The following is a 226,695-nucleotide window of genomic DNA, read 5'->3' as shown; positions in this document are numbered from 1 at the left end:
ACCCCTTAAGGTTCCCCTTGGAGCCCATTGAGCATGCTCGCTAGAAACAGCCTCTTCTCGCTTGCAGGAAGCATTATTCCTGTTGTGATTACAGTCGTTACGCTGCCATTTCTGCTGCAGTTCATAGGGGCAGAGCGTTATGGGGCTTTGGCGTTATGCTGGTTGATCCTGATATACGCTGCTCAAACACTGGGCGGGGTGGGCACGGCCATCACGCACGCAGTGGCGCGTTTCGGCGATGATGTTGCAGCAGCACGCGAGACCATGGTCAGCGGACTGATGACTACTTTGGTCCTGAGCGTATTTGCCTCAGGCCTTGCCTACGCTGTTTCGTGGGTCTTTTTCGCCGACTATTTTCAAGTCAGCGATACCGTCCAGCAAGAGCTGATGGACTCGGTTTGGCTCATCGCTGCCAGCACCTTTGTCAGTGGAGTTTCGCGCTCCTGCCATGGCGCACTGTATGGCAAAGGGCGCATTCCCAGTGCTTCGCTAGCCATCATGGTAGGCAACGGTGGCTTGCCGATCTTCGCGCTGTGTGCGGCCTATTGGATAAGCCCGGGCATGGTGGCGCTCTTGTGGGCTTCGTTGCTGGCTCGCTGTTTGGCTTTTGTCCTGATGCTGGCCGATCTGTGGCATTCGCAACTGCGCGGGCATCACCTGCAATATAGCTGGGCCAGCTCAAAAGAGCTGTTGCGTTTTGGCGTTTGGATAATGGTCACAATGTTCGTTGCTCCGGTGCTTGTGACAATGGACCGCATGGTTATAGGCGCGCAATTGGGCGCAATTGCTGTGGCTGCGTACACCATTCCTTTCCAGATCATCAGCCGGCTTCAACTTGTTCCCCAGTCTCTGATCAACGTACTTTTCCCAAGGCTCTCTGTCTCCGTAGGCGAAAAGGCCCGGCAGATGGCTCTGAACTATTCCGTCTTGATGACCGCATTCTTCGCGCCTGTAATTGTTGGGTTGATCATCCTTATAAAGCCACTGCTCGAATTCTGGCTGGGCTCTGAACTCGACCCGAGATCAGCCTCGGTAGGAACATGGCTATTGTGCGCCTTTTTGCTCAACGCGATTGTCAGCACGATGGTAATGTATCTGCAATCCCAGGAGCGCGGTGCGTTCGTCGCAAAATTTCAGATAGCTGAAACTTTGCCATATTTCGGTTTGCTGTTTTACTGCGCCACCACCTTTGGATTAGAAGGCGTTGTAGCAGCCTTCTTTGTGCGAAGAGCATTCGAAGCGATCATCTTCGTATGGCAATCGCGCCTAGGTAATTCAGGTTTTTGGATCACCCAGGTGCCAGCCATATTCGGTGTTGCTCTTGCTCTTCTTTTGGCTGACACGGTCGATCAATTCCTTTGGAAGCTTCTTCTAGCGATCGTGATAGCCTGTATGACCTTCACCGCTTCGGTCTGGTTCTTTCCGAAAGAACTGAAAACCATGGCCGGCGAGCAAGTTCGCAAACGACTGCCTGCTTTTGGCCATGGTTCCCAAAACTAGAAAGCGGCAATCTACTGCGCAGGGGCCGGTGCAAAAAGCAAAAGAGCGCTGAGACTTCGGCCGCTCACAGAATTGGAAACGGTGAAAGTTTCATTGTTCTGCTTGATCCAACCAAGTTGAAGTCCATCACCATAATTCAGACTTTCGATCTGCATCGCACCTGTCATCTCAGCTGCGCTGGATCCTGTGGAGGAGCCGAGGCCTGCGAAAACGAAGGTGTCATTTTGCGCTGGGGTTGAGGTTACGATGGTGGATCGTTCTGAAACGATCACAGGCGCAATCGGAGCGTTCTTGATCGATCCAGCAGCAATACCGACTTTGTCAGGTGTGTTCGTGCCTGTTGCTGTTGCATTGAGATCATAGGGACCGTCTCCGGGCAGGTTTGCCTCGTCGATCACAAATCCAGCAAATGCCTCAAGCGCGTTAGCAGGTGATTCTGAATTTGTGCCGCGGAAGAACACCCTGCTCATAGGTACCGTTCCGGCGGTTCCCGTAATCGAACAGGAGATGTCGGTGACCGCGTCGCTTGTGCCTGCACCAACCATCGCAAAGACGTATCGATCGCTTCCTGTGGCCGATAGGCCGCTTGCGCTAACAGAGCCGGCGGATCCGCCCGCGCTGATGCTGTCGACCAGAACGGGGCCGTTAACTGGCGGGGCTGATGCAGGTGCGACCGGGCCAACATCGGGGCTAATCGCAAAATTGAAGCCTCCCGGGCCAGATGCCTCGACCGCATAGGCTACAATCGTACCCTCATCAGCTGGCACCAATGTGTAAGTCGGATTGATCGCGCCAGCGATAGCACGCCCTTCGCGTAGCCATTGCCGATCATTCACAGTGCCGTTGGCAATGACGCCATCATCGCCAGTGAGCTCTTGCCCAACTTCAGCGATCCCGGTGACAGTCGGATCGACATCCCATGAGGGCGGTGAAACGCCTGTTCCAGGAGTGGCCGTTGCTGCAATCGCGCCCTTGGCAGCGGTCTGCGGGAAATCGGCGGCCGATACATCCTGCGAAACAACGGGAGCAGCGCCATTTGAAAGCAGTGAGCCAGCCGGATCAAAGTTTCCGTTAACAGCATCCACAAACAGGGTATCTGCATTGCCGCCGATTGATGTGCCAACCGTTCCGTCGGGCAGTCCAGTTTGCTCCTGAACATGATTGTTATCAACGGCTACCGCGCTTGCCAGCGGGTCGTCGTTACGCACGGAAAAGCGGCGTGCTACGTTGTTTGCAATAAGGGTATAGGCATCACCGGCCTGACCCTCAGCAGGGAGCAGAATTCGTTGGGTTGCGAGCGTATTATGAGCAAAAATGCAATGGCTGAACATCCCGCCAAGACCTGTAATCAAGCCTTCATCAAGAGTGCCCAGATTGTTGTAGAAGGCGTTGCCGATAAACACGCTATCATTCAGCCCAGGCGCCAATTGAATGAAAATGTTCTGCGCATCAATGCGCGTAAAACTGTTGAACGAGAACACGACGTTCTCGCGAAAGTCCTGCAAAATCGGCAGCTGATATATGTCTGAGTGGATATCGAAGTGGGTCGGCAGAGTGACAGGCACCGCAATATCTTCGGCCGGGTTACCATTGGTCGTACCGGGAGGGGAGAGAGCAGAGCCTTTGCGCGTGTTGTCGATCAATGTCGCAGACCAATCGGTTTGTGAATTGACCCAATCAACGGCACTTGAGATCCGGTAATTGGAATTGGCCTGGAAACCCTGTTCGCTCGGATCAAACTCAAAGCTCGCGCTGTCGGTGCCATCGACCCGCAAGACCAAGGTGCGCGGTGAATTGCGGATCGAGACAGTCGGTGTTCCAGTCCCTGAATAGGCGATGCTCATCGCATCGATGTTGGTGTAGTACGGGGCGCTCGAGTGATCATCGATCTCATTGCCGATAAAGCAAAGAACATCTTGTGCCAGATCAGCCCATGTGTGTGACGTGCGACACCCACGCACCAGAATTGCCTTGTCAAACGCATCGTTTACATCACTGACTTGGCAGTCTGTGAACCAGGCGCCGTTGCGGAAAAGACTTGGCACGAGATTGCGCGGTCCCAAACGCCACAAGTCTTCTCGGCCGCGGCTTTGGACGATATTCACCCCATCCAACCAGTGCTGGCCATCTTCCTGTTCGGTATAAAATTCCAACGTCTCGACGAAATCGATTGTGATTTGCGAACCCTTGAAATGAAGCCGGTCCATTCCAGGTCGCATGCGAGTGAAATCACCCTCCAGGGCAGGGGGCAATTGGCGCAGTGTGACCGGCGCGAGAGCTTCCACCCGGCACCAACCCGCTGGCGTATGGCCGCCACCGCTGCCCAATTCATATTCGCCCGCCTCCACTATCCGAATGCGTGGATGCTGAGCGTCTTGAATCCGCAAATGGGTCAAAGCGGCCTCTATCGTGACGAAGTCCGCCCCGCCACTGGACGCAACCGAGACGTCATAATCGAAGTCGTTCCTTGCCATCACGTAGCTGTATGGGCCTACGATACGTGATTGCATCGTGCTGTCGTTTGGAACCGCCTCCACATAGACTTCGGCAATTCCTTCTTTGGCCGACGGCCGGGACAAAGTGACCCACCAACCAAGGATCTGGTAGCTTGATCCATCTGGTCGCTCGAAGGTTCTGAAAGTCGGGCTGTCAACGCGAATCGTGTTGCCTTCACAATGAAATTTGACGTGCGACAGCCCAAGGTTTTCGACAAGCGATCCGTCGTTGTTCGCCGCAGCAAACACGCCAATTACGTTGGCAATTCGAACGGTTTCGCGCGGCGGCGTTAACAGACGGCACGCTGGCTTCGCCGTTGTTCTAGTTGGATCAGCGGGTATGCTGGCAAAGCCGCTGGAGGGCACGCCGCTCCAGTTGTTACCGGGCCTCAGGCTCTGATTGACCGGTTGGCCCGATGCAAACAGCGCGTAGCGCGAAAACTCATTGCCAAAGCCGCTTCCAAAGCCGAAGCCCACCATTAGATAAGCCCCACGAGATCTGTTGCTGTTGTGCCTGTTTGGCGAACCGCCGCAGGGCGAATATCGAGGATCGCACCGCTAGGGATGTTCCGGAACGTCACTTCTGTGTTGGTGCGAGCACTGGAAACGACAAGGTCGCCACCGGTACCGACATAGATCGCTTTTGGAACGAAGCCGAGGTCCGCGCTATCACTCGGTGCGATATCGAACCAGTCGCGTGACGGCGAAGTTACACTGTCAATGGTCGAAAAATGGTCTTGTGGCATTGGTGTTCTCCTTAGATTCGCAAGGAACATAAGAAGAACATAAGATGTAGGAAAGTGTTTCGTGTCAGAGGTAGTAGTGGAGCCACGTATTTCATTAAATCAATGAATTAGGTCGCCATAAAAGCCGACAGTTAGGCGGTTTCAACACAGTCACGTGTTTGGCTTTTGGGGGCTACAGACGGAACAGGTCTTGGCAGGGGGTTGTGGATACGCAGGGAACCAAGGGCCGACCCAACTGCTGTCCAAACTGATCTCGGGATCTCAAGTTTGTTGCGTCTGAGGCCATGTCACTTTATCAACCTGCCCTGTGTGAGGGACCCACGACCTGAAGATAGGTCGAGGCGCACAATCCTTGGCGCTTAGCTAACTATGGAACGCGAGTATGCCCCTCAATCAGCCGACATATGGAGCACAGATCTCCCTGGTTGCTTTTTTCCGGCAGTTTTTGGACATCCTGAAGCCCGAGGCTGATTTTTACTGGCTGGCGATAATCTACGGGATCGGCATCAGCCTGCTGTCTCTGGCGACACCGATTTCGGTGCAGATGCTCGTCAACACTGTCGCGAACACCGCGCTAACTGCTCCGCTTGTGATGCTGTCGCTTAGCCTGTTCGGCCTGCTGGTCCTGTTCGGGTTGCTTTACGCTTTGCGCATCCACTTGATGGAGATTTTTGCGAGACGGTTTTACGCGCGGATGGTGGCCGAGATTTCGCTCATTTCGGTCTATGCACAAGACCCCTTTTTCGCAGATCGTAAATCCTCGGCACTCTTCAACCGCTATTTCGATGTGGTCAACGTTCAAAAGGCGCTGCCTGTGCTCTTTGTCGGCGGATTCAGCGTAGTTCTGCAGGTTGCGGTCGGTTTCGTGCTTGTGTCGCTCTACCACCCGCTCTTTCTGGTTTTCACCCTGGTCATGTCTGCTCTGATTTGGGTGATCTGGCTGGTCTGGGGGGCAAGTGCGATCCGGACGGGGATTGATCTAAGCCATGCAAAGCACAACACAGCCAATTGGCTTGAGACCGTGGGTGGCTCCAACGGCTTCTTCAAATCCCAGCGCCGGATTGATTATGCGATCAAGCGCACAGATGACATGACGCATGAATATCTGACACAGCGCAAACGCCACTTCAGAAGGCACTTTTCACAAACCATCGCGTTTCTTTTGCTCTACGCGCTTGCAAGCGCTGCGCTCCTTGGCCTTGGAGGATGGCTGGTGATACAGGGGCAACTGACGCTTGGTCAGCTGGTCGCCGCCGAGCTCGTTTTGTCAGTCGCCTTTTTCGGGGTGGCTCAGCTTGGTACCTATCTCACCTACTTCTACGACCTTTGCGCAGCGGTCGAGGAAATCTCCCTGTTTCATCAGGTCGAGCAGGAAACAAGCGCCACTGGTGCGAAACTGGAAGGCCCAGATCACACTATTGTTTTTCAAGGTGTTGAAGGTCAGGCGCGACATGAGAAAGCTTGCTTCGAATTAACAATCCCGACCGGTGCGATAATGATGGCGCAGGCCAGTCACCACGGTGTGCAGCGCCTTTTTACAGACCTTCTTAAAATGCACGAACGACCCAAGGCGGGCATTTTGACCATGGGAGGCGCGGATTTCCAGGACATCGAGGCTTATAACCTTCGCAAAGATGTCCACGTCCTCGCAAGGCCGACTTTCGTTGGCATGACCATTCGCGAATATCTGACCCTGTCGTGCCCCAATACTGCCAGCAACCGCATGGTCAAAGCGCTTGAAACAGTGGGTTTGGGGCGCACCATCGCCAGCTTCGAAAAGGGCCTCGACACGCAGATCGCTTATACAGGTTGGCCGTTGTCGGCTGTCGAGTTGCAGCAACTCAAACTCGCCAACGCGCTTCTCGAGGAGCCGCGCGTTCTGGTCCTGAGTGCGCTGTTCGACCTCATCGACGAAGATCATCTCATGCGCGCAATCGCCGAACTGCGCGAGCAAGCGTACACAACAGTTATTTATTTTTCTTCCCGCAGAAACGATTTGGGCTTCAACAGCTTCCTTTTCCTCGAAGCCGACCGTCAAACGGTCTTCTCCGACTTCGCCAGCTTCCAACGCGCAACTCTGTCCAACGGGACACCGACACCATCTTTGCCTCCACAAGACGGGGAGGCGGGCTGATGCAAAAAAGCCCAACCAAGATCAAGGAGTTCACCGCTCTGCACGGGGTCAGTACACCGCGTGTATTCCGTGCTGTGACGGTGGTTGTCCTTGTAGCGATCCTGATTGCAATCGCGTTCCTCACATTTGTGCCCTGGGTGCAGACGACTGGCGGGCGAGGGGTGGTAACTACCATCAATCCAAACGAGCGCCAGCAGGAGATAAACGCCCTTGTCTCTGGCAGAATTGAGCAGTGGTATGTGGGTGACGGCAGCAAGGTCGAACAGGGCGATCCGATTGCCCGCATCGTCGACCTGGATCCCATGCTGATCAGCAGGCTCGAGGCTGAACGTGTGCAGATTGGTATCCAGCTGAATGCTGCGCAAAACGCACTCGCTACCGCAAGGCTCGACCTCGACCGGACGCGCGAGTTGTTTGAAGCAGGCTTGGCTGCGCGCCGCGACTATGAACAGGCGCAAATCAGAATTGAGCAATTGCGCGGTGATGTGGCCGGGGCACAGGCCAATCTCACGCAGGCTCAAACCCGGATCGCCCGGCAGTCCGAACAGGTCGTAAGAGCGCCGCGCGATGGTTTCATCCAATCGATTAATGCAGGCGATGCAGCCACGCTGGTCAGCGCCGGCCAGGTTCTCGCAACGTTCGTGCCTGAGCGACAAGAGCGTGTCATCGAAGTCTTCGTATCCGGGCGCGATGTGGCGCTGGTGCAGCCAGGTGCCAAGGCGCGGATCGAGTTCGAGGGCTGGCCTGCGGTACAGTTCAGCGGCTGGCCATCGGTGGCAGTGGGCACCTTTGCAGGAGAGGTAACAACAGTGGATCAGGTCGCGCAGCCCGATGGGCGTTCCCGCGTTCTCATCAAGGAAGACACCACCCAGGACACGCCTTGGCCAGGGGAGCGCTTCGCTCGGTTTGGGACCAATGTGCGCGCGTGGATATTGCTCGAGACAGTGCCTGTCGGTTACGAAATATGGCGACAATTGAACACTTTCCCGCCCGAGCTGCCGCAGCAAACTTCGGGCTCTGGTCAGGGGCAATAGATGAGGGCGCAGGCGTACTTGGCTCTTTGTGCGGCCAGCCTTGGGGCAGCGGCTCCTCTTGCCGCGCAAGACGTTGAGCCTGTTGTCCCACCCATTGAGCAGGCATTGGCAGAAGGGGCACTTTTGCCTGATGCTCTTTTGCGGTCCTCGGCGCGCACCTTCCCGTCGATACTCGCAGCGTTCGAAAAAGAAGCGGCCGCGCGCTCGGATCAATTGGCAGCGGAAGGCGCATTCGATTTGATGCTCGACGCGAAAGCCTATTCCAGGGTTACCGGCTTTTATTCAACGATTTACGTCGACACGAAAGCAACCCAGCCTTTGGAGCAGATGGGCGCCGAAGTTTTCGCATCCTATCGCCTGTCGAATGGCAGCTTTCCGATTTACGAGAACTACTTCAACACCAACGAATTTGGCGAGATCAAGATCGGCGGCGTTCTGCCCTTGCTTCGAAATTCGACCGTGGACAGCCGCCGTTTTGCACGGCGCGATGCACGGCTTGCCGCCTCGCAGGCCCAGCTTGATGTGCTTCTGGTCAAACTCAAGGTTCAAGCCGAAGCGCTCGGCGCATACTGGCGCTGGGTAGCGGCAGGGCGCGAGGTGGGCGTTTATGAGGAGCTTCTCGAAATTGCCCAAGCGCGCGCAGTCGGGCTGAACCGGGAGTTTCAAGAAGGCGCGGCCCCGCGCATCGCCGTGGTCGAGAATGAGCAGAACGTTTTGCGGCGAAAGACGCTTCTTGCAGAAGCTAAGAGGAAATTTGCAACCGCTTCAAATTCTCTCGGCTTTTACCTGCGCGGGAACGGCGGCCAAATGATCTTCCCTGATCGCCGGCATATACCGGGCACAGAGGATCTCGAGAGGCTGCCGCCGGTTGAGCGGCTGGTTGACACTCAACTTTCTCAAGCTGTTGCAAACCGCCCGGAGCTGGCGGATTTGGCACTGTCGATCGAACGCGCGCAAGCGAAGATTGGGCTGCGCCAAAACGATCTTCGACCAAGACTTGATGCAAGAGCAGAAATTAGCCGTGATTTCGGGCCGATTGGTGCGGGCGGTGCATCATTTGATGCAACCGATACGGTGGTGGGGGTGACGTTTTCTGTCCCTTTGCAGCGGCGAAGCGCGCAAGGTCGGCTGGACCGGGCTGAAGCGGAGCTGCGCGCGCTTGAACTTGATCGGCAGCGTGTCAGCGATGAACTCACGGTCGAGCTTGAGAATATCGTGACAAACCTCGAAGCGGCTATGGAGCTTTCAAGCCTTGCAGAAGCCGAGCTTGCGCAGGCGCGCCAGATGGTGACGGCAGAGCGTCGCCGCTTATCACTGGGCGCCGGTGATTTCTTTCTCGTCAATGTCCGCGAAGAAACCGCGGCATCGGCGCAAATCAGTCAGATCAGGGCGGAGCTCAACGGGCGCCTATCGGCAGCAAATTATGATACGGCTGTGATGAATCTGGACGCTTTAGGGCTCGAATAGAGGCCGCCATCACGGGCTCACGATTGGCGTGACCTGAATACGCGTGCGCAAAGTGGGGAGCTGCACGTGTTTTCTCGTGACTGCACGGCCCACAATGCGTAGATCGCGCAAGCACTTCCATCTCTTCCATAGCCTTCAGGTCCCCTCGCGAAACCATGCTTGCACCTCCCGAAACTGCCGAAGTTACGGTTATCATCGTCAGCTGGAACACGCGTGAATTGACGCTCAAGGCGATTGAGACTCTGCTTCAAAATGCAGGCGATGTCGCGATGCACGTTGTGGTGTGGGACAATGCGTCTGCGGACGGATCAGCGCAGGCGATTGCAGAGGCGTTTCCCGAAGTTGAACTGATAGCGCATGATGACAACATCGGGTTTGCCGAGGCCAATAATCGTGTCGCAGCCCGCGCCAAAACCGAGTGGCTGTTGCTGCTCAATCCGGACACTGAAACGCACCACAAAGCGGTTGAGAACCTACTGAGTTTCGCAAAGGCAAACCCAAAAGCCGGTATTGTCGGGGGACGTACGGTCTTCCCCGATGGGTCGTTGAACCCGGCGTCTTGTTGGAAGAAGTCTTCGCCATGGAGCCTGTTCTGCAGTGCGTTTGGCCTCAGCCGTGCCTTTCCTAATTCGCCATTCCTGAACCCTGAGGCGATGGGCGGTTGGAATCGGGACAGCGTGCGCGAGGTCGATATCGTGGTGGGCTGCTTCTTCCTCTTGAAGCGCGAGTTGTGGAATGAGCTTGGCGGCTTTGATTCCAAATATTTCATGTATGGCGAAGAGGCCGACATGTGCCTTCGTGCTGCCCAGCTTGGATATTCACCGATGGTGACCCCAGACGCGCAGATCATGCACCTCGTTGGCGCATCGACAAAGCTTCGCAGCGAGAAACAGATCAAGCTGATGCGAGCCAAGACCAGTCTGATCGAGGATCACTGGCCAGCGAGCCTCGTGCCCCTTGGCCGCTTCCTCATGTGGTGCTGGATCGCCAACCGTAAGCTCGCCTCCTCGCTCAAGGCGATGATCTTTGGCAAAACGCAGGCAGCCGAAGAATGGAACAAGATATGGAAGGCGCGGACCGACTGGCTCAAGGGCTATTGAGGCGGTTTAACCTGGCACGGCAGCACTAAGCGCGGCAGAATAGTTTTGCGCGATAGCGCGGCGTGTAAACTGTTCAAGAGCACCTGACTTCTGCCAGTCGTGAAGCGCGCGCTTCATGCTTTCTTCTTCATCCACCGCGCGCTGCATCGCTTCAGCAATGGCTTCAGGAGAACCGGCGTCCACGCCTTGTGCAAACGGCAGCGCGTCGAAGTAGCCATCGATTGCGGTGCCCTTGGGATAGATGATCGGCAAACCTGCAAAAAGTGCTTCGACAAATACGAGGCCAAAGGACTCTGCACGAGACGGTACAACGAGGGCGCAGGCGCCGTTCATTCGTTTCTGCATCGCATCGCGATCGACAGGCCCATCAAAACGGATCTGCGAGGCATCAGCGGCAATTGTCTTGCATTTTGCGAGTTCTGCCTCGCTCCCGCCGCCAAGAATGGCAATCGAACGCTTGCCTGCATCGCGAGCGAGCAATCGCGCAGCGCTTGCAAGACCATCGAGATTTTTGACCTTGTGGTTCTTGAGGTGGAACACCGAGATAATGTCTCCACCCGTTATGTGTGGTTCGATTATTTGATCGAGCTCGGTGGGACAGGGGATCAGGTGGATCCCATCTTTGCGCTTACCCAACATGGCTTCGATCGCGCCGCGAGCAATGGGCGTGAAAGTGCAGACCATTTGCGCATTTTGATAGATCGTGCGGAAATTTTTGCCAAGGTCAGGCCGGGCTTTCAATATCCGTCTGTCGGTGTTTCCCTGGATGGTCAGGGCGTAGGGGATGCCGGTGAGCGCGCTCGCCTTCGCAACGGCGATGCCTTCAATCGTTAGCTTGTGACCGACCAAAAGATGCGGTGGTTCGCTCTGTGATCGGATCAACTCTGCCAGATATTCGCCCAAACGCTCCAGCATTGTGCGGTGAAAGATGCCGCTTGGTGGAGCGAGGTATTCAAGTGCGACACCTCTCTCAAACGTCTGCACGCGGTGCACCGGTCCCTTGCGGTCTGATCTTGGCGCAAACCCTTCGAAGAGTGCACTGGGCGATGGTGTTCTGCGATTGATTGAGACGACACGGTGGTCAAAATCATCCTCGGTAAGGTCGAGGAAGCTTTTGATCACCGGTGTTTTGAACGGCTCGATGGGATCGGGATAATCCCCGGAGATATGGAGTATGCGGCTGGTCATATCCCGCTCTGCTGCCGTTAACGCTGGAACAAGTCGTCAGCAAAACTGACGATTTGCGAATGTCACACCGCCGCCTGTAGCGGGGCGCAGCTACTCTTTGTTGTCGCCGTATTGGTAGTAGCTGTATTGATAGCTGTAGTCCTGGCCCGCTTCGAGTGCACGGTATTTGGTAAGGATCACACCTAGCATCTTCGCACCGCTGGCTTGCAGACGCCGCTTGGCTGCCTTCGCCTTGCCGAATTGAATACGGTTCGCTTCCATCACGAAAATCGTGCCGTCAACGACGCGCGAAAGCATTGGTGCATCGGCAAGGCCCATGACCGGGCTCGAATCGAAAATGATCAGCGAATAATCATTGCGGTACTTGGCAATCATTTCGCCAAGATAGCTTTCAGACAAAAGCTCGGTCGGGCTGGCTGGAATTTCGGCAATCGCGAGGATGTCGAGATTCTCATGCACGCCTTTGATGACCGCATTTTCAAGCTCGGTGTGGCCAAGAAGGACCTCGACCAAGCCCACCTTCGGTTTCTCGATATCGAGAAGCTTCGCAATCGTCGGGCGACGAAGGTCGGCGTCGATCAGCAGCGTCTTGCGTCCCATACGAGCGAAAAGCTCTGCCAGAATCACGGCAGTCGTGGACTTACCCTCGGACGCCTCGGTGCTGGTGAATTGCAGCACGTTACGGTCGCGCGAGAGCGAGAAGTCGATGCTCGAGCGGATCGAGGCGTAGGATTCCATCAGCGTGCTGAAATCATTGCCGAATACTTCGATGTCGCGCTCATCGACATAAGGCGTCTGACCAAACAGTGGCAGGCCAAGCTTGTCCTCGACCTCTTCGAGCGAACGAATGCGATCGTCGAAGGTTTCACGCAGGAGCGCAAGGCCGCCTGCCAGAGCGATACCGGCGACAAGCGCCATGGTGAGGTTGACCGAAAGACTTGGGGCATAAGGCGTCGAAGGCACGACTGCGCTATCAAGCTTGTTAAAGGCACCTGTGTCGACATTCGCAGCCGAACTCACCTGGTTGTAACGGGTCAGCAGCGATTCAAGCTGGCCGCGCAGCGCCTCGGCCTCGCGTTCCAGCACGCTCAACTGCACCTGATCGTCCTGCTCGCTCAGCGTCTCGCCAGTCAGGCTGTTAAGCTCTGCTTGCAATGCCTGTTCCTGGTTGCGTGCAACGATGTAGTCGTTGCGGATCGAAGCCTTGATTGAATTGCCGCGCTCTTCAATCTGCCGGTCAAGAATTGCGATCTGCTGCAGCAGGTTCTGGATCTGAGGAAATTCGTCGTTGTAACGCTGACGCAGTTCGACAAGATCGTTTTCCTTGGAAATCTTGTCAGACACCAGGTTTTGAAGGACCGAATTGGTTTGCACCGCTGGAAGCTGATCGGCTGGCGCATTTTGAATAGCGCGCCATTTCTGCTCGGCTGCGATGCGTTCAGCGCGCGCTTGCGAGAAACGGGCGTTCGCGCTGGCAAGGTTAGTGCTGGTGAGGGTGGTCGGACCTGCGCCCCCCTCTTCGCCGGGCTGGACAATGATCTGGGCGCTTCGGGCGTAGTTGTTCGTTGCTTCCTCAGCCTCTTCGAGGCGTCCACGAACCAATGTAATCTGATCGAGCAGATACTCCTGAGCATATTCATTAGTCTCAAGCGAGTTGGCCGTGTCAGATACCGCGAAAGCATCAGCATATCCGTTGGCAAGTTCAGCTGCCAAAGCAGGATCAGACGAACGATAGCCGATGGAAATGATCCAATTGTCGTCGGGGATGGCGGCGGTCACTGACGATTGAAGCCGCCCGGCTGCGGCCTCTTTTCTTGTCTTGGCCCATTGCTCATCGCTCATGTTCGGCGGACGACTTTCGTCGAAATCGGCGCCCAAAATCGCATCGCGCTCACCCAGGTTCAGGTTTTCGACCACGGTCGTTGCAAGGTTGCGCGACTGGATGACTGCAATTTGGGTCTGAAGGAAATCGAAAACCTGGTTGCTGGCAATCCCGCCTTCGATGTCCTGCCCTTCGACGATGTATTGACCGTAAGGTTCGACCTTAACCGTTGCCCGCGCTTCGTACATCGGTGTTGCCAACAAGGTGACGATGAGGCCAACGATGAGCGATGCGACAATCACGCCCGCGAGCAGCCAACGCTGACGATAGAGCATGCCGCGAATTACGGAGAGGTCGAGAAGTGGGCGTGGCGCCTCAAAATGGCCGACGGGCTGGCCGTCGGGCATATAGGCATCAACCCACCCTTGACGCGGGTCCTGGCCTGGCGCCTGCATAAGCGAACGGTCGTTCATGGTGTCTTAGTTGCCGCTTTGGATCGCGACTGTGGCGAATACGCCAAGCGCCGGGAGTGTTTTCAAAACGTCTTGGTAGAAAACGGAAAGACCATCGGTGCCGATGACAACGCGATCGCCCGGTGCAAGCACGGGGTCAAGCATCGTGCCTTGACGCATCTGGCCGTAGTCGAAAAGCGCGATCATCACGCCGTCGGGACTTTCACGGAAAACTGCGACTTGCTGTGTATTGGCGGTACGGGTTGGTCCGCCGCCCATGGCAATCGCTGAAGACAGGCGTGAGCCCGGCTGGAAAGTGTAGACGCCCGGGTCCTCAACGGAACCCTCGACGGTGACGAGGTGCGAGGCGTAATTGGCAATGTTTACACTGACCATCGGGCTGCGAAGGCCGGCTGCGAGCAAACGCTGCGCTATGTCTTGCTCAAGCTCGCGGGTCGTGAGACCGGCGGCCGGGATTGTGCCAAGCAGCGGCATCGAGACAGAGCCGTCCACGCCGAGCATCACTTCTGTAAGAGAAAGGTCGGGCTCGCGGAAAACATTGATCGAAATTTGGTCCGACGCGCGCAAAGTGTAAGTTGACGGACGGGCTTGTGAGTAAAGGCCTTGGCCAAGATCAGTACGCGGCTGCGATACCGCAGCGCCGATGACCGGTGCTGGTGTAGAAGCACATCCAGTTACGCCGAAAGCAGCCACGAGAGCTGCTGCACCGAATTGTTTTGTGATACTCATACGTTCCCTTTTCACCCCATTTTGGACCTTCTCTTAGAGAGGCTATGTGCGCAGCGCAACATGTTTGCGGGGGGCACAAATGGCTTCGTCACGGGCGGTCCATTTCGGGACGCACCATAAGGTGAGCGCAAAATTGCAGCTCAATGTTGCACCGCAGCGCGCACTGACGCTATTGCGCTGCCTTGCAATCAATCGTGAGGGTATCGCCGGTGCAAGCCGAATTTTCATTGCTTAGCCTTATTGCCTGCGGAATCTACGCAATGGTTGCTTTTGCATGCGTGAAGGCGGCTGGCGAAGCGCGCGCCAAACGTCAGCAGGGTTGGCATGCGAAGACCTGGACTTCTATCGCGATATTCTTTGCCATCCTCATCATCACACGGCTTGTTGGGCTCGAGGACCTCCTTCGTGAGGGACTTCGTGAATGGCTCCAGGCTGAGGGCCTTCGCGATCGCAGGCGTGCTATTCAAGGGCCCGCTATCGCTGTTGCCATCGCGCTTTTTGCAGCTGCCGGCATGCTCGCGGTTTACTGGGTGGCTCAGCGTATTTCGGGGCGGCGCAATATCGCCGTTGCCGCGGCTTTGGGAGCATGTGGAGCGATGGTTGGCGTCATTGCCTTGCGTATCATCTCGTTTCACGCACTTGATCGCTTTTTGAACGGTCCTCTCAAGCTCAACTGGGTAGGGGATATGGGGGCAAGCTTTGCGGTTCTGGCCTTTGCAATTTATTACATCGGGATCGTGACAGGCCGGATCGCGCGCAAACGCTAAAGTTTGCCGGTTTCGATAAAGCTGCCAATCGCTTGGCGAAGCTGGGCTGCCGTGGCGGAGATGGGCGCATCGCCGGCATTTGTTGATAGCCCTTCATCAATCCGCGCTGGAAGTTCGGTTTCATCCATCGCGATCAGCACGCCGGGGCGACCGTCGAGATGGCGCGCAGTGGCGACCTGGTGGTCGTTGCGGTGCTCGCCGTGGTCAAAGCGCCTCGGGAAGAGGACTATTGGCTTGCCAAAGCGTTGCGCCGTCAGAACCGTGCCGATCCCGGCATGGGCGACTATCAATTGGCAGCGCCCGATCAGTTGTTCAAACTCGGCGGGCGCAATGCTGATGCGTGCCTCCATATTCCGGGGCGTATATTCGCCCCTTCCAACTTGCGCGATAACCTCCATCCCAAGGCTCGGGGCGAGCTGGTCCATCGTCTCGATCAGTCGGTCAAAGCCGAGCTGCATGCCGACAGTCACAAGGATCATAGCACCGCGCCCTTATATTTGACCGCCGAGCCGTCAGCCAGATGCTCCCATTGGGTGAGGCAGGCATGAGCGGTTTTCTTGGAAAGCTTGCCGCACATTGAAAGCTCTTCTCCATTGGCAACGCTGTCGATCCAGAGCGTTTTTGCGCCTACGAGCCTCCCTGCCAGAAGGCAGAAATATCCCGGAGCTGCGCCTGTCGAGAGCACAATGTGAGGACGATGCTTGAGAATGATTTTGGCAGCAACCACCGCGCACAAGAAAGCCTTTAGGGGAGTGTTCTGATTGCAGTCCGGCAAAATGTCTGCGTCAGCAAGGCCGCGCTGCGCCGCGATCTTGGCGTCGGTCGTGGCAAATGCGACATCATAGGCCTCGAGCGTCTCTCTCAGAAGCATCAACTGCTCCCAATGCCCCCCACCAGAGGCAACGGCGAGCACCTTGCGACGCGCCCCAATGGCAGTTTTTGCCTGCTCTTGTCCCATGACTGTGCTTATCGTTCCCAACCTGTGTTCGGCCCTGCCATAAAGTGCTCACCCGTGCCCGGCAATGTGGAAAGCTTGCTCTTGCCCCCGCTTATCGGCACACAGGCCTGCAAATAATTCAAGAGAGGATGAGATCGAATTATGACCAGCGCGAAAGGGCCGCTTACCGGCCTGAAAGTCATGGAATTTGCAGGGATTGGTCCGGGTCCGCACGTCGGGATGCTGCTCGCTGACCTTGGCGCAGAAGTTGTGCGTATTGACCGCCCGGGCGGGGCGACCATGAACCCCGTGGTTGAGCGCGCGCGTCACCGGGTCATGGTGGACCTCAAAAGCGAAGAAGGGCTCAAGTTTTGTCGCGATGCCGCGAGCAAGGCCGATGTGCTGATCGAAGGGCTTCGTCCCGGTGTGATGGAGCGTTTAGGCCTTGGTCCTGATGAGTTGCTCGAAGCAAACCCGCGCCTTGTCTATGCGCGCATGACCGGCTGGGGGCAGGACGGCCCGCTTGCCAAGGCCGCCGGACACGACATCAATTACATCGCGATCACTGGCGCGTTGGACGCGGTCGGCAAGAAAGGCGAAGTACCGATCCCGCCGCAAAACCTGATCGGTGATTTCGGCGGCGGTTCCATGTATTGCGCCTTTGGCATAATGGCCGCGCTTTACGAGCGCGCGCAGTCTGGCAAGGGTCAGGTTGTCGATGCGGCGATTGTCGACGGCGTGACCAGCCTGATGAGCTTCTTCTTCGGCCAGCAGCACGGCATGATACGCACCAATGAGCGCGGCACTGGAATGCTCGGCGGGGGCGCACACTTCTATCAGTGTTATGAATGCGCAGACGGCAAGGAAATCTCACTGGGTTCCATTGAGCCGCAATTCTACGCCGAACTGGTTGCACGCATTGGTGCGCCAGAGCTCGCCGATGGGCAGATGAACCCTGCAAACTGGGTGGACTATGCGGAGAAGCTGACCGCGCTTTTCAAAACCAGGACGCAAGGAGAGTGGAACGAGATCCTCGAAGGGACCGACGTTTGCTACGGACCGGTCGTCGGCCTCGATGATGCGCCCAATCACCCGCACATGAAAGAGCGCGGTGTCTATATCGAGCACGAAGGAGAGACGCACCCGGCACCCGCGCCCCGTTTCAGCCGCACGCCCGGCAAAGTGCGTTCAAGCGACGACAATGGCGATGCGGTCGTCAAGAGCTGGCTCGCGGAAGGGTAGGGCATGGCAGGCAAATTCTTTGACGAATGGCAAGTGGGTGAGCGCCTTCAACACGACATCCGCCGCACGGTGACCGAAACGGACAACCTGTTGTTCTCAACCATGACCCACAATCCGCAGCCGCTTCACCTTGATGTTGAGGCGGCAAAGGAAAGCGGCTTTGGGCAGATCCTGGTGAATTCGACCTTCACCTTTTCGTTGCTCGTGGGGTTGTCGGTGGGTGACACAACGCTCGGTACGCTGGTGGCCAACCTCGGCTTTGACAAGGTGGTCACACCAAAGCCGGTATTCATCGGCGATACCTTGCGTGCCGAAAGCGAGATCAAGGAACTGAGGGCCAGCAAATCGCGTCCCGAAGCAGGGGTCGTGACGTTCATTCACGAGTTGATCAATCAGCGCGATGAAGTGGTGTGCCGGTGTGAGCGTTCGGCGCTGCTCAAGCGAAAAGGTGCCTAGGCGGCATTGTCCGCCAGTTCAGACGCATCGCCGCCAAGCGCTTGCCACAAGATGATCCGCGCCCTTTGTGCAGCAGCCAGAGCAGCCGCTGCGCGCTCGCCGCTGCTGTCGGCGGCACGGCGCGCTTCGAGCACTTCGAGAAAGCTGGCAAGCCCGGCGCGGTAACGATCATCGGCAAGGCTTGCCGCGCGCTCCAACTCGTCGCGTTCCTGCGCGGCGAGGGCGGCTTGCTCATCGGCGGCGGCGACGAGGCCATAGGCCGCCTCTGCGTCGCCTAACGCCTGAAACACCGCGCCGCGATAGGCCTGAAACGCAACTTTCTTGCCAGCCGCCGCGCCGTCGATTTCGGCCTCGATGCGGCCAAAGTCGAGCAGGGGCGCTGCAACACCCGCGGTGAGTGTTCGTACGAGCGAGTCTTCGTCGAAAAAATTGCTGGGGCTGAACGAGAGAAGCCCGAGCACGCCAGAAAGCGTGAGGCGCGGAAAGCGCGAGCGGGCGGTGGCGGCAAGTTCGGCATCGCTCGCGGCAAGTTGCGCAGCGGCGGCAAGCACGTCAGGACGGTTGGCAAGAAGTTCTGAGGGCAGACTTGCCGGCGCTGCGCCCGGCGCAGATGCCTTTGTTGGGAGGGCCAAAGCGGCGGCGACCTCGTTTCCGTCAAGGCTGGTGAGCGTGACCAAACGGCCCAGAAGGCGCGCGCGCTCGCTTTCGAGAGCGGCAAGGCGCGACCGCGAGGCGCTGGCCTGCGCTTCGGCACGCACGCGGTCAAAACCCGGCGCAATCCCTGCATCCTCGCGCGTCTTGGCAAGCGCGGCGAGGCGCATGGCGGCGGCAACGTCGCTTTCAATCGCGGAGGTGCGCGCATCAAGCGCGCGCCAATCGACAACGCTCGCCGCGATTTCGGAAAGAAGCGCCAGGCGCACTGCCGATGCAGAAGCGGTCGCTGCGTCGATCCGGGCGATGGCGGCACGTTCCTGAGCCTTCAATTGCCCGAAAAGATCTGCGTCCCAGCGCGCGGTTATGTTCGCTCCGTAAGAGACCTGCGTCGTGTCAATCGCCTGCGCAATCGGGTTATTCGATCCGAATTGGTTGGGGTTGATGCGGTTTTCGGTGACACTGGCGTCGACCCCGAAATTGGGAAGGCGTTCTGCCCCCGCACGGCGGGCCCCGGCGCGCGCCGCTTCGACGCGGGCCATGGCTTCCAGCAGCGTCGGCGACTTATCGAGAGCGGCGGTGGAAAGGGCCACAAACCCCGCATCTTCGCTCGGCAATAAAGCATCCAGCGAGGCGGCGTCCTGCGCATTGGCGGCGAAGGTATAGGTTGCGGGCAGTTCCGGTACGGGCGTCGCGACCTCGGGCGGCGGGGCAGCGACGCAGGCGGTGAGCGAGGCTGCAAGGCCAATCGCTGCAAGGCGGGCGTAGAGCGTGGTCATCGGCTTACTCCCCACCCTCCTCAGAAGCACCGGCATCAGTTGCGCTAGCATCAGAGGCGCTGGCGGCCGGGATAAAGGCGTCGATCTGTTGTCCGACGCGGAAGACATCACCGCCTTTATCCTGTGGCAGAGCATAAATCACCTGAAGCACGCGCACATCGACGCGCTCGGCTGCGCTGTTGGTGAGCGAGCGTTTGGGAACCACTTGCGGCTCGACCCGAACGAAGGATGCCTCGACGCGAATATCCGCTGCACCGCGCGGCGAGACAATGGCGGGCGCTCCAAGTTTCAGGCGTGCTGCTTCGTTTTCGTCGATATCAACGCGAATGTGTAGCGGGTTCGTCTCTCCCATCTGGATAAAGGGTTCCGTGCCCCCCGCTCCTTGTGTCGCGACAAATTCGCCGGGGCGCACGTTAACCGCGAGGATTTCGCCCGTGATCGGTGCGCGAACCGTGAGGCGTTCGATTTCGGTGCGCACGCTGCTGGCGCGGGCTTGCGCTGAGTTGAGCCTTGCGCGGGCAAGCGCAAGGCGGCTCTTGGCGGCATCGGCCTCGCCTTCGACACGGATGATCTCCGACCGGCTGACCGCTGCGGGGTCCGAAAGACTGTAGTAAAGGGCGAGCTGCTGGGCAGCGGTTTGCTGGGCGGTCCGCGCCTCGGCGATTGCCGCGCGCGCTTCCTGAATGGCGGCATTGGCCTCCGACAACTGCGCGCGGGCAGAACGGGCATCGACGAGGAAAAGCGGCTGACCCTTCGCCACACGATCCCCCGGAGCAACGCGTACATCCGTGACGAGGCCCGACAAGGCCGAACCGATATTGATCACCTCGCTTGCCGGTTCGACAATACCAGCGCCCGCCACACGCGCGCTGTTTGCCAGCTCACCGGTGGCTTTGGGCGGTTCGTTCGCGGGCTCCGCAATCGAGCGATCGGGCAGGCCGAACGCGATATAAAGCGCCGCGCCGATAATGCCGATCAAAGCGAGAACCGGCAGGACTTGCCTTGAGAAACTGACGTTGGAGGGAAGGAGGGCCATGGTGTTCTCTTGGATTGAGTGGGCGTTGAACAGGTACGGTTTAGTGACCGTCGGGCATTTCGGTTCCGTCGTGGGTGACGACGCCGTCTTCCAGGACGAGAATGCGGTCAGCGAGGTCGAATATGCGGTTGTCATGGGTGACGATGATGCAGGCGCGGTCTTTGGCGACGGCGACTTCGCGCAGCAGATCCATCACCCGCCGGCCAGAGCTCGCATCAAGCGCAGCGGTAGGCTCATCGCACACCACAAGGCGCGGTTCGTGCACCAATGCGCGGGCAATCGCGACGCGCTGTTGCTGACCGCCGGAAAGCTGGTTGGGGAGCTTTTCCGCCTGATCACCAATGTTGAGTTTGTCGAGCAGCTTCTTGGCTTTCTCGCGCGCTTCCTCGATGGCCATTCCCTTCGCGATCAAGGGCACGGCTGCGTTGGCGGCTGCGTCGATCGAGGGGATGAGATTGTATTGCTGGAAAATGAAACCGATGTTCTCGAGGCGGAAGTTCACAAGTTCGGTATCCGACAGCTTGTAGATGTCGGTGCCGAATACCTTCACCTCGCCCTCGGTCGGCCAAAGAATGCCGCACATGATGGAGATAAGCGTGGTCTTGCCCGAACCGCTTTCGCCAACCACGAATGTCATCTCGCCCGACCGGATATCGGTGTCGATACCGTGGAGGACGCGGATCGTGGATTGGCCGGCCTGAAAGTCGCGCACGATACCGCGAGCGCAGATTGCGGTTTCGGCGCTGGTTTCGGCGCTGGTTTTAGCGGTGGTTTCGGTTGGGGCAGGGGATGCGGGGGCGGTCATCTAAACACCGATGCGGGTTCTGTGGATAGGACGCTGCGCAGCGCGAGCCAGCCTGTAATCGCAAGGATCAGGATCACTGCTCCCATACTGATCAACGGGATTTGCCATGGAATATAAAAGCCTTTGAAAAACGGATTGCCGCTGAAGCTCCACAGGAAGATCGCCGTGCTCATGACGCCAAGCGCATAGCCAATCGCGCCGACCATTCCCGCTTGCACGGCGACCATCCGGACGATTTTCATATTGGTGAGGCCAATCGCTTTGAGCGCGCCGAACTGGCGGATATTGTCGCGGATGAAGAGGCTGAAGGTGAGACCCACGATTGCTACGCCGACGACAAAGCCGAGAATGACGGTGATCCCGAAATTGGTCGGGATGCCGGTGTTCTCGATGATGAAATCGACACCTGCCTCGGCAAATTCATCGCGCGTCTGCGCCTTGAGGCCGGTCTGTTCCTCGATCCGGGCCGCAACTTCACCCGCGCTAAGCCCGTCGCTGACGCCCACCAGTACGAAACTCAGGCGGTTGCGGGTGCCGGGCACGAAGTTGAGGGCGCGCGAATACTTGGTGTAGAGGACGGCGGTGCTGGTGAAGGCAGGGATCGAATCGGCAACGCCGCGAATAACGGCCCGCTGGTCATTGAGTTCGAGCCGCTCACCCATCACATCGGCGCCAGGCCCGAACATATTGAACAGGCCGCCATCGTCGATGATCACCGTGTCGGGCTGCTGGAGAGCCTGCTTTGATCCCTCCACCAGGTTTTGCGGGAGGCCTATCAGGGTTGCATCATCAACTCCGATAATCGCCACCTGCTCCAGATCACCCTCTTTCGTGCGCACCGATGCGGCAGAGCGCAAATGCGGCACCGCCCATTCAACACCGGGAACAGAGCGCACTTCGTCAAGAGCGGTCGAAGGCATGGCATAACTTACATCGGTGGTGCGGCTGACCGGGTCCATTACCCAGATTTCCGCCTCTGGCGCATTGTAAACACCGCTTGCGCCGCGTTCGATCAGGTTGACGAAAATGGTGAGCTGCTGCGTGATCAGCAGGGTCGAAAAGGCGATGCCGAACAAAAGCCCGTAGAACTTTTGCGCATCCCCCGTGAGCATCCGGATCGCAATCCACAGCATCGTCGAACCACCACCTTGTTCAGTAAACCCATCCCTGGAGGAGGGCTTGCGCAAACCAACAGGATCGCTATTAATGAACGGCCCCGTTTACTTAAGGGGTTAAATGAACGGGGGCGTTCATTTTGTCAACTCAACAATTCCCGGCGGGTTCCAGTAAACTTGAAAATTCCGATCTCATCGAACCCGAACCCTTCTGCTGAAAAGCGCAAGGCCGGGCGTCCGCTGGACGAAGCCAAGCGGCAGGCAATCATCGCGGCAGCTTCCGATCGGTTCATGCAAGACGGCTTTGCGGCCACGTCAATCGAGCAGGTCGCTGCCGATGCCGGCGTCTCCAAGGTCACGATCTATAACCAGTTCAGCGACAAGCGCGGGCTGTTCGCCGCCTCGATCGAGAGTGAGTGCGAAAAAATGCGCGGCTATTTCACTCTTGATGAAGTGCCCAGCGGCACCATCGAAGAACGCCTCACCACCATTGCCGAGGTGATTCTCGCCTTCCTTTCGCGCCCGGAAATGATCCAGTTCGAACGCCGTATCGCTGCTGAAACAGAGCATGACGCCGCCGTGGGGCAAGCTTTCCTCGAAGCGGGCCCCTGGCGCATGAAAGCCGCGTTCAGCGCATGGCTTGCCCATGCCAGCGAAAGGGGCGAGCTTGCGATCGATGATCCCGATATTGCTGCCGAACAGTTCGTTTCCATGGCAAAAGGCATGGGCGATCTGGAACGGCGTTTTGGCGGGACGCCTTGTGATGAGGGTAATAAAGCGCGCATTCACGGCGCTGTTTCGGTGTTCCTTGCAGCCTACCGCGCCGACTGATCGTATTTTCAGGCATCAGTGAGCGAAATTTGTGCCTTTGACCCGGATGCGCATTATCTTGCGATTCATGGGACCTGTCCTACATTGAAGGCTCATACAAGGAATCGAAGCGAATGAACGACCAGAACGATCCAAACGAGCAGCCACCCGAGGGCCAGAATCCATGGGTGCGGCAGCTGATGATCTGGGGCGGCATTTTCATGGCGCTCCTGCTCGTTGTCTCGATGTTCAGTGGCGGCGGACAGCCCGCTGGCAGTGCGATCCCCTATTCCGAATTCCGCAATCAGGTTGCGGCTGGCGAAGTGAAGGATGTGCAGATCGGCGATGATGTCATTACCGGCACTCTCAAAAGCGGCGAAGCTTTCAGCACCGTTCCGGTGACAAGCGACACACGCATCACCGCGCTGCTTGAAGAAAACGACGTTCAGTTCACCGGCACCGCGCGCGAGCAGCAAAGCCTGCTTCTGCTGATTCTGGTGCAAGCTTTGCCCTTTATCCTGATCCTCGGCATCGCCTTCTTCGCCCTTCGCCAAATGCAAAAGGGCGGCAATGGCGGCGCGATGGGCTTTGGCAAGTCCAAGGCCAAGATGCTGACCGAACGATCGGGCAAAGTCACTTTTGACGATGTTGCCGGTATCGACGAGGCGCGCGAAGAATTGGAAGAAGTGGTCGAGTTTCTGAAAGATCCGACACGCTTTTCCAAGCTGGGCGGCCAGATTCCGAAAGGCGCGCTGCTGGTGGGTTCGCCGGGCACCGGTAAAACGCTTCTTGCCCGCGCGATTGCGGGTGAGGCGGGCGTGCCGTTCTTCACCATTTCGGGCTCCGACTTTGTCGAGATGTTCGTGGGCGTGGGCGCAAGCCGTGTGCGCGACATGTTTGAACAGGCCAAGAAAAGCGCGCCGTGCATCGTCTTCATCGACGAGATCGACGCTGTGGGCCGCTCGCGTGGTCACGGTCTTGGCAACTCCAATGACGAGCGCGAGCAAACGCTGAACCAGCTGCTCGTCGAGATGGACGGTTTCGAGGCCAACGAAGGCATCATCATCGTTGCGGCGACCAACCGCCCCGACGTGCTCGACCCGGCGCTGCTGCGTCCGGGCCGGTTTGACCGTCAGGTTGTCGTGCCGATCCCCGACATCGACGGCCGCGAGAAAATCCTTGGCGTTCACATGAAGAAGGTGCCTCTTGCACCCGATGTGAACCCGCGCACGATTGCGCGCGGCACGCCCGGTTTCTCGGGCGCGGACCTTGCAAACCTCGTGAACGAGGCGGCTCTTCTGGCCGCGCGCCGCAACAAGCGTTTGGTTGCGATGCAGGAGTTTGAAGACGCCAAGGACAAGGTCATGATGGGCGCAGAACGCCGCTCCATGGTCATGACCGAGGATGAGAAGAAAATGACTGCCTATCACGAGGCAGGCCACGCGCTCGTCTCGCTGAACGAGCCGGCATCAGACCCGATCCACAAGGCGACGATCATTCCGCGCGGGCGTGCTTTGGGCATGGTCATGCGTCTGCCGGAGCGCGATAGCTACTCCTACCACCGCGACAAAATGCACGCGAACCTCGCGGTTGCGATGGGTGGACGGGTCGCTGAAGACATCATCTTTGGCCACGACAAGGTGTCCTCCGGTGCCTCTGGCGATATCCAGTATGCAACCGATCTTGCGCGCAACATGGTCACCAAATGGGGCATGAGCGAGAAGCTTGGCCCGCTGCAGTACGAGCAAAGCCAGGAAGGCTATCTTGGCATGGGTCAAACCGCGCGCACCATGGGCGGGGCAGAAACCAACAAGCTTATTGATGCCGAGATCAAGTCATTGGTTGAAGGCGGGCTCAAGCGCGCTGAGGAGATCCTGAAGTCTCAGGAAGACAAGCTTCACACGCTCGCTCAGGCGCTGCTCGAATATGAGACGCTGACCGGTGAAGAGATCAACCAGCTTATGAAGGATGGCAAGATCGACCGCCCGGATGAACCAAAGGGGCCAAACATTGTGAAGCCCGTTGCAGGTTCAACGGTTCCCAAGGCGGGCAAACGCTTTGGCGGATCGGGCGATGAGGCACCGCAAGGCGCTTAAAAGTTTCGCGACAAGACAAACAAAAAGGGCGTTTCGACATGGTCGAAAGCGCCCTTTTTATCAGAACGCCCCCAGGACAAGCAGCGCCTGAAGGAACAGGACCGCGATGATCCAGATAAATACGCTCAGCACCATCAATCGCCAGAAAGCTGCAAAGCGCGAAAGATCATAGGCGCCGCGAAGCTGTTTGTAGATGTGGATCGGGGGGATGATAAACAGTGCCATAACGACGAACCCTGCGCCAATGCCCAGCGTTCCGATCACCGATAGGGCGATAAACAAAAGCGACATGAACGACAGCGAATAGGTCACGAATATCGCGTGATCATAGGCTTTGAACCGCCGCTTCCATGCAAAGATCATCCACACGAACGGCAGCGAAATCGGGATCAGGAGCCAGCTGAACTTGTAGCCGTTCGCCTGCAATTTGTAGAGCATGAGACCCGGATTTTCGCGCCACTTTTTCAAAAGCCCCTTGTCGATCGTCTCAACCCCGGTGAGGCTCACATCGACATTGGCGTTTTCCTTGAACAATGCCTCGTTCACATTATCGAGCAGGTCTGCGGATACTTGGGAGCCATCTTGTGCGGCTTCTGCCTGTATGTCCTGAACGATGTCCTGCGTGGTCAATTCGCCCGCCGCCTCCCTTTCGAGATAGCCTTCGATTGTCGTCAGCTCTTCGGTGAGCCTGTCTCTCTCCTGGCTGTTTTCGGGAAGCGCCGCGATTTCATCGCGGAGGCGCTGTGCCTCAGCCTCGCCCTGATCGCGCACGATTTGTGCAGGGTCCGGCACGTTGACATCGGTCGGCGTAGTGAGCCCGACCATCTGGAATACGGCGAACATGGCAAAGGTGCTGAACAGGAACATCGCCATGGGACTGACGAATTTCGCGCGTTCGCCCTCGATATAACGGCGGGTGAGTTTGCCCGGCTTGAAGGCGAGCAGCGGAAGAGTGCGCCAAAGCTTGCCGTCGAGGTGCAAAACGCCGTGCATCAGATCATGACCAATCGCGGCAAGCGAGCGGTGAACCGCGGTTTTCTGCCCGCAATTGGTGCAGAATTTGCCCGGAGCATTCGCGCCGCAGTTAAGACAGCTATCGGGGCCAAGCGGTTTACCCGCGCCATCGCCGCTGCGCGTCGGTTCTACCGCGCGGCCGACGATGCCGCCTTCGACCACTGTGCCAATTCCTTCGGCGATGTCACTCATGTGAAGCTGCCCCCGCTCGTGTTGCGCCGCACTATAGCCCTTGCGCGCCGATTGCCAAACGCCGCTTGAAGGCACAAAAAAGGCCGCGAGGAAGCGCGGCCTTTCAGGTTCGGTTTGGTATAGCCCGGCTTACCCGTCGTAATCGGCCCCGATAGAGGTCGAGCGGGTTGGCGCCGACGCCGTGATGCGAAGCGCTTCTGCCGACTGGCTGAGCGAACCGATTTCGTCGGCATCGTCCTCGTCGTCGGGAAGGATCTTCTGAAGGCTGGTGACGAGAGCTTCGTTAAGCTCCTTGGGCTTGACCGTCTGCTCGGCGATTTCGCGAAGAGCCACAACCGGGTTCTTGTCGCGGTCGCGATCAAGCGTCAGCTCGCTACCGCCTGAAATTTCGCGAGCGCGCTGCGCTGCAAGCAGGACGAGGTCGAAGCGGTTTGGAACCTTGTCGACGCAATCTTCAACGGTAACACGTGCCATTAAACGGGCCTCTTGGAATCTGGATTCTTTGGAAAAGAGGCTCGCAGCTAGGGTTTCGGGCGCAAAGAGTCAAGAAATTCCGCCTTTGTCACCGCCTGTGCAAGGCCGGTTCTAGCCGTCCACTCCCCAGCTCGAATAGTCGCGCGTCACAGGCGAGGTAAACTTGGTGATTTCGCTCTGGAAGTGGAGTTGCACATCGCCGGTCGAACCGTGACGCTGCTTGGCGACGATCAGGCGCGCCTTGTTCTTGATTTCGAGATATTCCGCCTCCCACTGGGCGTATTTCTCCTGCACTTCCATGCTGCTCGACCCGTCAGGGTTGGGCATTTCGGGGCGCTCTGCCTCTTTGTAATAGTCGCCGCGATAGATGAACCAGACCATGTCGGCGTCCTGCTCGATCGAACCGGATTCGCGAAGGTCGGAAAGCATCGGCTTTTTATCCTCGCGCTGCTCCACCGCACGGCTCAGCTGGGAAAGCGCGATCACAGGAACGCTGAGTTCCTTTGCCAGCGTCTTCAGGCCCCGGCTGATCTCCGAGATTTCGTTGACGCGATTGTCATTGGCTCTGCCCGACCCCTGCAACAGTTGCAGATAGTCGATGATGATGAGGCCGATATCGTGCCGCCGCTTCATCCGCCGCGCCCGCGTGCGCAGAGCGCCAATGGTCAGGCCGGGCGTGTCGTCGATATACAGCGGCAATTCCGCCAGACGCTGGCTGGCAAAACTCAACCGCTGGAAATCATCGCGGGTCAGCGTACCGGAACGAAGCGCCTCGGATGACACTTCCGATTGCTCGGCCAGGATCCGCGTCGCAAGCTGGTCTGCGCTCATCTCCAGGCTGAAAAAGGCAGTCGGCGCGCCATAGCAATGTTCGCCCCCGTCGCTTTGCCATTTGAGGTATTCCTCAGCGCAATTGAACGCGATGTTGGTCGCAAGCGAGGTTTTGCCCATGCCCGGGCGGCCAGCCAGAATGATAAGGTCGGAATTGTGCAGGCCCGAAGTTTTCTGGTCGAGCGTTGCCAGCCCCGACGTCTTGCCCGACAAACCGCCGCCCGAATTCATCGCGGCTTCGACCATCTTGATCGCTTCCAGCGCCGCCTCGCGGAAACTTGACGCTTCCTTGCCGGTCGCAGCGCCTTCCGCAACGCGGTAAAGGTCCGCCTCGGCCTGCGCGATGCGGTCGACCGGGCTTGTTTCTTCCGATGTGTCGAGCGCGTCTTCGACCAATCCCCTGCCAACGCTCACCAGTTCGCGCAAAAGCGCCAGATCATAAATCTGCTGCGCCAGTTCGCGCGGCGCCAGAAGCCCCGCGCCATTCGCGGTCAGCTGTGCCAGATATTTCGGCCCGCCAAGCTCTTTTAGCGCTTCATCAGCCTCGAAATGCGGACGCAAAGTGACCGGCGATGCGGTCGCATTGCGTTCGATCAGCGCCAAAACCCGCCCGTAAATCCGCTCGTGCAGCGGCTCGAAAAAGTGTTCGGGCCGGATCGGGGTCTGCAATTCCTCGATCACGCGGTTGTCGATCAGAACCGCACCCAGAAACGCGGCCTCCGCTTCCAGGTTGGAGGGGAGTTTGCGCCCGCCTTCTGCGGTGTTTTCGACAAGGGAGATTGGGGTGGGTTCGGCCATCGGCATCTCAATGGTCGTTGACCGGGGTGGAGGCAAGCGCAAGGTGCGACAAATTTGTTTCCCTTGGCTGTGGATAGCGGGGATTGGGTACAGTTGTGCTTGAATTTCCCCCTTCGCATCTGCGAAAGCTGCGCGCAGCATGTCCGAAGACACACCCGATTCAGCGAGCAGCCCGAGCGGCACGCATCGCATTGCCCACATCGCTCTTGATGAAGAGACGATCCTGTGGCGCAACGCCGATGTCGAACAGGAACGCCGCGTTGCGATCTATGACCTGATCGAGGAAAACACCTTCAAACCCGTGCGCAGTGCGGCACGCGGCGCGAAAGGCCCCTACCGTCTGAAACTGGCGGTTCAGGACGGGCGGCTGGCGATGGAAATCGCCGACAAGGACGAAAACATACTCGAAACGCTGCTCATCGGGCTTGCGCGGTTCCGCCGTCCGATCCGCGAATATTTCGCGATCTGTGACAGCTATTACCAGGCGATCCGCAAGGCGACCCCGGCCGAGATCGAGACAATCGACATGGCGCGGCGCGGTATTCATAATGGCGCCGCTGAACTTCTGGTCGAGCGGCTCGAAGGCAAAGTTGAAACCGATTTTGCCACCGCGCGGCGGCTCTTCACCCTTATCTGCGTCCTTCATATCAAGGGCTGAGGCGAGACGGCGTGGCGCGCAAAAGCAGCAATAGACGTAGCAGCAACAGGCGTGGCCGCAAGAAAGGCGGGCTGGGCATCTGGGTCTTTCGGGGCGCGGCATTATTGGTGCTTGTGGCTATCAGTTTTGCGGCGTGGTTCTGGTGGGATATGCGGGTCTGGCGGCCCGATACTTCGCTTTATCCTGAACAAGGCGCGGTCGTGGCAAGCGGGGCTTCGGGCACGAAATTCGATACTCTTGCCGCAATCGGCGCAGAATTTGTCTATCTCGAACTCGGCGGTGCGGGCATCGCGCCCGACCCGGGCTTTGCCGCGCGGTTGGGCGATGCGCGCTCGTCAAAGCTTAAAACGGGCATCTCCATGCCGTTTGACCCCTGCCTTAAAGCCGATGAGCAATCCTCGCGCTTTACCCGGATGGTGCCACGCGATTCGGAACTTTTGTCGCCCGCGCTCACTTTGCGCCAGCTGGGTTCGGGCTGCGTGCCTGCGGTCAGTGATGCGGCGGTGGAGGCAGAGCTGATGACGCTTATCAACCAGATAGAGATGCATTCGGGCAAGCCCGTTATCCTGCGTCTGGCGCGCGATTTTGAACTTCGCCACGACATCGCCCGCATGATCGAGCGCGATTTGTGGCTTGAACGCGACCGCGCAAGGCCCGACTACGCCGGACGCCCGTGGCTTTTGTGGAGCGCCAACGGGCAATATGTTTCCGAGGCGTCCGAGACGCCAATCGAGTGGGTGGTGGTCCAAAGGTGATGAGCAAGCGATGAGCAAAAACAAGGATCAGCTGATTGCAGCGGCGAGGGAAGCGGCGACCAAGGCTTACGCGCCCTATTCCGACTATCAGGTCGGAGCGGCGCTTTTGTTCGATGACGGCGCGATCATCACCGGCACCAATGTCGAGAACGCAAGCTACGGGCTGACCGTTTGCGCTGAAAATGTCGCGGTGGCCCGTGCCTTTGGCGAAGGGCGACGCGGCGGATTGACGGCGGTCGCGGTGGTCGGGCCGCTGGACAAGGGCGATGGTTCACCGATTACGCCATGCGGCCGCTGTCGCCAGGTGTTGAATGAAATCGCTGGGCTGGGCGGGACCGACCCGGTGATTTATTGCGTTGGCCGCGACGAGGTTCGCGAGGTGACGCTTGCTCAGCTTTTGCCGCACGCTTTTGGGCCTTCGCACCTCGATTGAGTTTTTTGGCACGTTCGCGCCTTTCGTGTGTTGGTTAGTTGCAACCGACGAAAGGTCCTTATGTTTTTTGATAACTCTATCGCTGATGCTGTCGCACGCGGAATAATCATCGCTGTCATTGCGCTTGGCTGGATGAATTTGCTCATCCGCCTGAACGGGCTTCGCTCGCTGTCCAAGATGACCAATTTCGACTTTGTTACCACCGTTGCTTTCGGCTCGCTTCTCGCAGGTGCTGCGCAGGTGAACGAATGGACCGCGGCCCTGCAATCCTTCGCAGCGATGCTGGGCCTTGTTCTTGCGCAGGCGGCGACCTCGTTTCTCCGCCAACGCTCGGATGCGGTCGCCGGGGCAGTCGGCAATGAGCCATGCCTGATCATGCGCAATGGCGAATTCGACGAGGACGCTCTCAAAGCGACCAACGTGCGCCGCGAAGACATGATTGCGAAATTGCGGGAGGCCAATGTCCTGCAGATGTCACAGGTGCGCGCCGTAATCCTCGAGACGACCGGCGATGTGTCTGTTCTTCACGGAAGCGAAGAGATCGACGAGATCATCCTTACCGACGTGCGCGGCGCTTCCTAACTTCCCAGGATGCCGCTCAGCGGGTTCTTGCGGAAGGCACGCTCTTCGGCGCCGATATAAGAGAAGATGCCATTGAGCCCCTGATCGGTGACCGAGCGGTTGATCTTTTCGCGGTTGAGACCGGCGCGCCCGATAAAGGAATGCTGCTGCGCCAGACCATCGAAGGTCTTGTAAATCCCGGCGCGCTCAAGAGCACTGTCGACAAGCGGATTGAGGCGCGAATGCAGGCGGTCATTGGCCGACGCGCGCAGATATTGCGTGCCACCATCGCTTTCGCGGATGATGCCGGGGGCATCGGAGAAGGACAGCTCGTCAATCGCATCGCGGAAGATGGGCTTGGCTTCGCCTGCGGCAACGCCCGCGGCATCGTTGATTTCGCGCGTGATCCCATCGAGCACGCCCAGATCGCTCGCCCCGCCAAGGATACCGCCAAGAACGCCGCCCGCGCCCCCAAGAACATCGTTGCCAAGAATATCGGTCCCCAGATCGCCCACAATCGGCAGGCCGATGCGCACATCCTCATCGCCGTAAAACGCGCCGGGCACGGCCAGCTTGTCGAGCGCGCTATCGGTTGCCTTGCCAAGGATCGAGGACAGGCCCAGCCCGCCGCGACCACCCAACAGCCCGCCGAGCCCTTGCGCATGGACGCTTGCCGGCATCACCCCTGTTCCAAAGAGCATGGTGGCACCTGCGATAAAACGGCGGCGATCGGGTGATACAGTCATGAGCTTGCCTTCCAACTTTCGTGGGTCTGATTGCTCTGTATCACGATTTCGCCCTGAACCGTGGGTGTCGGGCTTGTAAACTTATGTCAGCTTTGATCGAGCCATTCGAGGAGCGCTGCGAGACAGTCGCGGGCGAGCATCTTGCACCGTTCCGGCGACCAGCCCTGTTCGGGCTCGGGAAAAGCGGCGAGGTCCTTGTAAGGCATCTCCAGCGTCATTGCGCACGCGCCGAAACGCTCGGCCACCTGATTGGTCGAAATCGCCAGGTTCGCGCGGCCAGCCGGTGTCTTGGGATAGCCAAGCTCGGTCTGGAAATCGGGGGTGCGCCGGTCAAGGATGCGCTCGTAGCGGTAGAATTCGTCGCCAAGCGCGTCGGTCCACGAAGGGATGCCTTCAAACCCTGCAAGGAAGACCGCCGGGATCGCTTCATCGCCGTGCACGTCCATCGCAAAGTGGACGCCGGTTTCGTCCATTGTGTTGCGGATCGCGAGCACTTCGGGAGAGGCCTCGGCTGATGGCTCGGCCCATTCGCGGTTGAGGTTGGTTCCCGCAGCATTGGTCCGCAAATGCCCGCGGCGTGAGCCATCGGGATTGCAATTGGGCACGATGTGGAAACGGCACTTGGCCAAAAGCGAGCGCGCGACCGGATCGGCGGGGTCGGTGAGGCATTCAAGCGCCCCTTCCATCCACCATTCGGCCTGCGTTTCGCCCGGATGCTGGCGCGCGTAGAGCCACACCTGTTTGTCGCCCTCACCCGTTTGCAGCATGTCGAGCGGCTGCCCGTCGAGCGTCTCGCCAATGCGGGTCAGTTCGACGCCTTCGCACGCGGCGGCTTCAGCGACGAGATCGTGGTGCCGCTCCATCGTATAGGGCGCAAAATAGGCGAAATAGGCGATGTTTGATGCGGGCGTGTAATGGATCGTGAGCGTCCCGCCCTCTTCGTCCTTGTCGAAGGAAGAGGCAGCGCGCGCCCAATATTCGCGGTCTTCGGAAACACACGCATCATATCCGGGCCACCCGCCGGGATAGGCGCTGTCGTTCAACCCGGTGATCTTGAGCGTGACTTCCTCGCCCGCCTTTCCCGCGACGCGGAAATGGAACCACTGCTTGAACTCGGAATTGTGATCCTTGGGGATGGCAAGGCGCGCCGATGCGCCGTCGATCGAAAGCACTTCGATATTGCCGCTGTCAAAGGCGGCATCAATCGCGATTTGGGTCATTCTATTGTTGTTCCTGAAGGTCATTGGGGCTGATCGAAATGGTCTCGCCATTGCCGCCCGGGAAGTCTTTGAAAAGCGCTTTTGCCAGGGCAGCGGCGCTCGCCTCGATTTCTGCGTAGGGGGAGTTGATCGAAACCGCCTGCTGGGCGCGGCCCTCCCATAGCGAATTGCCCCTCGCATCGGAAATGCGAACCGACAATTTGGTCAGTGCATTGGGTTTTGCGGTGTTGCCGCCAAGGTTGATGCCTACGCCAAGGCCAAGCCCGCTGCCATAGCTGCCGGTCGAGCCGCCCACGCCGACATTCACCGGCCCGCGCGAAGAAGCGGGGGCAAGTTCATCGCGGCTGGTTTCAACGCGGGCGGTCTGCACGCCCATCTGGTCCTGCGCGATCACGGTGTATCCCAGCGCGACAAGTTCGGCAGCCACGGCATTGTAGAATGCGGTGCGGGCACGCTCGTTTTTCATTTCGCGCGGGAAAGTGATCGCAATCTCGCCCTCTCCGATAGACGCGCCTGCCTCGCTCAGATCACTGACAAAGCGGGTGACCTCGACCGGGCCCGAATAGGCAGTGCCTGTGCACGCGCTTATCGACAGGCCCAAAAGGACTGCGGGGAACGCTTTGACCAAGCGCGAAGTTGTGGCGACCATCGTTTTATCCTTCACAAATTGATTCACGACTTTGCAGGGGCTTGGTGCTAGCCAGCGCGTCATGACATCAGTAGCGCATACCACCTTAACGAAACCCGCCGCGAATAAACAGGCCGTGCTCGTCACCGGCGGTGCGGGCTATATCGGCAGCCACGGCGTTCTCGCTCTGCTGGACGCAGGGTGGCCGGTGGTGGTGATCGACAATCTTACCACGGGATTTCGCTGGGCGGTGCCCGATGGCGTGCCTTTTTACGAGGGCGATATCGAGGATACACAGCTTCTGGCGCGTATCTTTGCCGAGGAGAATGTCGGCGCGATCCTGCATTTTGCAGGCTCGATCGTCGTGCCCGAAAGCGTCGAGAACCCGCTGAAATACTACCATAACAACACCGCGAAAAGCCGGGTCCTGATCGAAACGGCGGTGAAGGCAGGCGTTGGACACTTCATCTTCTCCTCGACCGCCGCGACGTATGGCGTGCCCGATGTGGAGGCGGTGAGCGAGGACACGCCCCAGCGACCGATCAACCCTTATGGCTGGTCAAAACTGATGACCGAACAAATGCTGGGCGATGTTGCGGCTGCGCATCCGATAAACTTTTGTGCGCTGCGTTATTTCAACGTCGCAGGAGCAGACCCGCAGGCGCGCACCGGACAATCCACCGCTGGCGCGACGCACTTGATCAAGGTTGCGCTTGAGGCGGCCCTTGGCAAGCGCGAGTTTGTCGGCGTGTTCGGCACCGATTTCGATACGCCCGACGGGACCGGAGTGCGCGATTACATCCACGTCAGCGACCTGGCTTGCGCCCATGTCCACGCGCTCGACGCCCTGATCGCTCGGCCGGAACGCTCGCTCACCATGAATTGCGGATATGGCCGGGGCTTTAGCGTGCTTGAGGTGCTGGACGCGGTCGACCGGGTGACGAACACCCCGATCAAGCGCCGCCTCGAAGATCGCCGCGCTGGTGATCCGGCATCTCTGATCTCCGACCCGTCGCTAATCCGGCAAACCTTGCCGTGGGAGCCGCAATACGCAGATCTTGATACGATCATCACCCATGCGCTCGCGTGGGAGCGCAAACTGACGGACCTGCGCGGATAATCAAAGCCTCTTGCGGGCAAGGAATCGGTTGACGAATCTGCACAGGCTTCATATGTGCGCACCCAGAATTTCGGCGCGCCGGACCTTCCCGGGCGCGCTTTTTATTTGAAAGCTTGAACAATGAAGATCCGCAACAGCCTCAAGTCGCTGAAAAACCGTCACCGCGATTGCCGCGTTATCCGCCGCCGCGGTCGCACCTATGTGATCAACAAGACCAACCGTCGCTTCAAGGCGCGCCAAGGTTAATTGGCGACCCTTGCGCCGGAGAGCCGGCGTGAGTGCGATTGGTATGTGTGATCGGCCCGCCTCCTCCCATAGGAGCGCGGGCCGCTTCTGTTTGAGGGTCAGGTGCAAGTGAACAAAGCCGTTGTCTTCGATGTGGGCCGGGTGCTGTTCGGTTGGCAGCTTCGCGCTCTGTTTGAAAAGATCATTGCCGACAAACGCGAGCTTGAATGGTTTGTCGATACCGTGGTCACCGAAGAGTGGCACTTCCAGCATGATCGCGGCCGCGCGCTTGATGACATGGTGGCGGAGCGCATCGCGCAATTTCCCGCCTATGCAAACCACATCAAAGCCTATCGGGAACGGTTCAACGAAACGATCACAGGGCCGATTGCGGGCGTGCATCCGATCGTTCACGAATTGAATGGCGCGGGCGTTCCGCTTTATTGCCTGACCAATTTCGGGCACGAATTGTGGCACGGGTTTCGCCCGAGCCAGCCGATCTTCGACGTGTTCGAGGATATTGTCGTCTCGGGCACCGAACAAATCGCCAAGCCGCAAGCCGGCATCTATGAAATCGTCGAGGAGCGCAGTGGCCGCGAAGGCGCGGATCTGTTCTTCACAGATGACAATGCGGATAACATCGCGGCCGCCAAACAGCGCGGTTGGGACGCGCATCTGTTTACCGATGCCCCGACCCTTCGCGCGCAGTTGGAAGCGTCAGGCTTCCTTTAGAAACACGCATCCGCGCAAGCCCCCAAAAAAATCCCCGACAAGCCGCCATTGGGGCTTGCCGGGGTTTTGCAGTCTTGCCCGCTTGGACTGGCGGGCTGGGGAAGCGCGGGCTGCGTCATGTGGTTGGGGGAACAGGCGCAGCCCGCGTATGGAGAGGGTTAAAAAAGGTGCCGAGCGCCCAGATCAGTTGCCGTTGCAGCGTGCAAGCTTGTCTTCGGCGAGCGCTTCGCCATTTGCGACAAAGCCCGTGATTTCACCGACATCGCGGGCAAGGCCGCGACAGATGCGCGATGCGCGCGACGAACCCTTGTTGGCGACACAGGTCGTGCCTTTGCATGCCCATGCAACGCCGCCAGCAACAAGGCGGTCATCTTCAGCAGGCTGCGCCAGTTGCGCGGTGTAATAAGGACCGTTATCGGCCATCGCCGGAGCGGCGCCGAAGCTGAGAGTGGTGTAGGCAATCGCCGATGCAAGGACGGCGATACGTTCGGCGCGGGGGAGAGAGAGGGTCATCTTGTATTCCTTAATTATGGTGCCCATCTGGCATCATGCTGCATTGCACCGTTTCTAATTGAAACTGATTGCGAATCACCCTCTAAGTGATTAGGTTGCAGCTTGCAACTAGCATTTGTGATTTTTCCCGCGCACTGCTTACGATCCCAGTCCAGCGGCGATTTTCGTATCCAGCAGCGATTTTGCGATTTTTGCAAAACCGGTTAGAAAGGTTGCAGCAGGAGGACTGAACATGGGTGAAATGAGAGAACCGCTACGCGAGTTGATCGAATGTGGCCTCCCGCAAGCGCTTGAAGTGATGGGCGAACGTTGGTCGTTCATGATCCTGCGCGCGAGCTTCAACGGCTTGCACCATTTCGAGGAATTTCTGACCGAGCTGGGCATTGCCCGCAATATCCTGTCAAATCGCCTCGCAAAGCTGGTCGAGCATGGCATCTTGAAACGTGAGCCTTGCGCTGATGACCGCCGCAAGGTCGAATATCGCCTTACGGAAAAGGGTCTCGACCTGCTTCCGGCGATGATTGCGCTGCGCCAATGGGGCCAGAAATACAGCGTTGAGCCCGTGCTCGAAGACCCGGTTCTGGTCGATGAATTCGACCGTTTGCCAATTGGTCCTGTGTCGATTGTCAGCCACGATGGCCGCGTGCTTGACCGCACCGAGCTGAACATGGTGGCGCGTGCCGATGTCGGCAAACGCACCGATGGCACAGTTGCAGTGCCAGGCGCGATTGACGGCGTGGTTGACCTGAAGGCTGCCCAGAAGGCGACCGCTGGCTGAAGACGCTTCCCCACGGCGCACCCCCGACGGCCGCTATATAATCGTGCGCGGGAGGCTTTGGCGCAGTTCAAATCCCGCCCTTTCGGAAGAAGAGCGCGAGACTTTCGTGCACCAGCTGATGGATGCCCGCCGTGCAGTAGGCGTGGCAAAGCGCGCCGATGACGGTCAAGCAGAACGCGTCGCACGCGCCCGCGTTCAGGCGGCAAAAGTCGCGCTCGGCGAGCGCGGGCCGGTCTGGTGGAGCGATGGCGCGCCGGATCAAAATCGAAAAATGGTCTGGAATTCGTCCTATGCCGACTGGTGGATGGCGAGCGGGCAGGGTAGCGAGGCCTGAGCGCCCGTTCTCCCTCGCCTGAAGATTGCCAGACCTGCTGTGAAACTCCCCTCCGACACTGAAACCACGCCCGGGGCGATGGGCGCATTGCCGGGCGAGGTCTATGAAACCTTGCGCCGCACCTTTGGCTTTGCCGGCTTTCGCGGCATGCAGGAGGCGGTGATCGGGCGGGTCCTTGCAGGTGAGAACACGCTCGCTTTGATGCCGACGGGGGCTGGCAAATCGCTCTGCTACCAGATCCCGGCGTTGACGCGGCCGGGCACCGCGATCGTGATTTCGCCGCTCATCGCTCTGATGCACGACCAGATCAGGGCCGCGCGCTCTGTCGGAATAAAAGCGGCCTCCATGACCTCGGTGGATGATGGCAATGCCGAAACCGCAGCAGCCTTGCGCGCGGGCGATCTCGACCTGCTCTACGTCGCGCCGGAACGTGCCAACACCGGCGGGTTTCAGTCGCTCCTTTCGAATACCGACATCTCGCTTTTCGCGATTGATGAGGCGCATTGTGTGTCGGAATGGGGGCACGACTTCCGGCCTGACTACCGGGCGCTTCGCCAGATGCTCGAGCGTTTTCCCGATGTGCCGCGCCTCGCTCTCACAGCGACAGCGGATGAGGTCACGCGTGAGGATATCCTCAAGCAGCTCGGCATTGCGCCCGGCGGGCTGGTCAAGGCAGGCTTCGACCGTCCCAATATCCGCTGCCTCATCCGCCCGCGTGCCAATGTCGCCAAGCAGATCAGCGAAGTTATCGCCAAAACGCCCGGTGCCGGCATCGTTTACACCACCAGCCGCAAAGGGGCAGAGGATCTGGCGGTCAGGCTCGCCTCGACCACGGGCCGCAATGTCGCCGCCTATCACGCAGGGCTTGCGCCAGAAGTGCGCGCACGCACGCAGGCCGAGTTCGTGGCTTCAGAAGACATGGTGATGGTCGCGACCATCGCTTTTGGCATGGGGATCGACAAACCCGATGTGCGCTTCGTCGTCCATGCCGGCCTCCCGAAGTCGATCGAGGCCTATTATCAGGAAACGGGGCGCGCAGGGCGCGATGGCGATCCGGCCGAGGCGCATCTGTTCTGGGCCGCGAGCGATTTTGCCAAAGCACGCCAATGGCTTGGCGATGTAAGCGAAGAGCGTCTTCCGGCTGAACGTGCACGTTTGAATGCGCTCGCGAACCTTGTCGAAACCGCGCAGTGCCGCCGAAAGCTTTTGCTCGCCCACTTTGGTGATGAGCTTGCCGGGCCTTGCGGCAATTGCGACCGCTGTCTTGAGCCGCCGCAGGTGCTCGATGTGACGGAAACGGCGCAAAAGCTGCTCTCGGCAGTGTATCGCACAGGGCAAAGCTTTGGCATGGGCCATGTCGAGCGCGTGCTTTTGGGCCGGGGGGATGACCGGGTTATCAGTCGCGGGCACGACAAACTTTCGGTTTTTGGCATTGTGGGCGGGAGCGAGGCGGCGCTTCTCAAGCCAGTGATGCGGTTCTGCACCGCGCATGAAATGCTGGTGACGACAGAGCATGGCGGGCTTGCCCTTGGCCCGGAGGCGCGCGGCGTCCTCAAAGGCGAGCGCGCGGTTGCAATCGCAGAGCCACCCAAGGCAAAGCGCCGCCGCTCTGGTGGTGGTTCAGGTGGCGCGATCCCCAATCCGGTGGGCGATCCGCTGTTCGATGCGCTGCGGGCCAGACGCGCCGAGCTTGCGAGGGAACACGGCATTCCCGCCTACATCATCTTTCACGACAGCGTGCTGCGCGCCATGGCCGCGTTCCAGCCCCAGACCTTGCGTGAAATCGGCGAGTTACAGGGCGTGGGCGAGACAAAGCTCGACACCTGGGGCCCGCAATTCCTCGAGGTCTTGCGCGAACATTCAGGCGTGAATTGACCGCCACGATCCGGGCGAAACCGGAACCATTGTCCTGTCTTGGCAGTTGAACAGGCATGACCAGGCTGGCTCATCCCAGCCCACCTCTGCCCAACACAGTGATGCCAAGATAAAGGAAGTTCCCATCGCACACACTCTCACCCTTCAGGCCATCCGACCCGTTACCCATGACACGCAGGAATTGACCTTCGAGCGGCCCGATGGGTTCGAGTTCAGGCCCGGCCAAGCGACCGATTTTGCTTTGGACAAGGATGAGTGGCGCGATGAGAAACGGCCCTTCACCATGGCCTCACTGCCCGATGCGGACAAACTCCAGTTCGTCATCAAATCCTATCCCGACCACGATGGCGTCACCGAACAGATCGGTCAGATGCAGCCCGGTGCGAAAGTCATCATCGAAGAGCCTTGGGGCGCAATCGAAGACCGTGGACCGGGCACCATCCTTGCAGCAGGCGCCGGCATCACCCCTTTCATCGCGATCCTGCGCGCGCGTCTGGCGGACAAGGGCACGCTCGATGGCTATCGCCTTATCTTCTCCAATTCATGCGAGAAGGACATCATCCTGCGCGATGAACTGACTGCGATGGACGGGCTCGAAACACGCTTTGTGCTTTCTGATGAAGAGGTCGAGGGCCTTCATCACGGCAAGATCAATGGCGATCTGCTCGATCAATTGGGTATTGATGCGGAGAGCACCTTTTACCTGTGCGGCCCGCCCGAATTTGAAGATGATGTTGCGTCTGCATTGAAGGAACGCGGGGTGGATGAAGACAATATCGTGCGCGAAGAAGACTGAACTCCAGCGCGGCGCTTCTCAGCTCTGCGCTTCTTCCAAAAGCTCGATGCTTCGCGGCGTTGCAGGCAGCGCATCGTCGGGGCGATAACTGCCGCCTAGCTTCTTGGCGAGGTCGCGGGTCAAAAGCGCGTTGATCGCATTGCCAAGGTTTTCGCGCTTGCGCCCGAGCTTGCGCAAGGCCTCTGCATCCCATTCGACGTAACGAACGCCCTTGGGCGCGACCGTGGTGGCGGTTGTCTTGCGGTTCAGCACGAACGCCACTTCGCCCACGAAATTGCCCTCGGGCAAGCGGAACGGGCGGCCTCGCTTTTCAACCGAGATCACCCCTTCGAACACGTAGAAGAGGGCATCGGAAGGCTCATCCTCGCGGGTAAGAACGGTCCCGTCGGGGTCTTGAGCAATGCGCCAGTGTGCAAGCTTCAGAACGCGGCGGAACTGACCCGGGGTAAGTGTTTCAAACGCGTCGAAAAGCTGTTTTTCGTCCTCGGAAAGGCGCAAGGTGGTGCGTTCCAACGCAATCTGTCCCAACACCCAGAAATTGATCGCGACAAAAAGCACGCTGGTGATGATCGGGTCCCACAAGGGTCCACCGGGCAGCAGGAAGTAATAGGCGATGTAAACAAAGGTCGAAACGACGATCAGAACGCGCAGTTTCAGCTCGTCCCGAATGGCGTAAGCAATCAGCAGGAGCGCTGCGCCAAGATAGATGAGCCAGGAGGAATCGAACACGGGCATGACGTGCCCTCTAGCTTGGAAATCCTAGGGTGCACGAACTTTCTGCCGGTAACTCAACGCCTCGGCAATATGCGGGCGACCGACACCAGCGGCGCCAGACAGGTCTGCAACCGTGCGCGCGACTCGAAGCACGCGGGTGTAGCTTCTGGCTGAGAGCCTCAATTTTTCCGCTGCTCGCATCAACAGCGCGCGGCCTTCTTCATCGGGGGCAGCGTGGGTTTCAAGGGCGTCACCTTCCAATTCGGCGTTGGATCGGACCCCGCGCTTGCCCGCATGGGCCCTTGCCGCCGATACCCGCGCTGCAACCGCGTCGCTTCCTTCGGCAGGGGGCGGCAGGGTAAGGTCCATTGCGGAGACCGCCGCCACATCGACATGGAGGTCGATCCGGTCGAGCAGGGGGCCGGACAATCGCGCCTGATAATCGCCCATACAGCGCGGGTAGCGGTTGCAATTTTGCGCAGGATCGCCCGCATATCCGCACCGGCACGGGTTCATCGCCGCGATCAGTTGGACGCGCGCGGGAAAGGTCACATGGGCATTGGCCCGTGCGACATCGACCTGCCCCGTCTCCAGCGGCTGGCGCAGCGAATCGAGCACGGGCCGCTGAAATTCGGGAAGCTCGTCGAGGAACAGGACGCCCAGATGCGCAAGGCTGATCTCGCCGGGGCGTACCTTGAGGCCCCCTCCGGTGAGCGCCGCCATGCTGGCCGAATGGTGCGGCGCGCGAAAAGGGCGCGTGCGGCTGATCCGCCCGCTTTCAAGTGTGCCGGCAACCGACTGCACCATCGAGACTTCGAGCGCCTCGGTCGGAGTAAGTTCGGGCAAGATGCCGGGAAGGCATGAGGCAAGCAGGCTCTTTCCCGATCCCGGTGGGCCGGACATGAGCAGGTTGTGTCCGCCTGCCGCTGCGATTTCCAGGGCGCGCTTGGCGGTTTCCTGTCCCTTGACCTGTTTAAGGTCGGTCGCGGCGGGCGGCTCCTCAACCTCGCCGCGCGGTGGCTCTGCCAGAACGCCATCGCCTTTAAGATGGTCGAGCAGGCTTCCCAGATCGCGCGGCGCGAGCACGGGTACTCCGCTTGCCCAGCGCGCCTCGGACCCTTGTGTTGCGGGACAGATAAGCCCCGTTTCCTCGCCGCTTGCATAAAGCGCGGCGATCAGAACCCCGGGCGAGGCGACCACGCGGCCATCCAGCGACAGCTCCCCCACCGCGATCCAGTCGTTCAATTGCTCTGCGTCCGTCACACCCATCGCGGCGAGCAACGCAAGAGCGATCGGCAAATCGTAATGCGAGCCATCTTTGGGAAGGTCGGCGGGCGATAGGTTGATGGTGATCCGCTTGGGCGGCAGCGCCAGACCCATTGCCGAAAGCGCGGCCTGCACCCGCTCGCGGCTTTCGCTCACCGCCTTATCGGGCAGGCCCACGATGGAGAAACGCGGCACCCCTGGCGCCACCTGACATTGAACTTCGACCCCGCGCGCCTCAAGCCCCAGATAGGCAACCGTGCGAATGAGTGCGACCATGCCGCAACCCCCCTTAGCCATTCGCACCCGGCTGTCCCTGAGCGATCCTGTTTGCAGGGTAAACAGGGACTTGTCGAGCGTTTAGGCACGGTCACGTAAGGAGTTTGAAAGCATAAACTTTCGCATTTCCTGAAGGGGACGCGGGGTAATTTTGACACGATGAAAAATCGTGTAGCCCTCTTTGCTCTTGTCCTGATGACGCTCTTCCCGGCGCTCTTTCCGGCCTCTGTTGCCGCGCAAGGGGTGGCGAGCGCGCGGGTGGTCGAGACGCAAAGCTGGGTCGAGGAATGGGACCCGGCGCAACAACGATGGGTGCGCGTGGACGAGGATGCAGGCGCCGCTCACAACGCCGATCTTCCCACACTCGTCACAACGATCATCAATGGCCGCGAGGTGACCGAGACCCGCAATGCGGCACGCTATGCACAACCGGTGCCTCTGGCCCGGCCCGATATGGCTCTGGCGCAATATGGTCCGTTCCTCGTGACCGGCCCGACAAGCGCGACGATCGTGGGCTCCACCAACCGTCATTCCCCGCGCGATTTCGACGCGATGCTGCGCGATTTTCCCGGCATCGAGACACTCGAAATGGTGGAAGCGCCGGGCACCAGCAACGACATTGCCAATTTGGCCGTCGGTCGCAAGATCCGCGCCCATGGCATTGCAACCCACGTGCCGCGCGGCGGTTCGGTGCGTTCTGGCGCGGTCGAGCTTTTCCTTGCAGGGACGCACCGCACGATTGCCGATGGTGCGACATTCGCGGTCCATGCCTGGCTCGACAATCATGGGCGCGAGGCAACGGATTTTGCACCCGGCCATCCGGCGCACCGCCTCTACCTCGACTATTACCGCGAAATGGGGCTGAGCGCGGAGCAGGCGGAGCGATTCTACGCCATGACCAATTCAGTGCCGCATGCCGAGGCCTTGTGGCTTTCATCCGATGACATGCGCGGATGGATTGCGCCCACTGGCTCCGGCGAGCGCTTCGCTGCCCGGCAAATGCTGGCCGAATGCGTGATCTGTGCCAGTGTCGAGGCCAATCTGGCCGAAACCCGCAGTCTCGTTGCCGCAGTGGCTCTCGACGCGCCGGTGATCGCTCACGCGAAGCCACGCATCGGATATGATGATATGAGCAGTTTCGCTTTTGCATCCCTGTAAAAGCGATAAGAGCGGCAAAAGCGAAAGGGCATCCTGACGAAGTTCTCATGACGAACATCTCTTGACTCAGGAGCGACTTTTCCATAACTGCGCGCCCCTGATCAGACCGCTTAATTGAAAAGGGGTCGTTTCGGTCAAAGCAGCTCGAAGCCCGCGAAAGGCACAGCGGCAAGACCATTAGCAATTTTTGAAGCCCACCGGCTCACTTGAGGATACAATGAAGCGGACTTTCCAACCTTCCAATCTTGTGCGCGCTCGTCGCCACGGTTTCTTCGCACGCAAAGCAACGCCAGGTGGCCGCAAGGTTATCCGTGCGCGTCGTCGTCGCGGTCGCAAGAGCCTTTCTGCCTAATTGGTGGATCGGGGCGCTGCGTGACGGTGCCCCCGAAAATGCAAACGGCCGCAAGGCAACCGCGGGCTCCCATCGGGGGCCCGTATGCGTTATTGACACCTGCCATGCCCAAGGTCCTTACAAAACGCAGCGATTTCGTCGCGGCCAACAAGGGGCTGCGCAATGCCAAGCCCGGCTTTGTCCTTTTGACACGGCCCAATGGCGGCGAGGGCGTGCGTTATGGCATCACCGTTACCAAGAAGATCGGCAATGCGGTGGTGCGCAACCGGATGAAGCGGCGCTTTCGCGAGTTATTGCGCGATGCCCTGCCTGAAAAGGCGCTTGCGAATCACGATCACGTGCTGATCGGCAGGGCTGGCGGGGTCGAGCGCGATTTTGCGACAATGGCGGATGAACTTGGCAAAGCTTTGTCACGTGCAACCGAAGGCAAGGGCGATGGCCCGCGCCGCCGCCGCCCCGACCAACGATCAGGCCAACGATCAGGACAACGTCCACGCCAAAGGCCGTCCGGCAATCCGTCACACAAGCCACCGCAAGAGCAGGAGTGATGAAGTATATTCTCATCGGTCTTGCCAGAGCGTGGCAGCTTGGCCCCTCGCTTTTGATACCGCCAACCTGCCGGTATTCACCCTCATGCAGCCAGTACATGATCGAGGCCGTCCAGAAGCACGGCGCGATCAAGGGTGGATGGTTGGGGCTAAAGCGTATAGGGCGCTGTCACCCATGGGGAGGGCATGGCCACGACCCGGTGCCTTAAAGCACTTGGATCGGCGGGTGTCACACCCATATAACACACTTCAACCAGACTTCTCTTAGGGCGTAAATCTTGGACAATCAGCGCAATCTTCTGCTCGCCGTGGTGCTTTCGGGGCTGCTTATCTTGGGCTGGGATGTGGGTATGCGGTATATCTACCCGACGCCTCCTGAGCCCGATGTTGCTGCAAGTGAAATGGATCCGGCGAATGTGCCAGGCGCCCAGACAGCCTCCGCCTCCGCCTCCGCTTCTGCCAGCACCGGCGGCGCCAGCGTCGCCGAGCCGCAAGAGCCCCTTGGGCCTGTTACGCTCGACGCTGCGCTGTCCTCGCCCACCCGCATCACCATCGACGCGCCCCGCGTCGCTGGCTCGATCAATCTGGTCGGCGCGCGCGTGGATGATCTGGTGCTCAAGGATTATGACGCCAATGTGGGCGATGACAGCGAGGCTGTGCGCCTGTTCGCGCCTGATCGCACAGATGTCCCGCACTTTGCCGAATTTGGCTTTGTGGTCGATGGCAAACGCCTGTCCTCAAGCACTCAGTGGCAATCCGATGGCGAAATGTTGACGCCCGGCACGCCCGTGACCCTCTCGCACACCGATGAGGCTGGCGTCACATATAGGATCAAGCTGTCGATCGACGATAATTTCATGATCACCGCCGAACAGACGGCCCAGAACGCCTCGCAAGGCGCGGCGATCATCCAGCCGTTTGCTTATATCAAGCGCACCTCCACCACTGCATCACCCGACCAGTTCATCGCCCACGCTGGCCCGACCGGTGTGTTCGGCGGCTCTTTGTATGACCCCAACTCCTATGAGGAGCTGGCAGAGCTTGGCCGTGACAACCCGGCTGGCGCGGCTGCATGGCTCGGATTTACCGATACCTATTGGGCATCGGCCCTAATTCCGGGCGCGAGCGAAACGGACACGGCGGGCTGGCGCTCGCTCGGCGGCAATCTTTTCCGGGCAGACCTCCTCTACAACGCCGAGACTGTGCCTGCAGGCGGCAGCCTGACCGATACGACGCAGCTTTTCGCGGGCGCCAAGGAAAGCGTTGTCCTCGACAATTACGAAGAGGCAGGCATCACCTATTTCGGCAAGGTCATCAGCTGGGGCTGGTTTGAATGGTTCGAGAAACCCTTCCTGTGGCTGCTGCGCACATTGAACGGCCTTGTCGGCAATTTCGGTGTCGCGATCATCCTTCTCACCTGCATCATCCGCGGGTTCATGTTCCCGGTCGCGCAAAAGGGCTTTGCCTCGATGGCTGCGATGAAAGCGGTCCAGCCCAAGATGAAGGCGATCCAGGAACGCTACAAGGACGACAAGCAAACCCAGCAGCAAAAAATCATGGAGCTGTATAAGGAAGAGAAGGTCAATCCGCTCTCTGGCTGTTTGCCGATCCTTATTCAGATCCCGATCTTCTTTGCGCTGTATAAAGTGCTCTATCTCGCGATCGAGATGCGGCACGAGCCGTTCCTTTACATCCAGGATTTGTCCGCGCCCGATCCCGCGACGATCCTGAACCTGTTTGGCCTTCTGCCTTACGAGGTTCCGGGTTTCCTTGGCATTGGCGTTTTGGCCGTGCTGCTCGGCTTTACCATGTGGCTGACCTTCCGCCTGAACCCGTCGGCAATGGACCCGATGCAGCAGCAGATTTTCAATCTCATGCCGTGGGTGTTGATGTTCGTCATGGCACCGTTTGCAGCGGGTCTTCTGATTTACTGGGTAACTTCGAACATCCTGACCGTCGCCCAGCAAAGCTATCTTTATTCCAAGCACCCCCAATTGAAGGCGGCTGCGGCGAAAGAGAAAGCGGAAAAAGCGCAGGCCAGGGAGCGCGAAAAGGCCGAGAAGAGCGGGGCATAACGAGCAGCCATGACCACCCCTGACTACACGCCGGAAGAGCTGGAACAGCGTGAGCGCCAGCGCCGCGAGCGCAAGGCGTCCAAGCTGTTCTCCGGGCGCGTGGACTTCCTGCTGTCCGCGCCCCAGCTCAAGTTTCTGCCCGAACCCACGGTTCCGGAAATCGCTTTTTGCGGGCGCAGTAACGTTGGCAAAAGCTCGCTTTTGAATGCGCTTACGGGGCGCAAGAAAATCGCGCGCGCATCAATCACGCCGGGCCGCACGCAGGAATTGAACTTCTTTGAAGTGGGCATGGCCGACCCCAACAATCCCGGCGGCCCGCCGCTGTTCCGGCTGGTCGATATGCCGGGCTATGGTTTTGCCAAGGCGCCCGTCAAAGTGGTCGAGCGGTGGAAGGGCCTCGTCAAAACCTACCTTCGCGGACGACAGGTGCTGGCGCGCAATCTCGTGCTGGTCGACAGCCGCCATGGGCTCAAAGACGTCGACCGCGAAATGATGAAGATGCTCGACGAGGCCGCCGTTGGCTATCGCATCGTTCTTACCAAAACCGACAAGGTGAAAGCGAGCGAGCTTGAGCGTGTGGCGAATCGAATCGCAGACGAATCGCGCAAACACCCCGCCGCTTTCCCCACGCTCCACCTTACCAGCAGCGAAAAAGGCATGGGGATCGAAGAACTTCGTGCAGCCGTGGTGGCTGATGCGCTGGGCGAAAGCTTCTTCGAACTTTAGTTAACGCGCGCGCGAAGCCATTGGCGCTGCGTCCCTCGGCACAATCCGATAGCTGATTAACGGGTGTGTGTGCCTGCCCGCGCGTGCAAAGGCGTGCGCCAACCTTTGGTTAACCACGATGGCGTGCCCCGGGACGATCCCCTAGGCGGCCATTTTCCCGCTGTTAACTTCCCGGAAAACTTTCGCCGCAAGAACCGGCCTCAGACCAGTGACCAATCACATTGAGGACCACAAAATGAAAAAGATCATTCTTGCAGGCGCGTCGATGGCAGCCCTTGCCATGGCAGCTCCGGCGGCCGCGCAAAGCTCATCGACTGTTGACCAGACCGGCAATGGAAACACCGCCGACGTGGTGCAGGACAACGCCAACGCATCGACCATCACGCAAGTCGGCGACAACAATGTCGCAGGCGTCGATCAAACCGCCGGCGACAGCAACACTTCGACGATCACGCAAACCGCGACCGGCGCAAATGAAGCTGGCGTGTTCCAGAACGGCCTTGGCGGCACGTCAACCGTGAGCCAGACCGGCGATGCAGACGGTGATGTCGCGATTGTCGTGCAAGACGTCCTTTCCGTTGATGCAACCGCTTCGATCACACAGACCGGCAATGGTGGGGGCCTCAGCGGCAACCTTGCGCTGATCGATCAGGGCGAGGGCACCAACAGCGAAGCAAACATCGCGCAAAGCGGCCTTACCAACGTGGCCGAGAGCATCCAGCGCGGTTCTGACAACCTGTCGGACGTCAACCAAAGCGGCACTTCGGGCATCGTGTTCGTCGATCAGATTGGTGACGGCAACACCGACCTCACGATCCAGGCTGGCGACAGCAACATTGCTGATGTGAACCAGGGTGCCGTGGGTGCAGCCGTGAACGGCTCGACCTCGACCGTATTCCAGGACGGCCTTAACAACAGCGCAACCGTCAACCAGTTCGCCGACAACAACGAAAGCTTCATCGACCAGAGCTTTAGCGGCGGTTCGCTGAACACTGCTGTTGTGAACCAGACCGGCACCGGCAACTTCAGCGCGATTGGCCAGGGCGATACCCTGACCAGCAACAGCAACCTTGCCGACGTGCTTCAGTCGGGCAACGACAACGTCAGCTTCGTTTCGCAAAATGGCGACACGAACTCAGCGACGGTCGTTCAGTCGAGCGACACCAACGTCTCTGACGTTATCCAGTCGGGCAATGGCAACACCGCCAACGTGACCCAGTAACAAAGCTAGAAATCGAGCAGCTTGCCTGTCCAGTAGCTGCACGGATAATCGCCGGGTGCCTTCGTGGTGCCCGGCGATTTTGTTTTCAGGTGGCGAAAAGCTGATCGGGATCGGCAAAGGCCTTGAATTCGAGCGCATTGCCCGATGGATCGCGCAGGAACATGGTGGCTTGTTCGCCCGGTTTGCCTTTGAAGCGCACCGTCGGCTCGATCACGAATTCGGTGTCCGCCTCCCGCAGCCGCCTCGCCAGTGCCTTCCAATCCTCCATCGACAGCACCAGACCGAAATGCGGCACGGGAACGCCGTGTCCATCGACGTGGTTGGTCGCCGCATCGCCGCTTCGTGCCGGTGCGAGATGCGCGACAATCTGGTGACCGTGAAAATTGAAATCGATCCACTCGTCCGATGATCGCCCCTCCGCGCATCCCATCACGACACCATAAAAGACGCGCGCCTCATCAAGGTCGTGGACAGGGAAGGCGAGGTGAAACGGAGGGAGGGACATAGACGGACCTTTTGCGCGGGTGTTTTACGGCGAGCAACCTGTCCAGCGTCGACGTTCAGGCTCGACGTTCAGGCTCGACAGGGAAAGTCTGAATATATAGGCACGAAGATGCAAGCAAGGTGGAGCGGGCACGACAAATGAAACTGATCATGGGCAACAAGAACTATTCGAGCTGGAGCTTGCGCGGCTGGCTCGCGGCCAAGCAGTCTGGCCTGCCGTTTGAAGAGATCACAGTGCCGCTTCTGGGTGAGCATTGGGAGACGCAAAAGCAGGGCGAAGAGTTTCAGCCGTCTTCGGGCAAGGTGCCAATCTTGTGGGACGGAGATGCGGTCATTTGGGACAGCCTCGCGATCCTTGAATATCTGTCGGACAAGGTGGGCCGCGACCGTTTCTGGCCCAAGGACGATGCCGCACGCGGCATGGCGCGCGCGATGGTGGCGGAGATGCATTCCTCCTACGGCTCGTTGCGATCGGAAATGCCGATGAATGTGCGCAGCCGCGTGCCGCTGGAAAACCTGTCCGAGCAAACCAAGGCCGACATCGTGCGCATCCTGCAATTATGGGCCGAAGCGCGCGCCCGGCATGGTTCCTCGGGCCCGTATCTGTTCGGCACTTTTGGTGCGGCCGACATTTTCTACGCGCCCATAGTCTCACGCTTCACCACCTATGGCATTGGCGTTCCCGGCTTTGCGCAAAGCTATATGGAGGCGATCCTTGAACACGATTGGATGGCGCAATGGATCGCGGCTTCGGAAGACGAGGAATGGGTGATCGAGCAGTTCGAAACCGCGTGATTGGCACCGCCCCGGCCCGTTGAAGGGTAAGCTTCAAATCAGGCTTGGGCATTGGGCGCATCTCCTGCTAGCAAGCTCGCCTATGAGTATCGCCTTAGACTACGCCAAACGCCTGATCGCCGCGCCATCCGTCACGCCCGCGACCGGACAAGTGTTCGACGAGATGGAAGCGCTCCTCGCGCCCTTGGGTTTCGAAATCCACCGCTTCAAACGAGGGCAGGGTGCAGACGGCACGGACGAGGCTCCTGTCGAAAACCTCTTTGCCATCCGCAAGGGTCCGGCAGGTTCGAGGCACTTCGCCTTTGCAGGCCACCTCGATGTGGTTCCGCCCGGTGACGGGTGGGAGAGCGATCCTTTCGTCCCTACTGAGGAAGGCGAGCTTCTTTATGGCCGCGGCGCAGTCGATATGAAAAGCGCGATCGCGTGTATGGTGGCTGCCTGCCACGACATCCCGGCAGATGCCGGCACGATCAGCTTTATCATCACCGGCGATGAAGAGGGCCCAGCGCTTCACGGGACGCGCGCTCTTATCGACTATATGCGCGAGCAGGACATTCGGCCGGACCTGTGCCTTGTGGGCGAACCCACAAGCGTCAACCGGCTTGGCGATATGATGAAAATCGGGCGGCGCGGCTCGGTCAATATCTGGCTCACGGTTGAGGGGACGCAAGGCCACGTTGCCTATCCGCATCTGGCCGACAACCCGATTCCCAAGCTGGTGGCGATGCTGGATGATCTGAACCGGCAAGTGCTGGACAAGGGCACCGACTGGTTCCAGCCCTCCAACCTTGAGATTACCGATCTTGAGGTGGGCAATCCCGCGCACAACGTCATTCCGGCGAGTGCGAAGGCGCGCGTTTCAATCCGCTTCAACGATCTTCATTCAGGCGCAAGCCTGTCCCAATGGGCAAGCGAAGTTGCCGAAAAGCACGGCGGGAGCGCATTGCCGATTATCTCAGGCGAGCCATTCCTGACCGCTCCGGGACCGTTTTCCGAAATGCTGGCCCAAGCGGTCGAGGCGGAAACCGGCATCACACCCGAAGCATCCACCACCGGCGGCACGTCGGATGCGCGGTTCCTGCGGGCTGTGTGCCCGGTGATTGAGTTTGGCCTGTGCAATGCAACTATGCACAAACGCAATGAGGCGGTGGCTATTCCCGACCTCGATGCGTTAGCACGGATTTACACACGCGCAGCGCTGGGGGCGCTTCAACTCGAGACAACGCAAGAAGAGGCGTAAAGACACATGAAATCTTGGTTCAAGATTCCGCTCTGGCAGCGGGTGATCGGTGCGCTGATCCTTGGCATTATCGTTGGCTATATCTGGGGGCCGGGCGCTGAAAGCATCAAGATTATCGGCGATATCTTCATCGCCTTTATCAAGATGCTGGTCGTGCCGCTGATCTTCTTCAGCCTTGTCGCAGGGGTCGCGAGTATCGGCGATCTTAAAAAGCTTGGCAGCGTGGGTTGGCGTGCGCTGTTGCTGTTTGTCGTGACGGGTCAAATATCGGTGTGGCTCGGCCTTGGCATTGGCACATTGGTGCAGCCGGGTTCGGGCCTCGACGCAAGCGGGATGAACCTCGACGCCGCCGCTCTTGAACGCGCACAGGCCCGTCAGGAAGACGGCGTGACCGTGCAGCAGATGATCCTTGAGATGGTCCCCTCCAGCCCGGTTCAGGTCATGGCAGACGTCAACGTCCTGCCGCTTATCATCTTCTCGCTGCTGATCGGCATCGGCATTTTGATGGCCAAGGAAGACGGCGAACCCGTCCTCAAGATTTTCGATTCTGGCAGCGTCGTCATGCAGAAAGTCACCATGGTGGTGATGGAACTGACCCCGTTCGGCGTTTTCGCGCTGATGGCGTGGGTCGCGGGCACTCTGGGCCTTGAGGCGCTTCAGGCGCTCGGCATTGTGGTAGTGCTCAACTACGTGGGCTGCCTTCTCATTATCGGGCTGATCTATGGCGGGATGATCAAATTCATCGCCCGCTTGCCGGTGATCGACTTCTTCCGCGGCATCGTTGATGCCATCGCGGTGAGCTATTCCACCGCAAGCTCCAATGCGACTTTGCCTGTGACCTTGCGCTGTGCGCAGCGGAACCTTGGCGTATCGAACTCGGTCGCAAGCTTCGTGATCAGCCTTGGCGCGACCATCAATATGAACGGGACCGCGATGTATCTGGGCCTTGCCACATTGTTCGGCGCGCAGGTGTTCGGCGTTGAGCTCGACATGGGCGATTATGTGCTGATCTCGATCCTTGGAACTCTGGGCGCGATTGGCGCAGCGGGGATCCCGGGCGCTGGCCTTATCATGATGGTGCTGGTGTTTGGCGCGGTTGGCGTGCCGCTTGAGACGATTGCGCTGGTCGCTGGTATCGACCGGATCATGGACATGATGCGCACCACCACCAATGTCACTGGTGATGCAGCAGTGGCGACGACGGTGGCGGCGATGACCGGCGAACTCGACCGCGCCGAGCTTGTCAGCGCCGACGATGTCTGATGCCGATCAGCGTTGAGCGCGAGCCGTCCCCGGAGGACGCCGACGCGCTCAGTCAGGGGATCGTCGCGTTTAACAAAGCCGGCGTCCCTGATCTCGAAAAGGTCGAGGACGAGGTCAGATTCTTCGTCCTCGCCAAAGACGATGAAGGCGCGCTTCAAGGCGGCATTCGCGCCGTGTGCTATTGGAACACGCTGCACATCGAACTTCTCTGGTTGGACGAGACCGCGCGCGGCTCAGGGCTGGGTGCAGCGCTTTTGTCCGAGGCCGAAGACTTCGCCCGCCCGCACAATTGCGAAAAGGCGCTCGTCGAGACCACCAGCTGGCAGGCAAAACCGTTCTACGAAAAGCAAGGCTATCGCCTAATGGCAACGCTCCCCGACAGGCCGAAGGGCCACGCCTCGCATTACCTTGTAAAATCACTCGTCTGAGGCGGCATCCTCGAGATACTCGACCGGCACAAAATCGCCGAGGCTACACCCCGCGCCGCGATCGAGGCGGCCTCCGAACGTGTCGAGCGTGTAGATAATCTCAGGCCGGCACAGCTGATTGATCGTGGTTTGATAGGTGAAAGCGCGCTCGAACCCCAGCCTCGGGCATGGGCTGCTAAGCACGTTGCGGTAGACTTTCCCGCCGCGCATCTCGAAGTCGATCACCTGATCGGAGCGCACCAGCGTGTTGCGAACAGCCGTGCGGTTGATGCAGGTTTCAGCCTCGCCAACAACTTTGACAGCAGGACCCGCAAGCGCAGGGTCGGGGCGCGGCTCGCCGTCAGTGGTGGCGCAGGCGACGAGGCCAGCCACTCCTGCGAGCATCAGGGTGTGTCGGAACATCAGCAGTCTCCTCATTCGCCCTCCACGCCCTTGGCAAGACTATGCGCCTCTCGCACCAAGCCTGCAATGGTTTACCGGCCCTTTGGCTTCTCCAGCACCTTCTTGCGGAACGAACACAAATCAACCAGATCACACCGCCAGCACTCGGGCGTGCGCGCCTTGCAGACATAGCGGCCATGCAAAATCAACCAGTGGTGCGCGTGCAGGCGAAAGGGCTGGGGCACGCGTTTCTCAAGCTTTGCCTCAACGCTTTCCGGCGTCTTCCCCTTGGCAAGCCCTGTGCGATTGCCGACCCGCAAAATGTGCGTGTCGACCGCAAAGGTCTCCTGCTTGAACCAGCAATTGAGCACCACATTGGCGGTCTTGCGCCCCACTCCGGGCAAACGCACAAGATCATCGCGCGTATCGGGAACCTCGCCCCCATATTCGTCGATCAGAAGCTGCGACAAGGCGATCACATTCTTCGCCTTTGAGTTGAACAGGCCAATCGTCTTGATGTGACCGATCAGCCCCTCCAGCCCCAGATCCAGCATCTCTTGCGGCGTCTTAACCTGCGCAAACAGCGCGCGCGTCGCCTTGTTCACCCCGACATCGGTGGCCTGTGCCGACAACGCCACAGCCACCACCAGCTGATAGGCATTGCCATACTCAAGCTCGGTCTCCGGCTCGGGATTGTGTTCGGCCAAACGCCGGAAGAATTCGAAAATCTGGTCCTTGGTCATATCGGCGGGATATGGCTTGCGCGCTCCAGCTTCTCAAGCTTTGCCACCACATTCTCGTCGATCTCATCGAGCCGCTCCAGATGCTCGCGCATTTCCTGGATTTTCTGGTCACGGCGCGCCTGCATGGCATCGGAGAAGGCGGCGGCGATAATTCCGGTCGGCATGGCGACAAAGGCAATGCCTGAAAGCGCCAGAGTGCCGCCGATAAACTTGCCGATGATCGTCACCGGGTATGCATCGCCATAACCCACGGTGGTCAAGGTGATGACCGCCCACCACAAGGCGCGTGGGATCGAGCCGAACTGTTCGGGCTGGATCGAACCTTCGACCACGTGCAGCAAGGTTGCGCCCGTCAGGACAAAGATAAAGGCAAGCGCCGCCGTCACGATCAGATCATCGCCCCGGTCCGCGATCGCTTGCCATACCGATTTGATCGCAAGGCTGAAGCGCCCGAATTTCATCACAGCGATAACCCGGAACAGCCTCAGCACCCGCAGGATCGCCGCATCGCCTGCGACCAGGGGCGCAAGCGTTGCCACGACCACGACAAGATCGACGATCCCCAGCCAGCTGCGCATGAAGGCCCAGCGCTTGGCCCAGGCAGAGCCTTCTCCTGGCGCTTCGGCTGCGGCGTAAACCCGCGCGATATACTCAAGCAAAAAGATCGTCCCGAAGACCAGCTCCCCGACCAAAAGCGCGCGATGCCATGCGGGTGAAAGGGTTGGCTCGGTTCCCAGCGCTGCCCCGATCACGGCAAGCACGATGGTCGCGATAAGCAACCGGTTGAGAAGCGTCAGGCGCCCGTCCGGATGCGCTCCGACGAAGAGCTGCTCATAAAGCTTGGTCCGCAGTGCCCCCATTTTTCCCCCCGCTTACCGAACTAAAGGTCCAGAACGTCGCGCATGGTGTAGCGTGCAGGAGCTTTCCCGATCAACCATGCGCCGCCGCGAACGGCGCCGCGCGCAAAAATCATCCGGTTTTCCGCCGAATGCGAAAGGGTAAGGCGCTCTTCATTGCCCGCAAAGATGACCGAATGATCGCCCGCAACGCTCCCTCCGCGAAGCGTTGCAAAACCGATGTCCCCGCTCTTTCGCGCGCCGGTGTGTCCGTGCCGCCCGCTGTCCATTGCATCGGCAAGGTCGACGCCGCGCCCCTTGGCTGCCGCTTCGCCAAGAAGCTTTGCCGTGCCAGATGGCGCATCGACTTTCATCCGGTGGTGCATCTCGAGCACTTCGATATCCCAGTCATCGCCAAGGCGCTGTGCCGCCTGTTCGACAAGCGCGCCAAGCAATGTGACGCCAAGCGAGGTGTTGCCGGTTTGCAGAACCGGGATGTCGCCTGCCGCTTCGTCAATGGCCGCGAAATGCGCATCCTCAAGTCCTGTGGTGCCGATCAGGATCGGAACGCCTTTCGCGCGCGCCGCCTTGAGGTTGCCCGCCAGCGCATCGGGCGAGGAGAAATCGACCACCACATCGCACTGGCCAATGACGGGCGCCGGATCCCCGCCAAGATCAACGCCTACGCAAAATTCGTGGCCCGCTTCGTCAATTGCGGCGGCGATCGCCTGACCCATGCGGCCCTTGTGTCCGATGACTGCAAATTTTGCCATTGCTTCCCTCATTCGTGCAGTGTTTCATACCACCATGGCAGACTTCGATAACATCGTCATCCTGACAGGTGCAGGGATCAGCGCAGAAAGCGGTATCGACACTTTCCGGTCCGCGGGTGGATTGTGGGAGCAGCACCGGATCGAGGATGTGGCAACGCCGGAAGGGTTCGCGCGCAATCCCGATCTGGTGCTCGGCTTTTACGATGCGAGGCGAGAGGCGCTGTCGAAAGTCGGGCCCAATCCGGCGCACACTGCGCTCGCCCGGCTGGAGCGTGAATTTTCCGGCAACCTGCTTCTCGTGACGCAGAATGTGGACGACCTGCACGAACGTGGCGGGTGTTCCCAGGTTCTGCATATGCACGGTGAGCTGAAATCTGCGCTGTGCACCTCGTGCGAGGTCCGCTCGCCTTGGGATGCGCCCATGTCGCAGCGGCCTGCGTGTCCCGTTTGCCAGGCCCCGACGCTTCGCCCCGACGTCGTATGGTTTGGTGAAATGCCTTACCAGATGGAGCGGATCTATACGGCTCTAAGCCAATGCGATCTCTTCGTTTCCATCGGCACCAGCGGCGCAGTTTACCCGGCGGCCGGCTTCGTTCAGGAGGCGCGCGGACATGGGGCCGAAACGCTCGAGCTTAATCTTGAACCCAGCGAAGGCTCACACTTCTTTTCGCAAGCCCGTTACGGCAAAGCAGGCGAATTGGTCCCCGCATGGGTGGACGAGTTGCTCAAAGCTTGAGCGCTCTTCAAAATTTCATCAACCAGATGCCAACAGCGAGCCCTGCGCTCCCGAGCGCCATGAACGCTGCGATAAGCCGCATATTCATGGTCTGAAGAGGCTCGGCCTGGTGGGCCTGTAGCCGGGTTTGCACAGCGCAGCCATTACGCTGCGCCGCGAAGAACACGAAAATTCCGATCAGGATAAAAATGGTCGCAATCGCTTTTGGCAGAAAAGCAGGCTCCATCTTTCCGAACAGGGCATTGAAGCCCAGCCCGATACCAACCGCGGCAAGCCCGGTGCGCATCCATCCGGCAAAGGTGCGCTCGTTCGCCATAAGCGTGCGGTCCTCCGCCCAATTGGTGCGATCTTCGGCAAGATCGGTGCGGTCTTCGGCCAGATCGTTGGAGGATTTGTCGTCGCTCAATGCTTTACTTCTTTTTGACCGGTGGTTGGGGCCGCGTGAACACCAGCTCCGTCTCGCTCGACGCCTTGGCATCGAAACTATAGCCCTCTGCATCGAAACCGCGCAAATCGTCGGCATTCTCGATGCGGTTTTCCATGATCCAGCGCGCCATCAGGCCCCGACCGAATTTGACGTGATACATCAGCCGGCGCGCCTCACCGTCCTTCACATTGAGGAAACTCGCCTCGATCACCTTGCCGGGAAGGGCGGAGGTGTCGACCGCCTTGAAATATTCGTTGCTGGCCAGGTTCACGATTGTGCTGTCGCTGTGGCCCTCAAGGTCTTGGGCCAATTGCTCACCGATCCGGCTGCCCCAGAAATCATAGAGCGATTTCCCGCGCGGGTTCTTCATCTTGGTACCCATTTCGAGGCGATAGGGCTGGATCGCATCCATCGGACGCAGCACGCCGTAAAGGCCGGATAGGATACGCAGGTGATCCTGCGCATAGGCGAGGGTTTCGTCACCCAGCGATTTCGCCTCAAGCCCCCAATACACATCGCCATCGAAGGTAAGCCCTGCAGGCTTTGCCGAATTGCTGCGGCCATCAAGATCAAAGGCCTTGAAACGCTCGGCATTAAGCTCGGCCAGATTGTCCGAAATGCTCATCAGCCTGGCGAGGTCCTTTGCCGTCTGCTTTTTTGCGACACCAGCAATCTCGCGCGTGTCCTCTTCAAGGCGCGGGCGGGTGTTCTCAAGCGACGTGTCCGGTTCGTCAAAGTTGAGTTTCTTGGCAGGGGAAAGGAGCGTGATCATCTATGCTGGTCCCAGGGTCAATCGGAGTGGGCGAAAGGGTTTTGACGTTGGTCAATCAACAAACTGGTGGCCGATAGGGTCCCACCCTGTCCAGCGTGATCGCGACTTTTTGGCAGGATTTACCCGATCACACCAATCGGTTTATTGGCTGTCCAAGTGCCCGCATCCCTTGCACGCAGGGTCCTTTGCGATGGTGAGCGTGCGCATTCCCGGTGTCATTCCGTCAAGGATGTGAAGCTTGCCCCAGGCAGGATCGCCAAAGCGGCTGACCCCCTGGAGGAGCACCCGCACCGCCTGCATTGCAGCAAAGCTGCCGGTCCAACCGGCCATTGCGCCCAGCATACCGTCTTCGGCGCAGGTGTCGCAATCTTCTGCATCGAACGCATCGCCGACGAAGCAGCGATAGCAAGGCTGGCCAGCGAGGTGACCTGCAAATGCCCCAACCTGCCCCTGAAACCGGCCCACGGCGGCGGAGAGCAAGGGCACGCGTTCGGCAACGCAGGCATCGGACACGGCGAGCCTTGTGGCGAAATTGTCGGTGCCATCAAGCACGAGATGTGCACCTGCGATAAGGTCGCCGACGTTTTGCGATGTGATGCGGTTGTCCGAGATGTTCACATTCAGCGCATCGTCGAAATTGGCAAGCCAGCGGCGTGCGCTTGTGGCTTTGCCGTGGCCGACATCGCGTGAGGTGAAGATGGTCTGACGCTGAAGATTACTCGCATCGACAACATCGTCATCGACGAGGGTGAAGGTACCGATCCCGGCGCCCGCGAGATATTGCAGGGCTGGCGAGCCAATCCCGCCAAGGCCGATCACCGCAATGTGCTTGCCCGCCAGCGCGACCTGACCTGCGCCGCCGATTTCGGGCAGCACGATATGCCGAGCAAAGCGGTCGAGGCGGGCCGGGGACAAGGTCATTGGTCCAGCGTCTCCTCGACGACGACATCCTCGGCACGCCGCTCTTTCGAAAATGCGCCAATGCCATGCCAGTACAAAAAGGCGATCACCGCGCCTTTGACCGGCTGCAGTGTCGCGATCAGCATCACCACGGCAACTGGCAGGATGGTGGCGAGCACTGCCCATGCGCTCATCTTGAAAGTTGTAATCATGGCAATAACCACGGGCGCGAGCAGGTGGCCGACCACGAAGATCCCGATATAGGCGGGAAAATCGTCGGCTTGCTGCCGGGACCAATCCTGTTTGCAATGCGGACAGGTGTCCTTGGGTTTGAGCCACTTGCGGAACAGCTTCGCCTCCCCGCATCTGGGGCAGGTGCCCTTAAGGCCACGCATGACGGCATCAAGCCCGCTTCGAGGCAGGTCGATATCGCATGCAGGGCGCGCAGGTAGGGGCGGGGATAAGCTCATGGAAAGGCTGTTTACAGCATGTGCATGAGGTGTCGACAGGGCTGTGGAGAGCCCTGTGACAAAGGTGTCGATTAGATGTTGGCAGGCTGGGCAGAGTGGCTGTGGACCACCCTGTCCAAACAATGCGCAAAAGCTGTGAGAATTAACCGGCGCCCTAGCTTTCAAGCTGACGCAGGAGGCTGCGCACATCGCCGTCCATATCGGCATCGCGTTGGCGCAGATCTTCGATCAGGCGAACGGCGTGGATAACCGTCGAGTGATCGCGGCCACCGAATTTGCGGCCGATCTCTGGATAAGAACGCGGTGTGAGCACCTTGGAGAGGTACATCGCAACCTGACGTGGACGCACAACCGCGCGCGCGCGGCGCTTCGATGACATTTCCGACCGGTCGATCCGGTAGAACTGGCACACGGTGCGCTGGATCTCGTCAATCGTGATCCGGCGGCGGTTGGCGGAAAGGATATCGGTAAGCTGCTCTTCTGCAAGCTGGAGGGAGACTTCCTGACCCGTCAACTGCGCGTAGGCGATGAGCTTGTTCAATCCGCCGATAAGCTCACGAACGTTGCGCGTAATGGTGCGCGCAAGGAATTCGATCACGTCTTCGGGCACGCTCAAAGGTGCAAAGCGCGAAAGCTTGGAGTGCAGAACCTTCTTGCGCAGTTCGATGTCGGCGGCCTGAATGTCTGCCACCAGACCCATCGAAAGGCGCGACAAGAGGCGGGGTTCGACCCCGTCCAAAGCCTGCGGTGCGCGGTCGGCGGCAAACACGAGACGCTTGCCCTCGGCGAGCAGCGCATCAATCGTATAAAGCAGCTCTTCCTGAGCGGATGCCTTGCCGATGATAAACTGGATGTCGTCCACCAGAAGCAGGTCAAAGCTGCGAAGACGCGCCTTGAACTCGATCATCTGGTTGGCTTTGAGTGCTTGCACGAACTCCACCATGAACCGCTCTGCCGAGCAGTAGAAAATCCGAGCACGCGGGTGCGAGGCGAGGAAGCCGTGGCCGATTGCGTGAAGCAAGTGCGTCTTGCCTTGCCCTGTCGCAGCTTTGAGATAGAGCGGCGAGAACTGCGGCTGTTCGGTCGCCGCCATACGTTGCGCCGCGTTGCAGGCGAGCACATTGGCCTCGCCGGTGATGAACGCCTGAAAGGTAAGCGACGGGTCAAGCCCGACGCTCGAGGTGAAGCCGGCGTCCGAAATCGTTCCGGCAGCCACCGCAATCGCACTCGCACCATCATTGGCCGGGCGACGCCCGTCATCAAGGCGCAGCTCTGGTAATTGCCGGCGGCCCGGATGCACCTGGATGTTCACCGTGCGCACATCGCCGCGCATGATCTTCCATGCGAGCTGCAAACGATCGTGAAAACGATCCTTCACCCAATTGGCTGAAAACTCGGTTGGCAGGAACAGGTCGAGAATGCCCGTTTCCTTGTTGATGCCCCCCACCTGAATGGGCTTGATCCATTGGCTGTGAAGCTGATGGCCCAAATCTTTCTTGAGCCCCTGGCTGATATCGGCCCAATCGGCTGCCAGGTTTACCGCTTCTGCATCTTCCATCAAATCGTCGTCCGCCTTGCGACGCGTGGTCCGCGCCTTATCAGAATTATATGCCACTTGCTTCCCCACTACGAATGCCCCTCGGAAAAAGCACCTGTCCAAGGTTTGTTTCTATCTATCCGACGGGCAATTCTATCCCTATCCGGCGGAGCACCCCCACCGGCTAACCAGTCGATCAAATTTTTTGAACCCGGACTGTCCCGCGCCGAGTGATTGCGAATAAACGATTGTTCGGCGCTGAGTGCAAGCGAACTATTGCAACAAAATCGAAATAAACTGGCTTGACTCGTCTCTATCCCGCAGACTTGCGTTTAATGCTTTGATTTTTCATGGTTTCCACCAAATTAACCCCGCGAATCGTAGGGTTTCTGCGCATTCTCGATAATCCGGATTGACCTGATCGCGGCAAAACAAAAGGGCCGCGTCTTTCGACACGACCCTTAGTGAGAATGCGGAGACCAAAACGGGTAAAACTACGTAGCGTAGTTCCACCTATCAGCGGTCATCGACGCGAATCAGAGTGCGGCGACTCGTTTTGAAAGGCGCGACATTTTGCGCGCCACTGTGTTCTTGTGCATCACACCACGAGCAACACCGCGAGCGAGCTCTGGCTGAGCCGCTTTAAGAGCAGCAGCCGCTTCGTCCTTGTTGCCGGCATCCAGAGCAGTTTCGACTTTTTTGACGAAGCTGCGGATACGGCTCATGCGCGCGGTGTTCACTTCGGCGCGGCGGTTGTTGCGACGGATGCGCTTACGGGCTTGAGGCGAATTTGCCATAGGTTTTTCTGTCTCGCGTCTTGTGAGGGCCGCCACGAAAGCGGCCGGAAATCTGAATCGAATATACGAAAAGCGGCGATTCTTCGCCGGGAAAGCGGCGCACTTAGTGCGAATTTACGCGCAAGGCAAGTGTTTTGGGGCGTGTGATCGCCCGATGTCCAGGGCAGCCTGTGTCCTTGCCCCCTTGCTTGCATTGCACATATCACTTTTGACAGACGGGACAATACCACGTGCTGCGCCCGCCCTGGACGATCCGTTTGATCATGCCGCCGTCATCGTTGTGGCACGGCTCACCCTCGCGGCCATAGACGTCAAAGCGCGTGGCGAAATAGCCCAGCTCGCCATCGGGCGCAGCGTAATCGCGAAGGGAGGAGCCACCGTCGCGGATCGAAGCGGTGAGCACATCCTTGATCGCGGGCACGAGCCGTTCGAATTGAGCCCGTGTGACCGTTCCGCCGCGCTTGGTCGGGCGAATGCCGGAGCGCCACAACGCCTCGCATACATAGATATTGCCGAGCCCTGCGACGATGCGCTGGTCAAGAAGGCACAGCTTGATGTTTTGCACTTTCCCCTTGAGCGCGGCCTTCAGATAGGCGGGCGTCAAATCGGGGCCCAGCGGCTCCGGCCCAAGACTGGCAAAGGGGCCCCATGCGTCCAACTGGCCCGTCGCCACCATATCGACCGAACCGAATCGCCGCGGATCGCACAGGGCAAAGCGGTTGTTGGCCGTTTCCACCACCATATGGTCGTGTTTGTCCGGTTCGTCGGGATCAATCCGCCAGCGCCCGCTCATGCCGAGGTGAAAGATAACCGATTGTTCGCGGTCGAGATGAAGGAGGCCATATTTCGCCCGCCGCGAAAGGCTCGTGATCGTCGCCCCCGTCATCACCTGCACCAGATCATCCGGAAAAGGACGCCGCAAATCGGGCCGGTTGAGCGTCACCCGCTCAATGCGCGCGCCATCGAGGAACTTTGCAAGTCCTCTGACCGTTGTTTCGACTTCTGGTAACTCAGGCATTTGTGTTTGTGCTCACTATCGTTCGCGCCTTGGCCACCCGCTCCCTCCACCCTTCCACCCGGAGCCTACCGGGACACAATCCGGGTGGAAGGGTGGAGGGAGCGGGTGGCCACGGAAAGGCTTGCACGAATGTGCACGCCGCACGCAACAAAGACGTCCCTAATCACCCTTTGCGCGACCCGCAATTCCCTCTAAGGCTCCCCACATGAGCGAAACCGATCAAGACACCGTCTCCTTTGGCTATGAAAACGTAAGCCCGGAGGAAAAAACCCGCCGCGTCGGCCAGGTTTTCTCCAGCGTCGCCAGGAAATACGACATCATGAACGATGCGATGAGCTTTGGCATGCACCGCGGCTGGAAGGATCGCTTCGTCAAGCGGGTGAAGCCGCAATCGGGCGAGAACATTCTCGATATGGCAGGGGGCACGGGCGATATTGCCTTTCGCATGGCCGATCGCGGCGCGAATGTGACGGTTGCCGACATCAATCAGGAAATGCTCGATGTTGGGGCAGAACGCGCGATGGAGCGTGACGAGGCAGAGGGCGCGGGCAGCCTCGTCTTCTCTCAGCAGAACGCAGAAGAGGTGACGTTCGCCTCCAATACGTTTGACGCCTACACCATCGTTTTTGGCATCCGGAATGTGACCCATAAGGAAAAGGCGCTGAAAGAAGCCTTGCGTGTCCTTCGCCCCGGTGGCCGTTTTTACTGCATGGAGTTTTCGGTCACCGATTGGTCGGGCTTTCGCGAAATCTATGACTTTTATTCGATGAACATCATGCCGCGCATGGGACAGGTGATTGCGGGCGATATCGAAAGCTATCGCTACCTTGCGGAAAGCATCCGCAAATTTCCCCGCGCGGCAGAGTTCGAGGCGATGATTTCGAATGCGGGGTTTGTGAACACCAAGGCCGAGGTCATTCTGGGCGGCGCGGTTGCGATCCATTCGGGGTGGAAGGTCTAAGAGTTTGACCCGTCCAGCGACACATCTTTTCCGTCTTGCGCGATGGGGCATCACCCTTGCGCGCCGCCGCGCGCTTGTCGGGATCGAGGAAGACCCCAATGCGCCCCCGCCGGTAAAGACCTTGGCAAGGCTCGCGCGGCTTGCGACCTTCACCTCGAAGGGCGGAGAGCGCGACTATGCCGGTGCCTTCCGTGCGATTGGCCCTGCCGCGATCAAGCTCGGGCAATCGCTGGCTACGCGGCCCGATCTCGTTGGCGAACAGGCCGCGCACAATCTTCTAAGCTTGCAGGACAATCTGCCGCCGGTTGATTTTGGCCTTATCCGCGATTCGATCGAAAGCTCTTTCGGGCAGCCGATGGAGGCGCTCTTTTCCGAAGTGGACCCCGTCCCTGTGGGCGCCGCGTCGATCGCGCAGGTGCACAAGGGTGTCACCACTGACGGGCGAAAGGTGGCGATCAAGGTCCTTCGCCCCGGCATCCGCGAGAAATTTGCCAAGGATATCGAAACCTACGAATGGGCGGCGGCCCACGTGGAGGCGATGGGAGGCGAGGCCGAGCGCCTTCGCCCGCGCCTGACGATTGCCAATTTCAAACGCTGGACCAATTCGGAACTCGACCTTCGCCGCGAAGCCGCTTCGGCCTCGGAACTGGCCGAGGATATGGCGGGCGTTGACGGCTATCGCATCCCCCAAATTGACTGGGATCGCACCAACGGCCGGGTGATGACGGTCGAGTGGGTCGACGGGATCAAGATCTCGCGCCGCGATGAATTGGTGGCAGCAGGTCATGACCTGACGCAATTGTCAGAGCGCCTCGTCATCAGCTTCCTGACACAAGCGATCAGCGCCGGTTTCTTCCACGCCGATATGCACCAGGGCAATTTGTTCGTGCAGGACGATGGGACCATCGTGGCGATCGATTTTGGCATCATGGGCCGGATCGACCGGCGCGCGCGCCAATGGCTTGCAGAAATTCTCTATGGTTTGACCACAGGCAATTACAAACGCGTCGCGGAGATCCATTTCGAGGCGCAATATGTGCCAAGCTATCACTCGGTAGGCGAATTTGCGACGGCCCTTCGCGCGGTGGGTGAACCGATGCGCGGCAAGCCTGTGAAAGAGCTTTCGGTCGGCCAGATGCTCGACGGCCTGTTCGCGATCACCCGCGATTTCGACATGCAGACACAGCCGCACCTGCTGCTTTTGCAGAAAACCATGGTGATGGTCGAAGGCATCGCGACGCAGCTTAATCCCGACATCAACATGTGGGACACCGCTGCACCCTATGTGCGCAGCTGGATCCGCGATGAGCTGGGACCGGAGGCGGCGGTGGCCGAGCGTCTGAAAGAAGATACGCAGACCTTCCTGCGACTGCCCGATCTCATCCGGCGTATCGAAGACAGGTTCCCACCCAAGGGTGGCGCGCCAGAGGCACCGCCCTTGCCCGAGGTCAAGCTTATGGGCCGACTGGGTGAGAGCGATGTCGTACCCCGCAGGGGCGGCGGTTGGTTTGGCTATTTCGTCGCCGGCCTCGTGGGCGCAGGCGCCGTGCTGGGCGCGAGTGTCGCGGGTCTGATTTAGGCAGGCGCGATCAATCGCCGTCAGGCAGCACTTTCGCTGCCCAAAGACCCAACACGCCAAGTACAGCTTCCACACTCATCGGAGCCTCGAACCCTTCGAACGTGCCATAGTCGAAGATCGAGATAACCCGCACGATCAGAACCACCAGCATCAGCGCGCTGCCGATAATCAGCGGATCGCGTCGCTCACCCCATGCGCCCCAGAGGAAGCACGCGCCGCTCACTGTGAAGAACGCGGTCAAATCGCCGCGCACAGAGGTCAGGCCATGCGCGCCTTCGACAACCAGGCCAAAGTCTGCGCCCGAGGCCACCGGATCGGTGAGAAAGCCAAAGCCCATAAACACGAGGAGCAACCCCCCGAGGCTGAGAACCACTTTAAGTGCCAGTTTCATGTCGCAAATCCCCTCTCATCCACCTCCCCGCGCATGGCATTATCGCTTGATCGCAAGGGGCGCGTGAATAAGTGCAATCTTAACCATCACAGCGCAAGGCTTCCTCCCACACTTGGGCCGGGTTCCTGGTCCAGATACTTGGCGAGCAGGACTAAGGTGGTTAGATGGGTGTAGAACATCTGCATTTTGAGGACAGTAGGCACAGCGTGAGCGTCAAGGGACCCAGAATTCTCCTCGTGGTGGGCGGCGGTATCGCGGCTTACAAATCGCTCGAGCTTGTGCGCCTCATCCGCAAGGGCGGGGGCTCTGTCACGCCTGTCGTCACCAAGGGTGGGCAGCAATTCGTGACGCCAATGTCGCTCGCCGCGCTGTCCGAAAGTCAGGTGTACACCTCTTTGTTCGACCTCAAGAACGAGGTCGAGATGGGGCATATCGAATTGTCGCGCGAGGCCGATCTCGTGGTCGTTTGCCCGGCGACTGCCGACCTTATGGCCAAAATGGCCGCAGGCGTTGCCGATGATCTTGCCACCACCCTGCTTCTTGCCACCAACAAGCCGGTCATGGCCGTGCCCGCTATGAATGTGAAGATGTGGGAGCACGCTTCCACCGTGCGCAATGTTGAAAAATTGCGCGAAAACGGCGTTCATGTGCTGCACCCTGATGAAGGGATGATGGCTTGCGGCGAATTTGGTTATGGCCGCCTGCCCGAACCGCCTGCGATCTGGCGCGCGATTGCCGATCACTTCGGGATTGAGGTTGAGGAAGAGGCGCCTGTCGCCGCTCCGACCCTTCCGCCGGCCGAAGTCGAAGCGCTTGAGCCCGAGGATGAGAGCGAAAGTTCCTCGATGGGCGGGCTTGGCGGCTTGCTTTCGCGTATCATCCCGCGCTCGACCGAAAAACGCAGCGCCGAGGAAATCGAAGCCGAGCTTCATGCAGATCTTGAAGGTTTCGGTGGCGAAGAGGACGTGCCCGAAGAATTCCTTCAGGAGCTTCCCGAGGAAGATATCGAGTTCGACCCCAATCTCGCCGGTTCCCCGCTTGCGAAAAAGGGGGCGGGCAAGGCCGCGCCTCCGGTCGATCAGGATGCGATCAATCACGAGGTGGATGACCGCCGTCTGGCCCCTGATGAGGCCGAAGGGATGTTTTCCGACAAGGCGACCGATCTCCAGCCTGTCCCAGAGACTGCGAAGGAAACCGCGAAGGTCGCTGCCAAGAGCGCCGCGCCTGCGAAGATGGAAGCGGTTGTCGCCGACGAGGAAGAGATTGCCGGGATCGTGGCCGACCCTGACAACCAGCCGCTCAAGGGTCGCCATGTGCTTGTCACCGCTGGCCCGACGTGGGAATCGATCGATCCTGTGCGCTACATCGCCAACCGATCGAGCGGCAAACAGGGCTTTGCGATTGCAGCCGCCGCTGCTGCCCTTGGCGCCGAGGTCACTCTGGTCGCAGGGCCGGTTTTCCTCAAGACGCCAGCAGGCGTGAAACGCGTGGATGTTGAAAGCGCGGAAGAAATGTCATCTGCGGTCAAGCGCGCGCTTCCCGCTGATGTTGCCGTAATGGTGGCTGCGGTTGCAGATTGGCGGCCCAAGGAATATCGCGACGAAAAGATCAAGAAGCGCGGCTCTGCGCCACCTGCCTTGATGCTGACCGAGAACCCCGACATTCTCACCAATCTGGCCGCGGGCAATAACCGTCCGGGGCTTGTCGTGGGGTTTGCGGCTGAAACGGATTCGGTGATCGACCATGCCAAGCAGAAGCGCAAACGCAAGGCCGCCGACTGGATTGTCGCCAATGATGTTTCGGGCGATGTGATGGGCGGCGACGACAACACCGTGCATATCGTGACGAGCGAGGGCGTGGAAAGCCTCGATCAAATGCCCAAGGGCAAGGTTGCAATGGCGCTGGTGAGCCGTATGGCTGAGGCAATCGCTGCAAAGGGCTGATAATCGCCGTGACCAATAAAGTGCAAATCCGGGTGAAACGCTTGCCAACGGGCGAGGGACTGCCCCTGCCTGCCTATGCCACCGAAGGGTCGGCGGGCATGGATGTGGTGGCGTCCGAAGCGATGTCGATTGCGCCGGGGGACCGGAAAGCGGTTCCGACCGGCCTCAGCATGGCCATTCCTGAAGGGTATGAGATACAGGTGCGCCCGCGTTCGGGCCTTGCTTTCAAGCATGGCATCACAGTGCCCAATACGCCCGGCACAATCGATTCCGATTATCGCGGTGAGTTGAAAGTTCTGTTGATCAACCACGGCAATCACCACTTCAAGATCGAACGCGGCGACCGCGTGGCTCAATTGGTAGTGGCGCCTGTCACTCAAGGGCTTTGGGAAGAGGTCGACGAGCTTGACGCAACGACGCGCGGCGACGGCGGCTTTGGCTCAACCGGCGGTCACGCAAAGCTTTAGAAAAACGAAGCGCCGGGCGCTTTAGTCGTCTGCAAATCTTACGGTAGAGGTGTAGCGTGCGCTGGCCGCCTGGCCATTGGAGCTGCGGGCCGGATCAAAGCGCGCACGCTCGACCAGCAGTTTGCACACGCGCCGATCGAACTTGCGCGAACCGGTGCTCCCCTCAACTTCGCAATCCTGCGCGCGTCCCACTTCATCGACAAGGAGGGTGTAACGCAGCACGCCTTGCCCGCTGGGAAATCCGCGTGAGGGCCAGGGCAGCCTGTCGTCGGCCCTGATCCATGAAGACGGGCTGATCGGACGCGCAGCGACGGGTGCGGATTGCGTCGCGCCGCCCACTTCTGCCGGATCAAGCGCAGGGGCAACCCCTCCGGGGCGCGAGCGCGCTGATGAATTGGGCGCCGAACGCGCGCCTGAATGGGGCACCGGGCGCGATGGTCCTGCGATGAGCCTGCCGTTTCGTGCATCGGGCAGGTCGCGATACTGGGCGTTCGCCTGACGCCGATACCAAGGGATATAACGCCATTGCTCGGAGCATTGTTCAAGAAGGCGAAAGCCGGCTGAACTGGTCTTCAGATCAATGCGTGCGACCGGTTGGCTGCCTTGACTGACGGTCAGCACCTTGGCTGCGCGGAACCCTCGTTCAACACCGCTTGACCCTGCACTAAGGGCGAACCCTTCGCCTGTGCTGAACCCGGCAAAGCGAGCGTCGTCAAACGCCCATTCCACATTGCCGACCATACCCGAAAAATACCGGCCCGAACGCCGTTGCAGCGTCAAACTGCCCGCGCGCCCGTCCTGCAATTGATAGCTCAGCACGTGCGGGCCGCCATCGCTCAGGCGAAGTTCGCAAATGCGCCGCGCCTCGTCCTGCAAAATCACCCAACGGCCAAGATCCACGAAGATTTCCTGTTCGCTCGACTGCGCAGCAACCCCGCTGGAAAGTGAGCCAGCAAGAGCCAGACCCGCAAGGGCGCGCAAAGGTGAAAAGAGACGTGATTTGGTCATGTGTGTGCCTGATAATTTAGGAGATACCGGGCGCTCAATACAAAAAGGCGGCGCTGATCCCTTCCGCCGCCTTTCCGTCCCATCCATGGGTGGATCTGAAGTTTGCCTGTCACCGTGCCGGTTTCACGCTCTTCCCGTCGTCGCGAATTGTGATGCGCAGGACCTCACCCGAATTGCCGGGGAAGTCGGTGAAAATCGCATCGACCAGATTGGGTACCAGATGTTGCAGGCGGTTGGAGCGCGAGGCGGCCTGCGCCTGACCTTCAAACAAACGCTCGCCAGTGACAGTGTTGTCGATCTTGAGATCGATATCACTGGTGTAAACAGTGTAGCTGCGCACTTCGGGACCGGCGAGCCACGGATCGTAGAAGCCAAAGGCGTAGCCGCGGCGAAGGCCGAATCCGCCAAAACGTCCCCACGGGCCAAAGTGCCCGTAGCCCGTATTGGTGGTGCGCACCCGCTCACGCCCGTTGTCGACGCCGTAGTCGAACCGAACGAGCATGGTGGCCGCTTCCGGTTCTGCCTCGACATAGCCGAGCTTGGCCATTTCAGCCGCAACCATATCGGCATAAAGCGCAAATTCCAGACCACCCGCTAGCGCAGGGTCATCTGCAACAACCGCGAAGCTTTGCCCCGCAGGCGCTGGAAGCTCAGCCTGGAAACGTGAAACATCGGCCTTGAAGGTGTTGGTCGAGCACGCGGCAAGGCCAAGCGCAAGAATGCCGGCAAGGCCCATCTTTGCCGCAGGGCGCATGAAGCGACTCGCAAATGATGAGCGCGTGTTTGTATCGTCAGGGTTCATATCAGATTGGATCATGCCATATCCTTCACAAAATCGCCAGTGACCATCGTCTGTGACCGGGGCATTTGCCCGCGTTGTCTCTGGCTATCAGTCCAAAAATCGCTGATCTTTCGCGTTGTCCTCACGCTTTGGATCGAAGGTCGTTCGATCCAAAATCCCCATACTGTCTCGCAGTGTCAGCTGTTAACGATGCACACAATAATCATGCGGGCTGAACCGGATTTGAACGCTCGCGCGGCCAGGTGGCTTGGGCCGACGTGTTATCGCCGGCCCGAAGTGCGTTATCCGCGCACCAGGCCAAGCGCCTTATACGCGGCATCGAGCGTCGGAATGCCGCGTTCGCGCGCCCGTGATGCGCCTCGCGCAAGGATCGCATCCAGAGCTTCCTGATCGCCTTTGAGTTCCATAAACCGCGCGTTGATCGGGGTGAGCGTCTCTACAAGAACCTCGCCCAGTGCTGGTTTGAATGCGCCGAACCCCTGACCGCCGTGTTCGCTCAGAACCTTGGCCGGAGTCTTGCCGGTGAGCGCAGCATAAATACCCACGAGGTTGCGCGCTTCGGGGCGATCTTCGAGGCCTGCCTCTTCTGATGGCAGGGGCTCTGGATCGGTCTTCGCCTTCTTCACCTTCTTCATCACCGTGTCGGGATCATCGGTGAGCGAGATGCGGCTCATTTCGGACGGGTCCGATTTGCTCATCTTCGAGGTGCCATCGCGCAGGCTCATGATCCGCGCCGCCGATGGCGGGATGAAAGGTTCAGGCAGGGTGAAAAGCGGCGCGTCCTCGTCGCAAAAATCATTGTTGAATTTCTGCGCGATGTCGCGGGCCAGTTCGAGGTGCTGTTTCTGATCCTCACCCACCGGCACGTGGGTTGCCTGATAGAGCAGCACATCGGCGGCTTGCAGTACTGGATAGGTGAACAGCGCAACCGACTGTCCCTCGCGGTTCTTGCCCGCCTTGTCCTTCCACTGCGTCATGCGGTTGAGCCACCCCATCCGCGCAGTGCCATTTAACAGCCATTGCATCTCTGCGTGGGCTGGAACCTGCGCCTGATTGAACAGCACGGTCTTGGACGGATCGACCCCGCAGGCAACCAGCGTTGCCACCATCTCGCGGGTATTTCGTGTCAGCTCTGCCGGATCATGCGTCATCGAGAGCGCATGCAGGTCGGCGAGGAAGATGAAGCATTCGCCCCCTTGCGCCTCGGCCTCGTCCTGAAGCTTCACATAGTTGACGATCGCGCCGAGGTAATTGCCAAGGTGCGGCTTTCCGGTGGGCTGGATGCCCGAAACAACTCTCATTGTGGGTACTCTTTCTTCAGATTGGTAATGGTCAGGTGTGCTTGGAACAGCACCCCAGCCATCGCCAGGCCGCCCGCCCGCGCATTGCAAAGCGCAATGGGGCTGAACGGTAAGAGAAGAACGTGTTGGTCATGGGCTTTGCCAATAGCAGATGCCGTGGCGCGCGCAAGGCGGCGCTATTGCTTGCGGGTAAGGGCTGCAATGCGTTGCTTGTCGATCGCGCCAAACACGAATGCCAGACCGAAGTAAACGATCACTGCGGACCCGACCAGCACGCCGAGCGCAACAAGCCGCGCAAAGATCCCGGCGGAATACCAACCAGTAAGATAGCTGTTGGCGTAGTAGAGCACAGCCCCCATTGCGGCGGCGGCGATGGCTTGTTTGGCGATGCGCAGCAACAGCACGCCGGGAATACGATAATGCCCCCGGCTCGCCAGCACGATCAGCAGGAAGCCCACATTGATCCATGCGCCAACGACGCTCGCAAAGGCGACGCCGATGACGCCGTAATCTTCAAGGAAGAACACGGTCGCCGCGATGAACACTGTCAGCGAGATAAAGGCCGCCACCACAGGGGTTCGCGTATTGGCGCGGGCGTAGAAATTGGGCACGAGGACTTTCACCAGCACATAGGCCGGAAGACCCAGAACGAGCGTGGCCAGCACATCGCCCGTTACCTGAGCGTCTGAAAGGTCAAAGCGCCCGCCTGCGAAAATCATGGTAACGAAAGCTTCGGCACAAATCGCCAGCGCCACAGCGGCAGGAACGGTGAGCAGCATCGCAAGTTCGATCGCGTCGGATTGAATCCGGTCTGCGCCCTCTTTGTTTTCGCTCCCGACGAATTTTGACAGCGTCGGCAGGATCGCGGTTGAAAGCGCGATGCCGATAATGCCAAGCGGCAGCTGATTGAGGCGGTCGGCATAGTTCATGTAGCTCACCGAACCATCCTCAAGCTGGTTGAGGAAATAGAGCTGGACCAGAGTGTTGATCTGATACGCGCCGCCACCAATGGCTGCGGGCAGGGCGATGATCGCAAGCCGCTTTACCTCTGGCGTAATGCGCGGCCACAAGAGTTTGGGGCGAAACCCCTCGACCCTTGTCCAGTAATAGAGCCACGCAAGCTGCATGACCCCTGCACCGGTCACGGCCCATGCGATACCGTAAGCGATCTGCGTGACGCTGACGCCCGTTCTTTGGGCAAACCATTCGCCACATAAAAGTGCGGCGATCAGAACGATGTTGAGAATGATCGGAAAGGCAGCGCCAGGGGCAAAACGCGATACGGAATTGAGCATCCCTGTGAACAGCGTCACCAGACTGACGAGGATAATGTAGGGAAACATGATCCGCGCAAAATCGACCGCGAGCGGATAGGTCTGGGGGTCGAGAGGCTTTTCCGACAAGAGCCAGATTACGCCGGGCATGGCGATTTCGAACACCGCCACCAGAGCGATCAGAACGGGCAGAAAGACGCTGAGGACGGCATTGCTGAAGCTTTTCGCATCGTCGAGCCCTTCTTCGGCATCGTCTTTCCCGTGCAAACGCTTGGAAAACATCGGCACAAAGGCGGCTGAAAACGCGCCCTCTGCGAACAGGCGGCGGAACACATTGGGGATGATAAAGGCCTGAAACCACGCATCGGTCACGGCATTTGCGCCAAGGACGCGCGCGAAAATCATCTCGCGCGCCATCCCGGCGACACGGCTGACCATGGTCAGGGACCCGATGGTGCCGACGTTTTTGAGCAGGCTCATGTGCGCAAGGTTATGCGGTCACTTGCCGGTGAAGCAAGGCGTTACGCGCCAGCGCCAGGAGCAGGCGTCGTCACATTGCCTTCCTGAGCGCGCTTGGCCTGCAATTGCTGGATGTAAAGGCCATTGAAATCAATCGGCTCAACCATAAGCGGCGGGAAGCCAGCATCGCGCACCGCATCTGCGATCACACGGCGGGCAAACGGGAAGAGGATGCGCGGGGTTTCGGCAAACATGAAAGCGTGCGCCTGATCATCGGGGATATTGCGAATGCCAACAAGGCCGCAATAGGAAAGTTCGATGATGTAGGCAGGGCCTTTTTCAGTGGACGCGGTGATGTTGATCTTAAGCTCAACCTCGCTCACCTCGTCACCCTTGGGAACGGCACCGATGTTGAATTGCACATCGACTTTTGGCTGTTCGGTCCATTGATAGACGTCTGGCGCATTGGGGTTCTCGACCGAAAGATCTTTCACATACTGCGTGATGATCCCGGCGGCAGGCTGATTGTCAGCGCCATTGTTGTCGAGGTTGGTGAGTACGTCACCTGGATTAGCACCTTCTTCGGCCATAGCTTTTGCATCTTTCGATTGAATGTCGGGTTTGCCCCTGTGTGCAAGGGCATAAAATCAGTGAGCGCGCGTAGCAGGGGCCACGGTAACAGGCAACAGAGACTGCAATGGGCCGGAACCGGCAAGCGAACTGACGAGTTGTGTCAATTAAGGGCCGGAATTGTATGCATCGCATCGCCACAAGGCGTTGGAGAATTGAATTTCGTCCCTATTTATGACACATAAACTGACCTCTCCGGCGCATCTTGCGCCAATGCGGGCCGTATCTTGTGTTGGCATACACATTCAATTCAGTCACTACTGATAGGGCTGCTTGAATGGGCCTGCGCCAGATTCGGTCAAACAAGGAAATACCGTGATTCTAGAAATCGTCATCCTCGCCATGATCGCCGCCTTTTTGGGGCTGCGCCTCTATTCGGTGCTCGGGCGCCGGGCAGAACACGAGGAAGAATCGATTCCGCAGCGTTTCGAACCGAAAGATAACGCTCCGCAGCAAGCGCCCACCGCCGCCACCGCGCCGCAAGCAGCGCAGCCTCGTCCCGTTGAACTTGAAGGGGCTCAACCCGTGGTGGAAAATGGCATTCGCGAGATCGCGGCAGTGGACCGTGCGTTCGAATTCGGCGCCTTCATCGAAGGCGCGCGCGGCGCTTATGAAATGGTGCTCGAAGCGTTCTGGAAGGGCGACAAGGAGACCCTTCGCGACCTTTGCGATGACGATGTCTACGCAGGGTTCGAAGCTGCCATCAACCAACGCGAGGCCGAAGGGCTGACGCTTGATAACAAGCTTGTGCGTATCGAGGAAACCCGCGTGCATTCGGCGACGCTTGAAACCGCCAAATTCTCGAAAGTCGCCCGGATTGCGGTCCTGTTCGTTGCAGACATCGCCGCTGTCACCCGTGACAAGGAGGGCAATGTGGTGGCCGGTAGCCTCGATGATGCCATCGAAAGCCGCGATATCTGGACCTTTAGCCGCGACGTTTCATCGCGTGATCCAAACTGGATTCTCGACGAAACCGACCAGGGCTGAGGGTTTGAGAGGTGTGGGGGGCGCATCAAGGACGCGCTGCCAGGTCGCGCAAGGCGATTTGGCTCACCGGACCCGATACCCCTTCGCGTCGACCCGCTTCCATTAATGCCGGAATGATGGCGCTGGCTTGTGCGGCGCTTCTAACCGGCTGCGTCCGTCTCGTGCCCGAGGCATCCGGACCGCGCCCTGCCGTTCCGATCCCGCCCCCTGTCACCAGCGCATCCACTGCGGCCTTCGCAGGCGTTGTGCGAGGGCCAAGCGTGGGCCAATTGCGCATCAGCCAACGCGATGCGGGAACTGCCCTGGCAAGCTTTATTGAAAGCTGCCCGCAACTGCTGCGCCGCGAGGACAAGAGCGGATTATCCTACAACGCCGATTGGCGTGCCTCTTGCGAGGCCGCGTATCAATGGCCGATGAGCGATGCGCCGCGCTTTTTCCAGACCCACTTCGAAACGGCGCGCATCGGCGATGGTCAGGCCTTTGCGACAGGGTATTTCGAGCCCGAGATTGCCGGTTCGCGCACGCCTCGCCCGGGATATGTGCCGGTTTACGCGATGCCGAGCGACCTTAAACGCGGCTGGCCGCGCAGCACCCCGCAATCCGAACGCAGCGGTCGCGCGCCGCTGGGCCGGCAGCTCGCCAATGGCGATTTCGTGCCCTATTATGAACGTGCAGAGATCGAGGATGGCGCGCTTGACGGCCGCGTTCCGGTGATCGCTTATGCCGCTGATCCCGTCGAATTTTTCTTCCTGCAAATTCAGGGGTCGGGACGCCTTCGCACGCCGGAAGGCGAGGTCATCCGGATCGGCTATGCCGGGCAGAACGGGCGCGGTTATACCGGGATCGGCGGGGTGATGCGCGAACGCGGGCTTTTGGGCAACGGACCGGGGCAATACTCTGGCTCGATGCAGGGGATCATGGCCTATATCCGCGATAACCCGCGTGAAGGCCGCGCGCTCATGCGCGAGAACAAGAGCTGGATTTTCTTCCGTGAGCTCAAAGGCGATGGACCGCTCGGCGCATTGGGCGTGCCCGTTCGGCGCGAGGCATCGGTCGCCGCAGACCCTGCGTTTGTCCCCTTGGGAGCGCCGGTATGGCTCGATCTTGACCGTAACGAAGCCGACGGTCTCTGGATCGCGCAGGATACCGGCGGCGCGATCAAGGGGGCGAACCGTTTTGATACCTTTTGGGGCGCAGGGGACGATGCACGGCGAATTGCCGGCGGCATGAGCGGTCGGGGCACGGCGCTTTTGTTCCTGCCCAAGGGCACCGTTGCGCGGCTGAACTCTCAAGACAACTCATCACGGCGATGAGCTTGTCTTCATGAGGTATCCGGGCGGCCTTTCCGAACCCGAGCAGCGCGCTTGGGCCCGTCTCGCATCGAGCGTGACCCCCATGCCGGGCAAGAAGGCGCCGGTTGTCAAAGAGGCGAGCGAAGCCCCTGCGAAGCCCCCTCCCAAAGCTCCTGAAAAGCAAGCGCCCAAACCAAAACAGGCTACCAGACGCCCATTGATGCGCGCCAATTCGCCCACGCCTGCGCCCGCGCCGCGACGAACCATGGCATCAAGCCAGCTTGATGGCAGCTGGAACCGCAAGCTGAGGTCAGGGCAGATCACGCCGGACTATACGCTTGATCTGCACGATCACAGCCTCGACCGCGCCTATGACCGGATAATGAGCGGGCTTGACCAGGCGCGCATGATGGGCGCGCGGGTGGTGCTGGTGGTCGCTGGACGAGAGCGGCCAGTGGACCCTGCCGACCGCGGTACGAAGCGCGGCGCGATCCGGGCTAAACTCCTCGACTGGCTCGCGGTGAGCCGTCACGCCGATTCCATCGCAGCAGTGCGGCGCGCCCACATCCGCCACGGCGGAGAGGGCGCGCTTTACCTTGTGTTGAAGCGGTAAGGGCCTCTTACCCGAAAAGCATGATGTTCATCATTCGGCCCGGCAGGATGATTGCAAAGATACCCGGGATCATCAGCGCGGTCAGAAACAGACTGACGATTTCGGCCTTGTGGCGTTTGATATCGCCTTTGCGCGCGCTGCTCACGATGGCCCACGATGCGCGATAGGTTAGCGGCACGAAGATATGGATCCATGAAAGCGCCATGCCTTCGTGGATGAACAGGGTGGAGGTTGCGGTCACAACCATCAGAGCGATCCATAATTTGCCCAGCGCCTTGTGCATCGCATCGCCTTTGCGCGCGATCAGCAAATACAGGCCGAGCGGAACGCATGGAATGACGGTCGATACGTGAAACATCACCGCCGCATTACCGAGATGCGGCAGATCGCCGGCAAAGCCAAACAGGGCCCGCGCAATCGCGATCATGCAAACACTTGTCATGGCGATGCCGGAAAACAGCACCAGCGCCTTTGTGATGGCTCCCAATTGCATGACGCCTGACGGCTGGTTGAATTGCGAGAAGGCCTGAAGCGGTTTGCGAAGAGTAGCGGTTGTCATTTGCTGGTTTCCTTCATGGGTCTGTGTTGAAACCCAGAATGGCCGATGCCCTTTCGCCAGCAATTCTCCTTGCGCGATTTGCCACTGGCCTTCGCGAAATGGCGCCCGAAAGCGCGGATTTTTAAGGGCCTGCCACTTTACGAAGCGCGAAATGGCAGGCAGTTTGCGCATCGAAATGATTGAAACACCTGGCCAAGTGCGCGAACCGCAGGATCTGTCTGGCAAAGCCGCTTTCTGGCGCGGGCTCTTGAGCGACCTTGCGATCATGACGGGGATCGGTCTGTTTCTGGGCGTGCTGGGGCCGTTTGGTAGCAGCGATCTGCCCTTGGGCGTGCGGCTTTTGAGCTGGCTTGCCTTCGCCTATGTTGGCTATGTCTGCTATCGCCCGTTGGAGCCGCTCGTCTCTTGGGGGGCGCGCACCCTTCATCTCCCTCGTATCGGCCTTTGGATTGCTGCGGCGGCGATTGCGACTGTGCCGATGACCTTCGCGGTTCTGGTGCTTGGCAATCTGCACAATCCGTTTCGCTGGCCCGGTCTTGATATTGCACTCACCAGCTATTTTTATGTCTTCATTGTGGGCGCGGCGGTCACGCTGTTTTTCAACGTCTTGGGCCTTCGTTCGGGCAAGAAGCCAGCGTTTGTTCCTGCACCTGCACATGCACCTGCACCTGCATCAGCGTCAGCGACGGCGAGCGAGCCTGACCCTCCTGCCAAAACCAATGCCTTGCTCGACCAGCTGCCCGCGTCATTGGGCAGCGATGTCATCGCGCTCGAGATGGAAGATCACTACGTGCGCGTCCACACCGCACTGGGCAGCGAACTTGTGTTGATGCGTTTGCGCGATGCGATTGTGCATGTGGCCGAAATCGACGGGCGTCAGGTTCACCGCAGCTGGTGGGTTGCGCGGCTTGCGGTCGAGGATGTCCGCCGCGAAGGGCGCAATGTGCGGCTGGTCCTGCCGGGCGGGCTCGAAGCGCCGGTATCGCGCGCGCAGGTAAGCGAGCTCAAGGATGCTGGCTGGATATAGTGCCGAGCAATCCCGAGCCGGGATGATTCAGAACCGCGATCCCTCCGCCACGCCTTCGATTGATTGCAAAAAGGAAAGACCCCCGGGCGCGTATTGCGCCAAGGGGTCTTTTGTATCCGTAACATCGGCGCGAAGCCGAAAGGTCGAGACTTATTCTGCCGCTTCGGCGTGCGCATCGAGTTCGCCGGGCATTGGCACATCCTCGCGCGTCGTGATCGATTTTGCAGACATCATGCCGGGCGCCTTGGATTCGCCGCCGATCTGGTCGCGCACCTCCTTTTCGATGCGCTCGCCGATGCTCTGATCGACATTGCGCCAGTATTCAAAGGCACGCTTTAGAACGGGCTCGCTCACGCCGTCGGCAAGGTGACCGGAGACGTTGGAGACGAAGCGTGTCCGCTGTTCATCGTCCATGACTTCCATCACCAGCGCGCGGGCCTGGCTCCAGTCGTCGTCGTCTTCGCGCAAGGTATAGGCTTGGCGCACCATGTCGCCATCAGCGGCCCAGGTTGCCTCATTGCCGATTTTCTTTTGCGCTGCCGGCCCGCCATAGGAATTGGGCGCATAAACCGGGTCCTCGCGCTTTTCGATCTGCATGTGACCACCGCGTGCATAGGAGTGCACTTCGTTCACGGGTTTATTGACCGGGATCTGCTTGTAATTGGTGCCAAGGCGCGCGCGGTGCGCGTCGGCATAAGAGAAACCGCGGGCGAGCAGCATCTTGTCGGGCGACAGGCCAATGCCGGGCACCATGTTGTTCGGCTCAAATGCCAATTGCTCGATTTCCATGTGCCAGTCGGTCGGGTTGCGGTTGAGCGTTAGCGTGCCGACCTCCATCAACGGATAATCCCCATGCGGCCATGTTTTGGTAAGGTCGAACGGATTGATGCGATAGGTCTTGGCATCTTCGAACGGCATGATCTGCCATTTGAGGGTCCAGCTTGGATAGTTGCCTTCGTCAATCGCATTGAAAAGGTCGCGGCGGTGGTAATCGCTGTCCTCGCCCGCCTTCTTCACCGCCTCGTCCTGCGTGAGGTGGGCGTTGCCGCCTTTATCGCCAACATTGGTGAGATAGTGGAATTTGACCCAGAAACGCTCGCCTTCTTCATTGATGAGCATATAGGTGTGGCTGCCGTAACCGTTCATTTCGCGCCAGTTCTTGGGCACACCGCGATCACCCATCAGATAGGCCACCTGATGCGCGCTTTCAGGGGAAAGCGTCCAGAAATCCCACATCATATCGTGATCACGCAGACCGTTGTCGGCGCGGCGTTTCTGGCTGCGGATGAAATGCTGGAACTTCATGGGATCGCGTATGAAGAAGATCGGCGTGTTGTTGCCGACCATGTCGAAGATGCCGTCCTCGGTGTAGTGCTTGACCGAAAACCCGCGCGGGTCGCGCCACGTATCCGGGCTGCCGCGCTCACCGGCAACGGTTGAAAAGCGCATGGCCACATCGGTCTTTGCGCCTTTCTGAAACAGTTTGGCCATGGTGTATTTCGAAACATCTGCGGTTGTCTCGAACGTCCCGAACGCGCCGGACCCTTTCGCGTGAGGGCGGCGTTCGGCGATATTGGTGCGATTGAACTGGGCCATCTCTTCGAGGAGGTGATGGTCATTGAGCACGATTGGCCCATCGCGGCCAACGGTTAGCGAATGTTCATCGCTTTGAACGGGGGCACCGGAATCGGTCGTGGTAGCGGGGGATTTGGTATTGTCGGCCATGGGGAGCGTGCCTTTCTCATGAAGTGATGCAAATCCTACAAGTGACGAGCCACTTCGTTCCTCCGTCCGGCTAACGAAAAAAGCGATCTGTCTTATTTATGGATCCAATGAAAAGGCCCCCGGCGTTCACACGCCGAGGGCCTCCAGCGACCCAGTCAATGGATAAGCCGGGGGGTGGCTATCCAATGCGGGCTTTCTCGTCTCGAGCCGCCTTGCGGCGACCCCTTAGAAACGGCCCCTAGAACCGTCCGGCGTTCATTACCTTGGTGAAGGCGGCGACGAAGTCGTTCACGAACTTTTCTTCGTTACCGCGTTCCGCGTACACTTCGGCCTGGGCGCGAAGCTGTGAGTTGGAGCCGAATATAAGGTCAGTTCTCGTTCCGCGAAACTTCTCAGCGCCAGTTTTTCGGTCTGTACCCACATATTCTTCATCGCCTGATTCATCGACCGGAGCCCATTTGGTGCCCATGTCGAGAAGGTTCGTGAAGAAGTCGGTGGTGAGTTGGCCGACGCGGTCTGTGAAAACGCCATGCGGACGATTGCCCGAATTGGCACCAAGGACACGCAATCCACCGACCAGAACGGTAAGCTCCGGCAGCGACAGGCCAAGCAAGTGCGCCTTGTCGATGAGCATGTCTTCGGTTTTCACGTTGGCCTTGGTCTTGAGATAGTTGCGGAAACCATCGGCAAATGGCTCCAGCGGCTCAAAGCTTTCGGCATCGGTCATTTCGTCGGTCGCATCGCCGCGACCGCCAGTGAACGGAACCGAAACCGGGAAACCGGCATCGCTTGCCGCTTTTTCGACCGCCGCATTACCGGCCAGAACAATCGCATCGGCCATCGAGATCGAACCGCGAAGCTCGTCGATCTTGGAAAGAACCTTTGCCAGTTCGTCCGGATCGTTGGCCTCCCAATCCTTTTGCGGTGCGAGACGCACGCGCGCGCCGTTCGTGCCGCCACGGTGATCGGAATTGCGATAGGTCGAGGCGCTAGCCCAGGCCGCTTTCACAAGTTCGCTGACCGAAAGGCCGCTGTCCATAATGGCCGCCTTGAACGCGCTCGCATCGCTATCCGAAGGCGCGGTGCCTTCTGGAACCGGGTCCTGCCAGATCAGGTCTTCTTCTGGGACTTCCGGCCCCTGATAGCGGACCTTTGGCCCCATATCGCGGTGGCAAAGCTTGAACCATGCACGGGCAAACGCGTCGTCAAGCTCTTCCGGGTTCTCATGGAAACGCTCGGAAATCTTGCGATAATCCGGGTCCATCTTGAGAGCCATATCGGCAGTCGTCATCATGGTCGGGACCTTCTTGCTCGGGGCCCGCGCATCAGGCGCCATGTCCTCTTCCGACTGGTTGATCGGCTGCCACTGCTGTGCGCCAGCGGGGCTCTGCACAAGCTCATAGTCATATTTGAACAAAAGACGGAAGTAGTCGTGGCTCCACGAGGTCGGGTTGTTCGACCATGCACCCTCGATGCCCGAAGTGGTGATGTGGCCTTTGCCGATCTCTTCTTCATCATTCAACCAGCCAAAGCCCATGAGATGCAGGGCCTCGCTTTCAGGGGCGCCGCCGAAGGTGTCCGATGGCTGTGCACCGTGCGCCTTGCCAAAGGCGTGACCGCCAGCGGTAAGGGCGACGGTTTCCTCGTCGTTCATCGCCATGCGTGCAAATGTTTCGCGCATGTCGCGTGCGGATTGCAGGGGATCGGGATTGCCGCCCGGACCCTCCGGATTGACGTAGATAAGACCCATCTGGATCGCAGCCAGCGGGTTTTCGAGCGCCTTGCCTTCGTCAGGGATGATGCGGGTTTCGACGCCTTCGTCGACCCATTGCTCTTCCGTGCCCCAATAGACCATCTCAGGTTCGAACACATCGGACCGGCCGCCGCCAAATCCGAACACGGGGCCGCCCATGCTTTCAATCGCGACATTGCCTGCAAGGATATAAAGGTCGGCCCAGCTGATGCCTTTGCCGTATTTCTGCTTGATCGGCCAAAGCAGGCGGCGTGCCTTGTCGAGGTTGCCGTTATCAGGCCAGCTGTTGAGCGGGGCAAAGCGTTGCTGACCGCTGCCTGCACCGCCGCGGCCATCGCCCGTGCGATACGTGCCCGCTGCGTGCCATGCCATGCGGATGAGGAAGGGACCATAGTGACCATAGTCGGCTGGCCACCAGTCCTGGCTGTCCGTCATCAACGCCTTGAGGTCTTCTTTCAGAGCGTTGTAGTCAATCGCATTGAAGGCGGCGACATAATCGAAGTCCTCGCCGTAGGGGTTGGCGCTTTTGCCCTGCTCGGTCAGAATTGAAAGGTCGGTCGCCTCCGGCCACCAATCCTTGTTCTGACGGCCCAGAAGCGTGCGTGCGCCGCCATCGCCGTGGAAGGGGCAGCCGCTCATTTCACCTGTCTTCACATCCATGTCTTTTCTCCTCTCAAATCGAACCGAGCTGCCCGTCGCAAGGGAGGGACAGCCAATGGTCGATACAATGATGCAGAAGTTGTGTGCGGTCCAAACGATTAATGCGTCGAGATTGATCGTAAAATGCGATGAAGCGAAGCGGTGTTCGACAAAGCCGATCCATCGCACGAAAATGCTCGCGCGAAATTGCGTTGATCAGGCCTTGAGAAAAAGTGGGACCGGAAGCCGCATTTGGAGGGGGAGGGGTGTGCGACTTCCGGTCCCGTAAACCCGGTAATGCCCCGGTATGCAGGGCGCGGGGGTTAGGTGTAAGCGGACAACCGGCTTTAAGGGGGGAGGGGTGCCGGTTGCCACTTACAAGGGGACGGGTTGGAACCCGGTGATTGGCAGATGGTGATCGCGCCGCTGAAACAAAGCAGATTAAACCGATTACGATGATCGGAAAAACTGATTGTCGAACCGCCCGGCAACACGCCGTTGCCGGTTATCAGCCTATTGCGAAGGCGTGTAAGATCGCTTTGCCTCGCGAAAGCTGACCAGCTCGCGCTTTTTCTCGTCCCACAAGGTCAGGATAAACATGCGCGGCGTCTGACGCGGGGTGATACGATTGATTTCGCCCAATTCCGGATAGGCTTTGAGCACGGCGGGCAGGCGATAGAACGGAATGCGGCTCATCAGATGGTGCACATGATGCACGCCGATATTGCCCGTGAACCAGCGCAGCACTGCTGGCATGTCCAGATGGGTGCTGCCTTTCAAAGCGTGCTCGTGAAATTCCCATTCTTCGCGCGTGTCCCAATGGGTCTGCTCGAACTGGTGCTGCACATAGAAGAGCCACACGCCGGTCGAGGCCGAAATCAACAGGACGGGCAGGAAAACCGCCAAGGTGACGCCAATTCCGAAGATGTAGGCAAGAACGCCAAGGATGATTGCGGTTACCAGATTGGTGGCAAGCGCGCTCACCCAATAACGCGTGCCTTCGCGCATCAAGCCGATGGGAAGTCGGTGGCGCAGCAAAAAGAGGTATGCTGGTCCCAGCCCCAGCAGCGTCACCGGATGGCGGTAAAGGCGATAGAACAGCCGGCCCATTTTGCCGCGCTCCATATATTCGCGCACCGTCAGCGTATCGACATCGCCAAAGCCGCGCGCGTCAAGATTGCCGGTCGAGGCATGGTGCAGCGCATGGCTGCGCCGCCAGCAATCATACGGGGTGAGCGTCAGCACTCCGATAGCGCGGCCAACCCAGTTATTGGTGTGGCGGTTTTTCCAGAACGCCTCATGCCCGCAATCATGCTGAATGATGAAGAGGCGCAGCAGGAGGAGTCCTGCTATGGGCGCGAGCAAAAGCGCTGCCCAATACCCCGCCTCCACCGCGAAGAGCATCACGGTGAACAGGGCGACGAACGGCACAAGAGTTGATGCCAATTCCCACCCGCTGCGGCTCAGCCGAGGCGTGCGAAACCGCGCAAGCTTGCGCGCCAGGTCGCGGGGGTCGTCGGGATTTATGCGCTCTTTTGGCGCAGAGAGGGGGGTATCCATGTTGGGTGTTGTGTCCAAGATATTGTGCCGGTGCGCAAGAGGTTTTGTGCCTGTGCCCGCCACCGTGTCTGAGCGCGCCATTTCTGCGCTAACGCTTACCCCACCTGCGCGCGGTGCAGAAGCTTCTGATCCGCCAGCACCAGCGCCATCATCGCCTCGACCACAGGCGCGCCGCGGATGCCGACGCAGGGGTCGTGACGGCCTTTGGTGCGGACCTGCGTTGCCTCACCATCCGACGTGATCGAGTCCACGGGGGTAAGGATTGACGAAGTCGGCTTGAACGCCACGCGGCACACCACGGGTTGTCCGGTTGAAATGCCGCCAGCCGTGCCGCCTGCGTGATTGCTGGCATAGACGGGTTTGCCATCTGCGCCGGGGCTCATCGCATCAGCGTTTTGTTCGCCGGTCAGGCGCGCAGCCTCGAAACCATCGCCGATCTCTATGCCCTTGGTCGCGTTGATGGTCATCATTGCGGCGGCCAGTTCGCTGTCCAGCTTTGCATAGATCGGCGCGCCCCAACCTGCGGGGACACCTTCGGCAACACATTCGACAATTGCGCCCAATGATGAGCCACTTTTGCGCGCATTATCGACCAATTCTTCCCACCGTCTCGCGGCCCAACTGTCGGGGCAGAAAAATGGGTTTTTCCCGATTTCCTCAAAATTGATTGCATCGCGCTCGATCGCATCGCCGCCAAGCTCCGAGAGGAAAGCGGTGATTGTCACCTCGGGGATCACTTTACGCGCCACCGCCCCAGCCGCCACGCGTGCCGCAGTCTCTCTCGCGCTCGACCGCCCGCCTCCGCGATAATCGCGGATGCCGTATTTGGCGTCATAAGTGTAATCCGCGTGACCTGGACGATAGGCCTTGGCGATCTCGGAATAATCTTTTGAGCGTTGATCGGTGTTCTCGATCATAAGGTGGATCGGCGTGCCCGTGGTCACCTGAACGCCTTCATCATTGGTGAAGACGCCCGACATGATGCGCACCTGATCCGCCTCTTGGCGCTGCGTCGTATATTTGCTCTGCCCCGGACGGCGCGCGTCCATAAAGGGCTGAATATCCTTCTCGGTGAGCGGAATATTCGGCGGGCAGCCGTCAATCACCGCGCCAAGACCCGGCCCGTGGCTTTCTCCCCAAGTGGTAAAGCGGAAGACCCGCCCGAAGGTGTTGTAGCTCATGAGCAAAAGCCAATAACGGGTGCGCTCTGTTTGTCGAGAGTTTCAAATGCGCAAAACGGCGAGTTGGCTCTGGCGAAAGACGCACGTTTCCTTCAAGAACAAACCATGATTGCAAAGCTATCTGGCAGGCTGGACTCCATCGGCGAGGATTGGGCCATCGTTGATGTCCAAGGGGTGGGCTATCTCGTCCATTGCTCAGCGCGCACGCTGAGCGCGCTGGGCGAAGTGGGCGAGGGGTGCACCATCCACACTGACATGCAGGTGTCCGAAAACGATATGCGCCTGCTGGGCTTTGCCGAGAGTGCAGAGCGCGACTGGTTCCGTTTGTTGACGCAGGTTCAGGGCGTAGGCTCCAAAGTGGGCCTCGCAATCCTCTCCGCGCTCTCCACCGGAGAACTGCGCGATGCCTGCGCGGCAGGTGACGCCGCAAGCGTTGCGCGCGCCAATGGCGTGGGGCCGAAACTGGCGGGGCGGATCGTCAACGAGCTGAAAGACAAGGCCGGCGCGCTTCCGGGCGGCGGAATGGCCGGCGTTCCCGCCAGCGCCATCAGTGCGGCCGGCAGCGCAAGCGCCGATGCGGTGAGCGCGCTCGAAAACCTCGGCTTCAAGCCTGCAATTGCTGCCCAAGCGGTGGCGAAGGCTCAGGCGGAACTGGGCGAAGACGCTCCCGAGGGCGACCTCATTCGAGTGGCATTGAAGAAGGCGGCTTCATGAGAAATTTGGTTGCACCAGTCTTGGCACTGCTCGCCGTTTCACCAGCAATGGCGCAGCAGGCATCTCGCGATGCTTTTGCCACAGGCCCCGTGTTCGAGGATTTCGGCCCTCATGCGCCGGTCGAAACAGCCGAGCCTCTCCCGAGCTTCTCTCGGTTCGAGATCGCGTTCGACGTTGCGGCGGCGGCTGAAAAGGGTGCTCGCAATCGCGGCTTTGACAGCGCGGCTCGCTTTATGAACATGCACGTCGCTGCGGGCGTGCCAGAGGACCGGATCAGTCTGGTCGTGGTGGTGCACGGCACTGCAGCGGGGGACCTCGTGACAGGCAAAGGCAACGGGTCTGAAGCGATGGTGCGAGCCATGCTCGAACGCGGCGTACGCTTTATCATTTGTGGACAGAGCATGGCTGCAAGAGGGGTCAATCCCGAGGAGCTAATCGACGGCGTCGAAACACAGCTCTCCGCCATGACCGCCCATGCGCTGCTTCAGCAGCAAGGCTACACGGTGAACCCGTTTTGAGCGATCTCGACCCACCCATCCACTCTGGCGACGCGCAGCCCGGCGATCCGGATACCGCCCTGCGCCCGAAACGCCTGGCCGAATTTATCGGTCAGGAGGGGGCAAAGGATAATCTGTCCGTCTTCATCGCCAGCGCAAAAGCGCGCGGGGAAGCTATGGATCATACGCTGTTCCACGGTCCCCCTGGCCTCGGAAAAACCACTCTGGCTCAGATCGTTGCAGGCGAATTGGGCGTAGGTTTTCGCGCCACTTCCGGCCCCGTGATTGCCAAGGCTGGCGACCTTGCCGCGCTCCTCACCAATCTCGAACCTCACGACGTGCTCTTCATCGACGAGATCCACCGATTGAACCCGGTGGTGGAGGAGGTTCTCTACCCCGCGATGGAGGACCGCGCGCTCGATATTATCATCGGGGAGGGGCCGTCTGCACGCAGTGTTCGCATCGACTTGCCGCCCTTTACCCTGATCGGCGCGACCACTCGCCAAGGGTTGCTGACAACGCCATTGCGCGACCGTTTCGGCATCCCCGTGCGCCTGCAATTCTACACCCATGACGAGCTTGACCTTGTGGTCACGCGGGCGGCGAACCTTCTGGGTCTTAATATAGACTCCGCGGGCGCGCGCGAGATTGCGCGGCGTTCACGCGGCACGCCCCGGGTTGCAGGACGCCTCCTGCGGCGTGTGCGCGACTTCGCGCAAGTGGCCGGCGAAAGCACTGTCACCCGCAAGATTGCCGACGATGCTCTTACCCGGCTCGAGATCGACCGGCTGGGTCTGGATGCGATGGACAGGCGGTATCTCACCATGATCGCGACCACGTATAAAGGCGGCCCCGTGGGGGCAGCCGCGCTTACCGCAGGGCTCGCAGAGCAGCGCGATACGGTTGAGGAAGTGATCGAACCCTACCTCATCCAGCTGGGTCTTATCGCGCGCACGGAGCGTGGGCGTATGCTTAACGATGCGGGCTGGGAGCACCTCGAAATGGCCAAACCGATTCTCGACGGGGGCGCGGGCAAGCAGGGGTCGCAAAGCAGCCTGTTTGATGAAAATGACTAATTTTTGAACGTTTTTAAGTGTCAAAACGGGACAGTCACCGCGAAACACGGCCCCTTTCGCACGCTAACGCCCCGTTAACAGCCTTCCGACATGGTTAACCGCATTGCAGTGAACGCAATTTCAAGATCATCTGACCATAGCCAAAACTGAAAGCGCGCATTGGGCGCGCCTACAGGTTAGAAAACTAAGGTCCGGTCTATGTCGATCAAAATGGTATCAGCTAAACTCGCGGCAACAGTCGCTGGAGTTGCGCTTCTGCAGGGTGGGGCGGTTCGCATGGCCGAGCCGATGAGCACCGCCTCGCCCGCGTTCGCTTCGGAGATGAAGGGCGAACCGGTTGATTCCAAGGCTCTGCCGGTTGCCGAACCGCGTTATGTCAAAACACAAGGGGTGGTTGGCGAACCGCGCTATGTGAAGACCGATCGCGATCGCATCATCACCGAACCCGATCGTCGTCGCCGCATTGTCGAGCGCACGATTGAGTGTGAACCAGTTCGAGGCGGATATCGTCCATTGGACGCCCGCGGTGTTGTCGCGGACGCTGGCCCTGTTCCGGCAGGCGCGGTTGAAGCCTATTACAACGACGAGGAATGCCCGCCGATTGCGCAGGTCGCCTATGCACCGGCGCCTCTGCCACCCTTGCCGCCGATTCGCGGCGGCGGTGGAGGCTACGCCGGCCCGGTTTCCGTAGGCGGCGGTTTTGGCGGCGGTTTTGGTGGAGGCTTCTTCGGCGGCTTCTTCGGTGGCAGCGGCGGCGGTGGCGGCGTTGGCGATATCATCATCGACAACAGCACCACCTCCTCAAGCGGTGGTTCGGGCGGTTCGAGCACAAGCACCAGCGGCGGCAGCACGAGCACTGGCGGTTCAAGCTCCAGCACTTCAGGTGATGTGAGCACGTCAGGTGGCACAAGTTCGGGCGGAACCCCGACGAGCACAACGACCACGACGACCACCACGACATCAGGCAACGTCTCAAGCAGCACCTCGGGCAACGTTTCGAGCACGACGTCCGGCAATGTGTCCAGCAGCACCTCGGGCAATGTGTCGAGCACGACCTCGGGCAATGTCTCAAGCACTTCGTCGACCACGTCTGGTAATGTGTCGAGTTCGACAACCTCGGGTAACGTGTCGAGCACTTCGACCACTTCGGGCAATGTGTCGAGCACGACCAGCACCACATCGGGTAACGTATCAAGCACCAGCACCTCGACGACTTCCGGCAATGTATCGAGCACGAGCACGACCTCGGGCAACATTTCCAGCACGTCAGGCAATGTGTCGAGCACCAGCACGGGTGGCGGTTCTTCGTCGAGCTCCAGCTCTTCGTCTTCAAGCAGCTCTTCCTCGAGCAGCTCGTCTTCTTCGGGCGGCTCGACCACTTCGACTTCAAGCGGCGGTTCCGGTTCGTCCGGTTCAAGCTCTTCAGGCGGAAGTTCTTCGTCATCGAGCTCCAGCTCGAGTTCCAGCAGCTCCTCGTCGTCCAGCGGCGGCTCGGGCGGCAGCAATGGCGGTGACCCACATCCGGGCGGTTCGACTACGGGCGGTTCAAGCTCGTCGTCTTCTTCAAGCTCGTCGTCCTCCAGCTCTTCGTCATCAAGCGGCGGTTCGAACGGTGGTTCCGGCGGCAGCAATGGTGGTTCATCAAGCTCGTCATCGAGCGGCAGCTCAAGCTCTTCAAGCAGCAGTTCGGGCGGCTCCAACGGTGGGTCGAACGGCGGTTCCAATGGCGGCTCGTCTTCGAGCTCCAGTTCCTCATCGAGCTCAAGCAGTTCGTCTTCGTCTAGCGGCGGCAGCAATGGCGGCTCGAACGGTGGCTCCAACGGGGGCTCGTCAAGCTCCTCCTCAAGCGGCAGTTCCAGTTCGTCGAGCAGCAGTTCGGGCGGATCGAACGGTGGATCGAATGGCGGTTCCAACGGGGGTTCGTCGTCCAGCTCAAGCTCGTCTTCGAGCAGCAGTTCGGGCTCATCGAGCACCTCGGGCGTTGGCGCAACGACATCGACCTCGACCAGCGGTTCGTCTTCTAGCTCGAGCTCTTCATCAAGCACCGGGTCCAGCACGGGGTCGAGCACCGGCTCATCGTCCAGCTCATCGAGCAGCAGCTCCTCATCCTCGTCCAGTTCGTCAAGTGGCGGCACGACATCGACCAGCGGCGGCACCGATGTGCCAGCGCCGCCGATGATGATCCTCTTCGGCCTGGCGGCAGGTGCGATCCTCTCGCGCCGTGCCTTCGGTGCGAAGGCGGTCAAGGGCGCTGTGGGCGCGAAAGTCTAAGTCTTCCCCTCAAGACGGGGTGGCAAAAAGAAGGGCGGCTTCCCGATTGCGGGAGCCGCCCTTTTCTTTACGCTTGCGCGGGAGTGCCGGGGCTAAAGCCTAGGCAAATTCATAGCCGAAAGGCGAACGGTCCGGGGCATCATCGCTGTTGCCATCGCTTGGCGTGCAGGCCGAGAGCGTCAGAAGTGCGATGAAGCCAAGACCGAAACGTTTCACCATTTCCCGCGTGTCCTTCTACGCTGCGAGTTTGCGAAGCACGTAATGCAGAATGCCGCCATTGCGGTAATACTCCATTTCGTTCTCGGTATCGATACGGCAAAGAGCGGTGAAGGTAAACTTGGTCCCGTCATCGCGCGTCGCGTCAACCTCGACCTCTTGGCCCGGTTTCAGATCGGCAAGTCCCTTAATCGAGAAGGTCGTATCCGCATTGATAGCGAGCGTTTCTCGCGTGTCGCCTTCCTTGAACTGGAGCGGAAGGACGCCCATGCCCACGAGGTTCGAGCGGTGGATACGCTCATAGCTTTCAACGATTACGGCGCGAACGCCCAGAAGGATGGTGCCTTTAGCCGCCCAATCGCGCGATGAACCGGTGCCATATTCCTTGCCGCCCACCACGATCAGCTGCGTGCCATCTTCCTTGTGGCGCATCGCTGCATCGAAAATCGGCATCCGTTCGCCCTTGTAGGTCGTCTCGCCGCCTTCAACGCCGGGGACCATTTCGTTCCTGATGCGGATATTGGCGAAAGTGCCGCGCATCATCACATTGTGATTGCCGCGCCTCGAACCATAGGAGTTGAAGTCCTTTTTCGAGACCTGATTGCTCTTCAGATATTCGCCTGCGGGACTGTCTTCCTTGATCGCGCCGGCAGGAGAGATGTGGTCCGTGGTCACGCTATCGCCAAGAATGGCAAGCGGCTTTGCATCGACAATATCGAGGATTGGCGCCGGCGTCATTTCCATGCCCTCGAAATAGGGCGGATTGGCGATATAGGTCGATCCTGCGCGCCATTGATAGGTGTCTGACGGCTCGACCATCATCGCCTGCCAGTGTTCGTCGCCTTGCTCCACATTGGCATAGCGTGCCTCGAACATCGAGCGGTCGATATTGGCCGCACGGTGTTCTGCGATTTCGGCGTTGGAAGGCCAGATGTCAGCAAGCATCACGTCATTGCCGTTCTGGTCCTGGCCAATCGGCGTTTCGGTGATGTCCTGTGTCACCGTACCTTTGAGCGCATAAGCAACCACCAAAGGAGGCGAGGCAAGGAAGTTTGCACGCACATCCTGCGATACGCGCCCTTCAAAGTTGCGGTTGCCCGAAAGAACGCTGGCCGCAACGATATCGTTGTTGTTAATCGCTTCGCTGATCGGGGGCGCAAGCGGGCCCGAGTTACCGATGCAGGTCGTGCAGCCATAACCCACAAGATCAAATCCGATCGCATCAAGATGATCCTGAAGCCCTGATTTTTCAAGGTAATCGGTCACCACCTGAGAGCCAGGCGCAAGCGAGGTTTTGACCCACGGTTTGGGGCGAAGGCCGAGTTCGTTCGCTTTCTTCGCGACAAGACCGGCTGCAATCATCACATCGGGGTTCGATGTGTTGGTGCAACTGGTGATTGCTGCGATCACGACATCGCCATCGCCGATATCGTGGTCGGAAAGCGAAACATCCACACGGACGGGCTCGCTCTTGGAATAAACCTTGGCCAAGTCTTCGTTGAAGAGTTCATCCACCATCGGCAGAGTCACGCGGTCCTGCGGGCGCTTTGGTCCGGCAAGGCTGGGCACAACGGCGCTCACGTCAAGTTCAAGCGTCTTGGAGAAGACAGGCTCGTTTGCCGGATCGAACCACATCCCTTGCGCCTTGGCGTAAGCTTCAACCAGAGCGATGGTTTCTTCTGGCCGGCCGGTCAGGCGCATGTAATCGATGGTCTTGTCGTCGATCCCGAAAAAGCCGACGGTCGCGCCATATTCTGGCGCCATGTTGGCAATCGTTGCGCGGTCGGCGAGGGTCAGATTGGCGACACCTTCGCCGTAGAATTCCACGAAGCTGCCAACAACGCCGACTTCGCGAAGCATTTGAACGCAGGTCAGGACAAGGTCGGTCGCGGTCACGCCCTCGGCCATTTTGCCGGTAAGCTTGAAGCCCACGACTTTCGGGATGAGCATCGAGATCGGCTGGCCCAGCATCGCTGCTTCTGCCTCGATACCGCCAACACCCCAACCAAGAACGCCAAGGCCGTTGATCATGGTGGTGTGGCTGTCTGTACCAACGCATGTGTCGGGATAGGCGATGTGCTCGCCATTTTCATCCTGGCTCGTCCAGACGCCTTGGGCGATATGTTCAAGGTTCACCTGGTGGCAAATGCCGGTGCCCGGAGGAACAGCGGAGAAATTCTCAAAGCTTTCAGCGCCCCATTTGAGGAAGTCATAACGCTCCGCGTTGCGCTCATATTCGAGCGCCATATTGGCTTCCATCGCTTGCGGGTGGCCGAATTCATCGACCATGACCGAGTGGTCAATGACCAGGTTCACGGGCACTTGCGGGTTGATCTTGTCGGTGTCACCGCCCAGGCTCTTGATAGCATCGCGCATGGCAGCCAGATCGACCACGCAAGGCACACCGGTGAAATCCTGAAGCAGAACACGGCCAGGGCGATATTGGATTTCGCCGCCTGTATCAGGGTTCTTCTGCCAATCGACCAGCGCCTGAATATCTTCGCGTCCGACGGTAAACCCGTCGTCCTCAAACCGCAGAAGGTTCTCAAGCAGCACTTTCATCGAGATCGGGAGACGCGAGATATCGCCCAATTGTTCGCTTGCTTTATCAAGCGAATAGTAAGCGAAAGTTTTGCCGCCCACATCAAATGTCGCACGGGTGGAGAGGCTGTCTTTTCCGGTGGCTGTCATCTGCGTTGATCCCCTGGTCTTTGTTACGTTTGAAAATGGGTAGAAGGCGTCCTTTCTTCAAGGACATCTCTATGGGGCAAAAGTTCCAAATTTAAGCGGTTAGGCCGGGGCCTTGGCCGCTTTAGCTCTGCGGGTCGTCAGCAGGCAGCCTGCGACAATCAGCCCGGTGCCTGCGAGAGTTGGCCATGTTACCGTCTCCTGGAAAAAGAGCCAGCCCAGCGCGCTAGCCCACAGGAACCCTGAATATTCGATCGGCACCAGCACCTGCGCCTCGGCGCGCGCATAGGCCCAGGCGAGCGCCATCGCTCCGCAAACGGTGAGGAGGCCCGCTGCAATGAGGGGCCCCCATGCGGCTTGTTCGAGGGGCGTTGCGAAAAACGGGGCCGCGACAAGGAAAATCAGTCCGCCAACACCCGAATGGAAGGTTGCAATTTCCAGCGGCCCGGCCGCTTGCGACTGCTTTCGAATGACGATGAAATTGTAAGCGTAAAGCATCGCTGAAAACAGCACTGCGCCAATGCCAAGCATCGCATCACGATCAAAATCACCCTGACCCATTTTGCCGCTGACAATCACGATCGTCCCGGCAAAGCCCAGAAGGCTGGCAAAAATTGCGGCTGGCTGGATAACTTCGCCCAGCAAAACCCGGGCAAGATAAAGTGCGATCAGAGGCGCGATGAAGCTGATAGCGATGGCTTCTGCCAAAGGCAGTTTGGTGATCGAATAAAAGAATGAAAGCGCCATGACCGCGCTGATCGCGCCGCGTTCCAGATGCAGTTTCATCGCTGCGCGCGACGGCCAGCCCTGCCATCGCCACAACCAGAAAGGCGCAATGATTACAAGGCCGACAAGCGAGCGCGCCATCGTCGCTGTATATGTGCCGGTGAGGAGCGCTGCCTCCTTCATGAAGGCGTCCATCGACGACAGAAACGCAATGCCCAGCGCGGCAGCAGCAATCGGCAAGAACCGGGAAGAGGGGGAATCGCTGTCCATGACAAGGCGGATGTCTAATCGGCCCCCGCTGTTTCGTCACGCACAAGAGGCTCTTCTTCGGGCAATTCATCGCGAGGTAAGCTGCCATGTTGGATAGACACGACAAGAAAGCCGATATATTTATGTCGGCGGGGCTAGGATCATGCTCGATTTGAGCACACAATTTTGGAAAGACACGATGAGCAAGCGCTTTGGGATTATTGCAGGGCTGGTTGCAGGCACGAGCGTGCTCGCAACCGGCTTGGTGCCGAACGGTGCGGCGGCGCAGGGGCAAGTGACCGGACAGCGTGCTGCCGATGCGCCAGCTGAAGCGGTAGAAACTCCAGCGGATGCAAAGTTTGACGAAGCTTTCCCGCAAATGGTGTCTGAACCACTCGTCCAAGGCGATCTGGCGCCTCCCGGGCCGATGGTGGAAAGCTGGGACGGCGAAAAGGTCGCTGCGCTTATCGAAGTGATCGAGGGTATCGCGGCAGAAGGCCTCAATCCCGGCGATTACGACGCGGCTGGTCTTCGTAACCTTGCAGCGCAAGGCCCGTCCGAGGCGCTCGACAGCCTCGCGTCGAAAACCTTCGTCTGGCTGGTTGAGGACCTGCGCGATGGCCGCACCCCGGCAGAGGCGCGGGTGCAGTGGTTTGTCGTTGATCCTGATCGCAATCGCCTGCGTTCACGCGATCTTCTGGCCCAAGCGGTTTCAAGCGGCGATATCGCCGGCACTCTCGAAGAACTCAATCCAACCCACCCCGACTATGCGGCTTTGAAGGCAGAGCTTGCCGCGACCCCGATGGAACAAACCGCCAAGCGCAAGCTTATCCGCGCCAATATGGACCGCTGGCGCTGGCTCGCGCGCGATCTGGGGCGGCAATATCTCATCACCAATGTACCCGAATATCAATTGCGCCTGACGGTCGCTGACAAGATCATCAGCACTTACCGCACTGTTGTTGGTAAGCCCGGCCGCACTGCAACCCCGCAATTGGCGGAAACGGTTTCAGGCGTGGTGTTCAATCCGACCTGGACCGTCCCGCAATCCATCGTGAAGGGCGAAGGTCTGGGCGCACGTGTGCTCGGCAATCCAGCGTGGGCGCGAAGCAAAGGCTATGTCGCGACCAAGGGCGCCAACGGTTATGTCAGCGTGGTGCAGCAACCCGGCCCCACCAATTCGCTTGGCCGGATGAAGCTGGAGATGCCCAACCGCCACGCAATCTTTTTCCACGACACGCCGTCGCGCCATTTGTTCAACAACGATATGCGCGCGCTTTCACACGGCTGTATCCGCACAGAGCGCGCTTTGGAGCTGGCGATCACCATGGCGATCCTTGGCAAAGGTGCATCGAAGGAAGAGGCGGTCGAAATCGCAACCTCCGGCAAATACACCAAGGTCGAGAACAAGCGCCCATGGGAGGCTTATATCACCTACTTCACCATGGGGGTCGATATTGACGGTAACCTGCGCCAGTTTGACGACATTTATGGCCGCGACGCACCGGTTCTGGCGAGCCTCGACAAGCCGCGCGTGCAGAACCGCTCAGGTGAAAGCGATGACGAGGTTATCGTGATTGAGGATGATCCTCGCGCGGGGTAACAGGCGCTAGAACGCGCCCGGAATACGCCTCTGCGCCTCTGCCGAATGGTCGGCGGAGAGCATTTGCCTGTTATCTCCATCCGCCAGCGCCAGTTGCTCTTCGCGGGTCAGCATCGCACCGTTGTCTTGCAGGCCCAAGCTATCGGCATAAAGCAATCGCCCGCCCGACAGGTTGAGCAAGATTTCGCGGAAATCCTGACTGCCAAAGGCAAAGCACCCGTTTGAACGGCCCATCTTGCCCCAACGTTGCAAATGCGATGGCTCTGCATAGGCTGCGCGGTGGATCACGATGTACCGGCGAAGCGCGGCGTCATTCGTTTCATCCAATCCGCCGAGGCGCACTGACGTTCCATATTTGCCCTGATACCACTCCCACGTGACATAGGCGCCGCGACTGGTCGCGTTGGAGCCTTCGACATTGGAGTATTTTTCAAGCCAGCCGTCGTGATTGTGATCTGAGCCCGCACCGTGGCTGACGTGGAAGGCCTGAACTTCCTCTAGACCAAGGTTGATGAGGTAGAACCGTTGGCGCGCCGAATGCACGCCGTAATCGCAAATGCCGACGATATCGCGGCGCCAGATATCCGCGCCCGCCCGGTCAAGCTGGGTTCTGGCAACATCGAACAAAGCCCGGTCACGCGGTGTGCCCTTGCGAGGTTGCGCCGCCAGTTTGGCCGGAAGCGCGGGCACCACTGCCGACCCCGCCAGCGCAAGGCCAGCGGTCAAAGAGCTTTTAAGAAGGTCGCGGCGGTTCATATTGCTAATAATACATAACGGAAAATGGGGTTCCAGTGAATTCCGCTCTAAGTCGCACCTTCATGAATGGCTTTGGCGGCCATACCCAATTTGATGACGCCGGGCATATTGGTCTGAATTTTAGGGCCGACTTTTGCAAGCGCGGCGAGGCGTGGATCGCCTTTCGCCATCATTTCCGCGATCGCAGGACCGGTTGGGTGTAGGCGGCTTTTCGCGTTGAAAGCGTTGGTCTTTTCATTGCCTGAAAGGATCGCGGTGCTCATCAGATTGGCCATCATCGCATAAGGATAGGTGTCGGTCGTATCGGTAAGCGGTGCAGGCGGCACGAGGTTGTTCTTCTCTTCATCGCTGTCGAAATGAACCTCGATAAAGGCGGCCAGAGCGGCGCTGTAAGGCACAAATGGCACCTGTGCGAGCTGAAGCGTGATCGTGTCGCCATCGAAAAACGGACGGGTCTTGTCGCGCTGTTCAAACGGAACAGCGCTTGCCGTGCAATCAATGAAAAGCGAGCCTTCGGGCATCTCTACCCGCTCGTCGCCCAGTGTCATCGCAGCAGGTTCAAGCGCTGTAACCCGCTTTTTCCGATGAACCCGTGTGATCTGTTTGAGCAGCGCGACTTCGCCTTCCGAAATCACCGCGAAGTGGAACATTTTAGGCGTCACGCTCTCATCAAGCCGCAGCATCGTGCCGCGTTCACCCAGTTTCGCGAACATCTCGTCGCCGTTTTCCGAACCGTTGGCACATTCGACGAGATCAATCTGGAATTGCACGAGGTCTTCGATGTGATGCTTGGCGGGCTGGAGAAGTTTGCGGTTGAACATCCAGCTGTCGCGTGGACGAACCCAGTCGATCTTGTCAGCGGGAACGCCCGCTTCAAGCAGCCAGACCGCGGTATCCATCGCGGTCTTCCCGCCCCCGATAACGCAGTAATGCTGCGGCAGGTTGTCTGTATCCATCCAGAGGCGCGGCAAGTCTCCGGGAGTTGCAAAGCGAGTGCCCCCGGCGATGTCAAAAGCGGGCTTGTGGGTCGAAGGCACGCTGGTCTTGAACCAGGTCCCATCGACCAGCTTGCGCCGCACTTTGAAGCTGTGCTCCTGACCTGAAAGGATGCTGCGCGCGGTGTGTTCGCCTTCACCGCCGCCAGTGTATTCGGTTAGCGGCAAGTAGGTGACGCGCCCCGATGGCACAAACCGCTCGCTCATGAGCCTGCTGTAATAGGCAAGGATTTCAGCGTGTTTGGCGAGCGGATAGAGCCCCTTATTGTGTCCATCGGTGTCCACGCGGTCAGGGCACATCTCCATCGAGTTTACGCCATAGGTCGCGCTTGGCTGGTGCAGGGTCACGAACGAGTATGCGTCATTCCAGTGCCCGCCGGGCCGCGCGTGCTTGTCGATGATGGTAACGTGGCTTGTCGGGTCTTCGTCGAGAAGCGTGTCAACAAAAGCCATCCCAACAGCGCCAGCGCCAATGACCAGATAATCGGTTTCGTGGGAATTCATGGGACTGATTTATCCTTCGCAACGGCTAAGGGTCTATAGTGTCACTCGAATCGCAAGGGAGAGATCACTTATGCGTCGTCTATCACGCCTGTGCACGATTTTTGCGGGATTTTGGTTTCTGGCAGCTGGCAGTGCGGGCCTTGCTCATGCCGAACCTACCTCGCAACAGGTGCCTTCGGCCTCCGAAGTCCCGGCCCTGTCCAAGCTCAAGGTCCTCCGCTCCAGCCGCGAGGATGTGCCACATACGATCACCGTCGAAACAGCCGAAATTCCGGATCAGCCAACCCGCCTCTTCGATCAGTTGGGGATGATGCGGCTCATGCAAAATCAAGGCGTTACCCTCCAATGGATTGATTGGGACAAGCGCGGGCCGGTATGGGTGGCGGTTGTCGAAGGGGGGTATTGGACGCTTCTTGGCGGGCAGAAAAGCGATGGCGGTGCAGTGCTCGATCTTGAGGGGTTTATCACCGAAATCGGGACCGACTATTTCGACTTTCAGGGCACAATCAGAATGAGAGGCGCGCCCGATGCCGAGCGCGTATGCCGCGACACGCGAACATGGCGGTTCGAGGTGACCCAGAACCGCTCCTACTATCGCTTGCGCGAATTCGAATGGTGCGATTATCTCACCGATTACATTGATGTTTACTTCGACCCGTCGCTGCGATGAGGTGAAGGTCTAACCGCCGCTCAGACGCAATTGATTGCCCTGGATTTCGACCGAGGCGATCTGGCCAAGGTATGATTGACCAAGCAGCGATGTATCGAGGCCCTCCGGCACCACGATCGCGCGCACATTGTGCTTTGTGAAACCGCCGATGTCGACCACGTCGAGGCTGCGCACGACACCATAAACATCGCCGCTTGCCCCGCGTCCGATGGGGCGCACCTCGCTCTGGTCCCAGTAAAGCCCGGCGGCACGCGCATCAGTGCCGGTGAGTGCAATGACGCTTGCGCCTGTGTCGACCATCATGCGGATTGTGCGCCCGTTCACATTGGCGTTTGCGTAGAAATGCCCGTCATAGTCACGCGACAATGTGTGGGTGCCCGAATACCAGTCGCTGTCTGCCGCCTGCACGGTGTTCGGGCGTTGCACGGCATTGGCGTTGGCTGATTGCCTGAGAACCCATTGTTCACCTGACGATGAATCACCAGTCTTTGAACCTGCGGCGAAGAGTGCAGCGAAAAGGCAGACCCCTGCGGCCAGGGCGAGATAGCGTCCGATCATGGACGCAACGCCTACACACGAAAGGTTTAAGGTGCCCTAACCGTGCACCTTGTGCGCTGCGTTCTCCCGCGCCATTGCTACCATTGATCGGGCATGGCGTGCGGCAACTTCGCGTTGATCGGCGCCGTATCCGCCACCAAGCGCAGAGGCGATGGCAAGCCCGCGTTTGCGGGCCTCTCGCACGACAAATGTGTCGCGCGCAATCAAACCATCGTCGCTCAATGCGAGGCGGCCCAGCTTGTCATTTTCATGCGGATCGACGCCCGCCTGATAGAATACAAAGTCAGGTTTGAACCGATCGAGCAGTTTGGGGATGTGGTTTTCGAGGACTGCGATATAGGCCGCATCATTGGTGCCGTCGGGAAGGCCGATATCGATATTGGAGCGCGCCTTTCGCACCGGAAAATTCTTCTCCGCATGGACAGAAAGGGTCACAATATCCTCGCGCCCGGCGGTGAGGGAGGCGGTGCCGTCCCCTTGGTGCACATCAAGGTCGATAATCGCGATGCGCCTCGCGTCTCCTTGCGCGATCAACCGGTTTGCCGCGACAGCGAGGTCGTTGAATACGCAATATCCGGCGCCTGTTTCGGCCAGAGCATGGTGGCTTCCCGCTGCCGAGTTCGCGGCATAGCCGTGCTGCATGGCAAGCTGTGCAGCAAGCCAGGTGCCGCCATTGGTGTGGCGCACACGGTCGCGAATGGCGTTGGTTACGGGAAAGCCGATGCGGCGCTCTTTTTCGTGAGGGACCTGGGCGCGGAAAACCTCATCAACATAGTCAGGGTCATGCACCGCTTCGAGCCATTCGCGCGGGCAGGGTTCGGGCGCGTGTTCCGTCATCGGCGTACCGGACGCGCGCAACTCCTCCATCACGAGGAAATATTTGTCGAACTTGAACGTCCCACGCTCAGGACGCGGGGCCATGTAGTCGGGATGGTGGACGACATGAAGCATATTTACAGCCAGCCTGAATGCTCGGCCAAAATCTTGAAGCCCAGCGCGATGAGGACAACCCCGCCCAAAACCTCTGCGGGCCGCCCGTAACGCTCGCCCGCAATCCTGCCCACTTGCACCCCTCCAAGCGATAGGATCAACGTCACCAAAGCGATCATTCCGGCGGCAAGCAGCGGGGGTGCGGTAAGCGTTGGCAGCGTGATCCCGGCGGCGAGTGCATCAATGCTGGTGGCGATGGCTGCGGCAAACAGGCCAAACCCGATGAGCGGACGCGCGGCTTCATCGTGTTCGTCGGCGCGTATCATCTGGACGCCGATAAAGGTGAGAAGTGCGAAGGCAATCCAATGGTCGAATGCCTCGATATAGGCGATCACCGCCTCACCCAATCCCCAGCCGATCAGCGCCATAAGCCCTTGCGCCGCGCCAAAGGCCAACGCGATGGCAAGGGTCGGGATAGCGCCGGGCCTTACCCTTGCCCCTTGCACCAGCGCCACGGCAAAGGCGTCCATCGCAAGGGCGAGTGCGAGAAGCAGCGCCTCGATCATGACCTCGCCAGCACGCGCTATGCCGACTGTGCAACGGAGCCGACAGGCTCGCTCAACAACTTCGACCCGTGGTGAAACGCGGTCCCGGCATAGGTGGCGAGAAGTCCGACGACGAGGCTGTCAATTATCATCATGATCCACACAAGAGACACACTTGCACCAATGGCCCAAGTGTGAAGTTCACCGTGAAGCCATTGCAGCGGGACCCAAAATATGGCCGCGAACAGCACCATGCGAATGGATGCAAACCAACCGGTGCGAAACGCATGTTTGAGACCGGTATTTTGATCGCCGGCAAGGGCTCTCACCAACATTGTAAACAGCGGCAGGGTCGCAAGCGCAAAGGCAATGTCGATATATCCGGCTTGCTCTGCGCCAATGTAGGGCTCGGCGAGCGTGCCGGGAAAGGAGGTTGCGACAATCAGGACAATTGCGATGAGAAGCGGCACCCAGACAACCGTTCGCAAGTCCCACCATTTGTGGCCAAAGCTGCGCGCGCCCCAAAACCGGATTGTCGCCAGAAACGCAAGGACCAGACCGGCAATCTTCATATAGCCAAACGTCATGCGGGTCGAGGATTCCGAGGCAAGCTTGGCCTGCTCTTCGCTTGCGAACATCCCCAACTGGATTTCGGCAACGTGTTGGGCGAATTCGGGGATCACGACCAGAGCGGGAATGATTGGCGCCAACCACCAGATTGCAATGCCGTCGCGCGCGGTTTCGAGAAATCTGTTTGCGAAGGCCTTGATCATTTCGCCAGCTTTTCCAATTCATTGTATATATCGTCTTCGCTGCGGCTGGCGGTGTTGCGCCAGCTTTGCGCGGTCTCGGCGTTGATCACCTCGCCGCTCGCGGTCAACGCAAGGACAAGCGGTGTCCCCACCTGTTCGCCCATGCCAAAGCGTTCGAGGATGTGCCCGTTATGGCCATCACCTTCCTGGGGGATACCGACATTGACAAAAACGAGCTCGAAACGCTCATCGATAAGAGCGCCGATGCGCTTGTCTTGAGTCCAGCCGGCAAAGGCGCGGCTGTCATGGCACCAATTGCCACCAAAGGCGACAAGCACCCGTTTTCCGTTCGCAGAAGCGCGGGCAAGGGCCGCATGGACATCGGCCATCGCGTCGTCGCTCACATCATAGAGGCGCGCCTCGGGGTAGTCATGACCGCTTTCATCTTGCGCAAAGGCCGTTCCGGCAACAACCAGGAGCGCGGCGGCAAAGCCGGACACAATCGCCTTGATCATTCAGCGGCTTCTGCTGCGTGCGGATCGAATGCGGTCGCTTCGCCTGCTTCGATGGCTGCGGCCTTATCCTCGACCAGCTTGACGATGTGGGCGAGCATATCTTCATCCTCAATCGCGTGGGCTTTGACGCCGGAGAGATAAACCATGTGTTTGCCGTTGCCGCCGCCGGTCAATCCAATGTCGGTCTCACGCGCTTCACCCGGACCGTTGACAACGCAGCCAAGGACCGAAAGGCTCATGGGCGTTTTGATGTGCTCAAGGCGCTTTTCGAGAGTTTCGACCGTGCGGATCACGTCAAAACCTTGCCGCGAGCATGAAGGACACGAAACAACCCTGACCCCTCGGGTCCGAAGGCCGAGCGATTTGAGCATCTCATAGCCGACCTTGACCTCTTCCTCGGGCTCAGCCGAGAGCGAGACGCGAATGGTGTCGCCAATGCCAGCCCAAAGAAGCGAGCCCATACCGATAGAGGATTTGACCGTTCCGCCGATCAGCCCACCTGCCTCGGTGATGCCAAGGTGCAGCGGGCAATCCACTGCCTCGGCAAGGCCATGATAGGCTGCAACCGCGAGGAACACGTCCGATGCCTTCACCGCGACCTTGAAATTGTGAAAATCGTGGTCTTGCAAAAGCTTGATATGATCAAGCGCGCTTTCGATCAGCGCCTCGGGGCAAGGCTCTCCGTATTTTTCGAGCAGATCCTTCTCAAGAGAACCAGCGTTCACGCCAATCCGGATCGCGCAGCCGTTGGCTTTCGCCGCCCGCACCACTTCGGCAACGCGCTGCGACGAACCGATATTGCCGGGGTTGATCCGCAAACACGCCGCGCCCGCATCGGCGGCCTCCAACGCGCGTTTATAGTGAAAGTGAATGTCGGCAACGATCGGTATGCGCGCCGCCTTGGTGATCTTGGCGAAGCTTTTGGTCGATTCTTCGGTCGGGCACGAGACGCGAATGATATCGCAGCCCACCTCTTCGCACCGCCTGATCTGGTCAAGCGTTGCCACCGCATCTTCGGTGGGGGTGTTGGTCATGGTTTGAACGGTGATCGGAGCTCCGCCACCTACGGGCACATCGCCCACCATGATCTGGCGGCATTCCCGCCTTTCGATATCGCGCCAAGGTCTAACAGACATGGGGCCTCATATAGGCCTGCTCTACCCGGGGAGCAATGGTATCTCTTGGCACGCAAAGGGCACGAGTAAGACTTTCCCGGCCCAGTGGCCCAGAAGGGCACAACAGCCCCAACCCGATTGTCTGAGATTATGTCAGCCGTAAGGCAGATATTCGTGCAGGGAAGGGAAAATCCAATCTTTTCAATCATCAAAAACGCGGGCGCACCGGCGCTGGCACTTCTGGTCCAGATTTCCCGGTCGAGGGCAAGCCTTATCGCGGCCTTCGTCCTTTTGCCTTACGCCGGTGTTCTCATCGGTCTCGATGTCGCCGCCCACTACGGCTCGCTGACCGATGCAGAGCTTCCGGTGCAGTTCTACCTTGCCTCGGACAGGGGCTTTGGCGAGTTTCTCGAATATTCGATGACGGGCGCGGTTGCGGTGATGACGCTGCTTTTATGGAGCCATAAGCGTGCGCCCGTATACCTTGCCAATGCGGTTCTGTTCGGCTGGCTCACGCTCGACAACTGGAGCGAAGTCCACGAGGGTTTTGGCGAGGCGTTTGGCCCTGCGCTCGAGTGGATGCGTTTCGTCCCGGTCGAACCCAGCCACATCGCCGAGGCCGCGCTTATGATCGCTATCGGCGGGCTGTGGCTCGCTGCCATGGTGATGACCTTGCGCAGCGCTTCCCCGCGCGCGCTGTCCTTTTCGCTCATTCTTGCCGCCTGCGTGGCTGGCGCTGCTTTCTTTGGTGTGGTCGTCGATCTTCTGGTCGTTTGGGGGGAACAGGGCGCTGCCTTTCACGCGGCCCTCGTTTTTGTCGAGGACGCGGGCGAATTTGCGATGCTCATCCTTGCCTTCCTCGTCACAGTCGGCTTCTTCGACAGCGACTATGTCGAGGACAGGGGAAAGGCGAGAGGCTTAATTCGGCATCCTTACCAACGGATGAGCGGCGGCGCGGCGTAGCGCCAGAAGAGGGCGGCAATAAAGACCGGCAGAACGTGCCAAATGCCAACATGCATCAGCGAATCTATCGGACAGGTGATGTTATAGGCAAGCGCGCCCAATGAGCCGCTGGCAAGGCCGATCAACCACCCTGACCGGTTAAGCGAAACCGGAGCGCCGCGGCGAACAAATGCGATGGCAGCGCCAGCAACCACCAGACTTGCCATGAAACCATAGAGCGCACACTCTCCATACATGAGGCCCGGATCGCTCATCCCGATGCCGTGATTGTGCCCTGCCTCATACGACAGGAACGCGATGATCGCCGCAAAGGGCAGGACCGCGAGCATCGCCACGCTCCATAGCGGTGCAGAGCCATGCGCGCCCACACGCGGGAGCACGCTTGATACAAGCGCGCTTGTCGATGCCGCTCCGGCCAGCGCGAGCAGCCCATTGCTGATCCAGAAATAGGGCGAGGCCTCACCGTTTATCATTCCTTGCCAGAAACCGAAGATGACAAGACAGGCGATTGACGCCGCGACGCTGGCAAAAACAATCATCGCTGCGCCTTCATGCGGACGCACCGGCTTAACCGGGCTCACATCCTCGGTCAGGGCGGCGATCAGGTCTTCGCGGGCTTTGTATTTGTCCATTTTATTCTGCTTTCTCAACCATCGTAGCCAGCTTCTTGAGCCCGCGATGGATATTCACTTTGACCAGGCTTTCGCTCTGGCCCGTTTTGTCTGCGGCTTCCTTGATCGAAAGCCCGGAAATCTTGACCATCTCGATCACCTCGGCCTGGCGTTCGGGCAATTGCCCGAAAAGGCGATCAAGGCTGATCCGCGCCATCACCACATCTTCGTCGCTGTCCTGCGCCGCGTCGTCTTCCATGAGTTCCTTGCTCTCATGCTTGTAGATCTTGCGAAGGTGATCGACCCAGCGATAGCGAGCGATGGCTGCAAGCCACGGCAGGAAAGGCCTCGATGGGTCCCACGTTGCACGTTTGGTATACAAGGAGATGATCACATCCTGCACCAGATCATCAATCGCGTGGGGAGGCATGCGCCGTCTGAAATAGCGCTCAAGCCACAAGCCGGCCTCCGAAAGCAGCACGTTCGTGGCGGCTTTATCGCCATTTTGTGCTGCCTGCATCAGCCGCGCGAAGGTAGGCTCGTCGGCGACCATGATTAATCAGCCTTGCCGGCAAGGAAGCGGTCGAACAGGCGATCAAGTGCGAACATTCCGCCGCCGCGGATGATCAGGATGAACGCCATGGCGATGATACCAAGCGCCCAGCCCCAGAAGTGGGCTGACGTTGGGTAGATGAAGATCTGGATGACAATCGCAATCACCGCGAGCGCCGCCGCGCCAAACCGCGTGAACAGCCCTGCGAATAGCAGGAGCGGCAAGAAAAACTCGGCATAGATCGTCATCGGCATTGCGATGTCGGTCGGGATGGGGAGCCCGGCGTATTCGTCCTGAAACAGGAAGGGCAGGAATTCGTTTGGCGTAAACCAGGTGCCCTCGGCGACCTTGGTTTTGTAAGAGCGCCAGAACACCCCTGCGAGAGCCACTCTGATGCCAAGCAGGCCGACGCTTTCGAATACCGGTCCCGATAAAAGCTGCACGATGCGCGCATAAGCACTGGTGATTGCGTTCATTTTGTCCTCCCTGAAACTGGCAGGTTGCGCTCATCGGATTGCCTCAGACGGGCGCAGTGTCGGCATTTTTGCTGCATTGACAAGTTTGCTGGTTTGGCCGGCGTGTTGCTTGCGCAAGAGGCGTGCACATGGGTTGGGCGGTGCGGCTGGAACCACAGGGCATAGGGGGGGGAGGATCCAGCCGCACCTGACGCTTAGCGGCGAATAGGCGTCAGTGAGCCATTGCCTTTGGGCGTCTCGATGCTGGTGCAGGTTCCTTTGTCGACATACTTCCAGGCGTTGCCCTGGTAATCGCGGGTCGAGGTGCCAGCGCAGCTTGTGCCGGGACCGGCTGCGCAATCATTTTTGCCCGCGAGGCTGATACCGTAGCATTTCTCTTTTGCGCCTTGCGCTGCAACCGGGGTGGTGGCCATGCCGGCAGCGATGCTGGCGGTAAGAGCAAGACCTGCAAGCGAAGCGATTGATTTGGTGTTCATGCGATATGTCTCCAATGGGGAGCCAGAGGGCTGGCTGATGTCGGATTTGCGTTCCGTTTGTGTCGGAACTGACCAGTGGTTCGTCGGCCCGTGCAATCGGGTTACAAATTTTTTGAAAGATCGCATGATCGCACTCGGCAATGCGCCTGTAGCTGGGGGTGTAACGAGGGGTCGAATTTGCGCGAATGGCATTGCGAAGCGAGCGGCATTCTGGCCGCGCGCATAATCTGCTAGGAATGTGACCGATGGCCATTCAACCAGACCCCATTGCGCCTTTCTCGGGCTTCGGCCTTGGCATGAGGCGCCCGCATTATGACGACTTTCTGGCCGGGGATGTGCCGGTCGATTTCGTGGAGGTCATCAGCGAGAATTACATGATCGAAGGCGGGCGGCAGCTTCGTATCCTTGAACAGGTGCGGCGCGACTTGCCGGTGATTATTCACGGCGTATCCATGTCTATCGGCTCAGCGGGCGGGCTTGATGAGGATTACCTTGCAAAGCTGAAACAACTGGAACAGCGCATCGACCCGCTGTGGGTGTCCGATCACCTGTGCTGGACCCGCACCAGCGCGCATAACAGCCACGATCTCCTGCCCATGCCGTTGACGCGGGAGGCCTTGCAGGTGGTGTGCGACAATATCGACCATGCGCAATCGACGCTTGGCCGCGCGATGCTGTTTGAAAATCCGTCGAGCTACCTCACCTTCCCAGAGGATGAGATGAGCGAGTGTGACTTTCTTTCAGAAATGGCGCGGCGCACGGGCTGCTACCTGCTGCTCGATGTGAACAATATCTATGTGTCGAGCCAGAACCACGGGTTTTCGGCAGAGGAATATCTCGCCCGGCTGCCGCTGGACCGGGTGCGGCAGATCCATTTGGCGGGTCACGATCCCGCGACCCCTGAGCGCGAGATTATCATCGACACCCACGACCGCAAGGTGATCGAGCCGGTGTGGGCCCTCTATGCCCGTGCGCTCGAAATGCTCCCGCAACTGCCTGCCGTGATGATCGAACGCGACGAGCAAATCCCGCCGCTTGGTGAGCTGCTTACCGAACTCGACCGCGCGCGCGAAATCGCTGAACGCGCAATGGAGCCAGCATGAGCGCGCGTCCCCGGACACTGGCCGAGAGGCAAAAGGCATTTCTTGCAAGCGTTCTGGATGAACGCGCGCCCGCGCCAGAAGGCTGGGGCAATCGCCAAGCCGCTGGCATGACAGTTTATCGCGGGAACTACCGCTCCGCCTTGATGGGCGCTTTGGCCGATACCTATGAGCGCACCGCGCTATACCTCGGGCCTGAAGTATTCGCGCGCGCATCCATCAACCATGCCATCGCCCATCCGCCCGGCGGTTGGACGATTGACGAGGTTGGCGCTGGCTTTGACCAGACCTGTGCTGCGATGTTTGGCGAGAACCCGGAAGTCGCAGAGCTTGCATGGCTCGAATGGGCGATGCTCGAATTGGCCACCGCGCCCGATTGCACGCCTTTCACCGCACAGGATTTTGCGAGCGCAAGCGCCGAGTTCGGCGAGGAGGATTGGGCCGGGCTGCGGCTTGGCTTTCAACCGCGTCTGTCTGTGCGCTTGGTCGCACACGACCTCGAAGCGATCTGGCGTGCGCTTCCTGAAAGGCGTGAGCAAACCACCCTTGCCGAACCGCGCGCGTGCATCACCTCACGCGAAGGCGAGCGGCCCACATTCACCCTGTTTGAGGCCGATCATGCGCCTGCAATCACCGCCATGCAGGAGGGCGCAAGTTATGGTGAGCTTATCGGTGTGCTGCTTGACGACAACAGCGATCCGGGCCCCGACGACATCCAGAACGCCGCCATGCGGGCTGGCGCCATGCTGGGCGCGTGGCTTGGCGAAGGGCTGATAACCGCGATCAATCCTTGACTTGAAAGCTCACCGCGCCACTCTCTTGCGCTGATTGAGGGAGAGAGACATGCTGACCAGTGCCACGACCCAATTGCGCTTCGTGAAGCCCAGTTTTGCCATGCGTGCGATTGTCTGGCTCATGTCGAAGCGAAAATCGCCCTTTGAACCGACGGCCCCCGCATTCGAGGCGCAGATCGCCGCTCGAAAGCTTCCGACGGATGCGCCGATGCCCGAAAAATTTCGCGGCAAGTTCACGATCGATGAATGGGAGGCGGCAGGGCAAAGGGTTGTCACGCTTCATCCCAAAGGTGGGCCGGGCGTGTGGCATATGCTCTATTTCCACGGCGGTGGTTTCGTCCTGCCAATGTTCAAGGAGCACTGGCCGCTTGTCGAGGCGATGGTGGACCGGCTGGGCGTGAGCGTTTCCGTGCCGCTGTACGAAGTGGTTCCCGAAAGCACGGCGCAGCGTCAGGATGAGCTTGCCGATGCAGCCTTTGCCAATATCGCTCAAACCCATGACCCAGCGCGGATTATCCTCAATGGCGATAGTGCGGGCGGACACATGGCGCTGTCTCTTGCGCTTCGCCTTGCCAAGGCAGGCGGTCCGCAACCTGCCAAATTGGCGCTGTTCGCGCCGTGGCTCGACCTGACCATGGCCGATCCTGCGATAAAGCCGGTTGAGGAGCATGACATCATGCTAAAGATTGAGCCATTGCGCGCCATGGGACAGATGTTGGCCGGACACCGCGACGCCGGAAGCGCCGACTGCAGCCCGCTTTACACCGCAAAAGAGGATTTGGCCGCATTGCCGCCAACGCGCATCTGGACCGGGCGCCATGACCTTTTCATTATCGACAGTCGCACCTTCGCAGCCAAGCTTTCTGACGCAGGGGTGGATGCAAAGCTTTATGAATACGAAGGCGCGCCGCATGTCTTCATGGCGATAGTGCCCACGCGCGAGGCAAAGGATTGCCTTGGCCTTCTGGGCGATTTCCTTGCCGAGTGAATATGTGTTGAGGGGGTAAATGAAAAAAGGGCGCGCCGGTCAAAAACCAACGCGCCCTTAAGTTATCTGCGACCCGATGCCGCAGCTTGCGACCCAAGCTCTCGAGTTACTCTTTATCGAGCTGCTCGAGCTTTTTTGCCGCCCATTCGCGTCCACCAAGGCCAAAGGCGAGTGAACCCGCAACGGCAAGACCAATGACCAACGCGCTAAAGGCGGTCTGTACGATTTCCTCGCCCACACCCATGAACTGAAGACCCATGAAGGCAAAAAGCAGGATTGCCGAATAGCGCACGACGCTTGCGGCCATGGAAGAGCCGTTTGTGCCGCCGATGATCCGGGCGATGAGGTTGGCGATCATAAAGCCGACCGCGATCACCACCGCGCCGAACAGCACCTTGCCACCAAGTCCAAGAACCTGATCGAGGATTTGCGTGAGTTCGGCAAAGCCGAGCATGCGCGTTGCAGCGATAGCGAAGAACAAGATGATGCCGATTTGCGCCACGCGGGCGACGATCTCTGACGCTTTCGTGCCAGCAGGCAGAAGGCCAAGCGCGGTGATCGGACCGTCAATTCCAAGGCTGCCGAGCACCTCGGTCAAGACGCTCACGACAAATCGGCTGATGAGATAGCCGATGCCAAGCAGAATGCCTGCCGCGATAATGTTCGGGATCGCGCCGAGGATCATCTCGAGCATGTGTGTTGCCGGCACCGAGATGGTCGCAATGTTGAGCACGCCCAGAGCGCCGATGGCCACCGGAATGGCGATCAGTGTGTAGATCACAATGCCCAGCGTTTTGGTGATTGTGTTGTTGCCGGTCACCTCTTCTACGCCGCCTTTGTTGGCCCATTTATCAAGGTTCACGGCTTGCATTGCGGTGACGGCGATATCGCGCACGATGCCTGCGATCATCAAGCCGATGAACAGGAGAAGCCCTGCGCCAACGAGGTTGGGCACAAAACCCATGACCGTGTCGAGCAACTCTGTGATCGGTCCGGCAACTCCGCCAAGCTTGAGCACATCGAGGATGGCGAGAAGACCAAACAGCCAGATGAAGAGCGATACGATTTTGCCGAGCGACAGACCGACGCTTTCGCCGCTTCCGGTTGGACGACCAAAAAAGCCGACGCGGTCAACCAGCTTGGCAAAAGCCCATTTGGCCGCCTTGGCTGCGAGCCAGGTGACGAGAAGAATGCCCAGGGCGAACGCCGCCTTGGTTCCGATATCGACCGCAAGTGCCGGGTCGAACTGATAATTTGTCAGCTGCATGATATCCCCTTTAATTTTCATTCTAGCGCGTTGCGCCGTCCCCCAATTCAACGGCGCCGCCCGACCAACAGGTGGGCGAACAGGCGCAAGCATAGGGCAAGATGTAAAATCGCGGGGTAAAGCCTCGTAAAATGTAAAATGGCGGCGTCTCTGAACGTTTGAAGTCGAAGTAATTCACAGACAATTGCCCCAATCATTGTCTGGCATGAGGGGCGTAAATTCGGTAGCGATACAAACCATGAAGAACGCAATTCTTAGCCTTGTCGCCGCAGGGGTCGCTCTGCTTACTCCCGCTACCGCATTCGCCGATGATCATACGGAGGCGGAGAAGCCGAAATGGTCGCTCGCGATCCACGGCGGGGCGGGGACGATCTTGCCGGAGAACATCACGCCAGAGCAGCGCGCGGCCTACGAAGCTGCTTTGCAAGAGGCGCTTGATGCAGGGACCGAAATTCTAGCGAGTGGCGGCAGCGCAATGGATGCGGTGAAGGCGGCGATCATCCCGATGGAGGACAACCCGCTGTTCAACGCAGGGCGCGGCGCGGTATATACGTGGGAAGGCGAGAATGAGCTCGACGCCTCTATCATGGATGGCCGTGATCGCAGTGCGGGCGCAGTGACCGGGGTGAAGACGGTTCGCAACCCGATCCTGCTCGCTGACACCGTGCGCACCGACAGCCCGCACGTCTTCCTTATGGGCGAGGGCGCTGAGCAATTTGCCGATGAGCAAGGTTTTGAAGTGACCCCGCCAGAGTGGTTCGCAACCGAGAGCCGTCGCCAGTCGCTGGAGCGGATGAAGGCGCGCGAATTGTCGGCGCTGGATGTGGATTTGAAATTCGGCACGGTGGGCGCGGTGGCGCTCGATCAGGATGGCAATCTCGCGGCTGGTACGTCTACGGGTGGTATGACCGGCAAACGCTGGGGGCGGATTGGCGATGCTCCGGTGATTGGTGCCGGGACCTATGCCGATAATCGTGCGTGTGCAGTGTCAGCGACAGGGTGGGGTGAGTATTTTATCCGCGTGGGCGTGGCGCATGAGATTTGCGCGAGGTTGCGCTGGGATCAGGCGATCAGGCGCGCTTCTTATGCGGACCCCAGTGTTCCAGCGGAAGAACTCGAAAAGTTTGAAGGGCTTTTGAAGATGCGCAGTCAGTTGCACGCTGATTCCGTAATGGCCGAGGTCAAAGAGCTTGGCGGTGACGGCGGCGTGATTGTCGTCACTCCTTATGGCGAAACAATTTTCAGCTTCAACACCGCTGGAATGTACCGTGGCCGCGCGAATAGCGATGGGCTCAATGAAGTGGCGATCTTTGGCGGGGAAGAGGCTGGAGCCTCAGACACCCCGGATCATTAAGGCTTACCTAAGTCGCAGCAAACTCAGCGAGAACCTCACCGACCTGCGCCAAGGGCGCCTCGTGCGCACGGTCGAACGTATTGTCGCTGCCCGGCGGGCGGAAATAGGTCGCAAAGGTGATCGGCGCAGCGTTTGGTGGTTCGACAAAGCCGATATCGACATAGATTCCGGCGGTATCCGCCATCAGGCCCGTGCCGGTTTTGTCGCCAGCCACCCAACCATCTGGCAATCCTGCGCGCACGCGCCGTAGTCCGGTCGGTGTATCCATCATCCATTGCCGCAAGGCGGCGCGGTGTTCCTGTGGAAGCACATCACCATAGGCAAGCGTCGCCACTGTCCGTGCCATGGCGGTAGGCGTCGTGGTGTCGCGCACTTCCCCCGGCGGTACGGCATTGAGGGCGGGCTCATATCGATCGAGGCGGCTCACATCGTCACCCAAGGAGCGCCAGAACGTAGTGAGAGCTTCCGGCCCACCGACTTCGCGCAGCAGGATGTTGGCCGCCGCATTGTCCGAGTATTTCTGCGTGAACTCGGCAAGCTCGCGCAAGGTCGCACCCTCATCAACGCGTTTTTCGGTGAAGGGTGAGACGAACATGAGATCGTCTTTGGTCCATGTAACGTGCCGGTCCGCGCTGTCCTCTCCGCTTGCATCGCGGGCAAGGATCATCGCCGCCAGTGAAAACTTGAATGAGGAGCAATGCCCAAATCGCATGTCACGGTTGAGACCGACCGAGCGGCCGCTGGCAGTATCGAATAGCTCTACACCCAAAGTGCCGCCGCTGGCGCTTTCGATGGCGCGAAGCCGGTTCGCGAAATCCGGTGCATCGCTCGTCATTGATCGCGCAGAGCAACCGCTCACAATCACACCGGCCAAGCCCAATCCGCCCCACAGAACTTTGCGTCGATCAGAATTCATCACCAAACCACCTCACGCGTGTTTGTTGGCCTTGCGCTTGCCAAAGCGCATATCGCCTTCGAGCTTGGCGCGAAGTTGCGCATAAAAGGCTTCCAGAAACGCTCTTTCATCACCAGCGCCCGGATCCCAACCGATCTTGCGGCAGATCGTCTCGTGGACGGGGCCAAGCGCCTCGTCCTTGTCTTCACGAAGGAGGCGTTCGAGCACCTGCAATTCATGCTCGCCATAGACGGAAAGCTCGGCTTCCCCGAACTCGTATTTGGCGCCCGTCACCGTGCTCGACCCGCTGGAGGCAGCAGCCCCGCTTGTCGACATGGTCTCGGCCAATTTGGTGCGCGGCGCTTCTACCACCCAGGTTCCGGCAATGATGTCACCTGCGCGCAGATTGTCCTTGTTGAAGAAGGGGAAGAACATGAAGATCGCAAACCAGACCGCGCCTGCGACGCCGTAACTTCCCCATTCCCCGCCTGGTGCGAGCATGATGAAAACCAGCGGCATGAAAAGCTCGATATCGCGCAGCAGATTGCGCGCGATCACCGCTTCTGGCGTGAGCCTCCCGCCGTCTCTTGCCGCCACTCTGATCCCGACAATGCGTTTGCCCCATGTCGCGCTGCGTGGGCCCAGCTCCATCGCCATGAAATAGCCATAGCGCATGAAGAACAGGAACAGGATGAAGAGGATGGTGAGGAATTCCAGCGCCCCTGATGCGCCCTCGATCGAATCCGATGCAAAGGTATCGGCGGCACCTCCGGCGACGAAGATGACAAGATACACAACGGCGTAGATCACGAGGAAGAAGAACAGGAAATCCAGGATAAGCGCGCCCAACCGGCTGCCCTTGGAGGCGAGCATGATCGGAATTTCGATGCCTTCTGGCGTCACCAGATAGCGTTCCTGCTTGGGCCGATTGGTGAGCCCGCGAAGCGAGACAGCTGCGCTCATAAGCCATCCTCCACGCGCGCAGGGCGATAGAGGAAGAAGTAAGTGAGCCAGAAGACCAGAAACGCACCGCCGATGGTAAAGCGTCCCTCGACACTGCCGACAAGCTGGCGAGGGAATGCTTCCAAGAGCCCTGCGATCACCATCATGAAGACGACGCCCGCCATCACCACTGCGCCGCGCCTTCCGCTCGCAGCTGCCGCCTCAAGCACCGATTTGTCGCCGGGAAAGGCCATGGAACGCCCGATGTGAAGCCCGGCTGCGCCAGCGAGAAGAATGGCGAAAAGCTCGGTCGTGCCGTGAACGCTGAGCCATGCGGCAAATTCCACACCGAGGTCCGCTCCCACAAACAGCCACATCATCGCGCCCAAAAGCGCCATGTTGTGAACCAGCAGGAGAAGCGAAGGGATGCCAAAGGCGAAGCCAAGAGCAAAGGCGAGGATCGCCACGCCCGCATTGTTGCTGAACAGGCTGGCAGCGAAGATCGACAGGCGGTCGGCGCTGTCCTCTGTGCCGAGCGTTTCCATCAAGGCCTCGCGGCTTGCACCGGGCACACGCGTATCGGCGAAGTCGCCCGGAATCAGGCGATAATACCAGTCCGTGTTCTGCGCGACGAGCAGCCAGCCCACAATCGTGCCGGCGACCATGACAAAAAGCGCGATGCACACATCGAGCCAGATTTCGCGCACCGCTCTGCTCCATCCGCCGAGGATGAACTCCTTGAACCAGGCAAAAAACCCTTTGCGCGGTCCATAAACCTGAAACCACGCGCGTTGGACGAGCGCCTCGAGATAGCTGAGCGTAGCGGCATCAAGCGAGGTTTCGCGCGCGACCGAAAGGCTGGAGGCGGCGGTCCGGTAAAGCGTGGGGAGCGCCAGAAGCTCCTCGTCGCTGATCCGGCGAAGCCCGCCTTTTTCCATGCGTTTGACGATGTCTTCAAGCTGTTGCCAATCCCCCTCGCGCTCCAGACGGAAGCGGTCAGAACGAAGCGCCGCGCTTTCGATATCGGGCGGGGCGGCGACGGCAGATTTGCCGAACCAGGAAGAGAGAACAGGCGCCTTCATCCGATCGCCTCGCTGTTCTTGATCGCATAGTAGCGGTCGATCAATTCATAACCGAGCTTGTCATAAGGGGCCTCGATCACGTCTATCCCCATCTGGCGAAGGCGTTGAAGCACGATGCGACGCTGTTGAAGAAGCGTGTCGGCGGTGACGCTTCGCGCGAGGGTTGCAATGTCGCCGGGTTCTTCTTCGATGAAGGTTTCAAGCTCGCTGTCCTGAATGGTGACGAAAAGAAGCAGGTGCTTTTTGACGAGCCTTCCCATGCTCTCGATCATCAATTCGGCGGCCGTTGGATCGGTAAAATCGGAGAACAGAACGATGAGCGAGCGGCGTTGAAGTTTCGACGTGAGCGTTGCGAGGGCAAGCGTAAAATTGGGCTCGGCGGGTTCGTAATCGAGCGCGGCAGCCGCCGATTGCAGGCGGTGGAAGGCGCGGCTGTCCGACACGAAGGGTGTCATCACCTGCGGGCTTTGCGCAAAGCCGAAGAGTGCTGTTTTATCGCCGTTTTTAAGCGCGACATAGGCGCAGGTGAGCGCCGCCGACACCGCACGGTCGATGCGCGGCAGACCATCGACAGGCTCGCACATCGCCTGACCGCAATCGAAGGCGAAGACGATCTGGTTGTTGCGCTCGCTCTCGTTCTCGCGGGCGTAAAGCGCGACGTGGCGCGCGCTCGCCCGCCAATCAATCCGGCGTCGATCCATGCCCGGCTCGTATTCGGTCAACGCCTCGAACTGCGTGCCCTCGCCCCTGATGCGCCGCGCGATCAGGCCGTTTTGCGCATCGCGAAGGAAGGTTTGCAATTCCTTTGAACGCACCGGCGACAAGTCCGGCCAGATGCGGACCTCCTGATCTTCCAGCTCTTTGACTTCTTGCCTTGCACCAAGGCCCAATGGCCCACTCCAGCGGAGCCACCCACGGGTGATTGGGGCCGTCCCGCGCCGCGTGGGATAAACGCTTTCGCTGCCGCTGAATTCGTGTTCGGCATCGCCGGGGATGAGCTTGATGACTGTTCGCCCATCGGTCCCCAGGCGGGGGTCAAATTCAAGAGCGGCCTCGTGCCCTCGTGCGCCGCCGCGATTGAAACGGGCGTGGACGTCGAGCGGCGTTTCCTGACCCACTTCGGTGTCCGCTGGCGCGACGGCATGCCATTGTTCACAGCTCCCCGCGATCCATCCATCAAGCGCGATCAGAGCCACCAGTGCCACCGCGATGATCGGCGCGATCACCCAATATTGCGGCGAAATCGCGCCCACCACCACGGCAAGTGGCGCAAGCGCAGCCACGCTCCAGGCGGCGCGCTCGGTCGGGACCAAAGGAAGGGCGGGAAGGGTGGGGAAGCTGGGCACGGGGGTTTGTCGGTTTACCTTGGCGCCTCGGTCATTTCGATCAGCTCTGCGACCAGAGCCTCAAGATCGCGCCCTTCGATTTCGGCCGCAGGGCTCAGCGTGAGGCGGTGGCGAAGGACCGGGACGGCAAGCGCCTTTACATCGTCTGGAATGACATAATCGCGCCCATCAAGAGCCGCGCGTGCCTTCGCAGCGCCGGCGAGCATGACAGCAGCACGCGGGGACGCGCCCACGGTGAGGTCTGCGTGTTCGCGCGTTGCCCGCACCAGTCGCACGACATAGCTTGCGATGTCATCGGCCAAGGTGACTTGCGACAGCGCGGACGTTGCCTTGGTCAAAACATCGGCATTGGCAACCGCGCTGACGCCGAGATCGGCGGGATGCTGCGGCCCCTGACGTGAGCCGAAGTTCGCGACGATGCGCGCTTCCTCGCCTTCATCGGGATAGGGTACGAGCAACTTGAACAGGAAACGGTCCAATTGCGCTTCGGGCAGGGGATAGACGCCTTGGTTCTCGATCGGGTTCTGCGTTGCCACAACCATAAAGCGTGGAGGCAACTGGTGGGTTTCCCCATCCAGCGTCACGCGGCGTTCCTGCATGGCTTCGAGCAAAGCGGCCTGCGTCTTTGGCGGTGTGCGGTTGATCTCATCAGCCAGCAGAAGCTCGCAGAAAATGGGGCCTCTCGTCAAAGTGAACTGGCTGGTCTGAAAGTTGAAAAGGTTCGAGCCCAAAATGTCGCCCGGCAAAAGATCGGGCGTGAATTGGATGCGTCCGAAATCAAGCCCCAAGGCGGTCGAAAATGCCTGTGCCAGAAAAGTTTTGGCCGTGCCCGGAGGTCCTTCCAGAAGCACATGACCTTGCGCGATCATGCCGACTAGCAGCTGGTCGATCATGTCCTGCTGGCCCACGATCGCCTTTGCAACTTCGGCGCGGATCTTGTCCGCCAGTGCGCGCAGGTCGTTTAAGGACATGGCAGCTGTTTGTGTCGTCTCAGCCGTGCTCATTTATCAGATTTCCCCATTGTCTTGATGACGAGTTCGTTCAGGTGGCGCGCGGCGCGCAGGATTTCTGCGGCGCGGGTGGCGTTTTGCAGTTTGGTAACGCGGTTTGAAAAGGGTTCTTCGTCGGGCAGTCGTTGACGAAGGGCGGTATCGATTGCCTCTGCATCAGGTTTGGCAAGCCCGAGCGCGCTGCCCATTTTTCGGGTGTTTAGCGCGATGTAAGGCGATGCAAGAAGCGGCAGCCGCCGTGCCCGTATAATCAGGCCTGCACCGTTTTTGACCAATTGCGATTTGCCAAAGCTCTCCTCGCGCCCGCTCGCCGCAACAGGGCCAAAGCGTAGAAATGCGCGCCAGCCGACAATCAGCATCGCAAGGATCAGGCACAGCGTTGCAGCCAGAAAAGGAGGCTGGAAGGCTAGCGTGAGCAGGTTGGTCGATCCACCAATGCCGACAAGAGTAAGGTCGAAAGTGACATCCATGTCCTCATACCCCGCTTCCCGCACGATCTTGAGTGCGAGCGCCGCTCTTTGCGGATCGGCAAGCCCGTAATTGTTCATGAGGTCGGGCTCGACAACGAAGGTCACCCAATGCGCCTCGTCGTAGAAATAGGTGCCCTCTTGTCCGATCACGTTGAGCGCGAGTGTTCGCCCGCTCGAATCGACCACAATCGCTTCATGGTCGGGATCCTTCTCGACAAAAATCGAGCGCGCGTCAGGGAGCTCTCCCGATAATCCCAATCCGCCCCAACGCTTGGGCGCTGCTTCGGCACTCGGCGGCGCGATCTCGCCATAAAGCAGGGTGTAGGGGCCGGACAAATCCTCGGTCCATTTGGGAGCATTCGTCCCCATCAACTTAACCCAGTCGTCCTGAACGCGATCCTCGTCTTCTTCTGCGATGTCGCCGCTGGGGCGACCGACCAACCACTTGGGCAGGATCACTAGCGTGGGACCAGCGTATTGCCGGTTACTCAAGAGCTCATCAATTTCTTCGGCATCGGCGTTTGTCGGGGGCGTTATGACGAGAAGACCGCTTGTTTCTAGCCCGCTTGCGAGCCGCGATTTCTCGACGTTGAAGCCATTGGCATCCAGCAGTTTCACAAGCCCGGAATAGCCATGGATGGCATTGGAGGATGCGTGCGCATTGCGGTTTGAGCTATCTGCGCCAGTGTCGCCTGCGCCAATGAAATAGAGCATGGCAAGAAAGGCCGCAAAACCGATTACAAGGATTGCGAGTATAGCTCTTGTGCCAAAGGGCGATGCGCCGCGCGCTGGTGTCGCCGCCTCGCTCATGCGGCGGCTCCGTCGTTTGAACGAAGGGAAATCTGCGCGAAATTGGCATAGGCCTCGCGGGCCGCTTCCCAATCGCTTTTGTCGAGCGGGCGCAGGGCAAACAGGCTGCGCTCTACACGATCCGCGATAGTGCCAAAGGCATCAGCTGCGCGCTCGGACAGGGCCGGAAGCGCGGCGAGTTCGCGCGCGGTGCTGCTGGGGTCGACCCATGTTGGCTGCGCTTTGGCGATGTGGTTGACGCTGCGCTTCAACAGGAGGTGCGTTGCTTCATCAAAGCGCCCTTCTGCGGCGAGGCGATCGGCATCGGCGAGAAGGGCCACGCTTTCCTTGCGGGTCGGCTGCCATTCGGGATCGCTTGCCGCACCGCTTGCGCCTGCGGCCTGTTCGCTGCGCATTCGCGCCAGCGGGCCGAAACTGCGCGCAAGCCAATAGAGCACGAACGCTGCAAGCAGCGCCAGGAGGACCCATTTGAGCACGTCCCAATTGCTTGCGAGAAACCTGCCGACGGGCCCGAAAAGTCCCGCCAGGGCTTCCATGATGACAAGCCAGATTTCATCGAACCAGCCCGGTTCGCGCACTTCGGGCGGGGCCATCGCAAACTCATCGAACTGAATGTCGGGATCATCGCGAAGCGCGCGCCACCCTTCGGGCGCGGGCACACCCTCTTCAGAAGCAATCACCGGATTGGGGGAAGCTGCGGTCATCCTTCGCAGGTGGTGGCATGGCTATCGCTGCCAAGCAACACACATCAGACCTCAAATCACAGTAAAACGGGCGCTTTAACGGCTATCCGCGCTTCCTTGCCTGCTCATACGTCCCCAAAATACGCAGCTCTTTGGAATGAAACGCACATTCTTCGAGCGCTCTGTCCACCGCTGGGTCGCCGGGAACTCCGATAATATCGGCGTAAAACATCGTGGCCGAGAAACTTGCGCCCACCTGATAGCTTTCAAGCTTGGTCATATTGACGCCGTTGGTCGCAAATCCGCCGAGCACCTTATAGAGCGCAGCGGGAATATTCTTCACCTCGAAGATGAAGGTGGTCATTGCAGGTTTTTCCGGATCCGCTTTCAGGAAAGTCGGTTTGTCGGCAAGGATCACGAAACGCGTCATGTTATCATGTGCGTCTTCGACGTGGTCCTGCACGATCTGGAGGCCGTAGAGTTCAGCCGCAATCGCGGGGGCAATCGCACCAATCGTTGGGTCGCCCATCTCTGCTACGTGCGCCGCAGCTCCTGCCGTATCAATAAAGTTCAATGGCACGATGTCATGGTCACGCAGGAACTTGCGCGATTGGCCAAGGGCTTGCGGGTGGCTGTAAGCGGCCTTGATTGTATCGAGCGAGCCTGCGCTGCCCGCCCCGTTGGCGGCCGGTGCCATCAGCGCGTGATGGATGGGCAAAAAGTATTCGCCAACGATCGAAAGGCCACTTTCTGGAAGAAGGAAGTGAATATCGGCAACCCGGCCGTTGTGCGAATTTTCGATCGGTATGATCGCCTGACCCGCTTCGCCCGCCTTCACCGCGTCCAGTGCATTGGCAAACCCGAAACAAGGCAATGGCGCCAAATCGGGACAGGCCTCAATCGCGGCTCTGTGGGAATTGGCCCCGGGCGAGCCCTGAAATGCCACCGCCTTCGATGGGTCGCGCGCCGCAATGGCCCTGAGCTCTTCGACAATGGGCATCGCTGGTTTGGGAAAGCTTAACATGATGCAGCGGGTGCTATCCCCGAGCGCGGCTAGTGGCAAGTCCCGGGGTACATGGTCAAACTTGGTTGACCCCACCATTTGTATGGGACGCAAGCTTTGTTGATGCGTTTGACCTTGCGCATGGACAAAGGCCCGATTATGTGGGCGCCGGGATGACACAGGACAACGCGAATAACATGTCAGATAACGACCAAGGATCGGGCGATCTGTTTAACACCGCTGCGGGCTGGGTGCTCTTTGCAGCTGGCCTCGGATTGGGTCTTTCGATCCTCTCGGGTAAATATTTTCACGCCGACAAGCCGGAGCGTCCCGAAACGCTTGGCTATGTGATCGAAGGTGCTGAAGAAGAGGGCGCAGGCCCCGCAGAAATCAGCTTTGCCGAAGCTCTTGCATCCGTAACCCCTGCTGATGGCGAAAAGGTTTTTGCCAAATGCGCCGCGTGCCACAGCGTTGAGCAGGGTGGCGCGAACGGCGTTGGTCCAAACCTTCATGGCGTCATGGGCGCGAGCCTCGGCAGCAAGGCTGGCTTTAGCTATTCAAGCGCGCTGACGAGCAAGGGCGGCAATTGGGGCTGGGAAGAAATGAACCAGTGGCTCGATAACCCGCGCGGCTACATCGATGGAACGTCCATGGGTTTTGCCGGCCTTTCGAAGATCGAAGACCGCGCCGCTGTTGCGCTTTACCTCAACACGTTCGGCTCCAACCTTCCGGTGCCTGAATTCGTGCCCGCTGAAGAGCCTGTCGCTGAAGAAGAGGCCGAGGCTGTTGCTGACGAGACTGCAGAGGTCGAGGCAGACCAAAACGCAGCTGAAGCGACTTCAGAACAAACAGAAGCAGCGCAGAGCTAAATCACGACTCGGGTGCGGGCTTAGTCCCGCCCCTTGAACCCCTGCGCAACCACATACCACTCAGAAGACCCCTTGCGGCTCGCAGGGGGTTTTGCGTGTTTGACGCTTTTGAAATGGCTTTTCAGCAGTTTGAGTAATTCGGCATCGGTTCCCCCGGCCAGAACCTTGGCAACATAGGCGCCGCCTTTCTCAAGCGTTTCGACAGCAAACCATGCGCCGGCCTCGACGAGGCCCATGGTGCGCAGGTGATCGGTCTGCTTATGGCCCACCGTATTGGCGGCCATGTCCGACAGGACCAGATCGGGCGCTCCGCCCAGAGCCTCTTCAAGACGCGCGGGCGCTGCGTCATCCATAAAATCCATTTCGAATATGGTGACGCCTTCGATGGGTTCTGTCGGCAGAAGGTCGATACCGACCACATGGGCCTTTGGCGCTTTCTTGCGCACCACCTGGCTCCATCCGCCCGGCGCAATCCCGAGATCGACGACCCGGCTGGATCCCCGAATCAGACCGAATTTCTCATCCAGTTCGATCAGTTTATAGGCCGCACGGCTGCGATACCCATCAGCCTTGGCTTTCTTGACATAGGGGTCATTCAATTGCCGCTGAAGCCAGCGGGTAGAACTTTCGCTGCGCTTTTTTGCGGTTTTAACCCGTTTATCGGGGTCGCGTCCTGAACGTGTCATCGAAGCCTTATCCTGCTGCGCGGTTTCGAGGGTCGTCTCCGCGCGCCTCATGTAAAGATCGGCGCGAACGCTCGCCCTGACGCTCGGCTGCCATAAGGCTGCGCAAGATCCCTTCGCGAATGCCCCTGTCAGCGACGCCCAACCGGCCCGCTGGCCAGATGTCGAGGATTGATTCAAGGATTGCACAGCCCGCGACAACAAGGTCGGCGCGGTCCTGGCCAATACAGGGCAACTCGCTGCGTTCGGCGCGTGACATTCCCGACAATCGCCCGCTGATATCGCGCATCGAACCGGAAGGCACGATCAGTCCATCGACCGCCTTGCGATCATAATGCGGTAATTCGAGGTGAAGGCTTGCCAGAGTGGTGACCGTGCCGCTGGTGCCAAGCAGGCGAATATCATCGTGTCCAGCGGCCTCGGCAATGCGTTTGGCGAAGGGTGCGAAGCTCTCGGAGACGACTTCACGCATCTTGGCATAGCGTGCAAGACGCGCCTCGCGGCCCGGCGATCCACCCACTCCCACTTTGGCGATCGTATCGGTAAGAGAAACCACGCCCCACGGCACGCTTTGCCAGTCAATAATGCGCGGTATTTTCTCGCCCGGTTCAAGCAGGACAAGCTCGGTCGACCCGCCGCCGATATCAAAGATCACCGCAGGGCCTTCTCCTGCCTCAAGCAGGATATGACAGCCCAGCACTGCAAGTCGCGCTTCCTCCTCGGCGCTGATAATGTCGAGGGCAATGCCGGTTTCGCGCTTCACCCGCTCGATAAAGGCCTCGCCATTGGTGGCCCTGCGGCACGCCTCGGTCGCAACCGAGCGGGCAAGGCGCACATTGCGGCGGCGCAATTTCTCCGCGCAGATCGCAAGCGCGCTCATCGTGCGCTCCATCGCTTCATCGGAAAGGCGGCCCGTTGTTGCCAAATTTTCGCCCAGCTTCACCACCCGGCTAAAAGCATCGATAACAGTGAAGTCGCGCCCGGATGGCCTTGCAATCAGCAAGCGACAATTGTTGGTCCCCAAATCGAGCGCGGCATAAGCTTCCCCCGACTTGTGATGCTGCACGCCAGACCCATGCCGGTGCCCCTTGTCCGGATGGCCTGCTTTTCGCAAGCGCCCGTCGTCCCGCGCCCGGCTAACGCCACGCTGGTTCCTGCGTCCATTTGTGTTGTTTGAGCCTTTTGCAAAAGCGACATCATTGTCACAATTTGCCGCGCTACCTCGCTTTTGCGAGCCGCGTTTTGCATTGGCCCTGTTATCAGAAGCCTTGCCCTGCTGGCTGGAGCGCTTGTAGCGAAAATCGGCTACTTTGCCGGACTTGCCGCTCCGTTTTTTGCCAGCATTATCTGTTCTGTCCGGCGGAAGCGTATCCGCCATAATTGTCGTTCTTTCATCTCACCGATTGCACGTTTGGCATCGGCACCTGACGCCAGATTTAGACGATGCGCGGGCGAAGAGCAAGCGAGCTTGCAGTTGATTGACCGGTGGCGCGGTCGTATCGAAAGGCAAGTCTTTACCAAAACGCACCGATCTTGTTTCGAGCCTCGATGACGCAACCCCCATTCTGGACCTTGCACGAAGAAGCCTGCGCGCGCGGGGAGACCGTCTACATCGACCCGCAGACAGGTTTCACCGTTTTCACCAGGCTGGGCCTGCTTGCGCGCGAAAGATGTTGCGGGGCAGGGTGCCGCCATTGCCCCTTTGGCCATGAAAGCGTGCCGGTAGAACGGCGCGCATCGCGGATACAGCAGCCCGCCTGGCTTAGTGAGTTGCGCCCTGACCCGTCGCAAACGCCAGCGGTTCTTTTCTGGCGTGGTGGCAAGGACAGTTTCCTTGCCCTTCGCTCGGTCGAGAGAGAAGGAGCGTTTGCCCCTGTTCTGCTTACCACTTTCGACCCTGCCACCCGCACGCTCGCGGGGCAGGGGTTGAGTGTCGCCGACGTTGTCGATCAGGCGCAGAACCTTGGCCTCGGTTTAATCGGTGTGCCTTTGCATGACGGGGTCGATTACGCGGCGCAGATTGTTCCTGCGTTCGATCTGATTCCTGACGCACGGCATGTGTTCTTCCCCGACCTTGGCCTTGAACCCATCCGGCAATGGCGCGAGGCGACTTTCGCGGGCAATCCAGAAACCGCGCCCATGACACTGCATTTCCCGCTGTGGGGCGAAGATTACAACGCACTTTTGGCCGATCTCGAGGCCTCCGGTGCCAAGTGCGAGGTGAGCGCCGTCACCGGGAGCGTAAGTGGGATGGAGGTGGGTTCGCCCTTCAACGCTCAACTGTGCGAGCGCTTGCCGGATGCAGTGGACGCCTTTGGCTTGAATGGCGAATTTCGCACCAGAATGGTGTTCGAAATGCGCACTGTTACGGAACCAAATTAGCGTGGCAACGTTAGCGCACTGAACCCTCGGGCTGTGATGGCCCTGCGCAAGCTTTGCTGCGGACTTTTGACATCGTGACATCGGTCTTGCGTCTCAACACCGTTCGAACGCCCTATGGGATTTTCAAAGGCATCTTCCTTTGGCTATGAGAGATTTGTGATCGAAGACACCGATCTGGACTTAGACGCGCGACAAGCGTTGGCCGATGGAGGGGCAATCATGCGCGAAGTGCGCGATGACGATGGCCGTTATTTCACCCGAAAGGTTGAGCCCTACACCTCCGGTGTGGGCGGTGTGATCGTCACATACGAACCTTCGGACAACAGCGAACAGATCGTCGCGGCCCACGATCAGATCGTCCAATCACTAGCCGCTGGCATGGCGCAGATTGGTGTGTGGATCTTTGATCCGCAAGCGGGTGAAGCCTCCTGGGATGAACGCTCGGCGCGGATTACCGGGCTGGAAAAAGAGCACAATGCAATAAGCGAGGAGTCCTTCGCAGAGCGCATCGCATCAGGTGACCGCACCCGTTTCAGAAGCGCGATGGATGCAGCGATACACGAAGGCGCACAGCTTGATCTGGAACTTCGGTTCAAGAAGCCTGAAGGCGATACGATCTGGCTCAGAATACGTGGCGAACGCGCGATGAGGGGCGGCACCCCGACCCTCGTGTGCATCCTTGCCGACGTTTCGGAGACAGAGGCGAACCGATCGCGCAGCACCTTTATGATGCGGGAGCTTGATCACCGTGTGAACAATCTGCTCGCCATAATTCTGTCGATCGCGGAAGTTTCGGCACGCTCGAACACCGATCTTCAAACTTACGCAAAAGAATTCAGGGCGCGGCTGGAATCGATAGCCCGCACTCACAGTCTGCTTGCACATGGCGGGTGGTCGGGACCACCGCTCAAGGCCCTGATCGAAAAGGAACTGAACGCTCATGCGGCGAGCAACCGTGTCGAGGTCGATGGTCCAGAGCTCATTCTGTCACCCGGCGCTGCTCAATCGCTTGCGATGTTCTTTCATGAACTCGCGGCGAACGCGGCGAAGCACGGCGCATTGTCAAGCCACGATGGCCGGATTGATGTATCGTGGGGCATCGCCACAGACGACGAGGGTGCACTTGAACTTTGCTGGCAGGAAAGCGGTGGGCCGCTCGTCGTGCACCCTGAACGTGATGGTTACGGCGGCAAAGTCATCAACCGGATCATTGGCCGGCAATTGCAAGCCGACGTGACAACGCAATGGCACGAGGAGGGTATGTGCCTCAAAGCCCAAATTCCGCTCGCCAAGATCATTCAGAACGCCACTGAATAGTCACAACTGGGCTCTTGCCGCGATGGGGTTGCGCGCCTAGGTCACGGTCCATGAACGACAAAACCAACGAACACGATCTTGCGGGACGCAAATTCTATCCCGCAGAAGAAGAGAGCCGCTTTGCAGATCAGGCTCCTGAAAAGACCCCGCAAACAGAACACCCCGCCTACAAGCTGGCGTTTCGCGACACCGACTTCCTGTTGCGCGATGAATTGCGCCCGGTTCGCTTCCAGCTCGAGCTTCTCAAGCCCGAGATGCTTCTGGATGAAGCGCGCGTGGGCTCGACCATGGTCATGTATGGCTCGGCGCGAATTCCTTCACCAGAAGAAGCGCAGGCCAAGATCGATGCGGCCAAGAATGGTGATGAGTGGGACCAGAAGGTAGCAGCGAACCTTGCCAAGAAGGCCAAATATTACGACGAAGCGCAAAAGCTTGCGCGCATGGTTTCCGAAAAAGCGATCATCGAGGATGGCAAGCGCCAGTTTGTCGTGTGTTCTGGTGGCGGCCCGTCGATCATGGAAGCGGCCAATCGCGGGGCAAGCGATGCTGGCAGCGAGAGCATCGGCCTCAACATCATCCTGCCGCATGAGCAGGCGCCCAACTCATACGTAACGCCTTATTTGTCGCTGAACTTCCACTACTTCGCGCTTCGCAAAATGCACTTTTTGCTGCGCGCTCGCGCGGTTGCGGTGTTCCCGGGTGGCTTTGGCACGTTCGACGAATTCTTCGAGCTTTTGACGCTGGTGCAAACCGGCAAGATGAAGGCGATGCCGATTCTTCTTTTCGGCAAGGATTTCTGGAGCCGCATCATCGACTTTGAAGCCTTTGCCGAAGAAGGCACGATTTCGAAGAAGGACCTCGACCTCTTCCAGTGGTGCGAAACCGCAGACGAGGCGTGGGGCCACATCTCGGAATTTTATAATCTCGACTGAAGCTAGAAGCTGCGTACCGCCTGGTGTCCTAGCGGGCCATTGCCCGCACCATATCCGGGCGCTGCCTTGATGGCATTGAGCACGAATTGACGGCCCAGTTTGACCGAATGCTCTAGGCTTTGCCCGTGTCCCAGAAGGGTCGCGATGGCGGAGGAAAGCGTGCACCCGGTGCCGTGGGTATGGGGTGTGTCGATCCGCTCGTGCTCGAATTGCACTGTGCGGCCTTGAGGCTCGTAAAGTAAGTCGATCACCCGCGCGTCCTGCGTGTGTCCACCCTTGGCAAGGACAGCCGTTCCCGTGATGGCCGAAAGCTCCTTGGCTGCGTCGATCATTTCGTCGGTCGTGTTAAGGCTGCGACCCAGAAGATGCGCGAGTTCGGGCAGATTGGGCGTGATGAGCGACGCCAGCGGGAACATCGTGTCTCGCAAGGCAGCGACCGCGTCCGGATCAATCAGCGCCGCGCCGCTGGTTGCGACCATAACCGGGTCGATCACAATCGGCGCGTCCACATTATCAAGTGCACCGGCGACCTGTGCGATGACGTCTGCATCGTGAAGCATCCCGATCTTGATCGCATCAATGCCGATATCCTCGACGCATGACGCAATCTGGCTTGCCACTACGCTGCCCGCCATGGGCGCGATTGCCTGAACGCCGACGCTGTTTTGGGCGGTCACGGTGGTAATGGCGGTCATCGCATATCCGCCCAGCATTGTGATCGTCTTTATATCTGCCTGAATGCCTGCGCCGCCACTGGAGTCTGATCCAGCGATGGATAATATGCGCGGAGGGTTTGTCATCCTTCGCCAGCCTTACGACGCGCTGCGAACGGCATCGCACACGCGGTCAACCACTGCCTCGACCTGTGCAGCATCATCCCCTTCCGCCATGACCCGGATCACAGGCTCTGTGCCCGAGGCGCGGATGACCAGTCGGCCTTTGCCTTCCAGTTCGGCTTCCACCTCGGCTATGACATTCTTCACCGTCTTGTTTTCAAGCGGCGCACCGCCTTCGTAGCGCACGTTTTTAAGCAATTGCGGCACGGGATCGAACTGGTGGAGGATTTCGCTTGCAGGTTTGCCTGAGCGAACGAGCGAGGCAAGCACGCGCATTGCGGCGACCGTGCCATCGCCGGTTGTGCCGTGGTCGGTCAGGATCATGTGGCCCGACTGCTCGCCGCCTACGTTAAAGCCGCCTTCTTTCATGCGCTCAAGGACATAGCGGTCACCCACTTTTGTCCGCTCCAATGTCAGGCCCCGATCCTGCAAATGCCGCTCCAACCCAAGGTTCGACATGACGGTTGCGACAACGCCGCCGCCTTTGAGGGAGCCTTTTTCGTGCATGCGGGTGGCGATAAGGGCCATGATCTGGTCGCCATCGACCTTGCGCCCTTTTTCATCGACCACGATGAGCCGGTCAGCGTCCCCGTCCAGGGCAATGCCAATATGCGCGCCTTCTGCCACAACCTTCGCCTGAAGCGCCTCGATCGAGGTGGAGCCCACGCCATCGTTGATGTTTGTGCCATTGGGGGTGACGCCCAAGGTAATAACTTCTGCGCCAAGCTCCCAGATCGCGGACGGCGCCACCTGATAGGCGGCGCCATTGGCGCAATCGACCACCACCTTGAGATCGTCAAAACGGACATCACTGCCCACCGAATTCTTGACCGCGTGGATATAGCGCCCGCGCGCATCTTCGATCCGGCGAGCGCGCCCGATATTTTCAGCCGATGCCAACTTGGGCTGGGCTTCAAGCAATGCCTCGATCTCGGCCTCGGCTTCATCCGATAGCTTGAACCCGTCGGGGCCAAACAGCTTGATACCGTTGTCGGCGTACGGGTTGTGGCTTGCCGAAATCATCACGCCAAGGTCAGCGCGCATCTCCCGGGTGAGAAGGGCAATGGCGGGTGTTGGCAGGGGGCCGGTCATAATCACATCCATGCCCACGCTGGTAAAGCCGGCGACCAGTGCGCTTTCCATCATATAGCCGGAAAGCCGTGTGTCCTTGCCGATCACCACGCGGTGGCGGTGCGTGCCGCGCACAAAGTAATTGCCCGCCGCCTGCCCAACACGCATCGCGGTCGCAGCGGTCATAACGCCTGCATTCGTGCGGCCTCTGATGCCATCTGTGCCAAAAAACTTGCGTGTCATGGAAAAACTGCTTCCCGTTCTGAACCTAAAGGTCGCCGCCAATAGCAGCGCAATCTTGCAACAGCGTTATTGGCATGCGCGCCATTTGTCACTTTGTTCTGACAAGGTTATCGCTCATGCAAAGACATCGCGCGAGAATTACGAGGGACACTTGATTTGAATGATGTGAGCGACAAGCCGGCGACGGACGCGGGATACGAACTGGTCACGATCCGCCTTCCGGTGATTGCGACCTTTGCCGCATTGGTGGTGGGCCTGGGCCTCGGCGTGGCGCTGGGCGGAGCCGAATTGCCGGAGCGGGTGCTGCAAGTGATCAGCCTCATCGGAAATTTGTGGCTGCGCGCGCTTCAAATGACGATCATTCCGCTCGTCGCAGCGTTGCTTGTTCTGGGTCTTGCACAAATGGTCGCTGCCGCGCGCGCAGGAACAGCAGCACGGCGGTTTCTGGGCCTCGTGTTCGGTGTCCTCATCCTTGGCGGGATATTTACCGCACTCGTGCTGCCTTGGCTTCTCGAAGTATTTCCGATCCCTGAAAGCGCGAGCGGGTTTTTGGCCGAAGTGCCCGACGATGAGCTTGCCGTGCCCGACATCCTCGACTTCATGGCCTCGCTCATCGCGCCCAATATGATCGCAGCGGCAGCGGAGACCGCGATGCTTCCGCTTACGATCTTCTTTGCGCTTCTGGCGATTGCGATTTCGCAGCTCCCCAAGGATCAGAACGCGAGCCTGATGGGCTTCTTCCACGCCCTTGCCAACGCGATGCTGCTTATCATCGGCTGGGTGCTGTGGATTGCGCCTGTTGGCGTGTTTGCGCTCGCCTTTGGTGTAGGAATGCGCAGCGGGGGCGGGGCATTCGCGGCGCTTGGTCATTATATTCTGGTGGTGTCTGCAATGGGCGCCTTTATCCTCCTCCTTGCCTATGTCGTGGCTTGGGCGCTCGGCGGGATCAACCCTTTGCGTTTTGCCCGCCAGATCATCCCGGCACAGGCCGTTGCCATCTCAACGCAAAGTTCGCTCGCCAGCCTTCCGGCCCAACTGGATAGCGCCAGTCGTCTGGGCTTGCGCTCGACCACCGCAGAATTTGTCTTGCCGCTTGCCGTTGCGATTTTTCGCGCAACCTCTCCGGCGATGAATATCGCGGTCGCAATGTATGTCGCAGCGCTCGCGGGCGTGGAGATCACGCCTGCTTTGGCCGTCGCCGGGATATTGGTCGCACTTATCATTTCGGTGGGGTCGGTCAGCTTGCCCGGGTCGATCAGCTTTGTCGTTTCGATCGGGCCCATTGCCCTTGCGATGGGCGTGCCGGTCGAACCGTTGGCCTTGCTTGTCGCGGTCGAAATGCTGCCCGACATCATGCGCACATTGGCCAATGTAACAATGAATGTCGCTGTGGTGAGTGCGGTTGACCGGAAAGCCGATTAGGCGCCCACTTATTTGACGGGGACCTGTTCCTCTTCGCGCCCGCGATGCGAAACGTCGCCTTTGAACAATGGCTCTCCGAAGACGAAACCGATCAGATTGGGCCTGCCGATGTGATCGAACAGCGCCGTGAGTGTGAGCAAGATGGGAACCGACAAGAGCGCGCCCGGAACGCCCCAGATCCATGTGAAATAGGACAGCGCGATAAGAATCATCACCGGGCTCATGGTAAAGCGCGCACCAAGGATGGACGGGGTGATGACATTGCCCTCCACCGCGTTCAGGCCAAGATAGGCGAGCGCCGGGATCATTCCGAGCCACACCGTCTCCGCCGTCCCGATCCCGAAGAGCGCGAGCAGCGCAAACATCGCCATCGGGCCGATGTAGGGCACGAAATTGAGGATCATCGCAAGGCCGCCCCACATTATCGGTGCATCAACGCCAAGGGCCCAGGCGCCCACCGCCACGATCACCCCGACGCCGGTGTTGATCATGCCAACGGTCATTATGTATGCGGCGACCTTGTCCTGCACCTCGCGCATTGCGCGCGCGGCCTTGACACTTGAGCCAAAGCTTTCCCGATCGAACAAGAGGTGGCGGCGCATGCGAACGCGCGCTTCGATCATAAAGAACGCCATCAGCATCATGATAAGCAGCTCGACCACCACTGACGGTGTTGCGAAGGCTATCTCTTCGAGCAGGCTTGGGGTGGCCAGAACCACGCGCGATGTGCCCGTGTCGCCCATGAGTTTGGCAAGTTCGGCATTCGCAATTGCAAGCCATCTGAATTCGTCACGAAGTTCCTCGAACCGCTGACCCACTCGGCCTGATATTTCCGGAATCTGGTCGAACAGATCGAGCGCAGGCTGAAGAATCAGGGCCAGCGCAAGCAGCACCACTCCCAGGAACACCAGGAGCGCAAGGAGCGAGGCAAACACATTGGGAAGCCCGAGCCGCGCCAGATGGTCGGCGAGCGGAGAAAGCAGGATGGTCAAGAGCACGGCCGTCACCAATGGCAGGAAGACGACCGAACCGATGGACAAGACAAAAGGCAAAGCGAGAAAAAGGCCAATCCCGATCAACACCACGAGCGATGACATCAGGCGCAATTGCTGCGCGCTCACATCGTCTCGTACGGGAAGCGGCCCCGGTGTCTCATGGCGTGGATGTTGGTTCATAGGTCGCTTCGTCCCCCTTCTCGTAATCTATGGAAGGAGCGCAGTTACGCCAAGCCCGCACTGTGAGGGTGCGTGATTTGAGGGTCAGCCCGTATTTCTTCCGCCGTCGACGAAGCCGCTACCGGCGACCACGCTATCGAGTTCGTCAAGGATTTCGGTATGCGCGGTGCCATCTTCGATGGAGCGGCCAGGAACGCTGTCTTTTGAAAGCATTTCATTGAGCGCTGCACGCGCACGGCCAACGCGGCTCTTGATCGTGCCAAGCGCGCAGCCGCAAATCTCGGCTGCTTCTTCGTATGAAAATCCGCCAGCCCCCACAAGCAACAGCGCCTCGCGCCGCTCCGGTGGCAGGGTCAGCAGCGCGCGATGCATATCGGACAGGTGCAGAGGCTCTTCTTGCCCGGCAGGCTGCGTCAGGATGCGCTCTGCCACGCCTTCGTCATAGGTTCCGCGAAAACGGTTGCGACGCATATCGGTAAGATAGGCATTGCGCAAAATCACAAAAGTCCACGCGCGCATGGATGTGCCGGGCTGAAACCGGTCTTGCGCAGCCCATGCCTTGAGCAATGCCTCTTGCACCAGATCATCGGCCATATCCGCACGACCGCAAAGCCCGCGGGCAAATGCACGAAGGTGAGGGATAACCTCGGTCAGCTCGCGCTTGAAAGCTGCGCGTTCCTTGGCGGTCGGTTTGTTGGGAGCTGTATTTCCTGCCACTAATTGGACTTTCCGGTGCCGGCGTCACCTTCGCCGGGCCCGGTGCCTTCATCGAAAGCGTCGAGCAGGTCTTGAAAACTGTCCGGTAGCGGTTCGTCCACGACCGAATTGTATAGCTGTTTGAGCCCATCCGCCCACGCAGGCGCGTCAGACCCGTTCTGTAACGGGGACTTCGCTTTTTTGTTAGGCGTGTTGTTTTCAGTGTTCTCGGCGGAGCTCATTGGTGAACCTGCAATATCCCAAGCCTGACGGGAAATACCGCAGACCATGATCCACCGCAATGTCGCATTTTGCACGGTGGTAATGTCGATAAAACACCCGAGCTGCGCAAATGTTCCATTTCTTTGCGATACCGGCAAAGGTGGTCGAACATCTCACGCAGAATATCTCGTGACGCTTCCGTTTAACCAAAGAAAAGAGCCTGACTTATCGAGGCTTTCACGGTTTCTTCGCGGAATGGCTTGGTCACCAGATACGTAGGTTCCACGCGGTCACCGGTGAGGAGCCGCTCTGGGTATGCGGTGATGAAAACCACCGGAATTTCCGCGATCTCCATGATGTCCTTCACCGCATCAAGGCCCGATGAACCATCCGCGAGTTGGATGTCGGCGAGAATAAGGCCCGGACGATTGGCTTCGACCGATTTGACCGCTTCGTCTTTCGTGGTTGCGGTCCCGCTAATCTCATGGCCCAGCGAGAGTACGAGATCTTCCAGCTGCATCTGAATCATCGGTTCGTCTTCGATCACCAGAACGCTGGTTCTCTGCTCTGCGTCGATTTTCGCGATCGCCGCCTGGTTGAGCTTTTCGACCGTGTCCGCGTCAATCCCCATGATCCGCGCGGCTTGTTCGGTGTTGAACCCTTCAACAGTTGTCAAAAGCAATGCCTGGCGGGTCTGGTCGGCTATCGCATCAAGCTTTGCAAGTGCGCTTGCCTCTTTGGTGTCGTCGGTTGACGCGGCCTGAGAGCTGGTACCGCGCTCATCCAGAACCAGATGGAAAACCCGATAAAGTGCATCGCGCTCACCCGCGAGCGAGTTCTTCAGCGTTTCATCAGCAAGCGCTTTTTCCAGCGCCTGTTTGACCATGGCATCGCCGCGCGCCTGAGATCCGCTAAGCGCACGGGCGTAGCGGCGCAAAAAAGGAAGTTCGCCTGCAATTTTCTGACTCAGCGACAAAATAGCCTCCAGCGCACTCGTTTAAATGTGAGAGAAAGCGACAAAATCTTGCGATTGTAGCGCCTCGGTTGAGCGCTCATATTGGCGCAAATTTATGCTTTCGCAAACTCTGAAAAAAAATTTTTTCAAGATTGGGAACCCACATGGCTTGCGATCATTTATTGAATGTCGCCAGCCTGATCCCCCTCCCGTCCATGTGGCTGGCGACAAGATCCCGAAAGGCCCTCGCTCCCAGAGAGCGGGGGCCTTTTTGGTTGGCGATGCCATTGGACCTTGTGCTTTCAAACCAGGCTTTTTTCATAGATCGCATATTCGCGATTGATCTCGCTTTTAATCGTGTCGGCGATGGCGACCATCCCCTGATTGTCTTCGAGAATCCATCCGATCTCGCCGCGGTGTGATCCGTATTTGCCCGTCGCATTTTCGCGAATGTAGCTGATCATCATGAAGGCAAGCTGGCTGGCAAGCCGCGAGTTCTGGAATTCCTTGAGCACTCCCATCAACGGGACACGCATGCCTCCTCCCCTTGGGTTCCTCAGCCAGCGCAGCAGATGAAACCAGCCGAACGGGAACAGCTTGCCTTTTATTCTGGCAAGCACATGGTTCACATCGGGGAACACGAGCATGAAGGCCACCGGGCGTCCATCGACCTCGGCAATCATGTTAAGGTCTTCCTTGATGATAGGCTTGAGCTTTTTGCCGCCATGTTCGACTTCTTCGGGGGTGAAGGGGACAAATCCCCAATTGTCCGACCAGGCATCGTTGAGGATCGACAAGACGATTGCGGCATCCTCGTCCCAGCGCTTGCGATTAACCTGACGGATCGTGATCCGTTCGTTTCGCTCCCCTGATTTGACAATGCGTTGGACGAGCGGGGGGAACTCACCGGTAATATCAAGGTCATAGGTGAAGAGCGTCTTGGCACGGGTGTAACCGGCGCCCTCAATCCAAGCCTGATAATGCGGTGGGTGGTGGCCCATCATTACCATGGGCGGATGATCGTGGCCTTTGACGAGCAGACCCGGCTCTTCCCACATTGCCATTGATATAGGGCCAAGCACGCGCGTCATTTTTTGCGCCTTCAGCCACCCCTCGGCAGCTTCCATCAACGCCTTGGCCACGGCTTCGTCCGCTGCATCGAAATAGCCGAACATGCCCGTGCCTGGGCCAAAACCCTGCTCTGGCGGCATCTTCAGCGCGAGTTCATCGATTTGCGCAGATATGCGTCCTACAGGTTTGCCGTCCCGTATGGCTAAAAAGAGCTGAGCTTTGGTGTGACCAAACAGCGGGTTTTTATCGGGATCGACAAGCTCCAATTGTTCAGAGCGTATCTGAGGGACTGAAAATGGAACACGCGCAGCAATCGCGCGGCCCAGATCGACAAATCGGGCGCGCCCTTTTTTATCCGTGACCGGTTCAATCGTGATCGGTGAAGTCATTCGTTCCCCGTAGCCCTCTTGATTTGCGTCAATGCTTGCCTCTTGCCCCTTTGCCATGAAGTGCCCGAAGCCATGACGCAAGACAATCGATCACTGAGATCACCACACACAATTTGCGATTGTGCGCTGCAATAGGGTATACGCTGCGCCTCAAGGATACTTCATCGATGACCATGCACCAATCCATCTCACCTGACGGCGCGCCCGAGGCGTCAATGCCGCGTGCGACCCGCGCCGATTTTCAGACGCAGGACGATAAGGATATGCTGCGCGCAGCGCGCGAGCTGACCAAGGACTTGGGCGAGGCAAAGGCCGCCATTTACTGGACCGACATGCTGATCTCCACCGGCATTGGATATGCGGGGATCGCCGTGGCCATTCTGGCGAGCAATGTGGTCGTGGCTGTACTTGCAGGACTGATCGCATCGCTTGCGCTTTATCGCTCGCTCATGTTCATTCACGAGCTTACCCATATTCACAAAAACGCTCTTCCCGGTTTTCGTCTGGGGTGGAACCTGCTTGTCGGTATTCCGATGATGGCGCCCAGCTTCATGTATGAAGGGGTGCACGTCATCCATCACAAGCGCACGCAATACGGCACCATCGAAGACCCTGAATATCTGCCGCTTGCGCTGATGAAACCGTGGAGCTTGCCGGTTTTCGTGATCGTAGCTTTGCTCGCTCCGGTCGCGGTTCTTATCCGTTCAGGCATTCTCGTGCCTCTGGGTCTTGTGGTCCCGCCACTGCGCCGTTTTGTATGGGAGCGCGCCTCTTCGCTTTCGATCAACCCCGATTTCCGCCGTAAACCCGCCAAGGGCGAGTTTGCCAAGCAGGTTCGCTGGCAACAATTCGGGGCCAGCGTCTGGGCAATCGCGCTCTTGCTGAGCCCGCTTGCAATCGGCTGGAAGCCTTTGCTGGTGGCTCTTGCCATCATGTCCTTCACCACGCTCCTCAACCAGTTGCGCACTCTGGTTGCGCATTTATGGGAGAATGAGGGCGAGCCGATGACGGTAACCGCGCAGTTTCTCGACAGCGTCAATGTGCCCCCTCCGGGACTGGCTGGAGAGATTTGGGCGCCGGTTGGCCTGCGCTATCACGCGCTGCATCACCTGATGCCGTCCATGCCTTACCACGATCTGCCAGAGGCCCACCGCCGTCTAGCGCGTGAGCTTGGTGTTGGCTCGACCTATGAAGGCGCGAACCACCCCGGGATGTTCACTCTGGTTGGCCGGATAGCGCGCAGCACCATGTTGCCGCGCTAGAAGGCTGCTAGCCCTTGATCGGCTGAACCTTCGACCCTGACGGCGGCTCGGTCATACCGGGCGGATTCGAGCCGCTTTCCATACTGTCCGGAAGGTTTCTCGCACCACTATCGCCACCGGGTAGGTCGGGGGTGTCTGAGCCGCTCGCGTCTTCCCCTTGTTGATCGCTCGCCTCTGCTCCGGCATCGTCGCTTTCGGCCCCCTCGGGATCAAGCGGAATGGCCTCGGCAATGTCGGGTGTTTCCTCATTGTCGCCGCTGCATCCGGCGAGGGCCCCTGACAAGGCGAGCGACAGGCTGATAATCGAGGCTCTGACGAAGCGTTTCATGGCGGCGGTCTCCTGAATTTGCTGCACCATAGCGCGTCTATATCATTCGAGGAAATGGATCATTGCGCAGCGTCTCGCAATGGGAAGACCATCGTCTGCCTCATTCGCGAGTTCGCCAGCAAGCCGGGGGTGCGCATCAAGCGCGGTGACCTCTTCAAAGCCGAGCCTTGCATAGAAGGGCGCATTCCACGGTAGGTCGCGAAAGGTGGTGAGGGTGAGAGCCTTGAACCCGGAATTGCGTGCATCGACTTGCGCCGCGCGGACCAGCCCTGCTCCAATCCCGCGCTGCTGGAAATCGGGGTGCACGTCCATTTCCCAAATATGAAGCTCGCGGCTGAAAGGCTGACTTACGAGAAATCCAGCCATGCGCTCACCCACATGCGAGACAAGGCAGTGACCCTTGCGGATAAGCGAGATGAGCTCAGGCTCTTCCCAAGTGTCGTCAAAATCGAGCCTCGCCAAATCGGGATCACCGGCAAACAATGCCGAAGCCGCGCTTTCGATAGCAGGCATTTGCGCTGCATCTGCGGGCCGCGCCAGGCGGAGCGACCAATCGCGCCCCTGCGCACCGACGCTCATTCTTCTGTCCGGATCAGAACCGTCTCACCCACGAGAAGGAAAAGCAGGAACGGAGCCCAAGCGGCGAGGAAGGGCGGATAGCCGCCAAAGCTGCCCATTGCGAGCGCCGCATTGTCGACTACGAAATAGGCAAAGCCCAGGGCCATGCCGATCACCGCGCGCACGAACAATTGGCCGGACCGCGCAAGCCCAAAGGCCGCAATTGAGCCCAGAAGCGGCATCAGGAGCGCCGACAAAGGTCCGGAAATCCGGTGCCACCATTTGGCGCGCATTTCCGAGGTGCGCCTTCCCGCTGCCTCATACTCGTCAATCGTCTCGCCCAGTTCCCAAAAGCTTTGCGCGTCAGGATCGACCGATTGAAGGTCGATTTGTTCAGGGGTGAGACCCTCTCCCACCACGATGCTGTCGACGACTTGTGTCTCGACGCTGCCCACATCGAAGCGGGCGGCGTCCACCAATTCCCATCCCGGGCCCGCGTAGGTCGCGCTTGCCGCTCTTACCTGTTCGCTGATGATCCCGCCCGGTGCGCGCGTGTACCATGTGACATTGCCAAGCTCGATATTCTCGCCCGTTCCTGTCAGCGTCTGTGCAGTCAGAATATTATCGCCATCCGTCACATAGACATTGGAACGCACGCCCGAGACTTCCGGAATGGGGCCGTATTCGGCGGCATCCCATGCTTTCAAGGTGGCATTGGCGCGCGTTACCACGCGCTCGTTAAATCCAAAGCTGATGAGAGCGACCAGAGCCGCTGTCAGAAGAAGGGGCGAAAGCACCTGGTGGGCCGAAAGCCCCGCCGCCTTCATCGCGACGACTTCGCTGTTCTGGTTGAGTGTGACCAGTGTGATCAACGTTGCCAGCAGCACCGAATAGGGAAGGAATCGCGCAGCAAGCTGCGGCACGCGCAGGCTCACATACCTCCAGATTTCAGCCTGGCCATTGCCCTCTGGCTCCAGGATCTTGCCTGTATTGCCGAGCAGGTCGAGCGCCATGAGCACCACGACCAGCATCACCAGCACCGCAGCGATGCGCACGACGAACATCTTGCCAAGGTAAAGCGTCAATGAGCGCGAGGGGAAAAAGTCCAGTTGCATGGGTGTTCGTGTGTGCTTCTATTCCGCCGGCGCTGTAGATACAGATGGAGCATCCGTCGCCGTTTCGGCCTGATGATCGGCCACCAATGAATTCGGCTTTCGCCTTCCGAAAAGCTTGCCGATCTGTTTGCCAAGCTTGCTGAAGACCCGCTCAAGCGCGCCCAAGGGTTGGCCGCCCGGGACATAGGCAGTGCGGTGAAACATGAACAGGATGATCGCGGCGAAGATGACGAATGGCCCCCACAAGGCGATGATCGGGTCAATCCGGCCAAGCGCGGCGATGTCTTCGCCGTACTGGTTTATCTTATGATAGGAAACGACCATGATGATCGACACAAACACGCCCAAGGCGCTGGTCGATCGCTTGGGAGGTATGGCAAGCGACACCGCGAGAAGCGGCATGAGCCACATCATCACGATCTCTACCGTTCGGTAATTGAAAGCGGCCTGTGTCGCATCGCGCTCTTGTTCGCTGGCTGTCTCATCTGCCCAGCCAATGCGTAACAACTCCGGCAATATATACTCGCGGCTTCCCTCGCCGCGTGCCCTGAATTCCTCGATTGCCGGGAGGTCAATCGGCAAATCATGGCGGCTAAAGGAAAGAACGCGCGGGCTTGCGCTGCCTGTGTCTTGGACAATTGTCCCTTCGGTGAGGCGCAGGATGATCGTGTCGGGATCATCGGTGGTCGCCATAAAGCTGCCTTCGCGTGCGCTGATCGAGAGAACCTGATCGTCTGAATTGGCTACGCGTGCAAAAATCCCGATCAGACGCTGGCCTTCATCCTCGCTTTGCTCAATCCGCAGCGCCATACGATCTGCAAGGGTGGTGAATTCGCCGACCTTGATCGAGGCACCCAATGCGCCCGAGCGCAAGTCGTATTCCATCTGCTCGTAATAGTAGCGGCTGAGGGGCTGGATGTAGAAAACCAGCGCGATATTGACCGCAACAAGAACCCCGGTGATCACATAAGGCACGCGCAAAAGCCGGAAATAGGACAGCCCCACGCCGCGCATGGTGTCGAGCTCGGAAGATGTTGCAAGTTTGCGGAAAGCAAACAGTGTTCCGAGCAACAGCCCCAGGGGGATCGCAAGGCTCGCATATTCCGGGATCAGCGCGCCCAGCATTTTGAAGACCACGCCAATTGGTCCACCTTCGACCGCGACAAAGTCGAAGAGGCGCAGCATTTTCTCAAGCAAAAGGAGCGAAGCCGCGAGCGCAAACACTCCCAGCATAGGCACAATCACCAGCCGGAAGATATAACGGTCAATACTGGGAATGAAGTTCAACACATCCTGTCCCGTGGCTCAGCTTTGCTTTTGAAGATGCTGGCCTGTGCCCCTAGCGGCAAATCGTCCGCGCGTCAGGCTTTTTCGTCAGGCCTTGTTTTACGCCTTTTCCAATGTGCATTGCAGGGGGTGTTGATTCTGGCGGGCGAAGTCCATCACCTGATTGACCTTGGTTTCGGCCACTTCGTAAGTGAAAATGCCGCAAACGCCCACGCCTTTCTGGTGCACATGCAGCATGACGCGGGTCGCCTGCTCCAGATCCATCCCGAAAAACCGTTTTAGCACCATGACCACAAATTCCATCGGAGTGTAGTCGTCATTGAGAAGCAAAACCTTATACTGGCTCGGCTTCTTGGGCTTGGTGCGGGTCTTGGTCGCAATGCCGATTTCGGTATCGCTGCCGTCATCGCCGCCATCATTCCGGTCCCCGTCATCCGGTGTGTCATTGCTACTGACAGCCACGCGCGCGAAGTCGCCGCTTGGAAAGGCGCAAACCAGAGCGCGTTCATCAATGAGGGATGGGTCGAGGAATTGCATGCAGCATCCATTATGGGAAACGATTGCGGCTGTGCAAGTCATGAGCGCAAGATGGGTTCAATTTCGATCAGCCTGAACCCCTGGCTCCGGTGCAGATGCGGTCTGCACAAACAATTAGGGCCAGAACGACCGAAAGGGGGGTGGTCGTTCTGGCCCATGCGCAAATTTGCGCGCTTTCGTAAGCCGGGTGAGAGAGAGAGAGGGGAGAGAGGCCCGGCCTAGAAACTGTGTTGCTAAGAGTGAAGCTTAGGCAGCTTTCTGAGCGCGTTCGGTTGCAACGCTGACGCGGTTCGAAATCGGCGCGAAAGCATCGTTATAAAGCTTGACCAGCGCTTCGGTGCGCTTGGAGCCGAAAGCCACCGCTGCATCGAAGTTGCGACGGGTGATCTCGCCTTGCAGTTCGAACAGGTCGGTTGGCGACTTGACCGAAGCAACTTTCTTGGCGTCTGCCGTGACGGTTTCGATCACGGCTTTGCCGGTTTCGACGTCTGATTTGACGATCTCTTGGGCACCAGCGAAGAAGATTTTGCCGCTTTCGACAACTGCTTCAACGTTTGCCTTGTTGAATTCGCCAGCTTCCGAAGCAAGCTCGCTTGCCTTGCCGTAGGCGCCTTTGACGCGGGTTTGTGCGTCGGCAGCAAGTTCTTTGGCTTTCGACGTGAGGTCTGCGGTGAAGTCGTTTTTCTCTGCGGTTGCCATGATGGTATCCTTCAGTTTTGAAACAGGGTTGGTGCTAGCTGCGGTTTTCGCAGCTGCCTTTGCAGGGGTTTTCTTTGCGACCTGCTTTTTGGCAGGCGCTTTTTTGACTGCGGTCTTCTTGGCGGCAATTTTCTTGGCCGCTGGTTTTGCCGCGGTCTTGCGAGCCGCCGGTGCCTTCTTCTTGGCAGGGACTGCGACAGCTTTCTTGACGGCTTTGGCGCTCACCTCTGCTTTAGGGGCGTCGGCCTCAACAGCTTCGGCGACCTTTGCAGCGCTTGCGGTTTTCTTCGCAGCCGCTTCTTCAAAAGCCTTTTCAGCCGCTGCATCGATCTTAGATGTGTTCTTGGCGTCAGCCATGTCACGCTCCTATTGTGTTGCAGTGCACAAAATAGGCATCGCAGTTGCGAAGTCAAGAGTTTTTTGTGCAGTGCACAATAAGGCGCAGAAAGCGGAAAATATCTCGGTAAAACAGACGTTTGAGCGGTGTGAGTTTGACGGGAGACGTGTGGCGACGCGAGATTATCGCGTTTTTACATAGCTGCCTGGCGCATCTTCCAGCACCTTATCACCGCGCCCACCGGGTTTACGCTTGCCCGTGGCAGGGACTTTTTCCGAAGACTGTTTTCGCAGCCAGCCGAGCCAATGTGGCCACCAGCTCCCCGAATGTTCTTGCGAACCTTCGATAAACGCCGCGAGAGTGTCGGCGTCTTTGTCGCCAAGCCAATATTGATACTTGCCAGCATCCGGGTGGTTCACCACACCTGCGATATGGCCGGAACCTGCGAGAATAAACTCAAGCGGCCCCGAAAAATGGTCGGTGATCCGCCACACACTTTCGGCAGGCGCGATATGGTCCTCGCGGCCTGCCTGCACATATGTGGGAGTATTCACTTTCGTGAGATCGATCGGTGTTCCATCGGCCTCAAGCGCGCCGGGCACCACGAGTTTGTTGTCGCGGTAAAGATCCCGCAGATAGTCGTTGTGCCATTTCGCTGGCAGATTGGTAACGTCGCCGTTCCAGTGCAGAAGGTCAAAGGCGGGGTAATCCTCGCCCATCAGGTAATTGTTGACCACGTAATTCCAGATCAGATCCTTGCCGCGAAGCGCGTTGAACGTCGCTGCAAGGTACCGCCCATCGAGATAACCATCGGGCGAAAGCTGGTCGATCATGGCAAGCTGTGTATCGCCGATGAAATGTTTCAGTTCTCCGCCGCGTTCAAAATCGACTTGCGCGGTAAAGAATGTCGCTGACCTCACCTTATCGGCCTCGCCACGCTCTGCCAGAATGGCGAGAGTTGCCGCCAGCGTCGTGCCAGCGACACAATAACCGATCGCGTGAACGTCTTTGGCTTTCAGCCGGTCGCGCACGGTATCGATCGCGCCCATTTGTGCGCGGATGTAATCGTCCCACACCACATCCTGCATGGTTTCGTCGGCTGATTTCCAGCTGACCACGAAGACCGTGATCCCTTGATCGACCGCCCATTTGATGAAGCTTTTCTTGGCAGTGAGATCGAGGATGTAGAACCGGTTGATCCATGGCGGGAAGATAACCAGCGGTGTTTCGAACACCTCATCGGTGGAGGGCGCATATTGAATGAGCTGATAAAGTTCTGTTTGCGCCACAACCTTGCCCGGTGTCGCAGCCAGATTTTCGCCCAGCGTAAAGGCATCCGGGTCGGTATGGGTAAGCTGACCGCGCTCCAGATCTGCAATCAGATGGCGCATTCCGCGAACAAGGTTCTGACCCTTGGTTTCAGCGGTACGTTTGAGAACCACCGGGTTGGTCGCAAGGAAATTGCCCGGGCTCATCGCATCGGCCAATGCGCTCACCGCAAACTTGAGCTGCTGCTTTTCTGTTTTATCGAGGCCATCCATGTTGGACGCAGCGTTTCGAAAATATTCCGCGAGCATCAGATAAGTCTGGTGAATGAGAACGAAGGCGGGATTTTCGTTCCATGCAGGGTCGGCGAACCTGCGATCAGTGCGCGTTTTTGCGGTCGGCAATATTGCAGCCCCGGCCACATCGCCTGTTTTCGCCGCATTTTTCGCAAGATCGGTCGACTTGGCCATCATCTGCGAGGCCACGCCTTGCCACATCTTCATCGTCGATGAGGCAAGCTTTGCTCCGTTCGCCATCATGTCTTGAGGAAGCGATTTCGCCATGCTCTGCGACACCAGAAGCCATTGCACCGGATCAAGCAAGCCTTTGCCGGAATTCACATCAGCTGCGGTCTTGGCGGCCTGCGCGCTCAAGAAGGTGATCCACATCTGTTGAATCTCGGCGCTGGCTTTTGCCCATTCGCCAAGGTCGCCCATTTCCATATCGCCAAGGTCGATGTTCGACATATCCATACCGGGCAGTTTCATATCGGCAAACGGAGGTAGCGGTGCGCCTGTTGCTGAGGGCATCATTGGTCCTGCACCGGTGCCCTTGGCTGCATTTTCAAGGAAGGAGCGCATTGCCTCACCTTGCATGTCCAGAAAGGAGCTCAATGGTCCCATGCCCTCAAACGCGAAGCCTGATCCTGCTCCGTTCTTTTTGTCATCAGCCATAACCACAAATCCCATCCTGCCTTTGGCCATTGTATTGCCCGGGAACAAGTTTTGCCAGCCTGATACTGCTATCTTGTGGCGACCGGGCAAAACAGGCGTATAAAGGGCGATAGGTCGTTTGAGCTATATACGACCATTAAATGTGCAACGATGATTTGAAACCCCGCGACACGATTGCGGGCTGCAGGGACTGATGGACGAACAATTTTACAGAATGAAGCGGCTCCCGCCTTACGTGATCGCAGAAGTCAATTCGATGCGTCACGCCGCACGCCAAGAAGGTCAGGATATCATCGACCTTGGCATGGGCAATCCCGATCAGCCTCCGCCGCAACACGTCATCGACAAACTTTGCGAAGTGGCCGCGAAGCCTGATGCGCACGGTTATTCGCAATCCAAGGGAATTCCCGGTCTTCGCCGTGCACAAGCCAATTATTACGAGCGGCGGTTCGGGGTCGATCTTGATCCCGAGACAGAAGTGGTCGTGACCATGGGCTCGAAAGAAGGGCTGGGCAGCCTTGCGACCGCGATCACCGCTCCTGGTGACGTGGTGCTCGCGCCCAACCCGTCTTATCCGATTCACACCTTCGGCTTTATTATCGCAGGCGCCACGATCCGCGCAGTGCCAACGACGCCGGACGAAGAATATTGGCGCTCTCTCGAAAGCGCGATGAACTTTACCGTTCCGCGGCCCAGCGTTCTTGTGGTGAGTTATCCGTCCAATCCCACCTCAGAGGTTGTCGACCTTGCCTTCTATGAGAGGCTGGTGGACTGGGCGCGCGATAACAGGGTGTGGGTCTTATCCGATCTTGCCTATTCCGAACTCTATTACGACGGCAAACCAACCCCTTCGATCATGCAGGTGCCTGGCGCCAAAGATGTAGCGGTTGAATTTACCAGCATGAGCAAGACCTATTCGATGGCCGGCTGGCGGATGGGATTTGCGGTCGGCAACAAACAGCTGATCGCTGCGCTTACACGGGTGAAGTCCTATCTCGATTATGGTGCCTTTACGCCCATTCAAGCTGCGGCCTGCGCCGCTTTGAACGGGCCACAAGACATTGTTGAATCGAACCGCCAGCTGTATCAGAAGCGGCGCGATGTCATGGTCGAAGCGTTCGGCCGGGCGGGTTGGGACATCCCTGCGCCTCCTGCATCTATGTTCGCCTGGGCTCCTTTGCCCCCGGCATTGCAGGAAATGGGAAGCCTGGAATTTTCGAAGCAATTGCTGACCGAGGCCCAAGTCGCTGTCGCCCCTGGTGTGGGGTATGGCGAAAAAGGTGAAGGATTTGTGAGAATTGCAATGGTCGAGAACGAGCAAAGATTGAGACAGGCGGCCCGTAATATAAAACGATATTTCACATCAATGGGCCTTAATTCTACGGCAGTATAACATTGATGAAAGATTTAAGGCCGCTATTTGTCATTTGGTGCAGGAGATTGGACAAAAAGGTTGCTTGGAATATAGATTCACGCACGGCCCGGCCTAGGAGATTGCAATGACTTGGGACGCAATGCGCCCACTAACTCAGCGTCAACGAGCCGTGATGGAGCGGATAGACCGCCGTGCGCCGATCAAGGTTATTGCTAACGATCTGGGTGTGTCTGAAACGCGCATCAATCAACACATTCGCGCACTCAAGAACATTTATGAGGCCGAGAGCCTTGCTGATCTGGTCGAGGCCTATCGCGAGGACAAAGGCGCAGTTCAGGGCTCAGACGAGAGTCAGATTGACGATTGGGAGGGTATCTCAGCCTCTGCAAGCCCCTTTGAGCCGGAGGCCTTAAGCGAATCTGTATATAGTAAAAATCAGGTCCCCATCACCGCGTTGATCAGCGATCCACCGGCTCAGGATGACCCGGGCCAACTCGTGATACGCGATGTTTCGTCCATGGTTGAAGAGGCGCCTTGGCTGCGCCCCGGCGAACCAACGGTTGTCCCCCGGGTGCTCGATGGCGAACACGCTGTCTGGCTGCGCCTCGTGGCGATTGTTGGGATAGCGTTTGGCTTTCTGGCTGCTTTGGTTTTGACCGTTACAGCCGCCGTGACAATCAGCGAGGCGTTGGAAGGACGCGCTGTCATCCCGGCTAGTGAAGAAGGCTTCTCCTGACGAGCGAGGCGAAGCACGGAGACCTACTATGACGGACCGCATGCTCGCTGACGCACATAACCTCAAGAAATTGGTTCGCGAGGCTGAAGCTCTTGCTGATGAATCGATGATTGCCTTTGCCCGCCTGCGCCAAGCCATGCTTGCTGCAAGGCAGAACCCCCATGTCAATGTCGATACGGGACAACGCGCCCTGATGCGCCTGGGCCAAGCGGAAGCGCAGGCGATGAGTATGTCGACCAACCTTCTGCGGGTTCACGACGAACTCAGCAAAGTGGCACGCACCACGCTTGGACCGGATGCCGGCGTCCCGACTGAGATTCTCGAGGCTGACGAGGGACCAGCCGACGCGCTGCCAAAGCTTCGCGAAACCGCTTAGTAGGTTGCCGAAATGATCGAACTGCTTCTTTCTGATTCTCGAGCGATGGCGCAGGATATTCTTGCCTGGGTCATTTGCATCGCCGCACTTGTGTGGGGCGGGGGACCAGAAAGAGCAGTTGCGCTTGTGTGGCTGATCTTCTTTGAGTTGGTGCCCGGCGGGTATGCGCTTGCAGCAGACGGTGGTTTCACGCTGGAAGGTGTCGCGCCCCTCTATGCCACCATCGATTTTGTAGCCGTTGTGTGCTGGGTCGGCATCGCGCTTTACGCCAATCGCAACTACACCTTGTGGATTGCGGCGATGCAGCTTCTGGCAATTACGGCCCATCTGGCGCGCGGCCTTGTCGAGTCAATCTCATCGGTTGCCTATGTCACCATGGTCTCTGTTCCGGGGTGGTTTCAATTGCTGCTGCTGGCGGTTGGGCTGTTCAGGCACATCTATCGCAAGCGACGGCATGGCGAATATCGCGATTGGCGGCTTAGCAGCCCGCCAAGCTCAATCTCTGTCAAGTCACAGACGATGATGCCCAATGGACTGGGCTTGCAAAAAGCCCCTCACCCCACTTGGCGCGATGATTTGAAATGATCGAGCGGGTCATAACCTCACGTTTCAATAGAAGTCCGGTGCGGGCAGGGCTTGCGAGTGCGAGCAGGTCGTTCATCAGGACGGCAGGCGACAGCGATACTATCGATTTGCTAAGGGCGATGGTCATCAAATTGCCGTTCGAAGCAGAGCGCTGCCATGTTCTTTTCGTGAACGAAGGGCGCTCATACCTTGGCGATGCGTCAATCGGATCAGGGGGAGCACGGTGTCTGTCTTTGCGGATGAGAGACATCTTTTCCAAGGCTCTCTCACTTCGCGCACATGGCATTGTGATCGCTCACAATCACCCTTCCGGCCAGTGCCGGCCGAGCCGATCGGACATCGTCTCGACACGGCGTTTAGAGCAGGTGGCAACGGCGCTCGATATCGAGCTTCTTGACCATCTTATTTTTACTCAAGGTGCAGTCTATTCAATGCGTGCAGGGGCAATACATGAATACGAAAGTCGCCAACCGGTTCTTTCCCGATAACGGGACCATGATCCCAAGGTTTCGCCATGCAGGAGAGGTCACTCTTGACCTGTTTCACCGCGATGGCCGCGTAGATGACCGATGGTTGGCCTTCCACCCCCGGGAGTTCGAGGTGCTCTGGCGGCTTGCGGAGGAAGCCGGCCAGCGAGTGACCAAACGACAGCTCCTGTTTGATGTTTGGCGCATCGACTACGAACCGGAAACGAACAGCGTGGCGGTTCATATCGCGCGCATCCGCAACAAGCTGGAACCGCTTGGCCTTTCCGGGCTCGTGGCAACGCATCCTGACGGCGGATATTACGTCAATGCAGCCCCTACTGAGATTGCGCTTTCCGCGGGTAAGGGACCCGACACTTAGACGCCGGTTTTCTTTTATCGGGTAAAGGTTGTCTCTCGCAACTGATCGCTGGACACGCTTGCGCGCTTGCTCCAAACCACCGGGCGAAACGACACATGTTTACGGAGAGACGAGAATGTCAGACGCCCAAACCCTTTCAGCCAATGAGCGTGTGGTGATCGAGCTTGCGGACGATGGCATAGCCCATGTCCGCTTTGTGCGCGCAGAAAAGATGAATGCGCTCGATCCGGATATGTTCGATGCCATGATCGAAGCGGCGCAAACTTTAAGCACCACGAAAGGCGTCCGCGTAGTCGTGCTGTCGGGTGAGGGGCGTGCCTTTTGCGCAGGCATCGACTTGAGCAATTTCACTAATTCATCCGGTGACACCAGCCGCACGCTTGAAACACGCACCCACGGCAACACAAACACATTTCAGGAGGTCGCATATCAATGGCGTCGCCTTGGTGTGCCTGTGATCGCTGCGGTGCACGGCGTGTGCTTTGGCGGCGGCCTTCAGATTGCGAGTGGCGCAGACATCCGCATCGTCCATCCAGAGACCCGGATGGCGGTTATGGAAATGAAATGGGGCCTTGTGCCCGATATGGCGGGATACGCCCTTTGGCGTGGCCTCGTGCGCGATGACGTCCTGCGTGAGCTTGTTTACACCAATCGCGAGTTTTCAGGCGCAGAGGCGCAATCTCTTGGCTTTGCGACTTACGTAGAGGAAGAGCCGCTTGCCCGCGCGATGGAAATCGCCGCGGTGATCGCTGGAAAGAACCCGGATGCGATCCGTGCATCCAAACGCCTTCACGCGGCAATGCACGAACACACTGCCGACGAGATCCTGATGCTGGAAAGCGTCGAACAGGATAAAATCAGCCGTAGCAAAAACCAGATCGAGGCGGTCATGTCCTCGATGCAAAAGCGCCCGGGCGTGTTTGACGACGTTGAGGTCGCCTAGCAGCGGGTCACCCGAAAACAGCGACAGATTGAAGGCCGTCGAGCACCTGGCGGCCTTCAGCATCGTACATGCGCAGGCGTTCTGACGAGTAGCCTTTATCGAGATGTTGACTGGCGTTTTCCGCCAGATACCAACCGCCAGGCGATTGGGTCTGAGGGTCGAGCACGTTGAAAGACCAGTTGATCGAACTGATCTGGCCAAGGCGCTCCATTGCACGCATGGCGCCCGGCGGCATCACGTCGCCCATGAGCACAAGCTTGCTAACAGGATCGAGGTTGTGATCCTCGGTCAGCCTCGCCCAGCGCCGGACGGTCGCCCCGTTGTCTTCGTCCTTGGCCTGGCCATAGCGCAGTTCGAAATTGTTCTGGATGAAGGACGGACCTTTGCCCGCCATTGCGGTGGGATTGTCCTCTGGCAGGCCCGGCCAATTTTCCGGCGAGCTTGCCTCGCGTGTGCCATTGGGTTCGCGTTCCTCGGCAAAAAGCCACAATGCAGTGAGGGCAAGGCCTTTTTCTCCGTGAATTTCGCTTCGAACCTGCGTCACATTGCGCCCTTGCCGCAGGATTTCGGCTGTCAGCGTGACGTCTTCGCCCACCGGGGCGACAAAGCCGATTTGCGCAGCCCTCAGCGGAGGCAAATCGGGAAACGCGCGATTCGCCATGGTAAAGGCCACAAGTGCCGAGGCGCCGCCGTAAAGCGTTCGTCCCTGCATCCATTCTTGGGCATTGGTGAGGCGGACGGGGCCGGGCTTGCCGGTGATGGGATCAAGAAGGCTTGCAATAGTCATGGGATCTTCTTTGCCCTGTGGCTCACGTCTGGTCCAGATTGACGTAAGGTCAAGCAAGAGCCGCTTATCACTGCGCCGGTCCATCCCGACGCATCCGATATCGCGATTGATTGCGGTCAAGGTGATACAGTGGATTGCCATTAGCGCAGCGAATCGCTAGTGCCCCGCTTCCGCCTGTTTTTAGGCGGCTCGGCCCGATGGCGGAGTGGTGACGCAGCGGATTGCAAATCCGTGTACGCCGGTTCGATTCCGGCTCGGGCCTCCACCCTCTCTTTGATGAGAGACTATGCCGCTTTAGCTCAGTTGGTAGAGCACATCATTCGTAATGATGGGGTCAGAGGTTCGAATCCTCTAAGCGGCACCACTGTTTTCAACTCAGTTTTCTTCGGCTTTAAGGCGAAAGCGCCTTGGGCTTTGGGCTGTGCCTTTGCCTTGACAATGGTGCTTTGGCGCCACGAGTGATTGGGGCTTGCCTGGGTGCTGCTTGGGTGGGCTTTCGTGCTAACCCTGAACTATATGGCACTTCCGCTATTGGGGTGGGAAGCGGACATACATCCTCAGAAATAGCCTGATCACTTCTGGCGACGAGTTGAAATAGCGGAACGGACTCACTGACTTCTTGGGTTTGGGCATCTCCCTGCCCTATCCAAATTGCCTGAAACTTCAATCGAGCGCATTTGCTCTGACAGTGCAGTTTGATCGTACTCACAGGTCAAACACCTACAGCTCTCCCAAATCGAGAAGCGCTGTAAATCTGCGCCGCCAGCCGTTGCGAGCGATATTGCTAAGGTCAATCCAAGCAAGCTGAGACCCTCACCCATACCGAACTGAACTATACGCGGGTGAAGCTACACCGTCAGCCAGTTCTACATCTGGGAATTACTGAGTAAATGCGAGCGCAGTTTTAGTATCTCGAAAATAGATTGCACCTCTACCTATTGCAGTATGCAATTCTATACGTTGCCAAGTTTGGTCCCGCTGATATGCTGAGCGCATGGATCACTTGGATAAATCTATGCTCGTAACTAGCCTACTTCTCGCCGTAGGGGGGATTTTTTTGGGGTCTATATACCTGACTAGCCATAGCGTCGGGAGTGCAAGTGGCTAGCAGGTGGGGTTGTAAATCCGCCATATGTGGGTAGGCAGCGGGGTAGATGGAGGGCTGCTATGCCCGCACCGTATACTGCGAGCCAGATTGCAAAGTGGCTTCTTGGAGCGATTGACCGAGATTCCGGTGACTCAATCACGCACCTGAAGCTGCAAAAATTGATTTATTACGCGCAGGCATGGTCTCTCGCGCTACCTGAGCGTGCGCGCGCCCTTTTTGATGAAGACCTGCAAGCTTGGGCGCATGGGCCTGTGGCTGAGTCTGTCTTTCACGAGTACAAGGAGGCGGGATGGGCCGCATTGGGCGCGCCCGACGAGGTGCCTGAACTTGCGGAGGAAGATGAAGATCACCTCCGCGAGATTTTAGCGGTGTTTGGTGAGTTTTCGGCAAAGCACCTAGAGCGGATGACGCATAGCGAAGACCCTTGGATTCAGGCGCGAGGTGACCTGCCTGCTGAGGCCCGCTCAAATGCGGTCATAAATAAAGACCACATGGCAGCTTATTATCGCGCCCTCTATGATCAGGTAGAGGATGGCGAAGGCTAACAAGAAGCTTAGGAAGGTAGCAGCACAACAAGGAGGGAGGACGTCGGAAGCGTCTGACCTGAATTTGCGCGAAGCTACACTGCTTGGGGTCAAGCACGAGCGTAGGGACGGTGAGCGCCCTTACGTGAATCTCAAATACTACAGCCCCGATCACCAATGTCTGTCAGATTGGACCAAGGCCAAGCTACAGGCGTTTAGCGCATTCTGTAGGCAACTAACCCAGATGAACTGGTCTCAGATATACGCAACTGGGGGCAAAGCAGGAAACAAGGTAGGGCTTGGCTACACAGTTCACACGAACCACGATGTATTGCCGAAACATCCTGAGCTGGAGACCTTTAGCCCAGACCTAACTTGGTTCGAGCTGAGGGTAGATGGCGAAAGCAGAGTTCACGGCTTCCGAGTCAAAGACGCATTCTTTCTGGTCTACCTTGATCAGAACCACGATGTGTATCCAGTCTAGTCTATAATCCGGTTCATTTCGTCGAACAGGTAGGGTGCCACAGACACAGTCTTTTGACGTCGAGCGACCCGCTTGAAGTGATCAATATCATCGCACATTTCCATCACGCCCTCGACCTTGCCAATCTGGCGTGTCAGGATGGTGCGGCCCTCGTCAGTTAGCCACTGGTGGAAACGTGCCTTACGCTTGCCCTCATCCGTGATATTAAGCTCATTAAGCTTCGCTTTGACGTAGCCGTGCTCAATCGGGTCATAGATGTATTTGTTGATGAACTTCCCATAGTATTGTGGACGCGAACGCGGAGTAGTCGGCGCGTTATCGTAAAGTCTATCCAGCTCGGCGAAAAAAGAATCAGGGAAGGTGTGTATCCACTTTTGCAGGCCTTCCGCGATGTATTTTTCAAGCAAGAGGCGTAGCGCATCGTGGCCGCGATCACGCTGGTAGCCAGTCGCCTCATCCACAAGCGCAACGATACCGACCTTTGCGAGGCTGCGAACGAGTAAGTCGGCTTGCTTTGCAACGTGCATTTGAGACTGAACGAGTGCGCCTGCATCTCTAGCTTCGAGATATACTTCGCAGACTTGCGGGAGAAGTTCAGCGCGATAACCAAACGCCTTTTGACCGTTAGGCATTGTAAACTCGATTTGACTAGACGTCACATACAAGTCTCTAGGAATAAACTCTTTTAGGTTCTTGGCGGTGAGGAAGGCTGGCAAGTTGACGTCAGCATCGTAGAAGCCTCGTCCCTTCGCCTGTCTCGCACGTCCGAGGGCGCGCATCATGTCACTTTGAGTTAGAAGTCTTGTGCCATCCTCTAGCACCGCACAACCAATCTCTGCATCACCAAGAGAAAGTGCGCCAGCGTATCGAGCGGATGGCAGTTTGCCCTTTTCGCTTGAAGGTACACGCGGCGTCATTGCCTTGGCGACGTCATCAAAATCAGCATCAATCGGTTTGATGATCTTCTTATCATCAGCCATTCGTGAGTTCCTTATAGGTGAGACGCTTACCCGCCATACGTGTGGCAGTCATGTCGATGAATTGCAGGGTATCAACCCGAGCAGTGTTGTGACGGAATGAAAATTCGCTGACGTAGCGGTGGAGGTGCTTAGGTGACATATAGTGATACACGCCATAGTAGCCTCGTTTCAGCAATGCCCAGAAGCTTTCAATGCCGTTTGTGTGCAAGCAGTAGTGCCGGACGTACTCACCAATCGAGTGATTGACGGTGTGATGCACATAGCCACGCTCATTGAGGCCCTGATAGGCTGAGAACTGATCGGTAACCACGCTAGAGCCTTCTGGCACATTGGCGCTAATATAGCCTTGTAGCGTCTCTGAGCGGGTGTCTGCGATAGGAGTAGCACGTACTTCGCCATGTTGGTCGCGAATGCCCATAACGGCGACCTTGCCAACGGCACCACGGCCAGCGCGAAGCTTCTTGTTCGCGTGTTTGTTCTTCTCTTTGCCGCCAATGAAGGTTTCATCAGCTTGGGCTTCATTGCCCATATCCCCAGAGTTTGAACCGCCAAGCCAAGTTTCGCGGATGCGCTGAGCGAGAAACCATGCAGACTTTTGAGTGATGCCGAGTTCACGCGCCATTTGAGTAGAAGGGATGCCCTTACGCGCCGTAGTCATCATGTAGATCGCCATGAGCCATTTGTGCAGCGGTAGGCGGCTCTCAGCGAGTACGGTGCCAGTGCGAACGCTAAAGTGCTTGCGGCAATCGCGGCACCGATAGGGCATTGGCTTGTGATCTTTGCACTCGTGGGCGTTGATGCTGCCACAGTGAGGGCAAACAGGTTCATCGCCCCAGCGGTTGTTCTCGAAATACTTGCGGGCGGCTTCCTCATTCGGAAAGCGCTCGAAAAATTGGTAGAGGCTGATAGTCTCTGGTTTGTCTTGTTTGCTGCTCATGCAACCTAACTAGCCAAATGCGGCTAGAAGGTCAAGCTAAATATGGCTAGCTAAGTATATAAGCCCCTTAATTTTTGCTGGGTCACCAGCAAGCAAGGAATTTATATATCAGAAACAACCAGCGAACATGATCCGTTCGCAACTAAACAATCAAGCCTTGCCTTCTTTCAGCGCCGGGAAAAGCTCCGCTTCGACTGCGGGCCAAACACAGGTAAACCTGACCAGGCTCGCGTTCTTATTACCGCCTGTCTTCACAAGAATATAAGGCAGGGGAGAAGAATTGTGGGCATTTTAGCTAAGCTCGGTTTCACTCGGCAGCATGTCGGGAAAACGCTGCATAAACACTGTGGCTTAAACCCTGCTCTTCACGACTGGTGGACCGATGAAAACGGAGACTATCACGTTCATCCAAATACTGCCTTGGAAGCTGCCGCGAAGATAAAGGTCTAATACTCACTTGGGGGCCGTTAGCCTATCGGCTGGCGGTCTCCATTCAGACGCAGGATGATAATTGCGGTTCCTGTTCAATACTCAAAGTCGGCTTAAGCGGACCAAAGCTTCATTAGCTGCCCTTCCGCTATCGACCCAATTGCAGACCTTCGCGCAGAGATCCGATTTTACCCCCAAGTCGGTTATTCCGGCAATCACTTTGAAGGCCCAAAAGTGGACGCTGATACGCAAGCAAGTTGGCGCGCGAGCCTAAGGGTGCCCGCGCAACTAAAGACTCAAGAACCCGGTTCGTCGTCAGCCGAGGGAAGTCTCGCAACGTATTTCTTGAAGCTGGACTTTGCGCGGATGAGTTTGAAGTCCGGGTCTTTCATGAGCGCATCGGGTCCCGTATCTGGAAGCAGCGCGATCGAGTGGCTGTATCTCAAATGTTTTAGGGCTGACGAAACCTTGTCTTCGAGACCGTAGGTGCAAGCGATGTTGAATTCGATGCGAGCCCGGGTTTCGGGAGCACCCGGAAAGTTGAGGCCTTTGTCGAATAGGTCGAGCAACGCATGATATGCCTTCCTCGCTTCTTCCTGCTTTCCGAGATGCGAAAGCGCATCGCCCTTGTTTATCATCAGTTTGACGCGGATGCCCCTAGCGTCGGCATCTGGTAACAAATTTAGAAGGCCCAAGCCGTCATGAGTCACTCTTAGGCTTTTATCGTATTCCTTGAGCTTGTTGTAGGTCAGCACCAGGTTGTTGTGCACTTTGGCAAGCTGGAAGCGGACGTCCTGATCCTCTGACCCGGCAAAGAGCTTGCACGCCTGCTCGAACACCTCGCACGCCTCGTCATGGTGACCAAGATGATGAAGCGCCGTGCCTTGGTAGAAATAACCCGCGGCGCGAATGCGTTCGTCCCGGTCATGGCTCATCATCACGCGGGCCAGTTCGCGGACGCTTTCATGACGCTTTTCAGCAAGGCGTGTGGTCTGAAGCGTAAGAAAATCGGAATAGGAAAGGTCTCGCGCATCCTTCCCTCCGATATCTGCTGAAAGCATCGAAAGTTTGAACTTTTCATCTGGTGAAAGTTTGTGTTGCGCTGCAACCAACTCCATCATCCGATCGAGGAAATCATCGCGTCGACCACTCTGCGACACCTCGCTGATCCTTTCGACAGCTTCGGATAATTCCTTAGAGATATCCTCTCGAAGTGCGCTTTTGAGTTGTTGCAAATCTCGCCGCATTCGCATCAATTCCGACGAAGCTTCGGCAACGGCAGCCTCCTTGGTTCGCAGAGCGAAGAAGATAACGATCACCGTCATCAGTGCCCCAAAAAGCGCCACTGCGATCGCCAAATTGGTGAGAGCTATTTCGCTTACTGTCTGGGTTTGCTCTTGCCGCAAAGTTGAGCGTAGGAGCTCTAGCATGATGTCGTCTGGTATACCTGCTGCCCCATTCGGAACAGGCGATGTTGCTTCAGTAGCCTGCGACTTCGGAGGCGGGTTTTCCTGCGCAATCAGAGGTTGCGAGTGAACGAGAACGACGAGGCAAACTGAAATGCTGCAAATGGCGGCGACCCAGAGGACTGGCGCATAGAACGCACACCAGCTTCGAATAGTATCACGCTCCATAGATTCGCCCCCCAAACTGACCGTCATATTTCTTCTAAGGCAAGAAATTCAACAGATCGATCGGTAATTTGCAAGCCGAATGTGCCGCGTTCAGAACTGCCTGCACGCTTGCGGTTTCCATGTCCTCGCCACTACCGCTCAACTACATTTATCAGCCATTGGTCACGCGTGCGGAGAACGTAGCCAATGCACAGGCGACGAAATCGTTATCGATCTAGGTTGGGTAGGGAGCAGAAAGTCCGCTCGTCAGCTCCGACTAGCCAAGAGCTGACCCTCTGCTTGCGGCCCCAACGCCAGAAACCCTAGTGATCCGATCGAATGTCCGCTCCTACCCCCGGTTTCGGTCATCGAGCAGCAGCTCAACAAAGCCCAAAAACCGGTCAGGCAACTATCTAGGAATTTCGCACAAAACCGGACTGACGGCTAACGGTTCAATTGTGGGCGAGCGCAGTGATCCACTCCATACTTTGAGATTGAAATCGAACCAACAATCACGCTATTTCCATTACTGTTTATTGTAGAGGCGATCTTTGGCTTTCTCTTTTGATCCAGATGCATTGCTTGCAGCATTGCCTCGACGTGAAGTGCGTCCTTTTCCCTCTGATGTCTCGTTTCGTTCAACTGGTAGGCGGGCAGTGCCCGGCGGATCGGTTCTAAATCAAGATGGATCATATAACGGCTTTACCCATCGTGAGCGGTATAGGATTGCTGATCTTTCGAGCTGGCTGGCGAAGGTGGGCAGCACCGAACGGCCGACCACATGCGATATCTGTAAGGCACCTGCTGATGATGAGCATGCTGAGGATTATTATGATTTAACCAAATGGATCGGGATGTGTCGCCGTTGCCATAGATCAGCCCTGCATGGGCGGTTCAAACGCCAGGCGAATTGGTTCAGCCTATTGGATGAATACGAAGTAGCCGATGGTCATTGGGCGCGTCTTGTGAGCCTAGAGCCATTTGATATGGCAACCTTGCTTAGAGCGCGGGGCTCATGTGAACCAATCAAAGCCGACTATGCTCCCAAGCTGTAATGTGGGTCACAAAGCTGTATCGCCAGCAAGCCTGTGTTTGCCAACTCCAGGAACTCTTTGAATCAAGTGGAATACAGGCTCTGGGCAATGCCTTCCTTGCGGCACAGCTCGGCAATGCTGTCATCGCCGCGCAGACCCTCAAGCACGATCCTGATCTTGTCCTCGGCTGAGAAGTGCCGACGCGTCAGACGGCGGATGTCATTTACTACCAGTTCAGCACTCGCATTGGGTTTTGAGGATTTGGGTCTCACCGTCGTTCCTTCGTCACTGAGACGAGGCTCAAATCCTCCTTAAATCACAACCTCAATTTTGAACCATAGGTGCTGACAGGGAATACTTAATTGAAATTATGAATATAAAAAATTTTAAGGTTGACGATTTGTAAAACTTTGCAGAAGCTTGGAGATGAATTATTCAATTCGCAAATTTTTGCTAGCATTTTCACTGTGTTGGAAGGCGAAATTTTGAATTAGAACAATGCATACTTTGGGGGAAATATGAAAAAGCTCGGTGTCTTAATTTCTTTACCGCTTCTTGCCTCTTGTGCGAACATGAATTTGGGTGAAGTCGAGATGCGTCGCGCAGCGCCACCTCCAAGTTTATCTGCAGATGAAAATCCAGCTGAAGCTGGCTGTCGGGGTGACTGGGATCCTTCCGCAAATGCAAGTGCAAGTGAATGCAATCTGTTATTGGAGGCTAAACTACTCAGGCAAAACCCGGGTTATGGGCGTCCAATATTAGATGGGGATGTGTACTCTATACGTCTTGATCATGCGATGATTGCCGATCTTTCTGAAATAAAGCTGTCCCTACCATTAATATCACGCGGGCAGATTCCATTTAGAGCTGTTGGTGAAATTGTCATATTGGCAAACGTGTTTGAGTTTTCCGATACTTCAGCAGGAGCGCCAGCATTTGCGGACGCAATGGACGTTTCGACTGCGAAAGTGATATATTTTAGCGAGGATGTCGAAGAAGAGCAGGACTTGAATTTCAACAACATTGTTCTGCAAGCCCCGGAAGTATACGGAGGCAACCCTGTTGGTGTACAATTGATTGTCCTTGAACTCGATCGTACGAGTGGGCCCGCTACAGCGCTGTTGGAAACACTGGCGCGATTGGGCGAGGCGTCAAACGCTGTTCCTAACTTCGGGGCGGACAATACACTTCTGCAATTGGGTGCAACTCTACTTAGCAACTCTCACGATGATACCATTTTCGAGTACCGCTTCGTGCTCGATCCGGGAACCGCCAATGTAGATGGAGAAGCGACGCCATTCGAGGAAGGGCGCTACGTGCTTGGGCGCAATGAGAGACGACGTACGGAATTCCGCTGGGAAGATCTGCGCCTCGACCATAACACCGGAAAGTTGTATGAATGGATAGGGGGGCAACCTCAGGCATTCATCGGTGAAACCTACATGACACTTAGTGTGGTCAAGCACCCGCCGGGTACGACAGCCTCGTATTACGCGATGCGGGATTTCAGTACCTTCCAACAAGAATTGGAAACTGCGCTAGATGCGCGTGATGCTCCACTGTCGGAAGTAACTGGCAGGGTGGAAGGCATAATCAGAAGAACGCAATCGGGTGCGCTCGGGGCGAGCCTGGCTCGCGATTGGGAGGCTGTGGTCACTCGTGCCAGGCTTGCAGTCAGTATTCCTGAAAGTTCGCCTGATCCAACCAAATGCTCAATTCTCCCAACTACAATCGAAAGCAGAGAGGTTACGCAATTTCAGGCATTCCAACGAGCGATGCAATTCGTCAGTGACTTTGCCGAAGCAAGGGGGCAGAAAATTCAGATTGAAGGAGAAACATCTGATTTGTTTGAGGTAAGGCGGCAAAGTGATACGATGACTTTACTCGGAAGCTATTTCGCCCCATTCAGTTCATCGACAGTTCCGATCATTCCTAGGGAAACATTGCTTACGTCCGAAGAGTTCATGACAAAGTTCGAGGATAAATCTGATGAATTTGCGGCAAATGTGCTTTCGGAGGCGGAGCGAGAATTCACTGCATCAAGCGGTTCTCCTGTGACTTGCGATCAGTTGATTGAGAGGGGGTTGGCTGCACCCGTGACTTAATTAACTTGGTTCAGTCTTGGCACACCCCTTTCTGTGCTCGACAAACGGAGTGATTGTTCGGGGCGAGGATGAAGTCAAGACGCAAGAAATTCACGAGAGACAGGACCGTCAAAGACGTCGTGGAGCAACCAAAGCAGCCTCCAGTCTGGGTCTGGATGGGGTCGCGTTGTGAAGCCGGACTGAAGCAAAGCGCTTTCAATAGGAGGCGAACATCAAATAACGTGCACGCACTTTGGGTCGTGTGTGGGTCCGGGCAAAAATTATCGATCGGCGGGCATCTAATCCCATGACAAATAAGGTTTTCCTGAAACCTTTCCAATGAATTCGTAATGATGGGGTCAGGGTTCGAATCCTCTAAGCGGCACCATAGCTTTCCGCTTCGGGGCGGTATCCTGCATTCTGATGAGCGTTTCTGCTCAGTGGGCGGATGGGTTGCTTTTGGGAGCGGCTTGGGTCCTATTGTGAGCCGGAAGCCGAAGGTCCGCTAACGATCTATTTGCCGGCCTTGAAGGTCAGGGCAGCGATGCAGCCCGATATCGGGCGCTAGCGTGCTTTCCCTGAAGCAAGCGCCGTCAAAAACTGAACTCGGGTAAAGCGGCCAGCGCATCGCGTAATGCGTCACTCCAGCCCTTTGACACTTCGCAGAAGTAAGGGTCCTCGCGTTCGAAACGGCGTTCCTCTGTGACGCGGCATTCATTCGTAGCGTGGATCTGTAGATCGAGTGGCATATCGACACCGGCGTTGGAGAGAATTGTCGAGGAGAACGAGACGCATAAGAGCTTTACTGCGTCTTCAAAGCTCATCTCTGAATCCAGGGCTCGCTCTAGAATTGGACGGCCATATTTGATTTCACCGGACTGGAAGAACGGATTATCGTCGCCTGCTTCGATGAAATTGCCTTCTGGATAGATCAAGAACAAGCGCGGCGCAGAGCCAGCAATCTGCCCGCCCAGGATCAAAGTGGCGGCGAATGGCGATGCTGCGGTTGGGCCCGCCTCCTCATACTGTGTGACCACATCGCGCAATGTATTGCCGACAATCCTTGCGACCTGAAACATTGAGGGCGCGGCCAAAATCGAGGGATTGCGGTCTCCGGGTGCTTTGGAGCGTTCATCGAGCAAGCTTACCACCGCTTGAGTTGTGGCAAGATTGCCAGCCGAAAGTAGCGTAATTACCCGTTCACCAGGGGCTTCCCAGCTATGCATCTTCTTGGTTTGCGAGATGTCATCGACGCCAGCATTTGTGCGCGTGTCAGACATGAAAACAAGACCTTTGCTCAGGCGCAGACCCACACAATATGTCATAAGAATTTTACCCCGAGAAGATCATGCAGGATCACGACCACCGCTTACTGCTGAACCTGCAACTGTACCGCCAGATGTTCTGTGTTGTTACCAAACCGCATACCTGACATGGGCGATGCATCCTTGTAATCCAGACCGGTTGCAACGCGGATATAGCGATCATCCGGGGAATAACCATTGGACACGTCAAATCCTACCCAGCCAATTCCATCAAGATGCGCCTCTGCCCATGCGTGGGTCGCGTCCTGCTCTTCGCGGTCATTCATCATCAGATAGCCGGAGACGTAGCGGGCCGGGAAACCGAGCAGCCGCATGGCACTGATGAAGATATGCGCGTGGTCCTGACAAACGCCGCCAGCGAAAATCATCGCTTCCTCCGCGCTGGTATCTGCCTGAGTGACCCCGATCGTATATGGTACATGGCGAACAATCAGCGCGGACAGCGCATGGGCGAGCGCGATGTCGCTCTCATGGTCATCGCCTAATTCCGCGACCAGTTCTTCGATCTTTGTGCCGGGGGTGGTGAGCGGCGTGGGCCGTAAAAAGGTCCAAAGCGCCATGAAGCCCTTATGCTTCCCGACAACGCCGCTTGTCTCGGTAATCTCGACAGTACCCGCGCATCGCACGACCAGTTTTTCAACGCCGGGCTCTATGCTGACGAGATCGACGTGATTGGCATGATGGTCCGAAAAGCTAAGCTCTTTTGTGCCACCTTCGATTGTGATGTCCCAATCGACGATATGCTGTCCAGCTCGCTCCTTGGGTGTCAGGCGAAGCTGTTGAAGCCCATAGGCCACGGGCATATCGTAGTTATAAGTCGTGGTATGGTTTACGCTCAGCCGCTTCATTATTCGGAGAACCTGTAATCGGTTTGTATTTGCGTGGAGAGGGCAGTGTTATCGGCAAGAAATTTCTCGATAAACTCATGCAAGCCTTCTTCGAATATCTCGTCGATTGTCGCATTCTTCAATCGCTCGAAAAGTGCATTTGCGACTTCGCACGAAGGATGCTCGACGGCGTATTCTTCCTGAATATTGCCCAGATTTTGTGCAATCTTGCCAGCGCAGAAAGCAAGGCTACGCGGCATTTGGTGATGCAGGATCAAGAACTCGGAAATTTTCGACGAACTGACTTCTGAGCCATTGAGCCAGCGATATGCACGATGGGCAGATACCGAGCGCAGGATCGTTTCCCATTGGAAATTATCAAGCGAGGAACCGATTTTGGCTATCGAGGGAAGCAGCAGGTAATATTTCACATCGAGGATGCGGGCGGTGTTGTCGGCCCGCTCAAGAAAAGTGCCCAACCGCGCAAAGTCGAATACGTCATTGCGCAGCATAGTGCCGTGCGTCGCGCCGCGCACCAACGCGCTCTGCTTGCGAATGACGCTTAGCACATCAGGCAGATCCTGATCTGGAACGGGCGAGGCCAGCAGCTCTTTCAGCGTGATCCAGCTTTCGTTGGTCGCTTCCCAGACTTCCCTCGTCAGTGCCGTTCGGACAAGCCGCGCATTATCCCGCGCCGCTTTCATTATCGAAATTACGCTGGAAGGGTTATCAGTTTCACGCAGCAGGAAATCGATCACCTTATCCGACCGATAGCCCGAGTGGCGCGCATCGTAATCGGCTAGAGATCCCGATGTGGTGAGCACCGATTTCCACTCTGTCGACGAGTTGGCCGATCGGGTCAGTGCAATACGAAATCCGGCGTCGATCAGCCGTGCATTATTCTCGCTGCGTTCAAGATAGCGGAACATCCAGAAGAGACCGCCTGCAGTTTTACCTAGCATCCGCTCACTCCTCCAACACCCAGGTGTCTTTTGTGCCACCGCCTTGGCTGCTGTTCACGACAAGCGAGCCTTCTGTCATTGCGACGCGGGTCAGACCGCCGGGCGTAATTTCGATACAGTCAGGCGAGACAAGAACAAACGGCCTGAGATCGACATGGCGCGGCGCCAGGCCTTTCTCGGTAAAAATCGGAACTGTTGAGAGTGCCAAAGTTGGCTGAGCGATATAGTTCGATGGCTGCGCCAGCAGTTTGGTGCGAAAGTCCTCGACCTCTTTTTTCGACGCCGCCGGACCCACCAGCATGCCGTATCCGCCCGAACCATGGACTTCCTTGACGACCAGCTCGGCAAGATTGTCGAGCACGTATTTCAAATGTTCTTCATCCGAACAGCGGAATGTCTCGACATTTTGCAAGAGCGGCTTCTCGCCTGTATAAAACTCAACGATCTCCGGCATATAGCTGTATAGAGCTTTGTCGTCGGCGATCCCCGTTCCCGGAGCATTCGCGATAGTGATGCCGCCAGCGCGGTAAACATCCATTATGCCAGGCACACCCAGCATGGAATCCGGGTTGAAATTTACCGGGTCGAGATACTCATCATCGACACGCCGATAGAGCACATCGATTGCCTTATAGCCCTGCGTTGTTCGCATTGCGATCCGACCATCGACCACACGCAGATCGTGCCCCTCGACCAATTCGACGCCCATCTCGTCAGCCAGAAAACTGTGTTCGAAATAGGCCGAGTTATGGATGCCGGGCGTTAGCACTGCGATGACGGGCTTACCTTCGCACATCGGCGGTGCACAGGCGGCCAGTGATCGCCTCAGATTTACCGGATAATTACTTACCTGCTGCACCGGAATTTTGCTGAAAAGCTCAGGGAACATTTGCAACATGGTTTCACGGTTTTCGAGCATGTACGAAACGCCTGACGGTGTGCGGGCATTGTCCTCCAGCACAAAGAATTCATCCGGTCCGGTGCGGACGATGTCTGTCCCGACAATATGCGTGTAAATGCCGCCTGGCGGATCGACGCCGACCATCTGCGTCAAGAACGCGTCATTATTCGCAACCAAACTCATCGGGACACGCCCGGCGCGCAATATCTCCTGCCGGTGATAGATGTCGTGGAGAAATGCGTTGAGCGCACTGACGCGTTGCTCGATCCCGCGTGAGAGCTTGCGCCATTCCCGCGCCGACATGATGCGTGGAACAACATCGAACGGGATTAAACGCTCGTCGGCTGCGTCCTCGCCATACACATTGAAGGTTATGCCTGTTCTGCGGAAGAAAGCTTCGGACTGCTCTGCCTTGCGAGCAATTCTCGTCAGTTCTTCGGCCTCAAACCATTTGTGATAATCATCGTAAGGCCCTCGGACCGAGTTCTCGCCATCGATCATCTCATCAAAGAATTTGATACTGCACCTCGATCTAAGTTGAGCGGGCGGAAAAGACCCAAATAGCAAGGTAAAGTAACATCGACGGAAAGGCTAGTGATCTGATCGTGAGCGTGTTTGCGCGAAATCGGTCTCACACTGCGCCAGCCGCCTTCGAGCCTGACCGACCGATCGCTGAATGTCCGCTTTCACCTCCCCCGAAGCGGCCATTGGTGGCTGTGCGCAGCAGTCACAATATCAGCCGACCTTGTGGGTCTGGCTGAGATCGCATTGCCGGGCCGGTAACCGCAAAGCGAGGGATTGGAGGCGATCTGGCGCGGTTTTATTTGGCTTTGAAAGTATTTTGAGAGACTTTTACGCAGCCTCGACTTGAACGTCTTCCAGCACACCGCCTGCAATGCACATCGCAATGAGATGCGTTGTGTTCTTCGCGTCCATTTTCAAACGCGAATTGTCCAAGTGCTTTTCCACTGTTCGTGGAGCAATGCCCAATTCGCAGGCCACTTCCTTGGCGGAATTACCTGCGGCTATTAGTTCAATGATTGAAATCTCACGTTCTGTGAGTCGAAATCTTCGCTGATCCATTAAAGGCCTCCCCTATTCCCAACCTGCACCTGCACCTGCCCATGGCAATGCACAGAAGGTTTAAAGAACGACCCGAGAGATTCTTTGAACTTCCTCACCAACTTAAGAAATTAACCTACCAATTCAAGCAAGGATCGATAAGCGCGTGTTATGTAACGATAAGACAATAGTATTACGTCGTGTTTATACAACCATCCATGGCGAATCGCGTGCCTGAAAAATGCTGCCTCATCAAATCTTACTGGATTCTACGTAGTCGGATTCCGATACCGATTCGTTCGAATAGGATTAGTTCATGAAAAATTTATCCTTTTCTTGCGGCATGGGGGGTTGAGACTGTCTTTTCTCTTCCGGTTGCCGCATTCTTGAAGAGGATCAAATCATGAAAAAGAGCATCAAATATTTCGCTGCTTTGGCCATTCCCGCATTGGTTGTGGCCACTCCGGCTGCGGCACAAGATTCAGAGTCGTTTACTCTGGCTCTCTCGGGCTCGGTTGACAGCAACTGCGAGCTTGTTCCTGAAGGAAGCGGCGCGTTCACGGTCGATATGCTCGATACCGGCGACCAGGGCGCACTTACGATCGTGTATTCGTGCAACTCGCCTTACACTGTGTCGCTGCAGTCGCTGAACGGCGGCATGGAGCACCAGGAAAGTGGTGGCAGCGTCAACATCGATTATGACATCGAGTCGAGCTTCCTCGGTTTGCCCTTTGGTGTGACGACCACCAATTCTGCCGACATGCAGGCCTCGCCGATTGTCATCGTGACTGACAATGACTGGCAGAACATCCTCACCAATGGTGGCACCCGGTCAGGCGACCTTGATCTGCAATTCGACAGCCTCGCCGAATTCGCAGTCGCTGGTACCTACCAGGACGAGCTGACCATTACGCTCGCTGCCAACTTCTGATTTGCGTCAGAAAATGTGGTACTGGATGGGCCGGGAGCATTGTCTCCCGGTCCATTCGGACTTGGAAAAATATCAGGAGGGGGACCTGATGAAAGATATGTTCCGCAGTCTTGCGCTGCTTTTCGCATTCACTTTCGCAGCCATGTCATTTCCGGCAGTGGCTTATGATCTGCAACCGATTGTTATTCAGCTTACTCCGGCCGGCTCCGGTTCAAGCCAGACGATGACAATCACTAATACCCATCAAGTTCCCATTGCCATCGAGGTCAAGGCGTACAAACGCGACCAGCGCCCTGACGGCACCGATCAATTGACACTGGATGATGAGGACCTCATCATTTTCCCGCCGCAGATGGTGATCCCGCCTGGTCAAAGCCAGAATTTCAAGGTGCAGTGGGTGGGTAACAGTGCGCCAGAGCGTGAACTTGCCTATCGCATCGTCACAGCCCAGCTTCCGATCAAATTTGACGTTCCAGAAGTCGACGGACGGCGCGCCGATCTATCGGTGAATTACCGGTATGAGGCGGCACTCTACATTATGCCGCCCGGCGTCGAGCCGGTAGCAGAGCTGCAGTCAGCAAAGGCGGTCGCCGGAGAAGACGGAACAACGCAGATTGAACTTGAGATCGCATCGATTGGCACCATGCGAGCGATCATCGATGAGCCTCTGCTGGAAATTAAAACCGCAGCGGGCGAGACGCATACCCTTTCAGGTGAGAGCATCCTGCCACTTGAACGGCTCAATATCCTGCCCGGAAATACCCGGATAATTCGTTTGCCTGCCCCCTCTGGAGTCGCTCCAGGCCCGCTTACGGCGAGCCTCTCCAACAATTACATCCGTTTGCGCTGACGGTATGAAGGATGGCTCGCGAGCATCTCGACTGGTTCCTTAAGTCACTCCTGGCTAGTGCTGCCATGGCCGGAACAGTTCCAGCCATGGCCCAGCCTGTCGATCAAAGCGAGGATCAAGCTTCCGATGATCAGAGAGTCGAGGAAACCGCTGCCGGTCAGAACGAGCCGGCTGTGCAGCAGACCCCGCGCACGACCGATCCTGATGAGTTGTTCCGTGAGATTTTCGGTAAGAACCGCCCTGAAGTGCGAGCCGACGATTATGTCGTAGTCGTGGACGATGTGAACGTTGGCGAGTTTTTCGTGGACGCTGCCAGTGACGGATCCGGGTTTGTCGACGGCAGCATTGTCTCAAGAGTACTGGTTCCGATCGCCGAAGACGTGATGATTGAGCGCCTCAACGCGCTGGCGGGGGGTGAGCGGGTCAGTTTTGATGATCTGCGCAGTGCCGGTTTGTCGGTAGCATTTGATCAATTCCGTCTTGTCCTTCGAATTGGGTTTCCCGTTGATTTGCGCCGCGCCCGTGAATTGGCGCTGCGCCGGGCAAGGCGCCGTGCGGATATCGAGTTCGCCGAGCAGGCGGACTTCTCGGCTTTCATCTCGGCCAGGGCCGGTGTCGATCTTGTTGAATCATCAAACTTCGAAGCCAACGGTTTCAGCGGCCTTGCCAGCGTTTTCGATTTTGGCGCGAATATCGGCGGTATCGCAGCGCAGGGCCGACTGCGTTACAACGAGCGCCGCGCCAACAAATGGAGCCGCGGTGATTTCAGGCTCACATATGACGACACCGAACGCCTGATCCGGTACGAAGCAGGCGACTTGAGCGTTGGACGCCGCCCATTCCAGATCGCCCCGCGTATCGCCGGTATTTCGGCTTTCCGCGAATTTCCCATAGATCCCTACTTGAATGTCCGGCCGCAGAGCGAGCAGGGTTTCGCACTCGAACAACCGGCACGCGTTGAAGTGCTGCTGAATGGCGCCCCATTGCGCACTTTCGACCTGCCGGCAGGGCGGTTCAACCTGCGACAATTGCCACTGATTCCATCGGCGGCAAATGATCTCGAATTGCGCATCACCTACGCAACGGGTGAAACCGAAGTTCTGATCTATCCAGCCTTCTACGATATCGAACTTCTGGAGCCTGGGTTGTTCGACTTCGCTTTGAATGTGGGCGTACCATTCGTCGATGATGATCGGGGAAGGGTTTACGATGACAGCGATTACAACGTTTTGGGCTTTGCAAGGCTCGGCATCTCTCAGGTTCTGACGCTCGGCGTGAACTGGGAGGGCAACAGAGACTTCAACACGGTAGGCGGTGAGGTAATCTGGGCCTCGCCGATTGGTTCTTTTCAAGTCAATGCAGGGGTCAATATCAACGATCCCGCGATCGACAGCGGGAGAATGTCCGCTCGATATTCCTGGAGAGACCCTGATGTGGCGCGAGGCCGGGCAATCGATGCGCAAATCACGCTTTCTGGCAGCGAATACAGGACCTTGAACCAGATCTTCGGCGGCAATCTCACCCGGGTTTCGGCGAACGTAAGAGCAGGTCAGGTCATCGGCGGGCGCACCCGCGCGCAAGTGTTTGCAAGTTACGAGGATTTGCGCGGGTTTGGCGAGACAACCGTTGTCGGCGCCACTGTCTCGCAAGGCTACAACTGGGGAACAGTCGCCGTCGGGGGCGAATATCGCTGGACCCAGCAGGGCAACGACCTCACCGTGCGTGCGTCCTTCACAGTTCCACTGGGACGCCGCGGCACCGTCAGTGGAAATTACGTCAGTGAACGAAACGCCTTGAGCCTTGATTTCAACAAGCCACCTGCAATCGGGGTCGGCTCATTCGGATATGGAGCATCATTCGAACGGCGCGACGGTTTCGACAGACAGCGCGCGCAGGTTACCTATCTCGGCAACCGGTTCGAAGGCTCGTTGATCCAAAGCAGGCAGGCTGGCGGTGGCCGCAGCGATATCCGAACCGGCTTTTCTCTGGGCACGGCGCTGACCATGGCTGACGGAGCCTTTGCCCTGTCGCGGCCGGTGACCAACAGCTTTGCGATCTTCGAGGTTGATGCCGGCGCGGCTGATTACCGGATAGCTGTCGAGCCACGCACCGGATTTGGTTCAACCGAAACCCGTTTCACCGCGAAAAGTGGCACATTGGGGCCGGCGGTTGTGCCCAACTTGCCACCATATTTTGACCGGACGATCGAAGTTCTTGCACCGGATGCCCCCGTTGGGACTTCGGTTGGCAATCAGGTCTTCTCGGTTAAACCCGGTTACCTGTCGGGGTTCCGTCTGAAAGTGGGGAGTGCCAACAACGTCACACTTCTCGGTGTTCTGATCGACAGTCTTGGTAATCCCGTGAGCCTCGCATCGGGCAAGGCCAGGCTAACTGGCGATGAGGGCGTCTCAGAACCAATTCCCTTCTTCACGAATGCCAGCGGCAGGTTCTTGCTCGAAGGACTGCGCGAAGCTGCAACCTACGAACTGGAGATCGACGATCTCGACGAGCCTGTGGGGACGAGTGTTACGCTACCGGAGGGGACGGTCGGACTCTACCGCGTAGAAGCCCCGATACGTCTCAATGCTCCTCTGACCGACGCCCCCGCCAACGAAACTGAAGGAGAAGAATGATGCGTCCCCTCGATCTTTTTACCCCACTTGCGGTCCTCGCGTTTGCGACGACATTTGCAACCGGGGTTTCAGCCCAAGACTTTATCGAGCCGCAAGCGTGCGAGCTTGAAATCACAGCAGACAGTGCCATCGATTGGCGCGGCCTTTATGGCCGTGGTTACGAGGTGTTTGAACCTGGCGAGTATTCCGAGGTCGTCATGGTCGAAATCCGTCATATGGGCCCGCCGTGCGAATTCTTTTTGACGGCAGCATCCATTGGCGCTGGCTCCCGGCCTGCCCTAATGGGTCCCAGCGATATGCTTTACTATGACCTTCGACGAGAACCCTCTGGACCGTCGATTTTCTCGCCCGATTTTCTAGGCGACCAATTCAGCAGGATTTCCGGACAGTTTGGCGCAGGGTTTCAGTCGCAATCGGCGCTGCTTTACCTAACGATCCCGGCAGGACAAGCGGTTAGGGGAGGCGCTTATGCTGGCCAACCCATCCTTCGCGTGTTCCGCGATGACATGGATGGTCCGGATTTGCTGGATGAAGTTACAGTGGATGTCTCCGTCCCTGTTCCCGCAGTGCTGAGTGTCGAACTGGCCGATGCGGGTCCCGGTGTCCGCGCAATGGATATAGACTTGGGCGATCTGGGGAGATCGGTTGAACGAACTGTGTTTTTCGAAGTTCGCAGCAATGCGCAGATCGTGGCAAGTGTAAGCTCACAGAACCGGGGAAGGCTGGCGCACTTTGCAGGAGCGCCCGGAATTCCTTATCGCCTCATGCTCGCGGATAAAGAAGTCGATCTCGACAATCCGGCGACCACGGTAAGCTTGAACAACACATCAGCGCTCTATCAGCCGGTCCCGCTTAACATTCAAATTGACGGAAACGAGAACGCCGCCGCGGGTAGTTATAGCGATTCCGTCACTGTTACATTCATGGTGGACTGAAGTTCTGGCCTGCTGTTGAGCTTTCGCAAGTATCGCATTGGCAAGCGTGCAATCCCGACTGATCGGTAATCGTGTCGGCGATTATCGCACACTGCGGATCAGGAGCACCAGCGCGCCCGCAATCAACGCTGCCAGCGCAAATGCCCAGAACATGCCAGACAAAATTGCGCCCACTTCGCTTTCGTTGAACGCCGCAAGAGCGATGACCGGGACGATGATCGAGGGGAGCGTGTTTGAGAGGTTCATCACCCCCAGAAGCAGCCCGCGTCTCGGGTGTCCGGTCACGAGCTGTGCTATAAGAGCGGTATCGACCGACAAGTATGCAGCGAGCGCGGCTTGCAGAACCACATAGCCGACAAAAAACCAGGCCAGCGCACCCGCCATGGCAAGGATCGCCATGCCAGCACCGAACAGGCAGGCGAAAGCGAACAGAGGTATGCGTCTGTTTCGGGTCCGATCAGACAGAGCTCCCGCTATCAACGTCATCATGATTGCGATCACCGCAGATGGTGCAGTGAGGGCGGCAAGAACTTCACTTGGCCCCGTATCGCTCCAACCTTCCTGTCGAAGGTTGGCAACAGACAGATAGAGATAGATGTAGCCGATTACGAAAGCGGCGCCGGTTTGAACCAAAATGCGCGAGAGCCAAGCAAGGGAGATATCGGCCCATAAACTGGGATTGATCACCGGATTATCGTCTTGCGCGAGATCGATGGAATTCTTCGGTAGCGGGTGATCAATTTCAATAACGGGTCCAAGGCCCCAAGTGACCAGCAGGGGGAGGAGGCAGGCCACCACCAATCCCCCGATCAGGAGAAAGGGAAGGGCGCCGTCATCAGGGTAGAGAAAGGCGATCGGCACGACCAGCAGAGATGAGGCAGGAAGCGCCGCTGTCAGCAAACCGCCGAGACGGCCCTTCACTTCATCAGGGAAATGATCCGCCAACAAAGCCCCAAGCGGCGAGAAGCAACAATTGAGCGCAATCTGGAAGAAAACGACAGCGGCAAACAGGCTCGCAATGCTGCCTGCGAGCGCAAGGCCGACATAAGCCATGAACAACATGCCGGTGCCTATTGCAATCAGCCCGCGGCGACTTCCGAACCGCCTCACCCAGTGATCGCCCAACGCCCCTGCCGCGACGTTAGCAAATCCTGCAACTATTCCACCAGACAGCAGGAGCCAGCTGAGCACATTCGCGGTATTCTCAAGTGCAAAAGTCTCCACATGCCTCGGCAAAAGGAGAACAAACAGCGGCATGAATGCGAGGTGCGCGCCGAGGAAGGCGAGCGCATATGTCCAATAGGTGTATCGAGGGAGAGTTCGGGCCAAGCGACTAGTCTTGGGAAAAACGTGCGGTGCTGTCCCGCTCGATAAACTCAAAAGGCATCTCGTAGCATCCGCTCGCATCGATACCTGAGCTTTCAGTGATCAACCCCTCACAAGCCTGCGCAATCATGGCCGCGGTGGGTTGGCGAATTGCGGTCATGGGGGGAACGCTCAATCGCACCCCTGGTGTGTCCTCAAAGCTGACCAGTGCAAGATCATCAGGTATCCTGAAACCGACGCGCTCCACGGTATGAAGAACAGCAAACGCCATCTGGTCGTTATCAGCAATGATTGCCGTTGGGCGGTCTTTGCTTTTGAGCCACTGCAACGCGACTTTGCTGGCGGTGTCAAAGCTAAAGGCTCCTTCTCCGACCCATTCTTCGCGCTGTTCCAGGCCACGGTTTTCGAGAATTGCGCGATAGCCGTCCAACCTCATCAACGAGTTGCCGTATTCGGATGACCCTGCAAGGTAGGCGATGCGTTGATGGCCCAAATCGGCCAAATGTCTGGTCGCCTGTTCGCCAGCGGCTCTTTCGTCCATACAGACATCTACGAAACCGTGCCCCTCGCGGCGGCCAACCCTTGCGCAAGCAATGCCTTGCCCCTTGAGAAGGTCTGCAAGGTCTCCGTTCTCGCTATGGGGAGGCGTGAGTATGACCCCATCCGGGCGCAGCTCGGAAATGACCTTGGACAGCTGGGCGTGTGCTTTAGCGGGCTCTGTATCTATAAGCTCGAAGACCATGTGATATCCATGCTTTTCGCATTCGGTCATTCCGCCGAAAAGCATCTGGTCAACCCAGTCGTTGCCCCGTCCAGCGCGCCAATTGTCATAGGTCCGCTGACGGTCGTTTATCGCCAGAATCAAGTACGAGCGTGAGCCGCGCATCCGACGCGCAGAAATATTGGGCACATAGCCGAGGCGCTCAATCGACGCCTCCACCTTCGCGCGCACAGCGGGCTTCACGTTGGGCCCCTTGTTGAGGACACGCGAAACGGTTTGCCGCGATACACCCACATCGGCCGCGACGTCTCTGATTGTAACGGTGCTTTTGGTACCCATGCTTACCTGTGTCCGATCCCGATGGCCTTATGAAACCAAAATGCCTCAGAATTCAAGTGCGGCTGTGACCGGTCACAATTTTTTCTTGTGACCGGTCACAAAACGCGATAGCCGATGTGCGAATCCACTCCGGAAGAGAGTGGATATAGGGGATTGGGAGAGTTCATAATGCGTCGATTTACCGCAGCCCTTGCCTTTGGGGCATCCGCACTCGCACTGTCTGTGCCAGCAATCGCTCAAGATGATGGCGCGGCTTCAGAAGAGCAGGGCACCGAGGCCGCAGCAGACAGCAACGACATCATCGTGACCGCGGATCGCCGCGAGCAGACCTTGCAGGATTTCGCAGGGACTGCTTTCGCAATTACCGGCGAAGACCTTTCGAAACTCGGCGTTCAGAACGTTACCGATCTGCAAAATCAGGTTCCGGGTTTGTCGGTTGCAAATAACCAGGGCAATGTTGAGGTCTACATTCGCGGTATCGGTTCGTCGAACAACACCGAACTGGGTGATCCGGCGGCCGCTTTCCACCTTGATGGCGTAAACATTCCGCGCCCGTCAGGCATTGGCTCTGCTTTCTACGATATCCAGCGGGTCGAAGTGAACGTGGGGCCGCAAGGCACTTTGCGTGGTCGTAACGCGACTGCCGGGTCGATCAATGCGATTACCTTCCGTCCCGGCCTTGGCGGTTTCGACGGGATGATTGAGGGCGAATACGGCAATTACAACAATCGCGCTCTGCGCGGGGTTCTGAATATCCCTCTTTCGGACAATGTCGGGGTGCGCTTCTCTGGTTTCCACCAGGCCAACGATTCCTATTACAACAATGTCGGCCCGGTGCAGGGCATCGATGTGGCCGAGGCCCAGGACAATTGGTCAGGGCGTGCGCAAGTTCTGTGGGAGCCGACCGACCGACTGACCATTCTGGTGGCAGGCGACTATATCGCGGAAAATGGCACGGGCTACACCGGTTCCAACTACGCTTTGGCGCTTGGCACTCTTGAAGATGGCAACATTACGCAAGAAGAGTTTGACAACATCGACCCGCGCGACGTGATTGCACGTGGTATCACGCCGCGGCTTAACACTGATCACTGGGGTATCCGCACGAACATTGAATATGAAGGCGACGGCTTCAACGTCGAATACATCGGCAGCTACCGCGATGCAGTCTATGATTATGAAGCCACAACGCCGATTTCACCTGCCTTCCCGGGGGTGCTTGATCGTTTGTCGGAGCGTGACAACATCTTCACGCCGGAACCCGGCGATGTAATCAACGATCCCATCATCCTGCAAGAGAACCTCGACAACTTCTCCCGCTTCCGGATTATCTCTGACTCGCGCTCGCACTTCCATGAGCTGCGCATCTTCAACTCCGAAGGTCCGTTCATCTGGAGCCTTGGCGGTCTCTATATCAACGAAGAGCAGCGCTCGTTTCTGGGTACCACTGGCGACCGTGGCACTTTCTTCCAGGGAATTGAGTTCAATACGCAGACCGACACCGATTCCTATGCGATCTACGGCGATGCGACGTATGAAGTGTCCGAAAACTTCCGCCTGACCGGTGGTCTTCGTTACACTGACGACAGCAAAGAGCGCACTGGTGTCGCCGCACGTTATGGCCTTGCTCTTGGAGGCGGCAGCTTCGAGTGCTGTCTGGGGGCTCGCGTTGGTACCGAAGGGTTCGAATTTGCGGCGTTTGATCGCACGATTATCAATCCGGACACCGACGGCGACGGCGAAATTTCCGAGGCTGAGACTTTCGCTTTCCATCGCAACGGAATCGCGACGCCAGGTGCGCGTGATAACCTGGATGACATTCTGGACTTTGGCCCACTGCCTGGCGACGTGTTTGAGCGTCCCGGCGCCCCAGAATGTCTGGATACGGTGAGCTTCGATGATTTGTTCTGCGACGGCTTCACCCGTGGCGATCCGTTCTTCAACAGCCAGTTCACTTACGCCGTGCCGTTCCAAGGGCAAATCTTCCAGCAAGATGGTGACTTCAGCGACGACTTTATCGATTGGCGTCTGCGGGCGGAGTACGATGTAACCCCTGACAACCTGCTCTACGCACTGATTGCGAACGGCCATAAGTCGGGCGGTTTTAACGACAACCTCGGCGATAACGGTATCGCGCCAGTATATGGCACTGAGCAGGTTATCCTTTATGAACTGGGTTCGAAGAACGAATTCGATCTAGGTGGGCGCAAAGCTTACCTCAACGGTTCGCTGTTCTACAATGATTACACCGATCAGGTGTTCACCGGTCTTCTCAGCGTTGATGCTGCGATTGAAACCTCGGCGACGCTTCTGGGCCAGCCTGTGACATTGCCACCCAACACGAACACCACGCTTGTGGTCTCTTTCAGCTTCAATGCTGCGGACTCCGAAATTTACGGCGCTCAGATCGAAGGCGGTTTCGAGCTTCCGTCGAACATCAACTTCGATTTCTCTGTCCTGTGGCTCGAGGCGCAAATCCAGAACGCTGAGGAAATTCCTGATTTTCGTTTCCAGCCTGATGTGGATTCAGGAAATGCCGTGTTCCGCTCGATCGAAGGCCGGCGTCTGCCGCGCACCCCGCGTTGGCAGTTGAACGGCAAGCTTAGCCAAGCCGTCGACCTGCCAACTGGCCAGATCGACTGGGTCGCTTCTTTGGGCTACCGCTCCTCGCAGTTCCACACCATCTTCAACAGCATTGAGTTTGACGCGAATGGTGTGGGCACACCGGTCACAAGCGGCCGCCTGCTCGACCAGATCGGCGGATATTTCACACTCGATATCGGCGCTGGTTGGGACATTGATGACGAGGGCAAGTACCGCTTCGAAGTCTATGGCAACAACGTCACCGATGCGCAGGAAGAAGCAGCGATCATCGTCACGCAGTTCGACAATACGCGCTTCTTTATCCGGCCCAGAACCTATGGCGCCCGTTTCCGCGCCCGCTTCTGACGGCGTTTGGGTCTAGGAACGCCTTCGTTCTTGGCCGGGCCCACTGGGGGACGATGCAGGTATAGGGGATCACTGCATCGTCTCCCTCACGGACACACAATTCGAGGGATCACAGTTATGGCACATAACCTTTGGCGCGAACCGCTTCTGGGCATGATCACAGGGTTGGGAGTAGCGGGCCTTACTGCCTCCGTTGCGGCGCAAGTCGAAACCGGCAACTCTGTGTCTGCACCTGCAAACTCAAGTGAAAGCACAGGCGCAGGCCCCGCGCCCGTCCGTGTTTCCACCAATGTGCCGGTCGGATTTGAACTCGTTTGGTCGGATGAATTCGAGGGTGACGGCCTGCCCGATCCCACAAAATGGAAATACGACACCCATCGCAATGCGGAAGAGTGGTACAACAATGAAAAGCAATATTACGCTTCGGGGCGTTTGAAAAACTCTCGGGTCGAAAACGGCAATCTCATTATTGAGGCGCATGAGGAAGACCTTGGCGCTGGCCGTTTTGAAGACTGGGGCGGGCAGGGATACAGTTCCGCCCGCCTCATGACGCAAGGTCTTGGCGACTGGACCTATGGCTTCTTTGAAATCCGCGCCAAATTGCCATGCGGACGCGGCACCTGGCCAGCGATCTGGACACTGCCGTCAGACCCCGACGTTGTCTGGCCTGCGGGCGGCGAAATGGACATCATGGAACATGTCGGTTTTGACCCTGGAGTTATACACCACTCGATCCATACCACCGCGTTCAATTTCTCGCGCGGCAGCCAAAAAACCACTCAACATGAACTGCCAACGGCCTGCGAGCAGATGCACAAGTATCAGCTCTTGTGGACGCCTGGCATGTTGCTTTTTGCGGTCGATGATGCGCCCAAATTCCTGTTCAACAAGGAAAGCGACAAGCAGACACGCTGGCCGTTTGACCAACCTCATCACCTGCTGTTGAATGTTGCGGTTGGTGGCACTTGGGGCGGGCGCAAGGGCATCGACCCTGCCGCTTTCCCGGCGCGTATGGAGGTCGATTATGTGCGCGTTTATCGCCCGAAAACCTTGATTGAGGCCGAGCGCGATGGAGCGGCGCAATGAGACTGATTGCCTTTGCGGCTGTGCTTGCGTGCGGGACTGCTCTTTCCGGATGTACAGCAACCGCTACCCAATCAAGCGAGCGGATCGCGTCGACGACACCTGCTCCGGCAGTTGATGCCGATGAGGCTCAAATCGCTGACCTGCTTTCGCGCATGAGCGTGGAGCGAAAAGTCGCTCAGCTCATCATGCCGGACATTTCCGCGATCACCCCTGCCGACGTTGAGAAGTATCGGTTTGGCACTGTACTCAATGGCGGCAACTCGGGCCCGAACAACAATGATCTTGCGCCCGCACCCGAATGGCTTGAGCTTGCAGATGCGTATTGGGACGCATCGCTGAAGCCGATCGAGAACGGCGAACCGGCTATCCCGGTTCTTTGGGGAACGGATGCAGTCCACGGCCACGCCAACATCATTGGCGCGACCGTTTTTCCGCACAATATCGGGCTCGGCGCGACGCGCGATCCTGATCTAATCCGCAGGATCGGAGCCGCCACAGCGGTCGAGATCGAGGTCACCGGCATCGATTGGACTTTTGCGCCCACGGTTGCGGTCGCGCGCGATGATCGTTGGGGGCGCACATACGAAAGCTATTCCGAAGACCCCGCGCTTGTCTCACAATTGGGCCGCGCGATGGTTGAAGGGCTGCAAGGCACCATCGGATCGACAGACCACCTTGGCAAAGGTCGGGTTGCTGCAACCGCCAAGCACTTTTTTGGCGATGGCGGCACCGAGCAGGGGGTCGACCAAGGGGATGTGAACGGCGATCTGGCCGAGCTTATGGGAATCCACGCCGCACCCTATCCTCCCGCGATCGAGGCAGGCGTTGCCAGCATCATGGCAAGCTTTAACTCAATCAACGGCCGCAAGATGCACGGCAATGGCCCGCTGCTGACCGGTGAATTGCGCGGTAAGCTAGGCTTTGACGGGTTGGTCGTGGGCGACTGGAATGGCCACGGTCAGATCAAGGGTTGTAGCAATGAGAATTGTCCGCAGGCATTACTCGCTGGCCTTGATGTTTACATGGTGCCCGAAGACTGGAAGGCGCTTTACGAGAATACCCTCGCACAGGTCGAGGACGGCACCATACCGATGGCGCGTCTTGACGAGGCAGTCACTCGCGTTCTTCGCATGAAGCAAGATCTCGGCATGCTGGATGGCGATAAGGACGGCGGTCTTCGTCCCTCCGCGCGCGAGCATGCTGGTGATTGGGAAAAGCTGGGCTTGCCAGCGCACCGCGCAACCGCGCGTGAGGCAGTGTCAAAGTCGCTGGTTCTGCTCAAGAATGACGGTGTGTTGCCGTTGCGCAAGGGGGCGAACATCCTCGTTGCGGGGAGAGCGGCCGATAACATTCCTCAACAGGCGGGTGGTTGGTCCGTGACATGGCAGGGGGGCGGTGATCTCACCGCAGACCATTTCCCCGGCGCAACCTCGATCTACGAAGGTATCAAGGCGCAAGCTCACGCTTCAGGGCACAACGTCGCTCTATCCAAGAGCGGCGCGTTGGCGGCTGGCAGCGATGCTGATGTCGCCATCGTGATTTTTGGCGAGCAACCCTACGCCGAGTTCGTCGGCGACCGCAAAGACCTGGTCTTTCGTGATGATGAAGGCTTGGCGCTGCTCAAGAAATACCGCGATGCAGGTTTGAAAACGGTCGCCGTCTTCCTTTCGGGCCGCCCTTTGTGGATGAACCGCGAAATCAACGCAGCAGACGCCTTTGTTGCCGCTTGGCTGCCGGGAAGCGAAGGGGCAGGGGTTGCCGACGTCCTCTTCGGCAAGCAGCAAGCGACCGGCAAGCTTTCTTTCAGTTGGCCTGCCACCTGCGAGGGCGCACCGCTCAATTCGGCTGAAGGTGCGCTATTCTCGCTAGGCTTCGGCCTGACCTATGGCGAAGCACGCGAGACCGCAAAACTCAGCGAAGAGTGTGCGGCTCTGGAGACAGGAAGCGGCTCGGCCTGGTTTGCTGCGGGGCGGCTTGGTCCCCTCATTCAGGCGGTGGCGGATAATGCGGTTTTGGGTGACCTTCGCGGATCAGGCAATGGCATTACCGCAGTTGGGCTTGATCGCGACACACAGGAAGACGCGCGCAGGATCAGCTTCAAACCGGGAGCATCACTCACATTGCGCGGACCAGATAGTCCGGCTGACTGGCGTATCGCGTACAAGGTCGATGCGCGCCCCAATGGAAGCTTTACCGTTGCCGCTGGGGGCGAGGAATTGGACATATCGCAAGCGATGTTGGTCGCCGAAGGCAAGGGGTGGCGAGAAATGGTTCTGACCTCCCAATGCCTTGGCAGGACTGGTGACAGACTGACGTTTGCCTCTCCGGGGGAGTTCACCATCGACGTGAGCCAGATCACGCGGGAAGAAAACGCAGATGGGACCGAGTGCTCATTCTAATCTGAGTGCTGCGAGATAAAAAAGGGGAGAGCGCGGGTGACACTGGAAACAATCGATATCGTGATTATCGCGGGCTACGCGCTCGCCTTGCTTGGTATTGCATTGTTCGTCAGCCGCGAACCTGCCGGGCACAAGAAAGATACAGAGGATTATTTCCTCGCCGGACGCGCGCTTCCCTGGTGGGCTATCGGGGCCTCGCTCATTGCTTCCAACATCTCCGCAGAGCAGATTATTGGACAATCGGGTCAAGGCTTCGCCGTCGGCGTCGCGATCGCAGCCTATGAATGGCAAGCGGCAATCGTCCTGTTGATCGTTGCCAAGTTCTTTCTGCCAATCTTTCTCAAGCGCAAGATCTACACCATGCCGCAGTTCCTCGACCAGCGCTTCGGTCAAGGGGTGAAGAACCTTATGAGCGTCTTCTGGGTGGCGCTCTACACTGCGGTAAACCTGACCACCGTGCTTTGGCTCGGTGGGCTGGCGGTTCAATCGCTTACCGGTTGGGGGATCATGTATTGCATGATGGCCTTGGCTGGCTTTGCAGCGCTCTATTCGCTCTACGGCGGTCTTAAAGCGGTTGCGCTCACTGACATCATCCAGGTTGTGATACTCGTGCTCGGCGGTCTTGCGATCACCTGGTATGCGTTGGACGCGCTGCCAGCCGACGGAGCTCTTGAAGGCTTCAGCTATCTTATGGGCGAGATGCCTGGCCACTTTGAAATGATCCTCGAGCCAGAGCATCCTGCTTACAAAGATCTGCCCGGGATCTGGACTCTTCTGGGCGGCCTCTGGGTGCTTCACTTCAGCTATTGGGGGTTTAACCAGTACATCATTCAGCGCGCCCTTGGCGCCGAGAGCCTTGGCGAGGCGCAAAAGGGGCTGGCATTTGCGGCACTTCTCAAAATCCTTGTGCCGTTCATCGTGGTCGTGCCCGGGATCGCTGCAGTGATCCTTGCACAACAAGGCATGCTCGATGGGGCGGCTCTGGCCGAGAAATCGGACCGCACCTATGGCGAGCTTATGGCCTTTGCACCATCCGGCCTGCGCGGACTGGTGTTTGCAGCGTTGATTGCCGCTGTCGTGTCTTCCCTGGCTTCAATGATGAACTCGATCTCGACCATCTTCACAATGGACATCTATCGCTCGGCGCGTCCAGACAGGCCCGACCAACACTATGTGACCGTCGGCCGGATTGCAGCGTTCAGCGCCATGGCAATCGCTCTGGTTCTTGCCCGTCCGTTCATCGGGGGATTTGAAAGCGGTTTTCAGACGGTCCAGGAGTACACCGGATTTATCGCTCCGGGCATCGTTGTGGTGTTCCTTCTCGGTTTCTTCGATAAGAAAACCAACGAAGTGGGTGCCTTGACCGCACTGCTTGGCTCTCTGGTTGTGAACATTGCCCTGAAATTTGGCATGCCAGACGTGCCTTTCATCATTCGTATCTGGTTCGTATTCCTCGGAGCTCTCGTTGCAGCGGCGGTTGTCTCGCGCGCGACAAAGGCCCCTGATGGAGAGCGCACGGTCAATCTCTCCGGCATCGCGTTCGCGACGAGCACTTTGTTCAATACGCTCGCTGCCATAACAGCAGCAATGCTGGTGGGGCTTTATGCTTGGCTCTGGTAAAGAGTGCGCAGCGTCATGCAAAAACCAGCTTGAGGCTAAGCCGCGCAGCATTTCCGTTTGCTAGATTGAGCTGCCTGAAATCGCTCTGACACCTCTGAATTAAATCCAATGGGAAGTTGATCGCATCACGCAGGGTTCTTGACGCGCCATGATCAATTCCATATTTCTATATTTATCGAATTATTGGAGTGAGCGATGAAAGCCGACCGTGTCATCCGCGCTTTATCTGCCTTGGCACAAGAGCACCGCCTTGCCGCGTTCCGCCTGCTTGTGCAGGCAGGGGAAGAGGGCGTTGCCGCCGGTGCGTTGGCCGAAAAGCTCGACGTGCCGCCATCCTCGATGAGTTTTCACCTCGCCCAACTTGCCAATGCCGGGCTAGTCGCACAACGACGCGAAAGCCGTTCGATCATCTATTCGGCGGACTATGCCGCGATGAATGGCCTTATGGGTTACCTCACCGAAAACTGTTGTGGTGGCATAGCCTGTTCCGACGATGCCGCCTGCCTCCCTTCTCCTCAACGGAAGAGCGCCTGATGAAACGGTTCCATGTGCATGTCGGCATTCAGGTTGAGGAGAAGGCCGAACCCGAAGAGGTTTATGGTGGCCTCAAGGCTGCTGAAGGCTAACCATGTCCGACCAACCTTTGAACGTGCTGTTCCTGTGCACGGGTAACTCCGCTCGCTCGATCCTTGGCGAAGCGATCCTCAATCATGACGGCGAAGGACGCTTCAACGCCTACAGCGCGGGCAGCAATCCGACAGGCGTTGTGAATCCGTGGGCAATCCATACGCTCAAGACTTTGGGCTATCGTGCGCAGGGCTATTCTTCCAAGAGCTGGAACGAGTTTGCCAACGGGCCTCAGTTCGACCTGATATTCACCGTGTGCGACAGCGCGGCAGCCGAAACTTGCCCCGTTTGGCCTGGCCGCCCAACCTCGGCACATTGGGGCATCCCCGATCCGGCCGCCGTCGAAGGCAGTGATGCAGAGAAAGCAGCAGCGTTCCTCGACGCTTTCCGGATGTTGAAACGGCGCATTGATCTTATGCTCGCCCTTCCAATCGAGAGCCTTGATCAGATTGCTCTTAGGCGAAAACTCCAGGCCATTGGTGATGAGGCAGACAAGTGATGGCGACTGCTACAACTGACATTGACGCGCGCGCGGCAGGCTTGGGCCTGTTTGAAAAATGTCTTTCGGTCTGGGTCGGCGCGGCGATCCTCGCCGGGATTGCGCTTGGCAATATCGCACCGCAATTGTTCGGTTCGCTTGCGGCGATCGAGTATGCTTCGGTCAACCTTGTCGTTGCGATCCTAATCTGGGCGATGATTTTCCCGATGATGGTGACGGTCGACTTTGGCGCAGTGCGCCGTGTGGGTGACAAGCCAAGGGGACTGATCATCACATTGATTGTGAACTGGCTCGTCAAACCGTTCACCATGGCGGCGCTGGGCGTTTTGTTCTTCGAGGTGGTATTTGCTGACTTGATCGCGCCTGACGATGCGCAGCAATATATCGCCGGCCTGATCTTGCTTGGGGCTGCCCCGTGCACCGCGATGGTGTTTGTCTGGTCGCAGCTTACCAACGGCGACCCCGCTTATACGCTGGTGCAGGTGGCGGCGAACGATCTCATCATGGTAGTTGCGTTCGCGCCTATTGTCGCGCTGCTGCTGGGTGTCACCGATATTGCCGTGCCGTGGAAAACCTTGTTGCTTTCGGTCGCCCTTTATGTGGTCGTGCCGCTTGTGGCAGGAGCGTTGGTGCGGCACCGCTTGCTCGCCGCGCATGACCACGATGCCGCAGCGATTGCGCAGTTCACCGGGCGCATAAAGCCGCTTTCGATCATTGGGCTGCTGATGACAGTGTTGCTTTTGTTCGGTTTTCAGGCCGAAACCATCGTTTCGCGTCCACTGCTGATTGCGCTTATCGCTGCACCGATCATCGTTCAGAGCTATGGCATCTTCTTCATTGCCTATGGCTGGGCAAAAGCCTGGAAGGTGCCGCACGCGGTTGCTGCACCATGCGCGTTGATTGGTACGTCCAATTTCTTCGAATTGGCGGTGGCGGTTGCCATCGGTCTGTTCGGATTGGGCAGCGGCGCCGCACTGGCGACGGTCGTGGGCGTGCTTGTGGAGGTGCCGGTTATGCTGTCACTGGTTGCGATAGCAAACCGGACGCGCCGGAACTTTGCGGCCTGATCGCCGCGCTTGCTGCAAAGGCTAAAGGACCGTCGGAGCGCCGACTGCAGTGAACAACTCGATGTAAGCCTGCGCGAGGTCCGATCGGGCGTCGAGTACCGCTTCACGGCTCGATATAAGCTGCCGCTGCACGTCAAGCACATCGAATAGTGTTGCCAGCCCCTCACGATAGAGCGCGTTTGATTGCTCGAACGCCGCTTCGCTTTCGGTCACGGCCTTGTCTAGTTGAACCAGCCGGTCCTGCGCAGCTTCGATTGATACGAAAGCGCTTTCTACCTCTGACAGTGAACCGAGCAAAACCTGCCGGTAGTCGGCCACAGCAGCATCAAGATCACGCTCGGCAGCTGTGACCTCCGCACGGCGACGTCCGCCATCCACAAGGGGCAGGTCGAGCACACCGCCCAGCGTTGCAAGCACACTGGAGAACACATCGCCTATGCTTCCGTTGCCAGCGGTCACAAGTCCCTGAAGCGCAAAGGTGGGCGCAAGATCCGCCCGCTCGACCCCGACGATTGCGGCCGCGCGCGCAACGTTTGCTTCTGCCACTAGGAGGTCTGGCCTGCGCCGCAGCAAGTCGGCGGGTACGCCCGTGTCCGGACCTTGCGCGAAGCCCGGCACCGACGTTTCCCCAACATACGCATCAAGTGGTGACGGAGGGTCGCCGACGAGCACGGAAAGGGCATTGGCCGCACGCGTTCGCGCCAAAATCAGCGGCCCGCGCTGTGCCTGTGTCCGGGCAAGGTCTGCGGCTGCCCGCCGCACATCGAGATTGGACGACAGGCCAGCTTCAAAGCGCAGGGTGACGATCTCGAGCGTCCGCTGCTGGAGGTCCGCCGACTGGTCAAGCAGGTTCAGCCGCGCAGACGTGCGTTTGAGTTCGACATACTGGCTCGCGACGCCGGCAGCGATCAGGCGCCTCTGGTCGGCCACGAAATACGACGCCGCGTCGGCATCGGCAATCGCGGCGGCACGCTCAGCGGAAAGTCTCCCGTTGAGGTCCATCTGCCAGATACCAGCCAGTCCGACTGCGGCTGAATTCGAGGAGGAGCCGGATTCGTCGATCCCGAAATCGGCGGACCCTTGCGCCCCGATATCAGGCAAGAAATCCGATTCCTCAGCCGCCACAATCGCTCGCGCTGCAAGTAGCCGTTGTCGCGCTGCTTCGAGGGACTGGTTGCGGGCAAGAGCCTGGTCTACAAGCGTGTCAAGTTCGCTGCTTTCGAAGCCGCGCCACCAGAAATCGTCCAGACCGCTTGAGGGACGGGTTTCGGCGAAGTAGTCTTGCGCCAGCGAAACACCTGCCGCGGGTTCGACCTGCGGGATAGAGGGTGCGATGCATCCGGCGAGCCCAAGAACGCTTGCTGCGGCAATTGCTAACCTCATGCGGGCACTCCCGCCAAATCGCCGTCGCCGTCGCCGTCGCCATTGCGATGCTCATCCAGCTCTCGCTTGAGGCGGGCAAGGTCGACGCTGCGCGGTTTCCCGAGAGGCGCGATCAGGGTGTAGAGCGCGGGGACCAGGAACAGGGTGAAAACCGCAGCGATCCCCAACCCTCCAAAGATCACCCAGCCGATCGACTCGCGCGCTTCAGCACCGGCGCCGCTCGCCAGAACCAGAGGGATTGCGCCGAGGATCGTCGAGATCAGGGTCATCGCGATCGGGCGCAGACGGATCGCAGCGGCGTCCGCTATGGCTTGCGGAACGTTGGCCCCTTCCTCGCGGCGCTGATCGGCGAACTCGACCATCAGAATGCCGTTCTTCGCCATCAGGCCGATCAACATCACAAGCCCGATCTGCGAATAGATATTGAGCGAGGTCCCCGACAGCAAAAGCGCGAACAGAGCGGCGGCGAGTGCAAAGGGGATCGAGCACAGGATCACGAATGGGCTGGCGATGCTTTCGAACTGGGCCACCAGCACCAGAAAGACGATCAGCAGCGCAAAGCCGTAGGTCAGGAGCAATTCATTGCCGCTTTCCTCTAACTGCTCGGCTTCACCCTGCAGGATCATGTCGATATCCTCGGCGAGAGCCTCGTCTGCCATCCTTTCGATTTCGGCGACCGCGTCAGCGAGCGGTGTTCCCGGTGCAATGGCGGCTTCGACTTCGATGGCGCGGCGCTGTTCGGTCCGGTCAAGTTCAGCGGCGACGCCCTCCTCTGTGAACTGCGTGAGCGAAGAGATGGGCACCAGCGCCCCGGTGTCACTGCGCACATAGAGGTTGCCGAGATCGCTCGGCCGGTTGATCGCGACCGCATCGGCGGTGAGGAAGATCGGGATTGCCTGATCATCGACGTTGAGATCGACCACCTCGTTCCCGCTGACCATTGCGCGAAGGGTCAGCGCAAGGTCCTCGAAATCGACTCCAAGGTCTGCCGCCCGCTGGCGGTCGATGCCGATCGAAAGCTGCGGCTGAGTTGGTTGGTAGGAGATTTCGGGATCGGAAAGGATATCTGACTGCGTGGCGATGGCATCGGAGAGACGTCTGGCCGAGTCGTAGATGCCTTCGTAGTTGTTGCCGAGCAACGCGACCTCGATCCCGCCTCCGCGTCCGCCCCAACCGCCGCTTAGTGTGCCACGGCCAAACGCGCGCATTCGCGAACCCGGAATGTTTTCGAGCGGGCCGCTTACCTCATCGACGATTTCGGCCTGGCTGCGCTCGCGTTCATCCCAATCGGCGAGAGTTGCGGTTACGAAGATGCGGTTGGGATCGTAGCGCCCGACGATCGAGAGCGTGGATTCGACTTCGCCGTTGTCGAGGACCGGGTCGAGTACCTCTTCGATCTCGTCCATCTCACGGTCCATGAAGTTAAGGCCGACCCCATCGGGCCCGCTGGCCCAGATGTAGAATGTCGAGCGGTCTTCGTCAGGGGTCAGTTCCTCAGGAATCTGCGTGTAGGCAACCCCTGCGGCAACCAGCGCAAGCAATGAAACGCCCACGGTTACGGCGGGCCGCGCAATGCAGCGTTCGACCGCGCTGCGATAGCGCCGCGCAAATCTGCCCGCGAGGTCAGCGAGGCGCGGGTTAGGTTCGGCATTGTCGTCGGCAAGATCGATCTTGGCCGCCAGCGCCGGGACCAGCGATACCGCGACGAAAGTTGACAGGATCACCGCCATCGCCAGCACGAAGCCGAATTCGCGAAAAAGTCGCCCGGTTTCCGAAGGGAGGAAGCTGATCGGAACGAACACCGACACCAGCACCGCCGTCGTCGCAATCACCGCGAAATAGACCTGTCTTGTGCCGAGTACCGCCGCGGCCTTCTTGCCGAGGCCTTCGTTTTTCTGGAGTCGCTGCGCGTTTTCAAGCACGACGATTGCGTCATCAACCACAAGGCCGGTCGCCAGCACCAGCGCCAACAGGGTCAGTAGGTTGATCGAGAAGCCGAAAACCCAAATGCCCGCGACAACGCCGATGAGCGCGATGGGAATGCTGGCGCTTGGGATTAGCGTCGGTTTCGCATGGCCGAAGAACAGGAAGATAGTCGCCATCACCACCGCCACCGTTATGATCAGGGTAGTCAGCACCTCCTGCACCGACACGCGGATGAAAGCCGCATCGTCGGAGATGACGCGGATGTCGATCTCTTCGAAGCGCTCGTTCAAACGGTCCACCGCAGCGCGGGACGCATCGGAAATCGCGATTGTGTTCGAATTCGCCTGTCGGATTATGCCCAGTCCGATGACCGGCTCCCCGTCGAGCCGGACGTAACTGGTCGCGTCGGCGGGCGCGAAATAGGCCTCAGCCACATCGCCGATGCGGACTTCCTCGCGAATTACGACATTCGCGATCAGTTCGGGGGTCGCTGCCGTCGCCTCAGCGCGGACGATCAGGGTCTGCGCGTCGGAATCGAGCGAACCAACCGGCGTATCGAAAGGAGCCTGCTCCAGCGCGCCCGCGACATCGCTGATCGTCAAACCGAACCGGGCGAGCCGATTGGGATCGACCGCAACCCGCAATTGCCGCTCGCGCGTGCCAAACGGATCGATGCTCGCCACTCCGTCAGCCGCGAGCAGTTCGGGCGTGATATCGTTTTCAACAATACGGGTGAGTTCCATCACGTCGTAGGCATCGCTCGATACCGCGATGGTCATGATCGATTCTGCATCCTCGTCTGCCTTGACGACCCGGACTTGTTCGACCCGGTCGGGCAGTTCGCGGGTGACCCGGCTGACCGATTCACGGATGTCGGACGCTGCCGCATCAAGGTCGGTGCCAGGCTCGAACTGCACGCGGATACGGGTGTTGTTTTCCTCGCTTGAGGAACGGATCTGGCGAACGCCATTAACCCGCGCTGCGGCATTTTCGAGCACCGAGGTGACTTCGGCATCCATCGTCTCGGGCGCGGCGCCGGGAAGGTTGGCCGTGACGGTGACCACCGGGCGGTCGACATTGGGAAGTTCGCGCACTTCGGTACCGAGGAAGGCGGCAACCCCCGCAATCACGATCAGCAAGTTAAGCACGAAAATCAGCAACGGCCGTTTGACCGCCAGCATTGGGAGGTCGTTCATTGCTGCGCCTCCGCGACGTTGACCTCAGCTGGAGCGCGCGCAGGCGGATCGACGATCGCAACCGCCTGACCGCTGCGAACTTTCTGAACGCCCTCGGTGATTATCAGCGTATTTTCGTCGATGTCGCCGTCGAGCAGAACAATCCCTTCGCCACGCGACGAGATGGTTATCGGCGTGCGCTCCGCCTTGCCTTCGCGCACGGTGAACACTGCTGAACCATCGCCGTCCCACACCACCGCAGTTTCGGGCACAGAGGGGCGCGTGGCTCCGGTATCGACGAAGCGTACGCTGAAGCTCATGCCAGGGCGGAAACGGTCGCGTGCATTGTCGAGCACGGTCCGCACTGTGTAACTGCGCTGTTCCCGTTCGATTGCGCTATCGACCGCCTCAATACGCGCCTTGAATACAGTGTCCGGGTCGGAAAAGGGCGATACGTCGACTGTTTGTCCGGTGCCGAGACGGTCGAACACGGTTTCCGGCGCCGCAAAATCCACATACAGTCGGCCACGCTGATCGAGCTGGGCAATCAGGGTTTGCGGCGTGACGCTGTCGCCCGGGTCGATCTCCGAAAAACTGATATGGCCCGAAAAAGGGGCCCGGATGGTCCTCAAAGACAAGGCAACGCGGGCCTGGTCGCGTTCAATTTGCGCTGCTGCCAAAGCAGTCTCACCCGCTTCGATCTGGCTCTCGGAAAGGGCACCGGTGTCCTCAATCCGGCGATAGCGCGCGAGGAGTTGCTCCGCTTCTGTCACGCGCACCTCTGCGAGCCGCAGCGAAAGGCGTTCTTCGCGCGCGTCGAGTTCAACAAGGGGCTGGCCCGTTCGTACGAATGCGCCCGGCGTGAAGCGCACGGCAGTGACCCGGCCCGACACCTCTGAGAACAGCTCGGCGGAGCGCGCAGCACGCGCGGTGCCGATTGCCTCGACCACCTGTTCTTCTTCCACGAAATCGGCCTTTTGTGCGACGACATTGACCGACCGTTCGCCGCGTTCCTCTTGCTCCGATCCACAGGCGACGAGAGCCAGCAAGAAGCTAACGATGAAAAAGACGCGCATTTTTCCGGGAGTTTCCTCGTTATCGTAGGATTTGATCAACGGGCTAGCGGGCTTCTTGTTCCAGCGGCAGGGGATAACCCGCGTTTACGATCACTAAGCGTAATTTGCAGCTTTGGGCCCGCGATAATCCCGTGTGATCAATGCGGATCGTGAGCAAGGGACACTCTGGAAACCAATAGATGTTGCATTCGGAGCCTCACGAAGGTGTCGTGCGCTGACAGGCTGAGTCCATCACATGGAGGTTCAGCGTGCATATAATGTCGATAGCCCTTGGCGGGTGCATACGAGGCGAGCCTGTTCCTTACGGCATTACCGAGGATACAGGCGGCCATATCACCTACATCCTGGGTCAGATGCGAGCACTTGCTCGCCATCCCGGGGTGCATTGCGCGGAAATCGTTACAAGGCTTTTTGATGAACCAGAGCTCGGCGCAATTCACGCGCGCAGCGTAGAAGAACTCGAGCCCGGTTGCCTGCTAACCCGCATCGACAGTGGCAATCGTCGCTATCTGGCCAAGGATGATCTGCGCGTTGATCGCACGGACTTCATCGAAGCGTTACTCGCTGAGCTCGGCGAGCGTGAGCGCCTTCCAGATCTTATACACGCGCACTTCGCGGATGCCGCTGACGTTGCCGCTCACGTACAACGCGCTTTTGGCATCCCTTATATCTACACCGCACATTCGCTCGGTATGGACAAGCTGGATGGCGTGGGTGAGCCCTGCGATGCACTTGAAGCACGCATTGAAGAAGAGGATCGGGCGATTGCTGGCGCGATTGCCGTGATTGGGTCTTCGAGGGATGAATGCGAGCGGCAATTGCCGGCCTACCCTTCCACGCGGATGGACAAGGTTCATCGCATCATTCCAGGCGTGAGCGTGATACCGCCGCATGCCAACCAGATTCAACAGGCGCAAAGGCTGATCGATCCGTTTTTACGCGATCCTGACAAGCCGATAATTCTTGCGGTCGCAAGGGCTGTCAGAAAGAAGAACCTGGCTGCTCTGATTGAAGCGTTCGCACCAATCCGCAAAAAGGCCAATTTGGTCATTCTCGCCGGTCAACGGTGTGCAAGCAATGAAGGCGAAGACGAGCAGGTAGAGGTCGTTACAGACCTGCTGCACCTGATCGACAGGCACAACCTTTACGGCTCGGTTGCTTATCCCAAGAAGCATTCCAGCGAAGAGGTTGCAGGTCTCTACGCACTTGCCGCGCGATCACGCGGAGTTTTCGTCAATCCCGCGCTGGTCGAACCTTACGGACTGACAATCCTCGAAGCTGCCGCTTACGGTCTGCCTGTGGTTGCGACCAAGGTTGGTGGACCTGTCGATACAGTAGGCGAGCTGGGCCACGGGCTTTTGGTCGACCCTCGCTCACCATCAGACATCGGTGTCGCCATCGAACGCCTGTTGGACGACAACGCGCTCTGGAGTGAATGCGCTGCCAACGGTGCTAATAACTCGCGGGAGACCAATTGGGCGCGCTACGCGGACAATTTTGTTAAACTTGCCCGTAGGACGTTGGACACCAGCGTCGGGGTCAATTGTCGCGCGGGGCCCGGCACCACCCATCTTTTTGTCAGCGACCTCGACAATACCATCACTGGCTGCACCGACGGTATCGAACGGCTTCGCGCCTTTCTTCACGACAATCCCAATTTCGCATTCGTCATTGCGACGGGACGCTCACTCGTTGAGGCTCGACGGATTATGCGCGAGTGGGATGTTCCAGAGCCCGTCGCCTGGGTCACGTCAGTGGGTTCGGAGATATATTGGAACAGCGGCACAGGCTGTGTGCGCGACCAGAACTTCCCGGCGCTTTCCAAAGTGCAGTGGGAGCCAGAGGCAGTCGACGCAATCATGGCCGGCTTTCCGAACATCCAACCTCAACCAGGTTACGAGCAGCGATCGTTCAAACGGTCCTATTTTTTCTCGACGCAGGAAGAGGTGTCCGAGATCCGGTCAGCGTTGCGCATGGCCGATCTTCCGGTGCGCGTCATAGCCAGCCATGACCGCCTCCTTGACATCCTGCCTGCAAGCGCTGGCAAGGCGGCTGCGATGCGTCATGTCGCTTCAGTCCTGCGTATTGCGCCCGAGAAGATCTTCGCAGCGGGAGACAGCGGCAATGACGAGGACATGCTCATCGAATGCCGGAACGCGATCATCGTCGAGAACCACTCAGCTGAAATCAAGAAGCTGACCAGTCGCTCGAACGTCTATCTCGCCAGGAACGCCCATGCGGCCGGCGTAATCGAGGGTATCGAGGCCATGACGAGGGACGGATTGAGCGCCGGGGTTGCGATGTCTGGAGCAAGAGGATGAGAACACTTCCAGTCGGTTATTTCGTCCATCATCAAGGTCGCGGCCACGCAGAACGGGCAGCGGCGATCGCAAATGCCCTGATCACGGCGCGGCCCATAACCCTATTTACCGCCAAGCCAGACATTTTCCCTTCTTTGAGCCCTGATGTCGAAGTAATCGAACTTCCATCGCTGTTTGAGCCGACAGGGTGTGAAGCTCCTTTGATGGGAGCACTTCCTTCACCGTCAACCGTTCACTGTGCGCCGCTGGGGTGGCCGGGTATTCGCGAGGCGATGGGCCGTCTGGCAGGGTGGTTCGCGCAAGCGTCACCAGCGCTTTTCGTCACTGACGTATCCGCAGAGCTTGGCCAGTTCGCACGCCTGTGTTCGGTGCCGCACGTAGCGGTCATGCAGCATGGAGAGCGATCCGATGCTGGACATATGGCGGCCTATGAAAGTGCGGTTGGCTTGCTGGCTCCATACTCGGAGGAACTCGAACAGTCGGATCGCTCTCAGCGAATGAAGAGCAAAACGCACTACGCGCCCGGGGTCGGCATCGACCTACCCGCCATGCCCACTCGCGATGAAGCGCGGGCGAAACTCGAACTGCCGTCAGATCGAGACATAGTCTGCGTTATTGCAGGGGGCGGGGGGACTGGAACCCCCACTGCGCCGCTTACCCTTGGCGCGCGCGCCGATGCGGACAGCCTGTGGTTCACGATTGGCAGGGTCGCGAGCGAATGGCACGAGACGCCGCCAAACAACCTCATCCATAAGGGTTGGGTCGACAATCCGATGGACTGGATTGCCGCCGCCGACCGGGTCGTGTCCTCGTGCGGCAATACGACCGTGCATATGGTGCTGGCAGCGGGCAAGCCGTGGATCGTTGTGCCAGAGTGGCGATATTTCGACGAGCAGCTTTGCAAGGCCGAAGTGCTTGATCGCGAAGGTCTGGCTGCAGTTTCGAAGGTCTGGCCCTCACACGCCGATGCCTGGACGAAGTTGTGGGATGCGGCGGCTCGGCTCGAATGTGCAGAGCAATCGCGCTTCGTTCGGGCTGACGCCGCATCGAAGGCCGCCGATTGGATCGACCGGCTCGCGACGAGCCTGTGGGCCGACGCGGAGCTGGCCGGACCAGCTCAGATCATTCCAAAATTGAAGGTGATTTCATGATTGTCTCTGTTTGCACCCTCGCGCATGGTCGTGAAGAGCATCTGACGAACCTCGTGCATGGCCTGTGCCAATCCAGCCATCTCCCTGACGAACTGGTGATCGCGGTGATGCAGTCACAAGTTTACGATCTGCCTGATGCGCCTTTTCCCATCCGGCAGGTGCTACTGGGTGGGAACGACATTCCATTGGCAGCGGCTCGCAATGCTGCTGCGCGGCGAGCTGACGGAAATCTACTCGTCTTTCTTGACGTCGACTGCATCCCGCACCCCGCACTGATTGACGATTACCTCGATGCGATGACCGACAAGAAGGGCGTCTTTATGGGCGAGGTGGCCTATCTTCCGAAAGGCGCAACTAGTGACGGCATCGACTATCGCAAGTTCGATGAAGCAGGAGTGCGCCATTCCGAACGACCCGGACCGCCCGAAGACGGTGTTCGCGTTTGCGAGGACTATCGTTGCTTCTGGTCATTGAATTTCGCGCTCTCAAAGACGGATTTCGAAAAGATCGGCGGCTTTGACGAACGGTTTGACGGCTATGGTGGAGAGGACACTGATTTTGGTCGTATGGTTGCCGAAAACGATTTGCCCCTGTGGTGGGTCAAGGGTGCGCAAGCGTATCACCAATATCATCCGCATCACATGCCACCCGTCCACCATCTCGACAGCGTGCTTGCGAACGCCATGACCTTCGCTGAAAAATGGGGCGAACCAACCATGCAGCACTGGCTACGGGCTTTCGTGCTTATGGGTCTGCTTGAGTGCACCGACGATGGTTGGCGCAAATTACGCGAGCCGACCGAGGCTGACTTGGAACTGACCCGTCAGCAGGAGCACCAACCCTACGCGAGCAGTGCCGCTGTCCTCGAATGGTTGGAAGCCAACGCCGAAGCGGCCTGAAGCTCTTGCGCCATCATTACCTTGCGGTAGCTACGTTCATAGCCCTCGATCATTGATTGGACCGAGAAGTGGGTGAGGGCTCGCTGACGGCAAGAATTCCGATCAACAGCCTCGATACTCTGCATGGCGCGGGCGAGCGCGCCAACATCCTTCGATGGAACAACAAAACCGCAATCGCCGATCACCTCTGCGAGCGCACCGTTGTCGAATGTGCAAACCGGGGTACCACACGATAGAGCTTCTGCGGCCACCAATCCGAATGGCTCATCCCAGAGCGGCGTGACCAATGCGCCTTTGGCTCGCGCAACTATCGGGCGAAGTTCTTCGCTCGTGCGGTGGCCGTGAAACTCGATCCCGTCGGTCAGGTGGGGCTCAACCTGCAAGGTAAAGTAGCGCGCATCCTCGACTGGTCCAAAGATCTTTAGCTTTGCCCCTGCGATCCGCGCTGCGCGAGCAGCCTCCGCTGTTCCCTTTGTCGGAGTGATGCGCCCCGTCCAAACGAAGTAGTCCTCAACCCTGCCACACGGGATCCACTGATCGCACCGGATACCGTTGTGGACGACATCAATGCTGTCGTTCGGAATGCTGTCCCACAATTCCAGCTGGCTTCGCGAGGTTACCGTCGTGCCAATGATTGGATCGACCGCGTGACTGATTACAGCATCTCGCATGCTAGCGAAGGGCGGGACGTGCTGCGAGGTGACACACGGCACACGGTCGCGCGCGGCCCAATCGATGATTGCCGGATAAAGCGAGTTGTTGTGCACGACATCGAAATCGGACGCCTTGATGGCCTCCCAGGCCCGATCAAACGCGCGCCCCTGAAACTCGGCCAGTTCGGGCGTCCCGCGATAAACTTTCCAGGGCAGGACCTCATCGTATGGAGCATCGCAAATCGGGATGAGGCCGACATCCTCGGATCGCCCGGACGCAAACAGTGTGACTTCGTGACCCGCTGCTCTCAGCCCATCGCAAAGCATACGACAATGTGCTTCCATTCCTCCCATGAAAGGCTCGGCAATTGGATGGCGGATATGGGCGAGAACGGCGATTTTCATCGAAACGGATTCCATCTGTAGAAAGCCTGGAATCAACGCGCTAAGCTATGCAAACCGCCAAAATTAACATTCATTCGAATCGAAACTGTTTGTATACGATCGGGTTGTGCGAATGAGGGGGTAAGATGCCTGAACCTGCCATCGTCGATGAAATCACGACCTATCCAAAGACGGGCCGCTTTCTGCTTGGCCGGTTGCGGCACGATCTATCCGACGAAGAAAAGCGTATCCTCGAAGATTCTATCGACGAAGTAGAGGTCGTCACGGAGCCGAGACGCATTCTGGAACGCGGCGCAACCTGCGGTCACTCCACGATGCTTATCGATGGTTTCATCCTCAGAACATTGGACGGGCCAGAGCAACGATATGGTGTGAGCTTTCACGTGCCCGGTGATTTCGTCGATTTGCACTGCTTCGCGCTCAAAAGGCTTGATCATAATATCGACACCGTGGGCGAGGTCCGGCTTGGATACGTGCCTCACACCAGGCTTATCGAGATCATGGAAGAGCAGCCGCACCTTGCACGTGTATTCTGGTTTGCGACGCTGCTGGATGCGGCAATGCACCGGGAATGGGTCATGAAGCTGGAACAGCTGACGACGGCACGACGCTTGGCTCATATTTTCGCCGAAATCTGGACCAGATTGCAAATGGTCGGTCTGGGTGATGCCCAGGGGTTCGACACCCCGCTGACCCAAGGGCATCTGGCCGAAATGTCAGGCGCGACCGCGATCCACGTCAACCGCGCGATACGTGCGCTGCGCGAGCAAGGGATCGTTGATGTCCAACGCGGTCGGATCAACATTGCTGATAAATCGGAGCTGGAGAAATTCGGTCGCTTTACGCCTGACTACCTCTACGGCGAAGGTGAACTAAGCCTACGTGAAGGATTTTATTAGGTGCCATCGGCCGCCAGACCAGCTCATCGCTACGTCTTCGTAGCCGGATTGCATCGAACCGGAACCAGCCTTCTGGCCAAAATCATCGGCACGCATCCTCACGTCTCGGCGATCAAAGGCGCGCCAGTGCCCGAGAACGAGGGGTGCTATCTTCAAGGGGCGATCCCGCACACGGCTCTCGATGGGATACCCGGACATTTCGCGACGGACCCTCGTCAGCATTACACCGAGGAACATGCGCTCAACACGTTAGAGACGAAATTGCGGCTCGATCAGGAGTGGGGCGAATGGTTTGATCACTCAGCACCGTGGCGGCTCGAGAAGTCGCCGGTGAACCTGACCCGCATGCGATTGCTGCAAGCGCTCTTTCCGCTTTCCAACTTCATCGTCGTTACACGCCACCCGCAGTTCATGGCACAAGCTCTACAGAAATGGACCGATCAGGACGTCGCGGCTGTGGCGGAATATGGGGTCGAAGCCTATCGCCTTATGCTCGACGACCTTCAATATCTCCACCGAGCCATCGTCATTCGATATGAGGACTTGGTGAAGCGACCCGGCGACTATCTGGAGGCCATTGCAGCCTTCCTCGATTTGGAACCGAGCTTTACGCCATTCGACATTCGCGATGGCAATCTCGACTATGAAGTTGCAGGCCACGGTCCAGGCAAGATCGACGCTCTTGGCTATCGTTCTGATGGAAGCACGAACCCTATCGCCTCCATTGTCCGGCACCCCTTACGTGCAATTCGAGACAAGACCTGGTCTGCCATCACATCCCGACCTAGCTAAATTACTAGTTTCCAATTGGCGCTCTGAAAAAAGAAGACAAAGCTAACTTTCATCAATAGACCGCCTTGCACCTCGTGCTTATCGGACCCGCGATGTCGAGGGGTCTGAACACTTCCAATAACGCGCTCTATCCGCTGACAGGCGATTTTCTCGCCGGTCGGTTGCGTAAGACCTTGGGCGCGACAGATCTCCAATATATTGAGAGCCTCGTCGAAACCGAAACACAGCTTTCCGATGGCGAACACCTGATCAGACGAGGTGACCTTACGAACACGAGCGCGATATTGGTCGATGGCTTCATGTTCCGCACGATAGAAACGGGTGATCGAAGGTTCATCGTGGGCATTCATGTCCCCGGTGACTTCGTCGATCTACACGGGTTTGCGCTCAAACGGCTGGACCATTCGCTTGAATCGTCAGGGCGCACCCGGCTCGGCCTCGTCAGTCATGAACGGCTGAAGGACACGATGCGTGACAAGCCAAAAATCGCCCGTGCCTTGTGGCTCGCAACGCTCCTTGATGCCTCCATTCATCGCAAATGGATCCAGACGCTGGAGCAGCTCGATGCGCCGCGACGGATCGCTCACATCTACTGTGAGCTTCAGACCCGTCTAGAGCTGATCGGCAAGGCTGTCCCGCGAGCTGTGCGCACACCGTTCACGCAACTGGACCTCGGCGATATGTGCGGTGTCAGTGCAGTCCACGCCAACCGCGCCGTAAGCAAATTGCGTGAAATCGAATTGGCTGAGATCAGGCGTGGAACTCTCTATACCAATGATTGGGAAGCACTGAAACGCTACGCCAGCTTCGAAAGCAGCTACCTTTACGGCGATGGGCCGTTGAAGCTCAACGAAGGCTGGGATTAGCGCTTGGGTTGTTCTGGAATGTCGACATCCTTCAGTGCCTCGGCATCGAGATCACCTTCTTGCCGGGGAATGACCGCCAACTCGCCATTCGTTTCGAGGATCACCCAGTTGGCCGCAGCGTTTTCGATCGCGCCGGCTTTTCGCAGAGCTGCGCGGACTTCCTCCTGCGAGATGCGAACCTCATCCATCGCATCCCACAGATATTCACCTTTATGGGTAAGAAGCGTTGGCCGGGCCTTGATGACCGTCGAGCCCAAGTCAGTCTCCCTAACCCACCATGTCGCAAGATACTGGCACATTGCCAGGCCACTGATCGCCACTAGAGCATCAACTGTTGCGACCTGATCGAGCATGATTCCGCTGGCAGCCAAGCTTCCGGCCGCGACATTGATGATCCAATCGAAGTTGTTGAGTTCGCTAGTCGAGCGCTTGCCCACCAGCCGGCCGAGCGCGACGATGAATACGTAAAACAGGACCGCGTTCAGGAAAATTTCGATCGTGCGTGGCCAGCTCGACCACAGGTTCACATCTTCAATCATGGGAGATGATCGAATAGTCGATCGGTTTGAATGACCCGCCGTTGGAATCGTATGCCGAACAGGCGGTAAGACCGATGATCAGATCCATTTCTGCACGAAGCTCGATATAATCGCCGGCGCGTGAAGCAGGAGGATCGACGCGCAGAGTGCCGCTTTCTGCATGCACGGGAACATTCATGAAGATGTTAAACGCGGTGGGTAGATCGTCTTCCTCGATACCATAGGGTTCGAGAGCCGCAGCCAAGTTGCCAAAGCAGCCCCGATGTTCGGGCTTATCGGGATAGAAGTGTTTAAACGTCGCGCGGCTGCATGGCGTCAGAAGGAAATCATGCCGACCGACAGTATCGTCAACGAGCGTCAGCATTACATTCGAGCGATTCGACCACAGGCGATTGCCCTTGCCCAGATTGATCGTTTCCTCGTAATCGAAGGTCCTCCCATTGGAGATCACCTCGCGAATGTCAGCCGCTGAATATGCAACGAGGTCGGAAACCTGACTGCCCTCCGGGTCGATAACCTGAAGGTGCTGACCTTGTTTCAACTCAAAAGCGACACCCGATCGCGGCTCAATTCGTTTCATTACTCACCTCGCGTTTGTCTCTGAATGGGCAACGCCAGTCGTCTCCAACCACGCGCCCGCTATATTGTCTCGCTTCGCTCGCTTCGCCGTGCCGCGCGAGCATCGGATTGATCGAACCAGCCAGCGATCGATCGCGTTCGAGGATCGCGTTGCGCATGCGCTCATAGCGACCGCTTTCGCGCAGTTTTTCGAATTGATCGTGGAGGTTGAACACGAGCGTGGGATTGGGGCTTCGGCGAGCGGGTCTGGATGCGTTGGGGTGCAGTCCGACTACAAAATAGGCTTCCCCGCCAAAACTGAGCGAGAAGTGGGGATCATCCGGATCAGCACTGACGCGATCGTCATAGTTTTGGCCCCGCCACGCGTCCTTGTCTGCAAGTGACTGTATCCGATCCCACATGGCGCGTTCGAATTCGGTTTCCGGCAGATCTTGTGGACCGTCGAACACTACCGCGAAAGAACGCAAACCACCCTCGTCGTCGCGGTAGGTTCTGCTCCATTGAAGAAGCTGTTCGTGGATATGAACATCGTTCCATGCGCTTGTGATCGACCAAGCGCATTCGACGTGCAAAAGCCCTCTTGCGAGCGCCGATTTGGCGCCGACGCAAGGGAAGTCGCGTTGATCCACGAACGCGACGAAATCGCGCTTGAGCCGCTTGCGATCAAGCTCCAAAAGGTCGGAAGATGTATCCTTGAGCATATAGAGTTCAACGTGCGAGCCAAACAACGCTCTCAAGTTTGATGTTTGTTATTCCATCGGCTGGAGGGAGGATGTTCGTTGCGCATTGCGCGCCGGGTTGAGCATGTAGCGCCACACGCCCCACGCGTTGATGATCAATAGCACGCCATTCATGACGGCGATCGGCATCGCATCTTCGATAAAGCCTGAGACAATCCAGAGAGACGATACGACGCAAAAGAGAACGAAACCCCAGCCGGTAACCTTGCGACTGATATCCAAGGCGATAAGTCCGGCAGCAAGGATCGTGCCGATCGACGCCGTCCATTCAAGCGCCCCGTTCATTTTGTGGGGGAACCTGAATTCTTGAACGAGGCGGGATCTGCAAAGCCGTGCACAGTTTGCGAAAGTTGTCGCACGGCTGATGTGATTTTGCGCAAGGTCAGCGACTGCGCCGATGGCAAGAGGTTATGCATGATCGTGTAACCATGCTGGATGCGCGTTCGGACCCAACCTAACATTTGTTGAAGGCTTAGCCGCTTGCCCGGGTCCTCCGTTCGATAAATTGGTTTGGATCAAATCAGTGCGATGGGTGTTGAACAATCATGCTAGACAAATCCGGAACAATAAACGTGAACGGCGAGCCCCACAGATCGCCCGAAGATCCGCGGCGAAGTTTGCTTGATTTCCTGCGCGAAGAATGCGGTCTTACGGGGACGAAGAAGGGCTGCGACCACGGACAATGCGGTGCTTGCACGGTTATTGTCGGCGGGCTTCGAATAAATTCGTGTCTCACGCTTGCTGTGATGCATGAGGGCGACGACGTCACCACGATCGAAGGGCTGGGCACGCCGGATAAACCCTCGCCGCTGCAGACAGCGTTTCACGATCATGATGGCTATCAATGTGGCTATTGCACGCCTGGACAAATATGTTCGGCAACAGCGATGCTTGACGAGATCGCGAACAATTGGCCCAGCGATGCGAGCGACGATCTTGGCGGTGCGATAGAGGCAACCGACGAGGAAATCCGCGAGCGGATGAGCGGCAATCTTTGCCGCTGCGGTGCTTATGCCAACATCGTGAAGGCCATCGCAGAGGTAGCGCATACATCAAACGGAGGCAGTGCGGAATGAAGCCGTTCGAATACATTCGCCCCGACAGTCTGAAACATGCAGCACAATTAACCAGTGGTGAGAACGGCACCGCGATTGCCGGGGGCACGAACCTGCTCGACCTGATGAAGCTGCAGGTCGAAACACCCTCAAGGCTCATCGATCTTAACAGGCTGGGGCTGAAGGAGATCGCCGAGGCAGAAGATGGCATTCTGCGCATCGGCGCACTTGTCACCAACAGCGAGGCAGCCGCGCACCCACGCATCCGGTCGGATTATCCGGCCCTCGCCCGCGCGATCCTCGCTGGAGCTACCCAACAGCTGCGCAACAAGGCGACCACCGGAGGCAATCTGTGCCAACGGACCCGGTGCTACTACTTCACCAATACCGATCAGCCTTGCAACAAGCGCGATCCGGGTTCGGGATGCGGTGCGATCAAGGGAGTGGCGAAACTTCACGCGGTGCTCGGCACCAGCGCGCAGTGTATCGCGACCTATCCGGGCGATATGGCGGTAGCGTTGAGCGCGCTTGATGCAAGTGTGGAAATCCTGACCGAGGCGGGTGAACAGCGAGTTGTTCCGGTGCGCGACTTCTACTTGCTGCCTGGCGATACCCCATGGCGTGAAAATGTGCTGGCCGCGGGCGAGATCATTACCGCGGTTACATTGCCGAGCCCGGTCGGGGGAACCCAGATATACCGCAAAGTGCGAGAACGATCATCCTATGCCTTCGCGCTCGTGTCGGTTGCGGCTATCGTGTCGGTCGAAGACGGTTTGTTCGCACGCGCTGATTTGGCATTTGGCGGGCTCGCTCACAAGCCATGGCACGATCCGCGCCTATCGGACTTGCTGGTCGGCTCCGCTCCGAGCGTCGAGCTCTTCGATCGGGCAGCTGACTTGCTTCTCGAAGATGCGCAAGGCTTCGGTGAGAACGACTTCAAGATACCACTCGCCCGGCGCACCCTGCGCGCCGTCTTGGCCGAAGCGACAGGAGTGGACGCATGAATGCGCATTTAAAGCAAGACGAACCGGTCGATGACAATTTTCTCGACAAGACCGGACAAGGTGAGGTTGGCAAACCGCTCTCGCGCGTGGAAGGTCTCGACAAGGTTACCGGCATTGTGCCCTATGCCGCTGAATACCGCTTGGACAACTGCGCCGAAGGTGTGCTGGTGCAGGCAACCATTACCAGAGGCCAGGTCACGCGCATCGATGCAGAAGCTGCGCTCGCGATGCCCGGCGTTATCACGGTCATAGAAGATGATCGCTTGTGCGCCCGCGCTGCTCAGGGGACCGCTGGCGAAGCACCGCAACAGGCTCCGCGCACGATTTGCTATTGGGGCCAGCCGATTGCGCTGGTTGTCGCAGAAAGCTTCGAACAAGCGCGCGATGCTGCGAAAACGATCAGGGTGGAATATCGCGAAGAGAATGGTGCGCCTCTCGACCCGACACTGGTTGATGCTGAAGAGCAGGGCAATGAAACGGTCAACCAAGGCGACTTTGCGAAAGCTTTGTCGGAGGCACCGCATAGCGTCGATCTTAGAATTACGACTGAAGGGCACGCCAGTGCCGCGATGGAGCCACACGCAGCAACCGCCGATTGGGATGGCGATAAGCTGACCGTGCGCGCAGCGCTGCAGATGCTGAACTTTAATATCAGTGAGCTCGCCGATGCGCTTGGCCTCGACGAAAAACAGGTGCGCATCCTTGCTCCTTATGTGGGTGGCGGGTTCGGTTCGAAGCTCGGCGTCAGTCAGGAAACGGTCGCTGCCTCGCTTGCGGCGATGCAGCTTGGTCGCCCGGTGCGCGTCGTCATGACCCGGCAACAGGTGTTCCAGACTGTCATGCGTCGCTCCGAGACGTCGCAGCGGCTGCGTCTCGCTTGCGATGACGAGGGAAAACTCACCGCTTTCGGCCATGAAGCGCTCGTCTCCAATCTGCCCGGCGAGGGGTTCGCCGAACCGGTCTTGCAAAGCTCCCATTTTCTCTATGCAGCGCCCAACCGTAAACTGCAGCTTGATGTCGCTCGCGTTCACCGGATGACGGCTGGCTCTGTTCGCGCTCCGGGTGAAGCGGTCGGAATGCCTGCGCTCGAAGCAGCGATGGACGAGCTGGCCGAGAAAGCCGGAGTTGATCCGGTCGAGTTCCGGCTGATGAATATACCCGAGCGCGATCCCGAACAGGACTTGCCGTTCTCCTCCCACAAGTTAGCCGAATGTCTCGAACAGGGTGCCAGGGCATTCGGTTGGGCGCGCGGTGAGCGCAAGCCTCGACAGCGGTTGGAAGGCGAATGGTGGATCGGCACCGGCGTTGCCAGCGCAGCGAGAGTTCATAATGTCGGGGAAGCCAAGGCCCGCGTCACGGTGCGCCCTGACGGCACAGTGTGCGTGCAAACCGACATGACTGACATCGGCACGGGCACTTATACGATTCTTGCTCAAATCGCCTCAGAAATGCTCGTGGTTCCCGTCGAGGATGTGCTGGTGGAATTGGGCGACACCGAATTTCCGCGAGGTCCCGGATCGGGTGGCAGCTGGGGCGCGGCCTCTATAGGTTCTGCCGTCTTTCTCGCGTGCAAGGAGCTGCGCTCACAAATCGAAAGCAAAACCGGCCAGCCGATCAAGGACGCTAGCCTTGGCGATGCGCTCGGGGGCGAGGAATTGTCCTGTGAAGGTCACTACGAACCCGGCGATGTCAAAAGCGACTACACCTCGTCGGGCTTCGGAGCCTTTTTTGCCGAGGTGCGGGTCAATCGTTTCACCGGCGAGGTGAGGGTGAACCGCATGCTTGGCGCTTTCGGGTTCGGCCGCGTCCTCAATGAAAAGACGGCCCGATCGCAATGCATCGGCGGGATCACCTGGAGCATTGGCGTGGCCTTGACCGAGGCTTTAATGTTTGACCCCAACGATGGACATTTGGTGAATTGCGATCTTGCCGAATATCATGTGCCGGTAAATCGCGACGTACCCGAGCTTGAGGTTATCATGGTCGAAGAACGCGATCCCGTCGCCAGTCCGATTCAGGCTAAAGGGATCGGCGAACTGGGCATGTGCGGCGGGGCTGCGGCGATTGCGAATGCGATCTACAATGCTTGCGGCGCACGGCTGTACGATTATCCGATGACGCCCGATCGCGTGATCGCCGTGTTGGATTAGGTCGAGCGCTGTACGGCGACAGGAGCACCGCATCCAAAATTTAGCGCTGATGGCACTCGCGCCAGTCACTTTCGGAATATTGATGCCGACGGCGCATAATTCGATGCCGTCCCATTGGAGGTCTTGCCGTCATCGCAGAAAAGAACTTTCGCGATAGCCGATGAGATGCTTCACGATCGGCTCGAACCTTTTTCGCAAACTAAAGTGCGCTTTGCAGGCACCAAACGGGGATAGACCCGCGGTGTGTTGATCGGCGAACAGTTCGCTCCGGGTGATTCCCGACTTGTCGACCTGATTGTCGCTATGCGAACCGGTGGCCCTGCCCATTTTGAAAGGTCTGCGGAAGAGCATGCATACATGCGCGAAGACTTATTCGACGAGACCGGTTCGGACTACAACCGGTTCGACTATCTTGGTGAGTGGCACTTGCACCCTTTCGACCTGCCGCACGAAGAGGTTGAGTGGATCGACGACGCACGCAGCATTAGATACATCGAAAGTCAGAATAACTGGGAAAACGAGTACACTGACCAGGGTACAGAACGCGCTGAGGATTGTGTAAATGGCGGAGACGGAGGGATTCGAACCCTCGATACCCGTAGTGGGTATGGTTCCTTAGCAGGGAACTGGTTTCAGCCACTCACCCACGTCTCCGCACGACGCATGATATTGCGCTTGGCTGTGAGCGGGGGGCTATAGTCAACGCAATCAGGGGCGGCAAGGGGGCATTGTACGAGAATTTGTGCATCTTTACCCCTACTCTCATCGCGCGTTCATGATCGCATGGGCATCAAATGGTTGATCGTCTGTCAAGCGAGTGGGCGAAGGGCCACGTTTTCGACTCGCTTTATCGCGTTTTGGATTCGCTTGACCGACGCCCACTTGCCCATTGTTGCAATTGGGATTCTGTTTGGGGGTGGTTTTTAATCGGGGGCGTATTCAGAAGGGCTGGTCTGGCCCTTGAGAGCGGGCGGCGGGAGCGTTTCTTTTTCCGCGCGCGCGGCGCGAGAGGTGTGTGAAATGCAAAAGTCTGCCGTCAACCAAACTGGGAACCCAAAGCTGCTCAGCCTCGCCGGTCTCCTGGCCGCTTTCGCGATGATGGTCGCGGGGTTTGCTCTGCCGGCCTACGCGCAGGAGGTGGAAACATTCGATCCGGACGACGCCTTCGGATCGGCCGCGCCGCAATCCGACCCGGGCTTTGACACATTCGGTCCAGTTCGAAATGTCGAGGACGGGGCGACGACCGCACCGGACCAGTCGCCAGATGTCATCCGCCAACCCGGTTATCGCACTGCTCCCTCGCTCGACCCGGTGACCGGCCAATCCGCGCCTGCAGATAATCCAGGCGGTGCAGAGCCTTCTGGCGGCAATTTCTCGAACGAGTATTCGGGCGATACCGGCGTGACGGCGTATGCACCGGACGGCGTTCCACAAAATCAAGCAGCGCAAAATAGCGGAACGTACGGAGAAGACGATCTTATAGGTGCAGCTGAAGGGGTGTTCGGGAAAGGCGCACAAGGTCTTGCAAAGATGATCGAAAATCTGCTGCGCGATCAGGGCGAGCCCAATGGCTATATCGTCGGGCGCGAGGCCGGCGGCGCCTTCGTGTTCGGTGCGCGCTACGGTTCGGGAACCTTGCACCACAAGATCGAAGGTGAGCGCAAGGTCTATTGGCGCGGTCCATCGCTCGGCCTTGATGCAGGCGCGAACGCGGCCAACACCTTTGTCCTTGTCTATAATTTGTATGACAGCGAGGATCTCTTCCGCCGCTATGGTGCGGGCGAGGGACAAGCCTATTTGATCGGTGGTTTGCACGCGAGCTATATGCGTCGCGGCGATGTAGTGCTGATCCCTATCCGCGTAGGCGCGGGGCTGAGGCTTGGCGTCAATGCTGGCTATATGAAATTCTCTGAAAAGCAGAACTGGCTACCGTTCTAAAGGGTGCCTTTGCGCCATGCATAGGTAGTCTGTGCGCTAATCATGGTTGCAGCGCGCGCTTGCATGGGTAAGAGGTTGGCCCATGCTTCAAAGACTCGAACAGCAAGCCCCCGACGCACTTCTCGCGCTGATTAAGCTCTACGCCGATGACACGCGCAGCGACAAGATTGACCTTGGCGTTGGCGTCTATCGCACTGGGCAAGGCGACACCCCTGTTTTCGGCGCTATCAAGGGCGCGGAAAAATGGCTGGTCGAGAATCAGGACAGCAAATCCTATCTGGGGCCGGAGGGCGACCTGGGCTTTGTCCATGCGTTGATGCCGTATATTTTTGGCTCTGATGCGACGATGGGCGGACGCCTTGAAGGGATGCAAACTCCGGGCGGGACGGGCGCGGTGCGGCTCGCCGTCGCCCTTGCCAAGCAAATGGGTGTGACAAAACTTCACATGGGCACACCCAGCTGGCCCAATCACGCACAGATCATCAAGGACATCGATCTCGATTGGCAAGCGTTCGACCATGCCAATGCCGATGGAACCGCCAATATCGACGCCGTGCTCGCTGCTATCAATGGCGCAGGCAAGGGCGAGGCGGTGTTGCTTCACGGCTGCTGTCATAACCCGACCGGCATTGATTACACGATCGACCAATGGGAAGCGATCGGCGATGCTCTGGCCTCGTCCGGCACGTTCCCTATTATCGACACCGCCTATCAGGGCCTTGGTGAAGGGATGGACGAAGACGCCGCCGGAATGCGCAGCGTTCTGGCCAAAGTGCCCGAGGCATTCATCTGTTATTCGTGCGACAAGAATTTCGGTATGTACCGCGACCGTGTGGGCGCGTTCTACATTATGGCCGAAAAGGGTGACGAGGGCAGCGAAACCCTGGAAAAGGCCTTTTCCAACGCCAACGCTTTGGCGCGGGCAAGCTGGTCGATGCCGCCTGATCACGGTGCGGCAGCGGTGCGTGTTATCCTGCGCGATACGGCACTGACGCAAGAGTGGCTTGATGAGGTTGCTATGATGCGCGCGCGGATGCGCGAGGTACGCGAATATCTGGGCAAGGCAGGCATGGCGGGCTCGGTCGACTTCGCGCCTCTTGCACAGCAAAACGGCCTTTTCTCCATGCTTCCCGTGACCAAGGAGCAGGTGCAGGCGCTTCGCGAGGACCACGGCGTTTACATGGCGGGATCGGGCCGCATCAATATTGCCGGGCTCACCATGGACAATATCGACAAGTTCATCGCCGCTGTTGCAGATGTGACTGGCTCGTAATTCCAACCGAGCACTCGCGAGAACTCGCGACCAGTTGCGCCGGCAGCGCCGTTGTTAATCCGTGTCACCGCTAACTCGATGTCAAGTTGCCACCAGAATGGAGGCAATGTGGCAAATACTGAGGGAGGGACCTGAGGCGAATTAACCGGACTGGTGCCAATTTTGGAAAGGATCACAACGAAAGGCTCCTTTCCCATGAAGCGTATTACTCTGGTTGCTGTCTCGCTGACGGCGCTCATCACTCCCGCAATGGCTTCGGCACAAGCTGATGTGACAATCAATCAGACAGGTTTGGATCACTCAGTCACGATCAACCAAGTCGAAGATGTCCTCAATTCGATCACGATCACGCAGGGCCAGAACGAACAACGTGCGCAGGTCCGGCAGACAATGCCGGGCGGCAGCAACACCACCGTCATCAGCCAGGGTGAAATCGGCGGCATCGGCCAGAACGAGACCGAAATTCGCCAGACCGGTTCGAACAACTTGGGTTCCGTCACTCAGAACTCGTCGACCAACATCATGCTGGCGACGCAGGATGGTTCCGGTAACACCCTGACCACCAATCAAGGTTTTGTAGATGGGGCGGGCGCAGATGGCGTTGGCAACAGCATCCTTGCCCGCCAGAACGGCGACGACAACGTTATTACCGTGCGCCAGAACTTTGAAGTGCTCGGCTCGGGCAATGATGTCGATATCTTTCAGGACAGCGCCGATAACGAAGTGACCATCGACCAGGAAGGGTCGAACAACACCGCTTTTGTCTTGCAAGGCGATTTGGCTGGGGTTGGCCTGAATACGGCAACCATCACGCAGATCGGTTCGGGCAATCTCACCGCGATCGGTCAGAACAGCACGGGTAATGTCGCGGTTGGCACGCAGACGGGCAACAACAACCAACTCTTCATCGATCAGGGGTTTAACAATGGCACCGGCCTTGGCGGTGATGGCAATTATGCCGAAGGCATCCAGACGGGCGACAACAACACGCTCGAGATTACGCAGAACGTGACCACAAGCGGCTCTGGCAACAGCGCTATCATTCGCCAGATCGGCAACGGTTTTGATCTCGTCATCAATCAGGAAGGCAGCGGCATGACGGTCGATATGACCCAGATGTGACAATTCAGCGCTTGGTACGGGTATCCAGCTAGGAGCGCGTCGGGGCGCAAGGGAGACAGGATCTTCCTTGCGCCCTTATTCTTGGCGGGCCCTGAGCGCGCAGAACAAAGCGTCTGGTCGATGCGCCGTCTGTCGCTCGATGTCGCCTCACCGCATGAGTGCCACTGGATAACCGGGCAATGCGTCGCTGCTTCGGGGCCATTCATCTGGTAGCAAGGTGCCGATTATCAGGGGAAGGGCATCGTTGACTTGCAGGGCCGCTTCTTGTGGCCCTAGTTATGGCGAAGCAACCGTTTCTTGAATGGGGGGAGGGCGATTTGCCTTCGCAATAAAGAACGGGGCGCAAAGGGTCTGTTCCCAGACCCTGCGGGCTCTGAAGTGGGGCGTTATTGCGTATGGCGTTGTCCGGATTTGAAGGACTGAACATGATGAATTTGAACTCGATCACCTCTGCCAAGTTTGGCAACCGCACACTTTGCACTGCGGCCGCTTTGTCTCTCCCTCTGGCGCTGGGCTCACTCGCGGGAGCAGCCTCGGCGCAAGAGGTGCGCCCTGTACCATCTGCAAACGGCCAAACCGAAGTGCTCACCACCGTCACGGCGCCTGCACCGGGCGCATTCGAAGACATGGTGGTCGGCCCTGATGTTGAGGGCTTTATCTCCGATCGCAGGGGCAACCGGGTCGAAGTGACCACGGAAGCCGGTGAGGTGGTAAATGTGATGCTGACGAATGAAACCAGCGTACAGGCGCGCGGCGGTTTTCTTGGGCTGGCCTCTAAAAAGCTGGGTTTCGATGCGCTTTTGAGTGGCCTTCCTGTAAAGGTTGATACGCGCCAATGGGATGGCGGGCTCGTTGCTGAGCGCGTGCGCTTTTCGGGCAATGACTTCGAAACCGCGCAAATGATTGCCCAAGGCACCGACGGGCGCTTCACACGCAACGAGGCGCAAATCGAAGCCAACGCGCAGGCCGCTGAACAATTGCGTGGCCGCTTTGGCGATATTGACCAATACAATGTCAAATCGACCACCAATGTCTATTTCGACACTGGCCGTTCAAAGCTTGATGCGCAGTCGCGCGGTGTTTTGTGCGATGCTGCGGCTCGGGCCAACCAGATCGACAACGCGCTTCTTCTGGTGGTGGGATATACCGATTCAACCGGCAGCCAGGATCTTAATCAGCGCCTTTCTGAAAAGCGTGCGGGCGCGGTTGTGAACTACCTTCAACAGCAATGCGGATGGGCACCTTACCGGATGCTAACACCGACCGGAATGTCCGAGTCGAATCCGGTTGCAGACAATTCCACAGCGCAAGGAAAGGCTCAAAACCGCCGTGTTGCTGTAAATGTTCTGGTATCGAAAAGCGTCGATGGCTTTGGCGATGAACCAGGGCGGACCGCTCGCCGATAATTTACAAATAGCTGGAATCATTGGGAAAGGGCGGCCGCGCGATTGTGCGTGCCGCCCTTTTGCCATTCTGGGACATGATCGAGTTTCCCTGACCTTGGTGTGTAAGTGCACTTGCGTATGGTTACCCGTGTGTTAGCTATTTCACATTCTAGCGCCGAGTTCGGCGTGAGTTTGGGGGGAATATTGATGAAGAAATCCGCATTGTTGGGCGTAAGTATACTTGCTCTGTCAGCAGCAGCTCCGGCTGCCGCTCAGAACCAGAGTACGGTTACGCAAACCGGAAACAACAGCACTGTTGATGTGACGCAAGCGGGCCCCGATGGGGGCAACGATTCAACTGTCGACCAGAGCGCCGATGATAGCAATGTCACGATTAATCAGGAAGGTTTCGATCTCGATCTCGACACCATCACGAACACGAGCAACGTAACCCAGGCGGGCGCCAATCAAGATGTGCAGTCGACCCAGGTCGGTGACAATCAGGATTCGTCGATTGTCCAGAGCGGGGTCGATATGGAAGTCCTGCTCACCCAGGGCGGGGTCGGTAACTCTTCCACGATCAGCCAATCAGACACCGACAACTTTGCCGATGTTTTTCAGAATGGCGATGACAACATCTCGAACATCACCCAGTCCGACGAAGATGGCACAATCGATGTCGATCAGACCGGCGAACGACTGACCAGCACAATTTTCCAGCAGGATGACAACAATCAGAACGCTGTCGTCACTCAGTCGAGCACCGACAACACCTCAACCATCACACAGCGCGCCTCGAACAGCGATGCCTTTGTGACGCAGACGGGCGAGGCCAACACCTCGACGATTTTGCAGGGCAATATCTCTGACAACCAGACCGCGACCATCCTCCAAACGGGTGATCGCAATACCTCTGATGTGCAGCAGGGTTTTGATGTGTCGGGCCCGCTCGACGATGATAACGAAACCTTCGTAACGCAAAACGGCGATGACAACCTTGCCGTGGTGCGCCAGATTAACGAGCGCAATCTCGCAGATATCCTTCAGGATGGTGACCGCAACGTAGCGCGGGTTGAAAGCCAGGGTAACGGTGTTTCCGGCGGCGGCAACGAAGACAACATTGCCGACATTGACCAGTTTGGAGACGACAACTTTGCCTCGGTAAACCAGCCTGGTGAAGACGGCGTGTTCAATGTGGTTCAAAACGGCTTCAACAGCTCATCCACCGGCCTTCAGTCGGGCAGCGGCGATACCGCAACCGTCACCCAGAACGGTGAATTTGACAGCTCGAATGTCGAACAATCGGGCTCCGGCAACGTGGCCACGGTAACGCAGGAAGGCTTTGACCTTGATCTGAGCGCGGCTGCAAACACCAGCACAGTGTTTCAATCAGGCACCGATGATACTGCGTCCGTTGATCAGGTCGGCGATAACCAAAGCTCGTTTATCGCACAAAGCGGCTCGGTCAGCACAGCCTCACTCGTTCAAGGTGGCATTGGCAACTCCTCTGGCATTACGCAGAGCGGTACCGATGTAACGGCCACAGTCACCCAGGACGGTGATGGAAACGTCTCGACAGTGACACAGGCTGATAGCCTGAGCGATGCCGTTGTCTCGCAAGCAGGCGACTTCGACACCTCAATCGTCGCGCAAACCGGCCTGGATCAACAGGCCAGCGTTGACCAGGCAGGCGAGACCGGCAGGAGCGAAGTCACGCAATCCGGCGACAGCAACCTCGCCGATGTATTCCAGCGCGGCGCTGAGAACACCTCGTTCATCACGCAGAGCGGGACTGACGGCAATGTCGACCTCGACCAGACGGGCGATGACAACTTCTCAAACGCTATTCAGGCTGGCCTCGAGGGCGATATTTTCGTCAATCAGTCGGGCGATACCAACAGCTCTATCGTGAATCAGCAAGGCGATGCCACCGGCTTCAACTTTGCAACCGTCGATCAATCGGGCGACGGCAACACGTCAGAGGTCGTGCAGTTCACCAACGGCAACAATGCCGGCGTGCTGCAAAGCGGCGATGATAACACTTCCTTCGCAACGCAGACGGGCACGGGCGAGACCGCCGATGTCGATCAGATTGGCGTGGGCGCAAGTTCGACCATTACCCAGGGCGGAACGGGCAATCTCGCAACGGTAAGTCAGGAAGGCATCGACCTTGACCTTTCCGGCGCTACCGACACCAGCCTGATTGCTCAAACCGGCTCGGGTCAAAACGCTGACCTCCTACAAATCGGCGATGCAAACAGCTCCACCATCGTCCAGAACAATGCTGACAATACCGCATCAGTCCTTACCGCCGGTATTGGCAACTCATCTGTCGTGACGCAGAATGGTACACTGGGCCTCGCCGAACTGGACCAGCAAGGTGATGGCAACTCGTCCATTGTTTCACAGGCAGGTGCCTCATCTGTTTCAACGATCAGCCAGCAATCGAACACCAGCACTTCCAATGTGAACCAGGCCGGTGACGAAGGCTTGGCGCTGGTGACGCAGACCGGTGACAACCAGACGGCCTCAATCGTTCAACTCACGACTGGCGTGCCCGTTGGTGATGTGAACAATGGTGCTTTGATTGAGCAAGGTGGCGATGGAAACACCGCCAATATCACTCAGTCCGGTGGCTTTGGTTCCTACTCCAATATCCTTGGCGCAACGGGCCAAAGCTCTGGTCAGATTGCTGAAGTCCGGCAGGATGGTAGCACCAACACCGGCACAGTATCGCAGTCGGGCGTTTCCAACATTGGTCGCTTCACCCAATTGGGCGACAATAACACCGCCACAGTTGGTCAAACAGGCGATGACTCTGATTCGACCTTTGGTCAGACTGGTGACGGGAACTTTGCTAGCGTAAGCCAGGCATTGACTGCGGTTCCCGGCGGAATTGCCTTCGCAGATCCAAACCAGAACGGAAACACCAACTCGGCAACGGTTACCCAAGACGGCACAGTCACTGGCTTCTTTACAACCAGAGCGCAGTCGAACCAGACCGGCGACGGCAACACATTGACCACCACCCAGTCGGGTACGGACGATACGGTCTTCATCGACCAGATCGGCAATGGCAATATCTCGACGGTGAACCAGCTCGCTGGCGGTATCAGCAACGAAGGCGACATCAACCAGACGGGCGATGATGGCATTTCGGAACTCACGCAATCTGGCACAGATCAGTTCGCTGAGCTGTTCCAGTCTGGTGATCTCAACACGAGCTTTATCACGCAAGGCGGATCGACCAACGTCGCGACTGTGACGCAGGCCACCGATGGCAACTTCTCCGGTGTCACCCAGAGCGGCACCGGCAACACGGCGACAGTCACGCAGTAATCGTCGGGCCAAAGCCTAACAAAAAGGGGCGGGAAAGCGTTTTGCTCTCCCGCCCCTTTTGTGTGTCCGGCCGGTCTCAGTTTTGCGCCGCGAGCCCCTGCATACGCTTCAAGTACCGCGCGAGCACATCAATCTCGAGATTGACCTGATCGCCTGCTTCAAGCGCGCCCAGTGTCGTCACTTCGGCGGTGTGCGGGATGATGTTGAGCATGAAATCGCATGCCCCATCGGCCTGATCTTCCACCTCGTTGACGGTAAGCGAGACACCGTTGACAGTGATTGAGCCTTTGCCTGCGATGTAAGGTGCCATCTCTTGAGGGGCGCGGATGATCAGTTTCCAACTGTCTCCGATCACTTCGCCAGAGACGACTTCACCCACGCAATCGACATGTCCTGTGACAATATGCCCACCAAGTTCGTCGCCAAGGCGCAAGGATGGCTCAAGATTGAGCTTTGCGCCCTTTTCCCACATGCCGGAGTGCGTGCGGCTAACAGTTTCGCCTGAAACATCGACATCGAACCACGCATCGCCCGGTTCGCCGCCTTTCGCTACGACCGTCAGGCACACGCCAGAACAGGCAATCGAGGCGCCGATATCAATGCGCGCCGGGTCAAAAGGCGCGGTGATGCGCAAGCGCAAATCGCCGCGTTGTTGGGCCTCGGCGACAGTGCCGATAGCGGTAACAATTCCAGTGAACATGTCGGCTTTTCCTTTTAACGGGTCCGCACATAAGAGGTGAAGGCGTCGCTGCCAAGCTGACGCGTTTCGGCCAGCGCCCAGCGACCATGCGCATCTCCAAGCGCCTCGAGCCCGATATCGCCCAGAGCGCTTCTGCCGCATCCGATCACTATTGGCGCGCGGTAAAGGTGAATTTCATCAACGAGGTCCTGGGCAAGAAAGCTCGCGGCGGCCTCGGCACCCCCTTCGAGATACAATGTTTGCACCCCTTCGAGCGCATTGATCTGAGCCGGCTCATTGATGACACGAACACCATCGGGGGCAACGCCGCGCGAAAGAAGCACGCGATCAGGTGAACGCTCTTCGAGGCCGGGCAAGCGCACATCAAGCCGCGGCTTGTCAGCGCGCCACGTGCCGCCACCGACAAGTATCGCGTCTTGCCGGGCGCGCTGCGCATGGACATGGGCTCGCGCGCGATCGCTGGTAATCCACCGGCTGGTCCCGTCCGCCATCGCGATCTGACCATCCAGACTGGTCGCAAGTTTGAGCGTTACATAGGGACGGCCCAAGGTTTCGCGGGTCAAAAAGCCGCAAAGGCTTTTGCGCGAAGCGTCGTCCTCAAGCAGCACCACCTCAATCCCGGCCTTACGAAGCCGCTCGATCCCCTGGCCATTGGTGCGCGGGTCGGGGTCAAGCTGGCCGACGACGACCCTGTCGGGTTTCGCTTGAGCTACGAGGTGAGAGCAGGCTGGCCCCCGTTCGGATTCGTGTGCGCACGGTTCGAGTGTGACATACATCGTCATCCCCGCTGCCGAATTCGGCTTGCCTTGATCGGCAATACTTCCGAGCGCCAGAGCTTCTGCATGTGGGCGCCCGCCTGATTGGGTGAACCCGCGCGAGATCACGCGGCCATCCTTTACCAATATCGCCGCAACTCCGGGGTTGGGCCTGCAAAGGGGGTAAGCGCGCGCGGCCAGACGCGCGGTGGCCGCCATCCACTCGGCATCGGTGATCGGCTGATGCGTTATGGCGAACTGCTTTCCTGAGCGGAGGGTTCTGCCTGTTCGCCGCCATCGCCGGCCTGTTCGCCGGTGCGGCCCATCAATTCGTCGAGCTTGGCCTGTCGCTCGGCCTCTTCTCTGGCTCGCGCCTCGCGTCCGCGCCGTTCGATTTCCTCGACGTCCATGCCAGCGGCCGCGCCAAGTGCCTTGTAAAGCTCTCGCTTGCGCTCTTCCATATCCTCGAAAGCTTCCTCGCGCAGGTCCTTCACCTCCTGATTGGCTTCGTTGGAGGCGATGATCTCAGCATCGGACCGGGTGGGGTCAAATGAGGTGATGTAGGTGATCGAGGGACGGTCCGGGTCCTTGTAGACCGTCTCGCCCGAAAGCCACCAGAAAATGAGGGCAAATGGTCCCATTGAAAGAAGCAGGATGGGGATACGAAAAGGATTGGGCTTGCGAAATTCGGTCCAGAAATCGGCAACCCCCGGGACGGGATTAAAACGGGATTTGGCAAGCCGGCTACGCATAATGTCTTGGGATATAGGGACACCCATGGCGCTGCGCCAGAGACTAAAGCAAATTGGCTTCTACGGGTATTCGACGCTGATGGGCACGCGCCCGCGCAATTTGCCTGCGCCTGCCTGCTCGCTGCCGAGCACCAGAGTCGCGGAAAAGTTGAACTCGAGCCGGCCATCGCTGTCGAGGGTGGAGAACGGATCTGCATCCATCACGAAGTCCTGTATAAGCGCGTTGCCGCCGTTGGGATCTCGCATATCAACTTGGGCCGGGAGGTCGATCGAGACTTGCTGAAACGGCGCTCCGGTGATGATTGCGCGGCCTGTGAAGGGCATCCCGCCAAGGTCATCGGCATCCCCGATGATGGTCTTTCGACCAGAGGCAAGATCAAGCACCACACGGCTTTCACCATCGCCCAGCAGGACAAGGCGGCCAAAGTCGAGATCGCTTTCGATAACGATTTCAAGGCGTTCACAATTGGGTTTGCCGCGCCCATTGCCGTTGTTGCCTTTGTCCTTGTTGTTCCCGTTGCCGCGGCAACCGGGCGGAAGATCGCAATTTGGACAATTGCCTTGCGCGAACAAGGAGGCGCTTGGCGTGGGCACAGATGCCATTGCCACAGCAAGCACACCTGCGCCCAACCAAACGCCAAGTGACGTGGTACCAAGGGACAAAAACCTCGAGGCCAGTGCCTGAAACATGACCCGAATGTAACCAGCCAGGGTTAACGAAAAGCTACGCACCTTGCCGGAGGGCACCCAAGCGGCGAAAATCTGCGCTCTTTCCTAGCCGAAACTTGCATAGAGGCTTCGGCCGTTTGTCTTGAGCCAGCGATCCGCTTCTTTGATGTCACCCTCGTAGATTTGTGCCAGGAGGGCGTGGAATGCGGGGCTGTGATCGAAGTGGACGAGGTGTGCGACCTCATGCGCAACGACCGAACGGCGAACAGCGTCAGGAGCCTGGATCAGCCGCCAATTGATTCGGATGCGTTTTGTCCCAGTGGCTCCGCCATCTGAACAACTCCCCCAACGCCTTTGCGCGCGCGATAACCCGACCGGTACCGGCACAAGCCTTGCGGCCGCGGTGTAATCGGCAATATCGCCTTCGAACAGTTTGAGCGCCTCGCCTTCGAGCCAGCGTTTGAGGCGCGTCTCCAAACCCTCTTTTGGCCCGCCGATCGTCACCGTGTCGCCGCACAGAACCGGTCGTCGCCCTGCCTTGGCATCCCACGCGACGGTGATTTCTCGCCCGCGAAACTGCACTGTCCCGCCCGGCGACGGGGCTTGGCGCTCGGGAATTTTTGCGAGCTGGTGTTCCAGCCATTCGCTGCGGTCTTGGGCGAAGGCAACGGCTTCCTGCCCACGAGCCCAACGCGGCAGAGTTATGCGCACTTCGCTGCCATCCGGGGCAAGCCGCAATGTCAGGCGTTTTGCGGTGGCATGGCGTTTCAAAACAATCGGCACGCGCACGCCGTTCAATTCCATCTCTGGTTCAATATGCGAGCGTTTAAGCCAGTCGATCATGACCCCTTGCGTCCCGCCTCTTCCCAGTCGGTATCAGGCGAGCCCCATTCAACAATGTGGTGTTCAAGCGGTCCTGCTTCGGTTTCGCTGATCACTCGGCCCGCGACAGATACGCCAGCGCGCGTCACATCCTCGCGGTCGCCGCTGATAAGATAATGCCATCCGGGCAGGGGGCGTCCTTCGGCTCGGATGCGATAGGCACAGGTCAAGGGGAGCCAAGGGACATCCTCAACAATTTTCAATGTCAGCCGCAGGCAATCGGGCACAAAGGCGCGGCGGTTGCGATAGTCCGAACACAATGCAGTCGAACAATCCAGCAGCTTGCACGCGACATTGGTGTCTTCGATCTCGCCAGTGTCGGCATCCTCGATCTTGTGGAGGCAACATTTGCCGCAACCGTCGCACAAGGCTTCCCATTCTGCGCGGGTAAGCTCAGCCAGTGGACGCTCCCAAAAGCGTTCGCGCGTATCAGGCGGTGGAGCGGACGCTACTTCACCCATTTCGCCAATTCCTGTGTGACGGCCTCGGCACCTTGGTCAGCAGGCAGCGTGGCCAATGGTTCGCCGTCGGGCCCAAACAGATAGACGATGCGGCTGTGGTCCATCAGATATCCGCCCGCTTCGCTCTCTTCTCCCCTGGCATAGAACACACGGAATTTGGAGGCAGCATCGGCGATTTGCTCAGGGGTCCCGGTGAGGCCGATAAGGTCTTCGGAAAAAGCATTGGCAAATTCGCCCACGACCTCTGGCGTATCGCGTTCAGGATCAATGGTGATGAACATGGCGGCAACCTTCGCGCCCAGTTCAGGCTCCTGTGCTGCAAACCCTTCAAGTCCCTGAATTGTTCGCTGCATATCGGTGGGGCAAATGTCGGGGCAATAGGCAAAGCCGAAATAGACGATGCGGTACTGGCCTTGAAAATCGCTCCACGAAACGGTCTTGCCGTTTTTGTCGATCAGTTCGAAGTCCCCGCCAATGTCTGCACCCGCCAGCGGTGGTTCACCCGCGCTTGCATCAACGGGGCCCGGCTCTCCCCCACATGCAGAAAGCGAAAGGGCAATTGCAGCAAAAGCTGCTGTGAGGAAGCGGGAAGAATTGGCGTGCATGTTCATGGTCTGCTAATTGCTTGCGCGCGAAGAAAAGCGCGGGTCTTTGAAATATGGGGTCAGGGGCTCTATATCTAGATTCTCAAAGCAAAAGCGAAAGGTTTTAAGGCGTGGCTTCACCAGTTTTGCGCAACACAGGTTCGAAATTGCGGATTGCAATGACAGCTTTCGCCGCGGTGTTCGCTTTGGCGGCGCTTGGACCTGCTGCGGCGCAAATCGGCGGGTCCGAAGGCTACCAGTTCCTGAAAGCGGTCAAAGAACGCGACGGCGATACCGCGACCAAGATGTTGGACGAGCCCGGCACGCAGATCGTCAACACGCGCGATATCACAACGGGTGAAAACGGACTGCATATCGTGGCCGAGCGCCGCGATACGACGTGGATGCGCTTTTTGCTGCAACGCGGTGCGAACCCCAATGTGCGCGACCGCAACGGGACGACGCCGCTCCAAATTGCCGTGCGCTTGGGCCACATCGACGGGGTCGAGGCGCTGATCAAGGGCGGAGCGGATGTTGATACCTCCGATGCCTCGGGCGAAACACCGCTGATGACCGCCGTGCACCAACGCGATGTGGAGCTTGTGCGCACCTTGCTTGAGGAAGGCGCAGACCCGGATGTCAATGACAACACCGGTCGTTCGGCGCGCGATCACATGATGCGGATCAATTCAAACACGCTGTTGCTGCGCGAATTTGAAGAGGCCGACAAAAAGCGCGAAGAAAACCCAGCGCCTGTGCAATACGGGCCCTCTTTCTAGTCCCCGCTCTCACCAGGACGAAAATGATGACCGCCTCTTCCGATTATGCCGATATGACCCTTGATGAGCTGCGCTTGGCGTTGGCACCGGATATTGCGGCATCTGCCGTGTTTGACGGCTGGAACGAAACCGCTCTGGAAGCGGCAGCTGAAATGGCTGGCGTTGATGTCGATGTGGCAAAGCTCGCTTTTCCAAGCGGTTCAGGTCAAGCAATGGATATGATCGACGCATGGATTGCAAACGTCGATGACGCGATGGCAAAAGAGTGGCCGCAAGAGCGCCTCGCCGAGCTCAAAATCCGTGAGCGCATCCGCACCCTTGTTGCCTTCAGGCTTGAGGCGGTCGAGCATATTGATGAGGCGGTGCGCCGCGCCATGTCCGTAATGGCGATGCCGCAAAACGCGCCTCGCAGCTTGCAATTGGGCTGGCGCTCGGCCGACATCATGTGGCGTCTCGCAGGCGATACCGCAACGGATTACAACCACTACACCAAGCGTGCCATTCTTGCCGGTATCTATTCGGCAACGCTCGCAGTTTTTGTGAACGACACGAGCGAGGGCAAGGCCAAGACCCACGAATTTCTCGAACGCCGCATCGATGGAGTGATGAAATTCGAGAAGGTAAAAGCCCAGTTCCTGAATAGTGACCGCGAATTGCCGAGCCTCACGCGTTTTCTGGGCCGGCTTCGTTACCCTTCGCGTTAAATTTTCGAAACCGGAAGTGGGAAATCCACTGGCGAGTGTCGCCAGCCATGTGCCCGTGCCCTATGACGAAGGTAACAGATTCGCGGCTTCGCTGCCGCTTGACCAATTTACGGGAGATACGAAGCCATGGCGGGTTCGCTTAACAAGGTAATGTTGATCGGCAATTTGGGTGCGGACCCTGAAATCCGCAGCTTCCAGAACGGGGGGCGGGTTGCCAACCTGCGCATTGCGACTTCGGAGAACTGGAAAGACAAGAACACCGGCGAGCGGCGCGAGAAAACAGAGTGGCATACGGTTGCGATTTTCTCGGATGGTCTCGTCAACGTGGTTGAGCGCTACCTCAAAAAGGGTTCGAAAGTCTTCGTCGAAGGCAAGCTGCAAACCCGCAAATGGCAGGACCAAAGCGGCAATGATCGCTACTCGACCGAGATTGTTATTCAAGGCATGGGTGGCACTCTCACCATGCTTGATGGGCGCGGTGAAGGAGGCGCCGGCCAGGGTGGTGGCTACGGCGGCGGCGGTCAGGGCGGCGGCTATGGTGGCGCAGGTCAAGGCGGCGGCGGTGGCGGCTGGAACCAGGGCGGTGGTAGCTCAGGCGGAGGCCAGAGCGGCGGTTCGGGTGGCAGCGGTGGCTACGACGATCTGGACGACGACATTCCGTTCTAGGCGGGAGGGGCTGGCGTGCCAGCCTAGTCCTTCGTCAGACCACGCAGCATATCTGCGAGCGGGCCTTCCTGCTCGCCCTCTTTCACTATTCCGGCTTCTGCGCGGATTTCGTCGGCCTTGGGCCCTTCGGCGTAGGGGTCAATTGCAAGGCCAAGCGTTTGCGCAACCGCTTCGCCAAGATCAAAGGCGTCGCCCGAATAATCGATTTCGTCGCAGTCATCGGCTTCAAGCTCGATCTCTATATCTTCGTCGGCATGCGGATCTAATGCGGCTGCTTCGACAAATCGCAGGTCCAGTGGCTCTTCAACATGAACGGCGAAATCCTCGCCCGAAACAGCGCAGGGCTGGAGAAATCGAGCGGTTAACGTGCCGGAGGCCCTTATCGCGGCCGGGCGTTGTTCAAGCTCGACGACGGCGCGCAAACTATTGATCTGTGCAAGTCCGAATCGCTGCGCAAGAGCGGCGCGCTCATCCTCGCTGGCCTCGACGATAACAGCCTCGCCGGGCAAGCCCTTGACCTTGATCAGCCGCTCCAGCTCGCTTGGTGCGCCCTCGGTCATGCGACGCGATCTGCTTTGAGAAGCGCCTTGTCATCAAGCTCGCTCAACCGATTGGTGAAATCGATCAGGTCACTTGCGATAGCCTCGCTGCATGCCTTTTCATCGGCGCCTTCGCTAAATGTGGTGTTGCGCGCGATCGCTTCGCTGAGTTTCGCATGATCTTTGTTGGCGAAGGCCGAACGATAAGCACCCAGCCTCCCGCCAAGCACGCTCATCAAGCGGCCCACCCGTTTGCCGATGACTACGTCATTGACGCCAAACTGGCGCAATTGCCCGTCCATATCTTCGACGAAAAGCTCAGCAAGGAGCGCGCTTTCTGCCCTCATTTCAGAAGCCTCGACCCGGACCATCACCGCTGAAAGGATCGCGGTGATCATGTCAAAGCGACCCGCAACCGTGTCTGCGACCATGTACTCTGAATAATATTCAGGTTTGCGCGCCAGTTCGACCACGCGGTGCCACAAGGGGCGCACGGCCTCGCGCGGGTCAGGTCCAGTGCCAAGCAGGCGGGAGAGAAATGACATTACGATCTTTCTTTTCGGTTCGATTTTCATCGAAGATACGACCATGAGCCAGGTTCAGCCGCAATTCACCCCATTTGCCACAGGGCATGGTCGATGCGCTTTGGCACACAGTTTGGCACACGTGCATTGCCAGCGAGTGCGACAGTGCTTAAGGCATGCGAAGCGATATAGGCGACTTGCCAACCACGGCAAGGTGGCCCAGCAAAGAGCGCTGGACCAAGCCATGCCAAGAGACGGGATTGAACGGAATTTATGCGAGTACAGGTTTCATCCAAGGGCCTCCTTCAAGCGGCAGTTTTTGGCGGGATTGCTCTCGCTTTGGCTGGATGTTCTTCGATCCGCGAGCCGCGTGGCTTTGTGAATGATCCCCTTCTGGTGCGCACCGTTCAGCCGAAAATCGACAACCGCCGCTCTGTTGAGGCAACCTTGGGCCGCCCGACATATGAAAGCCAGTATGGCGAGAACACCTGGTATTACATCTCCAGTGTCACGGGCCGCAAACCGTTCGTGCGTCCACGCATCAGGACGCATGCCGTGTTGATGGTGCGCTTTGACGAGGAGGGCAACGTGAAAACGGTCGAATCGCGCGGCGTGGATGAGGTGGTTCACCTTCAGCCCGATGGCGACAAGACACCGACCTTGGGTCGTGAGCGCGGCTTCCTCGAAGATCTGTTCGGCAATATCGGACAGGTCGGCGGCGTTGGTCCAGCGGGCCCTGCCGGCTAATAATCCCAAATATCCTTCGGAAGTTTAACTTATCCGGCCTGACTTGACGCTTTTGTCGTGGTACCCATATCCCGGGGCATGGATGATAAAGCAGCGAGCCACGGCCTGATACAGTGGCACGGCACCACCATCATTGGCGTCAAACGCGGCGACAAGGTCGTAGTTGCGGGTGATGGCCAGGTTTCGATGGGAAATACCGTGATGAAGCCCAATGCTCGCAAGGTGCGGCGCATTGGCGAGGGCGGCAAAGTGGTTGCCGGTTTTGCAGGCGCGACAGCCGATGCTTTCACCCTGTTTGAGCGGCTCGAGAAGAAGCTAGAACAATATTCAGGGCAACTCCTGCGTGCAGCGGTCGAGCTTGCGAAGGACTGGCGCACGGACAAATACCTGCGCAATCTCGAAGCGTTGATGATTGTTGCCGATGAAGAGAGCCTTCTGGTGCTGACCGGTAATGGCGATGTGCTCGAGCCCGAAGGCGGTATCGCTGCGATTGGCTCGGGCGGAAACTACGCTCTTGCTGCTGCCCGTGCGCTTGCAGAATACGAAGAAGACGCCGAGAAAATCGCGCGCAAGGCGATGGCTGTTGCAGCCGATATCTGCGTATTCACCAACGGTAATCTGACAGTGGAAACGGTCTGACGAACAGCGTTTGGGATTAAGTTCCTCTGCTGCCAGTATTCTGACGCATTCCAATGACGGGCAGGGGCGGCACCATTCTTCATCAGACTTTCGATCGTCGGCGGCTTTTGTCTGCTGCTGCTGCTGCAGGCGGGGCCTTTTCGCTTGGGGCCTGCGTGCGCGAACCGCTGGCGAATGCAAGCGCGCCTTTAACGCCTTTTTGCCTTTCCGCAGTGCTTGCCGAAGAAGGCCGCGTCATCCGGACAGTTGCCGGCATAAGGCCCTATCGGGATGCCGGCTTCGTCGTGCGAGAGGAGGCGTTGGGGACCAAGAGGCTGGTGCACAATTACGGCCATGGGGGTGCAGGAATCACGCTCAGCTGGGGCTCCTCCATGCTTGCGGCGAAGGCCGGTCTTGCGGGCCATTCGGGTCCGGTGGCGGTGATCGGTTCGGGTGCGCTCGGGCTGACCGCTGCCAAGCTGGTGCAAGAGGCAGGCTTCAAGGTCACGATTTACGCGGCCGACTTCCCCCCGAACACGACCTCGAATGTCGCTGGCGGGCAAATCCACCCGGCGAGCCTGTTTCGCGGCAGCTCGGTGAATGACGCTTGGATGGCGCAGTTCGCCGCCGCGATGGATTACAGCTATCGCCGCTTCCAGATCAGCGTGGGCGAGGATACCGGTGTGCGCTGGCTCACCACGTATGACGAAATGCGCAGTCGTGACCTGCCGGAGATCGAGGCGCGCATGATGCCGGCAGCACGCATATTGGGCGAGGGCGAACACCCATTTCGGGCTGAAACGGTGCGCGAATGGCGAGGCATGTATGTCGAGACCGGACGCTGGCTAGAGCACCTTATGCGCGAAGTCAGCATTGCCGGTGCGCGCATGATCCGCCGCCGGTTCGAGACACCTTCCGACCTCGCACAGTTGCCCGAAACGCTTATCATCAACTGCACCGGTTTTGGCGCGCGTGACCTCTTTGGCGATGAGCAGATGGTGGGCGCACGCGGACAACTGGCGATCTTGTTGCCGCAGCCAGAGCTGAATTACGCTTACCGAATGCGCGCAGGCTACATGTTCCCTCGGCCCGATGGCGTGATCCTTGGAGGCACATTCGAACGTGGCCAAAGCGATCCGACGCCAGAGCCAGAGGACATCGCGCGGATCCTTGCCGAGCACCGCGAATTGAGCAGTGCCTTCGCCTGTTCGACCTGATTGGGCGCGCGGCCCCTTGCACGCGGGCACATGCGCCCCCAAATCGTGCGGCAATGACAGACAATCTTACTCCCAAGGCCATCGTGGCCGCTCTCGACGAACATATCATCGGCCAGAAAGAGGCGAAGCGCGCGGTTGCCGTGGCGCTGCGCAATCGCTGGCGTCGGCAGCGATTGGGCCCAGAGCTCAAGAACGAAGTGACGCCGAAGAATATCCTGATGATCGGACCAACGGGTTGCGGTAAAACCGAAATCAGCCGCCGTCTGGCAAAGCTGGCCGAGGCACCTTTTGTGAAGGTGGAGGCGACCAAGTTCACCGAAGTTGGCTATGTCGGCCGCGACGTTGAACAGATCGCGCGCGACCTTGTCGAGGAAGCGATCCGCCTCGAAAAAGAGCGCCGGCGCGAAAGCGTGCGCGAGGCGGCGAGCGAGGCAGCGATGGAGCGGCTTTTGAATGCGCTCGTTGGCGACAGCGCTTCGGAAGCTACGCGAGAAAGCTTCCGAGAACGCATCGTTCAAAACGCGATGAACGACGTCGAGGTCGAGATCGACATTGCTGATACCGGTAACGGCATGCCCTTCGACATGGGCAATATGGGCGGCAACATGCAGATGATCGACCTGTCGGACATGATGGGTAAGGCTTTCGGCAAGGGCAAAACCAAGAAGCAGAAAATGCGCGTGCCAGAGGCATGGGACAAGCTCGTAGACGAAGAAGCCGATAAGCGCCTCGATGATGAAGACGTCAGCCGCAGCGCACTGCAAAACGCCGAAACCAATGGAATCGTGTTCCTCGATGAGATCGACAAGATTGCGGTTTCTGATGTGCGTGGCGGCTCGGTCAGTCGCGAAGGCGTCCAACGCGACCTTTTGCCGTTGATCGAGGGGACGACCGTTGCAACCAAATATGGTCCGATGAAAACAGACCATGTTTTGTTCATTGCATCAGGCGCGTTTCACGTAGCCAAACCATCCGACATGCTGCCCGAACTTCAGGGGCGTTTGCCGATCCGGGTAAACCTGCGCGCTCTCACACAAGAAGATTTCGTGCGTATTCTCTCGGAGACCCGCGCGAACCTGGTGGAGCAATACAGCGCGCTTCTCGGCACGGAAAAGGTCGAACTCGACATCACCGAAGACGCTGTGCAGGCGGTTGCGACCATTGCAGCGCAGGTAAACGAAAGCGTCGAGAACATCGGTGCGAGGCGTTTGCAGACGGTGATGGAAAAGTTGCTCGAAGAAATCAGCTTCGAGGCCGAAGAGCATGAAGGCGAAACGGTGAAAATCGACGCGGACTACGTGCACGAGCGCCTTGGCGAGCTTGCAGGCAACAGCGATTTGTCCAAGTATATTCTGTGAATGAGGGTCCGGTCTCGGCTCTGGATGATATGCTTTCGGGCATGTCGCCAAAGCTTGCTCGATCGCCCTATAAGTTTGCGAGAATTTCAACGCTCTCACTGATCCTGTTCGGCTTTCTGGGCCTGATGCGGAGTTTCGCATTTGTGTGGGAAGAGGAAGGCTTCACACAGGTCAAAGAGACAACCATCGCCGATAAGGGTCCACTTTTCGCTCGCATCACCCTGCAGGTCCACTCGGACCTAGAAGGTGTTGGCCTCACCGCTGCTGTCTCCACCGCGCTTTCGAAGGCGGGGATTGCCTGCAATGTGATTGCAGCATTCCACCACGACCATCTTTTCGTCCCGTGGGAACGCCGCGAAGAGGCGCTGGCTGTGCTTGAGCAGGTAAGCTCGCTCGCAAGCTCGTAGTCTGCACCTTGCCCTTGCGGCTTGCCTCAGATTTGCCCGTTGCAACCTGTTAAGCGTCAGGCTCTAAGGTCCCTCGAGACGACCACCGAAAGCCACTTGATGCCCACCCGATTTATCCCTGCGTTACTGTTGCTTTTATCTATGGCTCTGGCGGGCTCGGTGGGCTCTATGGCGCGCGCGCAGGAAGGGCCAGCACTGCCCGGTGTGTCCCCGATTGATTACACTGAGTGGCATCTCGACAACGGACTTCGGGTCATCGCACTTCCCGACACCACCATAAGCACGGTGACAACCTCGCTATGGTACGAAGTTGGCTCGAAGCATGATCCTGAAGCCCGCGCCGGGCTTTCACACCTGCTCGAACATATTGGCAGCCGTAAGACACGCAACATGCCCTACAACATGATCCACCGGCTTACCGCCGATGCAGGAGGCGCGCGCAATGCATCCAGTTGGGTCGACCGAACCAATTACTGGGAGCAGGTGCCAGCTGAATATCTGGAGATCATGCTGTGGTCCCACGCCGAACGCATGGCGCGTCTGGTGATTGACGCCGAGGTGCTTGAAGCTGAACGCGGTGTCGTCAAGGAAGAGATTCGCCAGCGAGTGCTCGGGCCACCTTATGGCCGGTTGCAGCGTATCATCCTGCCAGAAAATGGTTTTGACCTACTGCCTCACAGACGCGCCGGTATCGGAAGGCTGGAAGATATCGACAAGGTAACTCTCGCCGACGTGCGCAGTTTTCATGAGGCTTATTATGGACCGGGCACCGCGACGTTGATCGTAGCAGGCAATTTCGAACTTGCGACCTTGCGCACACTGGTGGACAGACATTTTGCCGCTATCGCGCCTCGCGCAAACCCCGCTCCGACTGCGATCCCTGCCTATGAGCCCGAATTGAAGGAAGGGCGCGTTTTTCACGCGCGAGCGCCCAACGTATTGGTCCCGGCTGTCGGCGTGCTCTGGAAAGCGCCGCCTGCAACGCATAGGGACGCGCCCGCGCTGCGGGTCTTGATAGCAATCCTGGGCCAAGGCGAGAACAACCGGCTGGCGAGCAGCCTGCTGCGAACAGGCCTTGCGGTCGAGGCCAAAGCGTCTGCGCCGCTCTTTCGTGAAGGAGGATACATCGCGATCTATGCGCTCACGCGGCCCGAGCAGCTGGCAATGACAGCAGATGGGCTGTCCAAAACAACTGAGCGCTTGCGCGAAGCTGAAGTCAGCGATGCGGAACTTTCCGAAGCGAAGGCTGAAATCATGGCGCAGGCACTACAGCGCCGCGAGACCGCCCGCCGGCGTGCCTTTGAGATTGGCGAGGGGATTGCGGTCAGCGGCGATCCTGCATTCGCGGACCGGATGCTCGCGCAGATTTCGAAGGTCAGCGCGCACGATGTGCGCCGGGTGGCGCGTGAGTATATGGACCCAAGGCGCCGGATTGCCTTTACCTATTCGATGGGGCCGGATGACCCCGCGTTATTCAGAAACCCCGTCCCCATGCCCGATTTTGGTGCGCTGCCCGGGCCAAAGCTTGCGCTGCGCGAAGTGAAACCGGAAGCTTCGCGCGAGATGATCCCCGCGTCGCAAGGCGTGTCTCGCAACACTATGCCGCAAATGCTCGAGGCGCAGCTTTCAAACGGTATCCAGATCATTGCCGCAAACACGAGCAAAGTGCCCTTGGTCACTCTTTCTTTGGTGTTCCCGGGCGGGTCGAAGACTGATGTGAAGGGGCGCGAGGGTGTCGCAGATTTGGCAGCAGCACTGGCGGCGAACGGCATTTTTGACATGGATGCTGCAGCGATTGCCGCACGCTTCGAAGAGCTGGGCGCTTCGTTCGAGGGAAGCGCCGATGCCGATGGCACGACGTTCACGCTGATGGTTCCCAAGGCCAATCTGGCGGAAGCGGCCGATCTGGCTGCGCGCATCGTTAAAGGTGCGCTTTATCCAAGTGACGAACTCTCCCGCGAGCGGGCCCGCCGGAAACAGCGCCTGCTCGTGCGAAACCGCGATCCCTCGCAATTGGCCGAAGATGCGGCTTTGCGCGCAATTTTTGGCGATGCGCCTTACGGTAGCGACGCAATTGGCACGCTCGAAAGCCTCGACGCGATCAATCGCAACGATCTGCTGCTTCACCGCCAGCGGTTCTTCCACCCTGCGCGCCTTCAAATTGTCGTCTCGGGCGGAATTGATGTCGCTGAAACTGTTCCCGTCCTCGAAGCGACCTTCGGCGATTGGCGTGTAGTTCTGGGGCGCGGGGCGATTACTCAGGATGCCGCAGGCGAGCCAAGGGGCTCGCGCACAATTGTGATTGATCTGGACGGCGCCGATCAGGCCAGCGTCCTTGCCGCATTGCCCGCTCCTTCGCGAAAGGGGGCGGATTTCGATGCCTTGCAACTCGCTAATGCAGCGCTTGGCGGAGGATCAAGAGGGCGACTGTTCGAGGAAGTGCGATCCAAACGCTCGCTTTCCTACGGAGCCTATTCGCGCATTGAGGCGCGACGCGACGGCTCGGTCCTTATGGCCCGCGCGCAAACCCGCAACAATACCGCAGGCGAAGTGGCGCGCATCATGCTCGAGTCAATCAAAGAGCTGGGTGAGAAGGGGTTGGACAAGGAAAGCCTCGATCGGCGAAGGGCCTATCTTGAGGGCACATATGCCCGGGTGATGGAGCGCAGTTCGGGCTTCAATGCGGTGGTGGGGGGCCTGCTTTTGCATGGTCTTCCCGCATCCGATGCGGCGCTTTTGCCAGAGAAGCTGGCGGCTGAAACTCCCGTCAGCGTAAGCAATGCTGCCCGTGAATATTTAAACGCAGACAAGGCGACCCTCGTGGTGGTCGGCGATGCGGATGTATTTCTGAACGAGGTGCAGGCGCTGCGCGGCGATGTCGAAGTGATCCCGGCTGACGCGCTCGATTTATCGTCGCCAAGTTTGCGCAAGTTGCAGGAGCTGCCTGCTCCGGTCAGTCCCTAATCGGCAGATTCTACCTCGCGGCTTTCTGCCGCCTGCTGCGCCCACATTTCGGCATACAGCCCGCCTCTGGCGAGCAGTTCGGCATGTGTTCCGCTCTCGCGTAAAGTGCCGTGGTCGAGCACGATTATCCGGTCAGCATCGGCAATCGTTGAAAGCCGGTGCGCGATCGCAATTGTAGTGCGCCCTTGTGCCAGGCGCCTCAACGACCCCAGTATCTCCTTCTCAGTGCGGGTGTCCAATGCGCTTGTCGCTTCATCGAGAAGCAGGATCGGCGGGTTTTTTACCAGCGTGCGTGCAATTGCGACACGCTGTTTTTCTCCACCTGAAAGCTTAAGTCCGCGCTCGCCGACCATAGTCTCGAACCGATCTCCGAGGCGCTCGATCAGGGGCATGAGGCTTGCGTCTCTTGCCGCCTGTTCGACCATGGCCTCGTCTGCATCTTCTGCGCCATAGGCAATATTGTAGCGAAGCGTGTCGTTGAATAGCACGCTGTCCTGCGGGACGATGCCAATAGCTGCCCGCACGCTGTCTTGCTTGACCTTGGCAATATCCTGACCGTCGATCAGGACGCGCCCGCCTTGCGGATCGTAAAAGCGGAACAACAGGCGTCCGATGGTGCTCTTGCCCGCACCCGATGGGCCGACAACGGCCAGCGTGGAGCCTGCGGGTACCTCGAAGCTCAGCCCGTGCAGGATCGTGCGATCATCTTCATAGCCAAAGGTCACGTTGTCGAAGGTGACACCTGGCTGCGTGACCTTCAGTGCGGGCGCGTCCGGCTTATCCTCAACCTCGACATCTGTATCAATCAGGCTGAACATCTGGGCCATATCGACAAGCCCCTGACGGATAGTGCGGTAAACCCAGCCGAGAAGGTCGAGCGGCCTGAAAAGCTGCATGAGGTAGGTGTTTACGAAGACGAGGTCGCCCACCGTAAGATCACCATGCGACCAACCCCAGACCGTATAGATCATCGCACCTGCCATCAGGGCATTGGTGATCCCCGATTGGACCACGTTTAAAAGCGCGAGCGAGTTTTCCGACTTCATCGCTGCATCGGCGTAAGCGCGCGCGGCTTGTGAATAACGTCTTTCCTCTCGCTCTTCAGCGCCGAAGTATTTGACCGTCTCGAAGTTGAGGAGCGAATCCACCGCGCGGTGCAATGCCTGCCCGTCGAGATCGTTCATCTCGCGCCGCAACTTTGTGCGCCATTCGGTGATCCAGCGGGTGGCAAGGATGTAGGCGACAACAGCCAATGCGGTCGCGGCCACGAGTTCCCACCCGAAGTTGAGATAGAAAATGACGCCTACTGCAATAAGCTCAACAGCTGTCGGCGCGATATTGAACAGGAGGAAATAGAGCATCATGTCGATGCTCTTCGTGCCGCGCTCGATAATCTTGGTGACCTCGCCCGTGCGCCGCGTCAGGTGAAAGCGCAAGGACAGGCGGTGGAGGCGGTGAAAGACGTCTTCGGCAAGGCTCAGCGTTGCCATCTGGCCAACGCGCTCGAACGCGACATTGCGCAAGTTGTCGAAGACGAGCGAGGCGAACCGCCCCAGCACGTAAGCCGCGACCAGGCCAATCGCGACTTGGGCTGCGCCTGAAACATCGGCAAGGGTTCCGGCCTTTTCCATTGCATCGACCGCGCCTTTGTAGGCGAAGGGCAATGACAGGATAACCGCTTTGGCCATCAGGACGAACGCCATGGCGATCACTATGCGCCAGCGAAGGCCGGGGTTATCCCTGGGCCAAAGATAGGGGAGGAAACGCTTTAACGTTGCCCAACCTTCGGCATCGGGAAGTTTGGACGGGCGATCGGAGGAGGCAGTATCGGGCGGCATATGCGCCCTCATGTGGCGAGCGCTTGACGCTATCGCAAGTTCTGGCGGTATTAATCGCCCACCTAGAAGCGGCGATAGCCTCGACGCGAGCGCTTCATTGCCCTTGCAACATCGCGCGGCACATCAAACAGGACGCGCTGCTCGGCAAAATCAATCGCTACCCTGTCAAAGATCCGCAAATGCTGCATGCCAAGCGCCAGCACCGGCTTGTCTTGAAGCCCCAGAACCTCAAACGCGGGCGTGTCTGCAAAGGTGAGCGCGACATTCGACACTTCCAAACCCTCGAGCTTGAGCGAGCGGACTGTCTGCATCTGGCCGGTCATGCTGACCCCGTTTACGTCAGTCGTGATAACCTCTTGTGCGCGCTTGTTGCGGATTTTCTCGCGCAGGGCGAGATTGCCAATGCTTGTCTGCGCGCCAGTGTCGATGATTATGGTAGTGCGCACACCTTCGACCAGCGCATCGGTGATAAGCAATTGCCCGAATTGCGGGTTGGCGCGAACGACAATCTCGAAGCCCTTGCGATAGTTGCCCTTAGAAGAGATTTCCTGGACCGCGATCGTCTCTTCGCGAAAATCGAGGAGCACGCGGTAATCCTGCAAGCTGTCGAGCCCCAATATGCCATGCGCGCCGACATTCTCTGCTTCGAGCACCGGAGAGATAAGGTCATAGATCGTCTGCTCGCCAAAGCTCATCTCTGCGACCTCTACGAGATCGACATCCCGGCGGCTGGCCATGCCGACAACTGTGGCCGTGCCAGAAGGGGTCAGACCAAGCCTGTTATTGATGATGCTTGTCACCGCAGTCGCCTGACTTCCGGTGTCGATCATAAAGTCAAACGGCCCCTGGCCCTCGACCATGACCGGCACCGTGTACCGTCGCGCGCGATCTTGTTCGAGTTCGAGGATTTCGGTGGTCGGATCAGCAAAGTCTGGCGCAATGGCGCCGGTATCCAGAGCCCCGATCTCCAAACCCTGTGCGCTGGTCGGCGGTTCGACCGCTATGCTGGCGGCACTGGATGCCAGAAGGCTGGCAGAGATAGCGGGTAGGGCGCTTAAAAGGCTCATTGCATTGTCCTCTCACTCAGAGCCTTAAAGCCCAAACGGGACGATGAACTCGGCTCTTTCTATGAAAAGAATACCAGAGAACCGCGCGCTTCCCAAATGCGCCCTTTGCAACACGCCTTGGTTCAGGCGAGGGCGGCAGGCCCATTAGGCGTGCCCGGATTGCGCATGAGTGCCCATGTCTCCTGGACGATGTCGCGGAAACCGAACCAGAAAGTTGCAGCGTAAACGCTCGCACCAAGAAGTGCACTGCGCACAAGGGCAAAGAACGGGCTTTCAATCGGGACGAGCCAATCTGCGCTCATGACGGCGATAGTCATGGCGGCGCAGGCGAGGATGATTGGAGTGAGTGCAGACCCTAGGGCAAAGGCCGAGACGCCGATGCGCGGCAGGGTCACAGTAAGTGTGATCACACATAGCAGCGGGGCCGCAATGCCCCAGGCATCGACAAGCCCCATCGCGCCCCTCGATCCATCTGCGCCAATTTGCCAGAGGAACAGCGCTGGAAAAATCACTGCACCCGCAACCGAGGTGAAGAGATAAACGCGCGGACGCCCCATTGCGTTGGTAACAGGTGAGCAAATAAGATGAAGCGCAAAGGCGGGCATGGCGACCGCCAACCCTGCGAAAATCGGGATAAGGCCCAGCCATTTTTCACCCATCAAGACGGGCACCACATGCTCTGCAGTAAGCGCAAGGCCTATATATACGGGCGCGCACACCATCATCACCAGCCGTGCGGTCTTCAGGAAATAAGGGCCAAGCGACTTCTTGGCACGGTGCAACTCTGAATAGGCAGCAAGCGCGACTTCGTTGATCGGAGGGATAAAGCGCCCGGTCACGATAAGTGCGAGGAAGAGCGCCTGCGTATAGAGGCCCAGATCATAAGTCTCGAGTAACCGGCCAGCGATCACGA

At 58.3% G+C, this 226,695-nt stretch carries 217 protein-coding genes, 3 tRNA genes and 1 pseudogene (2 of these 221 only partly in view); 104 read left to right on the top strand and 117 right to left on the bottom strand.

Features of this window, described 5'->3' with window-relative positions; genetic code table 11:
- Both MWU38_RS05175 and MWU38_RS05170 read left to right on the top strand, forming a co-directional pair.
- Positions 1-9: the final stretch of a hypothetical protein gene (locus MWU38_RS05175; protein ID WP_247270749.1), read on the top strand. It extends 1,275 nt beyond the left edge of the window; the window shows 9 of its 1,284 coding nt (coding positions 1,276-1,284); the start codon falls outside the window, past its left edge; the stop codon is at positions 7-9.
- A gap of 24 nt (positions 10-33) precedes the next feature.
- Entirely contained in the window at positions 34-1,500 is a 1,467-nt protein-coding gene (locus MWU38_RS05170; protein ID WP_247271245.1) for an oligosaccharide flippase family protein, read from the top strand.
- A gap of 11 nt (positions 1,501-1,511) precedes the next feature.
- Here the strand turns inward: MWU38_RS05170 and MWU38_RS05165 are convergent, their stop codons facing one another.
- Together MWU38_RS05165 and MWU38_RS05160 are read right to left on the bottom strand one after the other, a co-directional pair.
- Entirely contained in the window at positions 1,512-4,475 is a 2,964-nt protein-coding gene (locus MWU38_RS05165) for a hypothetical protein (RefSeq protein ID WP_247270748.1), read from the bottom strand.
- Positions 4,475-4,741, bottom strand: a complete 267-nt coding sequence (locus MWU38_RS05160) for a hypothetical protein (RefSeq protein WP_247270747.1) — start codon at positions 4,739-4,741, stop codon at positions 4,475-4,477. The genes MWU38_RS05165 and MWU38_RS05160 overlap by 1 nt, the downstream gene beginning before the upstream one ends.
- 445 nt (positions 4,742-5,186) lie before the next feature.
- On the opposite strand from MWU38_RS05160, the gene MWU38_RS05155 reads away from it, so the two are divergent.
- The 4 genes from MWU38_RS05155 to MWU38_RS05140 all read left to right on the top strand — a co-directional run bounded on the left by MWU38_RS05155 (position 5,187) and on the right by MWU38_RS05140 (position 10,476).
- Complete coding sequence (locus MWU38_RS05155; RefSeq protein ID WP_247270746.1) at positions 5,187-6,875, top strand: ABC transporter ATP-binding protein; 1,689 nt, start codon at positions 5,187-5,189, stop codon at positions 6,873-6,875.
- Positions 6,875-7,909 (top strand): HlyD family efflux transporter periplasmic adaptor subunit, encoded by a 1,035-nt coding sequence (locus MWU38_RS05150; protein ID WP_247270745.1) that lies wholly within the window; start codon positions 6,875-6,877, stop codon positions 7,907-7,909. The genes MWU38_RS05155 and MWU38_RS05150 overlap by 1 nt, the downstream gene beginning before the upstream one ends.
- Positions 7,910-7,927: 18 nt before the next feature.
- Complete coding sequence (locus MWU38_RS05145) at positions 7,928-9,376, top strand: TolC family protein (protein ID WP_247270744.1); 1,449 nt, start codon at positions 7,928-7,930, stop codon at positions 9,374-9,376.
- Between the two features lie 155 nt (positions 9,377-9,531).
- Positions 9,532-10,476: a glycosyltransferase family 2 protein gene (locus MWU38_RS05140; protein ID WP_247270743.1), complete on the top strand. Its 945-nt coding sequence runs from the start codon at positions 9,532-9,534 to the stop codon at positions 10,474-10,476.
- Positions 10,477-10,482: 6 nt separating this feature from the next.
- On the opposite strand, the gene MWU38_RS05135 is transcribed toward MWU38_RS05140, so the two are convergent.
- From MWU38_RS05135 to MWU38_RS05125, 3 genes are all read right to left on the bottom strand, one after another.
- Positions 10,483-11,664, bottom strand: a complete 1,182-nt coding sequence (locus MWU38_RS05135; protein WP_247270742.1) for a glycosyltransferase — start codon at positions 11,662-11,664, stop codon at positions 10,483-10,485.
- 90 nt (positions 11,665-11,754) lie between these two features.
- On the bottom strand, positions 11,755-13,959 hold the full coding sequence (locus MWU38_RS05130) for a polysaccharide biosynthesis tyrosine autokinase (RefSeq protein WP_247270741.1): 2,205 nt from the start codon (positions 13,957-13,959) through the stop codon (positions 11,755-11,757).
- Positions 13,960-13,965: 6 nt separating this feature from the next.
- Positions 13,966-14,688 carry a polysaccharide biosynthesis/export family protein gene (locus MWU38_RS05125; RefSeq protein ID WP_247270740.1) on the bottom strand — a complete coding sequence of 241 codons (723 nt, stop codon included), beginning with the start codon at positions 14,686-14,688 and terminating at the stop codon, positions 13,966-13,968.
- Between the two features lie 260 nt (positions 14,689-14,948).
- Here MWU38_RS05125 and MWU38_RS05120 point away from each other — a divergent pair, with 260 nt between their 5' ends.
- A complete protein-coding gene (locus MWU38_RS05120) occupies positions 14,949-15,455 on the top strand; it encodes a hypothetical protein (RefSeq protein WP_247270739.1) in 507 nt (168 codons plus the stop codon).
- On the opposite strand, the gene MWU38_RS05115 is transcribed toward MWU38_RS05120, so the two are convergent.
- Together MWU38_RS05115 and MWU38_RS05110 are read right to left on the bottom strand one after the other, a co-directional pair.
- Positions 15,452-15,934, bottom strand: coding sequence for a glycosyltransferase (locus tag MWU38_RS05115; protein WP_247270738.1), 483 nt, complete (start codon positions 15,932-15,934; stop codon positions 15,452-15,454). The two genes, MWU38_RS05120 and MWU38_RS05115, sit on opposite strands and share 4 nt — an antisense overlap.
- On the bottom strand, positions 15,931-16,413 hold the full coding sequence (locus MWU38_RS05110) for a UDP-N-acetylglucosamine transferase subunit ALG14 (RefSeq protein ID WP_247270737.1): 483 nt from the start codon (positions 16,411-16,413) through the stop codon (positions 15,931-15,933). Before MWU38_RS05110 ends, MWU38_RS05115 begins: the two co-directional genes overlap by 4 nt.
- Before the next feature lie 141 nt (positions 16,414-16,554).
- Between MWU38_RS05110 and MWU38_RS05105 the strand changes: the two genes are divergently transcribed.
- Positions 16,555-17,634 carry a CaiB/BaiF CoA-transferase family protein gene (locus MWU38_RS05105; protein WP_247270736.1) on the top strand — a complete coding sequence of 360 codons (1,080 nt, stop codon included), beginning with the start codon at positions 16,555-16,557 and terminating at the stop codon, positions 17,632-17,634.
- A gap of 3 nt (positions 17,635-17,637) precedes the next feature.
- Positions 17,638-18,090: a MaoC family dehydratase gene (locus tag MWU38_RS05100; RefSeq protein ID WP_247270735.1), complete on the top strand. Its 453-nt coding sequence runs from the start codon at positions 17,638-17,640 to the stop codon at positions 18,088-18,090.
- Here MWU38_RS05100 and MWU38_RS05095 read toward each other — a convergent pair.
- The 4 genes from MWU38_RS05095 to MWU38_RS05080 are packed head-to-tail and all read right to left on the bottom strand — an operon-like array spanning position 18,087 to position 22,494.
- Positions 18,087-19,520, bottom strand: a complete 1,434-nt coding sequence (locus MWU38_RS05095) for an efflux transporter outer membrane subunit (protein WP_247270734.1) — start codon at positions 19,518-19,520, stop codon at positions 18,087-18,089. The two genes, MWU38_RS05100 and MWU38_RS05095, sit on opposite strands and share 4 nt — an antisense overlap.
- Before the next feature lie 4 nt (positions 19,521-19,524).
- A complete protein-coding gene (locus MWU38_RS05090) occupies positions 19,525-20,556 on the bottom strand; it encodes an efflux RND transporter periplasmic adaptor subunit (protein WP_247270733.1) in 1,032 nt (343 codons plus the stop codon).
- 40 nt (positions 20,557-20,596) lie between these two features.
- Positions 20,597-21,361 carry an ABC transporter ATP-binding protein gene (locus tag MWU38_RS05085; protein WP_247270732.1) on the bottom strand — a complete coding sequence of 255 codons (765 nt, stop codon included), beginning with the start codon at positions 21,359-21,361 and terminating at the stop codon, positions 20,597-20,599.
- Positions 21,358-22,494, bottom strand: coding sequence for an ABC transporter permease (locus MWU38_RS05080; protein ID WP_247270731.1), 1,137 nt, complete (start codon positions 22,492-22,494; stop codon positions 21,358-21,360). The genes MWU38_RS05085 and MWU38_RS05080 overlap by 4 nt, the downstream gene beginning before the upstream one ends.
- Before the next feature lie 159 nt (positions 22,495-22,653).
- On the opposite strand from MWU38_RS05080, the gene MWU38_RS05075 reads away from it, so the two are divergent.
- Both MWU38_RS05075 and ftsH read left to right on the top strand, forming a co-directional pair.
- Positions 22,654-23,307, top strand: coding sequence for a TetR/AcrR family transcriptional regulator (locus MWU38_RS05075; protein ID WP_247270730.1), 654 nt, complete (start codon positions 22,654-22,656; stop codon positions 23,305-23,307).
- Positions 23,308-23,420: 113 nt separating this feature from the next.
- The gene (ftsH, locus tag MWU38_RS05070) at positions 23,421-25,382 is read left to right on the top strand and encodes an ATP-dependent zinc metalloprotease FtsH (protein WP_247270729.1); all 1,962 of its coding nucleotides are present in this window, start codon (positions 23,421-23,423) and stop codon (positions 25,380-25,382) included.
- Between the two features lie 60 nt (positions 25,383-25,442).
- Here ftsH and MWU38_RS05065 read toward each other — a convergent pair whose 3' ends face one another.
- The 3 genes from MWU38_RS05065 to MWU38_RS05055 form a co-directional block, all read right to left on the bottom strand.
- Complete coding sequence (locus MWU38_RS05065; RefSeq protein WP_247270728.1) at positions 25,443-26,588, bottom strand: DUF3667 domain-containing protein; 1,146 nt, start codon at positions 26,586-26,588, stop codon at positions 25,443-25,445.
- 129 nt (positions 26,589-26,717) lie between these two features.
- Positions 26,718-27,062 carry a DNA-directed RNA polymerase subunit omega gene (gene rpoZ / locus MWU38_RS05060; protein WP_247270727.1) on the bottom strand — a complete coding sequence of 115 codons (345 nt, stop codon included), beginning with the start codon at positions 27,060-27,062 and terminating at the stop codon, positions 26,718-26,720.
- 111 nt (positions 27,063-27,173) lie between these two features.
- Complete coding sequence (locus tag MWU38_RS05055; RefSeq protein ID WP_247270726.1) at positions 27,174-28,691, bottom strand: replicative DNA helicase; 1,518 nt, start codon at positions 28,689-28,691, stop codon at positions 27,174-27,176.
- Positions 28,692-28,830: 139 nt separating this feature from the next.
- On the opposite strand from MWU38_RS05055, the gene MWU38_RS05050 reads away from it, so the two are divergent.
- From MWU38_RS05050 to MWU38_RS05035, 4 genes are all read left to right on the top strand, one after another.
- Complete coding sequence (locus MWU38_RS05050; protein WP_247270725.1) at positions 28,831-29,349, top strand: UPF0262 family protein; 519 nt, start codon at positions 28,831-28,833, stop codon at positions 29,347-29,349.
- Between the two features lie 113 nt (positions 29,350-29,462).
- A complete protein-coding gene (locus MWU38_RS05045; RefSeq protein ID WP_247270724.1) occupies positions 29,463-30,104 on the top strand; it encodes a glycoside hydrolase family 25 protein in 642 nt (213 codons plus the stop codon).
- A 10-nt stretch (positions 30,105-30,114) separates the two neighbouring features.
- On the top strand, positions 30,115-30,537 hold the full coding sequence (locus MWU38_RS05040; RefSeq protein WP_247270723.1) for a cytidine deaminase: 423 nt from the start codon (positions 30,115-30,117) through the stop codon (positions 30,535-30,537).
- A gap of 60 nt (positions 30,538-30,597) precedes the next feature.
- A complete protein-coding gene (locus tag MWU38_RS05035; RefSeq protein WP_247270722.1) occupies positions 30,598-31,119 on the top strand; it encodes a YetF domain-containing protein in 522 nt (173 codons plus the stop codon).
- Here MWU38_RS05035 and MWU38_RS05030 read toward each other — a convergent pair.
- From MWU38_RS05030 to MWU38_RS05020, 3 genes are all read right to left on the bottom strand, one after another.
- Complete coding sequence (locus tag MWU38_RS05030; protein WP_247270721.1) at positions 31,116-31,844, bottom strand: DUF4197 domain-containing protein; 729 nt, start codon at positions 31,842-31,844, stop codon at positions 31,116-31,118. The genes MWU38_RS05035 and MWU38_RS05030 overlap by 4 nt on opposite strands.
- A gap of 86 nt (positions 31,845-31,930) precedes the next feature.
- Positions 31,931-33,064, bottom strand: a complete 1,134-nt coding sequence (locus MWU38_RS05025) for a M14-type cytosolic carboxypeptidase (protein ID WP_247270720.1) — start codon at positions 33,062-33,064, stop codon at positions 31,931-31,933.
- 1 nt (position 33,065) lies between these two features.
- Positions 33,066-33,713 carry a hypothetical protein gene (locus MWU38_RS05020; RefSeq protein ID WP_247270719.1) on the bottom strand — a complete coding sequence of 216 codons (648 nt, stop codon included), beginning with the start codon at positions 33,711-33,713 and terminating at the stop codon, positions 33,066-33,068.
- Positions 33,714-33,774: 61 nt separating this feature from the next.
- Between MWU38_RS05020 and galE the strand changes: the two genes are divergently transcribed.
- The 3 genes from galE to MWU38_RS05005 all read left to right on the top strand — a co-directional run bounded on the left by galE (position 33,775) and on the right by MWU38_RS05005 (position 35,769).
- Positions 33,775-34,812, top strand: coding sequence for a UDP-glucose 4-epimerase GalE (gene galE, locus MWU38_RS05015; protein ID WP_247270718.1), 1,038 nt, complete (start codon positions 33,775-33,777; stop codon positions 34,810-34,812).
- Between the two features lie 120 nt (positions 34,813-34,932).
- Positions 34,933-35,058 (top strand): type B 50S ribosomal protein L36, encoded by a 126-nt coding sequence (ykgO, locus tag MWU38_RS05010; RefSeq protein WP_007165381.1) that lies wholly within the window; start codon positions 34,933-34,935, stop codon positions 35,056-35,058.
- A 108-nt stretch (positions 35,059-35,166) separates the two neighbouring features.
- Positions 35,167-35,769, top strand: coding sequence for an HAD family hydrolase (locus MWU38_RS05005; RefSeq protein ID WP_247270717.1), 603 nt, complete (start codon positions 35,167-35,169; stop codon positions 35,767-35,769).
- A 183-nt stretch (positions 35,770-35,952) separates the two neighbouring features.
- Here the strand turns inward: MWU38_RS05005 and MWU38_RS05000 are convergent, their stop codons facing one another.
- Positions 35,953-36,282: a hypothetical protein gene (locus MWU38_RS05000; RefSeq protein WP_247270716.1), complete on the bottom strand. Its 330-nt coding sequence runs from the start codon at positions 36,280-36,282 to the stop codon at positions 35,953-35,955.
- Positions 36,283-36,514: 232 nt separating this feature from the next.
- On the opposite strand from MWU38_RS05000, the gene MWU38_RS04995 reads away from it, so the two are divergent.
- The 4 genes from MWU38_RS04995 to MWU38_RS04980 all read left to right on the top strand — a co-directional run bounded on the left by MWU38_RS04995 (position 36,515) and on the right by MWU38_RS04980 (position 40,065).
- The gene (locus MWU38_RS04995) at positions 36,515-37,060 is read left to right on the top strand and encodes a helix-turn-helix domain-containing protein (RefSeq protein ID WP_247270715.1); all 546 of its coding nucleotides are present in this window, start codon (positions 36,515-36,517) and stop codon (positions 37,058-37,060) included.
- 43 nt (positions 37,061-37,103) lie between these two features.
- Positions 37,104-37,394: a hypothetical protein gene (locus MWU38_RS04990; RefSeq protein ID WP_247270714.1), complete on the top strand. Its 291-nt coding sequence runs from the start codon at positions 37,104-37,106 to the stop codon at positions 37,392-37,394.
- A 78-nt stretch (positions 37,395-37,472) separates the two neighbouring features.
- On the top strand, positions 37,473-39,269 hold the full coding sequence (recQ, locus tag MWU38_RS04985) for a DNA helicase RecQ (RefSeq protein ID WP_247271244.1): 1,797 nt from the start codon (positions 37,473-37,475) through the stop codon (positions 39,267-39,269).
- A 46-nt stretch (positions 39,270-39,315) separates the two neighbouring features.
- Positions 39,316-40,065, top strand: coding sequence for an FAD-binding oxidoreductase (locus tag MWU38_RS04980; protein ID WP_247270713.1), 750 nt, complete (start codon positions 39,316-39,318; stop codon positions 40,063-40,065).
- 18 nt (positions 40,066-40,083) lie between these two features.
- On the opposite strand, the gene MWU38_RS04975 is transcribed toward MWU38_RS04980, so the two are convergent.
- Together MWU38_RS04975 and MWU38_RS04970 are read right to left on the bottom strand one after the other, a co-directional pair.
- Positions 40,084-40,800: a cyclic nucleotide-binding domain-containing protein gene (locus MWU38_RS04975; protein ID WP_247270712.1), complete on the bottom strand. Its 717-nt coding sequence runs from the start codon at positions 40,798-40,800 to the stop codon at positions 40,084-40,086.
- A gap of 24 nt (positions 40,801-40,824) precedes the next feature.
- Positions 40,825-42,321 carry a YifB family Mg chelatase-like AAA ATPase gene (locus MWU38_RS04970; RefSeq protein ID WP_247270711.1) on the bottom strand — a complete coding sequence of 499 codons (1,497 nt, stop codon included), beginning with the start codon at positions 42,319-42,321 and terminating at the stop codon, positions 40,825-40,827.
- 159 nt (positions 42,322-42,480) lie between these two features.
- Here MWU38_RS04970 and MWU38_RS04965 point away from each other — a divergent pair, with 159 nt between their 5' ends.
- The 7 genes from MWU38_RS04965 (at position 42,481) to MWU38_RS04935 (ending at position 48,402) form a co-directional block, all read left to right on the top strand.
- Positions 42,481-43,479, top strand: a complete 999-nt coding sequence (locus tag MWU38_RS04965) for an alpha/beta hydrolase (RefSeq protein WP_247270710.1) — start codon at positions 42,481-42,483, stop codon at positions 43,477-43,479.
- A 217-nt stretch (positions 43,480-43,696) separates the two neighbouring features.
- On the top strand, positions 43,697-43,831 hold the full coding sequence (gene rpmH / locus MWU38_RS04960; RefSeq protein ID WP_223071956.1) for a 50S ribosomal protein L34: 135 nt from the start codon (positions 43,697-43,699) through the stop codon (positions 43,829-43,831).
- A gap of 104 nt (positions 43,832-43,935) precedes the next feature.
- On the top strand, positions 43,936-44,379 hold the full coding sequence (rnpA, locus tag MWU38_RS04955; protein WP_247270709.1) for a ribonuclease P protein component: 444 nt from the start codon (positions 43,936-43,938) through the stop codon (positions 44,377-44,379).
- Positions 44,379-44,588 (top strand): membrane protein insertion efficiency factor YidD, encoded by a 210-nt coding sequence (yidD, locus tag MWU38_RS04950; RefSeq protein ID WP_247270708.1) that lies wholly within the window; start codon positions 44,379-44,381, stop codon positions 44,586-44,588. Before rnpA ends, yidD begins: the two co-directional genes overlap by 1 nt.
- A 69-nt stretch (positions 44,589-44,657) precedes the next feature.
- Positions 44,658-46,454 carry a membrane protein insertase YidC gene (yidC, locus tag MWU38_RS04945; RefSeq protein WP_247270707.1) on the top strand — a complete coding sequence of 599 codons (1,797 nt, stop codon included), beginning with the start codon at positions 44,658-44,660 and terminating at the stop codon, positions 46,452-46,454.
- A 9-nt stretch (positions 46,455-46,463) separates the two neighbouring features.
- Positions 46,464-47,180, top strand: a complete 717-nt coding sequence (gene yihA / locus MWU38_RS04940) for a ribosome biogenesis GTP-binding protein YihA/YsxC (RefSeq protein WP_247270706.1) — start codon at positions 46,464-46,466, stop codon at positions 47,178-47,180.
- Between the two features lie 235 nt (positions 47,181-47,415).
- Positions 47,416-48,402 carry a hypothetical protein gene (locus tag MWU38_RS04935; RefSeq protein WP_247270705.1) on the top strand — a complete coding sequence of 329 codons (987 nt, stop codon included), beginning with the start codon at positions 47,416-47,418 and terminating at the stop codon, positions 48,400-48,402.
- Between the two features lie 85 nt (positions 48,403-48,487).
- On the opposite strand, the gene MWU38_RS04930 is transcribed toward MWU38_RS04935, so the two are convergent.
- On the bottom strand, positions 48,488-48,907 hold the full coding sequence (locus MWU38_RS04930; protein WP_247270704.1) for a VOC family protein: 420 nt from the start codon (positions 48,905-48,907) through the stop codon (positions 48,488-48,490).
- Positions 48,908-49,044: 137 nt separating this feature from the next.
- Between MWU38_RS04930 and MWU38_RS04925 the strand changes: the two genes are divergently transcribed.
- From MWU38_RS04925 to MWU38_RS04910, 4 genes are all read left to right on the top strand, one after another.
- Positions 49,045-49,701, top strand: coding sequence for a glutathione S-transferase family protein (locus MWU38_RS04925; protein ID WP_247270703.1), 657 nt, complete (start codon positions 49,045-49,047; stop codon positions 49,699-49,701).
- An 82-nt stretch (positions 49,702-49,783) separates the two neighbouring features.
- Complete coding sequence (dapE, locus tag MWU38_RS04920; RefSeq protein WP_247270702.1) at positions 49,784-50,941, top strand: succinyl-diaminopimelate desuccinylase; 1,158 nt, start codon at positions 49,784-49,786, stop codon at positions 50,939-50,941.
- A 6-nt stretch (positions 50,942-50,947) separates the two neighbouring features.
- Entirely contained in the window at positions 50,948-52,204 is a 1,257-nt protein-coding gene (locus tag MWU38_RS04915; RefSeq protein WP_247270701.1) for a dicarboxylate/amino acid:cation symporter, read from the top strand.
- The gene (locus MWU38_RS04910; RefSeq protein WP_247270700.1) at positions 52,204-52,632 is read left to right on the top strand and encodes a GNAT family N-acetyltransferase; all 429 of its coding nucleotides are present in this window, start codon (positions 52,204-52,206) and stop codon (positions 52,630-52,632) included. Before MWU38_RS04915 ends, MWU38_RS04910 begins: the two co-directional genes overlap by 1 nt.
- On the opposite strand, the gene MWU38_RS04905 is transcribed toward MWU38_RS04910, so the two are convergent.
- From MWU38_RS04905 to dapB, 4 genes are all read right to left on the bottom strand, one after another.
- Positions 52,621-53,034, bottom strand: a complete 414-nt coding sequence (locus MWU38_RS04905; protein WP_247270699.1) for a hypothetical protein — start codon at positions 53,032-53,034, stop codon at positions 52,621-52,623. The genes MWU38_RS04910 and MWU38_RS04905 overlap by 12 nt on opposite strands.
- Before the next feature lie 71 nt (positions 53,035-53,105).
- Positions 53,106-53,756 carry an endonuclease III gene (gene nth / locus MWU38_RS04900; protein WP_247270698.1) on the bottom strand — a complete coding sequence of 217 codons (651 nt, stop codon included), beginning with the start codon at positions 53,754-53,756 and terminating at the stop codon, positions 53,106-53,108.
- Positions 53,753-54,616 carry an ion transporter gene (locus MWU38_RS04895; protein WP_247270697.1) on the bottom strand — a complete coding sequence of 288 codons (864 nt, stop codon included), beginning with the start codon at positions 54,614-54,616 and terminating at the stop codon, positions 53,753-53,755. Before MWU38_RS04895 ends, nth begins: the two co-directional genes overlap by 4 nt.
- Positions 54,617-54,636: 20 nt before the next feature.
- Complete coding sequence (gene dapB, locus MWU38_RS04890) at positions 54,637-55,365, bottom strand: 4-hydroxy-tetrahydrodipicolinate reductase (protein ID WP_247270696.1); 729 nt, start codon at positions 55,363-55,365, stop codon at positions 54,637-54,639.
- A gap of 34 nt (positions 55,366-55,399) precedes the next feature.
- Here dapB and MWU38_RS04885 point away from each other — a divergent pair, with 34 nt between their 5' ends.
- Positions 55,400-56,101: an NAD-dependent deacylase gene (locus tag MWU38_RS04885; protein WP_247271243.1), complete on the top strand. Its 702-nt coding sequence runs from the start codon at positions 55,400-55,402 to the stop codon at positions 56,099-56,101.
- Positions 56,102-56,108: 7 nt separating this feature from the next.
- On the opposite strand, the gene MWU38_RS04880 is transcribed toward MWU38_RS04885, so the two are convergent.
- The 7 genes from MWU38_RS04880 to mutM form a co-directional block, all read right to left on the bottom strand.
- A complete protein-coding gene (locus tag MWU38_RS04880; RefSeq protein WP_247270695.1) occupies positions 56,109-56,507 on the bottom strand; it encodes a DUF202 domain-containing protein in 399 nt (132 codons plus the stop codon).
- 4 nt (positions 56,508-56,511) lie between these two features.
- Positions 56,512-57,300, bottom strand: a complete 789-nt coding sequence (gene yaaA / locus MWU38_RS04875; protein ID WP_247270694.1) for a peroxide stress protein YaaA — start codon at positions 57,298-57,300, stop codon at positions 56,512-56,514.
- Between the two features lie 141 nt (positions 57,301-57,441).
- A complete protein-coding gene (locus MWU38_RS04870; protein WP_247270693.1) occupies positions 57,442-58,221 on the bottom strand; it encodes a HesA/MoeB/ThiF family protein in 780 nt (259 codons plus the stop codon).
- A complete protein-coding gene (locus MWU38_RS04865) occupies positions 58,218-58,670 on the bottom strand; it encodes a DUF983 domain-containing protein (protein ID WP_247270692.1) in 453 nt (150 codons plus the stop codon). The genes MWU38_RS04870 and MWU38_RS04865 overlap by 4 nt, the downstream gene beginning before the upstream one ends.
- A gap of 154 nt (positions 58,671-58,824) precedes the next feature.
- Positions 58,825-60,228, bottom strand: coding sequence for a chromosomal replication initiator protein DnaA (gene dnaA, locus MWU38_RS04860; protein WP_247271242.1), 1,404 nt, complete (start codon positions 60,226-60,228; stop codon positions 58,825-58,827).
- 515 nt (positions 60,229-60,743) lie between these two features.
- Positions 60,744-61,004 carry a 30S ribosomal protein S20 gene (gene rpsT, locus MWU38_RS04855; RefSeq protein WP_247270691.1) on the bottom strand — a complete coding sequence of 87 codons (261 nt, stop codon included), beginning with the start codon at positions 61,002-61,004 and terminating at the stop codon, positions 60,744-60,746.
- Between the two features lie 202 nt (positions 61,005-61,206).
- A complete protein-coding gene (gene mutM / locus MWU38_RS04850; protein ID WP_247270690.1) occupies positions 61,207-62,022 on the bottom strand; it encodes a bifunctional DNA-formamidopyrimidine glycosylase/DNA-(apurinic or apyrimidinic site) lyase in 816 nt (271 codons plus the stop codon).
- Positions 62,023-62,227: 205 nt separating this feature from the next.
- On the opposite strand from mutM, the gene MWU38_RS04845 reads away from it, so the two are divergent.
- Entirely contained in the window at positions 62,228-62,983 is a 756-nt protein-coding gene (locus MWU38_RS04845) for a class I SAM-dependent methyltransferase (protein ID WP_247270689.1), read from the top strand.
- A 4-nt stretch (positions 62,984-62,987) separates the two neighbouring features.
- On the top strand, positions 62,988-64,562 hold the full coding sequence (ubiB, locus tag MWU38_RS04840) for a 2-polyprenylphenol 6-hydroxylase (protein ID WP_247270688.1): 1,575 nt from the start codon (positions 62,988-62,990) through the stop codon (positions 64,560-64,562).
- Positions 64,563-64,572: 10 nt separating this feature from the next.
- Here ubiB and MWU38_RS04835 read toward each other — a convergent pair whose 3' ends face one another.
- On the bottom strand, positions 64,573-64,953 hold the full coding sequence (locus MWU38_RS04835) for a DUF4345 family protein (RefSeq protein ID WP_247270687.1): 381 nt from the start codon (positions 64,951-64,953) through the stop codon (positions 64,573-64,575).
- 164 nt (positions 64,954-65,117) lie between these two features.
- Here MWU38_RS04835 and MWU38_RS04830 point away from each other — a divergent pair, with 164 nt between their 5' ends.
- Both MWU38_RS04830 and dut read left to right on the top strand, forming a co-directional pair.
- Positions 65,118-66,896: a bifunctional phosphopantothenoylcysteine decarboxylase/phosphopantothenate synthase gene (locus MWU38_RS04830; protein ID WP_247270686.1), complete on the top strand. Its 1,779-nt coding sequence runs from the start codon at positions 65,118-65,120 to the stop codon at positions 66,894-66,896.
- Between the two features lie 8 nt (positions 66,897-66,904).
- On the top strand, positions 66,905-67,363 hold the full coding sequence (gene dut / locus MWU38_RS04825) for a dUTP diphosphatase (RefSeq protein WP_247270685.1): 459 nt from the start codon (positions 66,905-66,907) through the stop codon (positions 67,361-67,363).
- A gap of 21 nt (positions 67,364-67,384) precedes the next feature.
- Here the strand turns inward: dut and MWU38_RS04820 are convergent, their stop codons facing one another.
- From MWU38_RS04820 to secB, 5 genes are all read right to left on the bottom strand, one after another.
- Positions 67,385-68,371 carry a TonB family protein gene (locus MWU38_RS04820; RefSeq protein WP_247270684.1) on the bottom strand — a complete coding sequence of 329 codons (987 nt, stop codon included), beginning with the start codon at positions 68,369-68,371 and terminating at the stop codon, positions 67,385-67,387.
- 109 nt (positions 68,372-68,480) lie between these two features.
- The gene (locus tag MWU38_RS04815; protein WP_247271241.1) at positions 68,481-69,125 is read right to left on the bottom strand and encodes a DUF4136 domain-containing protein; all 645 of its coding nucleotides are present in this window, start codon (positions 69,123-69,125) and stop codon (positions 68,481-68,483) included.
- Positions 69,126-69,454: 329 nt separating this feature from the next.
- Positions 69,455-70,474, bottom strand: coding sequence for a tryptophan--tRNA ligase (gene trpS, locus MWU38_RS04810; RefSeq protein ID WP_247270683.1), 1,020 nt, complete (start codon positions 70,472-70,474; stop codon positions 69,455-69,457).
- A gap of 176 nt (positions 70,475-70,650) precedes the next feature.
- Positions 70,651-72,228, bottom strand: coding sequence for a murein biosynthesis integral membrane protein MurJ (murJ, locus tag MWU38_RS04805; protein ID WP_247270682.1), 1,578 nt, complete (start codon positions 72,226-72,228; stop codon positions 70,651-70,653).
- Between the two features lie 41 nt (positions 72,229-72,269).
- The gene (secB, locus tag MWU38_RS04800) at positions 72,270-72,797 is read right to left on the bottom strand and encodes a protein-export chaperone SecB (protein ID WP_247270681.1); all 528 of its coding nucleotides are present in this window, start codon (positions 72,795-72,797) and stop codon (positions 72,270-72,272) included.
- A 355-nt stretch (positions 72,798-73,152) separates the two neighbouring features.
- Here secB and MWU38_RS04795 point away from each other — a divergent pair, with 355 nt between their 5' ends.
- Entirely contained in the window at positions 73,153-73,824 is a 672-nt protein-coding gene (locus tag MWU38_RS04795; protein WP_247270680.1) for a Tim44/TimA family putative adaptor protein, read from the top strand.
- A 25-nt stretch (positions 73,825-73,849) separates the two neighbouring features.
- Here the strand turns inward: MWU38_RS04795 and MWU38_RS14985 are convergent, their stop codons facing one another.
- Entirely contained in the window at positions 73,850-74,101 is a 252-nt protein-coding gene (locus MWU38_RS14985; protein WP_247271269.1) for a hypothetical protein, read from the bottom strand.
- Between MWU38_RS14985 and MWU38_RS04785 the strand changes: the two genes are divergently transcribed.
- The gene (locus tag MWU38_RS04785; RefSeq protein WP_247271240.1) at positions 73,986-75,137 is read left to right on the top strand and encodes a murein transglycosylase A; all 1,152 of its coding nucleotides are present in this window, start codon (positions 73,986-73,988) and stop codon (positions 75,135-75,137) included. The two genes, MWU38_RS14985 and MWU38_RS04785, sit on opposite strands and share 116 nt — an antisense overlap.
- Positions 75,138-75,147: 10 nt before the next feature.
- On the top strand, positions 75,148-75,729 hold the full coding sequence (locus MWU38_RS04780; RefSeq protein WP_247270679.1) for a Smr/MutS family protein: 582 nt from the start codon (positions 75,148-75,150) through the stop codon (positions 75,727-75,729).
- A gap of 7 nt (positions 75,730-75,736) precedes the next feature.
- Here the strand turns inward: MWU38_RS04780 and MWU38_RS04775 are convergent, their stop codons facing one another.
- The gene (locus MWU38_RS04775) at positions 75,737-76,288 is read right to left on the bottom strand and encodes a hypothetical protein (RefSeq protein WP_247270678.1); all 552 of its coding nucleotides are present in this window, start codon (positions 76,286-76,288) and stop codon (positions 75,737-75,739) included.
- 175 nt (positions 76,289-76,463) lie between these two features.
- Here MWU38_RS04775 and MWU38_RS04770 point away from each other — a divergent pair, with 175 nt between their 5' ends.
- The gene (locus MWU38_RS04770; protein ID WP_247270677.1) at positions 76,464-77,315 is read left to right on the top strand and encodes a LytTR family DNA-binding domain-containing protein; all 852 of its coding nucleotides are present in this window, start codon (positions 76,464-76,466) and stop codon (positions 77,313-77,315) included.
- Between the two features lie 150 nt (positions 77,316-77,465).
- Here the strand turns inward: MWU38_RS04770 and MWU38_RS04765 are convergent, their stop codons facing one another.
- The 4 genes from MWU38_RS04765 to aroC all read right to left on the bottom strand — a co-directional run bounded on the left by MWU38_RS04765 (position 77,466) and on the right by aroC (position 84,173).
- Positions 77,466-79,040, bottom strand: coding sequence for a catalase (locus tag MWU38_RS04765; protein WP_247270676.1), 1,575 nt, complete (start codon positions 79,038-79,040; stop codon positions 77,466-77,468).
- 238 nt (positions 79,041-79,278) lie between these two features.
- Positions 79,279-81,453, bottom strand: coding sequence for a catalase/peroxidase HPI (gene katG / locus MWU38_RS04760; protein WP_247270675.1), 2,175 nt, complete (start codon positions 81,451-81,453; stop codon positions 79,279-79,281).
- Between the two features lie 492 nt (positions 81,454-81,945).
- Complete coding sequence (locus MWU38_RS04755; protein WP_247270674.1) at positions 81,946-82,992, bottom strand: fatty acid desaturase; 1,047 nt, start codon at positions 82,990-82,992, stop codon at positions 81,946-81,948.
- A gap of 95 nt (positions 82,993-83,087) precedes the next feature.
- Positions 83,088-84,173, bottom strand: a complete 1,086-nt coding sequence (gene aroC, locus MWU38_RS04750) for a chorismate synthase (RefSeq protein ID WP_247270673.1) — start codon at positions 84,171-84,173, stop codon at positions 83,088-83,090.
- A gap of 105 nt (positions 84,174-84,278) precedes the next feature.
- On the opposite strand from aroC, the gene ruvA reads away from it, so the two are divergent.
- From ruvA to ruvB, 3 genes are read left to right on the top strand one after another with little or no spacing between them, the layout of a single operon-like run.
- Positions 84,279-84,887 (top strand): Holliday junction branch migration protein RuvA, encoded by a 609-nt coding sequence (gene ruvA, locus MWU38_RS04745; protein WP_247270672.1) that lies wholly within the window; start codon positions 84,279-84,281, stop codon positions 84,885-84,887.
- Positions 84,884-85,405, top strand: a complete 522-nt coding sequence (locus MWU38_RS04740; RefSeq protein WP_247270671.1) for a DsrE family protein — start codon at positions 84,884-84,886, stop codon at positions 85,403-85,405. The genes ruvA and MWU38_RS04740 overlap by 4 nt, the downstream gene beginning before the upstream one ends.
- Positions 85,402-86,460 (top strand): Holliday junction branch migration DNA helicase RuvB, encoded by a 1,059-nt coding sequence (gene ruvB, locus MWU38_RS04735; RefSeq protein ID WP_247270670.1) that lies wholly within the window; start codon positions 85,402-85,404, stop codon positions 86,458-86,460. The genes MWU38_RS04740 and ruvB overlap by 4 nt, the downstream gene beginning before the upstream one ends.
- Positions 86,461-87,128: 668 nt before the next feature.
- Here the strand turns inward: ruvB and MWU38_RS04730 are convergent.
- From MWU38_RS04730 to MWU38_RS04720, 3 genes are all read right to left on the bottom strand, one after another.
- Positions 87,129-88,706 (bottom strand): hypothetical protein, encoded by a 1,578-nt coding sequence (locus tag MWU38_RS04730; RefSeq protein WP_247270669.1) that lies wholly within the window; start codon positions 88,704-88,706, stop codon positions 87,129-87,131.
- A 259-nt stretch (positions 88,707-88,965) separates the two neighbouring features.
- On the bottom strand, positions 88,966-91,638 hold the full coding sequence (gene acnA, locus MWU38_RS04725; RefSeq protein ID WP_247270668.1) for an aconitate hydratase AcnA: 2,673 nt from the start codon (positions 91,636-91,638) through the stop codon (positions 88,966-88,968).
- Positions 91,639-91,737: 99 nt separating this feature from the next.
- Positions 91,738-92,631: a DMT family transporter gene (locus MWU38_RS04720; protein ID WP_247270667.1), complete on the bottom strand. Its 894-nt coding sequence runs from the start codon at positions 92,629-92,631 to the stop codon at positions 91,738-91,740.
- 178 nt (positions 92,632-92,809) lie between these two features.
- Between MWU38_RS04720 and MWU38_RS04715 the strand changes: the two genes are divergently transcribed.
- Entirely contained in the window at positions 92,810-94,213 is a 1,404-nt protein-coding gene (locus MWU38_RS04715; protein WP_247270666.1) for a L,D-transpeptidase family protein, read from the top strand.
- A gap of 6 nt (positions 94,214-94,219) precedes the next feature.
- Here MWU38_RS04715 and MWU38_RS04710 read toward each other — a convergent pair whose 3' ends face one another.
- Together MWU38_RS04710 and MWU38_RS04705 are read right to left on the bottom strand one after the other, a co-directional pair.
- Positions 94,220-94,969, bottom strand: a complete 750-nt coding sequence (locus MWU38_RS04710) for a murein L,D-transpeptidase catalytic domain-containing protein (RefSeq protein ID WP_247270665.1) — start codon at positions 94,967-94,969, stop codon at positions 94,220-94,222.
- Positions 94,970-95,016: 47 nt separating this feature from the next.
- Positions 95,017-96,468 carry an NAD(P)-binding protein gene (locus tag MWU38_RS04705; RefSeq protein WP_247270664.1) on the bottom strand — a complete coding sequence of 484 codons (1,452 nt, stop codon included), beginning with the start codon at positions 96,466-96,468 and terminating at the stop codon, positions 95,017-95,019.
- A gap of 70 nt (positions 96,469-96,538) precedes the next feature.
- On the opposite strand from MWU38_RS04705, the gene MWU38_RS04700 reads away from it, so the two are divergent.
- Positions 96,539-97,138 (top strand): hypothetical protein, encoded by a 600-nt coding sequence (locus MWU38_RS04700; protein ID WP_247270663.1) that lies wholly within the window; start codon positions 96,539-96,541, stop codon positions 97,136-97,138.
- A gap of 9 nt (positions 97,139-97,147) precedes the next feature.
- Here the strand turns inward: MWU38_RS04700 and MWU38_RS04695 are convergent, their stop codons facing one another.
- From MWU38_RS04695 to ispG, 6 genes are read right to left on the bottom strand one after another with little or no spacing between them, the layout of a single operon-like run.
- A complete protein-coding gene (locus MWU38_RS04695) occupies positions 97,148-97,696 on the bottom strand; it encodes a TIGR02281 family clan AA aspartic protease (RefSeq protein WP_247270662.1) in 549 nt (182 codons plus the stop codon).
- Positions 97,697-97,732: 36 nt separating this feature from the next.
- Positions 97,733-98,647, bottom strand: a complete 915-nt coding sequence (locus tag MWU38_RS04690; RefSeq protein WP_247270661.1) for a histone deacetylase — start codon at positions 98,645-98,647, stop codon at positions 97,733-97,735.
- 2 nt (positions 98,648-98,649) lie between these two features.
- Positions 98,650-99,192 (bottom strand): manganese efflux pump MntP family protein, encoded by a 543-nt coding sequence (locus tag MWU38_RS04685; RefSeq protein WP_247270660.1) that lies wholly within the window; start codon positions 99,190-99,192, stop codon positions 98,650-98,652.
- A 17-nt stretch (positions 99,193-99,209) separates the two neighbouring features.
- On the bottom strand, positions 99,210-99,944 hold the full coding sequence (locus MWU38_RS04680; protein ID WP_247270659.1) for a hypothetical protein: 735 nt from the start codon (positions 99,942-99,944) through the stop codon (positions 99,210-99,212).
- Positions 99,941-100,438: a thioredoxin family protein gene (locus tag MWU38_RS04675; RefSeq protein WP_247270658.1), complete on the bottom strand. Its 498-nt coding sequence runs from the start codon at positions 100,436-100,438 to the stop codon at positions 99,941-99,943. Before MWU38_RS04675 ends, MWU38_RS04680 begins: the two co-directional genes overlap by 4 nt.
- Positions 100,435-101,574, bottom strand: a complete 1,140-nt coding sequence (gene ispG / locus MWU38_RS04670; protein ID WP_247270657.1) for a flavodoxin-dependent (E)-4-hydroxy-3-methylbut-2-enyl-diphosphate synthase — start codon at positions 101,572-101,574, stop codon at positions 100,435-100,437. The genes MWU38_RS04675 and ispG overlap by 4 nt, the downstream gene beginning before the upstream one ends.
- 153 nt (positions 101,575-101,727) lie before the next feature.
- Here ispG and MWU38_RS04665 point away from each other — a divergent pair, with 153 nt between their 5' ends.
- On the top strand, positions 101,728-102,516 hold the full coding sequence (locus MWU38_RS04665) for a hypothetical protein (protein ID WP_247270656.1): 789 nt from the start codon (positions 101,728-101,730) through the stop codon (positions 102,514-102,516).
- Here MWU38_RS04665 and MWU38_RS04660 read toward each other — a convergent pair.
- The 4 genes from MWU38_RS04660 to MWU38_RS04645 all read right to left on the bottom strand — a co-directional run bounded on the left by MWU38_RS04660 (position 102,486) and on the right by MWU38_RS04645 (position 104,632).
- Positions 102,486-103,148: a DUF1109 domain-containing protein gene (locus MWU38_RS04660; RefSeq protein WP_247270655.1), complete on the bottom strand. Its 663-nt coding sequence runs from the start codon at positions 103,146-103,148 to the stop codon at positions 102,486-102,488. The genes MWU38_RS04665 and MWU38_RS04660 overlap by 31 nt on opposite strands.
- 1 nt (position 103,149) lies before the next feature.
- Entirely contained in the window at positions 103,150-103,680 is a 531-nt protein-coding gene (locus MWU38_RS04655; RefSeq protein ID WP_247270654.1) for a sigma-70 family RNA polymerase sigma factor, read from the bottom strand.
- A 2-nt stretch (positions 103,681-103,682) separates the two neighbouring features.
- Entirely contained in the window at positions 103,683-104,156 is a 474-nt protein-coding gene (locus tag MWU38_RS04650; protein ID WP_247270653.1) for a DoxX family protein, read from the bottom strand.
- A 194-nt stretch (positions 104,157-104,350) separates the two neighbouring features.
- Entirely contained in the window at positions 104,351-104,632 is a 282-nt protein-coding gene (locus MWU38_RS04645; protein WP_223071892.1) for a DUF2282 domain-containing protein, read from the bottom strand.
- 245 nt (positions 104,633-104,877) lie between these two features.
- Between MWU38_RS04645 and MWU38_RS04640 the strand changes: the two genes are divergently transcribed.
- The 3 genes from MWU38_RS04640 to MWU38_RS04630 are packed head-to-tail and all read left to right on the top strand — an operon-like array spanning position 104,878 to position 107,514.
- Positions 104,878-105,735 carry a DUF692 domain-containing protein gene (locus MWU38_RS04640; RefSeq protein WP_247270652.1) on the top strand — a complete coding sequence of 286 codons (858 nt, stop codon included), beginning with the start codon at positions 104,878-104,880 and terminating at the stop codon, positions 105,733-105,735.
- Entirely contained in the window at positions 105,732-106,526 is a 795-nt protein-coding gene (locus MWU38_RS04635) for a DNA-binding domain-containing protein (RefSeq protein WP_247270651.1), read from the top strand. Before MWU38_RS04640 ends, MWU38_RS04635 begins: the two co-directional genes overlap by 4 nt.
- Before the next feature lie 49 nt (positions 106,527-106,575).
- Positions 106,576-107,514 (top strand): alpha/beta hydrolase, encoded by a 939-nt coding sequence (locus MWU38_RS04630; protein WP_247270650.1) that lies wholly within the window; start codon positions 106,576-106,578, stop codon positions 107,512-107,514.
- Between the two features lie 106 nt (positions 107,515-107,620).
- Here the strand turns inward: MWU38_RS04630 and MWU38_RS04625 are convergent, their stop codons facing one another.
- The gene (locus tag MWU38_RS04625; protein WP_247270649.1) at positions 107,621-108,781 is read right to left on the bottom strand and encodes a mechanosensitive ion channel; all 1,161 of its coding nucleotides are present in this window, start codon (positions 108,779-108,781) and stop codon (positions 107,621-107,623) included.
- A gap of 238 nt (positions 108,782-109,019) precedes the next feature.
- Between MWU38_RS04625 and MWU38_RS04620 the strand changes: the two genes are divergently transcribed.
- Entirely contained in the window at positions 109,020-110,135 is a 1,116-nt protein-coding gene (locus MWU38_RS04620) for an isoaspartyl peptidase/L-asparaginase (protein WP_247270648.1), read from the top strand.
- Between the two features lie 7 nt (positions 110,136-110,142).
- Here the strand turns inward: MWU38_RS04620 and bla are convergent, their stop codons facing one another.
- The 8 genes from bla to MWU38_RS04580 form a co-directional block, all read right to left on the bottom strand.
- On the bottom strand, positions 110,143-110,970 hold the full coding sequence (gene bla / locus MWU38_RS04615; RefSeq protein WP_247270647.1) for a class A beta-lactamase: 828 nt from the start codon (positions 110,968-110,970) through the stop codon (positions 110,143-110,145).
- Positions 110,971-111,063: 93 nt separating this feature from the next.
- The gene (locus MWU38_RS04610; protein WP_247270646.1) at positions 111,064-111,993 is read right to left on the bottom strand and encodes an RDD family protein; all 930 of its coding nucleotides are present in this window, start codon (positions 111,991-111,993) and stop codon (positions 111,064-111,066) included.
- Complete coding sequence (locus MWU38_RS04605; protein WP_247270645.1) at positions 111,990-113,054, bottom strand: stage II sporulation protein M; 1,065 nt, start codon at positions 113,052-113,054, stop codon at positions 111,990-111,992. Before MWU38_RS04605 ends, MWU38_RS04610 begins: the two co-directional genes overlap by 4 nt.
- On the bottom strand, positions 113,051-114,400 hold the full coding sequence (locus MWU38_RS04600) for a DUF58 domain-containing protein (protein ID WP_247270644.1): 1,350 nt from the start codon (positions 114,398-114,400) through the stop codon (positions 113,051-113,053). The genes MWU38_RS04605 and MWU38_RS04600 overlap by 4 nt, the downstream gene beginning before the upstream one ends.
- Positions 114,401-114,414: 14 nt before the next feature.
- Positions 114,415-115,371 (bottom strand): MoxR family ATPase, encoded by a 957-nt coding sequence (locus MWU38_RS04595; RefSeq protein WP_247271239.1) that lies wholly within the window; start codon positions 115,369-115,371, stop codon positions 114,415-114,417.
- A gap of 29 nt (positions 115,372-115,400) precedes the next feature.
- Complete coding sequence (locus tag MWU38_RS04590) at positions 115,401-116,690, bottom strand: DUF4350 domain-containing protein (RefSeq protein ID WP_247270643.1); 1,290 nt, start codon at positions 116,688-116,690, stop codon at positions 115,401-115,403.
- A complete protein-coding gene (locus tag MWU38_RS04585) occupies positions 116,687-117,394 on the bottom strand; it encodes a DUF4129 domain-containing protein (protein ID WP_247270642.1) in 708 nt (235 codons plus the stop codon). The genes MWU38_RS04590 and MWU38_RS04585 overlap by 4 nt, the downstream gene beginning before the upstream one ends.
- 82 nt (positions 117,395-117,476) lie before the next feature.
- Positions 117,477-118,397 carry a prephenate dehydratase gene (locus MWU38_RS04580; protein WP_247270641.1) on the bottom strand — a complete coding sequence of 307 codons (921 nt, stop codon included), beginning with the start codon at positions 118,395-118,397 and terminating at the stop codon, positions 117,477-117,479.
- A 65-nt stretch (positions 118,398-118,462) separates the two neighbouring features.
- On the opposite strand from MWU38_RS04580, the gene MWU38_RS04575 reads away from it, so the two are divergent.
- Complete coding sequence (locus tag MWU38_RS04575) at positions 118,463-119,245, top strand: cytochrome c family protein (protein WP_247270640.1); 783 nt, start codon at positions 118,463-118,465, stop codon at positions 119,243-119,245.
- 20 nt (positions 119,246-119,265) lie between these two features.
- Here MWU38_RS04575 and MWU38_RS04570 read toward each other — a convergent pair whose 3' ends face one another.
- Both MWU38_RS04570 and MWU38_RS04565 read right to left on the bottom strand, forming a co-directional pair.
- Positions 119,266-119,931 carry an RlmE family RNA methyltransferase gene (locus tag MWU38_RS04570; RefSeq protein WP_247270639.1) on the bottom strand — a complete coding sequence of 222 codons (666 nt, stop codon included), beginning with the start codon at positions 119,929-119,931 and terminating at the stop codon, positions 119,266-119,268.
- A gap of 7 nt (positions 119,932-119,938) precedes the next feature.
- A complete protein-coding gene (locus MWU38_RS04565) occupies positions 119,939-121,306 on the bottom strand; it encodes a Ppx/GppA phosphatase family protein (RefSeq protein ID WP_247270638.1) in 1,368 nt (455 codons plus the stop codon).
- Positions 121,307-121,476: 170 nt separating this feature from the next.
- Here MWU38_RS04565 and MWU38_RS04560 point away from each other — a divergent pair, with 170 nt between their 5' ends.
- The 3 genes from MWU38_RS04560 (at position 121,477) to MWU38_RS04550 (ending at position 124,559) form a co-directional block, all read left to right on the top strand.
- Positions 121,477-122,310, top strand: coding sequence for a DUF5522 domain-containing protein (locus tag MWU38_RS04560; protein ID WP_247270637.1), 834 nt, complete (start codon positions 121,477-121,479; stop codon positions 122,308-122,310).
- A 156-nt stretch (positions 122,311-122,466) separates the two neighbouring features.
- Complete coding sequence (locus MWU38_RS04555) at positions 122,467-123,627, top strand: HWE histidine kinase domain-containing protein (RefSeq protein ID WP_247270636.1); 1,161 nt, start codon at positions 122,467-122,469, stop codon at positions 123,625-123,627.
- 50 nt (positions 123,628-123,677) lie between these two features.
- Positions 123,678-124,559 (top strand): TIGR00730 family Rossman fold protein, encoded by an 882-nt coding sequence (locus MWU38_RS04550; RefSeq protein ID WP_247270635.1) that lies wholly within the window; start codon positions 123,678-123,680, stop codon positions 124,557-124,559.
- A 2-nt stretch (positions 124,560-124,561) separates the two neighbouring features.
- On the opposite strand, the gene thiD is transcribed toward MWU38_RS04550, so the two are convergent.
- Together thiD and glmM are read right to left on the bottom strand one after the other, a co-directional pair.
- Positions 124,562-125,359: a bifunctional hydroxymethylpyrimidine kinase/phosphomethylpyrimidine kinase gene (thiD, locus tag MWU38_RS04545; protein WP_247270634.1), complete on the bottom strand. Its 798-nt coding sequence runs from the start codon at positions 125,357-125,359 to the stop codon at positions 124,562-124,564.
- Between the two features lie 12 nt (positions 125,360-125,371).
- Positions 125,372-126,709 (bottom strand): phosphoglucosamine mutase, encoded by a 1,338-nt coding sequence (gene glmM / locus MWU38_RS04540; RefSeq protein WP_247270633.1) that lies wholly within the window; start codon positions 126,707-126,709, stop codon positions 125,372-125,374.
- 165 nt (positions 126,710-126,874) lie between these two features.
- Here glmM and MWU38_RS04535 point away from each other — a divergent pair, with 165 nt between their 5' ends.
- Positions 126,875-128,131, top strand: coding sequence for a cation:dicarboxylase symporter family transporter (locus MWU38_RS04535; RefSeq protein WP_247270632.1), 1,257 nt, complete (start codon positions 126,875-126,877; stop codon positions 128,129-128,131).
- Between the two features lie 8 nt (positions 128,132-128,139).
- On the opposite strand, the gene MWU38_RS04530 is transcribed toward MWU38_RS04535, so the two are convergent.
- The 5 genes from MWU38_RS04530 to MWU38_RS04510 form a co-directional block, all read right to left on the bottom strand.
- The gene (locus tag MWU38_RS04530) at positions 128,140-129,306 is read right to left on the bottom strand and encodes an AI-2E family transporter (RefSeq protein ID WP_247270631.1); all 1,167 of its coding nucleotides are present in this window, start codon (positions 129,304-129,306) and stop codon (positions 128,140-128,142) included.
- An 84-nt stretch (positions 129,307-129,390) separates the two neighbouring features.
- Positions 129,391-130,023 carry a sigma-70 family RNA polymerase sigma factor gene (locus MWU38_RS04525; protein WP_247270630.1) on the bottom strand — a complete coding sequence of 211 codons (633 nt, stop codon included), beginning with the start codon at positions 130,021-130,023 and terminating at the stop codon, positions 129,391-129,393.
- On the bottom strand, positions 130,023-130,244 hold the full coding sequence (locus MWU38_RS04520; protein ID WP_247270629.1) for a NepR family anti-sigma factor: 222 nt from the start codon (positions 130,242-130,244) through the stop codon (positions 130,023-130,025). The genes MWU38_RS04525 and MWU38_RS04520 overlap by 1 nt, the downstream gene beginning before the upstream one ends.
- A gap of 182 nt (positions 130,245-130,426) precedes the next feature.
- Positions 130,427-131,200, bottom strand: a complete 774-nt coding sequence (locus MWU38_RS04515; protein ID WP_247270628.1) for a response regulator — start codon at positions 131,198-131,200, stop codon at positions 130,427-130,429.
- Between the two features lie 281 nt (positions 131,201-131,481).
- On the bottom strand, positions 131,482-132,639 hold the full coding sequence (locus MWU38_RS04510) for an N-acetyltransferase (RefSeq protein ID WP_247270627.1): 1,158 nt from the start codon (positions 132,637-132,639) through the stop codon (positions 131,482-131,484).
- Positions 132,640-132,854: 215 nt separating this feature from the next.
- On the opposite strand from MWU38_RS04510, the gene MWU38_RS04505 reads away from it, so the two are divergent.
- The gene (locus MWU38_RS04505) at positions 132,855-133,901 is read left to right on the top strand and encodes a fatty acid desaturase (protein WP_247271238.1); all 1,047 of its coding nucleotides are present in this window, start codon (positions 132,855-132,857) and stop codon (positions 133,899-133,901) included.
- A 7-nt stretch (positions 133,902-133,908) separates the two neighbouring features.
- Here the strand turns inward: MWU38_RS04505 and MWU38_RS04500 are convergent, their stop codons facing one another.
- From MWU38_RS04500 to phaC, 7 genes are all read right to left on the bottom strand, one after another.
- Positions 133,909-134,229, bottom strand: a complete 321-nt coding sequence (locus MWU38_RS04500; protein ID WP_247270626.1) for a hypothetical protein — start codon at positions 134,227-134,229, stop codon at positions 133,909-133,911.
- 42 nt (positions 134,230-134,271) lie between these two features.
- Positions 134,272-134,808 carry a GNAT family N-acetyltransferase gene (locus tag MWU38_RS04495; protein WP_247270625.1) on the bottom strand — a complete coding sequence of 179 codons (537 nt, stop codon included), beginning with the start codon at positions 134,806-134,808 and terminating at the stop codon, positions 134,272-134,274.
- Positions 134,805-135,902 carry an LPS export ABC transporter permease LptG gene (gene lptG, locus MWU38_RS04490; protein ID WP_247270624.1) on the bottom strand — a complete coding sequence of 366 codons (1,098 nt, stop codon included), beginning with the start codon at positions 135,900-135,902 and terminating at the stop codon, positions 134,805-134,807. The genes MWU38_RS04495 and lptG overlap by 4 nt, the downstream gene beginning before the upstream one ends.
- Positions 135,903-135,920: 18 nt before the next feature.
- Complete coding sequence (locus MWU38_RS04485; protein WP_247270623.1) at positions 135,921-137,189, bottom strand: LptF/LptG family permease; 1,269 nt, start codon at positions 137,187-137,189, stop codon at positions 135,921-135,923.
- Positions 137,190-137,288: 99 nt separating this feature from the next.
- Positions 137,289-137,726: an ATP-dependent Clp protease adapter ClpS gene (clpS, locus tag MWU38_RS04480; RefSeq protein ID WP_247270622.1), complete on the bottom strand. Its 438-nt coding sequence runs from the start codon at positions 137,724-137,726 to the stop codon at positions 137,289-137,291.
- A 246-nt stretch (positions 137,727-137,972) separates the two neighbouring features.
- Positions 137,973-138,782: a phasin family protein gene (locus MWU38_RS04475; RefSeq protein WP_247270621.1), complete on the bottom strand. Its 810-nt coding sequence runs from the start codon at positions 138,780-138,782 to the stop codon at positions 137,973-137,975.
- A gap of 162 nt (positions 138,783-138,944) precedes the next feature.
- Positions 138,945-140,981, bottom strand: a complete 2,037-nt coding sequence (gene phaC, locus MWU38_RS04470) for a class I poly(R)-hydroxyalkanoic acid synthase (RefSeq protein WP_247270620.1) — start codon at positions 140,979-140,981, stop codon at positions 138,945-138,947.
- A gap of 193 nt (positions 140,982-141,174) precedes the next feature.
- Here phaC and MWU38_RS04465 point away from each other — a divergent pair, with 193 nt between their 5' ends.
- The 7 genes from MWU38_RS04465 (at position 141,175) to MWU38_RS04435 (ending at position 145,842) form a co-directional block, all read left to right on the top strand.
- Positions 141,175-142,374 carry an LL-diaminopimelate aminotransferase gene (locus MWU38_RS04465; protein ID WP_247270619.1) on the top strand — a complete coding sequence of 400 codons (1,200 nt, stop codon included), beginning with the start codon at positions 141,175-141,177 and terminating at the stop codon, positions 142,372-142,374.
- A gap of 121 nt (positions 142,375-142,495) precedes the next feature.
- The gene (locus tag MWU38_RS04460) at positions 142,496-143,092 is read left to right on the top strand and encodes a hypothetical protein (protein ID WP_247270618.1); all 597 of its coding nucleotides are present in this window, start codon (positions 142,496-142,498) and stop codon (positions 143,090-143,092) included.
- 28 nt (positions 143,093-143,120) lie between these two features.
- Positions 143,121-143,468 (top strand): hypothetical protein, encoded by a 348-nt coding sequence (locus tag MWU38_RS04455; RefSeq protein ID WP_247270617.1) that lies wholly within the window; start codon positions 143,121-143,123, stop codon positions 143,466-143,468.
- Between the two features lie 12 nt (positions 143,469-143,480).
- On the top strand, positions 143,481-144,053 hold the full coding sequence (locus tag MWU38_RS04450) for a hypothetical protein (protein ID WP_247270616.1): 573 nt from the start codon (positions 143,481-143,483) through the stop codon (positions 144,051-144,053).
- The gene (locus MWU38_RS04445; RefSeq protein WP_281494524.1) at positions 144,050-144,541 is read left to right on the top strand and encodes a JAB domain-containing protein; all 492 of its coding nucleotides are present in this window, start codon (positions 144,050-144,052) and stop codon (positions 144,539-144,541) included. Before MWU38_RS04450 ends, MWU38_RS04445 begins: the two co-directional genes overlap by 4 nt.
- Entirely contained in the window at positions 144,504-144,899 is a 396-nt protein-coding gene (locus tag MWU38_RS04440) for a winged helix-turn-helix domain-containing protein (RefSeq protein ID WP_247270614.1), read from the top strand. The genes MWU38_RS04445 and MWU38_RS04440 overlap by 38 nt, the downstream gene beginning before the upstream one ends.
- 115 nt (positions 144,900-145,014) lie before the next feature.
- Complete coding sequence (locus MWU38_RS04435; RefSeq protein ID WP_247270613.1) at positions 145,015-145,842, top strand: crotonase/enoyl-CoA hydratase family protein; 828 nt, start codon at positions 145,015-145,017, stop codon at positions 145,840-145,842.
- A 7-nt stretch (positions 145,843-145,849) separates the two neighbouring features.
- Here MWU38_RS04435 and MWU38_RS04430 read toward each other — a convergent pair whose 3' ends face one another.
- Positions 145,850-146,749 carry a thioesterase family protein gene (locus tag MWU38_RS04430; RefSeq protein ID WP_348646863.1) on the bottom strand — a complete coding sequence of 300 codons (900 nt, stop codon included), beginning with the start codon at positions 146,747-146,749 and terminating at the stop codon, positions 145,850-145,852.
- Positions 146,750-146,820: 71 nt separating this feature from the next.
- Here MWU38_RS04430 and MWU38_RS04425 point away from each other — a divergent pair.
- The 3 genes from MWU38_RS04425 to MWU38_RS04415 all read left to right on the top strand — a co-directional run bounded on the left by MWU38_RS04425 (position 146,821) and on the right by MWU38_RS04415 (position 148,282).
- Positions 146,821-146,894, top strand: a tRNA-Cys gene (locus MWU38_RS04425).
- Positions 146,895-146,917: 23 nt separating this feature from the next.
- Positions 146,918-146,993, top strand: a tRNA-Thr gene (locus MWU38_RS04420).
- Between the two features lie 803 nt (positions 146,994-147,796).
- A complete protein-coding gene (locus tag MWU38_RS04415; RefSeq protein WP_247270612.1) occupies positions 147,797-148,282 on the top strand; it encodes a type II toxin-antitoxin system antitoxin SocA domain-containing protein in 486 nt (161 codons plus the stop codon).
- Between the two features lie 459 nt (positions 148,283-148,741).
- On the opposite strand, the gene MWU38_RS04410 is transcribed toward MWU38_RS04415, so the two are convergent.
- From MWU38_RS04410 to MWU38_RS04400, 3 genes are all read right to left on the bottom strand, one after another.
- Positions 148,742-149,725, bottom strand: a complete 984-nt coding sequence (locus MWU38_RS04410) for a P63C domain-containing protein (protein WP_247270611.1) — start codon at positions 149,723-149,725, stop codon at positions 148,742-148,744.
- Positions 149,718-150,662, bottom strand: a complete 945-nt coding sequence (locus MWU38_RS04405; RefSeq protein WP_247270610.1) for an IS1595 family transposase — start codon at positions 150,660-150,662, stop codon at positions 149,718-149,720. Before MWU38_RS04405 ends, MWU38_RS04410 begins: the two co-directional genes overlap by 8 nt.
- Positions 150,663-151,387: 725 nt before the next feature.
- A complete protein-coding gene (locus tag MWU38_RS04400; RefSeq protein ID WP_247270609.1) occupies positions 151,388-152,725 on the bottom strand; it encodes a tetratricopeptide repeat protein in 1,338 nt (445 codons plus the stop codon).
- A gap of 530 nt (positions 152,726-153,255) precedes the next feature.
- Here MWU38_RS04400 and MWU38_RS04395 point away from each other — a divergent pair.
- On the top strand, positions 153,256-153,759 hold the full coding sequence (locus MWU38_RS04395) for a hypothetical protein (RefSeq protein WP_247270608.1): 504 nt from the start codon (positions 153,256-153,258) through the stop codon (positions 153,757-153,759).
- A gap of 65 nt (positions 153,760-153,824) precedes the next feature.
- Here MWU38_RS04395 and MWU38_RS04390 read toward each other — a convergent pair.
- Positions 153,825-154,010 (bottom strand): annotated as a pseudogene (locus tag MWU38_RS04390) (transposase); the annotation flags it as partial.
- 246 nt (positions 154,011-154,256) lie between these two features.
- Here MWU38_RS04390 and MWU38_RS04385 point away from each other — a divergent pair.
- The gene (locus MWU38_RS04385; RefSeq protein ID WP_247270607.1) at positions 154,257-155,843 is read left to right on the top strand and encodes a hypothetical protein; all 1,587 of its coding nucleotides are present in this window, start codon (positions 154,257-154,259) and stop codon (positions 155,841-155,843) included.
- A 572-nt stretch (positions 155,844-156,415) separates the two neighbouring features.
- Here MWU38_RS04385 and MWU38_RS04380 read toward each other — a convergent pair.
- From MWU38_RS04380 to MWU38_RS04360, 5 genes are all read right to left on the bottom strand, one after another.
- On the bottom strand, positions 156,416-157,147 hold the full coding sequence (locus MWU38_RS04380) for a peptidase (protein ID WP_247270606.1): 732 nt from the start codon (positions 157,145-157,147) through the stop codon (positions 156,416-156,418).
- Between the two features lie 44 nt (positions 157,148-157,191).
- Positions 157,192-157,995: a transglutaminase family protein gene (locus MWU38_RS04375; RefSeq protein ID WP_247270605.1), complete on the bottom strand. Its 804-nt coding sequence runs from the start codon at positions 157,993-157,995 to the stop codon at positions 157,192-157,194.
- Positions 157,995-158,936: an alpha-E domain-containing protein gene (locus MWU38_RS04370; RefSeq protein WP_247270604.1), complete on the bottom strand. Its 942-nt coding sequence runs from the start codon at positions 158,934-158,936 to the stop codon at positions 157,995-157,997. The genes MWU38_RS04375 and MWU38_RS04370 overlap by 1 nt, the downstream gene beginning before the upstream one ends.
- Before the next feature lie 4 nt (positions 158,937-158,940).
- Entirely contained in the window at positions 158,941-160,338 is a 1,398-nt protein-coding gene (locus MWU38_RS04365; protein ID WP_247270603.1) for a circularly permuted type 2 ATP-grasp protein, read from the bottom strand.
- 351 nt (positions 160,339-160,689) lie between these two features.
- On the bottom strand, positions 160,690-160,920 hold the full coding sequence (locus MWU38_RS04360; protein WP_247270602.1) for a helix-turn-helix transcriptional regulator: 231 nt from the start codon (positions 160,918-160,920) through the stop codon (positions 160,690-160,692).
- Between the two features lie 382 nt (positions 160,921-161,302).
- Between MWU38_RS04360 and MWU38_RS04355 the strand changes: the two genes are divergently transcribed.
- From MWU38_RS04355 to MWU38_RS04340, 4 genes are all read left to right on the top strand, one after another.
- Positions 161,303-161,830, top strand: coding sequence for a hypothetical protein (locus tag MWU38_RS04355; RefSeq protein ID WP_247270601.1), 528 nt, complete (start codon positions 161,303-161,305; stop codon positions 161,828-161,830).
- A gap of 88 nt (positions 161,831-161,918) precedes the next feature.
- Entirely contained in the window at positions 161,919-162,680 is a 762-nt protein-coding gene (locus MWU38_RS04350; RefSeq protein WP_247270600.1) for a fimbria/pilus periplasmic chaperone, read from the top strand.
- 11 nt (positions 162,681-162,691) lie between these two features.
- Positions 162,692-165,313 carry a hypothetical protein gene (locus MWU38_RS04345; protein ID WP_247270599.1) on the top strand — a complete coding sequence of 874 codons (2,622 nt, stop codon included), beginning with the start codon at positions 162,692-162,694 and terminating at the stop codon, positions 165,311-165,313.
- Complete coding sequence (locus MWU38_RS04340; RefSeq protein WP_247270598.1) at positions 165,310-166,248, top strand: spore coat protein U domain-containing protein; 939 nt, start codon at positions 165,310-165,312, stop codon at positions 166,246-166,248. The genes MWU38_RS04345 and MWU38_RS04340 overlap by 4 nt, the downstream gene beginning before the upstream one ends.
- 81 nt (positions 166,249-166,329) lie before the next feature.
- Here MWU38_RS04340 and MWU38_RS04335 read toward each other — a convergent pair whose 3' ends face one another.
- Entirely contained in the window at positions 166,330-167,577 is a 1,248-nt protein-coding gene (locus MWU38_RS04335; RefSeq protein ID WP_247270597.1) for an MFS transporter, read from the bottom strand.
- A 4-nt stretch (positions 167,578-167,581) separates the two neighbouring features.
- Complete coding sequence (locus MWU38_RS04330; protein ID WP_247270596.1) at positions 167,582-168,634, bottom strand: LacI family DNA-binding transcriptional regulator; 1,053 nt, start codon at positions 168,632-168,634, stop codon at positions 167,582-167,584.
- A gap of 168 nt (positions 168,635-168,802) precedes the next feature.
- On the opposite strand from MWU38_RS04330, the gene MWU38_RS04325 reads away from it, so the two are divergent.
- From MWU38_RS04325 to arsB, 7 genes are all read left to right on the top strand, one after another.
- A complete protein-coding gene (locus MWU38_RS04325) occupies positions 168,803-171,583 on the top strand; it encodes a TonB-dependent receptor (protein ID WP_247270595.1) in 2,781 nt (926 codons plus the stop codon).
- A 117-nt stretch (positions 171,584-171,700) separates the two neighbouring features.
- Positions 171,701-172,669: a glycoside hydrolase family 16 protein gene (locus MWU38_RS04320; protein ID WP_247270594.1), complete on the top strand. Its 969-nt coding sequence runs from the start codon at positions 171,701-171,703 to the stop codon at positions 172,667-172,669.
- Complete coding sequence (locus tag MWU38_RS04315; RefSeq protein WP_247270593.1) at positions 172,666-175,068, top strand: glycoside hydrolase family 3 protein; 2,403 nt, start codon at positions 172,666-172,668, stop codon at positions 175,066-175,068. The genes MWU38_RS04320 and MWU38_RS04315 overlap by 4 nt, the downstream gene beginning before the upstream one ends.
- A gap of 36 nt (positions 175,069-175,104) precedes the next feature.
- A complete protein-coding gene (locus MWU38_RS04310) occupies positions 175,105-176,688 on the top strand; it encodes a sodium/sugar symporter (RefSeq protein WP_247270592.1) in 1,584 nt (527 codons plus the stop codon).
- Between the two features lie 195 nt (positions 176,689-176,883).
- Complete coding sequence (locus MWU38_RS04305; RefSeq protein ID WP_247270591.1) at positions 176,884-177,222, top strand: metalloregulator ArsR/SmtB family transcription factor; 339 nt, start codon at positions 176,884-176,886, stop codon at positions 177,220-177,222.
- Positions 177,223-177,316: 94 nt separating this feature from the next.
- Entirely contained in the window at positions 177,317-177,814 is a 498-nt protein-coding gene (locus MWU38_RS04300) for an arsenate reductase ArsC (protein ID WP_247270590.1), read from the top strand.
- Positions 177,814-178,881: an ACR3 family arsenite efflux transporter gene (gene arsB, locus MWU38_RS04295; RefSeq protein WP_247270589.1), complete on the top strand. Its 1,068-nt coding sequence runs from the start codon at positions 177,814-177,816 to the stop codon at positions 178,879-178,881. The genes MWU38_RS04300 and arsB overlap by 1 nt, the downstream gene beginning before the upstream one ends.
- Positions 178,882-178,902: 21 nt before the next feature.
- On the opposite strand, the gene MWU38_RS04290 is transcribed toward arsB, so the two are convergent.
- The 3 genes from MWU38_RS04290 to MWU38_RS04280 are packed head-to-tail and all read right to left on the bottom strand — an operon-like array spanning position 178,903 to position 184,441.
- The gene (locus tag MWU38_RS04290) at positions 178,903-180,264 is read right to left on the bottom strand and encodes an efflux transporter outer membrane subunit (RefSeq protein WP_247270588.1); all 1,362 of its coding nucleotides are present in this window, start codon (positions 180,262-180,264) and stop codon (positions 178,903-178,905) included.
- Positions 180,261-183,386, bottom strand: coding sequence for an efflux RND transporter permease subunit (locus tag MWU38_RS04285; RefSeq protein WP_247270587.1), 3,126 nt, complete (start codon positions 183,384-183,386; stop codon positions 180,261-180,263). The genes MWU38_RS04290 and MWU38_RS04285 overlap by 4 nt, the downstream gene beginning before the upstream one ends.
- Positions 183,383-184,441: an efflux RND transporter periplasmic adaptor subunit gene (locus MWU38_RS04280; protein ID WP_247270586.1), complete on the bottom strand. Its 1,059-nt coding sequence runs from the start codon at positions 184,439-184,441 to the stop codon at positions 183,383-183,385. The genes MWU38_RS04285 and MWU38_RS04280 overlap by 4 nt, the downstream gene beginning before the upstream one ends.
- A 257-nt stretch (positions 184,442-184,698) precedes the next feature.
- On the opposite strand from MWU38_RS04280, the gene MWU38_RS04275 reads away from it, so the two are divergent.
- Genes MWU38_RS04275 through MWU38_RS04265 form a run of 3 tightly spaced genes read left to right on the top strand, consistent with a single transcriptional unit; the run spans position 184,699 to position 188,812 of the window.
- Entirely contained in the window at positions 184,699-186,762 is a 2,064-nt protein-coding gene (locus MWU38_RS04275; RefSeq protein WP_247270585.1) for an HAD-IIB family hydrolase, read from the top strand.
- A complete protein-coding gene (locus MWU38_RS04270; RefSeq protein WP_247270584.1) occupies positions 186,759-187,913 on the top strand; it encodes a hypothetical protein in 1,155 nt (384 codons plus the stop codon). The genes MWU38_RS04275 and MWU38_RS04270 overlap by 4 nt, the downstream gene beginning before the upstream one ends.
- Positions 187,910-188,812 carry a galactosyltransferase-related protein gene (locus MWU38_RS04265; protein WP_247270583.1) on the top strand — a complete coding sequence of 301 codons (903 nt, stop codon included), beginning with the start codon at positions 187,910-187,912 and terminating at the stop codon, positions 188,810-188,812. The genes MWU38_RS04270 and MWU38_RS04265 overlap by 4 nt, the downstream gene beginning before the upstream one ends.
- Here the strand turns inward: MWU38_RS04265 and MWU38_RS04260 are convergent.
- Positions 188,755-189,870, bottom strand: a complete 1,116-nt coding sequence (locus MWU38_RS04260) for a glycosyltransferase (RefSeq protein ID WP_247270582.1) — start codon at positions 189,868-189,870, stop codon at positions 188,755-188,757. The two genes, MWU38_RS04265 and MWU38_RS04260, sit on opposite strands and share 58 nt — an antisense overlap.
- A 125-nt stretch (positions 189,871-189,995) precedes the next feature.
- Between MWU38_RS04260 and MWU38_RS04255 the strand changes: the two genes are divergently transcribed.
- From MWU38_RS04255 to MWU38_RS04245, 3 genes are all read left to right on the top strand, one after another.
- Positions 189,996-190,769 carry a Crp/Fnr family transcriptional regulator gene (locus MWU38_RS04255; RefSeq protein ID WP_247270581.1) on the top strand — a complete coding sequence of 258 codons (774 nt, stop codon included), beginning with the start codon at positions 189,996-189,998 and terminating at the stop codon, positions 190,767-190,769.
- Positions 190,770-191,561 (top strand): sulfotransferase, encoded by a 792-nt coding sequence (locus MWU38_RS04250; RefSeq protein WP_247270580.1) that lies wholly within the window; start codon positions 190,770-190,772, stop codon positions 191,559-191,561.
- Positions 191,562-191,635: 74 nt separating this feature from the next.
- On the top strand, positions 191,636-192,427 hold the full coding sequence (locus MWU38_RS04245; RefSeq protein ID WP_247270579.1) for a Crp/Fnr family transcriptional regulator: 792 nt from the start codon (positions 191,636-191,638) through the stop codon (positions 192,425-192,427).
- On the opposite strand, the gene MWU38_RS04240 is transcribed toward MWU38_RS04245, so the two are convergent.
- The 4 genes from MWU38_RS04240 to MWU38_RS04225 are packed head-to-tail and all read right to left on the bottom strand — an operon-like array spanning position 192,424 to position 194,570.
- Positions 192,424-192,966 (bottom strand): YetF domain-containing protein, encoded by a 543-nt coding sequence (locus MWU38_RS04240; protein ID WP_247270578.1) that lies wholly within the window; start codon positions 192,964-192,966, stop codon positions 192,424-192,426. The two genes, MWU38_RS04245 and MWU38_RS04240, sit on opposite strands and share 4 nt — an antisense overlap.
- The gene (locus MWU38_RS04235; RefSeq protein ID WP_247270577.1) at positions 192,959-193,546 is read right to left on the bottom strand and encodes an urea carboxylase-associated family protein; all 588 of its coding nucleotides are present in this window, start codon (positions 193,544-193,546) and stop codon (positions 192,959-192,961) included. The genes MWU38_RS04240 and MWU38_RS04235 overlap by 8 nt, the downstream gene beginning before the upstream one ends.
- On the bottom strand, positions 193,533-194,246 hold the full coding sequence (gntA, locus tag MWU38_RS04230; protein ID WP_247270576.1) for a guanitoxin biosynthesis heme-dependent pre-guanitoxin N-hydroxylase GntA: 714 nt from the start codon (positions 194,244-194,246) through the stop codon (positions 193,533-193,535). The genes MWU38_RS04235 and gntA overlap by 14 nt, the downstream gene beginning before the upstream one ends.
- 48 nt (positions 194,247-194,294) lie before the next feature.
- Positions 194,295-194,570, bottom strand: a complete 276-nt coding sequence (locus tag MWU38_RS04225) for a hypothetical protein (RefSeq protein ID WP_247270575.1) — start codon at positions 194,568-194,570, stop codon at positions 194,295-194,297.
- A 260-nt stretch (positions 194,571-194,830) separates the two neighbouring features.
- On the opposite strand from MWU38_RS04225, the gene MWU38_RS04220 reads away from it, so the two are divergent.
- The 3 genes from MWU38_RS04220 to MWU38_RS04210 are packed head-to-tail and all read left to right on the top strand — an operon-like array spanning position 194,831 to position 198,494.
- Positions 194,831-195,361: a 2Fe-2S iron-sulfur cluster-binding protein gene (locus MWU38_RS04220; RefSeq protein ID WP_247270574.1), complete on the top strand. Its 531-nt coding sequence runs from the start codon at positions 194,831-194,833 to the stop codon at positions 195,359-195,361.
- Positions 195,358-196,344: a xanthine dehydrogenase family protein subunit M gene (locus tag MWU38_RS04215; protein ID WP_247270573.1), complete on the top strand. Its 987-nt coding sequence runs from the start codon at positions 195,358-195,360 to the stop codon at positions 196,342-196,344. The genes MWU38_RS04220 and MWU38_RS04215 overlap by 4 nt, the downstream gene beginning before the upstream one ends.
- Positions 196,341-198,494, top strand: coding sequence for a xanthine dehydrogenase family protein molybdopterin-binding subunit (locus MWU38_RS04210; protein ID WP_247270572.1), 2,154 nt, complete (start codon positions 196,341-196,343; stop codon positions 198,492-198,494). Before MWU38_RS04215 ends, MWU38_RS04210 begins: the two co-directional genes overlap by 4 nt.
- A 563-nt stretch (positions 198,495-199,057) precedes the next feature.
- On the opposite strand, the gene MWU38_RS04205 is transcribed toward MWU38_RS04210, so the two are convergent.
- Positions 199,058-199,148: transfer RNA gene (locus MWU38_RS04205), tRNA-Ser, on the bottom strand.
- 366 nt (positions 199,149-199,514) lie between these two features.
- Here MWU38_RS04205 and MWU38_RS04200 point away from each other — a divergent pair.
- From MWU38_RS04200 to MWU38_RS04180, 5 genes are all read left to right on the top strand, one after another.
- A complete protein-coding gene (locus MWU38_RS04200; RefSeq protein ID WP_247270571.1) occupies positions 199,515-200,432 on the top strand; it encodes a DUF1134 domain-containing protein in 918 nt (305 codons plus the stop codon).
- Positions 200,433-200,514: 82 nt separating this feature from the next.
- On the top strand, positions 200,515-201,705 hold the full coding sequence (locus tag MWU38_RS04195) for an aromatic amino acid transaminase (protein ID WP_247270570.1): 1,191 nt from the start codon (positions 200,515-200,517) through the stop codon (positions 201,703-201,705).
- A gap of 195 nt (positions 201,706-201,900) precedes the next feature.
- On the top strand, positions 201,901-202,827 hold the full coding sequence (locus MWU38_RS04190) for a hypothetical protein (protein WP_247270569.1): 927 nt from the start codon (positions 201,901-201,903) through the stop codon (positions 202,825-202,827).
- A gap of 425 nt (positions 202,828-203,252) precedes the next feature.
- Positions 203,253-204,233 (top strand): OmpA family protein, encoded by a 981-nt coding sequence (locus MWU38_RS04185; protein WP_247270568.1) that lies wholly within the window; start codon positions 203,253-203,255, stop codon positions 204,231-204,233.
- Between the two features lie 186 nt (positions 204,234-204,419).
- The gene (locus MWU38_RS04180; RefSeq protein ID WP_247270567.1) at positions 204,420-207,551 is read left to right on the top strand and encodes a hypothetical protein; all 3,132 of its coding nucleotides are present in this window, start codon (positions 204,420-204,422) and stop codon (positions 207,549-207,551) included.
- 76 nt (positions 207,552-207,627) lie between these two features.
- Here the strand turns inward: MWU38_RS04180 and MWU38_RS04175 are convergent, their stop codons facing one another.
- The 7 genes from MWU38_RS04175 to MWU38_RS04145 all read right to left on the bottom strand — a co-directional run bounded on the left by MWU38_RS04175 (position 207,628) and on the right by MWU38_RS04145 (position 212,375).
- Entirely contained in the window at positions 207,628-208,251 is a 624-nt protein-coding gene (locus MWU38_RS04175) for a riboflavin synthase (RefSeq protein ID WP_247270566.1), read from the bottom strand.
- A gap of 14 nt (positions 208,252-208,265) precedes the next feature.
- The gene (ribD, locus tag MWU38_RS04170; RefSeq protein WP_247270565.1) at positions 208,266-209,225 is read right to left on the bottom strand and encodes a bifunctional diaminohydroxyphosphoribosylaminopyrimidine deaminase/5-amino-6-(5-phosphoribosylamino)uracil reductase RibD; all 960 of its coding nucleotides are present in this window, start codon (positions 209,223-209,225) and stop codon (positions 208,266-208,268) included.
- Between the two features lie 29 nt (positions 209,226-209,254).
- Entirely contained in the window at positions 209,255-209,758 is a 504-nt protein-coding gene (locus tag MWU38_RS04165; RefSeq protein ID WP_247270564.1) for a hypothetical protein, read from the bottom strand.
- 60 nt (positions 209,759-209,818) lie between these two features.
- Positions 209,819-210,361, bottom strand: coding sequence for a DUF4402 domain-containing protein (locus MWU38_RS04160; protein WP_247270563.1), 543 nt, complete (start codon positions 210,359-210,361; stop codon positions 209,819-209,821).
- A 171-nt stretch (positions 210,362-210,532) separates the two neighbouring features.
- On the bottom strand, positions 210,533-211,270 hold the full coding sequence (locus MWU38_RS04155; protein WP_247270562.1) for a SprT family zinc-dependent metalloprotease: 738 nt from the start codon (positions 211,268-211,270) through the stop codon (positions 210,533-210,535).
- On the bottom strand, positions 211,267-211,770 hold the full coding sequence (locus MWU38_RS04150; protein ID WP_247270561.1) for a YcgN family cysteine cluster protein: 504 nt from the start codon (positions 211,768-211,770) through the stop codon (positions 211,267-211,269). Before MWU38_RS04150 ends, MWU38_RS04155 begins: the two co-directional genes overlap by 4 nt.
- Positions 211,758-212,375, bottom strand: coding sequence for an SCO family protein (locus MWU38_RS04145; protein WP_348646862.1), 618 nt, complete (start codon positions 212,373-212,375; stop codon positions 211,758-211,760). Before MWU38_RS04145 ends, MWU38_RS04150 begins: the two co-directional genes overlap by 13 nt.
- Before the next feature lie 158 nt (positions 212,376-212,533).
- Between MWU38_RS04145 and MWU38_RS04140 the strand changes: the two genes are divergently transcribed.
- The 3 genes from MWU38_RS04140 (at position 212,534) to ssb (ending at position 214,503) form a co-directional block, all read left to right on the top strand.
- Entirely contained in the window at positions 212,534-213,133 is a 600-nt protein-coding gene (locus tag MWU38_RS04140; RefSeq protein WP_247270559.1) for an ankyrin repeat domain-containing protein, read from the top strand.
- A 23-nt stretch (positions 213,134-213,156) separates the two neighbouring features.
- Complete coding sequence (locus MWU38_RS04135; RefSeq protein ID WP_247270558.1) at positions 213,157-213,837, top strand: COQ9 family protein; 681 nt, start codon at positions 213,157-213,159, stop codon at positions 213,835-213,837.
- A gap of 126 nt (positions 213,838-213,963) precedes the next feature.
- Positions 213,964-214,503, top strand: a complete 540-nt coding sequence (ssb, locus tag MWU38_RS04130; protein ID WP_247270557.1) for a single-stranded DNA-binding protein — start codon at positions 213,964-213,966, stop codon at positions 214,501-214,503.
- A gap of 23 nt (positions 214,504-214,526) precedes the next feature.
- On the opposite strand, the gene MWU38_RS04125 is transcribed toward ssb, so the two are convergent.
- Together MWU38_RS04125 and MWU38_RS04120 are read right to left on the bottom strand one after the other, a co-directional pair.
- On the bottom strand, positions 214,527-215,063 hold the full coding sequence (locus MWU38_RS04125) for a YceD family protein (RefSeq protein ID WP_247270556.1): 537 nt from the start codon (positions 215,061-215,063) through the stop codon (positions 214,527-214,529).
- Entirely contained in the window at positions 215,060-215,587 is a 528-nt protein-coding gene (locus tag MWU38_RS04120; protein WP_247270555.1) for a ubiquinol-cytochrome C chaperone family protein, read from the bottom strand. Before MWU38_RS04120 ends, MWU38_RS04125 begins: the two co-directional genes overlap by 4 nt.
- 252 nt (positions 215,588-215,839) lie before the next feature.
- On the opposite strand from MWU38_RS04120, the gene bamE reads away from it, so the two are divergent.
- The 6 genes from bamE (at position 215,840) to MWU38_RS04090 (ending at position 222,877) form a co-directional block, all read left to right on the top strand.
- Entirely contained in the window at positions 215,840-216,313 is a 474-nt protein-coding gene (gene bamE, locus MWU38_RS04115; RefSeq protein WP_247270554.1) for an outer membrane protein assembly factor BamE, read from the top strand.
- Between the two features lie 78 nt (positions 216,314-216,391).
- On the top strand, positions 216,392-216,952 hold the full coding sequence (gene hslV, locus MWU38_RS04110) for an ATP-dependent protease subunit HslV (protein ID WP_247270553.1): 561 nt from the start codon (positions 216,392-216,394) through the stop codon (positions 216,950-216,952).
- A 53-nt stretch (positions 216,953-217,005) separates the two neighbouring features.
- Positions 217,006-218,148: an FAD-dependent oxidoreductase gene (locus MWU38_RS04105; protein WP_247270552.1), complete on the top strand. Its 1,143-nt coding sequence runs from the start codon at positions 217,006-217,008 to the stop codon at positions 218,146-218,148.
- Positions 218,149-218,201: 53 nt separating this feature from the next.
- Complete coding sequence (gene hslU, locus MWU38_RS04100; protein WP_247270551.1) at positions 218,202-219,506, top strand: ATP-dependent protease ATPase subunit HslU; 1,305 nt, start codon at positions 218,202-218,204, stop codon at positions 219,504-219,506.
- Positions 219,503-219,913 carry an ACT domain-containing protein gene (locus MWU38_RS04095; RefSeq protein WP_247270550.1) on the top strand — a complete coding sequence of 137 codons (411 nt, stop codon included), beginning with the start codon at positions 219,503-219,505 and terminating at the stop codon, positions 219,911-219,913. Before hslU ends, MWU38_RS04095 begins: the two co-directional genes overlap by 4 nt.
- Positions 219,914-220,054: 141 nt before the next feature.
- Positions 220,055-222,877, top strand: a complete 2,823-nt coding sequence (locus MWU38_RS04090) for a pitrilysin family protein (protein ID WP_247270549.1) — start codon at positions 220,055-220,057, stop codon at positions 222,875-222,877.
- Here the strand turns inward: MWU38_RS04090 and MWU38_RS04085 are convergent.
- The 3 genes from MWU38_RS04085 to MWU38_RS04075 all read right to left on the bottom strand — a co-directional run.
- Positions 222,874-224,715, bottom strand: coding sequence for an ABC transporter ATP-binding protein/permease (locus MWU38_RS04085; RefSeq protein ID WP_247270548.1), 1,842 nt, complete (start codon positions 224,713-224,715; stop codon positions 222,874-222,876). The two genes, MWU38_RS04090 and MWU38_RS04085, sit on opposite strands and share 4 nt — an antisense overlap.
- 62 nt (positions 224,716-224,777) lie before the next feature.
- Entirely contained in the window at positions 224,778-225,782 is a 1,005-nt protein-coding gene (locus MWU38_RS04080) for an aspartyl protease family protein (protein ID WP_247270547.1), read from the bottom strand.
- Between the two features lie 122 nt (positions 225,783-225,904).
- Positions 225,905-226,695: the 3' portion of a lipopolysaccharide biosynthesis protein gene (locus MWU38_RS04075; protein ID WP_247270546.1), read on the bottom strand. It continues 739 nt past the right edge of the window; only the last 791 of its 1,530 coding nucleotides appear in the window; its start codon lies off the right edge, out of view; the stop codon is at positions 225,905-225,907.

The sequence above is a fragment of the Qipengyuania sp. S6317L1 genome (assembly GCF_023015615.1).
Classification (GTDB): domain Bacteria; phylum Pseudomonadota; class Alphaproteobacteria; order Sphingomonadales; family Sphingomonadaceae; genus Erythrobacter.
The sequence above is the reverse complement of the archived record's forward strand: the minus strand, read 5'-3'. Positions and strand labels throughout refer to the sequence as shown.

Excerpts from the sequence above, each read along its gene's own strand:
- MWU38_RS04315 (WP_247270593.1), top strand. The coding sequence starts at position 172,666 with ATGAGACTGATTGCCTTTGCGGCTGTGCTTGCGTGCGGGACTGCTCTT.
- MWU38_RS04780 (WP_247270679.1), top strand. The coding sequence starts at position 75,148 with ATGAGGTATCCGGGCGGCCTTTCCGAACCCGAGCAGCGCGCTTGGGCC.
- MWU38_RS04190 (WP_247270569.1), top strand. The coding sequence starts at position 201,901 with ATGAAGCGTATTACTCTGGTTGCTGTCTCGCTGACGGCGCTCATCACT.
- MWU38_RS04160 (WP_247270563.1), bottom strand. The coding sequence starts at position 210,361 with ATGGCATCTGTGCCCACGCCAAGCGCCTCCTTGTTCGCGCAAGGCAAT.
- MWU38_RS04585 (WP_247270642.1), bottom strand. The coding sequence starts at position 117,394 with ATGACCGCAGCTTCCCCCAATCCGGTGATTGCTTCTGAAGAGGGTGTG.
- MWU38_RS04085 (WP_247270548.1), bottom strand. The coding sequence starts at position 224,715 with ATGCCGCCCGATACTGCCTCCTCCGATCGCCCGTCCAAACTTCCCGAT.
- MWU38_RS04975 (WP_247270712.1), bottom strand. The coding sequence starts at position 40,800 with ATGCCCGTGTTCGATTCCTCCTGGCTCATCTATCTTGGCGCAGCGCTC.
- MWU38_RS04895 (WP_247270697.1), bottom strand. The coding sequence starts at position 54,616 with ATGGGGGCACTGCGGACCAAGCTTTATGAGCAGCTCTTCGTCGGAGCG.
- MWU38_RS04685 (WP_247270660.1), bottom strand. The coding sequence starts at position 99,192 with ATGATCGAGGCGCTGCTTCTCGCACTCGCCCTTGCGATGGACGCCTTT.
- MWU38_RS04690 (WP_247270661.1), bottom strand. The coding sequence starts at position 98,647 with ATGCTTCATGTCGTCCACCATCCCGACTACATGGCCCCGCGTCCTGAG.
- MWU38_RS04405 (WP_247270610.1), bottom strand. The coding sequence starts at position 150,662 with ATGAGCAGCAAACAAGACAAACCAGAGACTATCAGCCTCTACCAATTT.
- MWU38_RS04915 (WP_247270701.1), top strand. The coding sequence starts at position 50,948 with ATGAAATCTTGGTTCAAGATTCCGCTCTGGCAGCGGGTGATCGGTGCG.
- ssb (WP_247270557.1), top strand. The coding sequence starts at position 213,964 with ATGGCGGGTTCGCTTAACAAGGTAATGTTGATCGGCAATTTGGGTGCG.
- arsB (WP_247270589.1), top strand. The coding sequence starts at position 177,814 with ATGGCGACTGCTACAACTGACATTGACGCGCGCGCGGCAGGCTTGGGC.
- MWU38_RS04410 (WP_247270611.1), bottom strand. The coding sequence starts at position 149,725 with ATGGCTGATGATAAGAAGATCATCAAACCGATTGATGCTGATTTTGAT.
- MWU38_RS04355 (WP_247270601.1), top strand. The coding sequence starts at position 161,303 with ATGAAAAAGAGCATCAAATATTTCGCTGCTTTGGCCATTCCCGCATTG.
- MWU38_RS04260 (WP_247270582.1), bottom strand. The coding sequence starts at position 189,870 with ATGAAAATCGCCGTTCTCGCCCATATCCGCCATCCAATTGCCGAGCCT.
- MWU38_RS04885 (WP_247271243.1), top strand. The coding sequence starts at position 55,400 with ATGGCAGACTTCGATAACATCGTCATCCTGACAGGTGCAGGGATCAGC.
- MWU38_RS04305 (WP_247270591.1), top strand. The coding sequence starts at position 176,884 with ATGAAAGCCGACCGTGTCATCCGCGCTTTATCTGCCTTGGCACAAGAG.
- MWU38_RS04140 (WP_247270559.1), top strand. The coding sequence starts at position 212,534 with ATGACAGCTTTCGCCGCGGTGTTCGCTTTGGCGGCGCTTGGACCTGCT.
- murJ (WP_247270682.1), bottom strand. The coding sequence starts at position 72,228 with ATGAGCCTGCTCAAAAACGTCGGCACCATCGGGTCCCTGACCATGGTC.
- MWU38_RS04655 (WP_247270654.1), bottom strand. The coding sequence starts at position 103,680 with ATGGTCGCCGACGAGCCTACCTTCGCGCGGCTGATGCAGGCAGCACAA.
- MWU38_RS05055 (WP_247270726.1), bottom strand. The coding sequence starts at position 28,691 with ATGGCCGAACCCACCCCAATCTCCCTTGTCGAAAACACCGCAGAAGGC.
- MWU38_RS04510 (WP_247270627.1), bottom strand. The coding sequence starts at position 132,639 with ATGACTTCACCGATCACGATTGAACCGGTCACGGATAAAAAAGGGCGC.
- bamE (WP_247270554.1), top strand. The coding sequence starts at position 215,840 with ATGCGAGTACAGGTTTCATCCAAGGGCCTCCTTCAAGCGGCAGTTTTT.
- yidD (WP_247270708.1), top strand. The coding sequence starts at position 44,379 with ATGAAGTATATTCTCATCGGTCTTGCCAGAGCGTGGCAGCTTGGCCCC.
- MWU38_RS04640 (WP_247270652.1), top strand. The coding sequence starts at position 104,878 with ATGGCCATTCAACCAGACCCCATTGCGCCTTTCTCGGGCTTCGGCCTT.
- MWU38_RS05115 (WP_247270738.1), bottom strand. The coding sequence starts at position 15,934 with ATGATCCTTGTGACTGTCGGCATGCAGCTCGGCTTTGACCGACTGATC.
- ribD (WP_247270565.1), bottom strand. The coding sequence starts at position 209,225 with ATGGCGGCCACCGCGCGTCTGGCCGCGCGCGCTTACCCCCTTTGCAGG.
- MWU38_RS05130 (WP_247270741.1), bottom strand. The coding sequence starts at position 13,959 with ATGAACGACCGTTCGCTTATGCAGGCGCCAGGCCAGGACCCGCGTCAA.
- MWU38_RS04630 (WP_247270650.1), top strand. The coding sequence starts at position 106,576 with ATGCTGACCAGTGCCACGACCCAATTGCGCTTCGTGAAGCCCAGTTTT.
- MWU38_RS04150 (WP_247270561.1), bottom strand. The coding sequence starts at position 211,770 with ATGGGTGAAGTAGCGTCCGCTCCACCGCCTGATACGCGCGAACGCTTT.
- mutM (WP_247270690.1), bottom strand. The coding sequence starts at position 62,022 with ATGCCTGAGTTACCAGAAGTCGAAACAACGGTCAGAGGACTTGCAAAG.
- MWU38_RS04255 (WP_247270581.1), top strand. The coding sequence starts at position 189,996 with ATGCCTGAACCTGCCATCGTCGATGAAATCACGACCTATCCAAAGACG.
- MWU38_RS04550 (WP_247270635.1), top strand. The coding sequence starts at position 123,678 with ATGAACGACAAAACCAACGAACACGATCTTGCGGGACGCAAATTCTAT.
- yaaA (WP_247270694.1), bottom strand. The coding sequence starts at position 57,300 with ATGATCACGCTCCTTTCCCCTGCCAAGAAACTCAACTTTGACGAACCG.
- MWU38_RS04285 (WP_247270587.1), bottom strand. The coding sequence starts at position 183,386 with ATGAACGACCTCCCAATGCTGGCGGTCAAACGGCCGTTGCTGATTTTC.
- MWU38_RS04820 (WP_247270684.1), bottom strand. The coding sequence starts at position 68,371 with ATGACCAAATCACGTCTCTTTTCACCTTTGCGCGCCCTTGCGGGTCTG.
- MWU38_RS05165 (WP_247270748.1), bottom strand. The coding sequence starts at position 4,475 with ATGGTGGGCTTCGGCTTTGGAAGCGGCTTTGGCAATGAGTTTTCGCGC.
- MWU38_RS05090 (WP_247270733.1), bottom strand. The coding sequence starts at position 20,556 with ATGGCCCTCCTTCCCTCCAACGTCAGTTTCTCAAGGCAAGTCCTGCCG.
- MWU38_RS04375 (WP_247270605.1), bottom strand. The coding sequence starts at position 157,995 with ATGAAGCGGCTGAGCGTAAACCATACCACGACTTATAACTACGATATG.
- MWU38_RS04290 (WP_247270588.1), bottom strand. The coding sequence starts at position 180,264 with ATGAGGTTAGCAATTGCCGCAGCAAGCGTTCTTGGGCTCGCCGGATGC.
- MWU38_RS04370 (WP_247270604.1), bottom strand. The coding sequence starts at position 158,936 with ATGCTAGGTAAAACTGCAGGCGGTCTCTTCTGGATGTTCCGCTATCTT.
- MWU38_RS05035 (WP_247270722.1), top strand. The coding sequence starts at position 30,598 with ATGTTTTTTGATAACTCTATCGCTGATGCTGTCGCACGCGGAATAATC.
- MWU38_RS04570 (WP_247270639.1), bottom strand. The coding sequence starts at position 119,931 with ATGACACGTTCAGGACGCGACCCCGATAAACGGGTTAAAACCGCAAAA.
- MWU38_RS04135 (WP_247270558.1), top strand. The coding sequence starts at position 213,157 with ATGATGACCGCCTCTTCCGATTATGCCGATATGACCCTTGATGAGCTG.
- MWU38_RS04220 (WP_247270574.1), top strand. The coding sequence starts at position 194,831 with ATGCTAGACAAATCCGGAACAATAAACGTGAACGGCGAGCCCCACAGA.
- MWU38_RS04365 (WP_247270603.1), bottom strand. The coding sequence starts at position 160,338 with ATGATCGATGGCGAGAACTCGGTCCGAGGGCCTTACGATGATTATCAC.
- rpmH (WP_223071956.1), top strand. The coding sequence starts at position 43,697 with ATGAAGCGGACTTTCCAACCTTCCAATCTTGTGCGCGCTCGTCGCCAC.
- MWU38_RS05105 (WP_247270736.1), top strand. The coding sequence starts at position 16,555 with ATGACCAGCGCGAAAGGGCCGCTTACCGGCCTGAAAGTCATGGAATTT.
- MWU38_RS04080 (WP_247270547.1), bottom strand. The coding sequence starts at position 225,782 with ATGAGCCTTTTAAGCGCCCTACCCGCTATCTCTGCCAGCCTTCTGGCA.
- MWU38_RS04325 (WP_247270595.1), top strand. The coding sequence starts at position 168,803 with ATGCGTCGATTTACCGCAGCCCTTGCCTTTGGGGCATCCGCACTCGCA.
- yihA (WP_247270706.1), top strand. The coding sequence starts at position 46,464 with ATGACCACCCCTGACTACACGCCGGAAGAGCTGGAACAGCGTGAGCGC.
- MWU38_RS05170 (WP_247271245.1), top strand. The coding sequence starts at position 34 with ATGCTCGCTAGAAACAGCCTCTTCTCGCTTGCAGGAAGCATTATTCCT.
- MWU38_RS04925 (WP_247270703.1), top strand. The coding sequence starts at position 49,045 with ATGAAACTGATCATGGGCAACAAGAACTATTCGAGCTGGAGCTTGCGC.
- MWU38_RS04240 (WP_247270578.1), bottom strand. The coding sequence starts at position 192,966 with ATGATTGAAGATGTGAACCTGTGGTCGAGCTGGCCACGCACGATCGAA.
- aroC (WP_247270673.1), bottom strand. The coding sequence starts at position 84,173 with ATGAGCTACAACACCTTCGGGCGGGTCTTCCGCTTTACCACTTGGGGA.
- MWU38_RS04605 (WP_247270645.1), bottom strand. The coding sequence starts at position 113,054 with ATGAAGGCGCCTGTTCTCTCTTCCTGGTTCGGCAAATCTGCCGTCGCC.
- MWU38_RS04125 (WP_247270556.1), bottom strand. The coding sequence starts at position 215,063 with ATGACCGAGGGCGCACCAAGCGAGCTGGAGCGGCTGATCAAGGTCAAG.
- MWU38_RS04815 (WP_247271241.1), bottom strand. The coding sequence starts at position 69,125 with ATGCGCCCTGCGGCAAAGATGGGCCTTGCCGGCATTCTTGCGCTTGGC.
- MWU38_RS04560 (WP_247270637.1), top strand. The coding sequence starts at position 121,477 with ATGACGCAACCCCCATTCTGGACCTTGCACGAAGAAGCCTGCGCGCGC.
- MWU38_RS04350 (WP_247270600.1), top strand. The coding sequence starts at position 161,919 with ATGAAAGATATGTTCCGCAGTCTTGCGCTGCTTTTCGCATTCACTTTC.
- MWU38_RS04340 (WP_247270598.1), top strand. The coding sequence starts at position 165,310 with ATGATGCGTCCCCTCGATCTTTTTACCCCACTTGCGGTCCTCGCGTTT.
- MWU38_RS05050 (WP_247270725.1), top strand. The coding sequence starts at position 28,831 with ATGTCCGAAGACACACCCGATTCAGCGAGCAGCCCGAGCGGCACGCAT.
- MWU38_RS04385 (WP_247270607.1), top strand. The coding sequence starts at position 154,257 with ATGAAAAAGCTCGGTGTCTTAATTTCTTTACCGCTTCTTGCCTCTTGT.
- MWU38_RS04265 (WP_247270583.1), top strand. The coding sequence starts at position 187,910 with ATGATTGTCTCTGTTTGCACCCTCGCGCATGGTCGTGAAGAGCATCTG.
- MWU38_RS04380 (WP_247270606.1), bottom strand. The coding sequence starts at position 157,147 with ATGACATATTGTGTGGGTCTGCGCCTGAGCAAAGGTCTTGTTTTCATG.
- MWU38_RS04455 (WP_247270617.1), top strand. The coding sequence starts at position 143,121 with ATGACGGACCGCATGCTCGCTGACGCACATAACCTCAAGAAATTGGTT.
- bla (WP_247270647.1), bottom strand. The coding sequence starts at position 110,970 with ATGACGAGCGATGCACCGGATTTCGCGAACCGGCTTCGCGCCATCGAA.
- MWU38_RS04200 (WP_247270571.1), top strand. The coding sequence starts at position 199,515 with ATGCAAAAGTCTGCCGTCAACCAAACTGGGAACCCAAAGCTGCTCAGC.
- thiD (WP_247270634.1), bottom strand. The coding sequence starts at position 125,359 with ATGACAAACCCTCCGCGCATATTATCCATCGCTGGATCAGACTCCAGT.
- MWU38_RS04770 (WP_247270677.1), top strand. The coding sequence starts at position 76,464 with ATGATTGAAACACCTGGCCAAGTGCGCGAACCGCAGGATCTGTCTGGC.
- MWU38_RS04330 (WP_247270596.1), bottom strand. The coding sequence starts at position 168,634 with ATGGGTACCAAAAGCACCGTTACAATCAGAGACGTCGCGGCCGATGTG.
- ispG (WP_247270657.1), bottom strand. The coding sequence starts at position 101,574 with ATGTCTGTTAGACCTTGGCGCGATATCGAAAGGCGGGAATGCCGCCAG.
- MWU38_RS04180 (WP_247270567.1), top strand. The coding sequence starts at position 204,420 with ATGAAGAAATCCGCATTGTTGGGCGTAAGTATACTTGCTCTGTCAGCA.
- MWU38_RS04765 (WP_247270676.1), bottom strand. The coding sequence starts at position 79,040 with ATGGCCGACAATACCAAATCCCCCGCTACCACGACCGATTCCGGTGCC.
- hslV (WP_247270553.1), top strand. The coding sequence starts at position 216,392 with ATGGATGATAAAGCAGCGAGCCACGGCCTGATACAGTGGCACGGCACC.
- MWU38_RS04415 (WP_247270612.1), top strand. The coding sequence starts at position 147,797 with ATGCCCGCACCGTATACTGCGAGCCAGATTGCAAAGTGGCTTCTTGGA.
- MWU38_RS04930 (WP_247270704.1), bottom strand. The coding sequence starts at position 48,907 with ATGTCCCTCCCTCCGTTTCACCTCGCCTTCCCTGTCCACGACCTTGAT.
- MWU38_RS04155 (WP_247270562.1), bottom strand. The coding sequence starts at position 211,270 with ATGATCGACTGGCTTAAACGCTCGCATATTGAACCAGAGATGGAATTG.
- MWU38_RS04660 (WP_247270655.1), bottom strand. The coding sequence starts at position 103,148 with ATGGACAAATACAAAGCCCGCGAAGACCTGATCGCCGCCCTGACCGAG.
- MWU38_RS04675 (WP_247270658.1), bottom strand. The coding sequence starts at position 100,438 with ATGATCAAGGCGATTGTGTCCGGCTTTGCCGCCGCGCTCCTGGTTGTT.
- lptG (WP_247270624.1), bottom strand. The coding sequence starts at position 135,902 with ATGCAACTGGACTTTTTCCCCTCGCGCTCATTGACGCTTTACCTTGGC.
- MWU38_RS14985 (WP_247271269.1), bottom strand. The coding sequence starts at position 74,101 with ATGCGCAATTGGCCCACGCTTGGCCCTCGCACAACGCCTGCGAAGGCC.
- MWU38_RS04280 (WP_247270586.1), bottom strand. The coding sequence starts at position 184,441 with ATGCGCGTCTTTTTCATCGTTAGCTTCTTGCTGGCTCTCGTCGCCTGT.
- ykgO (WP_007165381.1), top strand. The coding sequence starts at position 34,933 with ATGAAGATCCGCAACAGCCTCAAGTCGCTGAAAAACCGTCACCGCGAT.
- MWU38_RS05040 (WP_247270723.1), top strand. The coding sequence starts at position 30,115 with ATGAGCAAAAACAAGGATCAGCTGATTGCAGCGGCGAGGGAAGCGGCG.
- rpoZ (WP_247270727.1), bottom strand. The coding sequence starts at position 27,062 with ATGGCACGTGTTACCGTTGAAGATTGCGTCGACAAGGTTCCAAACCGC.
- rpsT (WP_247270691.1), bottom strand. The coding sequence starts at position 61,004 with ATGGCAAATTCGCCTCAAGCCCGTAAGCGCATCCGTCGCAACAACCGC.
- MWU38_RS04345 (WP_247270599.1), top strand. The coding sequence starts at position 162,692 with ATGGCTCGCGAGCATCTCGACTGGTTCCTTAAGTCACTCCTGGCTAGT.
- MWU38_RS04145 (WP_348646862.1), bottom strand. The coding sequence starts at position 212,375 with ATGCACGCCAATTCTTCCCGCTTCCTCACAGCAGCTTTTGCTGCAATT.
- MWU38_RS04970 (WP_247270711.1), bottom strand. The coding sequence starts at position 42,321 with ATGGTCGCACTCATTCGCACGGTTGCCTATCTGGGGCTTGAGGCGCGC.
- MWU38_RS04650 (WP_247270653.1), bottom strand. The coding sequence starts at position 104,156 with ATGAACGCAATCACCAGTGCTTATGCGCGCATCGTGCAGCTTTTATCG.
- MWU38_RS04505 (WP_247271238.1), top strand. The coding sequence starts at position 132,855 with ATGCCGCGTGCGACCCGCGCCGATTTTCAGACGCAGGACGATAAGGAT.
- MWU38_RS05000 (WP_247270716.1), bottom strand. The coding sequence starts at position 36,282 with ATGACCCTCTCTCTCCCCCGCGCCGAACGTATCGCCGTCCTTGCATCG.
- dnaA (WP_247271242.1), bottom strand. The coding sequence starts at position 60,228 with ATGGAAGATGCAGAAGCGGTAAACCTGGCAGCCGATTGGGCCGATATC.
- MWU38_RS04225 (WP_247270575.1), bottom strand. The coding sequence starts at position 194,570 with ATGAACGGGGCGCTTGAATGGACGGCGTCGATCGGCACGATCCTTGCT.
- ruvA (WP_247270672.1), top strand. The coding sequence starts at position 84,279 with ATGATTGCAAAGCTATCTGGCAGGCTGGACTCCATCGGCGAGGATTGG.
- MWU38_RS04320 (WP_247270594.1), top strand. The coding sequence starts at position 171,701 with ATGGCACATAACCTTTGGCGCGAACCGCTTCTGGGCATGATCACAGGG.
- MWU38_RS04445 (WP_281494524.1), top strand. The coding sequence starts at position 144,050 with ATGATCGAGCGGGTCATAACCTCACGTTTCAATAGAAGTCCGGTGCGG.
- galE (WP_247270718.1), top strand. The coding sequence starts at position 33,775 with ATGACATCAGTAGCGCATACCACCTTAACGAAACCCGCCGCGAATAAA.
- MWU38_RS04965 (WP_247270710.1), top strand. The coding sequence starts at position 42,481 with ATGAAAAATCGTGTAGCCCTCTTTGCTCTTGTCCTGATGACGCTCTTC.
- MWU38_RS04175 (WP_247270566.1), bottom strand. The coding sequence starts at position 208,251 with ATGTTCACTGGAATTGTTACCGCTATCGGCACTGTCGCCGAGGCCCAA.
- ftsH (WP_247270729.1), top strand. The coding sequence starts at position 23,421 with ATGAACGACCAGAACGATCCAAACGAGCAGCCACCCGAGGGCCAGAAT.
- MWU38_RS04595 (WP_247271239.1), bottom strand. The coding sequence starts at position 115,371 with ATGTCCTTAAACGACCTGCGCGCACTGGCGGACAAGATCCGCGCCGAA.
- MWU38_RS04625 (WP_247270649.1), bottom strand. The coding sequence starts at position 108,781 with ATGCAGCTGACAAATTATCAGTTCGACCCGGCACTTGCGGTCGATATC.
- MWU38_RS05100 (WP_247270735.1), top strand. The coding sequence starts at position 17,638 with ATGGCAGGCAAATTCTTTGACGAATGGCAAGTGGGTGAGCGCCTTCAA.
- MWU38_RS04830 (WP_247270686.1), top strand. The coding sequence starts at position 65,118 with ATGGGTGTAGAACATCTGCATTTTGAGGACAGTAGGCACAGCGTGAGC.
- katG (WP_247270675.1), bottom strand. The coding sequence starts at position 81,453 with ATGGATGTGAAGACAGGTGAAATGAGCGGCTGCCCCTTCCACGGCGAT.
- MWU38_RS04300 (WP_247270590.1), top strand. The coding sequence starts at position 177,317 with ATGTCCGACCAACCTTTGAACGTGCTGTTCCTGTGCACGGGTAACTCC.
- MWU38_RS04775 (WP_247270678.1), bottom strand. The coding sequence starts at position 76,288 with ATGACAACCGCTACTCTTCGCAAACCGCTTCAGGCCTTCTCGCAATTC.
- MWU38_RS04700 (WP_247270663.1), top strand. The coding sequence starts at position 96,539 with ATGCGTCGTCTATCACGCCTGTGCACGATTTTTGCGGGATTTTGGTTT.
- MWU38_RS05150 (WP_247270745.1), top strand. The coding sequence starts at position 6,875 with ATGCAAAAAAGCCCAACCAAGATCAAGGAGTTCACCGCTCTGCACGGG.
- MWU38_RS04580 (WP_247270641.1), bottom strand. The coding sequence starts at position 118,397 with ATGTTAAGCTTTCCCAAACCAGCGATGCCCATTGTCGAAGAGCTCAGG.
- MWU38_RS04450 (WP_247270616.1), top strand. The coding sequence starts at position 143,481 with ATGATCGAACTGCTTCTTTCTGATTCTCGAGCGATGGCGCAGGATATT.
- MWU38_RS04465 (WP_247270619.1), top strand. The coding sequence starts at position 141,175 with ATGGACGAACAATTTTACAGAATGAAGCGGCTCCCGCCTTACGTGATC.
- phaC (WP_247270620.1), bottom strand. The coding sequence starts at position 140,981 with ATGGCTGATGACAAAAAGAACGGAGCAGGATCAGGCTTCGCGTTTGAG.
- MWU38_RS04270 (WP_247270584.1), top strand. The coding sequence starts at position 186,759 with ATGAGAACACTTCCAGTCGGTTATTTCGTCCATCATCAAGGTCGCGGC.
- MWU38_RS05030 (WP_247270721.1), bottom strand. The coding sequence starts at position 31,844 with ATGACTGTATCACCCGATCGCCGCCGTTTTATCGCAGGTGCCACCATG.
- MWU38_RS04090 (WP_247270549.1), top strand. The coding sequence starts at position 220,055 with ATGGCTCTGGCGGGCTCGGTGGGCTCTATGGCGCGCGCGCAGGAAGGG.
- MWU38_RS04845 (WP_247270689.1), top strand. The coding sequence starts at position 62,228 with ATGAGCGAAACCGATCAAGACACCGTCTCCTTTGGCTATGAAAACGTA.
- MWU38_RS04705 (WP_247270664.1), bottom strand. The coding sequence starts at position 96,468 with ATGAATTCCCACGAAACCGATTATCTGGTCATTGGCGCTGGCGCTGTT.
- hslU (WP_247270551.1), top strand. The coding sequence starts at position 218,202 with ATGACAGACAATCTTACTCCCAAGGCCATCGTGGCCGCTCTCGACGAA.
- MWU38_RS04710 (WP_247270665.1), bottom strand. The coding sequence starts at position 94,969 with ATGAACCGCCGCGACCTTCTTAAAAGCTCTTTGACCGCTGGCCTTGCG.
- MWU38_RS05140 (WP_247270743.1), top strand. The coding sequence starts at position 9,532 with ATGCTTGCACCTCCCGAAACTGCCGAAGTTACGGTTATCATCGTCAGC.
- MWU38_RS04275 (WP_247270585.1), top strand. The coding sequence starts at position 184,699 with ATGTCGATAGCCCTTGGCGGGTGCATACGAGGCGAGCCTGTTCCTTAC.
- MWU38_RS04590 (WP_247270643.1), bottom strand. The coding sequence starts at position 116,690 with ATGAGCGAGGCGGCGACACCAGCGCGCGGCGCATCGCCCTTTGGCACA.
- glmM (WP_247270633.1), bottom strand. The coding sequence starts at position 126,709 with ATGACACGCAAGTTTTTTGGCACAGATGGCATCAGAGGCCGCACGAAT.
- MWU38_RS05125 (WP_247270740.1), bottom strand. The coding sequence starts at position 14,688 with ATGAGTATCACAAAACAATTCGGTGCAGCAGCTCTCGTGGCTGCTTTC.
- MWU38_RS04105 (WP_247270552.1), top strand. The coding sequence starts at position 217,006 with ATGACGGGCAGGGGCGGCACCATTCTTCATCAGACTTTCGATCGTCGG.
- trpS (WP_247270683.1), bottom strand. The coding sequence starts at position 70,474 with ATGAGAGTTGTTTCGGGCATCCAGCCCACCGGAAAGCCGCACCTTGGC.
- MWU38_RS04500 (WP_247270626.1), bottom strand. The coding sequence starts at position 134,229 with ATGAAACGCTTCGTCAGAGCCTCGATTATCAGCCTGTCGCTCGCCTTG.
- MWU38_RS05020 (WP_247270719.1), bottom strand. The coding sequence starts at position 33,713 with ATGGTCGCCACAACTTCGCGCTTGGTCAAAGCGTTCCCCGCAGTCCTT.
- MWU38_RS04740 (WP_247270671.1), top strand. The coding sequence starts at position 84,884 with ATGAGAAATTTGGTTGCACCAGTCTTGGCACTGCTCGCCGTTTCACCA.
- clpS (WP_247270622.1), bottom strand. The coding sequence starts at position 137,726 with ATGCAATTCCTCGACCCATCCCTCATTGATGAACGCGCTCTGGTTTGC.
- MWU38_RS05120 (WP_247270739.1), top strand. The coding sequence starts at position 14,949 with ATGGTTGCTTTTGCATGCGTGAAGGCGGCTGGCGAAGCGCGCGCCAAA.
- MWU38_RS04495 (WP_247270625.1), bottom strand. The coding sequence starts at position 134,808 with ATGAGCGTCGGTGCGCAGGGGCGCGATTGGTCGCTCCGCCTGGCGCGG.
- MWU38_RS04645 (WP_223071892.1), bottom strand. The coding sequence starts at position 104,632 with ATGAACACCAAATCAATCGCTTCGCTTGCAGGTCTTGCTCTTACCGCC.
- dapE (WP_247270702.1), top strand. The coding sequence starts at position 49,784 with ATGAGTATCGCCTTAGACTACGCCAAACGCCTGATCGCCGCGCCATCC.
- MWU38_RS04695 (WP_247270662.1), bottom strand. The coding sequence starts at position 97,696 with ATGATCGGACGCTATCTCGCCCTGGCCGCAGGGGTCTGCCTTTTCGCT.
- MWU38_RS04210 (WP_247270572.1), top strand. The coding sequence starts at position 196,341 with ATGAATGCGCATTTAAAGCAAGACGAACCGGTCGATGACAATTTTCTC.
- MWU38_RS04635 (WP_247270651.1), top strand. The coding sequence starts at position 105,732 with ATGAGCGCGCGTCCCCGGACACTGGCCGAGAGGCAAAAGGCATTTCTT.
- MWU38_RS04995 (WP_247270715.1), top strand. The coding sequence starts at position 36,515 with ATGGGTGAAATGAGAGAACCGCTACGCGAGTTGATCGAATGTGGCCTC.
- MWU38_RS04910 (WP_247270700.1), top strand. The coding sequence starts at position 52,204 with ATGCCGATCAGCGTTGAGCGCGAGCCGTCCCCGGAGGACGCCGACGCG.
- MWU38_RS04935 (WP_247270705.1), top strand. The coding sequence starts at position 47,416 with ATGAAAAAGATCATTCTTGCAGGCGCGTCGATGGCAGCCCTTGCCATG.
- MWU38_RS04870 (WP_247270693.1), bottom strand. The coding sequence starts at position 58,221 with ATGACCTTGTCCCCGGCCCGCCTCGACCGCTTTGCTCGGCATATCGTG.
- MWU38_RS05135 (WP_247270742.1), bottom strand. The coding sequence starts at position 11,664 with ATGACCAGCCGCATACTCCATATCTCCGGGGATTATCCCGATCCCATC.
- gntA (WP_247270576.1), bottom strand. The coding sequence starts at position 194,246 with ATGCTCAAGGATACATCTTCCGACCTTTTGGAGCTTGATCGCAAGCGG.
- MWU38_RS05080 (WP_247270731.1), bottom strand. The coding sequence starts at position 22,494 with ATGCTGTGGATTGCGATCCGGATGCTCACGGGGGATGCGCAAAAGTTC.
- MWU38_RS05085 (WP_247270732.1), bottom strand. The coding sequence starts at position 21,361 with ATGACCGCCCCCGCATCCCCTGCCCCAACCGAAACCACCGCTAAAACC.
- MWU38_RS04460 (WP_247270618.1), top strand. The coding sequence starts at position 142,496 with ATGCGCCCACTAACTCAGCGTCAACGAGCCGTGATGGAGCGGATAGAC.
- rnpA (WP_247270709.1), top strand. The coding sequence starts at position 43,936 with ATGCCCAAGGTCCTTACAAAACGCAGCGATTTCGTCGCGGCCAACAAG.
- MWU38_RS04195 (WP_247270570.1), top strand. The coding sequence starts at position 200,515 with ATGCTTCAAAGACTCGAACAGCAAGCCCCCGACGCACTTCTCGCGCTG.
- MWU38_RS04565 (WP_247270638.1), bottom strand. The coding sequence starts at position 121,306 with ATGGCGGATACGCTTCCGCCGGACAGAACAGATAATGCTGGCAAAAAA.
- MWU38_RS04235 (WP_247270577.1), bottom strand. The coding sequence starts at position 193,546 with ATGAAACGAATTGAGCCGCGATCGGGTGTCGCTTTTGAGTTGAAACAA.
- MWU38_RS05160 (WP_247270747.1), bottom strand. The coding sequence starts at position 4,741 with ATGCCACAAGACCATTTTTCGACCATTGACAGTGTAACTTCGCCGTCA.
- MWU38_RS04530 (WP_247270631.1), bottom strand. The coding sequence starts at position 129,306 with ATGAACCAACATCCACGCCATGAGACACCGGGGCCGCTTCCCGTACGA.
- acnA (WP_247270668.1), bottom strand. The coding sequence starts at position 91,638 with ATGACAGCCACCGGAAAAGACAGCCTCTCCACCCGTGCGACATTTGAT.
- nth (WP_247270698.1), bottom strand. The coding sequence starts at position 53,756 with ATGACCAAGGACCAGATTTTCGAATTCTTCCGGCGTTTGGCCGAACAC.
- MWU38_RS04475 (WP_247270621.1), bottom strand. The coding sequence starts at position 138,782 with ATGGCTGACGCCAAGAACACATCTAAGATCGATGCAGCGGCTGAAAAG.
- MWU38_RS04835 (WP_247270687.1), bottom strand. The coding sequence starts at position 64,953 with ATGAAACTGGCACTTAAAGTGGTTCTCAGCCTCGGGGGGTTGCTCCTC.
- MWU38_RS04720 (WP_247270667.1), bottom strand. The coding sequence starts at position 92,631 with ATGGACAGCGATTCCCCCTCTTCCCGGTTCTTGCCGATTGCTGCTGCC.
- MWU38_RS05095 (WP_247270734.1), bottom strand. The coding sequence starts at position 19,520 with ATGACCACGCTCTACGCCCGCCTTGCAGCGATTGGCCTTGCAGCCTCG.
- MWU38_RS04865 (WP_247270692.1), bottom strand. The coding sequence starts at position 58,670 with ATGAGCTTATCCCCGCCCCTACCTGCGCGCCCTGCATGCGATATCGAC.
- MWU38_RS04360 (WP_247270602.1), bottom strand. The coding sequence starts at position 160,920 with ATGGATCAGCGAAGATTTCGACTCACAGAACGTGAGATTTCAATCATT.
- MWU38_RS04435 (WP_247270613.1), top strand. The coding sequence starts at position 145,015 with ATGTCAGACGCCCAAACCCTTTCAGCCAATGAGCGTGTGGTGATCGAG.
- MWU38_RS04715 (WP_247270666.1), top strand. The coding sequence starts at position 92,810 with ATGAGCAAGCGCTTTGGGATTATTGCAGGGCTGGTTGCAGGCACGAGC.
- MWU38_RS04905 (WP_247270699.1), bottom strand. The coding sequence starts at position 53,034 with ATGTTCCGACACACCCTGATGCTCGCAGGAGTGGCTGGCCTCGTCGCC.
- MWU38_RS04120 (WP_247270555.1), bottom strand. The coding sequence starts at position 215,587 with ATGTCATTTCTCTCCCGCCTGCTTGGCACTGGACCTGACCCGCGCGAG.
- MWU38_RS04400 (WP_247270609.1), bottom strand. The coding sequence starts at position 152,725 with ATGGAGCGTGATACTATTCGAAGCTGGTGTGCGTTCTATGCGCCAGTC.
- MWU38_RS04185 (WP_247270568.1), top strand. The coding sequence starts at position 203,253 with ATGATGAATTTGAACTCGATCACCTCTGCCAAGTTTGGCAACCGCACA.
- MWU38_RS04215 (WP_247270573.1), top strand. The coding sequence starts at position 195,358 with ATGAAGCCGTTCGAATACATTCGCCCCGACAGTCTGAAACATGCAGCA.
- secB (WP_247270681.1), bottom strand. The coding sequence starts at position 72,797 with ATGGCCGAAGAAGGTGCTAATCCAGGTGACGTACTCACCAACCTCGAC.
- MWU38_RS04680 (WP_247270659.1), bottom strand. The coding sequence starts at position 99,944 with ATGATCAAGGCCTTCGCAAACAGATTTCTCGAAACCGCGCGCGACGGC.
- MWU38_RS04440 (WP_247270614.1), top strand. The coding sequence starts at position 144,504 with ATGAATACGAAAGTCGCCAACCGGTTCTTTCCCGATAACGGGACCATG.
- dapB (WP_247270696.1), bottom strand. The coding sequence starts at position 55,365 with ATGGCAAAATTTGCAGTCATCGGACACAAGGGCCGCATGGGTCAGGCG.
- MWU38_RS04165 (WP_247270564.1), bottom strand. The coding sequence starts at position 209,758 with ATGCGTAGCCGGCTTGCCAAATCCCGTTTTAATCCCGTCCCGGGGGTT.
- MWU38_RS04620 (WP_247270648.1), top strand. The coding sequence starts at position 109,020 with ATGAAGAACGCAATTCTTAGCCTTGTCGCCGCAGGGGTCGCTCTGCTT.
- recQ (WP_247271244.1), top strand. The coding sequence starts at position 37,473 with ATGGGCGCATTGCCGGGCGAGGTCTATGAAACCTTGCGCCGCACCTTT.
- MWU38_RS04755 (WP_247270674.1), bottom strand. The coding sequence starts at position 82,992 with ATGGATACCCCCCTCTCTGCGCCAAAAGAGCGCATAAATCCCGACGAC.
- MWU38_RS04610 (WP_247270646.1), bottom strand. The coding sequence starts at position 111,993 with ATGAGCGCAGCTGTCTCGCTTCGCGGGCTCACCAATCGGCCCAAGCAG.
- MWU38_RS05110 (WP_247270737.1), bottom strand. The coding sequence starts at position 16,413 with ATGGGACAAGAGCAGGCAAAAACTGCCATTGGGGCGCGTCGCAAGGTG.
- MWU38_RS04520 (WP_247270629.1), bottom strand. The coding sequence starts at position 130,244 with ATGAGCTCCGCCGAGAACACTGAAAACAACACGCCTAACAAAAAAGCG.
- MWU38_RS05065 (WP_247270728.1), bottom strand. The coding sequence starts at position 26,588 with ATGAGTGACATCGCCGAAGGAATTGGCACAGTGGTCGAAGGCGGCATC.
- MWU38_RS05025 (WP_247270720.1), bottom strand. The coding sequence starts at position 33,064 with ATGACCCAAATCGCGATTGATGCCGCCTTTGACAGCGGCAATATCGAA.